Raw genomic sequence first — 228864 nt, forward strand, 5'->3', positions numbered from 1 at the left:
TTCTTCAACAACTTCAACCACTTGCGCTTCAGATCTCTCTTCAGCGGGAGGCGAATTCTACAGCGTTACACGCTGCTGTCAACACCTCTTTTTCAACTTCCTTTTGGCTTCGATGAACTGAAGCACCTTACTGCCGAAAACCGCTTAACTCATTGTTTACCATAGAGTTTTCCGTTTCGACTGCGCCGGAAGTGGGGCGAATTATAGACAGATATAATTCGCCGTCAACCTCTATTTGAGCACTTATTCAGATCTGAGCGTAATACGCGCAAATGCCTTCTTACCCGCCTGACAAACGTGGGTCGCGCCCAGCTCGTATATAAAAGTGCGATCAACAACCTCACCATCTATACGCACACCGCCAGAACCAAGAAGGTCGCGCGCAACCGCCGAATTCTTAACCAGGCCCGCCTTATTAAGGACAGCAGCGATTGGCATCGCCTCGGCAGCACTCAGCTCAATTTCCGGCAGATCGTCCGGCAACTCACCATCCTTCATGCGATTGCCTGCAGCGCGATGCGCATTGGCTGCCGCCTCGTCACCATGGAAGCGCGCAACGATCTCTTCCGCCAGCTTGATCTTCACATCACGCGGATTGACGCCCGCCTCAACATCTGCGCGCAAAGCATTGATTTCGTCCATCGAGCGGAAGCTCAGCAGTTCGAAGTACCGCCACATCAAAGCATCAGGAATGGAGACGAGCTTGCCGTACATAACACCCGGCGCCTCCTGGATACCCACATAGTTGCCCAGGGACTTGGACATTTTCTTGACACCATCCAAACCCTCCAACAATGGCATGGTCAGAATGCACTGCGCTTCCTGACCATACGCACGCTGCAGCTCCCGCCCCATCAACAGGTTAAATTTCTGATCAGTACCACCCAACTCAACGTCCGCCCGCAGCGCCACAGAGTCATACCCTTGAACCAATGGATAAAGGAACTCGTGAATAGCGATCGGCTGGTTGGTGGAGTAGCGCTTGTCGAAATCATCACGCTCAAGCATACGCGCCACCGTGTACTGGGATGTCAGGCGAATGAAATCAGCCGGCCCCATCTGATCCATCCAGGTAGAGTTGAACGCCACCTCAGTCTTGGCGGGATCAAGAATCTTGAACACCTGGGTCTTGTAAGTCTCCGCGTTATCGAGCACCTGCTCACGCGTCAATGGCGGACGCGTCGCGCTTTTGCCGCTCGGGTCGCCGATCATCCCGGTGAAGTCACCAATAAGAAAGATGACCTGATGCCCCAGCTCCTGAAACTGGCGCAGCTTATTAATAAGCACGGTATGACCCAGGTGCAGATCCGGCGCCGTCGGATCAAAGCCAGCCTTAATACGCAGGGGCTGGCCACGCTTGAGCTTTTCGATCAGCTCGGCCTCGACCAACAGTTCTTCCGCACCACGTTTTATCAGCGCTAGCTGCTCTTCAACCGACTTCATAACAGACCCGCAAGGCTCAGATTCAAAAGGGAACCAACCATACAAGATCAGGGACTAATTACAAGTTTTGCCCTGCGCACGGACACCGTTCAGCAAGCCCAGCGTTCGCGAGCTTGCGCCACAGATGATTTGGTTATATTTTATACAGTTATTTCATCTTCATCATGTCATTCATCTTTTCCATTTCATCTTCAAAGTCAAATTACCTATGACCACTGAACCGTCTAAAGCGCCGCCGCTTTACCCGAAGACCCACCTGCTCGCCGCAAGTGGTATCGCCGCCCTTCTTAGCCTGGCACTCCTGGTATTCCCTTCCAGTGACGTAGAAGCCAAACGAACATCTTTGAGCCTTGACCTGGAAAGTCCAGCTGAACAACTGACACAAGACCAAGACGCTTCCGACGCACAACAAGCCACAACTGCACCAGCTGAATCACCGTTTGCTCAGATAGACAGCTCGCCCGAAGACACCCAGCAAGCCGTTCAGGACCAGCCAAAACCTACAGTAGATGCGGCCAGGAACCCTCAGCACCGCGAAGTGATAGTGGCCAAGGGCGATACGCTCTCGACCCTGTTCGAAAAGGTCGGCCTGCCCCCCGCTACGGTTAATGAAGTACTGGCCAGTGACAAACAAGCCAAGCAATTCACCCAGCTCAAGCACGGCCAGAAGCTTGAGTTCGAACTGACACCAGACGGTCAGTTGAGCACCCTGCATAGCAGCGTTAGTGACCTCGAAAGCATCTCCCTGACCAAAGGTGCCAAAGGTTTTGCCTTCAACCGCGTCACAACCAAACCCGTTACACGCTCCGCCTACGTTCACGGCGTGATCAACAGCTCGCTTTCCCAATCCGCCGCCCGTGCCGGCCTGTCCCATAGCATGACCATGGACATGGCCAGCGTATTTGGCTACGACATCGACTTTGCTCAGGACATCCGTCAGGGTGACGAATTCGACGTAATCTACGAGCAGAAAGTCGCCAACGGCAAAGTGGTCGGCACGGGCGCGATTCTCTCCGCGCGCTTTACCAACCGTGGCAAGACCTATACCGCCGTGCGCTACACCAACAAGCAGGGCAACAGCAGCTACTACACGGCTGATGGCAATAGCATGCGCAAGGCCTTCATCCGCACCCCGGTAGACTTCGCTCGTATTAGCTCGCGCTTCTCAATGGGGCGCAAACATCCAATTCTGAACAAAATCCGCGCGCACAAGGGCGTCGATTATGCGGCCCCCCGCGGCACGCCTATCAAAGCGGCCGGTGATGGCAAGGTGCTGTTGGCCGGACGCCGCGGTGGGTACGGTAATACCGTGATCATCCAGCATGGCAATACCTACCGCACCCTGTACGGCCATATGCAAGGTTTTGCCAAAGGCGTGAAGACTGGGGGCAATGTGAAGCAGGGACAAGTGATTGGTTATATCGGCACAACTGGCTTGTCCACCGGACCGCACTTGCACTATGAATTCCAGGTCAATGGCGTGCACGTCGACCCATTGGGCCAGAAGCTGCCGATGGCCGACCCAATCGCCAAGGCAGAGCGCGCGCGCTTCATGCAACAAAGCCAACCACTGATGGCTCGCATGGACCAAGAGCGCTCCACCCTGCTGGCTTCGGCAAAGCGTTAAGCCATGTCGCTCTACATAGGCGTGATGTCGGGCACCAGCCTCGATGGGCTGGATATTGCACTGATCGAACAAGGCCCGGCGATCAGACTGATCGCTACCCATTACGTCCCCATGCCGGACACCCTGCGCGCAGAGCTGCTTAGCCTGTGCGCCAGCGGCCCGGATGAGATTGCCCGCTCAGCGATGGCCCAGCAGCGCTGGGTCAGCCTCGCAGCCCAGGGTATTCAAGCACTGCTGAAACAGCACAATCTCAAGCCCCTGGACATCCGTGCGATTGGCAGCCATGGCCAGACAATCCGCCACGAACCGGCCCGCGGCTTTACCGTCCAGATCGGCAACCCTGCCATGCTCACCGAGCTGACGGACATCACCGTAGTCAGTGACTTCCGCAGTCGCGACGTCGCAGCAGGCGGCCAGGGTGCGCCGCTGGTGCCAGCCTTTCACGAGGCGTTGTTTGGTGAGAGCACCGGCAATCGTGCGGTATTGAATGTCGGCGGATTCAGCAACCTCAGCCTTATCGAAACCGGCAAGCCCGTAGCCGGCTTCGACTGCGGCCCTGGCAATGTCCTGCTGGACGCCTGGATTCATCTGCAACGTGGCGAGCACTTTGACCGTGATGGCCAATGGGCTGCCAGCGGCAAGGTCGAGCCCCAACTGCTCAATGCGTTGCTAAGTGATCCGTTCTTCCTGACCAAAGGCCCGAAAAGCACCGGTCGCGAAGTGTTCAACCTGCAATGGCTGCAACAGCACCTTGGGCAATTGCCAGCGTTCCAAGCCCAGGACGTCCAGGCGACACTGCTGGAACTCACCGCACAGACCATCGTCGAGTCACTGCAAACGGCACAACCCACGACCGAGACCCTTCTGGTCTGTGGCGGCGGCGCCCATAACGGTACCTTGATGAATCGTCTGGCGACCCTGCTACCGTCCACCCAAGTCAGCAGCACCGCTGCATATGGCGTCGACCCGGACTGGGTCGAAGCCATGGCGTTCGCCTGGCTCGCCCATTGTTGCCTCAACGGCATAGCTGCCAACCGCCCCAGCGTCACCGGCGCGCGCGGGTTACGGGTGCTGGGCGCGATCTACCCGGTCTAAGCCCACACAAAAAAACGCCGCCTGGCCTATCAAAGCCAAGCGGCGTTCTTGATTACGGGTGAATCAGCCTTTCGATCAGATCGAGAACGAAGACCCGCAACCACAAGTGGTGGTGGCATTAGGATTCTTGATCACAAAACGCGACCCCTCCAGACCTTCCTGATAGTCAACCTCGGCACCAGCCAAGTACTGGAAACTCATCGGGTCAACGACCAGGCTTACGCCCTCGCGCTCAACGATGGTGTCGTCGTCGGCTACATCCTCATCGAAGGTAAAACCGTACTGAAACCCTGAACAACCGCCGCCCGTAACGAACACGCGCAGCTTCAAGCGATCATTACCCTCTTCATCGACCAGGCTCTTCACCTTGTGCGCAGCACCGTGGGTGAATTGCAAAGCCGTGGGGGTGAAGGATTCAACGCTCATGCTGATAATCTCCCGGCGTAGCGCCGCCATATGCGTAATGGCGGGCATTATCCGCTTCTCCTAGAAAAGCGGTCAACTATTGTTACGGTATATCAATCCGCATCGCCGCTATCAGAAACACAAAAGGCCCGATCAACGGGCCTTTTGCATGAGCATCAATACGGATTAAGGCAGCATGCCCGCATGGGACAGGCCAAGCTTTTCGTCCAGACCGAACAGGATGTTCATGTTCTGCACGGCCTGCCCTGACGCGCCCTTGACCAAGTTATCGATCACCGACAACACCACCACCAGGTCACCATCCTGCGGACGGTGCACGGCAATACGGCAGACATTGGCACCGCGCACACTGCGGGTTTCCGGGTGGCTGCCGGCCGGCATTACGTCGACGAACGGCTCATTCGCATAACGCTTTTCGAACAAGGCCTGCAGGTCTACCGAACGATCGGTAACCGTCGCGTACAACGTAGAGTGAATACCACGGATCATCGGCGTCAGGTGCGGCACAAAGGTCAGGCCCACATCCTTACCGGCGGCACGGCGCAGCCCCTGGCGAATTTCCGGCAGATGGCGATGACCTTTTACCGCGTAGGCCTTCATGCTTTCCGACGTCTCGGAGTACAACGACCCCACGGCCGCGCCGCGACCGGCACCGCTGACGCCCGATTTGCAGTCTGCGATCAGACGCGAAGCATCAGCGAGCCCGGCTTCGAGCAACGGCAGAAAACCCAGCTGCGTCGCGGTCGGATAGCAACCTGGCACCGCAATAAGGCGCGCCTGCTTGATCTGCTCACGATTGACTTCCGGCAAGCCGTACACCGCCTCTTCCAGCAGTTGCGGCGCGCCGTGCGGTTGGCCGTACCATTTGGCCCACTCATCGGCGTCTTGCAGACGGAAGTCCGCCGACAGGTCGATCACCTTGGTACCGGCCGCCAGCAACTCACCGGCCAGAGCGTGGGCCACACCGTGGGGCGTGGCGAAGAACACCACGTCACATGCACCAAGGGTCTTGATATCCGGAACACTGAACGCCAGGCCATCGTAGTGACCTCGCAGGTTCGGATACATGTCGGCCACGGCCAGGCCAGCCTCGGATCGAGAGGTGATGACCACCACCTCAGCTTGCGGATGCTGAGCCAACAGACGCAGCAATTCGACACCCGTATACCCCGTGCCGCCGACGATACCGACCTTGACCATAAACCTGCCCTCAACGAACCACTGGAAAGCCGTCGATAATAGGGGCCGTATCGTCCTGCGACAACCGCCAACGTGACGTAAGGACGCATGAGCCACTACTATCTTCGCTACCGTGAACCTGGGAATAACTAAAATGCTCTATCTATGGGTCAAAGCCTTCCACATCGTCAGCATCGTCTGCTGGTTTGCCGGGCTGTTCTACCTGCCGCGCCTGTTCGTCTACCACGCTCAAAGCGAGGACACGGTCAGCAAGGAACGCTTCAGCGTCATGGAGCGCAAGCTGTACCGTGGCATCATGGGTCCGGCGATGCTTGCCAGCCTGGCGTTCGGCATCTGGCTGATCGCTCTTAACCCCGGCATCTTCAGCATGGGCGGGTGGATTCACGCCAAACTCACCCTGGTGGTGTTGCTGATCGGCTACCACCATATGTGTGGCGCCCAGGTAAAACGCTTTGCCCGTGGCGAAAACACCCGCAGCCATGTCTTTTATCGCTGGTTCAATGAAGTCCCGGTTCTGTTATTGCTGGCTATCGTAATTTTGGTCGTGGTCAAACCGTTCTAACTTCAATGACTCGGGGTACCTCACATGTCGCTGCCCGCTCTGCTTGAACAACGTTTGCGCCTGCCCGTCGTGGTGGCGCCGATGTTCCTGATTTCCAATCCGCAACTGGTCCTCGCGTGTTGCCGCAATGGCGTAGTCGGCAGTTTCCCGGCGCTCAACCAACGCGAGAGCAGTGGTTTCAAGGCCTGGCTGGAGGAAATTGAAGCGGGCCTGGCCCTGTTGGACAACCCCGCGCCCTACGCCGTCAACCTCATCGTGCATAACAGCAACCCACGTCTGGAGGCGGATCTGGCGATCTGCGTCGAGCACAAAGTGCCGATCGTGATCACCAGCCTGGGCGCAGTCAAAGAACTGGTGGATGCAGTACACAGCTACGGCGGGCTGGTATTTCATGATGTCACTACACGACGCCACGCCGAAAAAGCCGCTGAAGCCGGTGTCGATGGCCTGATCGCCGTCGCTGCCGGCGCGGGTGGGCATGCTGGCACCTGGAGCCCGTTCTCGCTGATAGCCGAGATTCGTCAGTTCTTCGACAAAACCCTGCTGCTGGCTGGCTGCCTCAACCATGGGCATGAGGTCCTGGCCGCCCAGTTGCTGGGCGCAGACCTGGCTTATTTCGGCACTCGCTTTATCGGTACCACTGAAAGCCACGCGCCAGATGCGTATAAAGAGATGCTGCTCACATCGCGCGCCGCCGACATCGTGCACACTCCCGCAGTCTCCGGTGTGCCGGCTAGCTTTATGCGCCAAAGTCTGGAAAATGCCGGCTTCGACCTCGCGGCCCTGCAAGGTAAGGGCGAAGTCAACTTCGGTTCCAAGCTCAAGCCGTTGAGCGACGAAGCCAAGGCTTGGAAGACCGTATGGTCCGCCGGCCAGGGCGTCGGAGGGATTAACGATTTGCCAGGCGTCGATGAACTCGTTGCCCGCCTGGATGCCGAATACCGCAAGGCTCGCGAGCAGGCAGCACAGTTACGCTGGCCACGCTGAACCTACCGCAAGGTCTGCTGCTTGAGTGGACCGCGCGCCCCCTAATTGTTGGATGACAAGGATGCCCGCATGAGCGACAACCGTTTCAAGATTGTGTTTGATGGAGGCTTGCTTCCGGGTGTTGAGAGCACTACGGCCAAGCTGAACCTGGCCGAACTGTTCAAGAGCACCGTCGAGGAAATCGAAAAACTCTTCACCGGTCGCCCGGTTGCACTGAAGCGCGACCTGTCGCGCCCCGATGCCGAAACCTACCTTACTGCACTGAAGAACGCCGGCGTGGACGCGCGTATCGAAGCCGAACAGCCAGTCGCGTTCAGCCTCGCCGAAACCCATGAGACGAGCTCCAGCGCACCGGACTTCTCCAGCCCTGCCGCCTCACCCTACGCACCGCCGCGTGCAACCGTAGGTGAAAATCTCCCGGAGTACGCCGAGCTCAAGGTATTCACCATCAACGGGCGTATCGGTCGCCTGCGGTACCTGGCATGGACGCTGGTACTGACTGTCGCAATGCTCGTGGCTGCGGGCATTATCAGCACCGTGGGCTTCGCCATCGCGACAGCGTCGCCGACGATCGCCATCATTCTCGGTTCTCTGCTGGGTTTGGCGCTGTTCGTTGCGCTGGTTGTGGTCAGCGTTCAAATCGGTGTGCAACGTTTGCACGACCTGGGCTGGTCAGGCTGGTTGTACCTGCTGAACCTGGTTCCGCTGGTGAACAGCATTTTCCCACTGCTGCTGCTGGTGCTGCCGGGTAATACGGGCGCCAACCAATACGGCGCACCACCACCGCGCAACAGCACTGCGGTCAAGGTCCTGGCCTGGCTGTGGCTGGCGTTCATCCCGCTGATACTCATTGTCGTGGTGTCGCTGGGTATGAACGGCTACCTGGACCAACTCGAAGCCAATGTGGACAGCAGCTACGAAAGCAGCTCGATCACCTCCGACGAAGACGCCGACCAAAGCGTGATCGTTGAGGAAGAAGACGCGCAAAGTGCTGACGAAGCGGCCGAACCTGTAGACTCCCCGGAAGAACAGTAAAGAAACGCCCCCCTCCGTGATGCCTCTATCATTGATGGGGGCGTTGCGATGGAGAAAGGCATGACCCGTTACGCTCTGATCACCGGTGCCTCCAGCGGCATCGGCCTGGCCTTGGCCGAAGCCTTGGCCCGTCGCGGCCGCAGCTTGATTTTGGTAGCCCGCCAGCGTGATCAGTTGGAAAGCATTGCACTCGAATTGACTCAACGCTTCGGCGTCGAGGTGCTACTGCGCGCCTGCGACCTGGGAGAGCCGCTGCGCTTGTCCGGGTTTCTGCTGGAGCTTGAGGAAGGCGAGCGACAGATCGACTTGCTGGTCAACTGCGCCGGCATCGGTACCAGCGGGCCTTTCCTGGCCCAGGACTGGATGACCGAGCAAGACCTTATCGAAGTCAATATCCTCGCTCTCACCCGTATGTGCCACGCAGTGGGCAACACCATGGCGCTGCACGGCGGCGGGCAGATCCTCAATGTCGCCTCGATTGCGGCGTTCCAACCCGGCCCATGGATGAGTAGCTACTACGCCAGCAAAGCGTATGTGCTGCACTTCTCCGAAGGGTTGCGCGAAGAGCTCAAAAGCTGCGGCATCAAGGTCTCGGTGCTGTGCCCGGGCCCAACCCGCACCGCGTTCTTTGGCACCGCGCAAATGGACACCGCCAAGCTCGACCGCAGCGAACTGCTCATGAGCCCGGAAGAGGTCGCGCTGTATACCGTGCGAGCGCTGCAACGAAACAAAGCCATCATCATTCCCGGCCGCCGCAACCGTTGGCTGGCCTTCAGCCCGCGCTTGAGCCCACGCTGGCTGACTCGCAAGATCGCCGGCGCGATCAACAAGGCCTATTGCCCGCGCTGATAGCCTGAGTACACTCCCCCTGCACGTACATAATGGAGAAACAGCTGTGGATACTCTGTTCACCAAGATCATCAACAGAGAAATACCCGCCAAGATTATCTACGAAGATGACCAAGTCCTGGCCTTCCACGATATCGCCCCTCAGGCACCGGTACATTTTCTGGTGATCCCGAAGAAACCAATCCGCACCCTCAATGACCTCAAGGAAGAAGACAAGGCACTGGCCGGGCATATCCTGTTCACGGCCCAGCGCCTGGCGCTTGAACTCGGCTGCGAGGAAGGATTCCGAGTCGTCATGAACTGTAATGAACTGGGCGGGCAAACCGTCTATCACATCCATATGCACGTGCTGGGTCAGCGCCAGATGAACTGGCCGCCAGGCTGACCGGTCTTTGGGTGCGGCGCGCCGCAGGCTGCGCCCCACCCTGCCTTTGACTCAGCGCAAACGCTCCCCCCTCTCTTGCGGTAAACTGGCCGCCGAGATTCTTCCCGGAGGTCAGCATGACTACACAACGTCACTACTCGCCGATTGATCGTCTGTTGCTGCAAGCCGACACGGCCATGCGCACATTGTTGCCTTTCAGCGGCCAGCCCTACCGTCCGTCGCCCGCCATCGTGCAACCTGACGCACAAATGAGCGAGACAGAGACCCGTCATGTCGCCGGCCTTATGCGCATCAACCATACCGGCGAAGTGTGTGCCCAGGCGCTTTACCAGGGCCAGGCCCTGACCGCCAAGCTGCCGCAGGTACGCGCCGCTATGGAGCATGCCGCCGAGGAAGAAATCGACCACCTGGCCTGGTGCGAACAGCGTATTCGCCAACTGGGCAGCCATCCCAGCGTACTCAACCCACTGTTTTATGGTTTGTCGTTCGGCATTGGCGCGGCGGCGGGGCTGATCAGCGACAAGGTCAGCCTCGGTTTCGTCGCCGCGACAGAACACCAAGTGTGCAAGCACCTGGATGAGCACCTTGAGCAATTGCCCGTCGAAGACGAAAAGTCCCGGGCGATTCTCGAGCAAATGCGCATCGATGAAGAACATCACGCAGAAAGCGCATTGGATGCCGGCGGCTTTCGCTTTCCGGCGCCGGTTAGATTCGGCATGAGTCTGATGGCCAAGGTCATGACCAAAAGTACCTACCGCATCTGACCCAATCCGCAGCTACAAAAAAGGGCGCTATCAAGCGCCCTTTTTTGTAGCTGCGGATTGGCAATCAACCCAGTTCGATAATCTCGTAATCATGGGTGATCACCACGCCGGCCGCGCCGAGCATGATCGATGCCGAACAGTACTTCTCGGCCGACAGTTCGATGGCGCGCTTGACTTGCGCTTCCTTCAACGCACGCCCTTTCACCACGAAGTGCATGTGGATCTTGGTGAACACCTTCGGATCTTCAGTGGCGCGCTCGGCTTCCAGGAAGGCTTCGCAGCTTTCTACGGCCTGGCGGGATTTTTTCAGGATGCTGACCACGTCGAAATTGCTGCAACCGCCTACGCCAAGCAGGAGCATTTCCATCGGACGTACGCCCAGGTTGCGGCCACCGGCTTCCGGCGGACCATCCATGACCACAACATGGCCACTGCCCGACTCACCGAGGAACATGGCTTCGCCCGCCCATTGGATGCGTGCCTTCATCGCCCAGACTCCACTGCTAAAAAAGGGTCGCCAGCTTAGCACAGGGCCCACTGGCGGCAGCATTTCCCGGCAAAGCGATCAATAACCCAGGCTTGCCAGGTAAATTCGCTAATCGAGTCAGGATGTGTCTGGTAAGCTGGCGCCAAATGAGTGGCGCATTGCCACCCTTCATACAGCGTGTATCAATGCCGATACCGCTGAGTACAACAATTCCAACCCCATCGCGCGCCTTTTCGGGATACAACCATGGTTGCTTTTACGCCCATACCCAAGATTAAGAATCTCGACAAGCTACTGATGCATTGCCAGCGCCGGCGCTATCCGGCCAAGCACAACATCATCTGTGCCGGCGAGCGTTCCGAAACGCTGTTCTTCATTATCAAGGGGTCGGTCACTATCCTGATCGAAGACGAAGACGGTCGCGAAATGATCATCGCCTACCTCAATACCGGGGACTTCTTTGGCGAGCTGGGGTTGTTTGAACAAGCAGGCAAGGAACAAGAACGCAGCGCCTGGGTGCGCGCCAAGGTCGAATGCGACGTGGCCGAGATCAGCTACACCAAATTTCGCGAACTGGCCCAACATGACCCCGACATTCTCTACGCCCTCAGCGGCCAGATCGCCCAGCGTCTGCGCGACACCACACGCAAGGTCGGCGACCTGGCGTTCTTCGACGTCACCGGCCGCGTAGCCCGCTGCCTGCTGGAATTGTGCAAGCAACCCGACGCCATGACTCACCCCGACGGCATGCAGATCAAAGTCACGCGCCAGGAAATCGGGCGCATTGTTGGCTGCTCAAGGGAGATGGTCGGCCGCGTACTCAAGGACCTGGAGGAGCGCAACCTGGTGAACGTCAAAGGCAAGACGATGGTGGTGTTCGGTACCCGTTAAACCGGCAGGAAACTGGCCAGCATCTGACGGTACAAGGTATCCAGCCGGCCAATGGCGTCCGGCGCCGGGAAGACTTCGTGCAGGGCAATATGACTGTCGGCCCGCACACGCTGGTCGAGACCACACGCTTCATTAAAACGGTTGACCGCGGCAATCAGCGCTTCGCGATCGTTATCCAGCAACAACGCTCCGTGCACCAACCCCACCGGGCGCCCACCGCTTTGCCGCCAGCGCTGGGCGGTGCCGACCATTTTGCGGCCATCGAGATTGACGTTATAGCGACCGTCGCAAAACGCCCCATCGATTTCACCCACAGAGGCATCGCCGCCTAACTCGATCAGCAAGTCGCAGACCGGCTGACATAAACGTTGGTAACCGGTTTCGATACGCCCCTGGTCGCCTTCACTGCGCGGCGGTGCGTAGACCAGGGCGATATTCACCGTGGCGGCCGACTGCGGCACTGGCTCGCCACCGGTCTCGCGCAGCAGCACCGGCCAACCGGCGTCAGCCGAGAGCTGGCTGGCCTTATCAAAATGGGGAAGGCGACTGAGGCGACGCGGCATGACCAAGGCTTGATCGCTGGGCTGCCAGAACAACAGACCGAACGCCTGATCACCTGCGCACACTGCCGCCAGCAAAGCCTGCTCGGCGGCGAGCCCTGCTTCGACAGTCATCTTTACGGGCTGAGTCATCGAACGCCTACCTATCCGGGGAACAATGTGGGAGGGGGCTTTGCGCCCGATAGCGGAGGATCAGTCAACAGACGCAGTGACTGGAGCCCTGCAATCGTGGGCAAGCCCTCTCCCACATTCGGGTCAGTCCAGAGTCGAACCGCTGACCGACACACCACGCTCCGGGAAGAACAGACGTTGCAGTTCGGCGCCCGGGTTTTCGGCACGCATGAACGTCTCGCCCACCAGGAACGAATACACGTCGCTGATTTCCATCAGTTCCACGTCGGCGCGATTGACGATGCCACTCTCGGTGATCACCAGGCGGTCGCGTGGAATGCGCGGCAGCAGGTCGAGAGTGTTTTCCAGGCTGACTTCGAAAGTATGCAAATTACGGTTGTTGACCCCCACCAGCGGCGTGTCGAGGGTTTTCAGCGCACGCTCCAGCTCATCGCCGTCGTGTACTTCCACCAACACATCCAGGCCGACGCTTTTGGCCACGGCGGCCAATTCGGCCATCTTCACGTCATCCAGGGCAGAGACGATCAACAACACGCAATCGGCACCCAACGCACGGGCTTCGACGATCTGGTACGGATCGACCATGAAATCCTTGCGGATCACCGGCAACTTGCACGCGGCGCGGGCCTGTTGCAGGAACAGGTCGGAGCCCTGGAAGAAATCAATATCGGTCAGTACCGACAGGCACGTCGCGCCGCCCTTTTCATAGCTGGCCGCGATTTCAGCCGGTACAAAGTTCTCACGGATCACGCCTTTACTTGGCGAGGCCTTTTTAATCTCGGCAATCACCGCCGGCTGCTTCTTTTTCGCCTGAGCGATCAGGGCATTGGCAAAACCGCGCGGCGCATCGGCCGCTTTCGCTTGGGCTTCAAGCTCCGAGAGGCTCACGCGCGCGCGGCGCTCGGCGACCTCTTCGGCTTTGCGGGCAAGGATTTTTTCCAGAACGGTCGGCACGCTCATCCTTCATTCTCCATCTTGAATACGGCGGTGAATGCTCCGAGTTCTTCGAGCTTCTCGCGAGCCAGACCGGTGTGCAGTGCATCGTGGGCCAATGCGACACCTTCTTTAAGACTATAGGCATGGTCGGCTGCGTAAAGTGCCGCGCCAGCATTCAGAACAATCATCTCCGCTGCCTTTTGACCGTTCTCGGTCTTGCGTCGACCCAAGGCATCACGAATCAGTTCCAGGGACGCCGCCGGGCTTTCCACCGCCAGACCGTGCAGGCTCTGGCTTTTCATGCCCAGGTCTTCGGGTTCGACCCAGTACTCGGTGATCTGGTCATTCTTCAGCTCCGCAACGAAGGTCGGCGCGGCCAGACTGAACTCGTCCAGGCCGTCTTTGGAGTGCACCACCAGCACATGCTTGCTGCCCATGCGTTGCAGCACCTCGGCCAATGGCCGGCACAGCGCCTGGCTGAACACTCCGACGACCTGGTGCTTCACACCGGCCGGATTCGTAAGCGGGCCGAGCATGTTGAACAGGGTACGCAGACCCAGGTCTTTACGCGGGCCGGCGGCGTGTTTCATTGCACCGTGGTGCGACTGGGCGAACATGAAGCCGATGCCGACGTTATCGATGCAACGCGCCACCTGCACCGGCGTGAGGTTCAGGTAGATACCCGCTGCTTCCAACAGGTCGGCGCTGCCGCTCTTGCCCGACACCGCACGGTTACCGTGTTTGGCCACGGTGCAACCCGCCGCCGCAACCACAAACGACGACGCCGTCGACACGTTGAAGATATTCGCACCGTCACCGCCGGTGCCAACCACGTCGACCACACCGTCGAGGGTCTTGAGCTCAACTTTGTCCGCCAATTCGCGCATCACCGAAACGGCGCCGACGATTTCATCGATGCTTTCGCTCTTCATGCGCATGGCCATCATGAACGCGCCGATCTGCGCGTCAGTGCACTGACCGGTCATGATTTCGCGCATCACATCGCTCATTTCAGCGGTGGTCAGGTCCAGATGGCCGACGATACGGCTCAGGGCAGTCTTGATATCCATGGAAAGTCCTTAGCGCGTGCCGCCGCTCTGCTTGAGAAAATTAGCGAACAGCTCGTAGCCCTGCTCGGTGAGGATTGACTCCGGGTGAAATTGCACCCCTTCGATATTCAGTGTCTTGTGACGCAGGCCCATGATTTCGTCGACCGAGCCATCTTCCAGCTGGGTCCACGCGGTCAGTTCCAGGCAGTCCGGCAGGGTTTCGCGCTTGACCACCAGCGAGTGGTAGCGCGTCACCGTCACCGGGTTATTCAGTGCCTGAAACACACCCAGGTCTTTATGGAACACCGGGCTGGTCTTGCCGTGCATCACCTGACGCGCGCGCACCACGTCGCCGCCAAACGCCTGGCCGATGGACTGGTGGCCCAGGCACACGCCCAGGATCGGCAGCTTGCCGGCGAAATACCGGATGGCTTCAAGGGAAATACCGGCCTCGGTCGGCGTGCACGGGCCCGGCGAGACCACGATGCGCTCGGGGTTCAGCGCAGCGATTTCGGCCACGCTCAGTTCGTCGTTGCGCACCACCTTGACCTCGGCACCCAGTTCGCCCAGGTACTGCACAACGTTGTAGGTAAAGGAGTCGTAGTTATCGATCATCAGCAACATGGGGGAAACCTCAGGAATTGGGGGTCTGTTCAGCCAGCGCAACGGCGCGGAACATCGCGCGGCGCTTGTTCAGGGTTTCTTCCCATTCGAGGGCCGGCACCGAGTCGGCGACAATCCCGCCACCGGCCTGCACGTGCAGCTCCCCGTCCTTGATCACGGCCGTGCGGATCGCAATAGCGGTGTCCATGTTGCCGTTCCAGGCGAAATACCCCACGGCGCCGCCGTAGACGCCGCGCTTGACCGGTTCCAGCTCGTCGATGATTTCCATCGCACGGATCTTCGGCGCACCCGACAAGGTGCCGGCCGGCAGAATCGCGCGCAACGCGTCCATCGCGGTCAACCCGGCTTTCAGTTCGCCGGTGACGTTGGACACGATGTGCATCACGTTGGAATAACGCTCGATGACCATCTTTTCGGTCAATTTCACCGAGCCGATTTCCGAGACGCGGCCGGTGTCGTTGCGGCCCAGGTCGATCAGCATCAAGTGCTCGGCGATTTCCTTGTCGTCGCTGAGCAGGTCTTCTTCCAGCGCCAGGTCGGCCTCTTCGGTCGCGCCACGTGGGCGGGTGCCGGCGATCGGGCGCACGGTGATCAGGTTGTCTTCGACGCGCACCAGCACTTCCGGCGAACTGCCCACCACGTGGAAGTCACCAAAGTTGAAGAAGTACATGTACGGCGTCGGGTTGAAGCAGCGCAGCGCCCGGTACAGATCGATAGGCGCGGCCTTGAAGTCGATGGACATCCGTTGCGATGGCACCACCTGCATGCAGTCGCCGGCGAGGATGTATTCCTTGATGGTGTCCACGGCGCGCTCGTAGTCAGCCTGGGTAAAGCTTGAACGAAAGATCGGGTCGGCCGCCGGTGGACGGCTGAGGTCCAGGCCACGACGCGGGGTGATCGGCTGACGCAGTTTTTCCAGCAGCGCTTCAAGGCTCGCTTGGCCTTGCTCGAAGGCATCCGCCCGGGCCGGGTCGGCCAGCACAATCGCGTGCATTTTGCCGGCAAGGTTATCGAACACCACCACCGCATCGGAGACCATCAGCAGAATGTCCGGCCCCCCCAGCGGGTCCGGGTTCGGGCATTTGCCCAGGCGCTTTTCCACATAACGCACGCAGTCGTAGCCGAAATAACCCACCAGGCCGCCATTGAAGCGTGGCAGACCGGGGATGGTCGGTACGTTGTAGCGCGCCTTGAAGGTTTCGACAAAGGCCAGCGGGTCTTCAACCTCGTGGCTTTCGATCTCGACGCCGTCATGGGTGATGCTCACGTGATGGTCATGCACCCGCATCACGGTGCGGCATGGCAGGCCGATGATCGAATAACGCCCCCACTTCTCGCCGCCCTGCACCGACTCCAACAGATAGGAGTTGGGCTCGTCGGCCAGTTTGAGGTAGATCGACAGCGGTGTGTCGAAGTCGGCCAGGGTTTCGCAGGCCAGGGGAATACGGTTATAGCCGGCAGCGGCCAAACGCAGGAATTCTTCGCGGATCATGAGGTGCCTCGTGGTGTGAGGGTCTAACAGTCAGGTAGGCAAACGTGCCGCGGAGCGCGGCCGGGATCAGTCAGGCGCGCCAACGCCAGCGGGCCAGGGCCTTGATGACTTTCATCCAGAGTTTGCGAGTGACCACCACGATGGGATTTCCAGAAGGGGACGGATCGGTATCGGGCAACGTTATCTCAGCGCCCGCTCCCAAGCAACCGGGGATTAGCAGTCGCAGGTCATCAATCACCAGTGCCGGCGACTCTTCGGCGATCGGCCGACCGTGGTTGTAGCCATAGCTCAAGGCTACGCACTGCACGCCCGCGGCTTTCGCCGCCTGCACATCGCTGCGTGAATCGCCGACGAACAACGACTGAGACGCCGGGATATTGGCCATTTTCATCACAAAAAACAGCGCCGCCGGATCAGGTTTCTTCTGCGGCAGGGTATCGCCACCGATGATCCAGCGAAAATACCGGCCGATTTTCATCTGATCCAACAGCGGCGCGACGAAACGCTCCGGCTTGTTGGTGATCAGGGCCATTTCCACGCCCTGTTTGCTCAGCCACTTGAGCGTGTCGCGTACGCCGGGGTAAACCACGGTCAGTTCGTGGCCGCCTTCGTACGCGGCGTTGAACAACTCAAGGGCGTGCTCGGCCTCACGCTCATCGACGCCGTCAGCATCGATATGGTTGGCCAGGGCCCGGCGCACCAGCATCTGGGCGCCATTGCCGACCCAGTCGCGTACCGACTCGAGCCCCGCAGGCTTGCGCCCCAGTTTGAGCAGCATCTCATCCACCGCTGCCGCCAGGTCAGGCACCGAGTCGATCAACGTACCGTCCAGATCGAACATCACCAGCCGTGGCAGTTTGCCGGGGAACAACTGCTCAAAGCCGCTCATGGACGCGCCAGGGCCAGTTCGGCACGCATCTTGTCGATGACCTCCTGATAGTTCGGTGCATTGAAGATCGCCGAACCGGCGACGAACGTGTCGGCACCGGCAGCGGCGATTTCACGGATATTGTTGACGTTGACCCCACCGTCGATTTCCAGGCGGATATCACGACCCGATGCATCAATCAACGCGCGGGCTTCTCGTAGTTTATCGAGGGTACCGGGAATGAATTTCTGCCCGCCGAAGCCTGGGTTGACGCTCATCAGCAGCACCATGTCGACCTTGTCCATCACGTACTTGAGCACGTCCAGCGGGGTGGCCGGGTTGAACACCAGGCCCGCCTTGCAGCCGCCTTCGCGGATCAATTGCAGGGTGCGGTCGACGTGCAGCGAGGCTTCCGGGTGGAAGGTGATGTAGGTGGCGCCGGCGTCGATGAAATCACCGATGATGCGGTCCACCGGGCTGACCATCAAATGCGCATCGATGGGCGCGGTGACGCCATATTTGCGCAGCGCCGCGCAGACCATCGGACCGATGGTCAGGTTGGGCACGTAGTGGTTGTCCATGACATCGAAGTGCACGAAGTCGGCACCGGCGGCCAACACGTTATCCACTTCCTCACCCAGACGGGCGAAATCGGCGGAGAGAATCGATGGGGCAATAACGAAGGGCTGCATGACGCACCTTTTCTGAGCTAAATCACGATGGCGCGCATTGTATACCTCATGCTTTGCCCTGCGCACCGTGACCTGTCTCAATGGCTAGTAAGCGGCCCGGTAGATTTTTTCGATATCCGCCACGCTGAGCTTGCGCGGGTTGTTGCGCATCAGCCGTTCGATCCCCGCAGCTTCGGCAGCCATGGCCGGGATCGCGTCTTCGGCAATCCCGAAACTGCGCAATCCTGCCGGGATCTCTACTGCGGCACACAGTCGCGTCATGGCCTCGACGGCCTGGTCCGCCGCCTCATTGACACTCAGCCCGGCAACGTTGACGCCCATGGCCTGGGCGATGTCCTGCATGCGTTCCACACAGGCCAGCTTGTTCCAGTGCATCACATAGGGCAGCAACAACGCGTTGCTGACGCCATGGGCGATATTGAAACGCCCGCCCAACGGATAGGCCAAGGCATGTACCGCGCCCACCCCGGCGTTGCCGAAGGCCATGCCGGCCATCAGGCTGGCGGTGGCCATATCGTCGCGGGCCTGCAGGTTGGCCGGGTTGGCGTAAGCCTTGGGAAGCGCCTTGGCAATGAGCTTGATCGCGCCAATGGCCAAGGCATCGGTGATCGGCGAAGCATTCAGCGACAGGTAGGCTTCAATCGCATGCACCAGCGCATCCACGCCACTGGCGGCGGTGACGCTGCGCGGGCAGGTGAGGGTCATTTGCGGGCTGATCAGCGCCACGTCCGGCAGCAGGTAGTCACTGACGATACCCTTTTTCAACTGCGCAACCTTGTCCGAGAGGATCGCCACATTGGTCACCTCCGAGCCGGTGCCGGCCGTGGTGGGAATGGCGATCAGCGGCGGGCCCTTGCGCGGCACCTGGTCGACACCGAACAAGTCCGCCAGCGCGCCGTGGTACCCGGCATAGGCGGCCACGCTCTTGGCGATGTCGATGGCACTGCCGCCGCCCAGACCGATCAGGCCGTCGTGCCCGCCGTCGCGGTAGGCCTGCATGCAGTCTTCGACGATGGCGATTTCCGGGTCGGGCAGCACGCGGTCGAAGATTTCGTAACTGCGCTCGCCCAGGTGCTCAAGCGCCAGCGCCACGGTGCCGGATTTGACCAGCACCGCGTCAGTGACAATCAGCGGGTTATCTACGTCCAGTCGGGTGAGTTCGGCGGCCAGTTGCTCGATGGCGCCAGCGCCGGTCAACAGTTTGTGGGCGATCTTGAATGAGGAAGTACTCATGTGCGCGGCCTCTTATTCTGAAATGGGCTGGCACAAGAGTAGCTTGGTATTTGAGGTTGCCTAGCATTCAGAAGCTGAATGGTCTTGCTGGCCCACCACACAACCACAGTGGAAGGGGCTTAGCCCTCCCACATTTTGATCGCTTCCAGGTTTTAGACCTGGGCCGTACGCAGTTTTTCGCTACGTCCACGCAGCCATTCCAGGGTCAGCAACAGCAACACCGAGAAGGCAATCAGCAAGGTCGCGGCTGCCGCGATCGTCGGGCTGAGGTTTTCGCGGATACCGCTGAACATCTGCCGTGGCAGGGTCGCTTGCTCGGGGCCGGCGAGGAACAGCGTCACCACCACCTCATCGAACGAGGTGGCAAAGGCGAACAGCGCCCCGGAAATCACCCCGGGCGCAATCAGCGGCAACGTCACTCGACGAAACGCGGTCAATGGCGAAGCCCCCAGACTGGCCGCGGCTCGCACCAGGTTATGGTTGAACCCTTGCAACGTCGCCGACACGGTGATGATCACGAAGGGCACGCCGAGCACGGCATGCACCACAATCAGCGAGAAGAAGCTGTTACCCAGGCCCAGCGGCGCAAAGAACAGATAACTGGCCACACCGATGATCACCACCGGCACCACCATGGGCGAAATTACCAGGGCCATGACCAGCGCCTTGCCGGGGAAATTGCCACGGGTCAGGCCGATCGCCGCCAGGGTCCCGAAGACCATGGCCAACACCGTGGCCGCGGGGGCCACGATGATGCTGTTTTTCAGGGCACGCATCCATTCGGCCGAGGCGAAGAAGTCCTGATACCAGTGCAGTGAGAAGCCTTGCAGCGGGTACACCAGGAAGCTGCCGCTGTTGAACGACAGTGGGATGATCACCAGCACGGGCAGGATCAGGAACAGCAGGATCAGACCGCAGAGGATCCGCAAGCTGTAGAACCACACCCGTTCCACGGGGGACATATAAGGGCTCAGCATCGCAAGGTCTCCTCAGCTCAGGCGCAGGCGGCTGGCGCCGACCAGTCGGTTGTAGATCAGGTACAGCACCACGGTCGCCAGCAGCAGCAAGCCACCCAGCGCTGTCGCCATGCCCCAGTTGATACTGGTGTTGGTGTAGAAGGCCACGAAGTAGCTGACCATCTGGTCGTTCGGGCTGCCCAGCAAGGCCGGGGTGATGTAGTAACCAATCGCCAGGATGAACACCAACAGGCAACCGGCGCCAACGCCGGCGTAGGTCTGCGGGAAGTACACGCGCCAGAAGCTGGTGAACGGGTGGCAGCCCAGGGAAATCGCCGCACGCATGTAGGTGGGTGAGATGCCTTTCATCACGCTGTAGATCGGCAGGATCATGAACGGCAGCAGGATATGCACCATGGAGATGTAGACACCGGTGCGGTTGAACACCAGCTCCATGGGTTTGTCGATCAGGCCCATGCCCATCAACGCGCTGTTGATCAAGCCGCCCGATTGCAGCAGCACGATCCACGCAGCGACCCGCACCAGGATCGAGGTCCAGAACGGCAACAACACCAGAATCATCAGCAAATTGCTCTTACGCGCCGGCAGGTTAGCCAGCAGGTAAGCCAGGGGGTACGCCAGCAGCAGGCAGATGGCGGTGATTACCAGGCCCATCCAGAACGTGCGGGCGAAAATATCCAGGTAGATCGCCTGGTCCGGGGTGGCTGGGGCGATTTCGCCCAGGTCGTCGATACGGTGATCGACGGCCGCCAGCAGATAGTACGGCGTCAGGCTGCTGGTATTGCGCCGGATCGCCTGCCAGTACGCCGGGTCGCCCCAGCGTTCGTCGAGGTTTTCCAGCGCTTCTTTATAAGAGGCCGGCGCTTCGGTAAACGGCAGCGCCCGCGCGGTTTTGGTCAGCAGGCTGCGATAGCCGGCCAGTTCCATGTTCAAGCGTTTGGACAGATCGCCCAAGGTCTGTTTTTTGCGAGCCTCGCCCAGGTCCTCACTGAGGGCCTGATACACCGGTTCGCCCGGCAAGCCACGGCCATCCCAGGCCTTCACCGCCACCACGGTACGCGGCAAACCGCCCACCACTTCCTCGTTGCCGACGCTCTTGAACAACAACGCGACAATCGGCACCAGGAACACCAGCAGCAAAAACAGCACCAGCGGCGCAATCAAGGCCTGGGCCTTCCAGCGATTGAGCCGCTCGGCACGCGCCAGGCGCTGCTTGAGGGTGGGGCTGTTGACCTCGTTCGAGGGAACGGCGATGGCCATGGCTAACTCCGAAATACAAAAAAATGACGATAAACCTGTGCCTGGGCTCTGAGGCTGTGGTGAGCAGGAGAGGCCTGCGGTTTTTGGCACTGCTTCGCAGTCCCGCGCGGGGCAAGCCCGCTCACCACAGACATCTACTCACCACATAAATCCGCTCACCACGGGAGCCGGTCACCATGCAAGCCTGCTCAGCACAGAAGCCAGGTCACCACAGAAACCCGCTCACAAGGAGCGCCCATCGAGCACGGCAGGCGGGTTATTTAGCGGCCCACGAGTTAAAGCGCTGCTCGAGTTGCTCACCGTTATCCGCCCAGAAGCTCACATCGATCTGCACCTGGTTGGCGATGTTTTCCGGGGTGGTCGGCATGTCCTTGAGGATGTCCTTGGCCAGCAACGGTACGGCTTGGGTGTTGGCCGGGCCGTAAGCGATGTTTTCCGAGTAGGTCTTCTGCTGCTGCGGCGCGACCGAGAAGGCGATGAATTTCTTCGCGGCTTCGGCGCGGTCTTTGGCCAGGCCTTTTGGAATGGCCCAGGCGTCGAAGTCATAGATGCCGCCGTTCCACACCACTTTGAGATTGCTTTCTTTTTGCACGGCAGCGATGCGGCCGTTGTAGGCCGAGCTCATCACAACGTCACCCGAGGCGAGGTATTGCGGCGGCTGTGCGCCGGCTTCCCACCATTGAATCGACGGTTTGAGTTCGTCGAGTTTCTTGAAGGCACGGTCCTGGCCATCTTTGCCGGCCAGCACTTTGTAAACGTCCTTCGGCGCAACGCCATCGGCCATCAGTGCGAATTCCAGGGTGTACTTGGCGCCTTTACGCAGGCCGCGCTTGCCCGGGAATTTCTTGGTGTCCCAGAAATCCACCCAGCTTGTCGGGGCGGAAGCCAATTTATCGGCGTTGTACGCCAGCACCGTCGACCATACGAAGAAACCCACGCCGCATGGCTGGATCGCGCCCTTCACGTAGTTGGCGCTGTCACCGAACAGTTTCGGGTCCAGCGGCTCGAACATGTCTTCGTCGCAACCACGGGACAGCTCCGGCGATTCAACTTCCACCAGGTCCCAGGACACGCTCTTGGTGTCGACCATGGCTTTGACCTTGGCCATTTCGCCGTTGTACTCGCCGGCGACGATCTTGCCGTTGCCCGCGCTTTCCCACGGTGCGTAGAAGGCCTTGACCTGGGCGGCCTTATTCGCGCCACCAAAGGACACGACGGTCAGGTCCGGGCCGGCCATGGCCTGTGTCGCGCCCATCAAGCTCAATGCCAGGACGGAATACTTCAAGGAACTCAACATTGTTGTTCTCTCCACGTGCAGGGTTGGTGAAGCCATGGGGGCGATTAATTCGCCTCTAGAAGTGGGTCGAGTGCGCGAACGTGCTCGACTTGCCAGCCAATCGGTACCACGTCGCCAACGGCCAGGGCTGGATCCAGCTCGGCAATTGGTTGTTTCACAAAAAAATCGGCCTTGCCGCAGACTTCCAGGCGCACACGCACGTGGTCGCCCAGGTAGATAAATTCGGCCACCCGCCCGGAAAAGCGATTGACGCATGCTTCGCTGGAACCATTGAGGCTGACGCGCTCCGGGCGCACCGACAGCGTCACCGGGCCACCGAGCTGCCCCACATTCACCGCCAGCGCCTCGACTTTCTCTCCGCGCGCCAATTCCACCACGCAGCGGTCGCCGGTGTGGCTGTGCAGGCGACCGTTGAGGCGGTTGTTCTCGCCAATAAAATTGGCGACAAAGGTGTTCTTCGGCTCTTCGTACAAGGTCCGTGGCGCGGCGATCTGCTGGATCTCGCCCTGGTGAAACACCGCCACCCGGTCAGACATGGTCAAGGCTTCGCCCTGGTCGTGGGTCACGTACACCACCGTCACGCCCAGGCGCTGGTGCAGGTGCTTGATCTCCATCTGCATGTGTTCGCGCAGTTGCTTGTCGAGGGCGCCGAGAGGTTCGTCCATCAGCACCAGTTGCGGTTCGAACACCAGCGCCCGGGCCAATGCCACGCGCTGTTGCTGGCCGCCGGACAACTGCGCCGGGTAGCGCTGGGCGAACGCGTCGAGCTGGACCATGCTCAGCACGCGTTTGACGCGCTCGCTGATGTCGGTCTTGCTCAACCCGCGTACCGACAGCGGGAACGCCAGGTTCTCGGCCACGGTCATGTGCGGGAACAACGCATAGTTCTGGAACACCATGCCGATGTCGCGCTTGTGCGGCGGCACGTTGTTGATCGAGCGCCCGGCCAGCTGGATTTCCCCGGCGGTCGGCGTTTCAAAGCCGGCCAGCATCATCAGGCTGGTGGTCTTGCCCGAACCGGAAGGCCCGAGCAGGGTGAGGAACTCGCCCTTGCGAATCTCCAGGTTGAGGTCTTTGACGATCAGGTTCTCGCCGTCGTAGCTCTTCTGCACGCCACGAAAGCTGACCAGTACATCATTTGAATCCACCTCGCTCATACCCGCACCTTTGTGTTTTGGACTGCTGTGGCACAAGCGTAGTCCAGGGGCGAGGCCCCGGAAATCGGGAGCCAAGAGAGAATTGCATCAGCCGGATGGAAGGTTTGGTGTAGGGATCGCCCTACACGAATGGCGGGCACTGGACAGGGCAACCGCAAGCGGCGAGCTGCAAGCCTCAAGAACGGGCGCAGCGCTGTTTTGTGGGGTGTCGTTAATAGATATGTCGCTACAGAAGCTTGTGCTCCATCGCGTACTTCACCAGTTCGGCCAGGGAGGTGATGTTGAGTTTTTGCATCAAGCGCGCCTTGTGGGTGCTGATGGTCTTGCTGCTCAGCGCCAGTTGCTGGGCGATGTCGTTGACGTTGGCGCCCTGGGCCAAGCGCTCGAACACCGAGAACTCACGCTCCGAGAGCAACGAATGCAAGGGCCGGGTATCGGTGAGGCCGACCTCGAAGACCATGCGGTCGGCCAGGTCCGGGTCGATATACCGCCCGCCGGCCGCGACCTTGCGAATCGCCGTGAGCAGCAGCGCCGGGTCACTGTCCTTGGTCGCATAACCCGCGGCGCCCACCTTCAAGGCACGGGCGGCCATTTGCGCCTCATCGTGCATCGACAGCACCAGGATCGCCGGCGGGTTGCTCAGCGTGCGAATCCGCGCAATCGCTTCCAGGCCGTTGACGCCTGGCATCGAGATGTCCAGCAATACCACCTCGCACGGCACGTGACGCAAGGTCTCCAGCAACTGCTCGCCATTACTGGCCTCGCCCACCACGAGCAGGTCTTTGGCCAGGCCGATCAACTGCTTGATCCCTTCACGAACGATGGTGTGGTCTTCGGCTACCAGTACGCGGATCACAGGGGTTTCCTCTTATCGTTATGCATCCAACGGCACCGTCACACTCAGTGTGGTGCCCTCCCCCAACTCACTGTGCACGCTCAACTGCCCGCCCATAATCAACACCCGCTCGCGCATGCCGACCAGGCCGAACGAGACCGCGCGACCTTCAGGCTGGACGAACCCCACACCGTCGTCACTGATCGTCAGCCGCAGATCCGTGCCTTCGATGGCCAGGGTCAGTTCCACAGTATGCGCCTGGGCATGGCGCATCACATTGGTCAGCGCCTCCTGCAGGATACGAAACAGGCCGATAGCCTTGGCGTCACTCAGGGTTGGCAGGTTATCCGGCACTTGCACCAGGCAGGGGATTTGCGTGCGGGCCTCGAAGCGGCGGGCCTGCCATTCGATGGCCGAGGCGATACCGGCGTCCAGAATCGGTGGACGCAGCGCGGTGGCGACATCCCGGACCAATTGAAACAATTGGGCGATCAGGCGCTTCATGCTGTTCAAGCGCTCATGCAGGCCGGGGTCCAACTGCGCATAGGCCAGTTCGCACATGGAGGTTTCCAGCTTGAGCACGGTGAGCATCTGCCCAAGCTCGTCGTGCACCTCGCGGGCGATGCGCGCCTTTTCTTCTTCGCGCACGGTCTCCAGATGCGCGGACAGCTCGCGCAGTTGCGCTTCACTTTGCAACAAGGCGGCCAGGGTGCGACGCAGTTCGGTGACGTCATTCAGGTAGACCACCAGGTACTCGGCCTCGGCAAAGCGTAAAAAGCTCAAGGACACGTTGGCCGGCAGGATGCTGCCATCGGCGCGCAGGCAATTGGTGGCGAAATTCTGCGATCCCTCTTCGCTGGCCCGCGCGCGCTTCCACAGGTTGAGCCAGCGGTCCATGTCCAGCGTCGGGTCGAGGTCAACCAACGGCCGCTCGATCAGTGCGCCGGGGCCGTAACCCAGCATGTTTTCGGCGGCAAGGTTGGCGTAGCGCACATGGCTGTCCCAGTTCACCCACAGGATGCCCACGGTGCTTTGATCGATGGAAAATTGGGTCAGGCGCAACGCCTCGGCACCCGCCGCACGGGCCGCACTTTCTTCCCGGGCGGCCAACAGGCTGTGTTCCAGCGCATGCTGCTGACGGCGCTGCCAGAACACTATCGCCAGGCTGGCAAGCAGCAGCAGGCCCAGCAGCAGACTGAGGTTCTGCCACAAACCAGGGGATTCGGTCAGCCGCGGGTATTTGGGTTGCAGCCAGCGGTTGTGCAGTTGGTCGAGGTCACGGGCGGGAATGGCGCGCAAGGCGCTTTCCATAATGCCAGCCAGTTCCGGCCAGTCCCGCCGCGTAGCCACGCGCAGCAATTGCGGCAGGCCGATATCCCCCACCACCGCCAGCCCGGCGAACTCCGCCTCACCGGATAATCGACTTAACTGCGCTTCATCCACCACGGCATAACGCGCCTGCTGGCTCACCAGCAATTGCAACGCCTGGCGCTCCATGGGCACGCCTTGCAGGTTGAGTCCGGGGTAAGTACTGCGCAGATAATCGGCGACGCCGCTGGGCATGCGCACGGCAACGCGAGATAGGTCATCGAGCTTTTCCAGCTCCACGGCACCGGCGCCTTCACGGATACCAACGATGCGCTGGGGCACGCGCATATACGGGTCGCTGAACAACCACAGGCGTAAACCGGCCGGGGTTTGCTGCAGGCCTGGGGCGATGTCCACTTCGTCGTCGCGCACGGCGGCTTCCAATTGCTCCTGGCTTGGAAAATTGCGCCACACCAGGTCAATGTTCAGCGCCTTGGCCAGCCACTGCATCAATTCCACATTGGCCCCGGACAAGCGTTGCAAGCGCCGGTCGTATTGCGCGTAAGGCGCCTGCAACACCACGCCCACCCGCAGTTCCGGGTGCTGGGCCAGCCAGTCGCGCTGCTGCGCATTGAGCTGTGCCTGCGGCGAGGCAGGCGTGGGGGCGGCGTTTGCCATCAAGGCAAGGCACAAACAGCCGATAACCAGCAGACAGCGAAAACCCATGATCCACGTCTCACATCACTGACAAATACTGACCAACCCATTAGGCTGCTGGAATCTTTTCTGGCCGGAAACTAACGATGCCACTTCGAAACCGTTCGGCACTGCCAGCATTGTGCCTGTCGCTGCTGTTTACCAGTGCCTTTTCTGTACAGGCCGCTGATGCCCCTGAGCCGGCCGCCGAAAAACCCGTCGAACGCCAGCCTTTACCCGAACGCAGCCAGGAAGAGGCCAGCGCCCTGGAGCGCACCCTTCCCCAGCAGGAACAGCAACAACTGCAGGCTGGCAGTGATTCCTTCCTCGCCCTGTGGAAACCGGCCAACAGCGCCGAACCCGAAGGTGTGGTGATTATCGTCCCTGGGCGCGGTGAAAATGCTGACTGGCCTCAAGCAATCGGCCCATTGCGGCGCAAATTGCCGGACGCCCATTGGGGCAGCCTCAGCCTGTCGCTGCCGGACGTGAGCGTGGATACACTGCCGCCGCGGGTGATGGAAGCACCCAATGCCACCGTCGACACCAGCAGCAAAGAAGCAAGCACCGCCGACAAACCGATCGAACAAGCGGCCAGCGCAGAGGCCGAGGGCACCGACCCGTCGGTGGTGCCGGGCGCAGACGAGCAGGACAAGACCGACGCGTCACGCATCTTCGATCGTATCGACGCCGCCGTGGCCTTTGCCCAGACTCAAAGTGCACGCAGCGTGGTGCTGGTCGGTCATGGCACCGGAGCCTGGTGGGCCGCGCGTTATCTGAGCGAGAAACAACCGTCTCAGGTGCAAAAATTGGTGATGGTCGCGGCGCAGACGCCCAACGGACGCCACCCGGACGTGCAGCAACTCGCCCCGGCCCTGAAACTGCCGACCGCCGACATCTACTATCAAGACAACGCCCTGGCACGCAAAAACGCCCTGGCACGGGCCCAGGCGGCCAAACGCTTGAAAAATGATGGCTATCAGCAGGTTTCATTGAAGTCACTGCCCGGCAACAGTGCTGCCGAGCAGGAGCAGTTGTATCGGCGGGTCCGTGGTTGGTTGAGCCCGCAGGCCGGCACAGACTGAACGGATAAACCGATTAACCTGCGTTGATCAGCGAAAGTCCCGGCGCTCGCGAATCAACGCATAGGCGTTGTGCAGGTCGCGGGTGCGCTCAGTGGCGTCAAGCACTTGCGCGGGGCTGGCGCCGCTGCCGGCCACTTTGTCCGGATGGTGGCGACTGAGCAGGCGGCGATAGGCGCGTTTGATCACCGAAGGCTCAGTGGTTGCCGTTACGCCGAGCAAGCGCATCGCCTCTTGATAACTGGCACCACGGCTGACCAGCGGCTTGCGTTCCGGGGTGTAGTCCGCCGCCAGAGCCTGGAGCTGTTGCGGCGTCCAGCCCAACCATTTACCCCATTGCTCGATCAGATCGCGCTCGGCGTTATCGGCCTTGCCGTCCGCCCAGACCATCCGCCAGCACGCGCGCAGCACGCCTTCGGCGGCATGGGGCTGCGCCTTGAGCACACGCAGGTAACGGCGGACGCGGTCGGAGCCGGATTTGCCACGGTTGAAGGCCGTGATCGCGCGGCGCTGAGCCGATTCGGTCATGTCCAGCGCACGCATCTCCTGGCGCGCCTGCTGGATATGCCCATCCACTACCCGCCCGTTGCTTTTGGCCAGGCGCCCCAGCAGTACAAACAGCAATTCGTCATTGCGCAACGCCGGGCGCCCACCCAGACGTTCACGCAGTTGCGCCCAGCTGTGCAGTTGCAGGCGACGATCCAGCGCCTGCCCCAACAGCGCACCCAACAAGGCCCCCGGAATACTGGCAATGGCGAAGCCAGCCCCGGCGCCGATCAGCGTCCCTGGCCACAACATGCTACTGCCCCGCTGTCAGCAGGGTTTCGACTTGCGCCAGGCGCTCCAGCGTGCCGACATCTATCCAGCGTCCCGCCATGTGTTCCCCCGTTACCAGACCTTTGGCCATCGCCGCCCGTAAAAGCGGCGCCAGCTTGAAGGCACCTGCGCTGCACCCCTCGAACAACCTGGGGTCGAGCACTGAAATGCCACTGAAGGTCAGGTTATCGGCACCGGGCGCCGCATCATGAAGCAAACCCTGATCGAGGTGGAAATCTCCACCCGAAGGGTGATGTGCGGGGTTGTCGACCATCACCAGGTGCGCCAGGCCGTTGAGCGGTTGCTTGAGCCGAGCGAAGTCGTAGTCGGTCCAGATATCACCATTGACCACCAGAAACGGCTCGCCCCCCAGCAACGGCAAGGCCTGGAAAATCCCGCCGCCGGTTTCCAGCGGCTCGCCCTCAGGGGAATACCGGATACGCAGGCCAAACTGCGCGCCGTCGCCCAGGTAGTTTTCGATCTGCTGGCCGAGCCAGGCATGGTTGATCACAATATCGCTGAAGCCGGCCTTGGCCAGCGCCTCCAGGTGATACTCGATCAGGCGCTTACCGCCGGCCTGCACCAGCGGCTTGGGCGTGTGCAAGGTGAGCGGACGCATCCGCTCGCCTTTGCCGGCAGCCAGGATCATGGCCTTCATACCGTGGCCTCGGCGGGTTGGCGCAGGCTGCTCAACAACTCAGCCAAGTCACTCAGCTCCGAGCGGTCAGCCAGCACCGCTTCTATATAGGCAAAGAAGCGCGGCACGTCTGCCAGGTAGCGTGGCTTACCGTCGCGGTGGCAAATACGCGCAAAAATGCCGATGACCTTGAGGTGACGCTGCACGCCCATCAGGTCGCTGGCACGCAGGAAGTCTTCGAAGTCGCGCTGTACCGGGATGCCCAGTTCCGCAGCGCGCTCCCAATAACCGCGCTGCCATTCGCGCACGCGGGCCTGGGGCCAACTGAGGAAGGCATCCTTGAACAGGCAAGTGATGTCGTAGGTGACCGGGCCATAGACCGCGTCCTGGAAATCCAGCACGCCGGGGTTCGGCTCGCTGATCATCAGGTTGCGCGGCATGTAGTCGCGGTGCACCAGCACTTTGGGCTGCGCCAGCGCGCTGTCGATCAGGCGATCGCTGACCCGCTGCCAGCATGCCTGTTGCTGTGCGTCCAGCTCGACACCCAAATGCCTGCGCACGTACCACTCTGGGAAGAGCTCCAGCTCACGGCGCAGCAAGGCGACGTCATAGCTGGGCAGCGGTGCGTCCATCGGCAACTGCTGGAATGCCAGCAGCGCGTCGATCGCATCGGCAAACAATTGATCGGCATTTTGCTCGTCGATCACGTCCAAGTAGGTTTTTGTGCCCAGGTCATTGAGCAAAAGAAAGCCGCGCGGCAAATCTTCTGCATAAATTTTTGGAACATTTATGCCTGACTTTGCCAATAAATGAGCGATATCGACGAAGGGTTTGCAGTTTTCCTGGGGCGGTGGAGCGTCCATCACCACGAAAGTCCGGCCGCCACCTTCCCAGCGGAAGTAACGCCTGAAACTCGCGTCGCTGCTGGCCGCGGTCAATGTGGCCGGGGGTACGAGGCCCCAGTCTTGAGCGTTGAAAAGGATCGGCAACTGCTCATCCAGCCAGACTTCCAGCTGTTGTAAACGTAGATCTTGCTCGGGCATTACAAGGGTCTCCGACGGCGCTAGCCGTCAAGCGGGGCATGCTTTATTATCACGCATCTTTTTCAGACCATCGAGAGGCGTGCGGCCCAAACCGCGGGCAGATGGCACGCAGGAAGCCCGGACTAATAAGATGGCATTGAAATCCCCCGCGTTTCGTAGAAAATTTCCGTTGCTGGTAACCGGCAGTCTGCTGGCCTTGCAACCCTTCGCCACCTCATTCGTGGTCGCCGCGGAACAGTATGACTGCACAGTCTCTGCTTCGGGTGCCTGGGATTGCGCGCCGAAAACCGCCGCAGCCCCGTTGCCACCGCGCCCGGTGCATGACGGCGCTGCCGTCAGCTCGGCCAACAGCACGGCGCAGGCCGACGCTGGTGGCACGGCCGCGGCCGAGCCCAAGACCGCACTGGTCACCGAATCCAAGGGCCGTGGCCTGCGCTCGCGCAGTGCCGACTACAGCCACTTGGACTGGGTGCCTCGTGATAAGTTGACCGCGGCCCAACTGGCCGAAACCGGTCCTTATTGCGGCGGTGCGTACATCGAGCCGACTCGTCCTGGCATGAACGACAAGACGAACAAGAGCGATGCGCCCACCTTCATCGGCGCCAAAGCCTCTCGTTACGAGCAGGAACAGCAAGTCGCGACCCTGGCCGGTGACGTCGTCATGCGCCAGGGCAGCATGCAGCTGGAATCTGAAGAAGCCAGCCTGTATCAGGCCGAAAGCCGCGGCGAGCTGAACGGTAATGTTCGCTTGCGCGATAACGGCGCCCTGATCGTCGGCGACCACGCCGAAGTTCAGCTGGACACTGGTGCGGCGCAGATCGACAACGCCGAATACGTGCTGCACAAGTCGCGCATCCGCGGTAACGCGCTGTACGCCAAGCGCGCCGAAAACGCGATCATCCGTCTCAAGGACGGTACGTACACCACCTGTGAGCCGGACAGCAACGCCTGGCAGCTCAAGGGCAACAACATCACGTTGAACCCGGCCACCGGTTTCGGTACGGCGACCAACGCGACGTTGCGGATCAAGAACATCCCGATCCTGTACACCCCTTACATCTATTTCCCGATCGACGATCGTCGTCAGTCAGGCTTCCTGCCGCCAAGCTTCAGCACCGGCAGCGAAACCGGCTTTACCTTGCTCACGCCGTACTACTTCAACCTGGCGCCGAACTACGACGCTACGTTGTACCCGCAATACATGACCAAGCGCGGCATGATGATGGAAGGCGAATTCCGCTACCTCACCAAGTCCAGCGAAGGTCAGTTCGGCGGCGCGTACCTGAACGACGACAACGACGAACGCAAGCTGCAAACCGATTACGAAAAAACCCGCTACATGCTCAACTGGCAGCACAAAGGCGGGTTGGATTCGCGTGTAATGACGCAGGTCGACTACACCACGATCAGCGACCCTTACTTCTTCCAGGACCTGAAGTCCAACCAGGAAGGCGTCGAGAGTCGCGATTACGTCAACCAGCAGGGCTCCGTGACCTATCGCGGTGACACCTTCCAGGCACGCCTGAACCTTCAGGCTTACCAGCTGGCGACCATTTCCCAGGTCACGCCGTACGATCGTCTGCCGCAGATCACCTTCAACGGCACCCTGCCCTACCATCCGGGCGGCCTGAATTTCAGCTACGAGACCGAAGCCGTGCGCTTCAATCGCGACCTGGAAAACGGCACGTTTAAAGACCAGGACGGCGTGGCATCGGCTCGACTGGACACCTTTGTCCGCGGCCTCACCCGCGCCAACGGCACACGCCTGAACGTAGCACCAGCCGTCGAATACCCGATGAACTCGACCTACGGTTTCGTAACGCCGAAGCTCAAGTACGTCTATACCAAGTACGATTTGGACCTGGACAGCATCGGCAAGAACCAGATCATTGCTGACCAGGCTGCGTCCGTGGCGGCAGGCACCCCGTATGCGGGCGGCACCTTCAAGAGCTCCCAGGACCGTGCGGTTCCGGTGGCCAGTGTCGACAGCGGTCTGTACTTCGATCGCAACACCAACTGGTTCGGCAAGGACTATCGCCAGACCCTTGAGCCGCGTGCGTTCTACCTGTACGTACCGAACAAGGACCAGGCGGATATCCCGGTCTTCGACACCAGTGAATACTCGTTCAGCTACGCCTCGCTGTTCCGCGACAACCGCTTCAGCGGTTCCGACCGCATCGGCGACGAGAACAAGCTGTCGCTGGGCGTGACCAGCCGCTGGATCGAAGACAACGGCTTCGAGCGTCAACGCGTAGCCGTGGGCCAGGCGCTGTACTTCAAGGATCGTGAAGTTCAATTGCCGGGTGTTCTGGCCGCCGACCGCGCCGACGCGCAGTCCGATGTATCGCCGGTTGCCCTGGACTACGAGTTCCGTTTCAACCGCGACTGGCGTGCCACGGCCGACTACAACTGGGACACCGAGGAGCACAGCCCTCGTTCCGGCAGCGCAATGCTTCACTACCAGCCGGAAGACAACCCGAACAAGATCATCAACGTCGGTTATCGCTATCGTAACGACCAGGTCGTCTACAACCAGCTGACCGGCAAATGGCAGTTCGGTGGTGACTATGGTCAGCCGGGTGATCCGAACTTCGTGAAGGATTACTACAAAATCCAGCAACACGACTTCTCGATGATGTGGCCGATCATTCCCCAGTGGAATCTGATCACCCGCTGGCAGTATGACTACGCTCGCAACCGTACCTTGGAAGCCTTTGGTGGTTTCGAGTACGACAACTGCTGCTGGAAACTGCGCGTCATCAACCGTTACTGGGTTTCCAACGACGAATACAGCCAGATCGCCCCGCTTAACGAAAAGGGTGACCACGGGCTCTTCCTGCAAATCGTCCTCAAAGGACTCGGCGGCCTGACCGGCGCCAAGGTAGAGAGCTTCCTCGACAAAGGCATTGAAGGTTATCGTGAACGTGAAGACCAAGCTTTCTGATTGTCTGCGCCCGCTCGTACTGGGCGCGCTGTTCCTGGGGACCGCATCGGCACACGCTGCGGTTCAACAGCTGGATAAAGTGGTGGCCATCGTCGATAACGACGTGATCATGCAGAGCCAACTGGACCAACGGGTCAAGGAAGTTCAGCAGACCATCGCCAAGCGTGGCGGCGGCGTGCCGCCGACCAGCGTCCTGGACCAACAGGTGCTGGAACGTCTGATCGTCGAAAACCTGCAATTGCAGATCGGTGATCGTTCCGGCATCCGTATTTCGGACGAGGAACTGAACCAGGCCGTCGGCACCATTGCCCAGCGCAACAACATGAGCATCGATCAGTTCCGCGCGGCCCTGGCTCGCGATGGTCTGTCGTATGAAGACGCCCGTGACCAGATCCGTCGCGAAATGATCATCAGCCGTGTGCGTCAGCGCCGTGTGGCCGAGCGGGTTCAGGTGTCCGAGCAGGAGGTGAAGAACTTCCTGGCGTCGGACCTTGGCAAGATGCAGCTTTCCGAAGAACTGCACCTGGCCAATATCCTGATTCCGACCCCGGACAGCGCCAACTCCGAGCAGCTCAATGCCGCCGCTGCCAAAACCAAGGCAATCTATGATCGTCTGAAGGCCGGTGCTGATTTCGCGCAAATGGCCATCGCCCAGTCCGGCAGCGACAACGCCCTTGAAGGCGGTGACATGGGCTGGCGTAAAGCCGCTCAACTGCCACCTCCGTTCGACCGCGAACTGAGCGCCATGGAAGTCGGTGGTATCACCCAGCCGGCGCGCACTCCAGGTGGTTTCATCATCCTGAAGCTGCTGGAGCGCCGCGGCGGCGAGACCTCGCTGAAAGACGAAGTGCATGTTCGTCATATCCTGGTCAAACCGAGCGAAATCCGTACCGAAGCGCAAACCAAGGAACTGGCACAGAAGATCTATGACCGCATTGAAAGCGGTGAAGACTTCGCCACCCTGGCCAAAAGCTTCTCCGAAGACCCAGGTTCAGCCCTCAACGGCGGCGACTTGAACTGGATCGACCCGAAAGCACTGGTCCCCGAGTTCCAGCAAGTGATGGCCGATACGCCGCAAGGCGTGCTGTCCAAGCCGTTCAAGACTCAATATGGCTGGCACGTGCTGGAAGTTCTTGGCCGTCGCGCCACCGACAACACCAGTCAGGCCCGCGAGCAACAGGCACTCAACGTATTGCGTAACCGCAAATACGACGAAGAACTGCAAACGTGGTTGCGTCAGATCCGTGACGAAGCCTACGTCGAGAACAAGCTGCCAGGCGCCGGGCAAACAGGCACCGACCAGGCAGTACAGTGAAACCCCAGCGTTTCGCGGTAACACCCGGCGAGCCGGCCGGCATTGGCCCAGACCTGTGCCTGCTGCTCGCCTCGCACGCCCAGCCACACCCCCTGATTGCCATTACCAGCCGCGACCTGCTCCTTGAGCGGGCCGCGCAGCTGGGCGTGTCTGTCAATTTGCTGGACGCTGCGCCCGGAAACTGGCCCGACCTGCCCGCACCGGCCGGCAGCCTGTATGTGTGGGACACCCCGCTGCAGGCCAAGGTGGTTGCCGGGCAACTGGACAAGGCCAACGCGGCGTTCGTGCTCGAAACCCTGACCCGCGCAGGCCAAGGCTGCATTGATGGCGTCTTCGCCGGCATGATCACCGCCCCGGTACACAAAGGCGTGATCAACGAATCCGGCATCGCTTTTTCCGGCCACACCGAGTTTCTCGCCGAACTGACCCATACCGCTCAAGTCGTCATGATGCTGGCCACGCGCGGCCTGCGAGTCGCCCTGGTGACCACGCATCTGCCACTGCGTGAGATTGCCGACGCCATTACCGTCGAGCGCCTGGAGCGCGTGACGCGCATCCTGCATGCCGACCTGCAACACAAATTCGGCATCGCCCAACCGCGAATCCTGGTCTGTGGGCTTAACCCCCACGCCGGTGAAGGCGGCCATTTGGGCCATGAAGAAATCGACATCATCGAACCAACCCTGGAGCGTCTGCGCCAAGAAGGCATGGACCTGCGTGGCCCATTGCCTGCCGACACTCTGTTTACCCCCAAATATCTGGAGCACTGCGACGCAGTGCTGGCGATGTACCACGACCAGGGGCTGCCGGTGCTGAAATACAAAGGCTTCGGCGCCGCCGTCAACGTGACACTGGGCCTGCCGATCATCCGTACCTCCGTCGACCATGGCACCGCCCTGGACCTGGCAGGCAGCGGCAAGATCGATACCGGCAGCCTGCACGTGGCCCTGGAAACCGCCTATCAGATGGCCGAGACCCGTATATGACCGAGCATTACCAACACCGGGCGCGCAAGCGTTTCGGGCAAAACTTCCTGCACGACGCTGGCGTGATCGACCGGATCCTGCGCTCCATCCATGCCAAGCCCGAAGACCGCCTGCTGGAAATCGGCCCGGGCCAGGGCGCACTGACCCAGGGCCTGCTGGCCAGCGGTGGACAGTTGGACGTGGTTGAACTGGACAAGGACCTGATCCCGATCCTCAATCAGCAGTTCGCCGGCAAATCCAACTTCAACCTGCACCAGGGCGATGCACTGAAGTTCGACTTCAACACCCTCAACGCCGCGCCCAACAGCCTGCGCGTGGTGGGCAACCTGCCGTACAACATCTCCACACCGCTGATTTTTCACCTGTTGAACAACGCAGGGATCATCCGCGACATGCACTTCATGCTGCAAAAAGAAGTGGTCGAGCGTCTGGCCGCGGGCCCTGGGGGCGGTGATTGGGGCCGTTTGTCGATCATGGTTCAGTACCACTGCCGCGTCGAACACCTGTTCAACGTTGGTCCAGGTGCATTTAACCCGCCACCGAAAGTCGACTCGGCCATCGTGCGCCTGGTGCCGCATGCCGTGTTGCCACACCCCGCCAAGGACCACAAACTGCTGGAGCGTGTGGTGCGCGAAGCATTCAACCAACGCCGCAAGACCCTGCGCAACACGCTCAAGGCCCTGTTGAGCAATGCTGAAATCGAAGCAGCCGGTGTCGACGGCAGCCTGCGCCCCGAGCAACTGGACCTGGCCGCGTTCGTGCGCCTCGCCGACCAGCTTGCCATTCAGCCTGCGCCCGCGGCCGACTGATCACCTCGTGTACAGGCCGGACACATGTCTGGCCTAGTGCCCACCTCTTGGCCTAGACTGATCCGCATCTGCTGTCCTCCGCTTTTGCTTTTAAGGCCTCTTGCATGTCCGATCCTCGCTACCAGATCGACGTCAGCGTCGTCACCCGCTTCCTGGCGGACCAATCGCAACCCGAACACAATCGCTTCGCCTTTGCCTACACCGTCACGGTGAAAAACAACGGGCTGGTACCCGCCAAGCTGTTGTCACGCCACTGGGTCATCACCGACGGTGATGGTCAGGTCGAAGAAGTGCGCGGCGCAGGCGTTGTTGGCCAACAACCGTTGATCGACATTGGCGCCAGCCACACCTACAGCAGCGGTACGGTCATGACCTCCAAGGTCGGCACCATGCAAGGGTCGTATCAGATGAAAGCCACCGATGGCCAACTGTTCGACGCGATCATCGCGCCGTTCCGCCTCGCCGTTCCGGGGTCCCTGCACTGATGGCGACGTATGCAGTCGGCGACCTGCAAGGCTGCCTGGAACCCCTCAAGTGCCTGCTTGAACGCGTGGCCTTCGACCCGGCGAACGATCGACTGTGGTTGGTCGGCGACCTGGTCAATCGTGGCCCCGAGTCGCTGGAAACCCTGCGCTACTTATATAACCTGCGCGATTCCCTGGTCTGCGTACTGGGCAACCACGACCTGCACCTGCTGGCGGCGGGGAATAACATCGAACGCCTTAAAAAAGGCGACACCCTGCGCGAGATCCTCGAAGCGCCTGATCGCGCAGACCTGCTCGATTGGCTGCGCCAGCAAAAGATCATGCATTACGACGAAGGCCGCAACATGGCGCTGGTGCATGCGGGGATCCCGCCGCAGTGGACTTTGAAGAAAGCCCTCAAGTGCGCCGCCGAGGTCGAACACGCGCTGGCCGATGACAGCCTGTACGCCGCCTACCTCGATGGCATGTACGGCAACGAACCAGTGAAGTGGGACAACGACCTCATCGGCGTTGCCCGGCTGCGGGTGATCACCAACTACTTCACGCGCATGCGCTTCTGCACCGCCGAAGGCAAGCTGGACCTCAAGAGTAAGGAAGGCGCCGACACCGCCCTGCCAGGCTACAAACCGTGGTTCGCCCACAAAGAGCGCAAGACCCGTGACACGAAGATCATCTTCGGCCACTGGGCGGCTCTGGAAGGTCGCTGCGAGGAGCCTGGCGTGTTTGCACTCGACACCGGCTGCGTATGGGGCGGCGCCATGACCCTGATGAACATCGACTCCGGCGAGCGCCATAGCTGTCGGTGCGAACCCACACTTCCCGTTACACTGCCGGCTGCCGCCAAGCGCTAGATGCCGCTTGCCACCACGCCAAGGAGCCCGCCATGAGCGAATTCAAACGTATCCCTCCCGAACAAGCCCTGGCCCTGCGCGAGCAAGGTGCCGTGGTGGTTGATATCCGTGACCAGCCGACGTACTCGGCGGCCCACATCACCGGCGCCCGGCATCTGGACAACGTCAACATCGCTGACTTCATCCGCGCCGCCGACCTCGACGCGCCAGTGATTGTGGCGTGCTACCACGGTAACTCCAGCCAAAGTGCAGCGGCCTATCTGGTCAGCCAGGGCTTCTCCGACGTCTATAGCCTGGACGGTGGTTTTGAACTGTGGCGTGCGACCTATCCTGCAGAAATTTCCACTGGCGATTCGCAATAATTTTTTTCACACCCCGCTACCCCACGTGATGCTTGGGCTCGCGCCGTTTCTGACGAACGGCGCGGCCAAACTTATTACGTATCGCGCCTTGACCTCCCCGATTCCGAACTATCCTTAAGCGCAGGCCATCCGAATCAGGGGAGAGCCGGTACACCGGCGTGCGGGTCATCGGTAGCGTTTAGGGTGTTCTGGGGGGAAACAGCCATTGGCGTTCGTCAATGGTTGCCAGCATCGACTGATAGATCCGGCGTCGGCTCCACGTATCGAGCGAGGTGACGACGTCATGAGTATCTTTAGCCACTTCCAACAACGCTTCGAGTCCACGCAGCAGGAGGAACTCACACTTCAAGAGTATCTCGAGCTGTGCAAAAAGGACCGCAGCACCTACGCATCTGCCGCCGAACGCCTGCTACTGGCGATTGGCGAGCCGCAGCTGGTGGACACCTCGAATAACTCGCGCCTGTCGCGAATCTTTTCCAACAAGGTGATCCGCCGCTATCCGGCCTTTGAAGACTTCCACGGCATGGAAGAATGCATCGACCAGATCGTTTCCTACTTCCGCCATGCCGCCCAAGGCCTGGAAGAGAAGAAACAGATCCTCTACCTGCTCGGCCCCGTCGGCGGCGGCAAGTCGTCCCTGGCTGAAAAGCTGAAACAACTGATCGAGAAAGTACCCTTCTATGCCATTAAGGGCTCACCGGTCTTCGAGTCGCCCCTGGGCCTGTTCAACGCCACGGAAGATGGCGCAATCCTCGAAGAAGACTTCGGCATCCCGCGGCGCTACCTCAATACCATCATGTCGCCCTGGGCCACCAAGCGACTGGCCGAGTTCGGCGGCGATATCAGCCAATTCCGCGTGGTGAAACTCTATCCCTCCATCCTCAACCAGATCGGCGTGGCCAAGACCGAACCGGGGGATGAGAACAACCAGGATATTTCGGCGCTGGTGGGCAAGGTCGATATCCGCAAGCTCGAAGAATTCCCACAGAACGACGCCGACGCCTACAGCTACTCGGGCGCACTGTGCCGGGCCAACCAGGGCCTGATGGAGTTCGTCGAGATGTTCAAGGCACCGATCAAGGTGCTGCACCCGCTGCTCACTGCCACTCAGGAAGGCAACTACAACAGCACCGAGGGCCTGGGCGCGATCCCATTCACCGGGATCCTGCTGGCCCACTCCAACGAATCAGAGTGGCACACCTTCCGCAACAACAAGAACAACGAAGCGTTTATCGACCGGATCTACATCGTCAAGGTGCCGTACTGCCTGCGGGTCAGCGATGAGATCAAGATCTACGACAAGCTGCTGTTCAACAGCTCTCTGGCCAAGGCCCATTGCGCGCCCGACACCCTGAAGATGCTCGCCCAGTTCACGGTCCTGTCGCGCCTCAAGGAGCCCGAAAACTCGAACATCTATTCCAAGATGCGTGTGTATGACGGCGAAAACCTCAAGGACACCGACCCCAAGGCCAAGTCGATCCAGGAGTACCGCGACACCGCAGGCGTGGACGAGGGCATGAACGGGTTGTCCACTCGGTTCGCATTCAAGATCCTGTCCAAAGTCTTTAACTTCGACCCCCACGAGATCGCCGCCAACCCGGTGCACCTGCTCTATGTGCTGGAGCAGCAGATCGAACAGGAGCAGTTCCAGGCCGAAACCCGCGAGCGCTACCTGCGCTTCCTCAAGGAATACCTGGCACCGCGCTATATCGAGTTCATCGGCAAGGAAATCCAGACTGCGTACCTGGAGTCCTACAGCGAATACGGCCAAAACATCTTCGATCGCTACGTGCTGTACGCCGACTTCTGGATCCAGGACCAGGAATACCGCGACCCGGAAACCGGCGAAATTCTCAACCGCGTGGCTCTTAACGAAGAACTGGAGAAGATCGAAAAACCGGCTGGCATCAGTAATCCGAAGGATTTCCGCAACGAGATCGTCAACTTCGTGCTGCGCGCCCGTGCCAACAACAACGGTAAAAACCCGACCTGGCTCAGCTACGAGAAGCTGCGGGTGGTCATCGAGAAGAAAATGTTCTCCAACACCGAAGACCTGCTGCCCGTCATCAGCTTCAACGCCAAGGCCAGCAAGGAGGATCAGCAAAAACACAACGACTTCGTCACACGAATGGTCGAGCGTGGCTACACCGACAAACAGGTACGGCTTCTGTCGGAATGGTACCTACGGGTCCGGAAATCGCAGTGAGAAAAGCAGCTGCAAGCTTCTAGCGACAAGCTGCAAGGGTAAAGCCACTGATTCAAACATCAGCGGGCCCTCTCTTGCAGCTTGACGCTTACGACTTGAAGCTCCCCGGAGGGGCCTATGAGCTATGTGATCGACCGACGCCTCAATGGCAAGAACAAGAGCACGGTAAACCGCCAGCGTTTCCTGCGGCGTTACCGTGACCACATCAAAAAGGCCGTAGAAGAGGCCGTCAGCCGCCGCTCCATCACCGACATGGAGCATGGCGAGCAAATCAGCATTCCCGGACGGGATATCGATGAACCGGTCCTGCACCACGGCAGAGGCGGCAAGCAGACCGTCGTACACCCCGGCAACAAGGAGTTCACGACCGGCGAACATATCCAGCGTCCCCAAGGCGGCGGCGGTGGCAAAGGCCCGGGCAAGGCGGGTAACTCCGGCGAAGGCATGGACGAGTTCGTGTTCCAGATCACCCAGGAAGAATTCCTCGAATTCATGTTCGAGGACCTGGAGCTGCCCAACTTGGTCAAACGCAACCTGACTGGAACCGACACCTTCAAGACCGTTCGCGCCGGGATCAGCAACGAGGGCAACCCCTCGCGTATCAATATCATCCGCACCCTGCGCTCGGCCCATGCACGGCGTATCGCCCTCTCGGGCAGCAGTCGCGCAAAGCTCAAGGCGGCCAAGGAGGAGTTGGAGCGTTTAAAGCGCGAAGAGCCGGATAACTTCGGTGATATTCAGGAAATCGAGGCGGAAATCGAGAAACTCAGCGCGCGTATTCGTCGCGTGCCTTTCCTCGATACCTTCGACCTTAAATACAATCTGCTGGTCAAACAGCCCAACCCCAGCTCCAAGGCGGTAATGTTCTGCCTGATGGATGTGTCCGGCTCCATGACCCAGGCCACCAAGGATATCGCCAAGCGCTTCTTTATCCTGCTGTACCTGTTTCTGAAGCGAAACTACGACAAGATCGATGTCGTGTTCATCCGCCATCACACCAGTGCCCGAGAGGTAGATGAAGAGGAGTTCTTTTATTCACGGGAAACCGGCGGCACCATCGTATCCAGTGCACTGAAGCTGATGCAGGAGATCATGACCGAACGCTACCCGGCCAACGAGTGGAACATCTACGCCGCCCAGGCCTCCGACGGCGACAACTGGAACGACGACTCGCCGATCTGCCGCGACATCCTGATCAACCAGATCATGCCATTTGTGCAGTACTACACCTACGTTGAAATTACCCCTCGTGAGCACCAGGCCCTGTGGTTTGAATACGAGCGCATCGGCGAAGCCTTTGCCGATACGTTCGCCCAACAGCAACTGGTCTCGGCCGGCGATATCTATCCGGTCTTCCGTGAACTCTTCCAGCGCAGGTTAGTGACATGACCGCCAAAAAAGAGACTAAGCGCCAACCCATCTCCACCGGTTCCGAATGGACCTTTGAACTGATCCAGGCCTATGACCGGGAAATCAGCCGCATCGCGGCCGGTTATGCCCTGGATACCTACCCCAACCAGATTGAAGTGATCACGGCCGAGCAAATGATGGATGCATATGCCTCAGTCGGCATGCCGCTGGGTTACCACCACTGGTCCTATGGCAAACACTTCCTCAGCACCGAAAAGTCCTATAGCCGCGGCCAGATGGGCCTGGCCTACGAGATCGTGATCAACTCCGACCCGTGCATCGCCTACCTGATGGAGGAAAACACCATCTGCATGCAGGCGCTGGTGGTGGCCCATGCCTGCTATGGGCATAACAGTTTTTTCAAGGGCAACTACCTGTTCCGCACCTGGACCGATGCCAGTTCGATCATCGACTACCTGGTATTCGCCAAGCAGTACATCATGCAGTGCGAAGAGCGCCACGGTATCGACGCGGTGGAGGACTTGCTCGACTCCTGCCATGCCCTGATGAACTACGGGGTCGACCGCTACAAACGCCCCTACCCCATTTCGGCCGAGGAAGAACGCCTGCGTCAGAAGGAACGCGAAGAGCACCTGCAGAAACAGATCAACGATCTCTGGCGCACCATCCCCAAGCGGGCCGACAAGAATAGCGACAAGGACAATGCACGCTTCCCCGCCGAACCCCAGGAAAACATCCTGTATTTTCTGGAAAAACACGCGCCGTTGCTGGAGCCATGGCAGCGCGAAATCGTGCGCATCGTGCGTAAGATTGCCCAGTACTTTTATCCACAGCGCCAGACCCAGGTGATGAACGAAGGCTGGGCGACGTTCTGGCATTACACCCTGATGAACGACCTGTATGACGAGGGCTTGGTCACCGATGGCTTCATGATGGAATTTCTTACCTCACATACGAGCGTGGTGTTCCAGCCCGGCTTCGACAGCCCCTATTACAGCGGTATCAACCCTTACGCACTGGGCTTTGCCATGTACCGCGACATTCGGCGCATGTGCGAACACCCCACCGAGGAAGACCGTCGCTGGTTCCCGGAAATCGCCGGCAGCGATTGGCTTTCCACCATCAAATTCGCCATGAGCAGCTTCAAGGACGAGAGTTTCATCCTGCAGTACCTGTCACCCAAGGTAATTCGCGATCTCAAGCTGTTCAGCATCCTGGATGACGACCTTAAGGACGATCTGGTCGTGCCGGCCATCCACGACGAACCCGGCTACCGCACCATCCGCGAAACCCTCGCGGCGCAATACAACCTGGGTAACCGCGAACCCAACGTGCAGATCTACAGCATCGATGTGCGAGGCGACCGCTCGCTGACCCTGCGTCATCAGCAGCACGACCGCAAACCTCTGGGCGACTCCACCGAGGAAGTGCTCAAGCACCTGCATCGGCTGTGGGGTTTCGATATCCACCTGGAAACCCTGCAGGGCGACCAAGTGATGAAAACCCACCACGTACCGCCGCGCAGCGATCACAACGACAACGACTACGGGCGCTTGGACCTCGCCGTCGTTCACCTCTGAAAAACAGAAGCCTCCATTGGTCGGGCACAGGCGGTATCCTGTGCCGCTAACGGAGGCTTTTTCATGAAAATCTACAAAGTCGGCGGTGCCGTGCGTGACCGCCTGCTGGGCATCAAGGTCACCGATATCGACCGCGTGGTTGTCGGCGCAAGCGCCGAAGAGATGCTCGCCAAGGGCTACAAGCCTGTAGGCGCGGACTTCCCGGTTTTCCTGGACCCTAAAAACGGCGACGAATACGCCCTGGCCCGCACAGAACGCAAGAGTGGGCGAGGCTACGGCGGCTTTGTGTTTCATGCCAGTCCCGAGGTCACGCTGGAAGAAGACCTGATTCGTCGCGACCTGACCATCAACGCGATGGCCGAAGACGATGAGGGCAACCTGACCGATCCTTATCACGGCCAACGTGATCTTGACTCACGCATTCTGCGCCACGTTTCTCCCGCGTTCGCCGAAGATCCCCTGCGAGTGCTGCGTGTTGCACGCTTTGCCGCGCGCTATGCCCATCTGGGTTTTGCGGTGGCACCGGAAACCCTCGACTTGATGCGTCAGCTCAGCCACTCCGGCGAACTGGAAGCACTGACGCCAGAGCGAAGCTGGAAGGAAATTTCCCGCGCCCTGATGGAAGATCAGCCTCAGGTGTTTATCAGGGTACTTCGGGACTGCGACGCACTGAACACATTGATGCCGGAAGTCGATGCGCTGTTCGGCGTACCGCAGCCTGAGGCCCACCACCCGGAGATCGACACCGGCGTGCACACCCTGAGCGTGCTCGAACAAGCGGCCCTGCATAAACAACCGTTGACCGTTCGCTGGGCCTGCCTGCTGCACGACCTTGGCAAAGGCCTGACGCCTGTGGATAAGTTGCCGCAGCATATTGCCCACGAACATGCCGGTTTGAAGCTGATCAAGGCCGTCAATGAGCGCTTCAAAGTGCCAAGGGACTGCCAAGAACTGGCTCTGCTGGTCGGCCAGTATCACACTCACGGGCATCGTGCCCTGGAGCTCAGAGCCTCGACATTGCTGGAATTACTGCAGAGTTTTGATGTGTACCGCAGACCCCAGCGTTTTGAAGAGTTTGTGGTGAGCTGCGAAATGGACGCTCGAGGCCGCAAAGGCCTGGAACAAAGAAGTTACCCACAGGCCGATTACTTACGCGGCGCGGCGCAAGCAGCCCGTGCAGTGCCCGTGGCGCCCTTGCTGGAGAAGGGCTTCAAGGGGCCTGAACTGGGCGAGGCGCTCAAGCGTGAGCGGCTCAAGGCACTGAAAGCCTACAAAGAACAACCCACCCTATAGGAGCGCGTCGGGCGTCAGTTGCTGGCCCTGCCACTCAAAGGCAACAGGCGCCAGCACTTGATCGATCTGTGCATCGCGCCACAACTCGGCCATTGTCTTGCCTGCCTCGGGATGCACACGGTCCGGCGCCATCATCGACAACGGCCACAACACAAAGGCGTTTTTCAGAATCTCTGCGCGCGGCAGAATCAAGCCATCGAAGTTACCCACCCAATCGCCGTACAACAGCACGTCGATATCCAACGGCAGGCCCTTGCGGTCTGGCGCATAACGGCCATTGTCGGCCTCAATAAACTTGAGACGCCGGTCCAGCTCCATCAACGGCAGCTCGGTATACGCCGACACCACCAAATTGAAAAACGGCCCGCTTTTGATGCCCACCGGCTGGCTTTCAAACACCGCAGAGCAACGCACATCCGTCAGGAAACTCGCCAGTGCGTCGAGGCCGGCCTGCAAATGGTGCTCGCGCTCGATATTGCTACCGAGGCCAAGATAAACCTGAGTCAGCGACATCCGCGCTCGATCTCCACGCCCACGCCCTTGGCAGCCGGCACGGCGCCGGGCTTGGTCAGCTTAAGGTGCAACCAGGGAATCTGGAATTCATTCATGAGCACCTGGGCAAGACGCTCAGCGAAGGTTTCCACAAGTTGATATTGGGATTGCTCGGCAAAGGCCTGGATACGCGCGGACACGCTGGCGTAATCCAGGGCCAGGGTGAGGTCGTCGCCGGCCGCAGCCGGACGGTTGTCCCAGGCGAAGCTCAGGTCCAGGCGCAGACATTGACGGATTCCGCGCTCCCAGTCGTAGGCCCCGATCACGGTGTCGACTTCCAGGCCTTCGATAAACACTCTGTCCAAGCTCTTCTCCGCAGCACGACAAGGGCGCGATGCCCCGTTAGAATCAGGGCGTCCTCGCCCGGAATAGTTAGCATGTTTTGGTCACTGGCGATTCTCGCCTACCTGCTCGGCTCGCTGTCCTTCGCCATTTTGCTCAGCCGCCTGACGGGAAACCCCGACCCGCGAATGAGTGGCTCCGGCAATGCCGGCGCTACCAATATGTTGCGTCTGGCCGGCAAGAAACTGGCCGTACTGACGTTGCTGGGCGATGCCTGCAAGGGCCTGCTGCCCGTGCTGATCGCCAGCCTCGCCGGTCTTCCCCTGCAACAGCAGGCCTGGGTAGGCGTATGCGCCGTCCTGGGCCATCTGTTTCCGTTGTACTTCCGCTTTCGCGGCGGTAAAGGCGTCGCGACGGCGGCCGGCATGCTGCTGGGGATCTACCCACCGGCGGCGTTACTGGCCGTTTTTACGTGGCTGCTGACGTTCTACCTGACCCGCACCAGCTCGCTGGCGGCGCTGATCGCCACACCGCTGACCCTGCCGCTGCTGGCCTGGCAGGAACCGGCCGCGCTGCTGCCGATGAGCGTGCTGACACTGCTGATCGTCTGGCGCCACCGCGGCAATCTACGCGACCTGTTTGCCGGGCGCGAACGGCATTTTTAAATACCCTCGATGAGCGCGGCTCACGTCACACCCTACAACGGTGACAACTGCTCCATCGGCCAGCGCGCCTGCACGCTGATCGCCAGGCTTTCGTGCTGGCCGGCCTGCAGACGCTGACAGCCGGCATAGGCGATCATCGCGCCATTGTCGGTGCAGAACTCAGGGCGCGCATAAAACACATCGCCTTTCATGTCGCCGAGCATTGTCTCCAGGGAGGCACGCAAGGCTTTGTTCGCACTGACGCCGCCAGCGATCACCAGACGCTGCATGCCCGCCTGTTTCAGGGCGCGCTTGCACTTGATGGTCAAAGTCTCCACCACCGCCTGCTGGAACGCCAGCGCGATGTCGCAACGGGCTTGCTCACTGTCGTCCCCGGCGCTGACGCTTTGCTGCCAGGCATTGAGCGCGGAGGTTTTCAAACCGCTGAAGCTGAACATCAGGCCAGGCCGATCGCACATCGGACGCGGGAAGGTGAAGCGGCCGGTAACACCTTTTTCGGCGAGGCGCGCGATTTCAGGGCCACCGGGATAATTGAGGCCCATCATCTTCGCCGTCTTGTCGAATGCCTCGCCGGCGGCGTCGTCGAGGGACTCGCCCAACAGCGTGTATTGACCGATCCCATCGACCTGAACCAGCTGCGTATGACCGCCCGATACCAACAAAGCGACGAACGGGAACTGAGGCGGCGTTTTTTCCAACATGGGCGCCAATAAATGGCCTTCCATGTGGTGCACGCCCAGGGCCGGAATGCCCCAGGCAAAAGCCAGTGCCTGGGCGCAAGAGGCCCCAACCAGAAGGGCTCCGACCAATCCGGGGCCGGCGGTATAGGCGATGGCATCGATCTCGGTCGGCACGCAGCCGGCCTCGTCCAGCACCTGGCGGATCAACGGCAGCATGCGCTTGACGTGATCGCGGCTGGCCAGCTCCGGCACCACGCCACCATAGGCGCGATGCAGGTCGATCTGACTGAACAGCGCATCGGCCAAAAGCCCGCGTTCACTGTCGTAAAGTGCGACACCGGTTTCGTCGCAGGAGGTTTCAAGTCCCAGTACTAGCATGGGTTTGCGCCTTGTAGAGGCTAAATTCGAAGGCGCGCATAATAGTCGCCACTCCCCCTCCCGACTAGCGGTTTTCGATCAGAGGCTTTGCATTCCGGCCAATGAGGGGTTAACATCCGCAACCCTTAAAAACCGACGACCTCAGCCGCGAATTTTTTGCGACGAGAACGTTGATCCCGGTAATGAAAGAAGGTAGCTCTGGATGCCAGCCGTCAAAGTTAAAGAGAACGAACCCTTCGACGTAGCTCTGCGTCGTTTCAAGCGCTCCTGCGAAAAAGCCGGTGTACTGGCTGAAGTTCGTAGCCGCGAATTTTACGAGAAGCCAACTTCTGAGCGTAAGCGTAAGGCAGCAGCCGCTGTTAAGCGTCACGCTAAGAAAGTTCAGCGCGAACAGCGCCGCGCCGTTCGTCTGTACTAATACACAGACGTTCGTAGCAAGCTTCTGCCAAGCCCGGCCCTCAGCCGGGCTATTGGCATTTGCGTATATCGCTTGATGTTTCAACGTCGAAGCCGCACACGCGACCGAGACAACCTGCTCCACACGTCAGGACTGGCTTTCTGCCAGCGGTGCACGTCTCTTCTGACGAGCCTAACAAGGCTACTGACGAGCACGCCTATTCTTCAAGCAGACGACCCACGGTGTCGGCTGTGCCCACCAATGAGCTTCCGAGGCCGCCCGCAGGCCAAGACCGGAGACCAGGGCAACTTTTCTTCGTCGAACACTGATAGAAACTAACGTCAGCGAATGTTCGGCAGATACACTTCCAGACAGCTCAAGCAGACGATTGATGGTCGAGCCATTCGATACGTGCGCCTGAGCTTTTTACGGGCCCTCATTTACACGCAGTGATGACGAGAACGCCATGGCCGGGCTAATTCCCCAGAGCTTTATTGACGACCTTCTGAACCGCACCGACATCGTCGATGTTGTCAGCTCGCGCCTGCAAATGAAGAAAGCCGGCAAGAACTACACCGCCTGCTGCCCGTTCCACAAGGAAAAAACCCCATCGTTCAGCGTCAGCCCCGACAAGCAGTTCTACTATTGCTTCGGTTGTGGCGCGGGCGGCAATGCCCTCGGCTTTATCATGGACCACGACAACCTGGACTTCCCCCAGGCCGTCGAGGAACTGGCGAAAGCCGCCGGCATGGAAATCCCTCGCGAAGAAAGTGGCCGACCACACAAACCCCGGCAACCCACCGATTCGCCGCTGTACCCACTGCTGACCGCCGCTGCTGAGTTTTATCGTCAGGCACTTAAAAGCCATCCACAGCGCAAGGCCGCCGTCGACTACCTGAAGGGCCGCGGCCTCACCGGTGAAATCGCGCGCGACTTCGGCCTGGGCTTCGCCCCGCCCGGCTGGGACAACCTGTACAAACACCTGAGCAGCGACACACTCCAGCAAAAAGCCATGATCGACGCAGGTCTTCTGGTAGAGAACGCCGAGACCGGCAAGCGCTACGACCGCTTCCGCGACCGCGTGATGTTCCCGATCCGCGACAGCCGTGGCCGCATCATCGCTTTCGGCGGCCGGGTATTGGGGGACGACAAGCCCAAGTACCTCAACTCCCCGGAAACCCCGGTATTCCATAAGGGCCAGGAACTCTACGGCCTGTTCGAAGCACGCAAGAACAACCGCAACCTTGATGAAATAATCGTGGTTGAGGGCTACATGGACGTGATCGCCCTCGCCCAGCAGGGCTTGCGCAACGCGGTAGCGACCCTCGGCACCGCCACCAGCGAAGAACATTTGAAGCGCCTGTTTCGCGTAGTGCCCAGCGTTTTGTTCTGCTTCGACGGCGACCAGGCCGGCCGCAATGCCGCCTGGCGCGCCCTCGAAGCCACGCTGTCGAGCCTGCAGGATGGGCGCCGCGCGCGCTTTCTGTTCCTGCCCGAAGGCGAAGACCCGGACACCTTGGTGCGCTCCGAGGGCACTGACGCATTTCGCGCGCGGATCAATCAACACGCGCAGCCGCTGGCGGACTATTTCTTCCAGCAACTGACCGAAGAAGCCGACCCGCGCTCCCTCGAAGGCAAGGCCCACATGGCCACCCTCGCCGCGCCGCTGATCGACAAGGTACCCGGCGCAAACCTGCGCACGCTGATGCGTCAACGCCTGCTGGAAATCACCGGATTGAGCGGCGAAGCCGTCAGCCAGCTGGTACACAGCGCCCCCCAGAATGCGCCCCCGGCCTACGATCCGGGCATGGATTACGACGCCATGCCGGACTACGCCGACTTCCATCAACCGCAGGAGGCCTATGCGCCCCAGCAGGAATGGACACCGAAAAAACCCGGAGCAGGCGGCAAGAAGTGGGATAAAAAACCCTGGAACAAGAACGGCAAGCGCGGTGATCGCGATGAGGCGTACGCACCTCGTACACCGGTTGCGGTCGAAGCCCCGACGCTGATTGCCCTGCGCACGCTCATTCATCACCCGCAATTGGCGGGAAAGGTTGAAAGTGCCGATCATTTTGCCAACGAGAGCAACACCTACGCTCAAGTGCTCATCGCGCTGATCGAGGCGGTGCAGAAAAATCCTAAGCTAAACTCTATTCAGCTGATGGCTCGCTGGCACGGCACCGAACAAGGACGCTTGTTGAAAGCACTCGCGGAAAAGGAATGGCTAATTGACGGCGACAACCTTGAACAACAGTTTTTAGACACCATTACTAGGTTGTCCGCGGGTCAGCACACACAGACCCTCGATGAACTCATCAAGAGAGCAAGACAGCCGGGATTGTCGGCTGAAGAGCAAATTCAGATAGCAAAACAGATGCGCGACCTCTTAAAACAGAATGTTTCCGCATCAAACCCGACCTCAGCTGGCGTGTGAGGTCATAGCTCGGGTATAATCCTCGGCTTGTTTTTTGCCCGCCAAGACCTTCAGTGGATAGGGTGTTATGTCCGGAAAAGCGCAACAGCAGTCTCGTATCAAAGAGTTGATCACCCTCGGTCGTGAGCAGAAGTATCTGACTTACGCAGAGGTCAACGATCACCTGCCTGAGGATATTTCAGATCCAGAGCAGGTGGAAGACATCATCCGCATGATTAACGACATGGGGATCCCCGTACACGAGAGTGCTCCGGATGCGGACGCCCTTATGTTGGCCGACGCCGATACCGACGAGGCAGCCGCTGAAGAAGCCGCTGCTGCGTTGGCCGCGGTGGAGACCGACATCGGTCGCACGACTGACCCTGTGCGCATGTATATGCGTGAAATGGGTACCGTCGAGTTGCTGACACGCGAAGGCGAGATCGAAATCGCCAAGCGTATTGAAGAGGGTATCCGTGAAGTGATGGGCGCAATTGCGCACTTCCCTGGCACGGTTGACCACATTCTCTCCGAGTACACTCGCGTCACCACCGAAGGTGGCCGCCTGTCCGACGTCTTGAGCGGTTATATCGACCCGGACGACGGCATTGCGCCACCTGCCGCCGAAGTGCCGCCGCCTGTCGATCCAAAAGCCGCGAAAGCGGACGACGATACCGATGACGACGATGCTGAAGCCAGCACCGACGACGAAGAAGAAGTCGAAAGCGGTCCGGATCCGGTCATCGCCGCCCAGCGTTTCGGTGCGGTTTCCGATCAAATGGAAATCACCCGCAAGGCTCTGAAAAAGCACGGTCGCGCCAACAAGCAGGCAATCGCCGAACTGCTGGCGCTGGCTGAGCTGTTCATGCCGATCAAGCTGGTACCGAAGCAATTCGAAGGCCTGGTTGAACGTGTTCGTAGCGCCCTTGAGCGTTTGCGTGCACAAGAGCGTGCAATCATGCAGCTCTGCGTCCGTGATGCGCGCATGCCGCGTACCGACTTCCTGCGCCAGTTCCCGGGCAATGAAGTTGACGAAAGCTGGAGCGACGCTCTGGCCAAGGGCAAGGCGAAATACGCCGAAGCTATTGGTCGCCTGCAGCCGGACATCATCCGTTGCCAGCAGAAGCTGACTGCACTTGAGACCGAGACCGGTCTGACGATTGCCGAGATCAAGGACATCAACCGTCGCATGTCGATCGGTGAGGCCAAAGCCCGCCGCGCGAAGAAAGAGATGGTTGAAGCGAACTTGCGTCTGGTGATCTCCATCGCCAAGAAGTACACCAACCGTGGCCTGCAATTCCTCGACCTGATCCAGGAAGGCAACATCGGCTTGATGAAGGCTGTGGACAAGTTCGAATACCGTCGCGGCTACAAGTTCTCGACTTATGCCACCTGGTGGATCCGTCAGGCGATCACTCGCTCGATCGCCGACCAGGCCCGCACCATCCGTATTCCGGTGCACATGATCGAGACCATCAACAAACTCAACCGTATTTCCCGGCAGATGTTGCAGGAAATGGGTCGCGAGCCGACCCCGGAAGAGCTGGGCGAACGCATGGAGATGCCTGAGGATAAAATCCGCAAGGTATTGAAGATCGCTAAAGAGCCGATCTCCATGGAAACCCCGATCGGTGATGACGAAGACTCCCATCTGGGTGACTTCATCGAAGACTCGACCATGCAGTCGCCGATCGATGTCGCCACCGTTGAGAGCCTTAAAGAAGCGACTCGCGACGTACTCTCCGGCCTCACTGCCCGTGAAGCCAAGGTACTGCGCATGCGTTTCGGCATCGACATGAATACCGACCACACCCTCGAGGAGGTTGGTAAACAGTTTGACGTGACCCGTGAGCGGATCCGTCAGATCGAAGCCAAGGCGTTGCGCAAGTTGCGCCACCCGACGCGAAGCGAGCATCTGCGCTCCTTCCTCGACGAGTGATCCCAGAACCCCCGGCCCAGGCCGGGGGTTTTGCTATGTGCAGATTGCTTTCTACAGATTAACCACCGCGCAACACCCCTCCCCCGAAATGCCCGTCTACACTCGTGACATTCCCCGTGCCATAACGAGACCGTTATGCCCAGATTGCCGACCGTGATACTGCTGTCGCTGCTGACCTGGACCGCAACGGCTGGCGCGTTGACTCTTTCCGATGATGAGCGTAGCTGGCTGGCGGACCATCAGGAGCTGAGCCTTGGGGTGGATGCCTCGTGGCCCCCCTTTGAATACCGCGATGAAAGTGGCCGTTACCAAGGTTTATCGGCGGACTATGTGCGCCTGATCCAGGACCGACTGGGCGTGCGGATCAAGCTGATTGAGCCGCCAAGCTGGGGTGCCGTCCTGGAAATGGCACGCGACAATCAGCTCGACCTCATCCCCAGTGTCATGTCGACCCCCGAACGCCAGAACTACCTGGCCTTCACCCGGCCTTATATCGACTTCCCGATGGTGATCCTTGCCCACGAAGGCGGTGCTCGGCCGCGCAACCTCAAAGGCCTTTATGGGCTGAAGATTGCCGTGGTGGAAAACTATGCACCCCACGAGTTGCTGCGCAGCCACCACCCAGACCTCAACCTCGTAGCCTTGCCTAATATCAGCTCCACACTGCAAGCCCTGGCAACCGGCGAAGTGGACGCCGTGGTCAGCGACCTGGCATCCAGCGTCTGGAGCCTGCGTGAACTCAAGCTCGATGGCCTTTACGTCAGTGGTGAAACACCTTACCGCTATCAATTGGCGATGGGTGTCCCCCGGGACGACAAGATGCTGGTGGGTATCCTGGACAAAGTCCTGGCCGACCTCAGCCCGACCGAAGTCAATGCGATCCAGCAACACTGGGTAGGCAGCGCCACCGATCACCGTACCTTCTGGAGCGACCTGTTGCTCTACGGCCTGCCCGCCGTGCTGCTGTTGAGCACCGTATTGGCCATCGTAATTCGGATCAATCGCCGGCTCAGCTCCGAAATTTCCCGCCGCGTCGCCCTTGAGCAAGAACTCCGCAGCAGCGAATACCACTACCGCGGCCTGGTGGAGAGCCTGTCGGCTATTGCCTGGGAAGCCAGCATCACCGATTTCACCTACAGCTATGTGTCACCCCACGCTGAGGACCTGCTCGGTTACCCGCGCGCCCATTGGCTGATTCCAGGGTTCTGGCGCAACATCATTCACCCCGCCGACCTGATCCGTACCGAAGCCTATTGCTACCGTGAAACCCGCGCCAACCGCGACCACAGCATTGATTATCGAGTGATAACCGCCGACGGCCGCTGCCTGTGGGTGCGCGACATCGTCAGCCTGATCGAACACGGCCATGAGCCCGTATTGCGCGGCTTGATGATTGATATCAGCGAAGCCAAGCGCACCGAAGAGGCACTGCAACTGTCCGAGCAGAAATTTGCCTCGGTGTTCCAGCAATGCCCGGACATTCTGGTGATCGCGCGCCTCTGCGACGGCTGCCTGCTGGAGGTGAACAAAGCATTCGAGGACCAGATCGGCCTGACCGCCGAAGAGGTGATCGGCAAAACCGCGACCGAGCTCAATATCTGGGGCATCGACGATATAGGCCCCGACCTGCTGCAACGGTTGCAGACCACCAGCATTCGCAACCTGGAAATGCCCTTTCGGCGCAGCAACGGCCAAGCCTTTACCGGGCTGGTTTCCACCGAGCCATTCCAACTCGACGCCGTCGAAGCCGTCGTAGTCGTGGTGCGTGATATCACCCAGCTCAAGGAAACCCAGCAACTGCTGCAAACCTCGGAAGAAAAATTCGCCAAAGCGTTCCACGCCTCTCCCGATGGCCTTCTGCTGAGCCGCCAGCGCGATGGCCTGCTGATTGAGGTGAATGACGGCTTCAGTCGCATCACCGGCTATCCCGGCACCACCTCTTTAGATCAGTCATCCCTGGACCTGGGCATTTGGGTCGACCTCAATGAACGCAGGCATATGCTGGATTTGATGCACCGCGACGGCTTCGTCCGCGACTTCATCTGCCATATCCGCCGCGCCGACGGACAGATACGGCTCTGCGAGTTATCCAGCCGCCCGCTGCCCATCGGCGACGATGACTGCATGCTCACCATCGCCCGCGACATTACCGAACGCCAATTGATGCAGGAGAAGCTGCAGCAGGCCGCGACCGTCTTCGAGAGCACCGCCGAAGGCGTACTGATCACCGACACTCGGCAGAACATCAGCGCCGTCAACCGCGCCTTCAGCGAGATCACCGGCTACAGCGAAACCGAAGCCCTTGGGCAAACGCCGCGTCTGCTTGCCTCCGGCCTGCATGACAGCGCCTTCTACGCAGCGATGTGGCACCAATTGACGGCCCTGGGCCATTGGCAAGGCGAGATCTCCAACCGGCGTAAAAACGGCGAGCTTTACCCCAGTTGGCTGACTATCAGTGTCGTGCGCAACCGCGAGCAACTGATCACGCATTTCGTGGCGGTGTTCGCCGATATTTCAAGCCTCAAGCTGGCCCAGGCACGCCTGGACTACCAGGCCCACCACGATCCATTGACTGGCCTGCCCAACCGCACCCTGTTTGAAAGCCGGTTGCAGGCCGCCCTCAATGGTCACCAAGAAACCGGCAAACAAGGCGCGGTGCTGTTTCTCGACCTTGACCGCTTCAAACACATCAACGACAGCCTTGGCCACCCCATCGGCGACCTGCTGCTCAAAGACATCGCCGTACGCCTCAAGGAGCAACTGCGGGACATCGACACCGTCGCGCGCCTGGGCGGTGATGAGTTCATCATTCTGCTGCCCGGCCTGCAACACGCCAGCGACGCCGAGCAGTTGGCCAATAAACTGCTGACCTGCTTCACGCCGCCCTTCCAGGCGGGCGAGCACGAGTTCTTCATCAGCGCGAGCATCGGCACCAGCCTGTACCCCCAGGACGGCACTGACGTGGCCACCCTGGTGAAAAACGCCGACGCCGCGATGTACCGCTCCAAAGCCAAGGGCCGTAACCGGGTCGAATGCTATACCCGCGACCTCACGACCCAGGCCAAAGAGCGCGTGGCACTGGAGCATGAACTGCGTCGCGCCCTTGAGCGCGAGGAGCTGAGCCTTTATTACCAGCCAAAATTGAGCCTGCAAACCCAGGCCCTGATCGGCGCCGAAGCGTTGATCCGCTGGCACCACCCGACCTTCGGCGAAGTGCCGCCCGAACACTTCATCGCCCTGGCCGAAGAGAACGGCATGATCCTGCAGATTGGCGACTGGGTACTCGAACAGGCCTGTCGACAACTGCACGCCTGGCAAAGCACCTTTGCTGACTTCGGCCCGCTGTCGGTCAACCTGGCCGGCGCACAACTGCGCCAACCCGGCCTGCTGAACCGCATAGAACAACTGCTGCGCGACTACCAACTCGAACCTGGCTGTCTGCAACTGGAGATCACCGAAAACTTCATCATGAGCCAGGCAGAGGAAGCATTGGAGGTACTGCACCAACTCAAACGCCTGGGCGTACAACTGGCGATCGACGACTTCGGCACCGGGTATTCGTCCCTCAGCTACCTCAAGCGCCTGCCGCTGGACTTCCTCAAGATCGACCAATCCTTCGTCCGCGGCCTGCCCGACGACCCCCACGACGCCGCTATCGTGCGCGCCATCATCGCCCTCGGTCACAGCATGCAATTCACCATCATTGCCGAAGGCGTGGAAAACCCGGCACAACAAGCCTTCCTGGCCGCTGAAGGCTGCGAACAGATGCAAGGCTACATCGTCAGCCTGCCGCTACCGCCCGAACTTTTTGCCGCTACGTTTCTTCGCAGGCGCATTGAGGATTTTTCGGATAGCACAGCGATCAAACCATCGTTATAATCCGCGGCCTGTTAAGGGCCTATAGCTCAGTTGGTCAGAGCAGAGGACTCATAATCCTTTGGTCCACGGTTCAAGTCCGTGTGGGCCCACCAACTCCAAAGCCGCGCATTGCGCGGCTTTTGTATGTCTGCCCCATAAGCCGCTCGATTGGCCGCATTTGAGTTGGCAAGTCCATCGACTCACCGGCCACCTGACGCCCCCTCACTTGGCAAACAACTGCCCGATATCCCTGAACGCCTTGAACTCCAGCGCGTTCCCACAGGGATCAAACAAGAACAATGTCGCCTGCTCTCCCACCTGTCCCTTGAAGCGGATATGCGGCTCCAGCACGAATTTCGTCTCTCGCGCCTGCAAGCGCTCCGCCAGGGCGTGCCAGTCGTCCCAGCCCAGCACCACGCCAAAATGCGGCACGGGCACGTCGTGGCCGTCGACGGCGTTGGTGTGGGCGGCTTGCTGGGAGGCGGTTTTCGGGTGTGCATGGATCACCAGTTGGTGGCCGAAGAAGTTGAAATCGACCCAGTGTTCACTGGAACGTCCCTCCTCCAGTCCGAAGACCTCACCATAGAAGTGCCGCGCAGCCGCGAGGTCGAATACCGGGATTGCCAGGTGGAAAGGCGCAAGTGTCATCAGGTCAACCTCAAGGTTCATCAGGTGCCAGGAGTTTAGCCTTGCTTCAGCTGATGAAAAGACGATAGTTTTTGCGCTGAGCACAAATAATTTCGATGAATCGAGGCGCCCATGCTGCGCGAATTAAAGACCTTTATCGCGGTAACCCGCCATGGCACGTTTGCAGCCGCGGGCATGCATATCGGGCTGACGCAGTCGGCGGTCAGTGCGCAAATCCGGCAGTTGGAGCAGGCGCTGGGTGTGCAGTTGTTTGACCGGACCGGGCGTCAGGCCACGTTGAATGCGGCGGGTGTACGCGCACTGCCCTTGGCCAAGGAAATCCTCGAAACCTTCAATCGCATGGCGATGCCGGTGGACGCCAATGAATACCGGGGGGAGTTGAAAGTGGGCGCTATCTCCACGGCACAGACCGGGTTGTTGCCCCAGGCCCTGGTGCGTTTACGCCAGGCGGCGCCAACGGTCGAATGCAAACTGGTGCCCGGCGTGTCTCTGGAGCTGCTGAGCCAAGTCGACGCTGGCGAGTTGGATTCGGCGATCATCATTCGCCCGCCCTTCGACCTGCCCAAGGAGCTGCGGGTGCAGGTGCTGCGCAAGGAGCCGTTCGTGCTGATCGTGCCGCACGCCTTGAAGGGCGACGATCCTGTGCGGCTGCTCAGCACCCAGCCTCACGTGCGCTATGACCGCGCGTCGTTTGGCGGTCGGCTGGTGAGCCGTTTTCTGCGGGAACAGAAGCTGGATGTGCAGGTAGCACTGGAGCTGGACGAGTTGGAGGCCATCGTCAAAATGGTGGAATGTGGGCTGGGTGTGTCGCTGATTCCCCAGGCTGGTCTGTGGCTGGAGCGCTCGCCGGAGGTCAGGATAATCCCGCTCGGCAGTCTGACGTTTTACCGCGAGATCATCCTGCTGAGCCGCTACAGCCAACGTCACCTGCCGGTCCCGCAGCTGTTTGCCCGTTGCCTGCTGGCCGATGCAAGCCTGTAACATGCGTGGCCATTGCCGCCCGTCACGGAGTCTCACTTGCCTGTACTCGATGAAATCGATCGTCAGTTGATCGCCGCGCTACAGATCAATGCCCGCGAGAGCGTGGCCATGCTCGCTCGACAGTTGGGCATTGCGCGCACCACCGTGACGTCGCGCCTGGCGCGCCTGGAAAAAACCCAGGTGATCACCGGTTATGGCGTGCGCCTTGGCCAGCGCGTGGCGGACGGCGGTTTGCAGGCCTATGTGGGCATCACCGTGCAACCGCGCTCGGGCAAAGAAGTGCTGCGCAGGCTCAGCGCCATGGCCCAGGTGCAGCAACTGTGCGCGGTCAGCGGCGAATTCGATTACGTGGCCTGGCTGCGCACCGATTCGCCGGAGCAACTGGACCAGTTGCTGGACCAGATCGGCAGTGTCGACGGCGTGGAGAAGACCACCACGTCGATCATCCTCAGTAACAAACTGGACCGTGGCCAGCCAATCTGACCGCCAAGCTCGTCACTGTGACTAAAAACAATTCATTTCGACGACACTTTGCGTCTTATTAACGGACGCTACGCCCCCTAAACTGGCTGCCATCTTTTCCTATACTCAGCGGGTCGTGCCCCGCCGAGTTTCCAGCCAGGTCAGCCATGAATACGCTCAACAAAAACAATCGCCACCCTGCAGACGGTAAAAAACCCATCACCATCTTCGGCCCGGACTTCCCGTTCGCCTTCGATGACTGGATCGAGCACCCGGCCGGGCTGGGCAGCATCCCCGCCGAACACCATGGCGCCGAAGTGGCCATCGTCGGTGCCGGGATCGCCGGGCTGGTGGCCGCCTACGAGCTGATGAAACTGGGCCTCAAACCCGTGGTGTACGAAGCCTCGAAGATGGGCGGCCGCCTGCGCTCCCAGGCCTTTGAAGGCGCCGAAGGCATCATCGCCGAACTGGGTGGCATGCGTTTCCCGGTTTCCTCCACCGCCTTTTACCACTATGTGGACAAGCTCGGCCTGGACACCAAACCGTTCCCCAACCCGCTCACCCCGGCCTCCGGCAGCACGGTGATCGACCTCGAAGGCCAGACCCACTACGCACAAAAACTGGCCGACTTGCCTGCGCTGTTCCAGGAAGTGGCTGACGCCTGGGCCGACGCCCTGGAAGCGGGCTCCCAGTTCGGCGATATCCAGCAAGCCATCCGCGACCGCGATGTACCCCGCCTCAAAGCCCTGTGGAACAAACTGGTCCCCCTGTGGGACGACCGCACCTTTTACGATTTCGTCGCCACCTCCAAGGCCTTCGCCAAACTGTCGTTCCATCACCGCGAAGTGTTTGGCCAGGTCGGCTTCGGCACCGGCGGCTGGGACTCGGACTTCCCGAACTCGATGCTGGAAATCTTCCGCGTGGTGATGACCAACTGCGATGACCACCAGCACTTGGTGGTAGGTGGCGTGGCGCAAGTGCCCATGGGGATCTGGCGCCATGTGCCTGAGCGTTGCGCCCACTGGCCGGCCGGGACCAGCCTCAGCTCGCTGCACAGCGGCGCACCTCGGGCCGGGGTCAAGCGCATTGCCCACGCCGCGGATGGGCGTTTCGCGGTCACCGACAACTATGGCGACACCCGCGAATACGCTGCCGTCCTGACCACCTGCCAAAGCTGGCTGCTGACCACCCAGATCGAATGCGACGAAACCCTATTCTCGCAAAAGATGTGGATGGCCCTGGACCGCACGCGCTACATGCAATCGTCGAAAACCTTCGTGATGGTCGACCGTCCGTTCTGGAAAGACAAAGACCCGGAAACCGGCCGCGACCTGATGAGCATGACCCTCACCGACCGCCTCACCCGTGGCACCTACCTGTTCGACAATGGCGACGACAAGCCGGGCGTGATCTGCCTCTCCTACTCGTGGATGAGCGACGCGTTGAAAATGCTGCCGCAGCCGATTGATAAACGTGTGAAGCTGGCCCTCGACGCGCTGAAAAAGATTTACCCGAAAGTTGACCTCAAGGCGCGCATCATCGGGGACCCGATCACCGTCTCCTGGGAAGCCGACCCGCACTTTCTCGGCGCCTTCAAGGGCGCGTTGCCCGGCCACTATCGCTACAACCAGCGTATGTATGCGCATTTCATGCAGAAGGACATGCCCGCCGAACAACGTGGGATTTTTATCGCAGGCGACGACGTGTCCTGGACTCCGGCCTGGGTCGAAGGCGCGGTGCAAACCTCATTGAACGCGGTATGGGGCATCATGACTCACTTCGGCGGCAGCACCCACGCCGATAACCCAGGACCCGGTGACGTATTCGACGAAATCGGGCCGATCGCCCTGGCCGATTAAGGAGTTCGCCATGCGTGTCGCCCTGTACCAATGCCCGCCGCTGCCGCTGGATGTGGCGGCCAATCTCAAGCGCCTGCACCAGCTCGCGCACGAGGCAACCGATGCCGACGTGCTGGTGCTGCCGGAATTGTTCCTCTCCGGCTACAACATCGGTGCCGAAGCGGTCGGCGCCCTGGCTGAGGCGCAGGATGGCGAGTCTGCACACACCATCGCCGAGATCGCGCGAACCGCCGGGGTGGCGATTGTGTATGGCTACCCGGAGCGCGCGGACGATGGGCAGATCTACAACGCGGTGCAGTTGATCGACGCCCAAGGCCAGCGCCTGTGCAATTACCGCAAGAGCCACCTGTTTGGCGACCTGGATCACTCGATGTTCAGCGCCGGCGATGATCACCTCCCGTTGGTGGAGCTCAACGGTTGGAAGCTGGGGTTCCTGATCTGCTACGACCTGGAGTTCCCGGAGAACACGCGGCGCCTGGCCCTGGCCGGTGCCGAACTGATCCTGGTGCCCACCGCCAATATGGTGCCGTTCGACTTTGTTGCGGACGTGACCGTGCGGGCGCGGGCCTTTGAGAACCAGTGCTACGTGGCCTACGCCAACTATTGCGGGCACGAAGGCGACATCCACTATTGCGGACAAAGCAGCATTGCCGCACCGGATGGCCAACGCATCGCCCAGGCCGGCCTGGATGAGGCCTTGATTGTCGGCACACTGGATCGCCAAGCGATCCTCAACGCGCGCGCGGCCAACCATTACCTGCAAGACCGCCGCCCCGAGCTGTACGGCGCGCTGAGCAAGCCCTGACCCAAAGGGTTTGCTAGCATAGCCGCCTCCTACGTTCTGGAAGTGCCCATGCCTGCGCCGGTCCACCCTCATCCCCTTCATCTGACCCTGGCCAACGGCTTGCGCGTCACCCTGCGCCACGCCCCCCGCTTGAAGCGTTGCGCTGCGGCGTTGCGGGTGGCTGCCGGCAGCCATGACGTGCCGCTGGCGTGGCCGGGGCTGGCGCATTTCCTTGAGCATTTGTTGTTTCTCGGCACTCGGCGTTTTCCCACGGACGACGGACTGATGGCCTACGTGAGACGTCACGGTGGCCAGGTGAATGCCAGCAACCGCGAACGCACCACCGACTTCTTTTTTGAACTGCCTGTACCGACCTTCTCCGAGGGCCTGGAACGCTTGGCGGACATGCTGGCCCATCCGCGCCTGGCCGAGGACGACCAACTGCGCGAGCGCGAAGTACTGCATGCGGAGTGGGTCGCCTGGTCCCAGGATGCCAAAGCTCAGCAGCAGGTCGCTGTGCTTCAGGGCTTGGCGGCAGATCATCCGCTGCGCGGCTTCCACGCAGGCAACCGTGACAGCCTGCCAGTGGAGCGTGAGGACTTTCAGCAGGCGCTGCGGGCCTTTCATACGCGGTTCTATCAGAGCGGGCAGATGACCTTGAGCCTGGCCGGCCCGCAGTCGCTGGAACAACTCGAAGCGCTGGCAAAGCGGTTCAGCGAGCAACTGGACTCGGGGCCTCTGCACCCTCAGGCGCCTGCACCGGCGTTGATGCAGGGCCAGGCACGCCGTTATCAACACCGCGCCGACTCCCATCTGCACCACGTCATAACCTGTGACGCGCCACCTGAAGCACTGAATTTCCTCTGTACCTGGCTCAACGCCCCGGCGGCCGGCGGGCTGCTCGCCGAGCTGAACAGACGCGGGCTGGCCCGCACAGTGCAGGCGTCCGTGCTGTACCACTTTGCGGGGCAAGCGCTGCTGGATATCGACTTTACGCTCAGTACAAAAGACGAATCGGCTACGCAGATCGAGGCGTTGTTGCACGACTGGCTGAGCTTTTTCGCACACAGTGACTGGACGCCACTGCGCGAAGAATTCGCCCTGCTGAACGCACGCCAACAACAGGTCCAGGGCGCGCTGGCGTTGGCCCGAAACGACAGCGAAGACCTTTCGGAACAAGGCGTCGCTGCGCTCAAGGCCCTGCTTGACTCGCTCCAATTACCGCCCTCCCGGCACCCTTGGCAGTTGCCGCCGAACAACCCGTTCCTGCGTCCACCGGTCAAGGAAGAACGTGCCGGTTTGATTCGTGGCCAGACCAGCGCCCACCGTGGCTTGCGCACCTTTGCTCAGGACCGGTCGCGGGGACGCCGAGACACATCAGCGTTGAAGTTCAGCCAGGCCTTGGCGGACGACAGCGACGAAGGTGCGCTGTACCTGAACTGGCAATTTGATTCAGCAGCGCCCGTCGGACTGGAAAGCACCTTGCAAGCGCTGTGTGCGAACGCGCGCCAGGCAGGCGTCGAATTGTCTTTCGAAACAGCGGGCAAGGGGATGCTTGTGAAGATGATCGGGCTGCATGAGCCAATGCCTGCTGTCCTTGAAGCCTTGGCCCAGCACCTGAATCAGCCCCAGGGGACGTCACCCGCTGCCACGCCAATGATCGCCATCCGCGAACTGCTCAAGGCGTTGCCCGCGTGCTGCATCGCCGACACTGTCGAGACCGGCGCGCAGCCCGCCTCCTGGACCACCGCACGCTGGCACGGCCTTGGCCTGGGTTTGCCCGCCGCGTGTGAAGCGCTGATCAAGACGGCCGCCGCCCGCCTGCCGGGCCAACCTGAGAGCTTCGAAAGCACGCCTCACGCCTTTGACGGTCAACGGCGGTGGCATGAGCTAAACGTGGATGCCACCGAAGCGGCGTTGCTGTTGTTCTGCCCAACGCCCAGTGCATCCCTGGAAGACGAAGCCACATGGCGCTTGCTCGGCCATCTGCTCCAGGACCCGTTCTACACACGTCTGCGGGTCGAGTTGCAGTTGGGCTACGCCGTATTCAGCGGTATCCGACAGATCACTGGGCAAACCGGCCTGCTGTTTGGCATTCAGTCCCCCAGCGTGCCCCTTGAAGGGCTCGTTGAGCATCTGCAGGCCTTTGTGGCGCAAGTGCCGGCGTTGCTCGGCAGCCGCGAGGCGTCAGGCAATGAGGCACTGGCGCAGCAATTCTCAGCCCAGACCCTGCCGATCGCTCAAGGCGCCGAACTACTGTGGCACGCGCACTTGGCAGGCCATTCGTCGGGCTATCTGGCGCAGCTTCAGCAATTGATCCTGAGCCGTCGCCCTGAGGCCATGCAACTCGCGGCGCAGCAACTGAAGGACGCCAAAGGCGGCTGGCACTGGCTGGCTAATGGCCCGCGCACTGCGAACGCATAGCCGTTGTCGGCGGATCATTGCCAACGCTGCAACAGGCTTTTTCCATCGAGACAGCGCTAACTTGCTCAGAATTAAGTAACATTCCCACGCACACATCTGAACATCTCCGACTGGAGGTGGACTATATGTATTACTTGGTAGTAAACGTCCCATCCCTTCGTAGGAGTAAGAATATGACTTGGTCCAAACCTGCTTACACTGATCTGCGCATCGGCTTCGAAGTCACCATGTACTTCGCCAGCCGTTAATCCGCTGGGTAATACAACGCCTCGGTTCGCCCGGGGCGTTTTTGTTTTGAGCTTTGCATGATGGAGCAATCATGTTTGTCCAGATTCTAGGTTCCGCCGCCGGCGGTGGCTTCCCACAGTGGAACTGCAACTGCGTGAACTGCGCAGGTTTTCGTGATGGCAGCCTGCGTGCGCAAGCGCGTACCCAGTCGTCCATTGCCATTTCCGACGATGGCGTCCATTGGGTGCTGTGCAATGCCTCTCCGGATATCCGTGCGCAACTCCAAGGCTTTGCGCCGATGCAACCCGGCCGCGCCCTGCGCGACACCGGCATCAGCGCGATCATCCTGATGGACAGCCAGATCGACCACACCACCGGTTTGCTGAGCCTGCGCGAAGGCTGCCCGCACCAAGTGTGGTGCACCGACATGGTTCATGAAGACCTGAGCACCGGTTTCCCGCTGTTCACCATGCTCACCCACTGGAACGGCGGCCTGGCCTGGAACCGTATCGAACTGGACACCTGCTTCACCATCCCGGCCTGCCCGAACCTGCGCTTCACCCCATTGCCACTGCGCAGTGCCGCGCCCCCCTATTCACCGCACCGCTTCGACCCACACCCAGGCGACAACATCGGCTTGATCGTCGAAGACCTGCGCACCGGCGGCACACTGTTCTACGCCCCAGGCCTGGGCAAGGTCGATGCGCCGCTGCTGGAAATCATGGCCGGCAGCGACTGCCTGCTGGTGGACGGCACCATGTGGGATGACGATGAAATGCAACGCCGTGGCGTCGGCACCCGCACCGGTCGCGAGATGGGCCACCTGGCCCAGAACGGCCCCGGCGGCATGCTCGAAGTGCTGGAGCAACTGCCACGGCAGCGCAAGGTGCTTATCCACATCAACAATACCAACCCGATCCTCGATGAAGATTCCCCCGAGCGGGCGGAACTGGTACGGCGCAATGTCGAAGTGGCTTACGACGGCATGAGCCTTGAATTGTAGGAGCAACCCCGATGACTGACACACCATTGACGCCCGCCGAATTCGAAGCCGCCTTGCGGGCCAAGGGCGCCTTCTACCATATCCATCACCCTTACCACGTGGCGATGTATGAAGGCCGCGCCAGCCGCGAGCAGATCCAGGGCTGGGTCGCCAACCGCTTCTACTATCAGGTGAACATCCCGCTGAAGGACGCCGCGATCCTGGCCAACTGCCCGGACCGCGAGATCCGACGCGAGTGGATCCAGCGCTTGCTCGACCACGATGGCGCGCCCGGTGAAGACGGCGGCATCGAAGCCTGGCTGCGCCTGGGCCAGGCGGTCGGCCTCGACCCGGACCAACTGCGCTCCCAGGAACTGGTATTGCCCGGCGTGCGGTTTGCGGTGGATGCCTATGTCAACTTCGCCCGTCGCGCCAGTTGGCAGGAAGCCGCCAGCAGCTCACTGACCGAATTGTTCGCGCCGCAGATCCACCAATCGCGCCTCGACAGCTGGCCCCAGCATTACCCGTGGATCGACCCCACCGGTTACGAGTACTTCCGCACCCGCCTGGGCCAGGCCCGACGCGACGTAGAGCACGGGCTGGCCATTACATTGCAGCACTACACCACCCGTGCCGGTCAGGAGCGCATGCTGGAGATCCTGCAGTTCAAACTGGACATCCTGTGGAGCATGCTGGACGCCATGAGCATGGCCTACGAACTCAAACGCCCGCCCTATCACAGCGTGACCGAGCAGCGGGTCTGGCATAAAGGGATCACCCTATGAGCTTTGATCGCAGCAGAACACCGACCTGGCGCCAGGGCTATCGCTACCAATACGAGCCGGCGCAAAAAGGCCACGTGCTGCTCTACCCCGAAGGCATGATCAAGCTCAATGACAGCGCTGCGTTGATCGGTGGCTTGATCGATGGCGAGCGCGACGTGGCCGCGATCATCGCCGAGCTGGATCAACAATTCCCCGGTGTACCTGAGCTCGCTGACGACATCGAGCAATTCATGGAGGTCGCCCGTGCTGAGCACTGGATCACCCTTGCCTGAAAAACCGGCCGTCGGCCTGCCGCTGTGGCTGTTGGCGGAGTTGACCTACCGCTGCCCGCTGCAGTGCCCGTATTGCTCCAACCCGCTGGATTTCGCCGAGCAGGGCAAGGAGCTGAGCACCGAGCAGTGGATCAAGGTCTTTCGCGAGGCCCGAGAAATGGGTGCCGCGCAGTTGGGGTTTTCCGGCGGTGAACCGCTGGTGCGCCAAGACCTCGCGGAGTTGATCGCCGAGGCGCGCAAACTGGGGTTCTACACCAACCTGATCACCTCCGGTATTGGCCTGACCGAGCAGAAAATCAGCGATTTCAAGAAAGCCGGGCTGGACCATATCCAGATCAGCTTTCAGGCCAGCGACGAACAGGTGAACAACCTGCTGGCCGGCTCGAAAAAAGCCTTTGCGCAGAAGCTGGAGATGGCCCGTGCAGTCAAGGCCCACGGCTATCCGATGGTGCTGAACTTCGTCACCCATCGGCACAATATCGACAAGATCGACCGCATCATCGAGCTGTGCATCGCCCTGGAAGCGGATTTTGTCGAGCTTGCCACGTGCCAGTTCTACGGTTGGGCGCAGCTCAACCGCGTGGGGTTGCTGCCCACCAGGGAGCAACTGGTACGCGCCGAACGGATCACCAACGAATACCGCGCCAGGCTCGAAGCCGAGGGGCATCCGTGCAAGCTGATCTTCGTGACACCGGACTACTACGAGGAGCGCCCAAAAGCCTGCATGAACGGCTGGGGCAGCATTTTTCTGACCGTCACACCGGACGGCACCGCCCTGCCCTGCCACGGCGCCCGACAGATGCCGGTGCAGTTTCCCAATGTGCGCGACCACAGCATGCAGCACATCTGGTACGACTCGTTTGGCTTTAACCGCTTTCGCGGCTACGACTGGATGCCCGAGCCGTGCCGCTCATGCGATGAAAAGGAAAAGGACTTCGGCGGCTGCCGCTGCCAGGCCTTCATGCTCACCGGCGACGCCAGCAATGCCGACCCCGTGTGCAGCAAGTCCGAGCAGCACGGCATTATTCTGCAAGCGCGGGAAGACGCCGAACACGCCACCCAGACCATCGAGCAACTGGCCTTTCGCAATGAGCGCAACTCACGGCTCATCGCAAAAGGCTAAAGGCCTCAACGCTTGGCGATGATGTATACCGCGTGGATGATGCCCGGGAAGTAACCGCACAAGGTCAGCAGAATATTCAGCCAGAACGCGCCGCCGAAGCCTACTTGCAGGAACACACCCAGTGGCGGCAGCAGGATGGCGATGATGATACGAATGATATCCATGGGTCAGCTCCAAAAAATCGGCTCGTTTGAGCCGTGTAGCTAATCGACCTTTGGGCTTCGTGAGGGTTCAGTGGATTCTGGCATTGCGCCATCCTTCTGCGGCAGACAAAAAAACGCCCCCAGCCAAAAGAGTCAGGCTGGAGGCGCCGCGTATACCGCGAGACGGTTCAGGAATAGGGGTTAAACGGCGATGCCCTTGCGGCACTGCAATTGCGCAGTGCGCACGCGGGAGAAGGCGCGGGCCAGGCGCAGCAGCATTTCGTCGATGTTGCTTTGGCTCACGGTGAGCGCCGGGGTGAAGCGCAGGCAGTCGGGTTGCGCGGCTGTCAGGATCAGGCCTTCATGCAGCGCGGCTTTTACTACCGCGTCGGCAGAATCATCCGACAACGTCAGCCCCCACATCAGGCCCTGGCCGCGTAATTCACCGTGACCATAGCGGTAGGCCAGGCGAGCCAGGCCTTCGCCAAGGTGAGCGCCGGACTCGCGCACATGCTCCAGAAAACCGTGCTCCAGCACCGAGTCCACCACCGCCGCACCGGCCGAAGCCATCAGCGCGTTGCCATGGTGGGTGCCTTCCAGCTCACCGAGATCAAAACAGCATGCCTTGCCCCGCGCCAGCAATGCCGCCAGCGGTACACCGCCGCCCAGGCCTTTACCCAGCGCGATGATGTCGGCATGCACACCGTACTGTTGCTCGGCGAGCAGCGTGCCGCAACGACCGAGGCCGGTTTTTACTTCGTCAAGGATCAACAGAATGCCCAGCTCCCGGCACAAATGCTCGACGCCCTTGAGGTAGTGCTCGGTCGCAGGAAACACGCCGGCGCCCTGGATCGGCTCAAGCATGATCGCGACGGTTTGCGCGTCAACCGCTGCGTGCAGGGCCGGCAGGTCGTTGAAGGGCACGTGGCTGAAACCAGGCAGTTGCGGCTCGAAACGGTTTTCCAGGGTGCTCGCCGACGCGGCCAGCGCGGCGAAACTGCGGCCATGGCAGCCGTTACTGGCACTGATGATGCGATAAGCGCCGCCACGATGCAGCTGGCCCCACTTGCGCGCCAGCTTGATCGCCGCTTCACAGGCCTCCGCGCCACTGTTGAGCAAGTAGGCCTGATCGCTGCCGGTGCGGTGGCACAGGCGGTCGACGAGGTTAAGTTGAGTACGGTTATACAAGCCCATGCCGGGGTTGATCAGTGCCTGGGTCTGCTCGCTCAGCGCCTTGATCAATACCTGCGGGCTGTGCCCGAGGCTATTGGCGCCGTAGCCTTGGCTGAAGTCCAGGTAGGCACGGTCGTCGCTGTCCCACAGCCAGGAACCCTGACCGCGTACGAACACGTGGGGTGGTCGGGCCACCGTGGGCATCAGGGACTCGCTGGACCGCTCGACGGTGGTGTCCATAAGCAGATCATCCAGGCTTGGCGCGGGCCGACGTTTGCTGAACAGGTTCACAGATCGCCCCCGATAGCAAATGAGCCTGGTGCGAACACCGCCTGTGCATTTTTTGAATTTCCTATGTAAACGCTATCAACACAAACACTGTTCATTGCCCGATCTGGCCCTGTAAGCCCTGCGAATAGGCGCTAGACTAGGCGTCTCGGGGGCCAAGGGCCATTTCGATTTTCCAGCTTTTTCGATAAGAAAGACTTATGGATTTCAAGCAACTGCGTTATTTCGTCGCTGTGTATGAAGAGGGCCACGTGGGCCGTGCCGCTGAACGTCTGTCGATCTCCCAACCGGCCTTGTCGCAACAGATCCGCCATCTGGAGCAAAACCTGGATGTGAGCCTGTTCGAACGCAGCAGCAAACGCCTGTTGCCGACCTTGGCAGCCCACACGCTGTACAACCACGCGTTGCCCCTGATTGATGGCATGCAGCAGGCCGTCGAGGCGTTGCGCAACTTCAAGGGCCAGGCATTGCGCACCTTGGCCATCGGCGTGCTGCAAACCGTCCACACCAGCCTGGTCCCGCAGATGCTCGAACGCGTGCGCAAGGCCCAGCCACATCTGGTGGTGCAGATCTACGAATTGACCGGGCTGGAAATCGAAAGGCGGTTGCTCAACGGCTCGCTGGACATTGGCATCAGCTATCTGCCGCCCCGTCAGCCAGGGTTACACGGAGTGTTGCTGTATGAGGATGAGCTGAAGGTGGTCATCCCCGAGGATCACCCGCTGCGCGAGTTCAAGAAAGTCTCGCTGAAACAGGCCGCTGAATTGCCAATGTTGCTGTTGGGAGAAGAGTTTCAGATCCGACAGATCTGGCAGGGCCAACTCGCCAACCTTGGCCGGCGTCCCCAGGTGCAGGCGGAGCTCAATACCATGGTGGGGATTCTCGACAGCCTGCCCAATAGCAAATTGGCGACCGTGCTGCCGGGGCGGTCCCAGGATGAACACAATAGCCAGTTGCTGCTGTGGAAACCCCTGAGTGAGCCAAGGGTGCCGCTGAAGGTCGGCCTGGTCTGCCGCGATGTGCAGCGCCAACAGGCGACACTGGCGTTGCTGCGCGCCTTGTTGGAAGACGTGATGAATGCGCCTCAGCCGCCCGCCTGACTTTTTCGCAGGCAAAAGAAAACCCCGCCGAAGCGGGGCTTTGCAGACTGTTTCCCTGACATCCATTTCACTCCGCCTTCCTGGCAGAATCCTACGTGTCCGTGTTGTTGCTTTGCGCTTCCTGCGCGACGTCCATGTGAAGTAGATTATCCGTGGATCCAATGTGGCGATAGAGGACGATTAGCAGCACGTCATGTAAGAGATTGCTTACAAGCCCTCCAAGCCTTTAAAACAGGGCCTCATCCAGCAAAAACAGCGATTCGCTACCGGCTTTTACCGAAGCACTCAGGGAGTGAATACGTGGCAGCAACCGTGCAAAGTAGAAGCGTGCAGTGCCCAGCTTGCTGGCGTAGAAATCTTCCTCGGCCTCCTTGCCCAACGCCGCCTTGGCCATGCGTGCCCACATGTAGGCGTAGGCCATGTAACCAAACGCGTGCAAATACTCCACCGAGGCCGCACCGATCTCATTTGGATTGGTCTTGGCGCGATCGAGTACCCAGGCAGTCAGTTCATCCAGGTTATCCACCGCAACGCTCAGCGGCTGGGTGAACTCGGCTGACTCAGGACCCGCGTCAGCGATGAACTGGCGGATTTCGTCGGCAAACAAGGTATAGAAAGCACCGCCGCTGCCGACGATCTTGCGCCCCATCAAATCCAGGGCCTGAATGCCGTTGGTGCCTTCGTAGATCTGGGTGATGCGCACATCGCGCACCAGTTGCTCCTGGCCCCATTCGCGAATATAGCCGTGGCCGCCAAATATCTGCTGGCCGAGCACCGTGGTTTCCAGGCCCAGGTCGCTGAGGAACGCCTTGGCCACCGGCGTCAGCAATGCCACCAGGTTGTCGGCACGCTCGCGGGCTGCCGCGTCTTCGCTGAACTTGGCGATGTCCAGTTGGGTCGCCACATACGTGGAAAACGCCCGACCGCCCTCGTTCGAAGCTTTCATGGTCAGCAGCATGCGGCGCACGTCCGGGTGGACGATGATCGGGTCGGCGGCCTTGTCCTTGGCCTGGGCACCGGTCGGCGCACGGCTTTGCAGGCGGTCACGCGCATACTCGATGGCGTTCTGGTAAGAACGCTCGCCCGACGCCAAGCCCTGAATACCCACTCCCAGGCGCTCGTAGTTCATCATGGTGAACATCGCCGCCAACCCACGGTTGGGCTCACCCACCAGGTAACCCACGGCGGCGTCGAAGTTCATCACGCAGGTCGCGGAGGCCTGGATGCCCATCTTGTGTTCGATAGAGCCGCAGCTCACCGGGTTACGCGCGCCCAGGCTGCCATCGGCGTTGACCATGAACTTGGGCACCAGGAACAGCGAGATGCCCTTGGGACCGGCCGGCGCATCCGGCAGCTTGGCCAATACCAGGTGGATGATGTTCTCGGTGAGATCGTGCTCGCCACCGGTGATAAAGATTTTGGTCCCGCTGATCGTGTAGGTGCCATCCGCCTGAGGCTCAGCCTTGGTGCGGATCATCCCCAGGTCGGTGCCGGCATGGGCCTCGGTCAGGCACATGGAGCCGGCCCACTCACCGGAATACATCTTCGGCAGGTAGGCCGCCTTGAGTTCGTCGCTGGCGTGGGTCGCGATCGACACACAGGCACCGGAGGTCAGCATCGGGTACAGACCGAACGCCAGGCTAGAGGAGTTGATCATCTCTTCAACCTGCGCCGACACTGCCTTGGGCATGCCCATGCCGCCGAACACCGGGTCGCCGCCTACGCCGACCCAGCCGCCTTCGGCGTAGGTTTTGTAGGCCTGTGGATAACCGTCGGGGGTAAACACCGCCGTGTTGTCCCAACGGCAACCCTGCTCATCGCCGCCTCGGCTGAGGGGAGCAATGGACTTGGCGGTGACTTTACCGGCCTCTTCGAGGATCGCTTCAACGGTTTCGGCGTCAACCGTGTCTGCCAACGCAGGCAATTGGGCCCAAGTGTTGGCAACCTCAAATACTTCGTTGAGGACGAAGCGCATATCACGCAACGGCGCTTTGTAATCAGCCATGGCAAACCTCGTGAGAACGTGAAAAGTGATTCGATAGGATCGGTTTTACAGGCCCCGAGTGTACCCGAACAACTTTTCCGACACATAGGGTCCACTTGTGACTGATCGGTATTTTTAAGTCATCAGAGTCCAAAGGCCTCCGCAGGCAGACTCATCAGGCATTCGCTGCCCGCCTCCACGGCCGCGCGATGGCTGGCAGTACGCGGTAACAGGCGCTTGAAGTAGAACTCGCAGGTGGCCAGTTTGGCCTTGGCAAACTCGACATCGTCATGCTCCTGCGCGGCCATCGCCATGCGCAACCACAGGTAGGCGAGGATCACATAACCGCTGTACATCAAGTAATCCACCGCCGCCGCGCCCACTTCGTCAGGGTTTTTCATCGCGGCCATACCGACTTGGGTGGTCAGCGCGCCCCATTCCTGATTCAGTTGATTGAGCTGTGCCACGTAGGCATTGAGCTGTGGATGCTCGGTATTGGCCGCACAGAACTTATGCACGATTTTAGTGAACCCGCGCAGCAGCTTGCCCTGGCTGCCCAGCACCTTGCGCCCCAGCAGGTCGAGGGCCTGGATGCCATTGGTGCCCTCATAGATCGGTGCAATCCGCGCATCACGCACCAATTGCTCCATGCCCCATTCGCGAATATAGCCATGGCCGCCGAACACCTGCATGCCGTGGTTGGTCACCTCCAGCCCGGTGTCGGTCATAAAGGCTTTGCAGATCGGCGTGAGAAACGCCAACAGGTCCTCGGCCTCCTGGCGTTGCGCGGGGTCGCTGCTCAAGTGCGCCGTGTCGAGCAGTTGCGCAGTGAAGTAGGCCAACGCGCGATTGCCTTCGTTGAAGGCTTTCATGGTCAGCAGCATGCGACGCACGTCGGCGTGCACGATGATCGGGTCGGCGGCTTTGTCCGGGGCCTTGGCGCCGGTCAGCGAGCGCATTTGCAGGCGGTCGTTGGCGTATTTGACTGCACCCTGAAAGCTCGCTTCGCCATTGCACAGGCCCTGCATGCCGGTGCCCAGACGCGCGTGATTCATCATGGTGAACATGCAGTTGAGGCCTTTGTTGACCTCGCCAATCAAGAAGCCCTTGGCGCCGTCAAAGTTCAGCACGCAGGTGGCCGAGGCTTTGATGCCCATTTTGTGTTCGATCGAACCGCACTGCACCGCGTTGCGCTCACCGGAGTCGGCATGGAACTTGGGCACGATAAACAGGGAAATGCCCTTGGTCCCAGCCGGTGCATCCGGCAGCTTGGCCAGCACCAGATGGATGATATTCGCACTCAGGTCGTGCTCGCCGGCCGAGATGAAGATCTTGCTGCCGGTGACCGCATAACTGCCGTCAGCCTGGGGCACGGCGCGGGTTTTGATCAGGCCCAGGTCGGTGCCGCAGTGGGCTTCGGTCAGGCACATGGTGCCGGTCCATTCACCAGCGGTGAGTTTGCCCAGGTACGTGTCTTTTTGTTCAGCGGTGCCGTGGGCGTGGATCGCCGACATGGCGCCGTGAGTCAGGCCGGGGTACATGCCCCAGGACGTGTTGCTGGAGCCGATCATTTCACTGAGCACCAGCCCCAACGATTGCGGCAAGCCCTGGCCACCGTAGGCCGGGTCCGCCGCGACGCCGTGCCAGCCGCCTTCGACGTAGTGGGCGAACGCCGCCTTGAACCCTTTAGGCGTGGTGACGACGCCGTTGTCGAAATGGCAGCCTTCTTCGTCGCCGCTACGGTTAAGCGGGGAGAGCACGTTTTCGCAAAATTTCGCGCCTTCTTCAAGGATCGCGCTGACCATGTCCGGGCTGGCGTCGGTGGCGCCAAGCGAGGCGTAGTGGCCGTGAAAATCAAACACGTTGTCGATCAGAAAGCGCATGTCGCGCAAGGGAGCTTTGTACTCAGGCATGGTCATGTCTCCGGCGGCAGATACCTCAACCTACTGCCGGCCAGCGCCCCGAACAATCACTGTAGAAGCGCTGAATACAGCGCCATCACTCAACCGGCAGCGCTCTGCATGCGCACCGCGCCACGGCGTGTTTGCCCGGCGGCGACCACACAGTTGCGGCCCGCGCCCTTGGCGGCATACAGCGCCTGGTCGGCGGATTTGAGCACCTCTTCGGGCGTACGCTGGTCGACCTGACGCTCGGCCACGCCGATGCTGACCGTCACCGACACACTCGACGCGCCGCTGGCGGCCCGGCGCTGACGGCCTTGTTGATCATCCTGGGGCCGATCGGCGTTGCGCAGCTTGATGTCGTAGTTGGCAATGATCTCGCGGATTTCTTCCAAGTGCGGCATGCACTCATCCAGGGTCTTGCCGGCAAACACCACGGCGAACTCTTCACCACCGTAGCGATAGGCGCGCCCGCCGCCGTTGACCTTGGACAGTTTGCTCGCCACCAGCCGCAATACCTGGTCGCCGACGTCGTGGCCATGGGTATCGTTGAAGCGTTTGAAGTGATCAACGTCGCTCATCGCCAGTACGTAATTGCGCCCCAGGCGCTGCATGCGCTCATTGAGTGCACGACGCCCAGGCAGGCCGGTCAGCTCATCGCGGAACGCCATTTGATAGGCCTCATGGGCCACGCCGGCGGCGATCATCAGCATCACCTGGCTGCACATGATGTTGAGGGTGAACGGCAGGATGAACGTCTGCGGCAACATCCAAAACACCCCCAGCAGTCCCACCAGTTGCGCCGCATGCAACGGGCGCGGCTGGTACCAATACTGCGCCGCCAGGGTGAGGAAGCCGATCAAAAACATCGGGTAGGACAACTGGATCAGGCTCATCCACCTGCCATGCAGCGCCGGCCAGCGGATCTCCGCCAACCAGTTCAGCACGGCCTCCGGGTAACTCTGCTCCAGGGCCAACGCAACGCTGCCGATGGCCAGCAACACGGCGCAGCGGGCCACGAAGTCGCGGAACAGGTGGGTCTTCTCCTGCCACAGTGCATAGATGCTGAACAGCAGAGGCAATAACAGGCAGCACAAATGAAACACCACCGCCGCGTCTTCGCGTACGCGGCCATTGTCGCGGTAGAAATCGGTCTGGGTATCCAGCAGGAAATAGGCGATGTACACCGTGATCATCAAGAACAGCTCACGCTGGCGCCGGTACACAGCGCAGTAAGAACCGCCGAGCAGCAACACCAGAGTCGGCAACACATTGAACAACGAGGTGAAGAACACGCTGAGGTCTTTGACGTACGCAGCCGAGAGCCCCGCCAGCAACAGCAGTAACGAAGGAAGGAAATGACTGAAACGTACAGCGGACACGCGTGACAAGGGTAAAACTCCGACCCGCAGAAAGGTAGTAGCACTATGCCTTCATGCAAACAGTTAACCACAAGCTGTCTGACATGTATCACTATGCCACTACTTTAACGGCCGGTTGGGCCAATCCCTGAGTGCCACGCTCTGGTTTTTTACCTCGCACAACAGGTCCCGAGAAAAGCCAAGCATCAGGCAGCCCCAGCGCACTGTCAGTTCTGACAGTATCCGTCACAAGGTTTGCTGTGTTTAATCCAAACAACGCCCAGTGAGCCGTCGGGACGAGGAAATTTCCTTCAACCATCCGGGAGCGTTTTCCATGGACGCCTCAATCAACGATCTGGTGCGTGCAAGTTCACTGTTCTTGATCCGTAACGCCATCCCCCGGTTGCCACCACTGATCGTGGTGGACGCCATCCCCGATACAGACGGCCTTGTCCCGTTGACAGCCGCAGCCGGTGACTTGCGCATTCGAATTCCGCCCCAGCCGCAGCCCGGCCCTCCCGGCTCCCGCCCCATCATCAGGGTGTACGCGGAGCTGCCCCCACCGGCGGAATACCAAGTGCTGTCCTACCACCAACTGCCGGCCTATCCCGTCGGGGAGTTCGAGGTCCTCGTGCCACGCCGCCTGGTGGGGAGTGAGGGCGACTATCGGCTCACCTACATTCTGGAAGACGGTGACAACGTGTCGCGTGCAACCACCAGCACGTCCTTGCGCGTCCAGAAAAGATCGCCTTTTGGCTATCTGTCCATCACACCACCGCGCCCCCTGCTGCCGGCGAATCTGGCGACACCGCTGATCACCGATGAGTACCTGGCCAACAATGACCCGGTGCTGTTCAGAATTCCGGAACATGTACAGATCAATAACCGGACCAAATTGCGCGGCGTGTTCTACTACGGCCACACCGACAGTCACATGCAAGTGCCCTACACCCCACCCATTACGTTGCCTGATGTACCGGCCGAGCGCCTGATCCCTGTGTCGGCGGCCATTATCCGTGCACGAGGCAATGGTTTGCGGCAATTGACTTACCGCATCATCGACCAGGCGGGCTGCCGCGACCGGGACTCGTTGATTCTTGAGGTCAAAGTGGCCGTACGGATCACCCCGGCGAACATCTCTATCCCACGGGTGACACAGGCGATCGCGCCGGACAACACCGTGACCCAGGCCGATATCCTACAAAGCGGATTGGGAGGGATGGAGGTGTGGCTGGACAACGTCGACAATTTGCAAATCGGCGACACGGTGACCGTGACCCTCTCGGGCGCAGCCGTAACGGCACCGCTGACTTATGCGGGGCAACCGCTACCGTTAAGGTTTATCGTCAACACGGCGCAAATACAGGCTGTACTTCCGACTGCCCCCACCACGGATACGCCAGCTCAGGTGGGGTTCAGAATCACCAGCGGCGGGGTAGTCTTCAACGGCCCCGTCAGAGCCCTGATCTTCAACCTGACGGCCCTGATGACGCTCCCGCCGCCGCGGGTGCAGAACCTGAACGCGGAGGGCAACCTCAACTGCAGCTCGCCGCAACCCTTGAACACGGCCTATACAAATCGTTTCATTACGGTGTTTATCCCCCCTTCGGTGCTTCTGATTGCCGGTAAAACGCTGACGCTGAGCTGCGCATTGAGCCGGCAGGACGATGGTTCAAACCTCATCGTTCCACCTGTGACGGTCGCTGTCGTATTGTCAGCCGACGCGCCAACACTGGGTCTTACCGTGAATGTGCCCTATTCGACCAGCATGGGAGTGATCGGCAGGGGCGTGATGTATTTCAGCTATTGGATGCCAAATAACACCGGTCAACTGCTTCGATCTTCAACGGTGGCCATAGCGGTCAGGGGCGTATTGCCGGGCAACGTGTATTGCGACGGCACGCCCTATACGCCGACACCTTGAGTGCCAGGCTGACGCCCACAAAAAACCGCCGCTCCCGAAAGAGAGCGGCGGTTTCAGTGAGAACCCGGTAAGGCTTAGTAAGCCAGGCCGAAGTCTTCTTCTTTCATGTCCATAAGGTTATTGGCGCCCGACAGCATGGTTGCCACGTGGGTACGGGTACGCGGCAGGATGCGCTGGAAGTAGAAGCGCGCGGTCTGCAGCTTGGCGGTGTAGAACGCTTCTTCGCCTGTGCCGGCTGCCAGTTTTTCGGCTGCCAGGCGTGCCATGTCGGCCCAGAAGTAAGCCAGGCACGCGTAACCGGAGTACATCAGGTAATCCACCGAGGCGGCACCGACTTCTTCGCGGTCCTTCATCGCGGCCATGCCGACCTTCATGGTCAACTCGCCCCATTCTTTGTTCAGTGCCGCCAGCGGTGCGACGAATTCCTTGACGGCTTCGTTGCCTTCGTTGGCCTGGCAGAACTTGTGCACGATCTTGGTGAAGCCCTTGAGCGCTTCGCCCTGGGTCATCAGCACTTTACGGCCGAGCAGGTCCAGCGCCTGGATGCCGGTGGTGCCTTCGTACAGCATCGAAATGCGGCTGTCGCGAACGTTTTGCTCCATGCCCCACTCGGCGATGAAACCGTGGCCGCCGTAGATCTGCACGCCATGGTTGGCGGACTCAAAACCGACTTCGGTCATGAACGCCTTGGCGATCGGGGTCATGAATGCCAGCAGACCGTCTGCTTGCTTCTTGGCCTCGTCGTCGGTGCCGTACTTGACGATGTCCACTTGCTTGGCGGTGAAGTACACCATCGCACGGTTGCCTTCGGCGAAGGCTTTCATGGTCAGCAGCATACGGCGCACGTCAGGGTGCACGATGATTGGGTCAGCCGCTTTTTCCGGCGCTTTCGGGCCAGTCAGGGAGCGCATTTGCAGGCGATCGCGAGCGTATTTCAAACCGCCCTGGAAGCCGATCTCGGCGTGGGCCAGGCCTTGCAATGCGGTGCCCAGGCGAGCGGTGTTCATAAAGGTGAACATGCAGTTCAGGCCTTTGTTCGCGGGGCCGATAAGGTAACCGGTGGCCGCGTCGAAGTTCATCACGCAGGTGGCGTTGCCGTGGATCCCCATCTTGTGTTCCAGGGAACCGCAGTTCACCGCGTTGCGCGCACCGATCGAACCGTCTGCGTTCGGGATGAACTTGGGCACGATAAACAGCGAGATACCTTTGGTGCCGGCCGGCGCGTCCGGCAGGCGGGCCAGCACGATGTGGACGATGTTGTCGGCCATGTCGTGTTCACCGGCCGAGATAAAGATTTTGGTGCCGGATACTTTGTAGGAACCATCGGCCTGAGGCTCGGCCTTGGTGCGCAGCATGCCCAGGTCGGTGCCACAGTGCGGCTCGGTCAGGCACATGGTGCCGGTCCATTCGCCCGACACCAGCTTGGTCAGGTAAGCGGCTTGCTGCTCCGGGGTGCCGTGCTCGGAGATGGTGTTCATCGCGCCGTGGGACAGGCCTGGGTACATGCCCCACGACCAGTTGGCTTCGCCGACCATTTCGCTCACGGCCAGGCCCAGGGATTCCGGCAGGCCTTGGCCACCGTGCTCCACGTCGTGGGCCAGGCTCGGCCAGCCGCCTTCGACGAATTGCTTGTAGGCCTCTTTGAAACCCGTCGGGGTCTTAACGCCTGACTCACTCCAGGTGCACCCTTCGATGTCGCCCACACGGTTCAACGGTGCCAGCACTTGCTCACAAAACTTGGCGCCCTCCTCGAGGATGGCGTCAACCATATCCGGGGTGGCGTCCTGGCAAGCAGGCAGGCTCTGATAGTGCGCGTCATAACCGAGCAGTTCGTCACGAACGAAGCGAATATCACGCAAGGGGGCCTTGTAGTCAGGCATAGCGATAAACCTCTGCTGATGTAGCTGGGATGAACAACCGCGTGGAATTTATTGTGGCGGTCAAACAGGTGTTTGAAACATACGTTTACGATCTGGGGATGTCAAGCGTCGTCCGGATGCCGTTTGTCATGACGCGCGTCAATGGCAGGCGCGACGAGGCCTGCGGCGTGGAGCCACAAGGGGTAAACAGAAAATGTAGGTTTGCGCAGGCGCGACCGGCTTCAGGACGAAGCCGGGAATCAGCAGAAAGGGTTAAGCGTAGGTATCGATCAGGGTGCCCAGCATTTCATCCGACGCCTTGGCGACTTTAACGCCCAGTTCGACCTGAAATTTGCCTTCGGCCAGTTCCACCATATTGCTGGCGGAGTTGGTCGGCTGACCGCGATTGACCGCCTGCAGGCGATCATTCTGCGCATCCGAAGGTTGGCTGGTGGCGGCACTGGCGATCTTGCCGGCGGCCTGGTCGACACGGCTTTGCCCGGACTGAATGGTATTCAGGCCCGAATAAAACGCGCTGCTTCCAGAGATTTCCATGGCTAAGCCTGCCTTTAGAGAATCGTGAGCTGTGATTGAAACAGAGATCGTGGCAAAAGGCCCGTCAAAAACACTAATGGCACAATGCCTTGGCGATAGCCAAAATCAGTCAAGCAGGTCCAGCAGCAAGTACGGCGCCACGGCTTCAGCCCCGGCGTGCTTGAGTTTGGGAACACGTCCCAGACAGGGTGCGGGCAACCGTTCGGCGAGGGTTGCCAGGTTTTCCTCCAGACGGGAGGTCTTGGGGTCGATGATATTGGCCACCCATCCCGCCAACTGCAAACCGTCCCGTGCGATGGCTTCAGCGGTGAGCAACGCATGACTGATACACCCCAGGCGCACGCCGACCACCAGGATCACCGGCAATTTGAGCGCCATGGCCAGATCCGACAGGTTGGCCTGATCGGCCAAGGGCACGCGCCAACCGCCCGCGCCCTCAATCAGGGTGAAATCCGCCCGGCGCGCCAGAATCTGTTGCATGGGTTTAAGCAACGACTGCACCGTCAGCGACACGCCCGCCTCCCGCGCCGCCAAATGCGGGGCGATGGCCGGCTCGAACGCCACCGGGTTGACCTCGGCGTAACTCAACGGTAATGAGCACTGCGCCAGCAGCGCCAAGGCATCGGCGTTGCGCAACCCTTTGGGCGTGACCGTGCAACCGGACGCCACCGGTTTGCCGGCCGCCGTGCTTTTGCCGGCCTGGCGCGCCGCATGCAACAGGCCCGCAGCGACTGTGGTTTTGCCGACATCGGTGTCAGTGCCGGTGATGAAATAAGCGGCGCTCATAGCGGTTTCTCCAGTACGGCGTACACCACCTGGTAAGTCGCCGGCAGGCCTTGGACCTGGCGGAACTGCTCATAGGCTTGCAGCAAGGCGGCAACTCGCGCACGGCCGGTCAACCCACCGGGGCGTCCAGGATTGAGATTGTGCGCACCCAGGGCTTTCAATTCATGGGTCAGGCTGCGCACATCCGGGTAATGCAACACATGGGGCCGGCGTTCCAGGCTGACCACACGCAAACCGCTGGCCGCGCACAGTTGCTGGTAAGCCTCGAAGGTGCGAAAGCGGTTGACGTGCACCAGGCCGTCCACGGCGCGCCAGCTCTCACGCAGCTCATCCAGGGTGCCCACGCACAAACTGGCGAAAGCCAATACGCCGCCTGGTTGCAGCACTCGATAAGCCTCGCTGAGCACGGCCTCGAAGTTCGAACACCATTGCACCGCCAAGCTGGAGAAGAGCAGCTCAAAGCCATCCGCTTTCAGCGGCAAACGCTCCGCATCGCCGGCAATGAAGTGCCGCGCACCGCCTGAAGGTCGCGCGTGGTTGAGCATGCCCTCGGCAATATCCAGTGCCACGCCTTGGCTCGCCGGCCAGCGTGCAGCCAACGCACGGCTGAAATACCCCGTGCCGCAGCCCATATCCAGCCAGCGGTGTGGCGCGCAGGCAGTTGGCAGGCGCGACAACAGTTCGTGCCCCACTGCCCGCTGCAATTGGGCCACGCTGTCGTAACTGGCCGCCGCACGCGAGAAGGACGCAGCCACGTGGCGCTTGTCTGGCAAGCCGCCCGGCAAGGCGGGATGGGATAAATCAGTCATCGGCACACTCATGCAAAAAAGCCTGGATGGCCCCCGCCACACCGTGGGGGTCTTCCAGAAGAAACGCGTGACCGGCCTGTTCGATCAGGCCGATTTCAACATCAGGCAACAGTGCCAGCAGGTCAGCGGCGGCTTCGGCGGGCACCAACCCGTCCATCCCCGCGAACAGGTGCAACTGCGGGCCGCGATAAGCCAGCAAGGCGTCGCGGGTGTCCAATTGCGCGAGCAGTTCAAGGCCGCTCATCAATAGGCCGGGCGCGCCGCTGACCAACAACCGCGAGAGCCCGCGCGGGTCTGCGCCGCCCTTGGCGCACAACAGCCCAAAGCGCTTGAGAGTGACGTGGGAGTCGGCATTGCAACCGGCGAGAAACGCATCAAAGGTGTCGGCGGGCATCGCGCTCGGCCAGGCGTCATGGGCCACGAAACACGGGTTGCTCGCCAGGGTCAGCAGGCCACAGCAACGCTCCCCGCGCCGCGCGGCCAACTCCGAGGCCAGCATCCCGCCCAGGGACCAGCCACCCAGCCAGGCGTTGTCCGGCAGCGTGGCGTCAAGCTCGTCGAGCCACTCATTCAGGTCGCTGGAATCCAGTACGGGCAACGGCTCGATCTGCACCTGCAAGCGCTCATCCAAGCCCCGCAACGCCGCCGCCAGTGGTTCCAGCGGCGATACACCCAGGCCCCAGCCGGGCAGCAATATCAGTTGGTCACGCATGGTCGAGCTCCAGGCGAAAACAGGCTTCCAGCGCGTTTAACAGTAGCTGCACCTGCGCCGCGCTGTGGGCGGCCGTCAACGTCACGCGCAAACGTGCGCTGCCGGCGGGCACGGTGGGCGGGCGGATCGCTGTCACCATCACACCGCGCTCCCGCAGTCGCTGGGACAAACGCACCGCCTTGGCGCTGTCGCCGATCAGGATCGGCTGGATCGGCGTAAAGCTGTCCATCAAGTCCAGCCCCAACTGCTCGGCCCCCCGCCGGAACTGGCGGATCAGCCCATTGAGATGTTCACGCCGCCAATGCTCGGTGCGCAGCAGCGCCAGGCTTTTGAGCGTGGCGCAAGCCAGGGCCGGCGGCTGACTGGTGGTGTAGATATACGGGCGGGCGAACTGGATCAGGCTTTCGATCAGGTCTTCACTGCCCGCCACAAACGCGCCGGCAGTACCAAACGCTTTGCCCAGGGTGCCGACCAATACCGGCACGTCCTCCTGGCTCAAACCGAAATGCTCGACGATCCCGCCCCCGCTGGCGCCCAACGGACCAAAACCATGGGCGTCATCGACCATCAACCAGGCGCCTTTGGCCTTGGTTTCACGGGCCAGCGCGGGCAGGTCGGCGAGGTCGCCGTCCATGCTGAACACGCCATCGGTGACCACCAACGTGTTGCCCATGGCTTTTTCCAGGCGCTTGGCCAGGCTGGCCGCGTCGTTATGCAGGTAGCGATTGAACCGCGCCCCGGACAGCAAGCCCGCGTCCAGCAAGGAGGCATGGTTAAGACGGTCTTCCAGCACCGTGTCCCCCTGCCCCACCAACGCTGTGACCGCGCCGAGGTTGGCCATGTAGCCGGTGGTAAACAACAAGGCACGCGGGCGACCGGTCAGGTCGGCCAGGGCTTCTTCCAGCTCATGGTGCGGCGTGGCGTGGCCGACCACCAGGTGCGATGCGCCGCCGCCCACGCCCCAGCGGGCCGCACCGGCGCGCCAGGCTTCGATCACCTGCGGGTGGTTGGCCAGGCCCAGGTAATCGTTATTGCAGAACGCCAACAGCGGTTGGCCGTCGACCACCACTTCCGGGCCTTGGGGGCTCTGGAGCAGCGGGCGCTTGCGGTAAAGGTGTTCGGCACGGCGGGCAGCGAGGCGCGCGGCGAGATCAAAAGACATGCAGGCCTCGGTAGCTCAAGTTGGACGCGGTCAAAAATGCAGGTGCGGCGCGCTCGCGAATGCGGTGGATCAGTCAGCACATCGGATGCCGATACACTTTATCTCGCGAACACGCCCCTCCCACAGCTGGAGCTCATTTCAGTCACACCGCCGCGTTATAGAACTGCTCGCTGCTCTTGTGCTCCACCAGCGCCTGCTCGATCGCCGCCTGATGCACTTCATCGGCGTGCTCTTCACGGGCTTCCGGCAGGATGCCCAGGCGCGAAAACAGCTGCATGTCCTTGTCGGCCTGCGGGTTGGCGGTAGTCAGCAGTTTGTCGCCGTAGAAGATCGAGTTGGCGCCGGCAAAAAACGCCAGGGCCTGCATCTGCTCATTCATCGCTTCACGACCGGCCGACAGGCGCACGTGGGACTGCGGCATCAGGATGCGCGCCACCGCCAGCATGCGGATAAAGTCAAACGGGTCGATGTCTTCGGCGTTTTCCAGCGGCGTACCGGCCACCTTCACCAGCATGTTGATCGGCACCGACTCCGGGTGCTCCGGCAGGTTGGCCAGTTGGATCAGCAGGTTGGCGCGGTCATCGAGGGATTCGCCCATGCCGAGGATGCCGCCGGAGCAGATCTTCATCCCCGAATCACGCACATAGGCCAGGGTTTGCAGGCGCTCGCTGTAGGTACGGGTGGTGATGATGCTGCCGTAGAACTCCGGCGAGGTGTCGAGGTTGTGGTTGTAGTAGTCGAGGCCGGCCTGGGCCAGGGCGTCGGTCTGATCCTGGTCGAGACGCCCAAGGGTCATGCAGGTTTCCAGGCCCATGGCCTTCACGCCTTTGACCATCTCCAGCACGTAGGGCATGTCTTTGGCCGACGGGTGCTTCCACGCCGCGCCCATGCAGAAGCGCGTGGAGCCGATGGCTTTGGCGCGAGCGGCCTCTTCGAGGACCTTCTGCACTTCCATCAGTTTTTCTTTTTCCAGGCCCGTGTTGTAGTGGCCCGACTGCGGACAATATTTGCAATCTTCCGGGCAGGCGCCGGTCTTGATCGACAGCAGGGTCGACACCTGCACGCGGTTGGCATCGAAATGCGCGCGGTGCACGGTCTGCGCCTGGAACAACAGGTCATTGAACGGCTGCACGAACAGTGCTTTGACTTCGGCCAGGGACCAATCGTGACGCAGGGTGGCAGTGGTGCTGGCGCTCATGGGCGATTCCTTGATTATGCTTTGACATGCGCTGCGGGAAGGGCAATACCCACAGGCGCGACACGGATGCTCGGCATATTTAAGGAAGATTCATGCACTGTCAACCAAGGCACAAACACGAAGTTTACATCTGGTCAAAAAACACTCAGACCTGTTTGATCTGCGATGAACCCACGGAAACCGACGATTCGGTGTGCAATGCCTGCGAAACCGAATTGCCCTGGCTGATGGAACACTGCGAAGTCTGCGCCCTGCCCTTACCGCTGGACGGCCTGATCTGCGGCCAGTGCCAGCGGCGGCCGCCGGCGTTTACCCAGGTGATCGCGCCCTGGACCTACAGTTTTCCCGTCGACAGCCTGATCAGCCGCTTCAAGCACCAGGCACGCTGGCCCCTGGGACGCATGCTGGGGCGCCTACTGGGGCACCACCTGCAACATCGTTTTGATAACACGGCACTTACCCGCCCGGACGCCCTGCTGCCGGTGCCCATGGCCGCCAAGCGTCTGCGCGAACGCGGCTACAACCAGGCGCTGATGCTGGCACGCTGGCTCAGCACCGACCTGAACATCCCCTGTGATGAGCACGTGCTGTTACGTCCCCGCGAAACCCTGGCGCAACAGGCCCTCGACGCCAAGACCCGCAAGCGCAACTTGCTCGGCGCGTTTGCCCTGACCGCCGACGCGCAAGTGCAAGGGCGTCACGTGGCCCTGGTGGACGACGTACTCACCACCGGGGCCACCGCCCACAGCCTGGCGCGGCTGTTGATCAACGCCGGCGCGCGGCAAGTGGACGTGTACTGCGTGGCCCGCACGCCCAAGCCCGGCACTTGACTCCGGTGCCTCGCAGCCGCAACGTCCGCTCATTCCCACACAGCGTATGCCCATGTCACTTCCGACCTCTCTGAGCCAACATATCGTGCGCCGCCCCCAGCGCATCGCCTTGCTCGCCCATATCTTCGAGCAGGGCTCCATCACGCGCGCCGCCAAAAGCGCCGGCCTGAGTTACAAGGCCGCCTGGGACGCCATCGATGAGCTGAACAACCTCGCGCAAAAACCCCTGGTGGAACGCAGTGTCGGCGGCAAAGGCGGTGGCGGTGCCAGGCTCACCGCCGAAGGTGAACGAGTGCTGCGCCTTTACCAACGCCTGCAAGTGCTGCAAGCACAAGTGCTGGGCTCGGACGACGCCACCAGTGACTTCCACCTGCTCGGCCGCTTGATGCTGCGTACCAGCGCACGCAACCAGTTGCATGGCCAGGTCAGCGCGATTGAACGCCATGGCCGCAACGACTTGATCCATCTGCAACTGGCGGACGGGCTGGCGCTCAGCGCGCAAATCACCCACGACAGTACGCAACGGCTGGAGCTGGAGCCGGGCGTGGAAGTGGTCGCCTTAATCAAGGCCGGCTGGCTGGAACTGCTCGCGCCGCTGGCAACTGCAACACTTGGACACAATTGCTTGAGCGGCACCGTCGCGGCGATTTTCGACGCGGACGATGGTCCCAGCGAAGTGCGCATCAACCTGCCCAACGGTCTGGTTCTATACGCGCTGGCGCAGCCCGAGGCGCTCACGGCCCTGGGTACCGCCGAGGGCCAGGCAATCCGGGTGCAATTCGCACCCAGCCATGTGCTGCTCGGCACGCCCGTCTGATTGGCTGCCTCGGCGCCTGAGCCTTCAAACTGCAACAGTTTCGTCACAACGGCTGCTTAAGGTGTTGGCAAAAAGCACTCAAGGAGCCTGAGATGAACCTATTAGAAGAGAACCAAGCCACCGACCTCGAACAGATGGTCGGCCTGACCCGCCGTCGCTTTATCGGCGCCGGTGCACTGTGCGGCGCGGCGATGTTCCTGGGCGGCAACCTGCTCAGCCGCAGCGCCCTGGCCGTAAATGCCGCGTCCGCCAGCCCGCTGCTGGGTTTCACCAGCATCGCCGCCGCCACCAGCGACACCATCACCCTGCCGCCAGGCTACAGCGCCTCGGTGCTGATCAGTTGGGGCCAGCCACTGCACAAGAACGCGCCGGCCTTCGACCCGTCCGGCAACGGCACGGCCAAGGCCCAGGAGCAGCAGTTCGGCGACAACAACGACGGCATGAGCCTGTTTGCCTTCCCCGGTGACGACAACCGCGCGCTGATGGCGATCAACAACGAATACACCAACTACCGCTACCTCTACGCCCACGGCGGCGCACCGCAATCAGCCGAAGATGTGCGCAAGGCCCAGGCCAGCGAAGGCGTGTCGGTGATCGAAATCCGGCGCAAGGGCGACACCTGGCAGTTCGTCCAGGACTCGCGCTACAACCGGCGCATTCACGGCAACTCGCCGATCCGCCTGAGCGGCCCCGCCGCCGGTCACGACTGGCTGAAAACCAGCGCCGACACGTCCGGCAAAAAAGCCCTCGGCACGTTCCAGAACTGCGCCAATGGCAAGACGCCGTGGGGCACTTATCTGACATGTGAAGAGAACTTCACCGACTGCTTCGGCAGCAGCAACCCACAGCAAACCTTCGATGCCGGGCAAAAACGCTACGGCGTGGTGGCGGCCAGCAAGGACATCAACTGGCACCTGCACGACCCGCGTTTCGACATGGCCAAGAACCCGAACGAACTCAATCGACATGGCTGGGTAGTGGAAATCGACCCGTTCGACCCGCAATCCACCCCGGTCAAACGCACCGCCCTGGGCCGTTTCAAACACGAGAACGCGGCGCTTGCCGAAACCCGTGACGGCCGCGCCGTGGTGTACATGGGCGATGACGAACGCGGCGAGTTCATCTACAAGTTCGTCAGCCGCGACAAGATCAACCACAAAAACCCCAAGGCCAACAAAGACCTGCTCGACCACGGCACCTTATATGTGGCGATCTTCGACGCGGGCGACGGCGACGCCGATCATCCGAAGGGCAAAGGCCAGTGGGTGGAGTTGACCCATGGCAAAAACGGCATCGATGCCGCCAGCGGTTTCGCCAGCCAGGCCGAAGTGTTGATCCACGCGCGCCTGGCCGCCAGCGTGGTCAAGGCCACACGCATGGACCGCCCGGAATGGATCGTGGTCAGCCCCACCGACGGCCAGGTCTACTGCACCCTGACCAACAACGCCAAACGCGGCGAAGACGGCCAACCGGTGGGCGGCCCCAACCCACGGGAGAAGAACGTCTACGGCCAGATCCTGCGCTGGAAGGCCAATGCCGATGACCACGGCGCCGCCGACTTCAGTTGGGACCTGTTTGTGGTGGCCGGCAACCCCGGCATTCACGCCGGCAAGCCCAAGGGCGGCTCGTCCAACATCAACCCGCAGAACATGTTCAACAGCCCCGACGGCCTGGGTTTCGACAAGGCCGGGCGCCTGTGGATTCTCACTGACGGCGACTACAGCAACGCAGGCGACTTCGCCGGCATGGGCAATAACCAGATGCTGTGCGCCGACCCGGTCACCGGGGAAATTCGTCGATTCATGGTGGGACCAGTGGCCTGTGAGGTGACAGGGATCAGCTTCTCGCCGGATCAAAAAACGCTGTTTGTGGGGATTCAACACCCCGGCGAAACCGGTGGTTCGACCTGGCCGGAGCACCTGCCCAATGGCAAACCGCGCTCCTCGGTGATGGCGATTCGGCGCGATGATGGCGGGATTGTGGGCGCCTGACTGACCGCCATCGGGGCAAGACCCGCCCACCCATGTGGGAGGGGCTTACCCCGATGGTGATACTCAAGTCGCCCCCTATCGCAAGCCGTGTGCGTTACCATACCCGGCCGGACGCGGCGCCCTGCTGCGCGCAGGAGTTCGCATGGCCCATCCGTTTGAAACACTTACCCCTGATCTGGTACTCGACGCCGTCGAAAGCATCGGGTTCCTCAGCGATGCTCGCGTGCTGGCGCTCAACAGCTACGAAAACCGCGTGTATCAGGTGGGCATCGAAGACGGTGAACCGCTGATCGCCAAGTTCTATCGTCCCCAGCGCTGGACCAACGAAGCGATTCTTGAAGAACACCGCTTCACCTTCGAACTGGCCGAATGCGACGTGCCGGTAGTCGCACCCCTTATCCACAACGGCGAAAGCCTGTTCGAACACGCAGGCTTTCGCTTCACCCTGTTTCCCCGTCGTGGCGGCCGCGCGCCGGAGCCGGGCAATCTCGACCAACTGTATCGCCTCGGGCAATTGCTCGGCCGCTTGCATGCGGTGGGTTCCACCCGTGCGTTCGAACACCGCGAAGCCTTGGGCGTGAAGAACTTCGGTCACGACTCCCTGAACACCCTGCTCGAAGGCAACTTTATTCCCAAGAGCCTGCTGCCGGCCTACGAGTCGGTGGCCCGTGACCTGCTCAAGCGCGTCGAAGAGGTGTACAAGGCCACACCGCACAAGAACATCCGCATGCATGGCGATTGCCACCCTGGCAACATGATGTGCCGCGACGAGATGTTTCATATCGTCGACCTGGATGACTGCCGCATGGGCCCCGCCGTACAGGACCTGTGGATGATGCTCGCCGGCGACCGTCAGGAATGCCTGGGCCAGCTGTCGGAATTGATGGACGGCTATCAAGAGTTCCACGACTTTGACCCGCGCGAACTGGCGTTGATCGAACCGCTGCGCGCCCTGCGCCTGATGCACTACAGCGCCTGGCTGGCCCGGCGCTGGGACGACCCGGCGTTCCCCCACAGCTTCCCGTGGTTCGGCAGCGAGCGCTATTGGGGCGACCAGGTGTTGGCGTTGCGCGAGCAACTGTCGGCGCTCAACGAAGAACCGCTGAAACTCTTCTGACCGCATTGGTTTTATGGGGAGCAGGCTCGCTGCCGTCCCCATAAAGCAGGTCCCATTGCCTGACAAATATCCTTACAATCGCGCTTTGTTAGCTGCCTAAGCAAGGATTCTGCAATGCACGCCGCCAACCCCCGCAAGGGGTACATCCTGGGCCTGAGCGCCTACGTCATCTGGGGTCTGTTCCCGCTCTACTTCAAAGCCATCGCCAGCGTACCCGCCGCCGAAATCATCGTGCACCGCGTGCTGTGGTCGGCGTTGTTCGGCGCGTTGCTGTTGATGGTATGGAAACACCCCGGCTGGTTCCGTGAGCTGCGTGACAACCCCAGGCGCCTGGCGATTCTGGCCTTGAGTGGCTCATTGATTGCGGGTAACTGGCTGACCTATGTGTGGTCGGTGAACAGCGGGCGCATGCTCGAAGCGAGCCTGGGTTATTACATCAACCCGCTGGTAAACGTACTGCTGGGCATGCTGCTGCTCGGCGAACGCCTGCGCCGCCTGCAATGGGTCGCCGTCGGGCTGGCTGCGGTGGGCGTGGCGCAACAGGTGTGGCAGGTGGGCAGCTTGCCGTGGGTGTCGCTGGTGTTGGCGCTGACCTTTGGTTTCTACGGTTTGATTCGCAAGCAGGCGCCGGTCAAGGCACTGCCCGGGCTGGTGGTGGAAACCTGGATGCTGGTGCCGATTGCCGTGGCGTGGTTGCTGTTCAACCCAAGCGCCCACAGTGCCCAGCTTGAATTCTGGAGCACCACCGAAGCCTGGTGGTTGGTGGCCGCAGGCCCGGTCACGCTGATCCCGTTGGTATGCTTCAACGCCGCCGCGCGGCATTTGCCCTACACAGCCCTGGGCTTTTTGCAGTACGTGGCGCCGACCCTGGTGTTGCTCGAAGCCGTGCTGCTGTTCGGTGAACACCTGGCGCCGAGCACGTTGCTGGCCTTCGCGTTTATCTGGGCCGGGCTGGCGGTCTACAGCGTGGACGCCTGGCTGACCGTGCGAAAACGCTGATCAAATAACGCACAAACCTCTGCAAGCCACGGCGCGCGTGGCTTGCAGACATTCACCCCAAGGTTATCCACAACCTGATCCCCGCCATTTGTGCACAAGCCCTTGAAACTGCTCGTTTTTTGCTCAGTTCGTGCAAAGCCACGGCTGGCGTGGCCCAGCGCCGGGTCTCTACAGGTTATCCACAGGCCCATGCAAGATTTCCATGCATAACCCTGTGGGCAAATCACTCCTCGTTGCGCAGCTCCACCATCAAATCGTCGGCCAGGGTTTCCAGGGCTTCCTGCAACTTATCCAGGGACAAGGTTGCCGGCACCTGCAATAACGCCTCGGCATTGAACAGCGGATCACCGCTCATCGGCGCCGGCCGCACATCGGTGCTCAGGCGCTCCAGGTTGACCCCCTGCTTGCTCAACAGCGCGGTGATTTCCCGCACGATGCCCGCGCGGTCATTGCCCACCAGCGTCATTACGATGGATTTGGAGGTCGACGCCTGCCCGCTGCTGCCCTCACCCACCAGCACCCGAATGCCGTGTGTGGATAAGTCTTCCAGCGCCCCTACCAATGCCTGACGATTCTCCGTCGGCACGCTGACCCGCAGGATCCCGGCAAACTGCCCGGCCATATGGGCCATGCGGCTTTCCAGCCAGTTACCGCCGTGAGCGGCGATGTTCTGCGCGATGCGTTCAACCAGGCCGGGTTTGTCGGCGGCGATAATTGTGAGTACAAGATGGTCCATGGCGAAGCCCTCTGGAATTCAATCTACAAGGTGGACCCGAGGGCCCTCGAAAACAAATCGTGTACCATTTTTATTTTTATCTGGAACAATCCAATAGTTTTTTGAGAACATCCCGTTCTCCGCTGTGACCGTACGACCAAAGTGGGTCGCTAAACGACGTATTTAGTCTAATTTTCACAACCACCAGGCATCATGTAGTATGCCCAACCGTGCACTACATAATGAAAATCTGAATCAGCGCATAAGCTCCGCAGAGTGAGGCAAGAGATGACTGAACACGTTCAAGTCGGTGGCCTGCAGGTCGCCAAAGTCCTGTTCGACTTCGTGAACAACGAAGCCATTCCCGGTACCGGCATCACTGCCGACCAGTTCTGGGCCGGCGCCGACAAGGTCATCCACGACCTGGCCCCGAAGAACAAAGCCCTGCTCGCCAAACGCGACGATTTCCAGGCGCGGATCGATACCTGGCACCAGACCCACGCGGGCCAGGCCCATGACCCGGTGGCCTACAAAGCCTTCCTGCAAGACATCGGATACCTGCTGCCAGAAGCCGCAGACTTCCATGCCTCGACCCAAAACGTCGATGACGAGATTGCCCGCATGGCCGGCCCGCAGTTGGTGGTGCCGGTGATGAACGCCCGCTTCGCCCTCAACGCCTCCAATGCGCGTTGGGGCTCGCTGTATGACGCACTGTATGGCACCGATGCCATCAGCGAAGCCGACGGCGCCGAAAAGGGCCGCGGCTACAACAAAGTGCGTGGCGACAAGGTCATCGCCTTCGCCCGTGCCTTCCTTGACGAAGCCGCTCCGCTCAGCGCCGGCAGCCACGTCGAGTCCACCGGTTACAAGATCGTCGACGGCAAGCTGATCGTCAGCCTCAAAGGCGGCAGCAACAGCGGGCTGCGTGACGATGCCCAGTTGATCGGTTTCCAGGGCCCGGCCGCCGAGCCGATCGCGATCCTGCTCAAACACAACGGCCTGCACTTCGAGATCCAGATCGACGCCAACACCCCGGTCGGCCAGACCGACGCCGCTGGCGTCAAAGATGTGCTGATGGAAGCCGCGCTGACCACCATCATGGACTGCGAAGACTCCGTCGCCGCTGTCGATGCCGATGACAAAGTGGTGATCTACCGCAATTGGCTCGGCCTGATGAAGGGCGACCTGGCTGAAGAAGTGGCCAAGGGCGGCAAGACCTTCACCCGCACCATGAACCCGGACCGCGTCTACACCGGCGTGAATGGTCAGGACGTCACCCTGCACGGTCGTTCGCTGTTGTTCGTACGCAACGTTGGTCACCTGATGACCATCGACGCGATTCTCGACAAAGACGGCAACGAAGTACCCGAAGGCATCCTTGACGGCCTGCTCACCAGCCTGGCGGCGATCCACAGCCTCAACGGCAACAGCAGCCGCAAGAACAGCCGCACCGGTTCGGTGTACATCGTGAAGCCGAAGATGCACGGCCCTGAAGAAGCCGCGTTCACCAACGAGCTGTTCGGCCGCATCGAAGACGTGCTGAATCTGCCGCGCAACACCCTCAAAGTCGGGATCATGGACGAGGAACGCCGCACCACGGTCAACCTCAAGGCCTGCATCAAGGCCGCCAGCGAACGCGTGGTGTTTATCAACACCGGCTTCCTCGACCGCACCGGCGATGAGATCCACACCTCCATGGAAGCCGGCGCGATGGTGCGCAAAGCCGCGATGAAGGCGGAAAAATGGATCGGCGCCTACGAAAACTGGAACGTCGATATTGGTTTGAGCACCGGCCTGCAAGGCCGTGCACAGATCGGTAAAGGCATGTGGGCAATGCCCGACCTGATGGCGGCGATGCTCGAGCAGAAAATCGCCCACCCACTGGCCGGCGCCAACACCGCCTGGGTGCCGTCGCCCACCGCCGCCGCGCTGCATGCGCTGCACTATCACAAGGTCGACGTGTTCGCGCGCCAGGCCGAACTGGCCAAGCGCGAACGCGCCTCGGTCGACGACATCCTGACCATTCCTCTGGCCAGCAACACCGATTGGTCCGAAGAAGAGATCCGCAACGAACTGGACAACAATGCCCAGGGCATCCTCGGCTATGTGGTCCGCTGGATCGACCAGGGTGTGGGGTGCTCGAAAGTGCCGGACATCAACGACGTCGGCCTGATGGAAGACCGCGCCACCCTGCGCATCTCCAGCCAGCACATTGCCAATTGGTTGCGCCACGGCATCGTCACTCAAGAACAGGTGATGGAAAGCCTCAAGCGCATGGCGCCGGTGGTGGACCGTCAGAATGCCGGGGATGCGTTGTACCGCCCATTGGCACCGGATTTCGACAGCAACATCGCGTTCCAGGCAGCGGTGGAGCTGGTGATTGAAGGCACCAAACAGCCCAACGGCTACACCGAGCCGGTCTTGCACCGCAGGCGTCGCGAGTTCAAGGCTAAAAACGGCCTGTAAATGAAAAAGCCCTGATCGTGAGATCAGGGCTTTTTTCGTTGAGGTGTCCCGTCCTGTTTCCATCGGTGACCTGTAGCGACACCGCAACGATCAGGAATCCATCCCCAACTCCTTCTTGACCAGCTTCGCCAGCTTCACGCTATCGATCGGTTTGAGCAAAAAGTCCACCACGCTCAAATGCATCGCATCAATCACATCCGGCGCTTCGGCATCGCCCGACATGATGATGATCGGCAACGCTGCACGGATGGATTCGCGCACCTTGCGGATCAGCTCCAAACCGCTGCTCGGCTGCATGCGCAAGTCGGTGATCAACAAACCAATCGAGCTGCTGGAGTTCAACAGCTCCCAAGCCCTCTCCCCACTGTCGGCGGTCATGCAGCGAATACCGTCCAGCCCCAGGATCTCCGCCAGCAGTTCCCGTGCGTCTTTATCGTCATCGACGATCAGCACCCGTTGCGGCGGTAAATCAGGTTCCAGCATCACAGCGCTCAGCGCCTCGCGCTCGGCGTCACTCAAAATATCGTGGTCGGACATACGGCTCTCGGCGGTTCTCATCACTCTCCCAGCACACTCGTCAGACATCTGCGAAACGGCGATCAATGTGCACTTCGTCGGAAAGTTTGCCTAGTGGGCGTTCTACGGGGTTTGGACGATATTCATGTAAGGTTTTTCCCTAGTCTGACGCCATTTTCATCGACCTAGACTTACGTCCAATGGGCACCCAACGCGTAGGAGTCGACCATGCAGGACGATAACGACAAAAACACTGCGGTCACTGTTATGAGTAAAGCTGATGCCTTCGCCGAGGCGGGGAAAACTGCGGTATTGCAGAACATCCATGGCACGTTGCAGTTCCTGCAACGCTTCCCGCCGTTCAACCAAATGGAAAACGCCCACCTGGCGTTTCTGGTCGAGCAGTGCCAATTACGCTTCTTCGGCCCCGGCGAGAGCATTCTCAAACCGTCAGGCGGCCCGGTGGAGCACTTTTATATCGTCAAGCAAGGGCGCGTCGTTGGCGAACGGCCGGACTCGGCAGAAACCACTTTCGAAATCACCACCGGAGAGTGCTTCCCTCTCGCCGCGCTGCTCGGTGAACGCGCCACCCGCACCGAGCACAAGGCCGCCGAAGATACCTTCTGCCTGCAACTGAACAAACCGGCCTTTATCAAACTGTTCGCCCTCTCCAGCCCGTTTCGCGACTTTTCCCTGCGCGGCGTCAGCAGCCTGCTGGACCAGGTTAACCAACAAGTGCAGCAAAAAGCCGTGGAGACCCTCGGCACCCAATATTCGTTGAATACGCGCCTGGGCGAATTGGCCATGCGCCACCCGGTCACCTGCAGCCCGGATACGCCATTGCGCGAAGCGGTGACGCTGATGCATGAGCAACAGGTGGGCAGCATTGTGATCGTCGACAGCCACAAGGCGCCCCTGGGGATCTTCACCCTGCGTGACCTGCGGCATGTAGTGGCCGATGGCGTGAGCGATTTCAGCCAGGGCATCGCCGCGCACATGACCCAAGCGCCGTTTTTTCTGACCCCGGACCACAGCGCTTTCGACGCCGCCATCGCCATGACCGAACGGCATATCGCCCACGTGTGCCTGGTCAAGGACCAGCGCCTGTGCGGCGTGGTGTCCGAGCGCGACTTGTTTTCCCTGCAACGTGTGGATCTGGTGCACCTGGCCCGCACCATCCGCAACGCGCCGCGGGTGGAAAACCTGGTGGCGCTTCGCGGCGAGATCGGCCAGTTGGTCGAACGCATGCTGGCCCATGGCGCGTCGTCCACCCAGATCACCCACATTATTACGCTGCTCAACGACCACACCGTGTGCCGGGTAATCGAACTGAGCCTCGCCGAAAAAGGCGACCCCGGCGTGGCGTTCAGCTGGTTGTGTTTCGGCAGCGAAGGCCGTCGCGAACAGACCCTCTACACCGATCAGGACAACGGCATTCTGTTCGACGCCAGGGACGCCGTTGAAGCCGCCGAGATCCGCGTGCGTCTGCTGCCCCTGGCGCAGCAGATCAACCAGAGTCTGGCCTTGTGCGGGTTCAGCCTGTGCAAAGGCAACATCATGGCCGGCAACCCCGAGCTGTGCCTGTCGCGGGCGGAATGGGCGCGGCGCTTTGCGGCGTTCATTCGCGAGGCGACGCCGGAGAACCTGCTGGGTTCGAGCATCTATTTCGACCTGCGCGTGGTGTGGGGTGACGAGCAGGGCTGCGAGCAATTGCGCCAAGGCATTCTGGATCAAGTGGCGGACAACCGATTGTTCCAGCGCATGCTTGCCGAGAACGCCTTGCGCCAGCGCCCGCCGGTGGGGCGTTTCCGCGAATTTGTGCTGACGCGCAAAGGCGGCGAAAAAGCCACCCTGGACCTTAAAGTGCAGGGCCTTACCCCGTTTGTCGACGGCGCACGCCTGCTGGCCCTGGCCAATGGTATCCACGCCAATAACACGCTGGAGCGCCTGCGCCAGTTGGTGGTCAAGGAAGTGATCGAACCGCTGGACGGCGCGGCCTATGAAGAGGCGTACCACTTTATCCAGCAGACGCGCATGCAGCAGCACCAGTTGCAAACCCGCGAGAACCAGCCGTATTCCAACCGCGTCGACCCCGACAGCCTCAACCATTTGGACCGACGCATCCTGCGCGAATCCCTGCGCCAGGCCCAACGCCTGCAAAGCAGCCTGACCCTGCGGTACCAACTGTGAGCCTGTTCGGTTGGTTGCGTACAGCCAAGCCCGGCCTGGACGCGGCGCAACAGCGGCGCCTGGAGCAACTGATCAAGCCTGCGGCCTTGGGCGACAACACGCTGCGCAGCCAACGCTGGGTGGTGGTGGACCTGGAAACCAGCGGCCTGAACCTCAACCGCGATCAGGTGCTGTCGATCGGCGCGGTAGTGATCGAAGACGGCGCGGTGGATTTTTCCCAGCTGTTCGAACGCACCCTGCAACGCAGCGCCACCAAGCTCAGCCCCAGCGTGCTGATCCACGGCCTGGGGCCCAGCGCGATTGCGGCCGGCAGCGACCCGGTCGAAGCGCTGTTGGACTTCATGACGTTTGTCGGCGACAGCCCATTGCTGGCCTTTCATGCACCGTTCGACCAACACATGCTGGGCCGCGCACTCAAGGACAGCCTGGGTTATCGCCTGACCCACCCGTTCCTGGACGTGGCCGACCTTGCCCCACTGCTCTGTCCTGAAGCGCACATTCGCGAAGCCGGGCTGGATGACTGGATCAATCACTTCCACCTGCAAGTGGGTGAGCGCCACCACGCCAGCGCCGATGCCCTGGCGACGGCAGAGCTGATGCTTATCCTGTTCAGCCGCGCGCGTTCGCAACACATAGACACGCCTCACGCGCTGCAAGCCCGCTTGAGCCAGTGGAAACGGCGCAAACAGGCGCCGTCTTTCTAAGGAGCGCAGTCCATTGGCTTTATTGAGGGGGGCCGGTTGCTGTGGTGCGCAGGCTTGCCCCTTCCCTTCTCCCCCCTCACCGACAGAACCCTGTCGTCATCAGGGAGAGCCGATCGTTCAAGCAGATGTCATTAAGCCTTCAACCCGACAGACGCCAATTGCGCGCACCCGACGCCTCTGACACAATCGCGAATAATTCTCGTTAGTTTACACTTCCTGTTTATTCGGTGATGCCTTGTCGTCGGTCCAGAACCCACACAGTGAGCTTGTTGGCGCGTTGTATCGCGACCATCGCGGCTGGCTGTTGGCCTGGCTACGGCGCAACGTGGCCTGCCCGAGCCGCGCCGAAGACCTGAGCCAGGACACGTTCATGCGTTTGCTGGGCCGCGACGAGCTGCGCGCGCCCCGTGAGCCACGGGCGTTTCTGGTGGCGATCGCCAAGGGATTATTGTTCGACTACTTCCGCCGCGCGGCCCTGGAACAGGCCTACCTCACTGAGCTGATGCTGATCCCGGAAAGCGAACACCCCTCCCCGGAACAACAGCAACTGATCCTCGAAGACCTCAAGGCCATCGACCGTCTGCTCGGCAAGCTGTCGAGCAAGGCCCGCGCCGCCTTCCTCTACAACCGCCTCGACGGCCTGGGCCACGCCGAAATCGCCGAGCGCCTGGGCGTGTCGGTGCCCCGTGTGCGCCAGTATCTGGCCCAGGGCATTCGCCAGTGCTACATCGCGCTGTATGGCGAGCCTTCATGAGCGTGATCGGTGCCAAGCCGGTCTCGGCCCGCGTGCTGGACGCCGCGATTGCCTGGCAGTTATCCCTCGATTCGGGAGATGGCAGCGCGGTGGAACGCGAAGAGTTCAGCAAATGGCTGGCCAGTCACGAGGAACACGCCCGCGCCTGGCGCCAGCTGGGCATGCTCGACCAGCGCTTCAGCGTGGCCTCGGGCCCGGCGCGCGTGGCGTTGTTGCAGTCGCGCGAAGGCATTCGCCAGCGCGTGCGCAAGCTCGGCAGCGGCCTGGCGAGTATCGCGCTGGTGTGCGGCTTGGCGTTGTTTGCCGGCGAACGCTACCTGCCGATCCACTATTGGCTGGCCGATCAGCGCACCGCCACCGGCGAGCAACGCACGCTGAACCTGGTGGATGGCACACAGATCAACCTCAACACCCACAGCGCCATAGACGTGCGTTTCGATGAAAAACGCCGGCTGATCGTGTTGCAGGAAGGCGAAATCCTCGTCGAAACCGGCCACAACGATGCGCGCCCGTTCTATGTGCAAACCCGCGACGGCAGCCTGCGGGCGCTGGGCACACGGTTCATCGTCAAGCGCGAAGACGACGCCACGCGCTTGAGCGTCCTGCAATCGGCGGTGGCGGCACAACCGCAGGCAGTGCATCAGGAACAGATTTTCAAGCAAGGCCAGCAAGTGCTGATGCGCAGCGATGGCCTTGGCCCTGCGCTTGCCGTCACCCCCGCCACCGACGCCTGGACGCGCGGCATGCTGGTGGTGGACAACGCCCGCCTGGGAGACGTCATCAAGGAACTTGGCCGTTACCGCACCGGCTACCTGGGTGTGGATAAAGACGTGGCCGACCTGCGCATCACCGGCAGCTTCCCGCTGCACGACACCACCCTGGCGCTTAACGCGTTGCTGCCGACCCTGCCGGTGCAGATCGAGCAGCACACGCCGTGGTGGGTGACCGTGATTGCCAAGCCTTAAGGTTCCAGGTGTTTGATCGTTCCCACGCTCCGCGTGGGAATGCAGCACGGGACGCTCTGCGTCCAAAGCGTGACGCAGAGCGTCACAAGAGGCGTTCCCACGCAGAGCGTGGGAACGATCAGAAACACACCACAAAAATATTTTCACCCCGCCCTATCACTTTTGTTTGATCGTTCCAACGCTCCGCGTGGGAATGCAGTACGGGACGCTCTGCGTCCAAAGCGTGACGCAGAGCGTCACAAGAGGCATTCCCGCGCAGCGTGGGAACGATCAGAAACACACCACAACAATATTTTCACCTGGCCCTATCACTTTTGTTTGATCGTTCCAACGCTCCGCGTGGGAATGCAGTACGGGACGCTCTGCGTCCAAAGCGTGACGCAGAGCGTCACAAGAGGCATTCCCACGCAGCGTGGGAACGATCAGAAACACACCACAAAAATATTTTCACCTGGCCCTATCACTTTTGTTTGATCGTTCCAACGCTCCGCGTGGGAATGCAGAACGGGACGCTCTGCGTCCAAAGCGTGACGCAGAGCGTCACAAGAGGCATTCCCACGCAGAGCGTGGGAACGATCAGAATCACACCACAAAATATTTTCACCCCGCCCTATCACTTTTCGATTCTCGTTCGGCACTTAGGCAATTGAGAAATATTTCCATTCAGGAGCCGCCCCATGTCCCGTTCGCTAGACACTTTGTTGCGCCCCAGCCTGTTAGCCTTGGCCATTGCCTTCAGCGCCCCGTTGGCCAGCACCTCGCTGTTCGCCGCCGAGCAGGCGTCCAGCGTGCGCGCCTACAACCTGCCGGCGGCCCCCCTGGCGAGCACCCTGAACCAGATCGCCAGCCAGGCCGGCCTGGCATTGACCCTCAACCCGGCGCTGGCGTCGGGCAAGACCTCGGCACCGGTGCAAGGCCAGTTCGATGCGCAGGGCGCCTTGCGTGAGGCACTGCGTGGCACCGGGTTGCAACTGGAACAGAGCAGCGCCGGGACGTTTACCCTGGTGGCGATTCCTGAGGGTGTCGTCGCCCTGCCGCAGACCAATATCATTGGTCAGGGCGACACCGAAAGCGCCTGGGGTCCGGTGGACGGCTACCTGGCCAAACGCACCGCCGCCGGCACCAAGACCGACACCGCGCTGGTGGAAGCACCGCGCTCGATTTCCGTCGCTACCCGCGAGCAGATGCAGGACCGCAACGTGCAGAACCTGGATGACGCGGTGAAGTACATGCCCGGCATCGTCTCCGCCAGCTATGGCAGCGACACCCGTTACGACTGGATGCGCGTGCGCGGTTTCGAACCGACCCAGTTCCTCGACGGCCTGCCACTGCCGCGCGGCGTGTATGCCAACCCGAAAGCCGAAACCTGGAACCTCGACCGCCTCGCCCTGCTGCGTGGCCCGGCCTCGTCGGTGTACGGTCAGACACCACCGGGCGGCCTGCTGGACATGGTCAGCCGCCGTCCCAGTGAAGAACAGAGCAGTGCCGTCCAGGTGCAATACGGCAGTGACAACTACCGCCAGATCAACTTCGCCAGCACCGGCAAAATCGACGATGAAGGCCAGTTCCTCTACGGCCTCAGCGGCGTGGTGCGCGATGCCGGCACCCAGGTCGACCACATCGACAACAAGCGCTACAACATCGCCCCCAGCCTGACCTGGAACATCGACCCGGACACCAAGCTGACCTTTCTATCGCAGTTCACCCGCGACGATACCGGTACCACCAGCCAGTTCCTGCCGATCCAGGGCACCAAGATCAAATCGCCCCTGGGCGAGGTATCCCATCACAAGAACCTGGGCGACCCGGACTACGAATACTACGACCGTACCTACTACGCGCTGGGCTATGCTTTTGAGCATCGCTTCAACGATACGTGGCAGTTCAAGCAAAACCTGCGCTACACCAAGTCGGATCTGTCGTTCCAGCAGTTGACCGTAGGCTCCTACGCGTTCTCACCAGCGGACGCGGCGGGCAACATCAGTCGCTCGACCACCAACGTTGACGAGGACATCAGCCAATTCGCCGTGGACAACAACTTCCAGGCTGACTTTGCCACCGGCGACATCATCCACACGCTGTTGCTCGGCCTGGATCACCAACGTACCGATACGTCCTATCGGGCAATATTCGGCACGGCTTCAGGCACCAATATCTTCAACCCGATCAATACCCAGCCCACCCTGCGCCCGACCAATGTCCGACCTTTTTACGACTACAACCAGAAAACCGTACAAACCGGCCTCTACGTCCAAGACCAGATGGCCCTGGACAATTGGCGCTTGACGCTGGGTGGTCGTGAAGACTGGGTGCATCAGGGCACTACCTACTTCAACGACAGCGATGCGACCAACACTGACCGCATCAAACACTTCAGCGGCAACGCGGCGCTCAGCTATGTGTTCGACTCGGGCTTCGTGCCTTACTTGTCCTATGCCGAGTCGTTCCAACCAGCGAGCAATGCCGATACAAACGCGCTCACCACGTTTAAACCGACCGAAGGCAAGCAATGGGAAATGGGCGTCAAGTACCAGCCACCCGGATCCAATACGCTGCTGAGCGCGGCGGTCTACGACCTGACCCAGAAGAACGTGCAGGTGACCACTCTCGGCCCAGGGGGCCAGCAAATCAACAGCCAGACCGGCGAAGTAAAAGTTAAAGGCCTGGAACTGGAAGCGGTATCCGACGTGACCGACAACCTCAAAGTCATCGCCGCCTACACCCTGGCCAAATCCGAGGTACAAAAAGGCATCTACAAGGGCAACCGCCTGCAACTGATGCCTAACCAGCAAGCCTCCCTGTGGACCGACTACACCTGGCACACCGGCGTGCTCGACGGCTTTGGCATCGGCTTCGGCGCCCGCTATACCGGCAACACCTACGGCGACCAGGCCAACACCTGGCTGGGCAAGGCCAACGCCTACACCGTGTTCGACGGTGCCGTGCACTATGACCTCGGCCGCCTGGACAACAGCCTCAAGGGTGCATCCGTGAAAGTGAACGCCACGAACCTGTTCAACAAGGATTACCTGTCCACCTGCGATGGCAATTACTGCTACTTCGGTGACCAACGCAGCGTCGTCGCCAGCGCCACGTATCAGTGGTAACCGGCTGAGTTAATCACCAGGCCGCCCCATGGGGCGGCTTTGGTGTGTCTGAAGGCGAGAACATGAAAAGCAAAACCATCCGCCGCTGGTCCTTTATCCACACCTGGACCAGCCTGATCTGCACGGTGTTCCTGCTGCTGCTCGCCCTCACCGGCCTGCCACTGGTGTTTCACCACGAGATCGACCATCTGCTGGGTAACGAGCCGACGCTGGCGCAGATGCCCGCCGATACGCCGCAGCTCAACCTGGAGCAACTGGTCGCTAAAGCCCGGGCCCATCGCCCCGGCGATGCCATGCAGTACCTGGCCTGGGACGAGGACGACAAGAACGGCGTGATCGCAATCATGGCGGCCACCGCCGGCACCGAGCCCAATTCGTCCCATACCTTCATGCTCGATGCGCGCACCGGCGAAGCGGTGCAAATGCCGTCGGCCAATGGCGGTTTCACCCTGTTCCTGCTGCGCCTGCATGTGGATATGTTTGCCGGGTTGCCGGGCAAGTTGCTGCTGGCGTTCATGGGCATCCTGTTTGTGCTCGCGATTGTCTCCGGCACGGTGTTGTACCTGCCGTTCATGCGCCGGTTGAAGTTCGCCACGGTGCGCCAGGACAAGTCCACCCGCCTGCGCTGGCTCGACCTGCATAACCTGATCGGTGTGGTCACCCTGACCTGGGCGTTGGTAGTGGGCGTGACAGGCGTGATCAGCGCCTGCGCCGACCTGATCATCGCCGCGTGGCGCCAGGACAGCCTCAGCGCCCTGATCGAACCCTACAAAAACGCCCCGCCCTTGACCCGGCTCGCACCGGCCACCGAGTTGCTGCACATCGCGGCCAAGGCTGCGCCCGGTATGCAGCCAGACTTTATCGCCTTCCCCGGAACACGCTTTTCCAGCGAACACCACTATGCGGTGTTCATGAAAGGCAGCACCCACCTGACCTCGCACCTGCTCACTCCGGTGCTGATCGACGCCGGCACCCTGGCCGTCACCGCCATCGCCGAACGGCCGTGGTACATGGACGCCATGGGCATGTCCCAGCCGCTGCACTTCGGTGACTACGGCGGCATGCCGATGAAGATCCTCTGGGCCGTGTTGGATGTGCTGACCATCATCGTGCTCGGCAGCGGGGTTTACCTGTGGATCGTACGACGTAAGGCGGCCAGGGCATGAGGCCGCGTCAATCGAATTTCTGGAAGGTGTTTGGCCTGCCGCTGGGCATTGGCCTGCTGAGTGCCACCGGATTGTTTGCGGCACTGTTGGGGGACGGGCTGTGGGATTCGCTCAGTTGGCTCGGTTTGGGCATCCCCGCCGTCATCGGCGCTTGGGCCTTGCTCAAGCGGTGAGATAGATTAGCGCAGCCCCTTTGGAGGAATGCCCATGTCTGCTCCCAGCATGACCCTGTTTCACAACCCCGCATCGCCATTTGTGCGCAAGGTCCGCGTGCTGCTGCTTGAAACCGGCCAGCACGACCGCGTGACCCTGCACAGCTGCATGCCGACCCCGGTAAACCCCGATGCGCAGCTGGTGCAAGACAACCCCGTAGGCAAGATCCCCGCCCTGCGCCTGCCCGACGGCAGCGTGCTGCACGACAGCCGGGTGATCCTCGATTACTTCGACCACCAGCATGTCGGCAACCCGCTGATCCCGCGCGACGGCTCGGCGCGCTGGCGGCGCCTGACCCTGGCCTCGATGGCCGACGGCATTCTGGATGCCGCCGTGCTGGTGCGTTACGAAACCGCCCTGCGCCCGTTGGAAAAACACTGGGCCCCGTGGCTCGACGAACAGCGCAACAAGATCAACCGCACCCTTGCCGAGCTGGAGCAGGACGCAATTGCCGAGCTGACCAGCCACTTCGACATCGCCGCCATCAGCGTGGCCTGCGCCCTGGGTTACCTGGACTTTCGCCACCCGGACATGCACTGGCGCCTGGCCAACCCCCAGCTTGCCGCCTGGTACGCCGAGGTCAGCCAGCGGCCTTCGATGCAGCAGACCCAGCCACCGGCCTGAGCGATGGCGTAGCTGGCCTGTAATGAGCCCACTTGTTGTGGTGAATGGACTCTGTGTGGCGAGCGGGCTCGTCATAACCGGCTCCGTTCATCACAACAGCCCTTTGCCACACCGGAAATAGCGCGTTGATATTGCCCACCAATCGCGCCCGCTCCTGCCGATCCTCACGCAACCCAATCATTGCACCGCCTCCAGATCGAACACCAACGGCTCAGTCCCTTTGCGCTTGCCCACCCCATACCAATCCAACTTACGCGTCAGCACCATCACCGTGCCCAGCAGGCCGAACAGCAGCAGCGAGCCCATCAACAGGGCGTAATCCTCGGCACTCAACAACCCGTACAACAAGCCATACAGCGCCGCCAACCCTATCGAAAAGCCCAGGCCGTGGGCCACGCTGCGCAGCACATGGCACACGTAAAAGCCAATCAACAGCACGCAGGCACTGGCCGATATCAGGTAGGCCAACGCAAAGCCCAGGTGCTCGGACAACGACAACAGCAGCAGGTAGAAAAACGCCAGCGCGACCCCCACCAGAGCGTATTGAATCGGGTGAACCGCCAGGCTCTTGAGCACTTCGAACAGGAAGAAACCGGCAAAGGTCAGGGCGATGAACAGCAGCGCGTATTTGATCGCGCGGTCACTCTTGAGGTACTGGTCCACCGGGTCGATGAAGTTCACGCCAAAGCTGCGGCTGTTGAAGTCTTCACAGCTGCTTTCGGACAGGCAGCCGCGCAGGGCTTCTTCCAGGTTGGTGGAGAAAAACGAGGTCTGCCAGCGGGCGGTGAAGCCCGTGTCGGTGACCTCGCGCTGCGCCGGCAGGAAGTTGCCGACGAAGCTGGGGTGCGGCCAGTTGGACGCCAGGGACACTTGGCTGGTCTTGCCCACCGGCACCACCTGCAGTTGCTCGGTACCTTGCAGGCGCAGGTCAAAGGCGAAGTCCATGGCCGCGGGTTTCTTGTTGTCCTGCGCAGGCAACTCGACGTGTACACCCTCGCCCAGCCAGCCCACCTGGCTGCCCGGCGAGAACTCCAGACGCTGGCTGCCCAGTTCGAGCTTCAGGGCGTTTTCGATGCCGCGGATATCACTGATGCCCACCGCCAGAAAGGCCGGTTCAAAGCGGTAATCGGCGTAGTTGTCGGTGATGCCCCATTGTTCGGGCAGCACAAAACGCCCGCTGATGCGGTTGTCGGCGTGAAACAGACGGGCCTGGTAAATGCCCCGTGCACGCAGTTCGGTCTGGACCTTGCCGTCGAGCTCAAAGCGCTCCGGCAGGAAATACAGACGGCCGCGCACTTCACGGGTTTCTTCGTAGCGCTTGTTGAGCTTTTCATTGAGCTTCCACTCGCGCACGGTCTTGCGATACGGCACCACCATCACCGGCCCGGTGAGGCGCTGGGCGTAACTGGAGCTGCGCGCGATGTCCATCAGCACACCGTCGCGCAGTTGCTGGCGGTCGGTGATGATGCCGTTGATCATCAGCAACGGAATCAGCAACAGCAGGATCAGCAGCGCAATCGCGCCAAGTTTGAAAAGCAGGCTGCGGTTCATGGGTCTCTCCCTGTTTTGATGCAGAGAGAGTGGGCCGCGCATGTGGGGGGTTTATGTGGGGAATGTGGAGACTGTGTGGAGATGCAGCACCACCTGCACGCCGCCCGGTACGTTGCCGATCTGCAACGCGCCGCCGTGCAGTTTCATCACTTCCTCGACAAAGTTGAGGCCAAGGCCGGTGCTTTTGCGCCCGCTCGCCGGGCGTGGCAGTGAATAAAAACGCTCGCTCAAGCGCGGCAGGGCGTAATCGGGAATCGCCGCCGCCTCGTTGAACAGGCTCACCTGCACATCGTTGTGCTGCGTGTGAGCGCTGAACCTCAACACGCCGCCGGGTGGCGTGAAGTCCAGGGCGTTTTCCAGCAGGTTACCCAGGGCCTGGCGCAACAGGAACGGCTCGCCGAACACCTTCACATCCGTGCCAATGGCCTGCTCGACGTGCAGGCCGGCGCCTTCAATGCGTGCACATTGGGCGTTGAGCACCTCGTCGACCAACGCGCCCAGCGCGATGCTCGTCTGTTCTTCCAGGCCCTGGCGTTGCTCCACCTGGGCCAGGTTCAGCAGGCGTTCAATCAACTGCTGCAGGCGCGCGCTTTCGCTGTCGATATTGCCGACAAAACGCTGCTGCTGCTCGCGGGTCATGTCGCCCTGCAACAGCTCCGCCGCCCCGCGAATCGCCGCCAGCGGGCTTTTCAATTCATGGGTCAGGGTGTGCACGTAATGCTCGACGTACGCCTTGCCCTCCAGCTGCGTGCGCATGTGCTCCACGGCGGTGGACAGTTGCTTGAGCTCGCCGCCACGGTAATGGGGCAATTCGGCACGACGGCCTTCGCTGACCGCCTCGGCATAAGCCGTCAGCCGCCTTAATGCGACGCTCAGCCACCACGACAACAACGCCCCCAGCAGCAAGCCGAGGACCACCAACCCCGCGCCGTACCACAGCAGGCGCCGCTCGGTGCGGTCGACATAAGGCTGCAGCGAGCTGTTGGGCTTGGCCACGGTGACCACGCCGATGATCTGGCCGTTGTCGCGGATCGGCGCGCCCACGTGCATCACCGACGAGGTGGCGTCCTGCGCGTTGCTGCGGGTGGAGCGCGCGCCGTACTCGCCGCGCAGGGTCAGGTATACATCGTTCCATTTGGAATAGTCCTGCCCCACCGCTTCGCCGCTGGAGTCGAGCAACACGATGCCTTTGGCGTCGGTCACGTAGATACGGTGGTTGACCTGGTTTTTCGGCAGGCCCCAGATGGTCGCGCCCGGCTGGCGATTGCCATACGCCTTGAGCACCTGCGGCCAGTGGCTTTGGCCCAGGGTGTGATGCTTTACGTCGTCACGCAGGATCTCGGCCAGCAGGTTGGCGGTGTCCACCAGGGTTTCTTCGGTGGACTGACGCACACCGGGGCGAATTTCCTTCATCACCGTGCTGAGCACAAAGTAACCGGTGAGGCCGATAAACAGCGCATACACCAGGAAAATCCGCAGCCCCAGGCGCATCAGCTGCTGCTCGGGCTGTAGCTGTAACCGAGGCCGCGATGGGTCTGGATCGGCTCGGCGTCCGCCGCCACAGCGCGCAGTTTGCTACGCAGGCTTTTGATATGGCTGTCGATATTGCGCTCGTACCCGGCGTCCGCCGGCACGCCCACCGCATCCAATAATTGCTCGCGGCTGAACACACGCTCGGGTTGTTCCAGCAGGCTTTGCAGCAGGCGGAACTCATGGCGCGTGAGGCTCAACGGTTGGCTGCGGTAGGTGATCTGCATGCGCTCCAGGTCCACCTGGAACACTGCCGTCACCACACCGGGGCCTACGCGCTTGAGGATGGCCTTGACCCGCGCCGCCACTTCCCGGGGGCTGAACGGCTTGACCACATAATCGTCGGCACCGATCTCCAGCCCCACCACCCGATCAATCTCGCCATCCCGAGCGCTGAGGAACATCACCGGCACCTCGCTGAAACGGCGCAATTGCTTGCAGGTTTCAAAACCGCTGATGTCGGGCAGGCCGATGTCGAGGATGATCAGGTCGGCCGGGCTCTGGCGCTGATGGGCCAGGGCCTCCTGGCCCAGACTCAGCCAGGTGGTGCTGAAGCCTTCGCCTTGCAGGGCGAATATCAGCGTATCGGCTATCGCCGCTTCGTCTTCGACAATCAGGATGTGGGGCATTTGGGGTCTGTCAGCAGTCCGGTTTGTCGGCAGTGTACCGACGGGCCGGGTTTACCGCAGCGCCGAACTCACGCAGGGCCTTGGCGCCGATCAGCAGCGGGTAGTTAAAGCCGCTGCGGTCGGTGAGGTTGACCTCTACGGTGCGTTTGACGTCGCCCAGGCACATTTCCAGGTCGATCACCGGGCGCTTGGCCACGGTGGCTTCGTCTTTTTCGTCGTCTTCGTCGGCGCGGCTCTTGATCTTGCTGATGCGCGAGACTTTGTGTTCGTAGACCTTGTTGGAGGCGTCCTTGCCGCCGAGGCGGAAACGCACCCAGTCGTCGCCATCACGGGTGAAGGTTTCGATATCGCGGGCCGACAGCGAAGCGGTCAGCGCGCCGGTGTCCATCTTGGCCTTGAAGGTTTCGCCGATCTCCGGCAACTGGATGTATTCGTAGCGACCGTAGAGGGTCGGTTCGGCGGCCATGACAGGCAGCGCAGCGAGAGCGAGCAGGGCAAGGATAGATTTCACGTAGGAGGGTTCCTTGAATTAAGTAGGCGAATTCTAGACCGCAACCACGGTACTAAGTTAGCGCCCCCAGCATAACCGGCACATTGTGAAACATTCGTCCGGCGCTTTGCGATTTGGCCTCTGGACCCAGCTCTCTTATCATGGCCCGCCCACACGATTCCAAGAGTTGCTTATGCGCCGCCTGCTCACCGGCTGTCTGGTCACCCTGCTGCTGTTACTCAATACGCTGATCCTGATCGGCCCCTTGATGGTGTTCGCCCTGCTCAAGCTCGTGGCGCCGGGTCGCTTTCGCGACTACATGTCAGGGGCGGTGATGTGGATCGCCGAAACCTGGGCCGAGATCGACAAACTGATCTTCGCCCTGTGCATTCCCACCCAGTGGGATATTCGCGGCGGCGAGGACCTGCGAGGCGACACCTCCTACCTGGTCATCAGCAACCACCAATCCTGGGTGGATATCCCGGCGCTGATCCAGGCCCTCAACCGACGCACGCCGTTCTTCAAATTCTTCCTGAAAAAAGAGCTGATCTGGGTGCCGTTCCTGGGCTTGGCGTGGTGGGCACTGGATTACCCGTTCATGAAGCGCTACACCAAGGCGTTCCTGGCCAGGCACCCGGAGTTGGCGGGGCAGGATCTGAAAATCACCAAGCAGGCGTGCGAGCTGTTCAAGCGCCAGCCGGTGACGGTGGTCAATTACCTGGAAGGGACACGGTTCAGCGAAGCCAAGCACACGCAGCAAGCATCGCCATTCAGGCGGCTGCTCAAGCCCAAGGCGGGCGGCGTGGCGTTTGTGCTGGCGGCGATGGGCGAGCAGTTGGATGCGATTCTGGATGTGACCGTGGTTTACCCGCAGCAGATGATTCCGGGGTTCTGGGACTTGATCAGCGGCGCGGTGCCGAAGGTGATCATCGACATCCGGACCCGTGAGCTGGACCCGGCGTTGTGGCAAGGAGATTACGAGAACGACCCGGCGTTTCGCCAGACCGTCCAGAACTGGGTCAACCAGCTCTGGAACGAGAAAGACGCGCGCATCGAGCAGTTGCGCGCAGAGACGCTTTAGCTGCCGGTACCCCAGGCTTGGGCCAGTTTGCCCAACACCGAACTGTTGGCACCCTGGCTGCCCAGGTACTGCAGGATCACCGGGGCAAATTGACCGATCATGCCGCTGTCCATGCCCAAGGCGCTGAACGCGGTGTTCAGGTCATTGGTGTCTTTCACGTTGCCGAGCAGGCCCTCCAGGCCGCTGGTCTTGCTGCCGCCGGTCTGGCCAAGCAACCCGCTCAAGGCGCCGAGGCTGCCCAATGCGTTGTTACCCGACAGTTGGTCGAGGCCCGGCACGCTGTTGCCCAGTTGCGAATAGTCGTTGCCGCTGAGTTTGTTCTTCGCCAGGCCCAGCATCGCGCCGGTACCGCCAACGGCCTGTTCAGGGGTGATGTTGAGTTGCGAGGTCAGCGCGCCCAGCAGCCCGGCCGTCTCGGACGACGGTGCGGCGGCCGCGGCCTTGTTGGTGCCGCCCTGCATGCCGGAGATGGCATTGGCCGCATCGCCGAGGCTGAACCCTGCGGCAAACACCGGGCCGGCCGCCAGGGTCATGAGGCAGGAAAGGGCGAAACCGCGTGAAATCTTCATTGGAACAACCTCTGGATATAGGGGCGAAAGCAGGCGTTGGACTGGGTATCCCGTGCATTGTTCCGGATCGTCGCAGGAACCCAATGGCAGGATCAGAGTCCATGGAATGACTCCAAAACTTGTCAGGAACTGCTTTATGAGCGCCACACGCCCCCAAGTGATTGAGCAAAAACCTCCCTTCTGGAATCGTCCGCGCCTGTTTGTCGGCGTCTTTGTAGCGGTGATCGCCGGTCTCGGCGGCGCGTTCTACACCCAGGACAACGTCGAGTCCGCCGCCACGCTGGTGACCACGACCCAGCAACCGGCTGCGCAAGTCATGGCGCACAAGGACTACCTGCAAATTGAACCCATCGCCACCGCGACACCCGCACCGGATCAAAGCCTGGAACTGTGGGCCATACCCGAAGGCGGCAAGCCGGTGTCGTTGGGGCTTTTGCCCGAAGACGGCCAGGGCATCATCGGTTTGAACCCGCGCCAGCAGGCGTCCATCAGCAAACCGGTGGAATTGATGGTGAGTTCGGAGGCCAAAGGCGGGTCGGTGAGCAAACAGCCGACGGGGCCGACGGTGTACCAAGGCGCGCTGGCCACGCGCTGACGCCCGTTCCCCAAACACCACTAATCCCCTGCGTCCAGGCTTGACCTGCGCAGGGCGACTCCAATATGTGAGTGGTGTGATTGCCTGGATGTGATCCGCCGACAGCTACAAGCGTAGGCATCGCCCTGTACTTGCGTAGTCCATTTCCCAAATACTCCAAACACCCCTGACCGCTGCTTACGCCCCCTGCGGCGCCTTCATATAGTCGTGCGCCACAGTTTCTGGAGATGTACGCGATGCAGGGAGCCTATGCATTTATCAACGAGCGGCCGCAGCTTTATCCGCTGCTCAAACTGAGCCTTTCGCTCAATCCTCATAGTCAAACCAAGTTCGATATTCTCAACCAACACATCCGCAATGTCGTGGTATTGCCGGGGCAGTTGGTGATCATTCCTGATGCGCACACAGCGTCGTGCACCGCAGAGGAAGCACGATTGATGCGCTCGGCACAGAACATAAAACAGGCATTGCTGGCGCATTCCGCGGCTGATCAATTCTTGATCAAAAATTACGATCAGATGCAAGCCATCATGTCCCATGCCTCCCTTGGGATCGGCAGCGCCAGCAGCGCATGGAGCAAGCACTTGGCGCAGATCGAGCAGACGCTCAAGGAAATTGACGAGCTGCATAAGCAGTACTTACGCAAGGGGACTACGGCGGCAAGGGATGAGTTTCTGGTGAAACGCAACGCGTTGTTCGCAAGACTGGATAGTCAACTTTCGGGATTGGCACGGTTGGGAACGGGCCTGAGAAACGACGGTTCGATTAAAAAGATGCTGGGGATTTCCACTAAAAGCTATTGGCAACATGGGGAAATTCGAGGGTACGAAGAGACAGTCAAACGAGTAGCCAAGGCTTCAGAAATGTTGAAAAAAGGCACTTATATTGGGATTGCTCTGGATAGTGGGGCGACCACGCTGGAGATAGCCGAGGCATGCTCTACCGGACGCGAGCAAGCATGTACTCAGGCAAAGTATATTGAAGGAGGCAAATTGGTGTTTGGCGTTGGCAGTGCATACGCAGGAGGAAAGATCGGGGCGGCTATCGGGATCGGTGCCTGCGCACTTGTTTTTGGCATACCTACAGCAGGCGCTGGGGTCTTGGCCTGCGCAATCATAGGGGGCGCGGCCGGAGGACTTGCCATAGGCTCGGCCGGGAGCAACCTGGGTAAAGAAGCGGGCACATTTCTGTACAAAAGTTGGGGAAAATAAATGGATCCGTTATCTATCGGCATGTTGTCAGGCGCCATCATGCTACTCAGCCTCCCGCTCAACTTTTATGTCATGTTCGATAAACTCGACGCAGCCGAACACCATCTGCAATACAGCGCATACATTGTTGGGGTTCGACAGACTCTGTGCAGTCTTCCCTTTGAAGGCAGGCACGTGCGCTTATATGTCATGGCCATGGTCATTCTTATGCCAAGTTTATTTCAATGGAGGCATCTGGCATTCACGAAGGACGTTGAAAAGATCCCAAGGCGCCTCAAATACTGGATGGTTACGCCATCACTCATAACCCATCTATCAGCCCTGACTATGTTTATCAGTTGGCTTTTTATAGAAGTCTAACCTGCGACAAAACAAGGGCGCCCCTTAGTCGCCTTCATCCAACTACGAATAGCGACATCACCGGCCACGCGAACCACATCCATCCGAGTTGAGCACCGTGACCGGGGCTTCGGCCCGGTACCATACATGGGGATACAAGGATATGAAGAGACAGTCAAACGAGTAGTCAAGGCTTCAGAAATGTTGAAGAAAGGCACTTATATTGGAATTGCTCTGGATAGTGGGGCGACCACGCTGGAGATAGCCGAGGCATGCTCTACCGGACGCGAGCAAGCATGTACTCAGGCAAAGTACGTTGAAGGTTCCAAGTTGGTGTTTAGCGCTGGTGGTGCATCCGTGGGTGGATCGATTGGGATCCCCATCGGTATCTCCGCCTGCATGATTGTGTTTGGCATCCCGACAGCGGGCGCTGGCGCATTGGCATGTGCAGTCGTAGGCGGTGCCGCAGGTGGATTAGCCTTAGGCAAGGTTGGAAGCGCTACAGGGGAATTTGTAGGTAAATTTCTCTACAAGACGGCGGAGGATTGAATGTACTCGGAATATTTTGTGTTGGGCTCAAGCCTTCTCTTGCTACTGAGCTTTCCGATCGTATTTTCTGCCATGTTCAAAAAGCTAGATGCAGCAGAACATTATGTGAAGTACAGCACCTTTATCGCCGTGAATAGAAATATTGTGCGGCGGGGACCTTTTGAAGGCAGACCGGCACGCGTATTTGCCATGGCGCTCATCATTCTGATTCCAAAGATATGTCAATGGAGGCATTTGGTACTGGTTGAGGACGTTGAAAAAATTCCCCGGCACCTTAAGTACTGGATGGTCATACCGACAATCGTCACCGTCCTCGCCGTTGCAGGTTTGATCATCAGTTGGTTTCTAATAAACGACCAATAAAAGGACGACCCGCAGGTCGCCCTTTTCATTTGCCCGGCGCTTACGCCGCGCTGAACAACTTATGCGGATCAATTACAAACTTCTTCGGCACGCCCGCATCGAACTCGCCATAGCCACGTGGCGCGTCGTCCAGGCTGATGACCTGCACACCGACGATTTCGGCAATGTTGATACGGTCCCACATGATCGCCTGCATCAGTTGGCGGTTGTACTTCATCACTGGGGTCTGCCCGGTGTGGAAGCTGTGGGATTTGGCCCAGCCCAGGCCGAAACGGATGCTCAGGCTGCCCATTTTTGCCGCCGCATCGACGGCACCTGGGTCTTCGGTCACGTACAGGCCGGGGATACCGATTTTGCCGGCGACGCGCACAACACCCATCAGCGAGTTGAGCACGGTGGCCGGCGCTTCGGCCTTGACGCCATCGTGGCCGTGGCCGCGTGCTTCAAACCCTACGCAGTCAACCGCGCAATCCACTTCCGGCTCGCCGAGCAGTGCGGCGATTTGTTCGTGCAGCGGAGTGTCGGTGGACAGGTCGACGATTTCAAACCCTTGCGCCTTGGCGTGGGCCAAGCGGATGGAGTTGACGTCGCCGATGATCACCACGGCTGCGCCCAGCAAACGTGCTGACGCGGCAGCGGCCAGGCCGACCGGGCCGGCACCTGCGATGTATACGGTGCTGCCAGGGCCAACGCCGGCGGTGACGGCGCCGTGATAGCCGGTTGGGAGAATGTCGGAGAGGCAGGTCAGGTCACGGATTTTCTCCATGGCCTTGTCGCGGTCCGGCAGTTTGAGCAGGTTGAAGTCGGCGTACGGTACCAGCACGTATTCGGCCTGGCCGCCGGTCCAGTCGCCCATGTCGACATAGCCGTAGGCGCCACCGGCACGGGCCGGGTTGACGGTCAGGCATACGCCGGTGTGTTGCTCTTTGCACGAGCGGCAGCGGCCGCACGCGACGTTGAAGGGAACAGACACCAGATCGCCGATCTTCAGGTTTTCGACGTCGCTGCCCTTCTCGATCACTTCACCAGTGATCTCGTGACCGAGCACCAGGCCGGTCTGGGCAGTGGTGCGGCCGCGCACCATGTGTTGGTCGGAGCCGCAGATGTTGGTGGAGACCACGCGCAGGATGACGCCGTGCTCGATCTTCCTGCCACGGGGGTCCTGCATTTTGGGATAGTCGATTTTCTGTACTTCGACCTTGCCGTTGCCGAGATACACGACACCACGATTACCAGACATGCTTTCACCTCGCTGTTGTTTTTATGGAACCGCGTCGCCCAGGCAGGCAGCGCGTTAAGTGCTCGGGTACAGATGCTGTTTCTTGTGTTGCTGCTGATCGCCTCATCGCGGGCCGTCCGGTTCCCACAGAGCCATGCATTGCACATGTGGGGGCTGGCTTGCCGGCGATAGCGATCTAAAGAACGACGGTGCGATTGGCGTTCAGAAACACCCGCCGCTCAATGTGATAGCCCACCGCACGCGCCAATGTCAGCCCTTCGATATCCCGCCCCTTGGCAATCAAGTCCTCGGGATAGTGGCTGTGATCCACCACTTCCACGCCTTGGGCGATGATCGGGCCTTCATCCAAGTCGTTGTTGATGTAGTGCGCCGTGGCGCCCACCAGTTTCACCCCCTTGTTGTAGGCCTGGTGATAGGGCTTGGCGCCCTTGAACCCCGGCAGCAACGAGTGGTGAATATTGATGGCCTTGCCGTCGAGCTTGCGGCACAGCTCCGGCGACAGCACTTGCATGTAACGCGCAAGGATCACCAGTTCCGCACCGGTGTCTTCCACCACTTGCCACACTTGACGCTCCTGGGACGGTTTGTCGTTAGGGTCGAGGGGGAAATGGTAGTAGGGAATCTGGTGCCAGTCGGCCAAAGGTTTCAGATCGGGGTGGTTGGACACCACCGCGACCACGTCCATCGATAGCTGGCCGATGCGCTGACGGTACAGCAGGTCATTCAGGCAGTGATCGGCCTTGGAGACCATGATCACCACTTTTGGCCGGTAGTTCGGCGCCGTCAGCTCGAAGATCATCCCAAAGGCCTCGCCGCGCGCGGCCAGGCCATCGCGGAAAGCCTGCTCGTCAAAGCCATCGGGCTGACGGAATTCCACCCGAATGAAAAACCGGCCGGAGAGGCGGTCGTCGAACGAATGGTGTTCGGTGACGTAGCAACCCTGCTCGAACAGGTAGCGGGTGACCGCATCCACCGTGCCGAGCACGCTGGGGCAGTCGGCAGTCAAAATCCATGTATCAGGTGCGCGGCTCATGGGTCACTCCTCAGGCTGATCGTTCCCACGCTCTGCGTGGGCATGCCGCCATGGACGCTCTGCGTCCGCTCTTGGGACGCCGAGCGTCCCGGAATGCATTCCCACGCCGAGCGTGGGAACGATCATTGTGCGACGACACTCAGACCGAACTCGGCCGAAGCGTCCTGCAACCACAACCACCAGTAATCCGAGAAGCTGCGACGGATCAACAGCTCCCACGTGTCTTCGGCGGTGTGGCGGATCACCAGTTGCGATTTGGCGAACACCGTGCCCACCGCCTTGCCCACCGGGAAGTTGTTGGGGTGGACGTCGTAGCTGGTGGACTTCATCAGCACGTCACGCACGTTCGGGCCGCTGAGTTCGAGGATCTGCTGGCCGCCACTGACGTTGACGATCTGGATGTGCAAGTCACCCAGGGCGGCACGCAGGTTCTGCTCGGCGGCGAACTCTTCACCACTCGGCACGATTAACAGCCACTCATCCGGGCCGAGCCATTGCAGGCTGGTTTCACCCTTGACGATGACGGTCAGAGCGCCGGGCAGCTCGATGCCCAGGGCCTTGTGCACGCCGGCGGCGAACGCTGCATCGTGGCCATCGCCACGAATGGTCAGGTGGCCGAGGAGTTTCTTTTCGCGCACAGTGACGCCGGCGGTCTTGCGACCCTTGCCGACCAGGCTGGCGAGGTCGGCATGATGCAGCGACGACTCGGCCTTGGCCCCGGTGGTTGGGCGTTGTTGGTATACGTTGGCTGCTGTCATGGAGCACCTGTTCTGAATTCTGGGGTGACTGTTCTGGCCTGCATCGGGGGCAAGCCCCGGATGCAGGCGACTCGGTCCATCAGATGTTCTGGCGATCACCCTTTGGATCGAAGAACACCGAAGACACAATCTCGGCCTCGATCACACTGCCGTCGGCCTGCGGTGAGAACACCCGCTCGCCGATGCGCTTCAAGCCGCCTTTGACCACGCCCATGGCAAACGAGTAGCCCAGGGAGTTGTGCGCATAACTTGAGGTGACGTGACCGACCATCTTCATCGGGATCGTTTGCTTCGGATCGAACACCAACTGCGCGCCCTCGGGCAGCCACACGTTTGGATCGACCGGCTTGAGGCCCACCAGTTGCTTACGCTCTTCGCGCACGCAATCTTCACGGTTCATCCCGCGCCAGCCGATCCATGAGAACGGCTTGGTACGGCCTACGCACCAGCCCATGTTCAGGTCGTCCGGGGTCATCGAGCCGTCGGTGTCCTGGCCGACGATGATGAAGCCCTTCTCGGCCCGCAGCACGTGCATGGTTTCGGTGCCGTACGGGGTCAGGTTGTACTGTTTGCCGGCCTCGACGATTTTTTCCAGCACGCCCATTGCGTAGTCCGCCTGCACGTTGACTTCGTACGACAGCTCACCGGTAAACGAAATCCGGAACACCCGCGCCGGCACCCCGCCCACCAGGCCTTCTTTCCAGGTCATGAACGGGAAGCCGTCCTTGTCCAGGTCGATGTCGGTGACCTCACTCAGCAGCTTGCGGCTGTTGGGGCCGGACAGGGTCATGGTGGCCCAGTGGTCGGTGACCGAGGTGAAGTACACCTTGAGGTCTGGCCATTCGGTCTGTTGGTAGATTTCCAGCCACTGCAGAACGCGAGCCGCGCCGCCGGTGGTGGTGGTCATCAGGAAGTGGTTATCGGCCAGACAGGCGGTTACGCCGTCGTCGAAGACCATGCCGTCTTCCTTGCACATCAGGCCGTAACGCGCCTTGCCCACATCGAGCTTGGTCCAGGCGTTGGTGTAGATGCGGTTGAGGAACTCGCGGGCATCCGGGCCTTGAATGTCGATCTTGCCGAGGGTGGACGCATCCAGCAGGCCGACGCTGTCACGCACCGCCAGGCACTCGCGTTTGACGGCGGCGTGCAGGTCTTCACCGTTACGAGGGAAGTACCACGGACGTTTCCACTGGCCGACGTCTTCAAACTCGGCGCCGTTCTTGACGTGCCAGGCGTGCAGCGCGGTGTAGCGTACCGGTTCGAAGATGTGCCCACAGTGACGGCCCGCCACCGCACCGAAGGTCACCGGCGTGTAGTTGGGACGGAACATGGTGGTGCCCATCTGCGGGATGGTCACGTTCAGGGAGCGGGCGGCAATGGCCAGGCCGTTGACGTTGCCCAGCTTGCCCTGGTCGGTACCAAAACCCAGCGCGGTGTAGCGTTTGACGTGTTCAACCGACTCAAAACCTTCGCGGGTCGCCAGTTCGATGGCGGCAGCGGTGACGTCGTTCTGCAGGTCGACGAATTGCTTCGGCGCCCGTGCAGTCGGCTTGTCGTGCGGCACCTGGTAGATCGCCAGCGTAGGCTCTTCCAGACGGCTCAAGGCCTTTGGCAAGGTGCCTTCCACCGGGGCAAAACCGGCTTCGCTGGCTGCGCGCACGCCGCCTTCGAAACCATCGGCCAGGGAATCGCCAAGGCCGTAGACACCGTTGATACCCCCGACGCACACGCGTTTCTGCGGCGCTTCACCCGGCACGAAACCGAGGATGTCTTCACGCCAAATCGGCTTGCCACCCAAGTGCGAGGCCAAGTGAACCACCGGGCTGTAGCCGCCGGAACTGGCCACCAGGTCGCAGTCCAGCCATTCGCCGGGGCTGGTGACTTTGTGCGCTTTGACATCGATCGCGGCCACGCGGGCGGCCGTCACGTGCTTGCTGCCACGGGCCTCGACCACGGCGCTGCCAGTGAGGATACGAATGCCTTTGGCACGGGCTTCTTCCACCAGCGCGCCGCGCGGGTTGTGACGTACGTCGGCCACGGCCACCACCTGCAGACCGGCATCGAACCAGTCCAGCGCAACGCGGTAGGCGTGATCGTTGTTGGTCGACAGCACCAGCTTCTTGCCCGGCGCCACGCCATAACGGCGCACGTAGGTGGAAACCGCACCGGCCAGCATGTTGCCCGGCACATCGTTGTTGCCGTACACCAGCGGACGCTCGCACGCACCGGTGGCCAGCACCACACGCTTGGCGCGCACACGGTGGATACGCTGACGCACCACACCGATCGGCGCACGGTCACCGAGGTGATCGGTGAGACGCTCGTGAATGGTCAGGAAGTTATGGTCGTGATAGCCGTTAACGGTGGCGCGAGGCAGCAGCACCACGTCCGGCAGGCTTTTCAATTCGGCGATGACGCTGGCGACCCACTCGGTCGCCGGTTTGCCGTCGAGGCTTTCGCGGGAATCGAGCAGCGAACCGCCGAACTCTTCCTGCTCATCGGCGATGATCACACGGGCTCCGCTGCGCGCAGCCGCCAATGCCGCCGCCAGGCCGGCAGGGCCTGCGCCCACCACCAGCACGTCGCAGTGACGGTTGAAGTTGTCATAGGTGTCCGGGTCGTTCTCGGTCGGCGAGCGGCCCAGGCCTGCGGCCTTACGGATGTACTTCTCGTACGTCATCCAGAACGATTGCGGGTACATGAAAGTTTTGTAGTAGAAGCCCGGCGGCATAAGCTTGCCGCCGACCTTGCCGAGAATCCCCATCATGTCGTTGTTGACGCTCGGCCAGCCATTGGTGCTGGTGGCGACCAGGCCTTGGTACAGCGCCTGTTGCGTGGCGCGCACGTTGGGGATCTGGGTGGCTTCGGTGGCGCCGATCTGCAGCACAGCGTTCGGCTCTTCGGCACCGGCGGCGAAGATGCCGCGTGGGCGCGAATATTTGAAGCTGCGGCCAATGATGTCGACGCCGTTGGCCAGCAGGGCTGCGGCCAGGGTGTCGCCTTCAAAACCCTTGTAGCTCTGGCCGTTGAAGCTGAAGGTCAGGACTTTATTACGGTCGATCCGGCCACCGTTGGACAGGCGATTGATCTGGCTCATACCTTCTCTCCAGAGGCCTTGGCGGTGAACTGAGGCTTCTCACCGATCTTGTAAGTTTCAAGAATTTCGTAGGTCACAGTGTCGCGGGTGGCGTTGAAATACTGACGGCAACCGGCGGCATGAATCCACAGCTCGTGATGCAGGCCGCGCGGGTTATCGCGGAAAAACATGTAGTCGCCCCACTGCTCGTCGGTGCAGGCATTCGGGTCCAGCGGGCGCGGGATATGCGCTTGGCCGGACGCGTGGAATTCCTCTTCGGAGCGCAGTTCGCCACAGTGAGGACAGAAGATATGCAACATAGGAATTTCTCCTGTTAGTGGGCGACAGCCGCAGCGCCGTGTTCGTCGATCAACGCACCGTTGTGGAAACGGTCGATGGAGAAAGGTGCAGCCAATGGGTGCATTTCACCCTTGGCGAGGCTCGCGGCAAATACGTTGCCTGAACCTGGGGTGGCCTTGAAGCCACCGGTACCCCAACCGCAGTTGAAGAACATGTTCGGCACCGGGGTCTTGGAGATGATCGGGCACGCGTCCGGCGTGGTGTCGACGATGCCGCCCCACTGACGGTTCATGCGCACGCGCGACAGCACGGGGAACATCTCGACGATGGCCTGGATGGTGTGCTCGATCACCGGGTACGAACCGCGCTGGCCGTAGCCGTTGTAGCCGTCGATACCGGCGCCGATCACCAGGTCGCCCTTGTCGGACTGGCTGATGTAACCGTGCACGGCGTTGGACATGATCACACTGTCGATAATTGGCTTGATCGGTTCCGAGACCAACGCCTGCAGCGGGTGGGATTCGATCGGCAGGCGGAAGCCCGCCAGCGATGCCATGTGCCCGGAGTTACCGGCCGTGACCACACCGACGCGCTTGGCGCCGATGAAGCCTTTGTTGGTTTCCACGCCGATGCACACGCCGTTTTCCTTGCGGAAGCCGATCACTTCGGTCTGCTGGATCAAGTCCACACCGAGGGCGTCGGCGGCGCGGGCAAAGCCCCAGGCCACGGCATCGTGACGGGCCACGCCGCCGCGACGTTGCACGGTGGCGCCGAGCACCGGGTAGCGGGTGTTCTTCGAGCAGTCCAGGTACGGAATCTCGTCGGCCACTTGCTTGGCGTTGAGCAGCTCGCCATCCACGCCGTTGAGGCGGTTGGCACTCACGCGACGCTCGGAATCACGGATGTCTTGCAGGGTGTGGCACAGGTTGTACACGCCACGCTGGGAGAACATCACGTTGTAGTTGAGGTCCTGGGACAGGCCTTCCCACAGCTTCATCGCGTGTTCATACAGGTGCGCCGACTCATCCCACAGGTAGTTGGATCGCACGATGGTGGTGTTGCGCGCGGTGTTACCGCCGCCCAGCCAGCCCTTCTCGACCACGGCCACATTGGTGATGCCATGTTCTTTGGCCAAGTAGTAAGCCGTCGCCAGACCATGCCCGCCACCGCCGACGATGACCACGTCGTAGACCTTTTTCGGGGTCGGCGTGCGCCACATCTTCTGCCAGTTTTCGTGATGGCTGAGGGAGTGCTTGAAGAGGCCGAAGCCCGAGTAGCGTTGCATAGTCATTACTCCAAAAACCGCACTCAGCGATAAACCGGGAAATCAGCGCACAGGGCAGACACATGCTTGGCGACGTTGGCCTCCACATCGGCGTCGCCGAGGTTGTCGAGGATGTCGCAGATCCAGCCGGCCAGTTCGATGCACTGCGGTACTTTGAAACCACGCGTGGTCACCGCTGGGGTGCCGATGCGCAGGCCCGAGGTCACGAATGGCGACTGCGGGTCATTCGGCACGGCGTTCTTGTTGACGGTGATGTGGGCGCGCCCCAGCGCAGCGTCCGCCTCTTTGCCGGTCAGGCCCTGACGGATCAGGCTGACCAGGAACAGGTGGTTATCGGTGCCGCCGGACACTACATCGTAGCCGCGTTTGATAAATACGCTGGCCATCGCCTGGGCGTTATCGATCACCTGTTGCTGATACGCCTTGAAACCCGGCTCCAGCGCTTCCTTGAAGCACACCGCCTTGCCGGCGATGACGTGCATCAGCGGGCCGCCCTGGGCGCCAGGGAATACGGCGGCGTTGAGTTTCTTTTCAATGGCTTCGTTGGCCTTGGCCAGGATCAGCCCGCCACGTGGACCGCGCAGGGTCTTGTGGGTGGTGGTGGTGACCACATCGGCGTACGGCAGCGGGTTCGGGTACAGACCGGCAGCCACCAGACCGGCGACGTGGGCCATGTCGACGAACAGCAGCGCGCCCACCTTGTCTGCGATTGCGCGAAAACGCGGAAAATCCAGGGTCTTGGAATAGGCGGAAAAACCGGCCACAACCATCTTCGGCTTGTGCTCAACGGCCAGGCGCTCGACTTCGTCGTAGTCGATCAGGCCGGTGTCGGTGTTGATGCCGTATTGCACCGCGTTGTACAGCTTGCCCGAGGACGACACTTTGGCGCCGTGGGTCAGGTGACCGCCGTGGGCCAGGCTCATGCCCAGGATGGTGTCGCCTGCGTTGATCAGCGCCAGGTACACCGCGCTGTTGGCGGACGAACCGGAGTGCGGTTGCACGTTGGCGTAATCGGCGCCGAACAGCTGCTTGGCGCGTTCGATGGCCAGGGCTTCAACCTTGTCCACGTGCTCGCAACCGCCGTAGTAGCGCTTGCCTGGGTAACCTTCGGCGTATTTGTTGGTGAGGCCGCTGCCTTGCGCTTCCATCACACGTTTGCTGGTGTAGTTCTCTGACGCGATCAGCTCGATATGATCTTCCTGACGCTGCTCCTCGGCATTCATCGCCGCCAGCAGTGCATCGTCATAACCCTGGATCTGGTCTTTCTTGCTGAACATCGCGTCTCTCCCAGCCTTTCGTATTGTTGAGGCCCGTCGCAGGGCCCTTTGATGCGATGGTAGGGCTGGCGCTGGTAGATCAAATGCCTGCGCACGCCACGCAAAGGTGCGTTTACGACATTGGTTGAGAGATGCGAAATAAATGTGGCCGGGGTCAGGCGATGATTCGGCGGACCAGCAGCAGCAGGATGAAATGCAGTGGGTATAAGGCATACGCCCAGCGGCGCATCGGCGGTGGCGAGACATTTTTGGCGTGTCGCAATAAGACCAATCCCGCCAATGGCGCGATCAGGCACGCACCCAACCCCAACAGCGCCACAGGCGTGCCGCTATTGAGCAGGATTTGCCATTGGTTGGCGGCCACACAGACCCCTCCAGGCAACACACTGAAATACCACGGCCGACTGAACACCAGCAGCAGGGCCAACGGCAGCAATACACCGAAAAATCCGAACATCAGTTGGGCCGAAAATACGGCGCCCGTCACTACGGCGATTAACGCCAATCCCCGATCAATCAACGCTTTTTGCTGCCAGCCTCGCGCAACCAGCAGCCCCAGCGCCAAGGTTGGCAATACATTCAACGTATCGGCATCCTCGATAAACAACCGATACGGCACTTCGCTGATCACGCTGAACAGCAGCAGCCAGCCCAGGTAACGCCAGTGCCCGCTGACGGCCGCGTGCCTGGCGCGGTGCAGGTTTGCCGCAATCGCCAGGCAAAACCATGGGAACGCCAGGCGCCCCGGTACGTACAGGCCATCCAGGTTCAAGCCGACATAGCGCAGGTGGTCCAGCAGCATGCTCAGCAACGCCAGCCACTTGAGCAGATCCAGCGCGCCATCACGGACGCGTCCGACAGGCATCGTTGCAGTACCGCGCATAATTCCCCACTGACTTTGCATTTACAGCGCGTGCGCGCCCCTCACAATCTTGGTTAAAGTGCGCACCAACATCGACCACAGGAATGGGCCATGACTGACAAGAGCCAACAATTCGCCAGCGACAACTATTCGGGCATCTGTCCGGAAGCCTGGGCCGCCATGGAACAAGCCAACCAGGGCCACCAGCGCGCCTATGGCGATGACGAATGGACCCACCGCGCCGCCGACGGTTTCCGCAACCTGTTCGAAACCGACTGCGAAGTGTTCTTCGCCTTCAACGGCACGGCGGCCAACTCACTGGCGCTGTCGTCTTTGTGCCAGAGCTACCATAGCGTGATTTGCTCGGAGACCGCTCACGTTGAAACCGACGAATGCGGCGCGCCGGAGTTTTTCTCCAACGGTTCCAAGCTGCTCACCGCCCGCACCGAAAACGGCAAGCTGACCCCCGAATCAATCCGTGAGATCGCGCTCAAGCGCCAGGACATCCACTACCCCAAGCCGCGCGTAGTGACCCTGACCCAGGCCACTGAAGTCGGCAGCGTGTACACCCCGGAAGAAATCCGTGCGATCAGCGCCACCTGCAAAGAACTGGGCCTGAACCTGCACATGGACGGCGCGCGCTTCTCCAACGCCTGCGCGTTCCTCGGCTGCTCGCCGGCCGACCTGACCTGGAAAGCCGGTGTCGACGTGTTGTGCTTTGGCGGCACCAAGAACGGCATGGCGGTGGGTGAGGCGATTCTGTTCTTCAACCATAAACTGGCCGAAGACTTCGATTACCGCTGCAAACAGGCTGGCCAGCTGGCCTCGAAAATGCGCTTTTTGTCGGCTCCGTGGGTGGGCCTGCTGGAAAACGACGCCTGGCTCAAGCACGCCCGCCACGCCAACCACTGCGCACAGCTGCTGAGCAGCCTGGTGGCGGATATTCCCGGCGTGGAATTGATGTTCCCGGTGCAGGCCAACGGCGTATTCCTGCAACTGTCAGAACCGGCCATCGCGGCGCTGACGGCCAAAGGCTGGCGCTTCTACACCTTCATCGGTAAGGGTGGGGCACGGTTTATGTGTGCGTGGGATACCGAGGAAGAGCGGGTAAGAGAATTAGCGGCTGATATTCGGGAAGTGATGGGCGCTTGAACCTGGCGAACACTGGCGGATTGCCGAGTCTGTCATTTGATATTTCTGCCAGCAGCGCACTGTGTTTTCATTGACTAGCCTCTTGGAGCCCGAAAGGAAAAGGCCGCTGCAGTGGCCTTCTTTCGGGATAACCGCCTGCCGAACCAGTCGGCTGGAAACGGAAATCCAGAAGAGAGCCAAACCCATGGAATATCAAAGCAACGGCACCACCCTGCAAAGCGACGACACTATCCGCAGCCATCGAGGACGCTGCGAATCTACGACAAAGCCTCTGAACTGACAGCACCAGGCCAGCACTTCGTTGTGCATAGTTACGTCCAGTAACCGTTAACGCTCGCCTCGGAGACTCATGACCTCCGACGCCGATCATTCCCAGGACACTCCGCGTCCAAGCCTCCCCCCGATTCAGGGACCTACCCATGGGCAGAAGCCGCTACGCCATCACAGAGCCCGAAAAGCCGCACTTTCTGACCTGTACCGTTCTGGAATGGCTCCCGCTGTTTACCCGCGATTACATCGTGGGACATCTCCTGGAGTGCTGGCGTTATCAACAACGCCACACAGACTTAAACCTTTATGGCTACGTCATCCTCGAAAACCACTTGCATTTCGTTGCCCAGGCACCTGACCTGGGCAAGTGTGTCAGCCAATTCAAATCCTTCACCGCCCGCACCATCATTGACGACCTACAGACCAGGGGCGCAGAGCGTGTTTTGCAGCGTTTGCGTTTCAGCAAACGCGCACACAAGAAAGATCGTGCCTATCAACTTTGGCAGGAAGGGTCACATGCCGAACTGGTCTACAGCGAGGCCGTCATGCGGCAAAAACTTGATTACATCCATCACAACCCGGTCAAGCGAGGGTATGTAGATCTCGCCGAGCACTGGCGGTACTCAAGTGCGCGCAACTATGCAGGAATGAACGGGCTTATAGAGATTCAGCCCTGGTTCTGATGAGCGCTTGCACCGAGGCGGGACGCGGAGCGTCCCAAGAGGCATTCCCACGCGGAGCGTGGGAACGAGCGGTGGGCTACAGATTGTTCCCGCGCTCCGCGTGGGAATACAGCCAGCGACGCTCTGCGTCGCACCGCACTCGGACATGGCCGATTGCCACCGATAGCTGGACGCGGAGCGTCCCAAGAGGCATTCCCACGCGGAGCGTGGGAACGAGCGGCGGGCTACAGATTGTTCCCATGCTCCGCGTGGGAATACAGCCCGCGACGCTCTGCGTTGCACCGGACATGGAAATGGATGCTTGCCAAGATCGCCGGACGCGGAGCGTCCCAGGGGGCGTTCCCACGCAGAGCATGGGAACGAGTGGCGGGCCTACAGATTGTTCCCATGCTCCGCGTGGGAATACAGCCCGCGACGCTCTGCGTTGCATCGTACACGGACATGGACGCTTGCCACCGATCGCCGGACGCGGAGCGTCCCAGGAGGCATTCCCACGCGGAGCGTGGGAACGAGTGGCGGGCTACAGATTGTTCCCATGCTCCGCGTGGGAATACAGCCCGCGACGCTCTGCGTTGCACCGGACATGGAAATGGATGCTTGCCAAGATCGCCGGACGCGGAGCGTCCCAGGAGGCATTCCCACGCGGAGCATGGGAACGAGCGGTGGGCTACAGATTGTTCCCGCGCTCCGCGTGGGAATACAGCCCGCGACGCTCTGCGTCGCATCGTACACGGACATGGACGATTGCCACCGATAGCCGGACGCGGAGCGTCCCAGGAGGCATTCCCACGCGGAGCATGGGAACGAGCGGTGGGCTACAGATTGTTCCCGCGCTCCGCCTGGGAATACAGCCCGCGACGCTCTGCGTCGCATCGCACTCGGACATGGATGCTTCGAGCGGTGGTCAGAATTCGATACGCACATCACCCTTCGGCACGCTGCAGCACGACAGGATGTAGCCCTCGGCTTCGTCTTCCTCGGTGATCCCGCCGTTGTGCTCCATTTCCACCTCCCCGCCCAGCTTCATCACCTTGCACGTCCCGCAGATGCCCATGCCGCAGGCTTTGGGAATCATCAGCCCCAGCTTGGCCGCCGCCGCATGCACGGTTTCGCCTGGTGCCACGCGAATGCTCTTGCCCGATGCAATGAACTCCACCTGATGCAGGTCCGCCAGGTCGACTTCCGGCGCATCCGCCGCTTGCTCGGCTTGCTCCACCGCGTCGGCCCGCGCTTCCGGCGGCGTGGCGCCGAAGGACTCCTCGTGATAGCGCGCCATATCGAAACCCGCTGCTTCCAGCAGACGCTTCACTGCACTCATGTACGGCGTCGGACCGCAGCAGAACACTTCGCGCTCAAGGAAGTCGGGCACCATCAATTCGAGCATCTTGTGATTCAGGTAACCGCGATACCCGGCCCACGGCTCGCCCAGACCATGCTTCTCGCAGATCAGGTGCAGGCTGAAGTTGTCGATCCGCGACGCCATATGCTCCAGTTCGCGGTGGTAGATGATGTCTTTGGGCGAGCGGGCGCTGTGGACAAACGTCATGTCGACATTGGCGTTGGTGTCGTAGAACCAACGCGCCATGGACATCACCGGCGTGATGCCGACGCCGCCGCTGAGGTACAGGACCTTTGGGCTGGGGAAGTCGATGGCGTTGAACAACCCGACCGGCCCGTGCACCGCCAACTCCTGGCCTTCGTGCAGAGTGTCGTGCAGCCAGTTGGAAACTTTGCCGCCGGGCACACGCTTGATCGTCACAGAAAAGCTGTAAGGCACCGAAGGCGAGCTGGAAATGGTGTACGAGCGCATGATCGGCTGGCCTTCGATTTCCAGCTCCAGGGTGACAAATTGCCCGGGCTTGAAAAAGAACAGGATCGGCTGGTCAGCCATGAAGCAAAAGGTGCGCACGTCCCAGGTTTCCTGGATGACTTTGACGCAACGGACGATGTGCCGACCATTGGCCCAGGTCTGGGTCGTGACTGGATTCAGGAAACTATTGGACATGCTGATTCTCCACTGCCGATGTTCGGCTTTATGGTGGCGATTCTGCGTAACGCGAGAACCACCCACTTACCTATCTGCGACATTCACATACTTACCGCGACCAGCCCCCAACGACAGGGGGTTGCGCGTCGGGAACAGATTGGGCCATGTCGCCCATGGATAAGGTTCGTCGCACCGTCGGCCCCACACTCGCTCCATACAAAGACGCTTTCTTTACGCCTTGCATAGCACCAACCGTAGCCACTATTCGCCGGCCACACAGAATGGCCATGAGGACACATACGATGGACGTCACCGCAACCTTAAGCTTGGGCGATCCGCTGGAACCCGCACGCAAGGCCACCGCGCAAATGCTGCAAGAGCGCGAGCGCACCTTTTCGCTGCCCCAGCCGTTCTACTCTGATGAACGGCTGTTTGATATCGACATGCAGGAGATCTTCCAGAAAGAGTGGTTGATCGCCGGCATGACCTGCGAGATCCCCACCAAGGGCAACTACCTGACCCTGCAAGTGGGCAAGAACCCGATCATCGTGATCCGTGGCGCCGAAGGCGTGGTGCATGCGTTCCATAACGTGTGCCGCCACCGTGGCTCGCGCTTGTGCACCAGCGACAAAGGCAAAGTCGCCAAGCTGGTGTGCCACTACCACCAGTGGACCTACGAGCTCGACGGCCGTCTGCTGTTTGCCGGCACCGAAATGGGCGCTGACTTCGACATGAAGCAGTATGGCCTCAAGCCGGTGAACGTGAAGACCGCCGGCGGCTACATCTTTATCAGCCTGGCCGAGAACCCGCCGGCCATCGACGATTTCCTGTCGACGCTGAACCATTACATGGAACCCTACGACATGGAGAACACCAAGGTGGCGGTACAAACCACCTTGATGGAAAAAGCCAACTGGAAGCTGGTGCTGGAAAACAACCGTGAGTGCTACCACTGCAACGCGTCGCACCCGGAGCTGTTGAAGACCCTGCTGGAATGGGACGACGTCACCGACCCACGCGCCGATCAGGCGTTCAAGGACCACGTTGCCGCCTCCGCCGCTGCCTGGGATGCCGAAAAAATCCCTTACGCCCACGCCAGCTTCGGCCTGCGTAACCGTATCGTGCGCATGCCGCTGCTCAAAGGCACCGTGTCGATGACCCTGGACGGCAAACAAGGTTGCGCCAAGCTCATGGGCCGTATCAAGAACCCGGACCTGGGCTCGATGCGCATCCTGCACCTGCCGCACTCGTGGAACCACTGCATGGGCGATCACATCATTGTGTTCACCGTGTGGCCGATCAGCGCCCAGGAAACCATGGTCACCACCAAGTGGCTGGTGCACAAGGACGCGGTTGAAGGCGTGGACTACGACGTGGAGCGTATGCGCCAGGTGTGGGATGCCACCAACGACCAGGACCGTCGCTTGGCCGAAGAGAACCAGCGCGGCATCAACTCCACCGCCTACCAGCCTGGCCCGTACTCCAAGACGTATGAGTTCGGCGTGGTGAACTTCGTGGATTGGTACAGCGAGCGCATGCTCAGCAACCTGGGTGCAGCGCCCGCGCCTTACCTCAAAGGCGTCGCCGCTCACGAGTAACGCTACGACTGTCAGGGTTTTGGCTGTACAAAAAACAGCCAGAGCCCGGACAACCCTGTATCACCCTGCCCTCCAGCCGTTGCCCAACAACTTATCCACAGAGCCACCCACAGCAATTGTGGGCAACTGCTTCCCGCCCCCACAATTAACTGAAGAAAATCCGTGACTTATTCAAGTTGCACGGTTTCCGGCACGATTGATCAATTATTGAACAAACCCACGTAACCCACGGTTGACGTGGCTTACAGCTGTGCGCGAACACCTTATCCACAGAAGCACCAACAGACTTTGGGGGCAACTTCAACGGCACTGTGGAAAACCTGCTGAAAGCGTCATAAACCGAGGCTTTGCGCACCATCAAGTCGTTAAAAGCAGGCATTTGATCAAACTTTAACCAACACTCTGAGCGCCTTTATTTATAAGGCCTGCAAGCGACAGCAAACATCTTATCCACAGAAGCGCCAACAGACTTTGGGGGCAAGTCGGTGCGGCCGACGGGCTGGATAAACGGAAAAACCCGAGCAAAAACCGTTATTTAGCTTGGTTGTTTTTCGTACAGAGGGCTGCAGGGCTTTAGCTGCAAGGGTTGTGGACAACCGCGAACAGGTTATCCACAGACGGGTCAACAGGGATTGTGGGTAAGCCTGTGGCTGCGCCCTCGAGGGAAGCCTGTTTACTGAAAATGGTTTTGGGGGAGGAGATCTGGTCGTTGCGGTGAGCGGCTACACCTCAACAAGCCCCGCCATCACCGCCCCCTCCAGGCGTTCGGCTCAGCGGGGCCGGCGACGATAAATCAGCGCACCACTCCCTCTTCCACCAGCAGCTTGAGAATCGCCTCGGCACCCGCTTGCGGGCTGAGGCCCTTGAGCACTTGCCCGCCGCCGCCACTGGCTTTGGCCGTGGCCGCTTTCATGCGGTCGGCGCCGCTCTTGGCCTTGATCACCTTGAGGCGCTTGGGTCGGGGCTTGGCCGGTTGCAGCACCGCAGCTGTGAATAACTCGTCTTGTTCAACTTCAACTTCATGGGCCGCCAGTTCACCGCGTTGCGCCGGGCCGTAGGCGCTTTGCCGAGGCTTGGGCGCCGCGTTATCCACCGTGGCCACGAACGGCAGACGCACCTTCAGGCGCCGCCGCTGACCGCGCGGCAAGGCTTGCAGCACATGGGCCACGCCCGCCTCGATGGATTCCACCTGGGCCAGGCCCACAATCAGCGGCCAACCCAGTTGCTCGGCCAGCAGGAACGGCAGCATGCCCGAACCTTCGCCGGTTTCCGCCTGACTGCCGGTGAGCACCACATGGGCACCGGCGTCGCGCAGGTAGTCACTGAGCACCGGCAGCGCATCGGCGCCGGTCGGTTGTTCGAGTACATGCAGTTGCGGCAGCCCCATGCCCAGGTAGCTGCGCAACGTGGGCTCGGCGATGTTGCCGGCGTGCAGCACCTGCAACTTATCCCCAGCCATTTGCAGGCCCAGTTCCACCGCGCGCGCATCTTGCTCGGCGCGCCGTGGGCGACCGGAGGTGGGGTGGGCGCCGATGGACACGAGGCTGATTACATTGGTCGTCATGGCCATATCCTTTGCTTAAGCCGCATCGCGCTTGGCGCCGTTGCGGTAGGCCTCGATCGCATCGATCAAGGCTTGCAGTATCGCGGCGCTTTCGCCGATCACCGACAGGTCGGCACGCTTGATCATGTCGCAACCCGGATCCAGGTTGATCGCCACCACCTTGTCGCAGGCACCGATGCCTTGCAGGTGCTGGATCGCCCCGGAAATCCCCACGGCCACATACACCCGTGCGGTCACCCAGGTGCCGCTGGCACCGACCTGGCGATCACGCGCCATAAAACCATCGTCCACCGCCACCCGCGACGCGCCTTCGGTGGCGCCCAGTGCGGCGGCGGTCTGGTGGAACAGCGCCCAATCCTTCACGCCGTTGCCGCCGGAGAAAATAAACTCCGCCTCGGCCATCGGAATCGCTGCCGGGTCCACCGCCACCGCGCCGAGGTCTTCGATACGCGGCAGGCTGCGCGCCAGGCCTGTGGATAACTCCACGGGCAAGACTTCATGGCGCGTGTCGCTGACCGGTTCGGCACATTCCACCGCGGCGAGGATCAGGCGCGGCAACGGCCGCGCCAAATCTTCCTGACCCGCACCGGCGCGGCCGATGCATTCATCGCCCTTGATCTGCCACACCCGCGTGGCCGGACGCTCCTTGAGGCTGGCGGCAAAACGCCGACCCAGCTCACCACCGCCACTGCGGCTGTCAGGCAGCAACCAGTGGCGCGGGTTGAATTGGTTATCCACAGCCCGCAGGCCATGCACACGTTGCTCTGGTGAATAACCCTCGAACTCGGCGCCATCCAGCACCAGCAAGCGGTCGACACCGGCGGTGGCAAACGCGCTCTCTTTGTGTTCGCCGAACACCACCGCCAGCACCGCACCGTCGGCGCCGGCCAGCTGCCGCGCCAGGCCGAGCAGGTCACGGTCGTGACTACTCAAGCGGCCGCCGACCATGTCGGGCACCACGTTGATATAGAACGCCGGCGCCGGCACCTGATGCAGCGGCAACTGCACCTGCACCGCCGCGCTGCGCTTGGCCGCGCCGCCCTGCTGGGCGCCGCTGCGGTCGATACGCTTGATACCGTTGGGGCCGATAAAACCGACGCCATGGACGTTTTTGCGGACAACGCCGTGAGGCCCCATCCAGCTGTGTTGCACCGCTTGCATGGCCGCGTGCAGTGGGTGCAGGCGGTTACGGGCGATCCATTCGGCACGGGGGTCGCGGCGGATAATGTCGCTCATCAGTGCACCTCCGCAGGCGTTTGTTGGGCAGGGCGTGTGATCGGGGTTTTGACCGGCGCGGCCTCTTCGAGCAATGCGTCGGCCACCAACTCGGCAATGTCCTTGATCAACGGCCGGGGCTCGACCACACCTTCAAGCATCGCGGTGCATTGCGGGCAGCCCACGGCCACCAGCTCGGCGCCGGTTTCGCGAATGTCATCCATGCGCATGTCCGGGATCCGCTGTTTGCCGGGGATGTCGGTGATCGGCGCACCGCCGCCGCCGCCGCAGCAGCGCGAACGGAAGCCCGAGCGTTGCATCTCCTTGACCTCGATGCCCAGCGCGCGCAGCACCTGGCGCGGCGCTTCGTACTCGCCGTTGTAGCGGCCCAGGTAGCACGGGTCGTGATAGGTCACGCTGTTGCCTTTGTGCTGGCCCAGGTTCAGGGCGCCGTCGCCAATCAGCTCGGCCATGAAGGTGCTGTGGTGCTGCACACGGTAGTTGCCGTTGAAGGCGCCGTACTCGTTTTTCAACACATGGAAACTGTGCGGATCGCAGGTGACGATGCGTTTGAAGCTGTACTTGGCCAGGGTCTGGATATTGCGCGTGGCCAGCAGCTGGAACGTCGCTTCATCGCCCAGGCGCCGCGCCACGTCGCCGCTGTCGCGCTCTTCGAGACCGAGTACGGCGAAGTCGACCTTGGCCGCCTTCAGCACTTTGACGAACGCGCGCAGGGTGCGCTGGTTGCGCATGTCGAACGCGCCGTCGCCAACCCAAAAAAGCACGTCGGTACTGCCTGTGTCGCTGAGCAACGGCAAGTTCAGGTCCGCCGCCCAGTTGAGGCGACCGCCCGGTGCGAAACCACCCGGGTTGTCGGTGGCGATCAGGTTTTCGAGGACTTCGGCGCCCTTGTTCGGCGTGGCACCTTTTTCCAGGGTGAGGTGGCGGCGCATGTCGACGATGGCGTCCACGTGCTCGATCATCATCGGGCACTCTTCCACACAGGCGCGGCAGGTGGTGCACGACCACAGGGTCTCCGCGTCCACCAGGCCGTTAACGATAGGCTGGTGCGGGTTGCCGCCGTGTTCGCCAATGGCTTTGCCAGGGTAAGGACTACCGGCGAACTTGGCATCGGTGCCGCCCGCCAGGCCGACGACCATGTCCTGAATCAGTTTTTTCGGGTTCAACGGCTGCCCGGCAGCAAACGCAGGGCACGCCGCTTCGCACTTGCCGCACTGCACGCAGGCGTCGAAGCCGAGCAGTTGGTTCCAGGTGAAATCCTTGGGTTTTTCCACGCCCAGGGGCGCGCTTTTGTCGGTCAGGTCCAGCGGCTTCAAGCCGGTGGAACGGCCACCGCCGAAGCGTTCGGCGCGGCGGTGCCAGGCCAGGTGCAGGGCACCGGCGAAGGCGTGTTTCATCGGGCCGCCCCAGGTCATGCCGAAGAACATTTCGGACACGCCCCACAGCACGCCTACGCTCAACAGCGCGGCCAGCAGCCAGCCGCCGAAGTCCGCCGGCAGAAGCCCGGCCACCGGCAACGTCACCAGGAAGAAACTCACCGAGAACGCCATCAGGCTTTTCGGCAGGCGCATCCAGGGGCCCTTGGACAGGCGCGAAGGAGGGTTGCGCCGACGCAGGTAGACAAAGGTGGCACCGACAAACATCAGCACCGACGCCAGCAGCAAGGCATAGCCGAGGATCCGGTTCTGCAGGCCGAAGCCGTGCACCAGAATCGCCAGCAATGCAGACAGCACAAAGCCCAGCGCCGTGGCGACGTGGGTGTTGGCAATGTATTTGTCGCGGGCGACCACGTGGTGCAAATCGACCATGTAGCGCTTGGGCATGGCCAGCAGGCCGCCCAGCAGATCGACTTTGGACGCGCGGCCACGGCGCCACATGTTGACGCGACGCAGCGCGCCGAGGACAGCGAGCCCCAAGGCGGCAAACAAGAGAATAGGCAGCAAGGTGTTCAACATTGAGGCGACCTCAAGCGGCAAGTTTTAAGCTACAAGCGGCAAGTCAAAGCCGGTCACCCATTGCTCTTTCTTGCTGCTTGAAGCTTGTCGCTCGCGACTGTTCTTAAAAATCCTTGCAAAGGCGCAGGGCGTCATAGATGGCAGCGTGGGTATTACGCTGCGCCACACAGTCACCGATGCGGAACAGCAAGTAGCCCTCGCCCGCTTCGCTCAAGCACGGCTGCGGCTTGATCGCGAACAGCGCTTCGACGTCGATCTGGCCCTTGTTGCGCGAACCTTCCTTGAGCCCGTAGTAAATGGCCTCGTCCGGACGCACACCGTTCTCGACCACCACCTGGTCCACCACACGCTCTTCCTTGGCGCCGGTGTATTCGTTCTCCAGCACCGCCACCAGCTTGTCGCCCTCGCGGTAGACCTTCTCCAGCATCATGTCGCCGGTCATGATCACTTCTTTGGGGTACATGCTGCGGTAGTACGTCGGGAACGACGTACCGCCGATCGCAACGCCCGGCTTGATGTCATCGGTGACGATTTCCACCTGGCAGCCTTTGTCGGCCAGGAAGTCGGCCACCGACATGCCGGTGAATTCGCAGATGGTGTCGTAGACCAGCACGTTCTTGCCCGGCGCGACTTTGCCGTCGAGCACATCCCAACTGCTGACCACCAGGCCTTCAGCGGCGCCCCAGTGTTCGTTCTGCTCGATAAACGGATGCCCGCCGACCGCCAGCACGACCACGTCAGGACGCAGGTCCAGGATGGTTTCGGCATCGGCCGCCACGCCCAGGCGCAGGTCGACTTTCAACCGCGCCAGCTCCAGTTGGAACCAGCGGGTGATGCCGGCGATCTGGTCGCGCTGCGGCGCTTTGGACGCGGTGGTGATTTGCCCGCCGATAAATTCTTTTTTCTCCAGCAGGGTCACGTCGTGGCCGCGTTCGGCCGCCACGCGCGCGGCTTCCATCCCCGCAGGGCCGGCACCGACCACCACGACTTTGCGTTTGGGCCCGGTGGATTTTTCGATGATGTGCGGCACGCCCATGTATTCACGGGAGGTGGCCGCGTTCTGGATGCACAGCACATCCAGGCCCTGGTACTGACGGTCGATGCAGTAGTTGGCGCCGACGCATTGCTTGATCTGGTCGATCTGGCCCATCTTGATCTTGGCGATCAGGTGCGGGTCAGCGATGTGGGCACGGGTCATGCCGACCATGTCCACATAGCCGCCTTCCAGAATACGCGTGGCCTGGTTCGGGTCCTTGATGTTCTGCGCGTGCAGCACCGGGACCTTGACCACTTCCTTGATACCGGCCGCCAGGTGCAGGAACGGCTCCGGCGGGTAGCTCATGTTCGGGATCACGTTGGCCAGGGTGTTGTGCGTGTCGCAGCCTGAACCCACCACGCCGATGAAGTCGAGCATGCCGGTGTCGTCGTAGTACTTGGCGATCTGCTTCATGTCCTCGTGGGACAGGCCGTCCGGGTGGAACTCGTCACCGCACAGGCGCATGCCCACGCAGAAGTCATCACCCACTTCGGCGCGCACGGCCTTGAGCACTTCCAGGCCGAACTTCATGCGGCCCTCGAAGCTGCCGCCCCATTCGTCAGTACGCTTGTTGACCCGCGGGCTCCAGAACTGGTCGATCATGTGCTGGTGCACCGCCGACAGTTCCACGCCGTCCAGGCCACCGGCCTTGGCCCGGCGCGCAGCCTGGGCGTAGTTGCCGATCACGCGCCAGATCTCTTCAGGCTCAATGGTCTTGCACGTGGCACGGTGCACCGGCTCACGCACGCCGGAGGGCGACATCAGGGTCGGCCAGTTGAAGCCGTCCCAACGCGAGCGGCGGCCCATGTGGGTAATCTGGATCATGATCTTGGCGCCATGCTTGTGCATGGCGTCGGCCAGGTTCTGGAAGTGCGGGATGATGCGGTCGGTGGACAGGTTCACCGAACTCCACCATTCCTGCGGGCTGTCGATGGCCACCACCGAGGAGCCGCCGCAGATCGCCAGGCCAATGCCGCCCTTGGCTTTCTCTTCGTAGTACTTCACATAGCGGTCAGTGGTCATGCCGCCGTCGGTGGCATACACCTCGGCGTGGGCAGTACTGAGTACGCGGTTGCGGATAGTCAGTTTGCCGATCTGAATCGGCTGGAACATTGCTTCGAAAGCCATGGCACGGTCCTCGGCTTACAACGGCTTGACGGTGAACAAACCAGAATCAAAGCCCTCTTCGGAGCCTCCGTAGACTTGTTCGGCGACGGTGCGGATCTTGCTGCCACGGGCTTCCAGGATCTGGTCCATGGCACCGGCAAACCAGCCGGTGAACATGTAGTCGACCTTGCGCCCGACCTTGCCGTACACATAGACGAATGCCGAGTGCTCAAGCGTGACGCTGGCGGTGCCTTTGTCGAGGTCGATGTCCTGGATCTTGAACAGGCCCCAGCCGCGTTGCGACAGGCGCTTCATGTAGTGTTCGAACACCGCGACGCCTTCCAGGCCGTGGCACTCGGCTTCTTTTTCACACCAGTGCCAGGCGGACTTGTAGCCGGCCTTGTAGAGGATCTCGGCATAGGCGTCGGCGCCCAGTACTTCTTCGATACCCATGTGGTTGTTGACGAAGAAATGGCGCGGCACGTACAGCATCGGCAGGGCGTCGGAGGTCCAGACACCGGTTTCGCTGTCGACTTCGATTGGCAATTGCGGGGCGATCTTGGCCATGGAAACTTAACTCCAGAAAATTCTCAGGTATGCCCCGGCACGGACGGCCGGGGGAAAAGATGCGGTTGCGCCGGCTTATTCGCCCCAGACGTCTTTGAGGACGTTGACCCAGTTCTCGCCCATGATCTTGCGCACCACGCGTTCGCTGTGGCCGCGCTTGAGCAGGGTCTCGGTGAGGTTGGGGAACTCGCCCACGGTGCGGATGCCCAGCGGGTTGATGATCTTGCCGAAGCTGGTCAGACGGCGGGCATAGCCCTTGTCATGGGTCAGCATTTCGAAGAAATCCTGGCCATGACCCTGAGTGAAGTCGGTGCCGATACCAATGGCGTCTTCGCCGACGATGTTCATGGTGTATTCGATGGCTTCGGCGTAGTCGTCGATAGTCGAGTCAATGCCCTTGGCCAGGAACGGCGCGAACATGGTCACACCGACAAACCCGCCATGGTCGGCAATGAACTTGAGTTCTTCATCGGACTTGTTGCGCGGGTGCTCTTTAAGCCCGGACGGCAGGCAATGGGAGTAGCACACCGGCTTTTTCGATTCGAGGATGACTTCTTCGCTGGTCTTGGAGCCGACGTGGGACAGGTCGCACATGATGCCGACGCGGTTCATCTCGCCGACGATCTCGCGGCCAAAGCCCGACAGGCCGCCGTCACGCTCATAGCAGCCAGTGCCGACCAGGTTCTGGGTGTTGTAGCACATCTGCACCACACCGACGCCGAGCTGCTTGAAGATCTCGACGTAGCCGAGCTGGTCTTCGAAGGCATGGGCGTTCTGGAAGCCGAAGATGATGCCGGTCTTGCCCTGCGCCTTGGCGCGATGGATGTCGGCGGTGGTTTTGACCGGGATCACCAGGTCGCTGTTTTCACGGATCAAGGTCTGGCTGGCAACGATGTTATTGATCGTGGCCTGGAACCCTTCCCACACCGACACGGTGCAGTTGGCGGCGGTCAGGCCACCTTTGCGCATGTCCTCGAACAGCTCGCGATTCCACTTGGCAATAATCAGCCCGTCGATAACGATGCTGTCGGCGTGCAACTCGGCTGGGCTCATCAGGCGTCCCCTTATTGGCGATTCATGCGCCGAATCGTCTGCCGGCGCTTTGGGGCCAGCATATGCCCAGGGGCCGACAGAGCCGGGTGCAAAAACGACAGGGGAATTGCCGAAAGCGTCAATCCGCGACAAAGGGTGTTAAGACTGGTCTGACTGGCGACTGTTCTTTGTCTTACGCTTGAGCCAGAATTCGGCCATCACCTGATATGAGAAGGCGCAATGAAATCGATTTTCCTGGCTTTGGCACTCATCGCAACCGGCGTCCACGCGGCTGAAGACACCGACAGCACCCCGTGCGATGGCATCGAAAACGACAAACAAACCCTGGAATGCGCCACCTACAACAAAACCACCGCCGAGCAATTGCTCAAGGATAACTATCAAGCGTTGCTCGAACGCATGGGTTCGACCTATGGGCACGACAAAACCAAGCTGGCGGACATTACCGCTCGTCTGAAGGACGCCCAGCAGAAATGGGAAAAACTGCGTGACGCCGATTGCGCGGTGGACACCTTCCCGGCTGTCACCGGCACCAAGGCCTACGCGATTGCGCAAAATGATTGCCTGGCGCGGATGAGTGACGAGCGGTCGGAGTTTTTGGAGTCGATTGGTCAGGAATAAGCGACAATCCCGTCACTTTTAACCTGAACCAAGGCCATTCATGACTATCTGCGGCATCGAAATCAAAGGCAGCGAAGCCATCATCGCCGTCGCCTCCCTGGACAACCAGGCGCTGACGCACGTCGCCCTGGCCACCAAGAAAATCGCCCTGGGCGACGACGATGAAGCGGCCAACGTCAAAGCCTTCGCCGCCCAGGTGAAGGCCTTTGTGCAGGCCAACGCCATCACCCGCATCGCCATCAAAAAGCGCAGCAAGAAAGGCGAGTTCGCCGGTGGCCCGACCACGTTCAAGATTGAAGGGGTGTTTCAGCTTCTAGATGGCGTTGAAGTGACCTTGCTGTCGCCGCAGACCCTCAATGCGCAGTACAAAAAACACGCCTTCGATCTGCCCGCGACCCTGAACAAGTACCAGCACGAGGCTTACAAAGCCGCCTGTTCGGCACTGCTCAAAAAATAAGCAACACCACACCGATCTGCGGCGCCCTTCAGCGCTTGTGCAGCAGCCAATCCCCGAATGACTTGTCTTCCAGGGCATACCCGCCCCGGCTCGACTTCCACACCAGTTCCTTGTCGCGCAGCGCATCGATGCACGCCTGAATGGTCTGGGTGCCCGGCACCACGTCGCTGCCCATGTCCTCCAGGGCCTTGCCGACCGCCGTGAGGGTAGCGTCGGTGAACGGCGCGAACGGTTCGTTGTGTTGCGAACGCTCCACCATCACCTGCAACACCGCGCGCTGTGGGATGGTCAACGCGTTCCAGGCGCTTTCGAACTCGGTCCACACACCGGCACGCAGCAACTCGGCGCGACTGTGCAGCAGTTGGCCAAGGTTGCCGGCCTCCCCCAACTCCAGCGCCACCTCACCAATGATGGTGCGCAGCATCTCGGGGCGACGCCCTGCCAGCTCGAACGCCTCATCGATATCAGCCGCATTGAATTGGTTGGTCTGCGCCAAATGCGCATTGAGGTGCGCGGTGTAGGCCTGGGTAAACTCGCGGCCCAACAGTGGAAATGGCGTGATGCTGGAGCCGAAGAACGGCTGGCTTTTGCCCAGGACCAAGTGGGCAAGCTTGTCGCGATTGGAGCCGGTGAACACCAGATGCAACCCGCTGCCGTCCTCGTCGCGCCCTTGGTTGAGCTGATCGCGGGCGGCCTTCAGGGCGAACATCGCGTTGATGCCGGCCTCGCTGGTCAAGGCGTGCTGCGCTTCGTCAATCACCAGGACCACCGGTTTTTCCGCCGCGCGGTGCAGCAGCTCCAAGGCCTGGGTCAATGTCGCGCCCACCGGCAATTGCGGCTTGCTGAAGTCCCAGGACAGGGTCCGCAGGAAGCTTAATTTATCGATCCCGATGTTCTTTGCCAGCTTGCGAATGCCCTTTTCATAGGGCACCAGCGCTGCGGCAATCGCGCTGGCGATCAACTCGGCTGGGTCCTGCTCTTTGTCAGCCCACAGGTCGACATACACGCTCAGCCAGCCTCGAAGCTGACACTCCGGGATCAGGTCTTCACGCAAAAACGTACTTTTGCCCGTACGCCTCGGCGCCGCGAGAAACAGGCCGGAGGTAAAATCCTGGATGCCCGCCCCTACCAGGCCGTCGGCAATGCTTTTTGCCAGGATGGGCCGGCGGAATACGAAACCGCTCTGCTTGGACATGGATTTATACTCAATTATGGAAAGCACTATAAATTATAGTAGTGAGTATAATTAACTATAATTGCCCGTCAAACCACCTCCCGTCGCCGATCCTCGCGCGGACACTTGGCAAACCGCGCGCGATAGCTGCGGGTAAAGTACGACGGCGATTCAAACCCGCAGGCAATACTCACCTCCAGCACACTCAGGTCGCTCTGCCTGAGCAGTTGCCGGGCTTTTTCCAGGCGCAGGCCGAGGTAGAAGTTGCTCGGTGTGTCGTTCAAGTGCAGGCGAAACAGGCGCTCCAACTGGCGCCGGGTGACCTTGATCGCCTCGGCCAGGGCCAACGTGCTCAGTGGCGGTTCGGTGTGCTGTTCCATCTCGCCGATTACCTGCACCAGTTTCTTGTTGTTGATGCCGTAGCGTGTGGCGATCTGCATGCGCTGGTGGTCTTTGCGCGGGCGAATGCGGCCAAGCACGAACTGCTCGGACACCTGAATCGCCAGCTCCGGGCCGTGGGCCTGGGCGATCAGGTCGAGCATCAGGTCGATGGACGCGGTGCCACCGGCGCAAGTGATGCGGCGGCGGTCGATCTCGAACAGTTCCTGGGTCACGGTGAGGTGAGGATAGGACTCTTTGAAGGCGTCGATGGCTTCCCAGTGCAGGGTCAGGCGGTGGCCGTCGAGCAGCCCGGCTTGCGCCAGCACGCAGGCGCCGGTGTCTATGGCGCCGAGCGTCACGCCTTCATGGTCGAGGCGACGCAACCAGTGTTCCAGGGCGGGAGTGGCGCACTGCAACGGTTCGAAACCGGCCACCACCAGTAAGGTCGCGCCCTTTTTCAAGGGTTCCAGCGCGGCGTCGGCATTGACCGACATGCCATTGCTCGCCAGTACCGCCCCGCCATCGGCACTCAGCACGTGCCAGCGATACAGTTCGCCACGGAAGCGATTGGCCACCCGCAGCGGCTCCAGCGCGGAAATAAAGCCGATGGCCGAGAAGCCCGGCATCAGCAAAAAGTAGAAATCCTGGGACATGGTGGCGCTCTCGTCGCACGGGCAGCGTGGCACTGTGATACTCCCGTTCAGAAGCGGATTCAAGGGGGCAGGTCGCGCCAGTGCAAGAGCGGGTCGCCGCCGTGCGTTTTGTCGCCCGCCGGCTTGCGTAACTTGGCCTCACGGCGCACAAAGACGCCGGACCCCACAATAACGACCTGCCGAGGGATCCACCATGAACCGACTGATCAACCGCTGCGTGCTCGTACTCAGCGCCAGCGCCATCTTGAGCACTAACGTCCTGGCGGCCGACGCGGCCTCCTGCCAGAACGTGCGCATGGGCGTGGTGAACTGGACCGATGTCATCGCCACCAGCGCCATGACCCAAGTGTTGCTCGACGGCCTCGGCTACAAGACCAAACAAACCAGCGCCTCCCAGCAGATCATCTTCGCCGGCATCCGCGACGCGCGCCTGGATATGTTCCTGGGCTACTGGAACCCGCTGATGACCCAGACCATCACGCCGTTCGTCGACGCAGGGCAAGTCAAGGTCCTCGACAAACCAAGCCTGGAAGACGCCCGCGCCACCCTCGCCGTGCCCACCTACCTGGCGGACAAGGGCCTGAAAACCTTCGCCGACATCGCCAAGTTCGAAAAAGAACTGGGCGGCAAGATCTATGGCATCGAGCCAGGCTCGGGTGCCAATACGCAAATCAAGGCGATGATCGCCAAGAACCAGTTCGGCCTGGGCAAGTTCCAACTGGTGGAGTCCAGCGAAGCCGGCATGCTGGCCGCCGTCGATCGCGCCGTGCGGCGCAAGGAAGCCGTGGTGTTCTTCGGCTGGGCGCCGCACCCGATGAACGTCAACATCGCCATGACCTACCTCAGCGGCAGCGACGATGCCCTGGGCCCGAACGAAGGCATGGCCACGGTGTGGAGCGTCACCGCGCCAAACTACGCCGAACAGTGCCCCAACGTGCACAAACTGCTGACCAACCTGACGTTCACCGCCGCCGACGAGAGCCGGATGATGCAACCGCTGCTCGATCACAAGGACGCTCTGGAATCGGCCAAACAGTGGCTCAAGGATCACCCGCAAGACCAGGCACGCTGGCTGGAAGGGGTGACTACCTTCGACGGCAAACCCGCGGCCGCCAACCTGCAACTCACCGCCAAATAACCCCTGTTCATTCACCGCTTCGCAGCCGACAGCGGCTGCGGACGGCATCACTACGCCTGTAAGGAACCTGTCCCATGAACCACGACGTCATCATCACCTGCGCACTCACCGGTGCTGGCGACACCACCGCCAGAAGCCCGCACGTGCCGGTCACCCCCAAACAGATCGCGGCGGCGGCCGTTGAAGCGGCCAAGGCCGGGGCCACGGTGGTGCACTGCCACGTGCGTGACCCGCACACCGGCAAATTCAGCCGCGACGTGGCCCTGTACCGCGAAGTGATGGAGCGCATCCGCGAGGCCGACGTCGACATCATCGTCAACCTCACCGCCGGCATGGGCGGTGACCTGGAGATCGGCGGCGGCGAGAACCCCATGGAATTCGGCCCCAACACCGATCTCGTCGGCCCGTTGACCCGCCTGGCCCACGTCGAAGAACTGCTGCCGGAAATCTGCACCCTGGACTGCGGCACTCTGAACTTCGGCGATGGCGACACCATTTACGTGTCCACCCCGGCGCAGTTGCGGGCCGGCGCCAGGCGCATCCAGGAACTGGGCGTGAAGGCCGAGCTGGAAATTTTCGACACCGGCCACCTGTGGTTCGCCAAGCAGATGATCAAGGAAGGTCTGCTCGACAACCCGCTGTTCCAGCTGTGCCTGGGCATCCCGTGGGGCGCGCCGGCCGACACCACCACCATGAAAGCCATGGTCGACAATCTGCCTGCCGACGCAGTGTGGGCCGGTTTTGGCATTGGCCGCATGCAAATGCCGATGGCGGCGCAAGCGGTGCTGCTGGGCGGCAACGTGCGGGTCGGTCTGGAGGACAACCTGTGGCTGGACAAAGGCGTGCTCGCCACCAACGGCCAACTGGTGGAACGCGCCAGCGAAATCCTCAGCCGCCTGGGCGCACGGGTCATGACCCCCGCCGAAGGGCGAATCAAGATGGGCCTGACCCAGCGCGGCTGATTGCCTGAAACACCACCTGACTCCTGCAGAAAAAACACCTCCCCCTTAGGAACGTCGCCCATGAGCTTTATCACCGAAATCAAAACCTTCGCCGCCCTCGGCAGCGGCGTCATCGGCAGCGGCTGGGTATCCCGCGCCCTCGCCCACGGCCTGGATGTGGTCGCCTGGGACCCGGCGCCCGGCGCTGAAGCGGCGCTGCGCAAACGCGTCGCCAACGCCTGGGGTGCCCTGGAGAAACAGGGCCTGGCGCCGGGCGCGTCCCAGGACCGCCTACGCTTTGTCAGCACCATCGAAGCCTGCGTGAAAGACGCCGACTTCATCCAGGAAAGCGCCCCGGAACGCCTGGATCTGAAACTTGAACTGCACAGCAAGATCAGCGCAGCGGCCAAGCCGAATGCATTGATCGGCTCGAGCACTTCGGGCCTGCTGCCGAGTGAGTTCTACGAGGGCTCCACCCACCCGGAGCGCTGCGTGGTTGGGCACCCGTTCAACCCGGTGTACCTGCTGCCGTTGGTGGAAGTGGTGGGCGGTAAGAAAACCGCGCCCGAGGCGATCCAGGCCGCAATCAAGGTGTATGAATCCCTCGGCATGCGTGCGTTGCATGTGCGCAAGGAAGTCCCTGGGTTTATCGCCGATCGCCTGCTCGAAGCGCTATGGCGCGAGGCGCTGCACCTGGTGAATGACGGCGTGGCCACCACCGGTGAAATCGATGATGCGATTCGCTTTGGCGCCGGGTTGCGCTGGTCGTTCATGGGCACTTTCCTCACCTACACCCTGGCGGGCGGTGATGCGGGTATGCGGCACTTCATGGCACAGTTCGGCCCCGCGCTGCAGTTGCCGTGGACCTACCTGCCGGCACCGGAACTGACCGACAAACTGATCGATGATGTGGTCGACGGCACCCGTGATCAGTTGGGCACACACAGTATTTCGGCGCTGGAGCGCTACCGTGATGATTGCCTGTTGGCGGTGCTGGAGGCGGTGAAAACCACCAAGGCCAGACACGGCATGACCTTCGCCGAATAACGGATACCCACCATGCCTGCATTGACCACCTACACCACCCAAGTCCAGCCGGCCTGGGTCGACTACAACGGCCATCTGCGCGACGCGTTCTATTTGCTGATTTTCAGCTACGCGACCGACGCGCTGATGGACACCCTGGGCCTGGACAGCGACAACCGCGAAGCCAGTGGCCACTCGCTGTTCACCCTGGAGCTGCACCTGAACTACCTGCACGAAGTGAAGCTGGGCGCCGAGGTTGAGGTGCACACCCAACTGATCGCCCACGACGCCAAGCGCCTGCACCTTTATCACAGCCTGCACCTGGCAGGTGACGAGAAGGAACTGGCCGGCAATGAGCAGATGCTGTTGCATGTCGACCTGGCGGGCCCGCATGCGGCACCGTTCGCTGCGGCTACGCTGGAAAAAATCGCAGCGATCAGCGCCGCACAGGTGAACCTGCCCAGACCCGCCCTGCTTGGCCGCGTGATCGGTTTGCCGGTCAAAAAATAAGCGAAAAAAGCCCCGATCCAGCCGTGACTGGATCGAGGCAGAGGTGCCTTGTGTGAGCTGTACATCCCGAGGGTGACCAAACCATCAAGCTGTGTGGCTGAGTTCAGTGTGCCGATAACCGAGGACGGTGCATGGCCCGAAAACGACACGCTCATAGCCATCTGAGGCATTCGTGCATTCTGCCCTTGCCGCGTGCCTGAGCGGCTACCAGAATCCAGGTCAGACCCCGCTCCCCTCACCAGGATAAACGTCATGATGCATGCGGATTTGATTGACCAGAATGACCTGTTGGACCAACTGCGCTCGTTGGGTTTTGAAGTGTCCAGCGGCGCCAGCGCCGAACAGGCCTGCGAGTGCGCCGTGCGCGGCTTGAGCGAAGCACGGGCCAAGGCGCTCAAAGGCATGGTGGAAAAAATGTACAGCGGCAGCGCGACGATTTTGCCGGCGGTGCGTCAGGCAATCGACAAGCAGCTGTTGCCGGCGCTGATGCAGTTCAAGCAGAACTCGGGCGCCTGATAGACCGCTATCGGGGGCTTGCCCCCGATGCAGTCAACGCGTTTTAAAGCCTGACGCTGGCAAACGTCGACTCGTTGCGCGCCTGGCTCAACGCCGACATCGGCCCGGCCAACGGCGCCAGCACCAGGGCCTGCGGAATCGGCATCATCGCCACTTGCTGGGTGGTGTTGGAACCTACGCGCTCATCCCGTGGCGGGATGCCGAAGTACTCGCGGTAGCACTTGGAGAAGTGCGGCGTGGAGACAAACCCGCACACCGACGCCACTTCAATGATCGACATCGGCGTTTGCTTGAGCAGTTGCCGTGCACGAATCAGGCGCAGCTTGAGGTAGTAGCGCGACGGTGAGCAGTGCAGGTATTTCTGGAACAGGCGCTCCAGCTGGCGGCGCGACACGGCGACGTACACCGCCAATTCATCCAGGTCGATCGGTTCTTCCAGGTTGGCTTCCATCAGCGCCACGATCTCCTGCAGCTTCGGCTGATTGGTGCCGAGCATGTGTTTGAGCGGCACGCGCTGGTGGTCCTGTTCGTTGCGGATGCGCTCGTACACAAACATCTCGGAGATGGCGGCCGACAGCTCACGGCCGTGATCGCGGCTGATCAGGTGCAGCATCATGTCCAGCGGCGCGGTGCCGCCCGAGCTGGTAAAGCGGTTGCGGTCGAGGGTGAACAGGCGTGTGCTCATGGCCACACGCGGGAAGGCTTCCTGCATCGAGGCCAGGCATTCCCAGTGCACGCTGCAATCGAAGCCATCGAGCAGGCCGGCGCAGGCCAGAGCCCAACTGCCGGTGCACACGGCGCCAAGACGACGGGACTGGCGCGCCTGGCTTTGCAGCCATGACACGTGCTCACGGGTCACGGTGCGCTGGATACCCACGCCGCCGCACACAATCACGGTGTCCAGGGCCGGAGCTTTGTGCATGGAAGCATCGGGAGTGATTTGCAGACCGTCGCTGGCCCAGACTTGGTTGCCATCCACGCTCAGGGTGGTCCAGCGATACAACTCGCGGCCGGACAGCTGGTTCGCCATGCGCAGTGGTTCCACTGCCGACGCCAGGGAAATCAGCGTGAAATTGTCCAGCAGCAAAAAGCCGATGGATTGAGGCGCACGGTTCTGGGGTTGGGCCCCTGAGTTGAACGACGTCATCGCGGTAATCTCCTCACACAAAGCGGGTAATGGCCTCAGGCGAGGCTCTTGTTATTGCACTCCTCGTCCATAACGAGGAGAGGCTTTGAATGGATAGAGCAAATGCCGTGCCTGAAATTGAATACGTATTCAATAAATCCTGAAAACGACCTGTTGATGCGTCTATATAAGCCCGCGCAGGAAGTGCGGGATATAGCCTGAAAACGATGTGAGAGCAGGTCTGCCTGAGCCGTGAGCAGATCGGTAGCACTTGTGGGAAGGCGCTTTGAGGGGTGTGGGATAAGTCTGTCACCCAACGCACGGGGGACGCGTGATCGAGGGCAAATCGTTCGCAAGCTACTTATCTGTTTGCGACGCGCCAAAAGGTGGCGCTTTTGGTTTGAGTGTTCACTTTATGAGCAGTTCTGACCCGATCTCAGCCATCGGGGGGCACGCCCCCCGATGCAGGCGACCCGGCCTCAGCACTCGACTGCGCTGACCGCCAAGCCGCCCCGCGAAGTCTCTTTGTACTTGTCATGCATATCCGCCCCGGTATCGCGCATCGTGCGGATCACCCGATCCAGCGAGATAAAGTGCTGACCGTCGCCACGCAGGGCCATTTGCGCGGCGTTGATCGCCTTGACCGCTGCAATCGCATTGCGCTCGATGCACGGCACTTGCACCAGCCCGCCCACCGGATCGCAGGTCAGGCCGAGGTTATGCTCCAGACCGATTTCGGCGGCGTTGCACAGTTGTTCCGGCGTGGCGCCGAGGATCTCCGCGAGTCCCGCGGCAGCCATCGCGCATGCAGAACCCACCTCACCCTGGCAACCGACTTCGGCACCGGAGATCGACGCGTTCTTTTTGCACAGGATGCCCACTGCCGCGGCGCCAAGCAGATAGTCGACCACGTTGGCTTCGGTGACTTCTTCGCTGAACTTCATGAAATAGTGCAGCACCGCCGGGATGATCCCCGCCGCGCCATTGGTCGGTGCGGTGACCATGCGCCCACCGGCGGCATTTTCTTCGTTGACCGCCAGGGCGAACAGGTTGACCCATTCCATGGCGCTCAAGGTCGAGCCGATCACGTTGGGTTTGTTCAGCTCCTGCAGACTGCGGTGCAACTTGGCGGCGCGACGGCGTACGTTCAGGCCGCCGGGCAGGATGCCTTCGTGTTTGAGGCCCTGCTCCACGCAGTCCTGCATGGCGTGCCAGAGTTTCATCAGGCCGCTGCGGATATCTTCTTCGGAGCGCCAGACTTTTTCGTTGGCCAGCATCAATTCGGCGACGCGCAGGTTATGGGTCTTGCACAGTTGCAACAGCTCGGCGGCGCTGGAAAAGTCATAGGGCAGTACGGTGCGGTCCATGTCCGCCACGCCGCTTTGAGCCTGGGCTTCATCCACCACAAAACCGCCACCGACGGAGTAGTAGGTGTCGCGGCGCAGTTCGCCGTCATCACCGAACACCACCAGGGTCATGGCGTTGGGGTGAAAGGGCAGGTTTTCGTCGAGCAGGCGCATGTCCCGGGCCCACACGAACGGCACGGGCAAGCGCCCGTCCAGCAGCAGGGTGTCGGTTTCGCGCAGGGTGTGAATGCGCACGCCGATTTGCGACGGATCGATCGCGTCCGGCCACTCGCCCATCAGGCCCATGATGGTGGCAGTGTCGCTGCCGTGGCCGATGCCGGTGGCCGACAACGAGCCGTACAGCTGAACTTCAACGCGTCGCACCTGCTCCAACAATTCACGTTCACGCAAGCCTTGAACGAACAACGCCGCGGCACGCATGGGGCCCACGGTGTGAGAACTCGAAGGCCCGATGCCGATCTTGAACAGGTCGAAAACGCTGATAGCCATTAACGTGGAACTCCTCGATAAGCACGGGCCGGGCTTGAACGAGCTGCTACGCTCAGATCGCCCAGATGGCGGCATCATCCAGTTTTTGTTGCCCGTCACGGCGTCTCACACCGACGCACCCATGCTCACCAGCGTCGCTTGCGTGCGAACGCCTGTTTTGGCCGTTTTTTGCGGTGCAGAAGGGCAAAACCTGTGGTTTTACCCTGGTAAAAACCTGTAAGCGACGTCACCGACACTGGATACGACCCTCCCTGTACTGGATACGACGCACCCTGTAGGCGTCAGATTTTCACTGGTACATGATCAGTCTCGACTCGTTTGCAAGGCACCGTGGCAGAGCTGTTGTCGCACGCTCCAACCGCAACACTTATAAAGCGCGGCGAATGCCGCCAGAAAAAACACAGGAGTCTACCCAGATGAAAGGTTCACCCTCGTTGTTGTTGGCCGCCATGCTGAGTTTGCCAGTCATGGCACACGCCGCAGAACCGGAACAGTGCAAGACCGTCAACTTCTCCGATGTCGGCTGGACCGATATCACCGTCACCACCGCGACCACCAGCGAAATCCTCAAGGGCCTGGGCTACAAGCCGCGCACCACGATGATTTCGGTACCAGTGACCTACAAGTCCCTGGCCGACGGCAAGAACATGGACATCTTCCTCGGCAACTGGATGCCGACCATGGAAAACGACATCAAGCCGTACCGTGATGCCGGCACCGTGGAAACCGTGCGCGCTAACCTCGAGAACGCCAAGTACACCCTGGCAGTCCCTGAAGCGCTGTACAACAAAGGCCTGAAAGACTTCGCCGATATCGCCAAATTCAAGGATGAGCTGGGCGGCAAGATCTACGGCATCGAGCCGGGTAACGACGGCAACCGCACCATCCAGACACTGATCGACAAAGACGCCTTCGGCCTCAAAACCGCCGGTTTCAAGGTGGTCGAGTCCAGCGAAGCCGGCATGCTCTCCCAGGTTGAACGCGCCACCAAGCGCGACCAGGCCATCGTGTTCCTCGGCTGGGAACCGCACCCGATGAACACCCGCTTCAAGATGAAGTACCTGACCGGTGGTGACGACTCGTTCGGCCCCAACTACGGCCAGGCCACCATCTACACCAACGTGCGCAAGGGCTACACCCAGGAATGCAGCAACGTTGGCCAACTGCTGAAGAACCTGGTCTTCACCTTGAACATGGAAAGCACCCTGATGGGTAACGTCCTGGACGACAAGATGAAGCCCGACGCCGCCGCCAAGGCCTGGCTGAAAAAGAACCCGCAAGTGCTCGACACTTGGCTCGCCGGTGTCACCACCGTGGACGGCCAACCCGGCCTTGCCGCCGTCAAAGCGTACCTCGACAAGTAACTCCGCTGACCCCGGGCTGGTGCGCTGGCCCGGGACGTTTCCCTCTTCGCATGTGGACATTCACTACCATGCTGACTGAACAGAAAATCCCACTAGGCCAGTACATCGCTGCCTTCGTTGAATGGTTGACCCAACACGGCGCCAACTATTTCGACGCAATCGCATCGACACTGGAAACGATGATCCACGGCGTGACGTTTGCGCTGACCTGGTTCAATCCGCTGGCATTGATCGGTCTGATTGCGCTGCTGGCTCACTTTATTCAACGTAAATGGGGACTGACTGTTTTTGTCATTGCCTCCTTCCTGCTGATCCTCAACCTGGGGTACTGGCAGGAAACCATGGAGACCCTGGCGCAGGTGCTGTTCGCCACCCTGGTCTGCGTGGTCATCGGCGTGCCGCTGGGCATTGTTGCCGCGCACAAGCCGATGTTCTTCACCATGATGCGGCCGGTGCTCGATCTGATGCAGACCGTACCGACCTTCGTCTACCTCATCCCGACCCTGACCCTCTTCGGGCTGGGTGTAGTGCCTGGGCTGATTTCCACGGTGGTGTTCGCGATTGCCGCGCCTATCCGCCTGACCTACCTGGGTATCCGCGATGTACCGCAAGAGTTGATGGACGCCGGCAAGGCCTTTGGCTGCTCGCGCCGTCAGTTGCTCTCGCGCATTGAGTTGCCCCACGCCATGCCGAGCATCGCCGCCGGCATTACCCAATGCATCATGCTGTCGTTGTCGATGGTGGTGATCGCCGCGCTGGTGGGCGCCGATGGCCTCGGCAAGCCGGTGGTCAACGCGCTGAACACCGCCGACATCGCGCTGGGCTTTGAAGCGGGCCTGGCGATCGTGTTGCTGGCCATCATGCTCGACCGCATCTGCAAACAACCCGACGCTAAAGTAGGGGGTGATGCATGAGCATTATCCGATTCGACAAGGTCGACGTGATCTTCTCAAAAGACCCACGCGAAGCGCTCAAGCTGCTGGACCAGGGCATGAGCCGTAACGAGATTCTGAAAAAGACCGGGCAGATCGTCGGCGTTGAAAACGCCAGCCTGGACATCGAGAAAGGCGAGATCTGCGTGCTGATGGGCCTCTCGGGCTCCGGCAAGTCAAGCTTGCTGCGCTGCATCAACGGCCTCAACACCGTGAGCCGCGGCCAACTGTTTGTGGAGCATGAAGGTCGCCAGATCGACATCGCCTCCTGCACACCCGCCGAGCTGAAAATGATGCGCACCAAGCGCATCGCCATGGTGTTCCAGAAGTTCGCCCTGATGCCTTGGCTGACGGTGCGCGAGAACATCAGCTTCGGCCTGGAAATGCAGGGCCGCCCCGAGAAAGAACGACGCAAGCTGGTGGACGAGAAACTTGAGCTGGTGGGCCTGACCCAGTGGCGTAACAAGAAGCCCGATGAACTGTCCGGCGGCATGCAGCAGCGCGTGGGCCTGGCCCGTGCGTTGGCGATGGACGCCGACATCCTGCTGATGGACGAACCCTTCTCGGCCCTCGACCCGCTGATCCGCCAGGGTTTGCAGGACGAGTTGCTGGAGCTGCAACGCAAGCTGAGCAAAACCATCGTGTTCGTGAGCCACGACCTCGACGAGGCGCTCAAGCTGGGCAGCCGTATTGCGATCATGAAAGACGGCAAGATCATCCAGTACAGCGTGCCGGAAGAGATCGTGCTGAACCCGGCGGACGACTATGTGCGCACCTTCGTCGCCCACACCAACCCGCTGAACGTGTTGTGCGGCCGCAGCCTGATGCGCACGCTGGACAACTGCACGCGGGTCAACGGTTCGGTGTGCCTGGATCCGGGCGGCGACTCGTGGCTGGACCTGGCCGAAGGCAACACTATCCAGGGCGCGCGGCAGAATGGCGTGGTGATGAACCTGCAGAACTGGGCGCCAGGGCAAGCAATGGAAGGTTTGGGTCGCGTGCCGACGCTGGTGGATTCGAATATCGGCATGCGCGATGCATTGCAGATTCGTTACCAGACGGGGAACAAGTTGGTGTTGCACGACAACAACAAAGTGGTGGGCATTCTAGGGGACACTGAGCTCTACCATGCCCTGCTGGGCAAGAACCTGGGTTAAGCCGCACCGCAAAGCAAACCTGTGTGCGGGCTGGCCCGTACACAGGTTTTGATCTGTATGCAGATTAACCAAACGGCGCGGGTGAAGGCGCCGCTCGTTGCAACCATCAGCTATAGACACGGCCAAGGAGCTGCCGATGGCTTTCAAACTGATCGAGCACGTCCCGGGTAATCTGCGCCTGGGCGAAGCCCATCAGGTCGTACTCTTGAGGCCCGTTGTGCAGGTACACCTCGGCACGGTAATAGCGGGTGCGCTCTTCTTCAGGCATGTCGTTCGGCGCTGCCGAGTAAGCATCCAGGCTCACTTCGTAGACAAACGGGTTGCCCTCCTCCATTTCGATACGCACGCCAATGCAGCGCTTGGATTTGCCCAACAGCGTCTGCACGTCCAGGCCCTGATCACGCAACGCCGTCGCGGCCTCTTCCAGCGCCGGCGTTACGTGCTTGTCCATAAAACGCTGCACGGCGGCCTGGCTCGGTTGCAGGTCCAGGGCCGTCAGGCGCTCGCTGAAACCACGACGCCCGCGTTCAGCCAACTGCGCCTGCTCCTGTTCGATGGCCACGTCCTGGCGCATCGCCTTGTGCAGACCGAACATAAACACAATCAGCACCACCGAGAACGGCAGACCCGCGAGCACCACCATGGTTTGCATGGCTTCAAAGTTGCCGGCAAACAGCAGGCCGATGGTCACCAGCGTGATCACCGCCGACCAGAAGATCCGCAGCCAGTGCGGCGCATCTTCGTCCACGTTGCCGCCTTTGCACGAAAGGTTGGCCATCATCACCGCGCCGGAATCCGCCGGGGTCAGAAACAGCACGAAACCGACGAAGATCGACACACCAATGACGATTTTCGACGCCGGGTAGTGCTCCAGCAACTGGTAGATCGCCATGGACGGCTGCTCCAACGCCGTCTTGCCCAACTCCACGGCACCGTGGTTGAGCACCAGGTCCAGCGCCGAGTTTCCGAAGATCGACAACCAGGCCAGGGTGAAGCCCAGCGGGATCAGCAACACGCCGGCCACCAGTTCACGCACCGTGCGCCCACGGGAAATACGTGCGATGAACATGCCCACAAATGGCGCCCAGGAAATCCACCAGGCCCAGTAGAACAAGGTCCACAGGCCCATCCAGCGTTCGGTTTTGTCGCCATCGCCTTCGTACACATAGAGGTCGAAGGTTTTCAGCACGATGCCGTTGAGGTAATCACCGGTGTTCTGCACCAGGCCATTGAGCAGGTGCAGGGTCGGGCCGAACAGCAGCACAAAGATCAGCAAGCCGCTGAACAGCACGATGTTGAGGTTGGACAAGCGGCGGATACCGTTCTCCACACCCGACACGGCTGCGATGGTCGCCACGGTGCTCATCACGATGATCACGATCAGCAGGTTGGTGTTGCTGTGCGCCATCCCGAACAGGTTTTCCAAACCGGACGACACCTGCATCGCGCCGATCCCCAGGTTGGTCACCAGGCCCAACAGCGTGACGAACATGCCGAAACCGTCCACCGCGTGGCCGGCCGCGCCCTTGACCCAACGCTCGCCCACCAGCGGGTACAGCGCCGAACGCAAGGCCAGCGGCTGGTTATGGCGATACGCAAAGTAGGCCACGGCCAGGCCGACCAATGCGTAGATCGCCCAGCCATGCAGGCCCCAGTGCAGGAACGTCAGTTGCAACGCCTGGCGCGCCGCGCCATTGCTGGCCGCTGCGCCTTCGGGCGGGTTGAAATAGTGATCCAGCGGCTCCGACGCACCGAAATACAACAACGAGATGCCGATGCCCGACGAGAACAGCATGCCGGCCCAGGCGCCGTAGCTGAAATCCGGGGTGTCGTCCTTGGAACCCAGCTTGAGCTTGCCGTAGGACGAAAACGCCAGGCCGACCACGAACACCAGGTAGGCGGCGATGACCACCATGTAGTACCAGCCGAAGCTTTTCGACAGCCAGGCCTGGGCGACGCCGAGCAGGCGCCCGGCCTCCTGCGGGGCAATGATCAGAATGGCCGTCAGCAACAGAATCAGCGCGGTGGAGGTGTAGAACACCCAACCGTTGACCCGTACCTTTTCCGGTGGGGTCTTTATAAGAGAGGCAGAACTCATGGCGCAGATGCTCCGGGCAGTGCGAGAGAGAAACACAAGGCAACGGTTATCCCAGACCATCGATTTTTCGGCAGTCGACGGACGGGTGTTATAAAGACACCCCGAAAATCACTGACCCCCACAGAAGCGGTAAATGGGGCGTTTCAGCGGTTTTCCAGGTGTCAGATGTCGCCGTCTGCAGGTAGGAAAAACCTGACAGCAGCGACGATTTGTCGCAGAGCTTATTCTTTGTTGATTGAACGTTCAATCAAAACAAAATAGACTGGCCTCCAAGTCGACGGGCGTTCATCGCCCCTCGGCAGGCCTAAGGAGAGGTGCTACATGCCCAAGGTCGGTATGCAACCCATACGCCGCCAGCAGTTGATCGACGCCACGATGACGGCCATCGATCAGGTCGGGATGGGAGATGCCAGCATTGCGCTGATCGCCCGTTTGGCCGGCGTCTCGAACGGCATCATCAGTCACTACTTTCGGGACAAGAACGGCCTGATCGCAGCGACGATGCAGTACTTGATGAGCGTGCTGATGGAGAACGTCAACGATCGTCGAAAAGCGTTGAACGATGACAGCCCACGCGCTCACCTTCAGGTGATCGTCGCCGGCAACTTCGACGCCAGCCAGGTCAATGGCCCGGCAATGAAAACCTGGCTGGCCTTTTGGGCCACCAGCATGCACCACCCGTCTTTGCACAGGTTGCAGCGGATCAACGATCAACGCCTGTATTCCAACCTGTGTTTTCAGTTCCGCCGGGTGCTGCCGCCGCCTGAAGCACGCAGCGCAGCCCGAGGCCTGGCGGCCCTGATCGACGGTTTGTGGTTGCGCGGCGCCCTGTCGGGAGACGCTTTCGACACCGAACAGGCGCAGCGCATCGCTTACGAATACATGGATTTCCAATTGGCCAAGCAGGTGAGTTAGAGCCCTTATAAACGCTCAACCCCTGAACGTCTGCCGCTCAGTGTTGCCACACCCTAATGGCCCACTTTGCGGCGGGTAACGCCAACCACTTATGCACTTGCGAGGACTTTATGGCCCGTTTCGACCTGCAAAAACTCTACATTGACGGCGGCTACAGCGACGCTGGCAGCGATGCCACCTTCGAAGCCATCAACCCGGCTAACGGTGAAGTTCTCGCCCAAGTGCAACGCGCAACGAAAGAAGACGTTGAACGTGCCGTGGTCAGCGCTGAAAAAGGCCAGAAAATCTGGGCCGCCATGACCGCCATGGAGCGTTCGCGCATCCTGCGTCGTGCCGTCGACATCCTGCGCGAACGCAATGATGAACTGGCTGCCCTCGAAACCCTGGACACCGGTAAAGCCTTCTCCGAAACCAAGTACGTCGACATCGTTACCGGCGCCGACGTGCTGGAATACTACGCAGGCCTGGTGCCGGCCATCGAAGGCGAGCAGATCCCGCTGCGCGAGACCTCATTCGTCTACACCCGCCGCGAGCCGCTGGGCGTGGTCGCCGGTATCGGCGCGTGGAACTACCCGATCCAGATCGCCCTGTGGAAATCCGCGCCGGCCCTGGCCGCTGGCAACGCGATGATCTTCAAGCCCAGCGAAGTCACCTCGCTGACCACCCTGAAACTGGCCGAGATCTACACCGAAGCCGGCGTTCCCGCAGGCGTGTTCAACGTATTGACCGGCAGCGGCCGTGAAGTCGGCACCTGGCTGACCGAGCACCCGCGCATCGAGAAAGTCTCGTTCACCGGCGGCACCGACACCGGCAAGAAGGTCATGGCCAGCGCTTCCAGCTCCTCGCTCAAAGACGTGACCATGGAGCTGGGTGGCAAGTCGCCGCTGATCATTTTCGACGACGCCGACCTCGACCGCGCCGCCGACACCGCGATGATGGCCAACTTCTACAGCTCCGGCCAGGTCTGCACCAACGGCACCCGCGTGTTTGTGCCCAAGCACCTGCAAGCCGCGTTCGAAGCCAAGATCGCCGAGCGTGTCGCGCGCATCCGCATCGGTAACCCGGAAGACGAAAACACCAACTTCGGCCCGCTGGTCAGCTTCGCCCACATGGAAAGCGTGCTGGGCTACATCGCCAAAGGCAAAGAGCAAGGTGCGCGCCTGCTCTGCGGCGGCGACCGCCTGACTGAAGGCGACTTCGCCAAAGGCGCCTTCGTGGCACCGACTGTGTTCACCGATTGCACCGACGACATGGTGATCGTGCGTGAGGAAATCTTCGGCCCGGTGATGAGCATCCTCACCTACGAGACCGAAGAAGAAGTGATCCGCCGCGCCAACGACACCGACTTCGGCCTGGCCGCAGGCCTGGTCACCAAAGACCTGAACCGCGCGCACCGCGTGATTCATCAACTGGAAGCCGGTATCTGCTGGATCAACGCCTGGGGCGAGTCCGACGCCAAAATGCCGGTCGGTGGCTACAAGCAGTCGGGTGTTGGCCGTGAGAACGGGATCAGCTCGCTGAATAACTTCACGCGTATCAAGTCCGTGCAAGTCGAGCTGGGCGATTACGCATCCGTCTTCTGATGAGCCTTTAGCGGCAAGCGTCAAGCTGCACGTAAAAGCAGTTGGCGTTTGCCGCCTCTCTCATCCACACCGCTCGCTGCTTTTTCTTGCAGCTTGAAGCTTGGAGCTTGCAGCTCCCCCGGAGTACAGATGACTCAAGAATACGACTACATCATTGTTGGCGCAGGTTCTGCGGGCAACACCTTAGCGACCCGTCTGACCGAAGACGAAGGCGTCACCGTTTTGCTGCTGGAAGCCGGCGGCCCCGACTACCGTCTCGACTTCCGTACCCAGATGCCCGCTGCGCTGGCGTTCCCGCTGCAAGGCCGTCGCTACAACTGGGCCTACGAGACCGATCCAGAGCCGCACATGAACGGCCGCCGCATGGAGTGCGGGCGCGGCAAGGGCCTGGGCGGTTCCTCGCTGATCAACGGCATGTGCTACATCCGTGGCAACGCCATGGACTACGACAACTGGGCCAAGCTGCCAGGTCTGGAAGACTGGGCCTACCTCGACTGCCTGCCGTACTTCCGTAAAGCCGAAACCCGCGACATCGGCCCTAACGATTGGCACGGCGGCGATGGCCCGGTCAGCGTGACCACGCCTAAAGCGGGCAACAACCCGCTGTTTCACGCCATGGTCGAAGCCGGCGTGCAGGCCGGTTACCCGCGTACCGAAGACTTGAACGGTTACCAGCAAGAAGGCTTCGGCCCGATGGACCGTACCGTCACGCCGAACGGCCGTCGCGCCAGCACCGCTCGCGGTTACCTGGACACCGCCAAAAAGCGCTCCACGCTGACCATCGTCACCCACGCCCTCACCGACAAAGTGTTGTTCGAAGGAAAGCGTGCCGTCGGTGTGCGTTACCTGATCGGCGCGGCCGAAGAGCGCGTTGAAGCCCGTGCACGCAAAGAAGTGCTGGTGTGCAGCGGCGCAATCGCTTCGCCGCAATTGCTGCAACGCTCCGGCGTAGGCCCGGCCAAACTGCTCGAAAGCCTCGACATCCCGGTGGTCCACGACCTGCCTGGCGTCGGCGAAAACCTGCAGGATCACCTTGAGTTGTACCTGCAATACGCATGCACCCAGCCGGTGTCGCTGTACCCTTCGCTGCTCTGGTACAACCAGCCGGCCATCGGTGCCGAATGGCTGTTCAACGGCACCGGCATCGGCGCCAGCAACCAGTTCGAAGCGGGCGGTTTTATCCGCACCCGCGAAGAATTCGAGTGGCCGAACATCCAGTACCACTTCCTGCCGGTTGCGATTAACTACAACGGCAGCAACGGTGTGAAAGAACATGGCTTCCAGGCGCACATGGGTTCCATGCGCTCGCCAAGCCGTGGCCGCGTGCAGTTGAAGTCGAAGAACCCACGGGACTACCCGAGCATCCTCTTCAACTACATGGCCACCGAACAGGACTGGCAGGAGTTTCGTGACGGCATCCGCCTGACCCGCGAAATCATGCAGCAGCCGGCGCTCGATCAATACCGTGGCCGAGAAATCAGCCCAGGTATCGAAGTGCAGACCGATGAGCAACTCGACACGTTCATCCGGGAACACGCCGAGACCGCGTTCCATCCGTCCTGCTCGTGCAAGATGGGCACCGACGAGATGGCGGTAGTCGACGGCGAAGGTCGCGTGCATGGCATGCAAGGCCTGCGCGTGGTCGATGCCTCGATCATGCCGATCATCACCACCGGCAATCTGAACGCGCCAACGATCATGATCGCCGAGAAAATCGCCGACAAGATCCGTGGCCGCAAGCCGCTGCCGCGCAGCACCGCCGACTACTATGTCGCCGGCGATGCACCGGTGCGTGGCAAGCCGATGCGTGAAGTGGGGCCAATGGCGCAATAACGCTAAACCATGTGGTGAGCGGGCTTGCCCCGCGTTGAAGTGCGTAGCGCTCCCAAGATTTTTGGGGCCGCTGCGCAGCCCAACGCGGGGCAAGCCCGCTCGCCACAAGGGGCACTTGCCACAAAGAACCACCTCTCCTTGATCGCTCCCCAGCCCAGGCCTACTCTGTTTGCCTGCCCGCGCTGAGCCGCCCACAAGGAAGGCCCCATGTTCGACCACCACGCCACACTCAAACAGCACTTCAGTGCCCTGCGCACTCGCGCCGATTTCTTTTCCCTGCGCTACGTACGCGAATCCGGCCAGTACCTGTCGGTACGCAAGAACGTCGCAGAACCACCGCACCTGAGTCACGATGAGGGCGCCATGCTCACCGTGCGCCTCAACGGCGTGGAAGCCTACGCTGCAACCCACGATATTTCCCTGTCCGGCCTGCAAGCCGCCCTTGAGCGTGCTGAACAGCAAGCCCGGCGGATTTTGCCCCACGCCCTGCTCGACCTGCGCGAGCAACCCGTGTCCAGCGACGTCGCCGACTACCTGTCGCCCGACCTCGACCAGCCCTTCCCATCCTTGAGCGACTGCTACCAACTGCTGGGCGACGAGTGCGCGGCCGTGCCCAAGGATGAGCGCCTGGTCAGTTGGGACGTGAGCCTGGGCCTGACCCACGTCGAGCAGATCTACCTCAACAGCGCCGGCGCCGAACTGCACCAGGCCCAGCGCTTCGTGTTCCCCGGCGTCAACGTCACTGCTTTTGACGGCAACGACAGCCAGACCCGCACCCTCGGCGGCACGAACTTCGGCCAGCAAGGCGGTTTTAATGTGATCAGCCGCTTCGGCCTGATCGGTGCCGCGCCACGGGTGGCCGACGAAGCCCTGCAACTGCTGCTGGCGCCGAACACGCCCCAAGGCCCGCGCGACCTGCTGCTGATGCCCGACCAGATGATCCTGCAGATCCACGAGTCCATTGGCCACCCGCTGGAGCTGGACCGCATCCTCGGTGACGAGCGCAACTACGCCGGCACCAGTTTTGTGAAGGCCAGCGACTTCGGCCATCTGCAATACGGCTCCGAGCTGCTCAACGTGACCTTCGACCCGGACATCCCCGAGCAACTCGCCAGCTACAGCCATGACGACGACGGCACCCCTGCCAGCAAACAGTTCCTGATTCGCGAAGGGCTGCTGCTCAAGCCGCTGGGCGGGGCGCTGTCGCAATTTCGCGCAGGCATGAGCGGCGTGGCCAACAGCCGCGCCAGCAGTTGGAACCGTCCACCGATCGACCGCATGGCCAACCTGAATATCGAAGCGGGTGACAAAAGCTTCGCGCAACTGGTGGGCGGCATCGAACACGGCATCCTGATGTCGACCAACCGTTCGTGGTCCATTGATGACGCGCGCAACAAATTCCAGTTCGGCTGCGAATGGGGCCAGTTGATCGAAAACGGTGAACTCAAAGGCGTGGTGAAGAACCCCAACTATCGGGCGATTTCCGCCCAGTTCTGGCGCAACCTCAGCGCCGTGGGCGACGCCAGCACCTTCCAGGTGTTGGGCACGCCGAACTGCGGCAAGGGCGAACCCAACCAGGTCATCCGCGTGGGCCACGCCTCGCCGGCCTGTGTGTTCAGCAACGTCGACGTATTCGGGGGAGATGCCTGATGAACACATTCAAGGCACTGGTGGACTGGCTCAAGCACGCCATCACCGACAACGAGCAGTTTCATCTGGGCTACGCGGCCGAAGCGTCCGAGTTCGTGCGGTTCAACCATGCCAAGGTGCGCCAGGCCGGACAGGTGCAACAGGCCAGCCTCACCCTCAAGCTGATCAACGACGGGCGCCACGCCGACCTCGGCATCACCCTGGCGGGCGAACCCGAGCTGGACCGCCAGCGCCTCGCCGCAGGTTTGCAGCAACTGCGCGAGACCTTGCCCTTGCTGCCCCAAGACCCCTACCTGTTGCTCAACCCCACCGCCTGGCAGAGCAACAACGAACAGGCCCGGCCGTTGCCCGACATCACCACAGTGCTGGATGCCATCAGCGAAGCGGCAGACGGTGTCGATCTGGTCGGCATCTACGCGGCCGGCCCGATCAGCCGTGGGTTCGCCAGTTCATCAGGCGCATTCGGCTGGCACCAGGCCAATAGCTTCAACTTCGACTTCAGCCTGTTCCACGCCAATGGCGAAGCCGTTAAAGCCAGCTACGCCGGGCACACCTGGGACAGCGCCGAGTTCGCCGCGCGCCTGCAGCAGGCGCGCGAGCAACTGACGTTTCTCGACCGCCCGCTGCACCCCTTGCCGCCCGGACAATACCGCGCCTACCTGGCACCGGCCGCGCTGGAAGAAATCATCAGCATCATCACCTGGGGCGGGTTCTCCGCCCAGGCCATCGCCAGCAAAGGCAGTTCGCTGCAACGCCTGTACGCCGCAGAGCAACAGCTGAGCCCGCTGGTGACGGTGACCGAGCAGATCAGCGGGTCGTTGAGCCAGGCGTTCTCCACGGAGGGCTACCCACGCAGTGATGTCACGCTGATCAACGCCGGCAAGGCCGACGGCCAACTGGTGAACTCACGCAGCGCCGCCGAATACGGCCTCAGTGCCAACGGCGCCAGCGGCGACGAATCCCCCAGCGCCCTGCAGATGGCGGCGGGCAACTTGGCCCAGGCCGATATCCTCAAGCAACTGGGCACCGGGCTGTACATCAGCAACCTGTGGTACCTGAACTACTCCGACCTGCCGGCCGCACGCCTGACCGGCATGACGCGCTTTGCCACGTTCTGGGTCGAAGACGGCGAGATCAAGGCGCCGATCAGCACCATGCGTTTTGATGACAGCGTGTACAGCTTGCTCGGTTCGCAATTGGAGGCCCTGACCGCTGAGCGAGAGCTGTTGCTGTCGGCCAGCACCTACGGGCAACGCAACACCGCGTCCAACTTATTGCCGGGGGCCTTGGTCAAGCGCCTTACATTGACCCTCTGACCCTGTTTCGCCTGTAGGCGCTCCACCGCCTACAGGCGATTCCCATCGCCCCCGACGAACCTTCGCTGACTCCACCCGTTGGTCATTGGGCCTGTTGTCCCGCTCCAGATTCCCCTTTATAAAGGTTAGCGGCGTAACGCCATTCAACCCGCGTGCCCGCACGTGATGCACGACCTTGCCTGGATTAGGCAAGCTGGAGCGTTGACATGAACCATGGAAGTTTTGTCATAGAAAAGCTGTTCAAGCACTACAACGTTCACGTGGAGAGACTGGGCCACGACCCGCAAAAGAAGACGGTGCTGATGGTCAATGGCGCACTGTCCACCACGCGTTCCTTCGCCCGCACCAGCAAATGCCTGGCCGAGCATTTCAATGTGCTGCTGTTCGATTTGCCCTTCTCCGGCTATTCCCGCGAATACAACACCGACCTGGAGCTGGTGACCAAGGACGACGAAGTGCAGATGCTGCGCGCGCTGGTGGAGCGCTTTGAGGTCAACCACTTGGTATCGGCCTCCTGGGGCGGCATCTCGACACTGCTGACCCTGGCGCACAACCCGCCGTCGATCGAGAGCTCGGTGGTGATGGCGCTGGCGCCGAACCTCAATCAGGCGATGCTCGACTACGTGGAGCGCGTGCGTGTGCTGATCGAGGCCGACGACAAATCCGCTGTCGGCCATCTGCTCAACGAGACGGTCGGCAAATACCTGTCGCCACGGCTCAAGCGCAATAACCACCGCCACCTGTCCAACATGGCCACCACCGAATATCGCCAGGCCCGCTTCCACATCCACCAGGTGCTGGCGATGGGGGATGGCAACTACCTGCCGGCGCTGCGCCAGATCGAAACGCCAGTGCACTTCCTCAACGGCAGCCTGGATGAATACACCCCAGCCGCCGAGGCCCTGTTGTTCAAAAGCTACGTGGGGCGCAGCAGCTTCGCCGTGGCCGAACACACTGGCCATCTGCTTGATCTGGAGTCCCGCGAAGCGGCCTTGGCGGTGCACCGCGCGCTAGTGAATTTCCTGGTGGGCGAACACGCGGCGCTGTCGGAATTAGACGAACCGCCAGTGGGAAAAGGCGGGACGAATGGCGCATAATCGCCAACACATAGCTTGCTAACAAAGGGATCCCATGCCGAACGCCCCGCTCGATGCCAAGACCGCCCGCTGGCTGCCCTGGGTGGTGGCGATTGCCTTCTTCATGCAGTCGCTGGATGGGACGATCCTGAATACGGCACTGCCGGCGATGGCCCAGGACCTCGCGGAAAACCCGCTGCGCATGCAAGGGGTGATCATCGCCTACATGCTCACCGTCGCCTTGCTGATACCGGCATCAGGCTGGATCGCCGACCGCTTCGGCACCAAAAAAATCTTTTTTAGCGCGATCATGCTGTTCAGCATCGGCTCCTTGCTGTGCGCCCTGTCCAGCAGCTTGACCATGCTGGTGGGCGCAAGGGTGGTCCAGGGCCTGGGCGGCGCGTTGATGCTGCCGGTCGGGCGACTTGTGGTGCTGCGCGCCTACCCCCGCTCCGAACTGGTACGGATCATGGGCTTCATCACCATCCCCGGCCTGCTCGGTCCGTTGCTCGGCCCGACCACGGGTGGCTGGATGGTGCAATACCTGACCTGGCACTGGATCTTCCTGATCAACCTGCCAGTGGGCATGATCGGTTGCTACGCCGTGTGGAAATTCATCCCCGACCTTCGCGGCAGCGAACGCACGCGCTTCGATGGTGCGGGCTTCCTGCTGTTTGGCGCGGCGATGGTGCTGATCACCATCGCCATGGAGGGTCTGGGCGAACTGCACCTGCCGCACTTGCGGGTGATGTTGCTGCTGTTCGGTGGGCTGGCGTGCCTGGCCGCGTACTGGCTGCGCGCCGGGCATATCGACAACCCGCTGTTCTCGCCGGCGCTGTTCAAGACGCGCACGTTTGCCGTGGGCATTCTGGGCAACCTGTTCGCCCGCCTGGGCAGCGGCGCGCTGCCGTTCCTGGTGCCGCTGCTGCTGCAGGTGGCGTTGGGTTATTCGCCCTCGGAGGCCGGCATGAGCATGCTGCCCCTGGCGGCGGCGGCGATGCTCGCCAAGTCCGTGGCACGGCCGCTGATCGAGCGCCTGGGTTACCGTGTGGTGCTCACCGGCAACACCTTGGCGCTGGGGATCATGCTGGCGAGCATGGGGCTGGTCAGCGAGCACACGCCCTACCCGTTGCTGTTAGCGATGCTGGCGGTGCTGGGGGCGATCAACTCCCTGCAATTTACCGCGATGAATACCGTGACCCTGATCGACCTCGACGACGCCCAGGCCAGCAGCGGCAACAGTTTGCTGTCGGTGGTGGCGCAACTGTCCCTGAGCCTGGGCGTGGCCTGTGCCGGCGCGCTGCTCGGCGGCTTTACGGCGGAGTCCGGCAATGACGGCGTGAGCACCGTGCTCGGCGCCTTCCAACTGACCTTCCTCACGGTGGGCATCATGGCGATGCTGGCGGCGGCGATCTTCCTGCAACTGTCGCCAAAAGACGGCAAACGCGCGGCCAGCCCGGAGCAGCATATTGAGCATTGAAGCAGCTGCACGCTTCAACTTGTAAGCTTCAAGCCTGGGGCTTGCCGCTGATAACTTGCCGCTGGCCCCCTACTCCTCGTCGAGAACATACAAAGAAACCCAAGGGGGCCTGCTACACTGCGCGACATTTTGTTTTGCAGAGCCAGTCCCGTGACTACGATCGCCACCGCTTTTAATACTTTGCCCCTGTCCGCCGCCATGCTGGCTAACCTCGACTCGCTGGGTTATGTCGAGATGACGCAGATCCAGGCGCAAAGCTTGCCGGTGATCCTCAAAGGGCTGGACCTGATTGCCCAGGCCAAGACCGGCAGCGGCAAGACCGCTGCATTCGGTATCGGCCTGTTGAACCCGATCAACCCGCGTTACTTCGGCTGCCAGGCGCTGGTCATGTGCCCCACCCGTGAGCTGGCCGACCAGGTCGCCAAGGAAATCCGTCGCCTGGCCCGCGCCGAAGACAACATCAAGGTATTGACCCTGTGCGGCGGCGTGTCCCTCGGGCCACAGATCGCCTCGCTGGAACACGGCGCCCACGTAATCGTCGGCACGCCGGGCCGCATCCAGCAACACCTGCGCAAGGGTTCGCTGGTGCTCGACGGCTTGAATACGCTGATTCTCGACGAAGCCGACCGCATGCTCGACATGGGCTTTTACGACGCCATCGAAGACATCATCAGCAAGACCCCGCCACGCCGCCAGACCCTGCTGTTCTCGGCCACGTACCCGGTGAGCATCAAGCAACTGGCGTCCAAGTTCATGCGCGCGCCGCAACAAGTGAAGGCCGAAGCGTTCCACTCCGACGACCAGATCGAGCAGCGCTTTTACGAGATCTCGCCAGAAGAGCGCATGGAAGCGGTGACCAAGGTCCTGGCGCACTTCCGCCCGGCCTCCTGCGTGGCGTTCTGCTTTACCAAGCAGCAAGTGCAGGAAACCGTGGATCACCTGACGTCCAAGGGCATTTCCGCCGTTGGCCTGCATGGCGACCTGGAACAGCGCGACCGTGACCAGGTGCTGGCGATGTTCGCCAACCGCAGTACCTCGGTGCTGGTAGCCACTGACGTCGCTGCCCGTGGCCTGGACATCGACTCGCTGGACATGGTGATCAACGTCGAGTTGGCCCGCGACTCGGAAATCCACATCCACCGTGTCGGCCGTACGGGCCGCGCCGGTGAGACCGGCATCGCCATCAGCCTGGTAGCACCGTCCGAAGCGCACCGCGCCCAGGCCATCGAGCAACTGCAGAAGTCGCCGCTGAACTGGGACCAGTTGGACAACCTCAAGCCGCAAAGCGGTGGCCCGCTGCTGCCGGTCATGAGCACCCTGTGTATCGCCGCCGGGCGTAAAGACAAGGTTCGTCCAGGCGACATCCTTGGCGCGCTGACCGGCGATGCCGGCATCCCCGGTGCCCAGGTCGGCAAGATCGCGATCTTTGACTTCCAGGCCTTCGTGGCCGTGGAACGCGGCATCGCCAAGCAGGCACTGCAGCGTTTGAATGACGGCAAGATCAAAGGCCGTTCGCTGCGCGTGCGGATCCTGTAACACACGATCTGCGCATCTATCGCAGATCCGGTGTGGGAGGGGCGGTGCGACTTGCCCCCTCCCACCGTTGACTGTCTTTGAAATCAGAATTTGTATGAGGACCTCGCTGTGCGCTCGACCGAAGTTGTGATCATTGGCGCCGGCGCCGCAGGCTTGATGTGCGCGCTGACCGCCGCCGGGCGTGGGCGCAAGGTGATGTTGATCGACCACGCGAACAAGGCCGGTAAAAAGATCCTGATGTCCGGCGGTGGCCGCTGCAATTTCACCAACCTGTACACCGAGCCGGCCAACTTCCTGTCGCACAACGCGCACTTCTGCAAATCGGCGCTGGCCCGTTACACCCAATGGGACTTTATCGGGCTGGTGGCCAAGCACGGCGTGCCGTACCACGAGAAGAAACTCGGCCAACTGTTCTGCGATAACAAGTCCAGCGACATCCTCGGCATGCTCCTCGACGAGTGCATCCAGACCGGCGTGAGCCTGCACCTGGACACCGCCGTCGAGGAAATCGCCAGGCTGGAAAACGGCTATCAGTTGCAGACCACCCTGGGTGAGCTGCGCTGTGAATCCCTGGTGATCGCCACTGGTGGCTTGTCGATTCCGACCCTGGGCGCGACCGGTTTCGGCTACCAGGTGGCCCGGCAATTCGGCCACGAACTGCTGCCGACCCGGGCAGGGCTGGTACCGTTCACCATCACCGATCAGCTCAAGGAGCTGTGCGCCGAGTTGTCGGGCACGTCCGTGGACTGCCTGGTCAGCTGCAACGGCCAGAGCTTTCGCGAAAACATTCTGTTTACCCACCGTGGCCTCAGCGGCCCGGCGATCCTGCAGATTTCCTCTTACTGGGAATCCGGCGACACGGTTGAAATCAATCTGCTGCCCGACCACGACGCCCACACCTGGCTGCAACAGCAACAGGCCGAGCGCCCCAACAGCGAACTGAAAACCCTGCTGGGTGAAATCTTTACCAAGAAGATGGCCAACCTGCTGGCCGAAACCTGGTTTGTGTCCAAGCCGATGAAGCAATACACCCACGCCGAAATTGCCGATATCGCGCAAAAACTCGGGGGCTGGCAACTGGTGCCGGCAGGCACCGAGGGTTATCGCACGGCCGAGGTGACGCTGGGTGGGGTGGACACGCGGGAAGTGTCGTCCAAGACCATGGAATCGCTGAAGAGCGCCGGTTTGTACTTTATCGGCGAGGTGCTGGATGTGACCGGCCACCTGGGCGGGTTTAACTTCCAGTGGGCGTGGGCCTCGGGCTACGCGGCGGCGCAATACGTCTGAAGGATGCACTCGGTCACATGTGGGAGGGCCGGTGTGCCCGGAAAAATTTGCGCTCAGATGTGATCACCACCCTTGCCGTGGCGTCACTGATGGCTCAATTTAGCGGCATCGTCCCGGAAGACTCCAGACTTCATGTCATCGACCTCGTTCAAGCAGTCCATGCGGCGCCTGTGGGCGCTGGATAAATTCAGTTACAGCATTCGGGTGTTCATCGCCCTCACCGGCAGCATGGCGCTGTGCTGGTATCAGGATGAAATGACGCTGCTGATCCCACTGTTCCTGGGGATTATCGCCAGCGCCCTGGCCGAGACCGACGACAGTTGGCAAGGCCGCCTCAACGCCCTGGCCGTGACGCTGGTGTGTTTCAGCATTGCCGCGCTGTCGGTGGAGCTGCTGTTCCCCTACCCGTGGGTGTTCGCCATCTCCCTGGCCCTGGCGACCTTCGCCCTGACCATGCTCGGCGCCTTGGGCGAGCGCTATGGCGCGATTGCTTCCGCCACGTTGATTCTGTCGGTCTACACCATGATCGGCGTGGACCAGCGCGGTGGAGCGGTCAGTGATTTCTGGCACGAGCCGCTGCTGCTGGTGGCCGGCGCCGCCTGGTACGGCGCACTGTCAGTGCTGTGGCAGGCGCTGTTTTCCAACCAGCCGGTGCAGCAGAGCCTGGCGCGTTTGTTCCGTGAGTTGGGGCGTTACCTCAAACTCAAATCCTCACTGTTCGAACCGATCCGCCAACTGGACGTCGAAGCGCGCCGCCTGGAACTGGCCCAGCAAAACGGCCGGGTGGTGGCGGCGTTGAATGCCGCGAAGGAAATCATCCTGCACCGCGTGGGCAATGGCCGGCCAGGCTCCAAAGTCAGCCGCTACCTCAAGCTCTACTTCCTGGCCCAGGACATCCACGAACGTGCCAGTTCCTCCCACTACCCTTACAACGCCCTGGCCGACGCGTTCTTCCACAGCGACGTGCTGTTCCGCTGCCAGCGCCTGCTGCGCCAGCAGGGCAAGGCCTGCCAGGCCCTGGCCGAATCGATCCAGTTGCGCCAGCCGTTCATCTATGACGACAGCTTCGCCCAGGCCCTCAGCGACCTGAACGCCTCCCTGGAGCACCTGCGCATCCAGAGCAACCCGGCCTGGCGCGGCCTCCTGCGTTCGTTGCGCGCCCTGGCCGCCAACCTGTCCACCCTCGACCGCCTGCTCGGCGACGCCAGCAACCCCGACGCCCTGGCCGATGCCACCGACAGCAACCTGCTGGACCGCGCACCGCGCAACCTTAAAGAAATGTGGACGCGCCTGCGCACCCAGCTCACGCCCACCTCACTGCTGTTTCGCCACGCCCTGCGCCTGTCCCTGGCGCTGACCATCGGCTACGGCACCTTGCATGTGATCCACGCCTCCCAGGGTTACTGGATCATCCTCACCACGCTGTTTGTGTGCCAGCCCAACTACGGCGCGACACGGCGCAAGCTCGGCCAGCGGATCATCGGCACCGCCATCGGCCTCACCGTGGCCTGGGCGCTGTTCGACCTGTTCCCGAGCCCCCTGGTGCAATCGATGTTCGCCATTGCCGCAGGCCTGGTGTTCTTTATCAACCGCACCACGCGTTACACCCTGGCCACGGCCGCGATCACCCTGATGGTGCTGTTCTGCTTCAACCAGGTGGGCGACGGCTACGGGCTGTTTTTGCCCCGCCTGTTCGACACCTTGATCGGCAGCCTGATCGCGGGCCTCGCGGTGTTCCTGTTCCTGCCGGACTGGCAAGGCCGGCGCTTGAACAAGGTGCTGGCCAACACCCTGACCTGCAACAGCATCTACCTGCGCCAGATCATGCAGCAGTATGCCGCCGGCAAAAGCGACGACCTGGCCTACCGCCTGGCCCGCCGCAACGCGCACAACGCCGACGCCGCGCTGTCCACCACCCTGGCCAACATGCTGATGGAGCCGGGGCATTTCCGTAAGGAGGCGGACGTGGGCTTCCGCTTCCTGGTGCTGTCCCATACCTTGCTCAGTTATCTGTCGGGGCTCGGTGCGCACCGCGAGACGCTATTGCCGGCCGACGTACGCGAACACTTGATCGACGGCGCGGGTAAAAACCTGGCAGCGAGCATTGATGAGATCGCCACCGGGCTGGCCAATAAACAGCCCATTGCGATCCAAAGCGACGCCGAGGAAGCCCTGGCCGCTGAGCTGGAGCAGATGCCGGATGAGATCGATGAGGGGCAACGACTGGTGCAGACACAACTGGCGCTGATTTGCCGGCAACTGGGGCCGCTGCGCACACTGGCCGCGCATTTGATCAAAGACACCGCCAACGCCTGACCCCTGGCGGGCACGCTCTCTGCCGGCACGCACTGATCACATCCCGTGCAGCTTCATCAACCGCGCGTAGCTGCCATCGGCCTTCATCCTGGCGATCTCACGGTCGAAGTTGGCCACAATCTGCTCATGCGCCGGGTTCTTCAGGCTCACCAGGATATGCAGGCTGTTTTCGCTCAACGGCTTGGGAAAGAACTCCAACACATCACGCACCCGGGCCGATTCACGCGCGAGGTAATAACGCGCCACATACTCGTCCTCCACCGTCAGCCGCACCCGTTGCGCCGCCAGCATGCGCACGGCCATGGCGAAGTTATGCACAGGCACTTTCTGTAGCTGCATGTCTGTATCGAACGCCGCTGAATAGGCGTACCCGCGCACCACGGCGATGGGGTAGTCGTGCAGCTGTTGAAGGTTCTGAAACTCGATAGGGTCATCGCGGCGCTTGATAAAACGCACACGGTTAAGCAGGTATTCACCGGAGAACTGCCCCAGGTGTGTGCGGGCATCGTCATACCAGGCATTGATCAGCACGTCATAGCGTCCATCGCCAATGCCCTTCAGCGCCCTGGCCCACGGCACTTGTTCGAAGTCACTGGCATAGCCCGCGCGGGCCAGCGCCGTGCTGACGATATCGGTGGCCAGCCCGCCATTGATCAAGGTCGCGTCGGTAAAGGGTGGCCAGGCATCGGCGACCAGACGCAGACGCTCCGCGAACGCAGGCGCCGCCAGCAAAAACACTCCAATCAACGCAACGGCACGAGAGAGTCGCAGCATGCTCAAAGTCCTTGGCGGGCAGGCGGGGGCCTGGGTTCAGGCAATGCCTGAGGATCTAACAGTAGCTGAAGATTACACAAAGAAACGGGCGGCGAACGCACTCGATGATGGCTATTTGATTTCATTCACAAAAATAGTTGATTTAGACACCTTTGCCCGCCGCGCTTACTATCCAGAACAGACATTTACCTGGGAACACACCATGACAGTCGATTGGGTCTGCAAACATCACACTGACCTGGGCAAGGAACAGCTGTACGCCATCCTGCGTTTGCGCAGCGAAGTCTTCGTTGTGGAACAGAAATGCGTGTATCAGGACATCGACGGGCAAGACCTGGCGGGCGATACACACCACCTGATGGCCTGGAACGGCGACGAGCTGGTTGCCTACCTGCGCCTGCTGGACCCGCAATCCCAGGGCGGCGACGTGGTGGTCGGCCGCGTGATCGTCGCGCCGGTGGCACGGGGCAGCGGGCTGGGCCACCTGATGATGGAAGAAGCCCTCAAGCGCATTGATGACATCTGGCCAGAGACGCCGATTTTCCTGTCGGCCCAAGCACATTTGCAGGGGTATTACGGGAAATACGGGTTTGTGGTGGCGGGAGAGGAATATCTGGAAGATGACATCCCCCATATCGGTATGCACAAGGCGTTATAAGCGCGGGCCTTCTTTGGCGGGCACGCCACAGGCTCAGGGATAATCCAATACCCGCTTGATCTGGTCGAGATTGGCCTCGATCCAGCGCCGATCAATCGCGCCCCAGTCACGAATCCGATAGTGCCCGGCATGATTGCGTGCGCCGTCTTGCTGCTCGAATTCACACACGATATCCAGGTCGGCCAATGCCGCAATCGTGTCCTGCGCCGTGCGCCGGGGCATGCCGGTGGCATCGGTCAGCGCCGGGACGCTGCTGGCCAGCCCGCTGTCGATCAAGTACGCCACGTACAGGCGGCGGTAGAAACTGCTTTTGGTCTTGCTCACATCCATGGTCGATCGCCTTGTGCGGTCAGGGTTTGCCCTGCAGGTCGCGATACGTGAGGTACACCCGCAGGTCGAATTCCACCTGGTGGTAGCCCGGCATCATGTAGTCGCAGAGTTTATAGAACGCCTTGTTGTGGTCCGATTCCTTAAAATGCGCCAGCTCGTGCACCACGATCATGCGCAGAAACTCCGGCGCCGCCTCTTTGAACAGCGAGGCAATACGGATCTCTTTCTTGGATTTGAGGTTGCCGCCCTGCACCCGGGAAATCGTTGTGTGCAGCCCGAGGGCGCGATGGGTCAGGTCCAGGCGGTTATCGAACAGCACTTTGTCGATGGCCGGCGCGTTGCGCAGGTGTTCCTGCTTCAAGGCCAGGGCATAGGCGTACAAGGCCTTGTCGCTCTGCACCGCATGACGTTCGGGGTAACGCTGCTCCAGGTAAGCACCCAACTGGTCCTTGGCGATCAGTTGGCGCACTTGTTCCTGGAGAGCGGGCGGGTAGGCCTGGAGGTATTTCAGCGCGGTCATTGAGGTCTGCAACAGGTTCGAATGGGCGCCAGTGTAGCGAATTCAGCGCAGGCGGGCGCGGGACCAGTTGGCGATGTCCTCGGCGATCAAGGGCTGCGCCGCCCACGGCCCCTGGATAAACGAACAACCATGCGCCTTGAGCCAGTGGGCTTGCTCCTGAGTTTCCACCCCCTCGGCCACCACCAGCACGTCAAAATGGCCGCACAGCTCGATAATGCTGCGCGCCATCGCCGCATCCCGTAACGAGCCCGGCAAGCGCGCGACCAGTTGCGAATCGAGTTTGAGGGTGTCGAATTCCAAATCGCGCAGATGCGCCAGAGAGCACTGCCCCGAGCCGAAATCATCGAGCGCGATGCGCACGCCGATTCTGCGCAGTAACTTGAGCTGCTTGGTGGCCTCCTCCAAATTGCTCATCAGGCATTCCTCACCGATTTCCACCTCCAACTGCCAGGCCTGCAACCCATGCCGCTCTATCACCTGCTGCAGTTGGTTAGCCAGGTTAGGCGCATTGAACTGACTGGCACTCAAGCTCACGCTCAGCACCAACTCATCATCAAAGGTGCTGTGCCACGCCTGACGCTGGGCGGCGACCTGATGGTAAATCCATGCGCTCAATTGGCTGATCAGCCGTGCTTCTTCCAGCAACGGCAAAAACAGCCCCGGCGATACATCGCCGACGCTGGGGTGCTGCCAGCGCAACAACGCCTCGACGCCACGCAGACGCCCGTCTGCCAGGGAGACCTGAGGCTGGTAGACCAGCGTGAAATCCTTGTTTTGAATCGCGGTACGCACGCTGTCTTCAAGCATGAGGCGCGAGCGCGCACGACCGTTCATTTCCTGGTCGTAATAACGATATTGCTGACGCCCCGCACGCTTGGCTTCGTACATGGCGATGTCGGCCGCGCGCAACAGGCCAGACAGATCCGAGGCGCAGTCCGGGAACGTGGCAATGCCGATGCTGACGCCGAGCATGACATCCAAACCGTCGACTTGCTGACAAACGGACACTCGCTCGATCAGCTTTTCCGAAATTTTCGCTGCCTGCTCCGGAAACTCAAGCTCCAGCAGCGCGGTAAATTCATCCCCGCCCATGCGCCCGATAATGTCGTAGGAGCGCAGGCAGCCCTGTAGCTGCTCCGACACCCAGCGCAGCACGCGATCGCCGGCATCATGCCCGAGGGAGTCGTTGACCCGCTTGAAGCCGTCCAGGTCCAGGTACAGCAACACCAACGATTGGTCGCTACGCTCGCTGCGCGACAGGGTGTTTTCCACCGTCTGATAGAAACCGCGCCGGTTCAGCAGCCCGGTCAGCGGGTCCGTCACGGCCTGGAACTCCAACTGCTGATGCAGGTGGCGCACTTCGGACATGTCCAGCACCGTCACCACCATGGCTTTCTGCTCGGCCGGCAACGGCGCGCATGACAAGGCCACCGGCACTTGCTGACCACGACCGGTACGCAGCAGCGCGTCGTGCAGGCGCCAGATTTCGCCCTTGCGATAAGCGGCGTACATCTGAGAATCAGCCCAGGCAGGCACATGAGGTTTTTGCAGGAAGCTCAAATACGGCTGCCCCTGCAATTCATCCATGGTGGCATTAAGCAGTCGCGAAATCGCCGGATTGGCGTACTCGATAACGCCCTCCTCACTCACCACCAGGATCCCTTCGGCGGCGTTGTCCAATACCGAGGCATTAAAAGCGCGAGCGGATTCCAGGTCATGACTCAAACGCTGAAGGGCCCGGCGATTACGTTGGTGCTCCAGCAATGCCTGGACCTTGGGCTTGAGAATGTGCGGGTCAAAGGGTTTGAACAGGTAGTCGATAGCGCCGCTGGCATAGCCTTCCAGCACCGCAGCGGGCGACTGGGCGTTGGCACTTAGAAAGATGATCGGGGTCATGCGCGTGCGCTGGCTGCCGCGCATCAAGCGGGCGACTTCGAAGCCGTCCATGCCCGGCATCATCACATCCAGCAGCACCAGGTCGACTTCATGCAGCAACAACAATTCGAGGGCTTCCACGCCGGATGAGGCCGTGACCACCTGCCAGTCATCACGCTGCAAAAGCGCACACATGCTGATCAGGTTTTCCGGGTAGTCATCGACCACCAGAAGAACCGAACTGCCATCGCCGTGATGTGGAGCGCATTCCATGCTGGGACTCTTCCTTAAGGTCTACTCCGGTCACGTCTGAGAGAAAACCCGGACAAACATTGAGGCCTCACTCTAGCCCTGGATCCTCTAAATCAGAAGTGACGTGGATGCCATCATTGCGCCAAAGTTCAGTCAGCCGACTAACGGTCACACCCTGCAGCCCACGACCCATGGGAAACATGGCTTTTTGGCATTCCTCTGGCGCCAATAAATTGCCAGCAAACGTTTAACAACCGGCCGCTCACCGCCTATAAAGAACCGGTAAGGCCCCCCGGGCCAAAGCCTTCACCCCCTGTAAAAGGCCATCACCATGATCGACCTCTCCACTTGGAACTTGAGCATTCCGGTCGGCTCGCCTCCCGCGACCATCGAAACGCCGAAACTGCTCAATGGCTTCAACGACCAGTACTTCCAGGCCGAAGGCAGCAACGTGCAATTCTGGACCCCTGTGACCGGCACCCGCACCGAAAACGCCATCTACCCGCGCAGCGAACTGCGCGAAACCTACGCCGATGGCCGCCTGCGCAATTGGACCTACCCCGAGGCCGACAATTTTCTGCGCGCCACACTGGCCGTCAACCAAGTGCCTTCCACCGGCAAGATCGTCATCGGCCAGATCCACGCCTATGACAGCCAAAAACCGCTGATCAAACTCGAATACCAGTTCAAGGAAAAAACCCAGACCGGCAACATCGTGGCCAAAGTGCGCATGCGCCCGGATGAAGACGAGAGCCGCGTGATTATCGTCGCCTCCAATGTGCCGCTGGAAAAAAGCTTTACCTACGTGATCAACCTCAACAAAGCCGGGCTGCTCAGCGTGTACGCCGCCGACAGCGAATGGAACGAACGCATCGGTGCCGCCTGGGCGGCCAAGCCGTTGTATTTCAAAGCGGGCACCTATGTGCAGGACAACAGTGGCAATAGCAAAGAAGGCGCGAAGGTTACGTTTTCCAAGTTGGATATAGATCACGAGTGAAGGATAAAAGCCTGCGGAACTTCGCGGACTGACCAGATCCCATCCACAAAAAAGCCCGCATCGCTGCGGGCTTTCCGTAAACGCCTGAGGCTTAGTTGACCTTGGCGTTCAACTCACCTTTCAAATACCGCTGGTACATCGCTTCCAGCGAGATCGGCTTGATCTTCGACGCATTGCCGGCAGTACCAAACGCTTCATAACGTGCGATACACACATCACGCATGGCGGTCACGGTGGCGCCGAAGAATTTACGCGGGTCGAATTCGCTCGGGTTGGTGGCCATCAGGCGACGCATCGCACCGGTGGATGCCAGGCGCAGATCGGTGTCGATGTTGACCTTGCGCACGCCGTACTTGATGCCTTCGACGATTTCTTCAACCGGTACGCCGTAGGTTTCTTTGATGTCGCCGCCGTACTGGTTGATGATCGCCAGCCATTCTTGCGGGACCGAAGAGGAACCGTGCATCACCAGGTGGGTGTTGGGGATGCGCTTGTGGATTTCCTTGATGCGGTCGATGGCCAGCACGTCGCCGGTAGGCGGCTTGGTGAACTTGTAAGCGCCGTGGCTGGTGCCGATGGCAATGGCCAGGGCGTCCACCTGGGTCTTCTTCACGAAGTCGGCGGCTTCTTCCGGGTCGGTCAGCATCTGGCTGTGATCCAGCACGCCTTCGGCGCCGATGCCGTCTTCTTCGCCGGCCATACCGGTTTCCAGTGAACCCAGGCAGCCCAGCTCGCCTTCAACCGAAACGCCGCAGGCGTGAGCCATGGCGACGGTTTGTTGGGTGACGCGTACGTTGTACTCGTAATCGGTCGGGGTCTTGCCGTCTTCGCCAAGGGAGCCGTCCATCATCACCGAGCTGAAGCCCAGCTGGATGGAGCGCTGGCACACGTCAGGGCTGGTGCCGTGGTCCTGGTGCATGCACACCGGGATGTGCGGGAACTCTTCGATCGCGGCGAGGATCAGGTGACGCAGGAATGGGGCGCCGGCGTATTTGCGCGCACCAGCCGAAGCCTGGACGATCACTGGGGAGTCGGTCTTGTCAGCGGCTTCCATGATGGCGCGCATCTGCTCAAGGTTGTTGACGTTAAAGGCTGGGACGCCGTAGCCGAACTCGGCTGCGTGGTCCAGCATTTGACGCATGCTGATAAGTGCCATTGTGTTGTCTCTCCCGGTCGAGGGTCGTTAATCGTGCAAGCCTGCCGTAGCGGCGGCTGCTATTCAAGTTATTGCCGGTCAGGGTTTGCACACCTGGCCTGCTGAATCGTTATTGCTGTGTGAGGCCCAGCGCGCATTCGATCTTTGAACCCAATCAGTGGATTTGGATCCAGTCAAATTCGAGATCTTATTGGGCCTTGCAGCCGCGCCCGATCAAATCGTCGGTGGCAACCCAGTAAACCAGGCCTTCCTCACCTTTTGTGTGAAACGCCAACTGGTCGTTGCTGTACAGCACGCCCGAGGCGGCAACGTCCTGTTTAAGGCGGTAAACCTGGTCGGAACCACCCAGGCGTACATCAACCTCGGATTTGGCCGCGTCAGCGAAGCGCCAATTGACCTCAGCCTTGCTGTCGCAGGTCCAGGTGGTCCACTGACCTTGCGGCTCGGCCTTGTTGAACATGTTCATGCTGCTGCAGCCGGCCAGTAAAGCCAGGGCTGCCAGGGCGAAAACGCCTTTCATTGCCAATCCTCGAACGACGGCCCAGGGGCCGTCACTGCTGTCGGTTAGTTGATCAGACCCGTCAAGGGCAACCCTGTTCCTGACCGTTGGGCGCGGAGTCGTATTTCTCCAGCCGTTCGTTGCCGATGCGCTTGTTGATCACCGGCATGGTCTCGGCTTGCCAGTCAGCCTGGTAGCAGCTCTTTTTCTGCGCCGCTGCGGGCGTTTTGGCCTCAGGCGCTGCGTTTGGCGTGCTGCCGCAGCCGGCCAACAGGCCCGCTGCGATCACCAATGCCAACGACTTGATCATGGAAAGACTCCTTGTCCGGATCACGCGCCTTAACCTTTGGCCCGGGTTTCCAGCACTTCAACGGCAGGCAGGACTTTGCCTTCGACAAACTCCAGGAATGCGCCGCCACCGGTAGAAATGTAGGAGATCTGCTCAGCAACGCCATATTTATCGATGGCCGCCAGGGTGTCGCCGCCGCCGGCAATCGAGAATGCCGAGCTTTCTGCGATCGCCTTGGCCAGCACTTTGGTGCCGTTGCCGAACTGGTCAAATTCGAACACGCCGACCGGGCCGTTCCACAGGATGGTCTGGGACGCTTTGAGCAGTTCAGCGAAATTGGCCGCGGTTTGCGGACCGATGTCCAGGATCATGTCGTCGTCGGCCACGTCAGCAATCAGCTTGACGGTGGCGGTGGCGCTTTCGGCGAATTCCTTGGCCACAACCACGTCAACCGGCAATGGCACGCTGACTTTCGCCGCGATGGCACGTGCAGTGTCCAGCAAGTCCGGCTCATACAGGGACTTGCCCACCGGGTGGCCGGCGGCCGCCAGGAACGTGTTGGCAATGCCGCCGCCGACGATCAATTGGTTGCAGATCTGGCTCAGGCTGTTGAGCACGTCCAGCTTGGTGGACACCTTGGAGCCCGCCACGATGGCGGCCATCGGTTGTGCCGGAGCGCCCAGGGCCTTGCCCAGCGCATCCAGTTCAGCCGCCAGCAGCGGGCCGGCCGCCGCGACTTTGGCGAACTTGGCCACGCCGTGGGTCGAACCTTCAGCGCGGTGTGCGGTGCCGAACGCGTCCATCACGAACACGTCGCACAGGGCCGCGTACTGCTGAGCCAGTTCGTCGCTGTTCTTTTTCTCGCCCTTGTTGAAGCGCACGTTTTCGAACAGCACGATGTCGCCGGCCTTCACATCAACGCCGCCCAGGTAATCAGCGACCAGCGGCACCTCGCGCCCCAGGGCACGGCTCAGGTAGTCGGCCACAGGCTTGAGGCTGTTTTCGGCGGAGAACTCACCTTCGGTCGGACGACCCAGGTGGGAGCAGACCATCACGGCCGCGCCTTTTTCCAGGGCCAGCTTGATGGTCGGCAGCGAGGCCAGGATTCGCGCATCGCTGGTGACAACACCGTCCTTGACTGGGACGTTGAGGTCTTCGCGAATCAGCACGCGCTTACCTTGCAGATCGAGGTCGGTCATCTTCAACACGGTCATGGGTCGCAGTTCCTGAATTACTGTTGAGGTTGTTTGGAGGCAACGTGCAGAAAGTGCTCTGCAACGTCCAGCATGCGGTTGGCAAAACCCCACTCGTTGTCGAACCAGGCCAGGATGTTCACCAGCCTCGGGCCGGAAACGCGGGTCTGGCTGGCATCGACAATCGCCGAATGCGGGTCATGGTTGAAATCACAACTGGCGTGGGGCAACTCGGTGTAGGCCAGCAAGCCTTTGAGCGGACCGCTGGTGGCGGCGTCGCGCAGAATCCGGTTGACCTCCACGGCATCGGTGTCGCTCACGGTTTGCAAGGTGATGTCCAGGCAGGACACGTTCACCGTCGGCACCCGTACCGCTTTGGCCTGAATTCGCCCGGCAAGTTCCGGCAGCAGGCGTTCGATGCCACGGGCCAGGCCGGTGGACACCGGAATCACAGACTGGAACGCCGAGCGGGTACGGCGCAGGTCTTCATGGTGATAGGCGTCGATCACCGGCTGGTCGTTCATCGCCGAGTGGATCGTGGTAATCGACACATAATCGATGCCGATCGCCTGATCCAGCAGACGCAACAACGGCACGCTGCAGTTGGTGGTGCAGGAGGCGTTGGACACCAGCAGTTCACGGCCGGTCAGGCCATCCTGGTTGATGCCGTAGACGATGGTGGCGTCGACATCCGCCTCACTGGCCATTGGCTGGGAAAACAGCACTCGCGGCGCGCCGGCGTCGAGGAAACGCTGGCCATCGGCACGGGTGTTATAGGCACCGGAGCATTCCAGCACCAGGTCGACGCCGAGCGCCGCCCAGTCGATGCCCTCGGGGGTGGCACTGCGCAGTACTTGTACGCAGTCGCCGTTGATATGCAGACAATCGCCATCGACCCGCACTTCGCCGGGAAAGCGGCCGTGGGTGGAGTCAAAGCGTGTCAGGTATTCGATGCTGGCCATGTCGGCCAAATCGTTGATCGCGACAATTTCAAACCCGGCCGCCGCACCTCGCTCGAACAGCGCACGCAAGACGCAACGACCAATGCGGCCGTAGCCGTTGAGTGCAACTTTGTAAGGACGCGGTTGGTGCATGGGGTTCTCGATCAAGGTTAGTTCGGTGTTGAATGCTCTGACGCCATCGCGGGCAAGCCCGCTCCCACAATAGACCGAGATCCAAATGTGGGAGCGGGCTTGCCCGCGATAGCGCCAGTCCAGACAACGCAGACTGACTTAGTCTTCCAGCAGCTCTTCAGCCTGACCCAGGATGTTTTCCAGGGTGAAACCGAACTCTTCAAACAACGCTGGCGCCGGCGCCGACTCACCGTAGGTGGTCATGCCGATCACGCGGCCTTCCAGGCCCACGTACTTGTACCAGTAGTCGGCGTGCGCCGCTTCGATGGCGATACGTGCGCTGACCTGCAACGGCAGGACCGATTGCTTGTAGCCGGCGTCCTGGGCTTCGAACACGCTGGTGCAAGGCATGGACACCACACGCACGTTGCGGCCCTGGGCGGTCAGCTTGTCGTACGCCTGAACGGTCAGGCCCACTTCGGAACCGGTGGAGATCAGGATCAGCTCCGGCTCGCCGATGCAGTCCTTGAGCACGTAGCCGCCACGGCTGATGTCGGCGATCTGCGCGTCGGTACGCACCTGGTGTTGCAGGTTCTGGCGCGAGAAGATCAGCGCCGAAGGGCCGTCCTTACGCTCGATGGCATGCTTCCAGGCCACGGCGGATTCCACCGCGTCGGCTGGGCGCCAGCAATCGAGGTTCGGCGTGGTGCGCAGGCTGGTCAATTGCTCGACCGGCTGGTGCGTCGGGCCGTCTTCGCCCAGGCCGATGGAGTCGTGGGTGTAGACATGGATCACACGCTTTTTCATCAGCGCGGCCATGCGTACGGCATTGCGGGCGTATTCCATGAACATCAGGAAGGTCGCGCCGTAAGGCACCAGGCCGCCGTGCAGGGACACGCCGTTCATGATGGCGCTCATGCCGAATTCACGCACACCGTAGTACATGTAGTTGCCGCTGGCGTCTTCAGCCGAGACACCTTTGCAGCCTTTCCACAGGGTCAGGTTGGAACCGGCCAGGTCGGCCGAACCGCCGAGGAACTCAGGCAGCAACGGGCCAAAGGCATTCAGGGTGTTCTGGCTGGCTTTACGGCTGGCGATGGTTTCGCCCTTGGCCGCCACTTCAGCGATATAGGCCGAGGCTTTCTCCGAGAAGTCGGCAGGCAGGTCACCGGCCAGACGACGTACCAGTTCGTTGGCCAGTTCCGGAAACTCGGCGGAGTAGGCAGCAAAGCGCTGGTCCCACTCGGCTTCTGTCGCCAGGCCTTTTTCCTTGGCATCCCACTCGGCATAGATGTCGGCCGGGATTTCGAACGGACCGTGGTTCCACTTCAGCGCTTCACGGGTCAGGGCGATTTCCGCGTCACCCAGTGGGGCGCCGTGGCAGTCTTCTTTACCTTGTTTGTTCGGCGAGCCGAAGCCGATGGTGGTCTTGCAGCAGATCAGGGTCGGCTGCGCGCTCTTGCGAGCGGTGTCGATGGCAATCTTGATCTCTTCCGGATCGTGGCCGTCGACATTGCGGATCACTTGCCAGTTGTAGGCTTCGAAACGCTTAGGCGTGTCATCGGTGAACCAGCCTTCGACTTCGCCGTCGATGGAGATGCCGTTGTCATCGTAGAACGCGATCAGCTTGCCCAGGCCCAGGGTGCCGGCCAGGGAAGCGACTTCGTGGGAGATGCCTTCCATCATGCAGCCATCACCCAGGAACACATAGGTGTGGTGGTCGACGATGTCGTGGCCAGGGCGGTTGAACTGTGCGCCCAGGACTTTTTCAGCCAGCGCGAAGCCAACGGCGTTGGCCAGGCCTTGGCCCAGGGGACCGGTGGTGGTCTCGACGCCTGGGGTGTAGCCGAATTCCGGGTGCCCCGGGGTGCGGCTGTGCAGCTGGCGGAAGCTCTTGAGGTCATCGATGGTGACGTCGTAGCCGGTCAGGTGCAGCAGCGAGTAGATCAGCATCGAGCCGTGGCCGTTGGACAGCACGAAGCGGTCGCGGTCGGCGAACGATGGATTGCTTGGGTTGTGTTTCAGATAGTCACGCCAAAGTACTTCGGCGATATCCGCCATGCCCATCGGGGCACCGGGATGGCCGCTGTTGGCTTTTTGCACGGCATCCATGCTGAGGGCACGAATGGCGTTGGCACGCTCACGACGGCTGGGCATCGCTGATCTCCTGGGGGTTGCGTAAAAGAAACGGGAAAAAAGGACCGGCATTTTCCCTCAGCCACCGCCTGCGGGCAATGACAGATAGTCACTTGCAGGTGTTTTTCCTGCGGTTTGCGCGCCATTGACTTGCAGAATCCGACTACGCGTTCGTCTAAAGGCTATAGCGCCTGCTTATAACCGCCACTTATCGACCAATATCAAAACTTTTTGATATTGGCCTTGCGAGGAGCCCACCCCGTCACTAGACTGCTGGCCTTATGAACCTATCCGTGCCCTCACTGCGTCCCGACGACGGCGATGAACTGGCAGCCTTGTGCAAGGCAGCCGGTGACCCGTTGCGCTTGAACGTCTTGCGTGCACTGACCAACGACTCCTTCGGCGTACTGGAACTGGCGCAGATCTTCGCCATTGGTCAGTCCGGCATGAGCCACCATTTGAAGGTGCTGTCCCAGGCCGATCTGGTGGCCACCCGCCGCGAAGGCAATGCGATTTTTTACCGCCGCGCCCTGCCCCACACCGACCTGCTCGGCGGCAAGCTGCACGCCGCGCTGCTGGAAGAAGTGGACAACCTGAACCTGCCAGGCGACGTGCAGGCGCGTATCAGCCAGGTTCATGGGCAACGCGCAGCCGCGAGCCAGGACTTTTTCGCACGGGTGGCAGAGAAGTTTCGCGCCCAGCAAGACCTGATCGCCGGCCTTGCCCAATACCGCGACAGCGTACTGGCGCTGCTCGACAAGCTGAGCTTCAGTGAGAAAGCCACAGCACTGGAAGTCGGGCCTGGAGATGGCGGTTTCCTGCCGGACCTGGCGCGGCGTTTTCACCAGGTCACGGCGCTGGATAACAGCCCGGCGATGCTCGAACTGGCGCGCCAATTGTGCGAACGCGAAGCGCTGGGCAACGTCAGCCTGCAGTTGGCCGACGCCCTGAATGACACCAGCCTGCGGGCCGACTGCGTGGTGCTGAACATGGTCTTGCACCATTTCGCCGCTCCCGCCGACGCCCTCAAGCAAATGGCCGGGTTGCTGCACCCCGGCGGTAGCCTCTTGGTTACGGATTTATGCAGCCACAACCAGAATTGGGCCAGGGAGGCCTGCGGTGATCTCTGGTTGGGTTTTGAACAGGACGATCTGGCCCGTTGGGCCACCGCTGCGGGGCTCGTTCCCGGGGAAAGCCTCTATGTAGGCTTACGTAATGGTTTCCAGATACAGGTCCGCCATTTTCAGCGACCGGCTGGCGACACTCACCATCGGTAATATCAGGAAAACATCGAGATGAGCGAATACTCCCTTTTCACCTCCGAGTCCGTGTCTGAAGGGCATCCGGACAAAATCGCCGACCAGATTTCTGATGCGGTGCTGGACGCCATCATTGCTGAAGACAAGTTCGCCCGCGTGGCGTGCGAGACTCTGGTGAAAACCGGTGTAGCGATCATCGCCGGCGAAGTGACCACCACAGCCTGGGTTGACCTGGAGCAGATCGTTCGTGATGTGATCACCGACATCGGCTACAACAGCTCCGACGTCGGTTTCGACGGTGCGACCTGCGGCGTGATGAACATCATCGGCAAGCAGTCTCCAGACATCAACCAAGGTGTCGACCGCGCCAAGCCGGAAGACCAGGGCGCCGGCGACCAGGGCCTGATGTTCGGCTACGCCAGCAACGAAACCGACGTGCTGATGCCTGCACCGATCACCTTCTCGCACCAGTTGGTACAACGTCAGGCCGAAGCGCGTAAATCCGGCCTGCTGCCATGGCTGCGCCCGGACGCCAAGTCCCAGGTGACCTGCCGCTACGAAGGCGGCAAAGTCGTCGGCATCGACGCCGTTGTACTGTCGACCCAGCACAACCCGGACGTTTCCTACGCAGACCTGCGTGAAGGCGTGATGGAGCTGATCGTCAAGCACGTACTGCCTGCCGAACTGCTGAGCAAGGACACCCAGTTCCACATCAACCCGACCGGCCAGTTCATCATCGGTGGCCCGGTGGGTGACTGCGGCCTCACTGGTCGCAAGATCATCGTCGACAGCTACGGCGGCATGGCCCGTCACGGCGGTGGCGCGTTCTCCGGTAAAGACCCATCCAAGGTCGACCGTTCCGCGGCGTACGCCGGTCGTTACGTGGCCAAGAACATCGTCGCTGCGGGCCTTGCCGAGCGTTGCGAGATCCAGGTGTCGTACGCAATCGGCGTGGCCCAGCCTACGTCGATCTCGCTGAATACCTTCGGCACCGGCAAGATCAGCGATGACAAGATCGTCAAACTGGTGCGCGAGATCTTCGACCTGCGCCCTTACGCGATCACCACCATGCTTGATCTGCTGCACCCGATGTACCAGGAAACCGCAGCCTACGGCCACTTTGGCCGTACCCCTGCGCAGAAGACCGTGGGTGACGACACTTTCACCACCTTCACCTGGGAAAAAACCGACCGCGCCAACGACCTGCGCATCGCTGCCGGCCTGTAATCGCTCGCGGTTTCAAAAAGCCCTGCCGGGTTTGACCGGCGGGGCTTTTTATTGGCTGACGATTCGCGGTGACGGTCACATTTTTTGGATCCAAACCTTGCAGGCCAAATAATGGCCCACTAGAATCCGCGCCCTCTCGGGCCCTCTACCTTATTTGGATATTGCCCTGCGCCAGCCCGGGATTATTCAGCGCACGGCAATCGAACATTGAGGTTTCTCATGCGCATCTCCACGCTCGCCCCTGCCGCCCTGTTGCTCAGCCTGTTCGCCCTGCCGGCCCACGCCGCCGACCTGAGCGCACTGAGCGGTGCCCTGACGTCCCAGTTGGGTGGCGGCAACTCCGGCGACTGCCAGAAGCAATCGGCCGACCTGCAAGTCAAGATCGATGCCGCCGAAGCCAGCAAAGACGCCCTGAAAGTCAAAGCCTTCAAAGCGGCGCAAGACCAGATCAACAAAGGTTGTGACAAACTTGCTGTAGCCCAGGCTAAAGCCGACGCCAAGCAGCAAACCCAGGAAGCCAAAGCGGATAAGCCAGATGCCGTGAAAGCCCTGGGCGGTCTGTTCAAGTAAACAGAAACACGCCGTAAAAAGCCCCGCGCCGTCGGGGCTTTTTTGTGGTCGCGCGGATCATTTAGGCTGGGCGCCCCTTTCGAGCAAGGATGCTCAAGATGCTCTTACTGATCGCTTTTTTATTCATCGCGTTTTCCTCCTGGGCCTGGGCTGAAGACTGCCCCGATGAGGCTCGAACACAGGTCGGCACCCTAGCCGAACAGGTCCGTCTGTGGGATGACAGCTACCACCGCCTCGGCCAATCCCCCGTCAGTGATGAACTCTACGACCAGGCTCGCCAACGTCTCACCCTGTGGCGCCGGTGTGTCGCCTCGCCCACCGCAGCGCCAGACAACCCGCTGGCCACTTCGCGGGGCACCTTGCCTCACCCGGTTGCCCACACCGGCCTGGATAAACTGCTGGATGAACACGCCGTCGACACCTGGCTGAGCACGCGCCAGGATGTGTGGGTGCAACCCAAAGTCGATGGCGTCGCGGTGACTCTCGTGTACCGCCAGGGCCGGTTGAAGCAGCTGATCAGCCGCGGCGACGGCGCACTCGGCCAGGACTGGTCAGCGTCTGCGCGCAAGATTCCAGGCATCGTCCAGCAACTGCCGGAGCCCATCGACCTGGTGCTGCAAGGCGAACTCTATTGGCGCCTCGACAACCATGTGCAATCAACAGAAGGTGGGCTCAATGCCCGCAGCAAAGTGGCCGGACTGATGAACCGCCGACGGCTCAGCGACGCCGACGCTGCCGGCATCGGCCTGTTCGTCTGGTCGTGGCCAGAAGGCCCGACAGCGTTCAGCGAACGCCTGGCCATCCTGGCTCGCTGGGGGTTCACTGACAGCCAGCGCTACAGCCACCCCGTGCGCAACATCACCGAAGCCGCTTACTGGCGCACCTATTGGTATGACCACCCACTGCCATTTGCCAGTGACGGCGTGGTGCTGCACCAGGCACTGCGCGCGCCCGCCGAACGTTGGCAGGTCAGCGCACCTTACTGGGCTGTCGCCTGGAAGTACCCGGCATCCAAAGCCTTGGCACTGGTGCGCAAGGTTCACTTCAAAATCGGGCGCACCGGGCGCATTACGCCCATCCTGGAGTTGGAGCCGGTGCGCCTCGATGACCGGCAAATCAGCCGAGTCAGCGCCGGCTCGTTGAAGCGCTGGCAAGCACTGGATATTCGCCCTGGCGACCAAGTGTCCATCAGCCTCGCCGGGCAGGTGATCCCCCGGCTGGACGATGTGATTTTGCGCAATAGCACCAGAGTCGACCTGCCAGTGCCCGAACCTCGGGACTTTCATGCCTTGAGTTGCTGGCAACTGGACCCTGGCTGCGAAGAACAATTGCTCGCGCGCCTCGCCTGGTTGAGCAGTAATCAGGGCCTGGCCTTGCCTCACATGGGGCGCGAGACGTGGAACGTATTGATCCAGGCCGGTCTAATCGCAGGCTTTCTCGATTGGTTGACCCTTGACGCAGCAGAGCTTGCTACCATTGATGGCTTGGGCGATCACAGGCGCACACGCGTGCTCGACAGCCTCCAAAGCGCGCGGCAGCGACCCTTTGCACAATGGCTCAAAGCCTTGGGCGTACCGCCTGTGGCACGCAGCAACCTGGAGGGCGGTTGGCAGACACTGGTCGCCAGAGACAGTCAAGCCTGGCTGGCCATTGATGGCATAGGCCCGCGTCGTGCGGCGCAGCTGAGCGCTTTCTTTCGCGACCCGCAGGTACAGGCGCTGGCCGAGACATTACGCGTGGCCGGGATCGACGGGTTTTGAACCCCACCCGGCCGCCTTTAAACCACCGCAGAATTCACCCTGCCATTTGCGATCCTGGAGTTCCACATGAAATTTCTAGCCCCTTTTGCCCTGCTGACCGTTGCAAGCTGCATGGCGACGCCGCTGCTGGCCGAAGAAGCCCCGCAACTCACCGGCTGTGCTGCCAAGCGCCAAGCCATCAGCACCCAGATCGAACAGGCCAAGGCCCACGGCAATAGCGACCAACAGGCTGGCCTGGAAAAAGCCTTGAGCGAGGTCACCGCCAACTGCACCGACGCAGCCCTGAAAAAAGAACGGGAAAACAAGGTGCTCGATGCCAAACACGAAGTCAGCCGCCGTCAGGCCGACCTCGACAAGGCGATGAAAAAGGGCGACGCAGATAAGATCAACAAGCGTAAAGACAAGCTCGCCGAGTCCCGCAAAGAGTTGCAGGACGCAGTGGAAGAGCTCGATCAGTAAAACCGGTCAGTGGTCGCGGAACTGTTTATGGCAGGCGCTGCAGGCATCTTCGACTTTCTGCACGGCAGGTGCCAGATTGCTGGCCTTGTAAGGCTGCACTTGGCTGGCGATCACCAATTCACCGGTGGCCGCTTCCAGGTCGCGGGCCAACTGCTGGAACTGCGCCTGTTTTTGCCACACGTCATCCTTGGCGCTGGTGTGATCTTCCTCGCGCACACTCGGAAAGTGCTGCCACGGCTCATGAGACAACGCGTCGAGTTTGACCGCGCCTTCGGCGAATTTCGCGCCGTCGAACGGGATGCGCCCACGCAGCATGCCGCCCAGGTCTTCAGCGGTCTTGAGCATCTGCTTGAAGATCGCCTTGCGCTGGCCCAGCGGCGAATTCGGATCAACACCGCCGCAGGCGGACAGCGTCAGGCAGGCCAGCAGTACAACCGTCATTTTTTTAAAAGTCATGGTGGCTCAGGGTCACAGGAAACGGCGGCCAGTATCCTCGCCCCGCCCGCAAAGACCAATAGCCCTATTAATAATAAGGGTTGTCCCGCGACAGTACGGCGTGGGCAATCGCTTCAGGAATTGTTTGTATGAACCTCACGCTGAAACCCCGGAGCCGCCTGCTGTGGGCGCTGCCAATGATTGCGCTACTGGCCGGTTGCGATGCGGGCAACAATGCCGGCAAGGAAACCGCCAAAGACGAGCCCGCCAAACCCCATGCCGTCGCCACCTACGTAAGCGCGCCGTGGGACGCTCTGCCCGCCGTGTCCGACAGCGACTTGCTGGCCGGCTTTGAATCCTGGCGCAGCGCCTGCCAACGCCTCAAGGCCGACCCGGTCTGGGGCACGACCTGCGCCGCAGCCGCCACCGTGCCGGGCAATGCCATGGCAGTACGCAGCTTTCTCCAGGAGCGCCTGGATGTGTTCGGCCTGCGTTCGGCCGACAACACTCCGAACGGCTTGATCACCGGCTACTACGAACCGGTCTACCCCGGCAGCCTGACAAAGACCGCGACCGCCCATGTGCCGGTATACGGCGTGCCGGATGACTTGATCATCGTCAACCTGGAGAGCATTTACCCCGAGCTCAAGGGCAAGCGCCTGCGCGGTCGCCTTGAAGGCCGCGTGCTCAAACCCTACGACGATGCAGGCGCGATCAACGGGCAAGGCTCCACCGCCAAACCGATTGCCTGGCTGACAGATCCGATGGACCTGCAATTTCTACAGATCCAGGGTTCGGGCCGTATTCAACTCAAAGATGGGCGCCAGTTGCGCGTCGGTTATGGCGACCAGAATGGCTACCCCTATCGCCCTATCGGCCGCTGGCTGGTAGAGCAAGGCGAGCTGAAGAAAGAAGACGTGACCATGGGCGCCATCAGCGCCTGGGCCAAGGCGCATCCAGAGCGGATCCCGCAACTGCTGGCCAGCAACCCCAGCTACGTGTTCTTCAGTGCCCGCCCCGACAGTAATGAAGGCCCACGTGGGTCGCTGAACGTGCCACTCACCGCCGGCTACAGCGTAGCGGTCGATCGCAAGGTCATTCCGCTGGGCAGCCTGTTGTGGCTGTCGACCACCAAGCCTGACGGCACGCCACTGGCGCGCCCGGTTGCGGCGCAGGATACCGGCGGCGCCATCACCGGCGAAGTACGCGCGGATTTGTTCTGGGGCACCGGCAATGCAGCGGGTGAACTGGCGGGAAATATGAAGCAGCAGGGACAGATCTGGATGTTGTGGCCCAAAGGCGCGGCGTTGCCGCAGGTGCCGGATGCGCCTGCCGGGAGCTGACAGGTCGTGTCGAGCGAGGAGTTTTTCCGTGGTGAGCGGGCTACCCGCTCACCACAACAAGCACAAACCCGCCCACACAGGTGTGCATTAACGTTTAGATCGAGACAAAAAAGAAACTCGCAATCAGCGCCATACCCACCGCCCACACTAGCGAGCGCAGGATCGCCCAGTCAGCCAGGTAGCAAATGATGTACAGCAGGCGGCTGGTTATGAACAACACGGCCAGCACGTTGATAGTCACCAACTCGGCCGTGCCGGCCAGGTGAGCGATAATCACCGCCGCCGCGAACGCCGGGGTAACTTCAAAGCTGTTGAGCTGTGCACTGTGGGCGCGCTTGGCGATCCCCTCGAGGTTATCCAGAAAAGCCCGCGGGTCGTGATTGTCACGCGCGCCAAATTTGCCGCCACTGAACTTGGCCACACCTGTACACAGGTAAGGCAGAAAAATGGCGATCAACACACACCAGAAAGCAGCCGTCATCACGTCGTCCTTTTGTCGTTTTATGCATCAACTGGAGTTCTAGCAGTAAAAACCCCAAGTCGCACCTAACGCTATGAGCCATGACGCAGTAAAAGGTTCTATCGCGCTCGCCCGCCGACAGCATCCACGTCTCGCACTAGTAACGCCAAAAAACCGGTGTGATCAATACCAGCACGGTGAGTATCTCCAGGCGTCCCAGCAGCATGCCAATCGTCAGCAACCATTTTGCGGCATCAGGAAGTGAGGAGAAATTTCCGGCAGGCCCGATGATCGCGCCCACACCCGGTCCGACATTGCATACCGCCGTAGCGGCACCACTCAACGCCGTCGTCCAATCGAGCCCGATCAAGCCGAGCCCCAGGGCAATCATTGCAATGGTGATGGTGAAAAAAAATGAAAAGGTCAAAAGCGAACGCACGATCTCTTCGTCAATGGGATGGCCGTTGTACTTTTTCTGTATCACGGCCCTTGGATGGATCAGTTGTTTCAAACTACTGACCAACAACGCGGCTGCTACCTGAAAGCGAAAGATTTTGAGGCCGCCAGCCGTGGAGCCCGAGCATCCACCGACGAACGTCAGATAAAAGAACAACAGAACGGCGAAGCTGCCCCACAACGTGTAATCGCCGACCGCAATGCCCGTCGTCGTGACGACCGAGGTGACATTGACCGCCACGAGTCGAAACGCATCCCACCAACCGTAATCACTGTGCAAACACAGCCACGTCCCCACAATCAGCCAAGTGACGATCAGGAACCCAATAAAACCCCGAACCTGATGATCGTTGATCAGTGCACGCCGATGACCACGTAACGTGGCGACGTATAGGGTAAAGGGCAGGCTGCCCATAATCATGATAACCACGGCTGCCCAGTGAATCGCGGGCTGCGGCCAGTGTCCGAGTGACGCATCCGAGGTTGAGAACCCACCCGTTGAGATCAACGACATTGCATGGTTGATCGCTTCGAATGGCGTCATGCCGCACATCCAGAGCACCAGCGCGCCCGCGCTGGTAAGGCCCAGGTAGAGAAAGAGAATGGATTTGGCCGCCACGTGGGAGCGGGGCGTGACTTTCTCCGACCAGTCTGAGGACTCTGTCTGAAAAAGACGCATGCCCCCCACTCGCAATAACGGAAGGATCGCTACAGCCATGCCGATAAAACCGATACCACCGAGCCAGTGCAACATTGAGCGCCAGATCAATAACCCCGGCGAGGCGCTATCCAGACCGACCAGAATGGTTGAACCCGTGGTGGTGATGCCGGACATGGTTTCAAAAAAAGCATCGGTGTAGCTGATCTTGCTGATCAATACCATGGGTAATGCCGCAAATGTGCAAACCACGACCCAACTGGCGGTAGTCAGCAGGTACATGTCCCTGGGGCGGAGCTGGGCCGTCTCGGGTCGCCCGCGCGCGACCAACAGGAGGCCGCAGATGAGTGTAATCACACTCGACCAGAGAAAGGCCGACAGATCATCGCTGCGCTCAAACACCACCAACGTGAGCATCGGAATGACCATGCTCACGGCCAGCGTGATCAAAAAAATGCCCAGGATGAAGCCAACGAGCCTCAGTGCTGCGAGAGACATGGAAAGGTAACCTGCCGAATTAGCGCCGCGCAGTATCGGACAGGCAGCCTTTGAGCCCCATAAATTTTGCGTAAAGTTTTTAGCGCTTGCGCAACTCAGCCTCGCTGATTCTTATTAACCCGCGGCGGATGCCTCGGGTCCGCCGCCTTTTTGCCGGGCAAGCTGCCCTCACTGCGAATCTGCGCATGGCTGATCAGGGCGAAGATAAAGCTGCCCCCGATAATATTGCCGGCCAGCGTGGGGCCGGCGAACACCAGCCAGAAATCCTTCCACGGCAACTCACCGGCAAACACCAGGTAAGACACTTCGGCAGACCCCACCACGATATGGGTGAAATCCCCCAGCGCCATGAGGTAAGTGATCAATATGATGATCCACATCTTGGCGCTTTCCATCGATGGGATCATCCACACCATGGTGGCGATCATCCAGCCGGAGACGATGCCTTTGGCAAACATCTGGCCGGGGCTGTTTTCCATGATCTTGCGCCCGATCTCCAGGAAAGCCTGGTCGGTCTTTGTGTCGAAGATCGGCAAATGCAACATCACATACGCCACCAGCAAGGTGCCGCAGAGGTTGCCCACCAGCACCACCGACCACAGCCGCAATAAGCGTCCGGCGTTCGCCAGTGTGGGTTTGCTCATTACCGGCAACACCGCCGTCAGGGTGTTTTCGGTAAACAGCTGCTGGCGCGCGAGGATCACCGCCAAAAAGCCCGCGCAGTAACCGAAGCTGGCGATCACCTTGAACGCCTCACCCTCGGGCAGGCGCGAATTGAGCAATCCCATGGCCATCAGCGACAGGCCCATGGTCAAGCCCGCGGCCAGCGCCGACCACCACAACGCCGCAACATTGCGCTCGAGTTCCTGGTCGCCCTGGGTGCGGATAATTTCATGCAGTACCGCCGCGCGAGGCGGCTGGTTGTCGTCTACATCCTGTTGCTCTTCCTGCGACAGGTTGGGGGTCTTGCCGTCTTCTTGCGTGGCCATGGTGATACCTGAACAGGGGGGCGATGTTCAGGTACGACCTACGGCCGATCAATAGCGTTCACTGGCCCGCGAAGGATTACTCGCTGATGTCGTCTTCCTTGAACTGATCCTTGACGTACCTGATCTCGGTACGCCCGTGCGGGGCCGGCAAACCGTCTTCGCCGAGGTTGACGAAGACCATCTTCTCGACGGTCAGGATGCTCTTGCGGGTGATCTTGTTGCGCACTTCACAGGTGAGGGTGATGGAGGTGCGACCGAACTCGGTGGCAGTGATCCCCAGTTCGATGATGTCGCCCTGGCGCGAGGCGCTGACGAAGTTGATTTCGGAGATGTACTTGGTCACCACGCGCTGGTTGCCCAACTGGACAATCGCGTAGATCGCCGCTTCTTCGTCGATCCAGCGCAGCAGGCTGCCGCCGAACAGGGTGCCGTTGGGATTGAGGTCTTCAGGTTTTACCCATTTGCGGGTGTGGAAGTTCATGGGGGCTCCGGGACTGAGGTGTTTGGCGATTGGGTTACGGCCCCAGCTTCAAGTTTTAAGCGACAAGCTGCAAGTAAAAGCCGATTCGCTCTAACTTGCCGCTTGTAGCGTGTTACTTGCCACTGGCCGGATAAAGAAAGCTATAATCCTCCCCGATTTCGAACGGCCACCACCGTTCTCCCGCCACCTGTCCGAGGGGCGCTGCAGCAGGTTCAACCTGTCAGGCTCGGATGGGGCGTTGTCCGGCCTGGTTGTTCTGGCCTGATACTAAACGCACAACGGCGCCCATTCGCACACTACGAATGGAGGCTCTTCATGAGCGCTGTCAACACGCCTGCAGATTTCAACGACTACAAAGTCGCCGACATGTCCCTCGCCGCCTGGGGCCGTCGCGAAACCTTTATCGCCGAATCCGAAATGCCAGCCCTGATGGGTCTGCGTCGCAAGTACGCCGCAGAGCAACCGCTCAAGGGCGCGAAGATCCTCGGCTGCATCCACATGACCATCCAGACCGCCGTGCTGATCGAAACCCTGGTTGCCCTGGGTGCCGAAGTGCGTTGGTCGTCCTGCAACATTTTCTCGACTCAGGACCAGGCCGCTGCCGCTATCGCTGCTGCCGGTATCCCGGTATTCGCCTGGAAAGGCGAGACCGAAGAAGAGTACGAGTGGTGCCTGGAGCAAACCATCCTCAAGGATGGCGCGCCGTGGGATGCCAACATGATCCTCGACGACGGCGGCGACCTGACCGAGCTGCTGCACAAGAAATACCCGGCCATCCTTGATCGCGTCCACGGCGTGACCGAAGAAACCACCACCGGCGTTCACCGCCTGCTGGACATGCTGGCCAAGGGCGAGCTGAAAATCCCGGCCATCAACGTCAACGACTCGGTGACCAAGAGCAAGAACGACAACAAGTATGGCTGCCGTCACAGCCTGAACGACGCGATCAAGCGCGGTACCGACCACCTGCTGTCGGGCAAGCAAGCTCTGGTGATCGGCTACGGTGACGTGGGCAAGGGTTCGGCCCAATCCCTGCGCCAGGAAGGCATGATCGTTAAAGTTTCCGAAGTCGACCCGATCTGCGCCATGCAAGCCTGCATGGACGGTTTCGAAGTGGTTTCGCCGTTCATCGACGGCGTCAACGACGGCACCGAAGCCAGCATCGACAAGGCCCTGCTGGGTAAAATCGACCTGATCGTGACCACCACCGGCAACGTGAATGTGTGCGACGCGAACATGCTCAAAGCCCTGAAAAAGCGTGCTGTTGTGTGCAACATCGGTCACTTCGATAACGAGATCGACACCGCTTTCATGCGCAAGAACTGGGCATGGGAAGAAGTGAAGCCGCAGGTACACAAGGTTCACCGTACCGGCGCTGGCGATTTCGACCCACAGAACGACGACTACCTGATCCTGCTGGCTGAAGGCCGTCTGGTTAACCTGGGTAACGCCACCGGCCACCCAAGCCGCATCATGGACGGCTCGTTCGCCAACCAGGTGCTGGCCCAGATCTTCCTGTTCGGCCAGAAATACGCCGACCTGTCGCCGGCCCAGAAAGCCGAACGCCTGACCGTGGAAGTGCTGCCGAAGAAGCTCGACGAAGAAGTGGCCCTGGAAATGGTCCGCGGCTTCGGCGGCGTCGTGACTCAACTGACCAAGACCCAGGCCGACTACATCGGCGTGACCGTCGAAGGCCCGTTCAAGCCGCACGCTTATCGTTACTAAGCAGCTGCAAGTTTCCAGCTGCAAGCGGCCAGTAAAAGCGCTTGTGATAGAGACTTGCTACTTCATTGCTCCTTAAGCAGCTGCGCGATGTGAGCTTCACGCGACAAGATCAGGCGTACCGCCCTCTTGCCGCCTGAAGCTTGCAACTTGCAGCTGGAGATATCCCATGTCCCAAGACCGTCGCTACAGCTTCGAGTTCTTCCCGACCAAGACCGATGCTGGGCATGAAAAACTGATGGCGACTGCCAAGCAGTTGGCCAGCTATAATCCCGACTTCTTTTCCTGCACCTATGGCGCCGGCGGTTCGACCCGTGATCGCACGATCAACACCGTGTTGCAGCTGGAAAGCGAAGTCAAAGTTCCCGCCGCTCCGCACCTCTCGTGCGTGGGCGACAGCAAGGACGACCTGCGCGGCCTGCTGACCCAATACAAGGCTGCCGGCATCCAGCGCATCGTCGCCCTGCGTGGCGACCTGCCGTCCGGCATGGGCATGGCCAGCGGTGAGCTGCGCTACGCCAATGACCTGGTGAGCTTCATCCGCGAAGAAAGCGGCGATCACTTCCATATCGAAGTGGCGGCTTATCCGGAGATGCACCCCCAGGCGCGTAATTTCGAAGAAGATCTGAAGAACTTCGTGCGCAAGGCCAACGCCGGCGCCGACAGCGCGATCACACAATACTTCTTCAACGCCGACAGCTACTTCTACTTCGTCGAGCGTGTGCGGGCCCTGGGTGTGAATATCCCAATCGTGCCGGGCATCATGCCGATCACCAACTACAGCAAGCTGGCACGTTTCTCCGACGCCTGCGGCGCAGAAATCCCACGCTGGGTGCGCAAGCAGTTGGAAGCCTACGGCGATGACGTCAAGAGCATCCAAGCGTTTGGTGAGCAGGTCATCAGCGAAATGTGTGAACGTTTGTTACAAGGTGGCGCGCCAGGCTTGCATTTCTATACCCTTAACCAGGCTGAGCCGAGCCTGGCTATCTGGAACAACCTTAAACTGCCACGCTAGGCCTGTTTAATGGCAACACCGGGCCCTCGTGATTACGGGGGCTTTTTTTCATCTACATATCCCCGGAATGGAAGCCAGCAGTACATGAATACAGCGTCCCCGACTCCTCGCCCGCAACTGGTTTACCTGGTTTTCGGTGCCGAGACTTACCATCAGGAAGCGGTATTCAGCATCGCGAGTGCCTTGACGCAGTTGGGCGGTGCCCAGGACATGCCCTTGGACATTCAGGTGTTCAGTGACAACGCTGCCCCCTATATCGGCCTGCCGGTACAGGTGCACACGCTGGACGAAGCCACGCGCAAGCGCTGGAGCGAGCCCCACGGTTACCACTTCCGCACCAAACACGTGCTGTTGCGCCACGTGCTGCAAACGGCAGAGCGAGCCCTGCTGATCGACACCGACACTTTTTTCCACGATTCGCCCATGGCGCTGTTCGAACGCGTCGCTCCCGGCACCGTGCTGTGCAATGCCTTCCAGGCCAAATACGGCGATAACCGTGAAAGCGTGCTGTATAAGACCCTGGCCCGGCACCTGGCAGACAAAGGCCTGGCAGACGATGACATGTGGCTGCTCAATTCCGGCGTCATGGGTCTGACGCGCCAGGATGCGCACATTCTGGATCGCTCGATCGAGCTGATGGACGAACTGTTCCCTATGGCCCAGGGCGCTTACACCCTGGAAGAGTTCTGCCTGTCGGTATCCGCATACCGCACGCTCAACGTGCGCCAGTGCCCGGACCTGATCCACCACTACTGGAGCCGAAAGCAGTTGTTTCGCGCCAAGGTCAAGGCCTGGATCGCCAAGCACGCCGCCGACCCGATCTGCGCCCAGGCGCTGGCAGACACCCGCAAGGTCTCCGCCCACCTGCCCCGCCCGCCACGCCTGCAGCGCTTGATGTACAAGCTGATCACCCTGGCGCTGCCCAAACACAAGCAGCAGTTCATCCGCGAGATCCTCTACGGTTGCTACGAGCACGAGAATGAGTTCGACCAGGCCTGTGGCCCGGTGTGGTGGGAAAAGGCCCGGCAGAACCAGGAAGAGCGTCAGAAATGCCCGGTGGACGCGCACCAGCTCGAACACTGGTTCGCCAACCCGGTGGTGCGCCTGATTCTTGGTGAGCGCCGTGCAGCCATCTATGAACACTTGATGACATCGCCCACAAAATAAGGCGCCCCGAAGAAGCGTGTGCCAGCGCTTCTCTTTAGCGGCTGGGCGTCGTAACCTCGGGGCATGCCCGTCATTCTGAAGTTATTGACCGCTGCCCTCTTTACTCTCCTGAGCCTGGCCGCTTACGGCGAGAAATTGCGCATTGTCACCGAGCCCTGGGCGCCTTATGTATATGACGAACAGGGCACCATGCAGGGGCTGGACTACGAAGCTACGGTGATCGTGTTCCAGCGCCTGGGGGTCGAAGTGCAATGGCAGTTCCTTCCCTGGAAGCGTTGTCTGGCGATGCTTGAGCAAGGCCATGCCGATGGCGTGCTGGATATTTTCCACAACCACGAGCGCGAGGCCTTGCTGCTGTACCCCAGCGAGCCGCTGTCGGAAGTCGAATTCGTCCTGTTCTATGCCAATGACCGCCGCCATCCGGTCCAACACCTGAAGGATCTGCAAGGCCTCTCGGTAGGCACATCACCGGGCTACCTGTACGGCACGCCCTTCAGCGAGTCTTCCTTGTTCACCCGCGAACCGGCGCCCAGCCATGAGGCCAATTTCGGCAAATTGCTGCTGGGGCGCATCGATCTGGTGATCACCGACCGCCGAGTGGGCCAGCATGTGATAAAAGCCATGGCGCTGGAGGACAAGGTCAGCCAGGCACCGCTGGTGGTCAGCCGCCAGCAGCAATACCTTGCCGTACGCCGCGGCGCGGGCATGGACTTGCTGGTGCAACGCTTTGCCGCCGAGCTCAAACGCTTCAAACAAGAGCCGGCTTACGCCACGTTGAGTGCCAAATATGGTGGAATCCCAGCGATTACGGCCTCAGAACGCACCGTTGAGCAGCAGGAAAGCGGCGCGCCGTGATTGCTCTGTTATACTCCGGCCTTTCCGCCAGGCTCACGCCCGGCCGCTCGGGTCTTGAAAACGGCACCCAACCCCGCTACAGCGCAGCTTTCAGCCCGCGCGAGCCGGTGGAGTGCCCGCCAGACGCAGCAGGACCGGACGGGGTTGCGCTCCCCTAAGCGCCATTCACGCCCGGCAAGATTATCCCTTTGGGCCAAGCCCTAACTAAAACAGGATTACTCATGTCCTTTGCTTCCCTCGGTCTCTCCGAGGCTTTAGTCCGCGCCATCGAGGCAGCGGGCTATACCGAGCCTACTCCGGTGCAACAGCGGGCCATTCCCGCCGTGTTGCAAGGTCGCGATCTTATGGTTGCGGCTCAGACAGGTACTGGTAAAACCGGCGGCTTCGCCCTTCCGATTCTGGAGCGGTTGTTCCCCAACGGTCACCCGGACAAATCCCAGCGTCACGGCCCGCGCCAACCGCGCGTACTGGTCCTGACCCCCACTCGCGAACTCGCCGCCCAGGTGCACGACAGCTTCAAGCTGTATGCCCGCGACTTGAAGTTCGTCAGCGCCTGCATCTTCGGCGGCGTCGGCATGAACCCACAGGTTCAGGCCATGTCCCGTGGTGTTGACGTGCTGGTAGCCTGCCCTGGTCGCTTGCTCGACCTGTGCGGCCAAGGCAGCGTCGACTTGTCCCACGTGGAAATCCTCGTGCTGGACGAAGCCGACCGCATGCTCGACATGGGCTTTGTCCATGACGTGAAAAAGGTCCTCGCCCGCCTGCCGGCCAAACGTCAGAACCTGCTGTTCTCGGCAACGTTCTCCCAGGACATCACTGCCCTGGCCGGCAAGCTGCTGCACAACCCGGAACGCATCGAAGTCACGCCGCCGAACACCACGGTCGAGCGTATCGAGCAACGCGTATTCCGCCTGGCCGCAAGCCACAAGCGCTCGCTGCTGGCGCATCTGATCACTCACGGTGCGTGGGAACAGGTACTGGTGTTCACCCGCACCAAGCACGGCGCCAACCGCCTGGCCGAATACCTGGACAAGCACGGTCTCACCGCCGTCGCCATCCACGGTAACAAGAGCCAGAACGCGCGCACCAAAGCCCTGGCCGACTTCAAGGCCGGCTCCGTGCGCATCCTGGTCGCCACCGATATCGCCGCCCGCGGCCTGGATATCGACCAGTTGCCGCACGTGGTCAACTTCGAACTGCCGAACGTCGACGAAGACTATGTGCACCGTATCGGCCGTACCGGCCGTGCCGGTCGTTCGGGTGAAGCCATCTCCCTGGTAGCACCGGACGAAGAAAAACTGCTGAAAAGCATTGAGCGCATGACCAAGCAGAAAATCGCCGACGGCGACCTGATGGGCTTCGACGCCAGCGCCGTAGAGGCCGAAAAGCCTGAAGTACGCGAACGTCCCGATGTGCGTAACCCACGCAACCCACGCGGTCCGAAGGGCGATGGCCCGAACGGCGGCGGTGGCGGCGGCGGTCGTCGCGACAAGGGCAAGGACAAGGGCGGCAAAGACAAAGCGCCAACCAACGGCCGTGGCGAACGCCCGGCCCGTGAGCAGAAGCCACGTGAAGGCACCCCGGCCCGCGAACAGCGCCAGCCGAGCCAGCCGCCACGCGCCGCCGCTGACCGCGCACCGGACGAGTTCCTTGACGACGACGTGGATAACTTCGGTAATCGCGTTGACTACGTGCCCCAGGCCAAACCGGCACAAGGCCGTGGCCGTCGTCCAGGTGCCCCGGCACAGGGCGCAGGTACCGCAGCTCCACGCGGTGGCCAACCTCAGGGCGGACGTCAGAACGGCCCGCGCAACAGCAGCGGCGGCACCACCGGTACGCCACCTGCCAAGCGCAGCGGTCCGCGTAATGGCGCACCGCGTGACGGCCAGGCCCGTCGCGAAGACTCGCGCAGTAACAACCGCCGCCCGGCCCGTGACGAGCAGCCTCGTTCGTCCGAGCCAGCGGTGCAGAACCCGCGCGGTGGCCCAGCCCCCAAAATCATCCACAAGGAGTCGAAAGCCGACCGCTTCCCGACACCCGAGCAACTGGATCAGTTGCCAGGCCGTCCTCGTGGTGAAAAACCAGCGCTGCTGACCCGCAACCGCTGAGTTTTTCCATACAAAAAACGCCCCGACTGTTTGGGGCGTTTTTGTATGCGGCGCTTGGCTTATTAAGCCGTTACTTCACCGGCCTTGTGAAAGAGTTTGGCGAAGATCATCCAGCGCCCCTCAACTTTCATCAAGTTCAAGTAGTCCACCATCAGGTTATTGAACAAGCGCAAACGTACTTTGACCATGGCCATTTCCGGCGACATCACGTCAATCATCAACACTTCATCAAGTTGCGGAAAACCGCCGGCCCGCGGCGATTCACGCCCCTCAACCATGCTCCGGTATTCATCGAACGGTCGAACCACCACCACTGAATTCTGCGCGCTGTATAACACGCAGCCACGATGGAATACGTGATCGAACTTTTTCAAGTCCTGGGTTTGCAAGACATTAAAGTAGTCTTTCAGAAACGCTTGAATTTCCTCAATCATGAGCACAACTCCGAGAACGGTGTTAGTTGAATAAATAACTTGGCGCCATTATCGGTAGCCCACTCGTTTCAGGTATAGCGGCTATTATTAGGCTTTTACGTGAAAGGAATTCACCTATTGAAACTCCCTCCCCTCGCGGCGTTACGTGCCTTCGAGGCCTTGGCCAGGCTGGGCAAGGTGAACCTGGCCGCGCTCGAACTGCACGTCACCCACAGTGCCGTCAGCCATCAAATCCGCTCGCTTGAAGAGTATTTGGGCCTGGCGCTGGTCATTCGCAGCAAACGCTCGCTGACGCTGACTGATGAGGGCCGCGTGTATGCCTACCAGATCAGACAGGCACTGGGCGAGATCGCCGGGGTAACCGAAAAGTTATTGGCGAAAACCAAACACCCGCAGTTAACCGTTTCGGTATTGCCCTCCTATGCCATGCATTGGTTACTCCCGCGTTTACATGACTTCAGGGCCGCTCACCCCGAGTTGCACCTGAGACTGGAATCAAGCATGGAGTTCAGCCATTTCGGGCAAGGCCCACTCGATGGCGCGATCCGCTTCGGCCACGGCCAGTGGCCGGATGTGCATTGCGAGGCTTTGATGGGAGATTCGTTGCTGGTGGTCGCCGCGCGCGACTTCAACCACGGCGTACTGCCGGACACGGCGCAGGCCGTCCTCGAGCTGCCGCTGTTGCACGCCAGTGAAAGCTGGCCCATCTGGCTTGGCGCCGCTGGCGTGGAAGGGGTACGCCCTCACGCTTCGCTGGAGTTCACCGACTCCACGTTAATGCTCGAAGCCGTCAGGCTTGGGCACGGCGTCGCACTGACCCGACGCTCGATTGCCCATGGGCTGCTTCAACGCGGGGAGTTGGTCAAGCTGACAGAGGTCGAGCCGGCGCACGCCTCACGCTACTACCTGGTGTGGCCTGCCGGCCGCAAACCTTCGGCAGCGCTGAGCGATCTGCATCACTGGCTCAAGGACCAGATCGCCCTCTATCAACAGCCTGGCATCCTGCACACAGCAAAACGCCGACCCTGAGGTCGGCGCTTTGACAGTAACGCAGAGAAGCTGATTACTTCTGCTTCACGCCTTCCAGCGAGATGTCCAGGTCAACGGTCTGCGAGGACGGACCTGGGCCTTTGATGCCGAAGTCGTTCAGGTTAACGGTCGCCTTGGCATTGAAGCCGGCACGTTCGCCGCCCCATGGATCCTTGCCTTCACCGTTGAAGGTGGCCTTGAAGACCACTGGCTTGGTGACGCCGTGGAAGGTCAGGTCGCCGGTCACGTCAGCAGTTTTCTCACCGGTGGATTTAACCGCGGTGGATACGAACTTGGCGTCAGCGAACTTGGCAACGTCCAGGAAATCCTTGCTGGCGATGTGCTTGTCACGTTCTGCGTGGTTGGACCACAGGCTGGCAGTCTTCACGTCGACAGCGATTTTGCTGGCTTCAGGCTTGGCGGCATCCCAGCTGAAGGTACCGTCCCAGTCCTTGAAGGTACCGTGGATGTAGCTGTAGCCCAGGTGGCTGATTTTCCAGTCGATGAAGGCGTGCTGGCCTTCTTTATCGATCTTGTAGTCAGCCGCCATGACCTGGCCTGCCGACAGCAGAGCGGTACCGATTGCCAGAGCAGCGAGGGTCTTTTTCAACATACTTTCTATTCCTTGTGAGTCGAGGTTGAACATCAGGCTTTGCGACCCAGCATTCGCGTAAGGGTCGCATCACGATCGATAAAGTGGTGTTTCAACGCAGCTACGCCGTGCAAGCCGGCGAAGACCACCAACACCCAGGCAAGGTACAGATGCACCACGCCGGCGGTGTCTGCCTGGTCCGGCAGACCGGAAACCACGGCAGGAATCTCAAACAGGCCAAACACCGGGATACCAACACCGTCTGCGGTGGAAATCAGGTAACCGGCCACCATCACGGCAAACAAGCCGATGTAGAGAAATGCGTGGCCAAACGCGGCCCCGATACGGGTCATCCGGCTATAGCTGGCAAGCGGCGGTGGCGGCGGACTGAGCAGACGCCAGACGATACGTACCAGCATGAGGGCAAACAGCGTAATGCCAATGCTCTTGTGCAGGTCCGGCGCGTCTTTACGCCATGCGCTGTAATAGTCCAGGCCAACCATCCACAAGCCCAGGGCGAACAGGCCGAACACCACCAGGGCCACGCCCCAGTGCAACACCATACTGACCCAGCCATAGCGGGCCGGTGAATTGCGTAACTGCATGAACTTAATCCCGAAAGAGCTGCGCCCAAGACTAGCGGTTTACCTATCGAATTAAAGCGGAAAATTTCGCTTTGAAATATCGAGAAATGTGATCTTGAGGGTATGAACAGTAAATTAACCAAGGATTAAGGACTATCCAGAAGAAACGTGACAGTCCGTCCTGTGTTTACTGCCAATTCATGCGTAATGGGTTGTGACACAGCCGTCCATTGCATAGGCTTGCGCGATTGTTTCGCCTGCGCCGCCCGCAGGACCGCTTCGAGGAGATCACCGATGGGCTTGAACAACCAGTGGATGCAACGCGACCTCGCGGTGCTGTGGCATCCCTGCACCCAGATGAAAGACCACCAGCAACTGCCGCTGATCCCGATCAAACGCGGTGAAGGCGTCTGGCTGGAAGACTTCGAAGGCAAGCGCTACCTCGACGCCGTCAGCTCCTGGTGGGTCAACGTGTTCGGCCACGCCAACCCGCGCATCAACAGCCGCATCAAGGAGCAGGTGGATCAACTGGAACACGTGATCCTCGCGGGTTTCAGCCATCAGCCTGTGATCGAGCTGTCCGAACGCCTCGTCGCCATGACCCCCGAAGGCCTGACCCGTTGTTTCTACGCCGACAACGGCTCGTCGTGCATCGAAGTCGCGCTGAAGATGAGCTTCCACTATTGGCTCAACCGCGGCCTGCCGAACAAAAAGCGCTTCGTCACCCTGACCAACAGCTACCACGGCGAAACCATCGCCGCGATGTCGGTGGGTGACGTGCCGCTGTTTACCGAGACCTATAAGGCGCTGCTGCTCGATACCATTAAAGTGCCGAGCCCGGATTGCTACCTGCGCCCCGAAGGCATGAGCTGGGAAGAACACTCGCGCAACCTGTTCCAGGCAATGGAGCAGACCCTGGCCGACCACCACGACACGGTTGCCGCGGTGATCGTCGAACCCTTGATCCAGGGTGCCGGCGGCATGCGCATGTACCACCCGGTGTACCTCAAGCTGCTGCGCGAAGCCTGCGACCGCTACGGCGTGCACTTGATCCACGACGAAATCGCCGTGGGCTTCGGCCGTACCGGCAGCATGTTTGCCTGCGAACAGGCCGGCATCCGCCCGGACTTCCTGTGCCTGTCCAAGGCCTTGACCGGCGGTTACTTGCCGCTGGCCGCCGTCGTCACCACCGACGATGTCTATGACGCGTTCTACGACGACTACCCAACCCTGCGCGCCTTCCTGCATTCCCACAGCTACACCGGCAACCCGCTGGCGTGCGCGGCGGCCCTGGCGACCCTGGATATTTTCGAAGAAGACAACGTCATCGAAAACAATAAGGCCCTGGCCCGGCGCATGGCAACGGCCACGGCCCACCTGGTTGATCATCCCCACGTGTCGGAAGTGCGCCAGACCGGCATGGTATTGGCCATTGAGATGGTCCAGGACAAGGCCACCAAGACCGCCTACCCATGGCAGGAGCGGCGTGGCCTGAAGGTGTTCGAGCACGCGCTGCAACGTGGGGCGCTGTTGCGGCCGTTGGGCAGCGTGGTGTATTTCCTGCCGCCGTACGTGATCACGCCCGAGCAGATCGACTTCCTCGCCGAAGTGGCCAGCGAAGGCATCGATATTGCGACCAACAGCAAGGTCAGCGTTGCCGTGCCGAAGGACTTTCACCCAGGCTTTCGTGATCCGGGCTGATCCCGTTTACTTCAAAGATTTTGTAATTTTTCAGAGAACCGACATGAGATTGTCCCGCTTTTTCACCGACACCCCACTGAGCCTCGGCGACGTTGAACTGCCCGAAGCCCAGGCGCATTACATCAGCCGCGTCCTGCGCATGGTCGAAGGCGACGCCGTGCAACTGTTCGACGGCTCCGGCCAGGAGTTTCGCGGCACATTGTTGGAGGTCGGTAAAAAACGCGTCAGTGTGCAACTGACGGAACACTTCGCGGGCCAGAGTGAATCGCCGCTGCACATCCACCTCGGCCAGGGCCTGTCCCGGGGCGAGCGCATGGATTGGGCGATTCAGAAAGCCACGGAGCTGGGGGTCAACGCGATCACGCCGATTTTCAGCGAGCGCTGCGAAGTGCGCCTCAAGGACGAGCGCGCCGACAAACGCCTGCTGCACTGGCGCCAGGTGGCGATCAGTGCCTGCGAGCAATGCGGACGCTCCACCGTCCCGGTGATTCATCCACCGCTGTTGCTGGCGGACTGGCTCAAGCACGCCGAGGCGGGCCTCAAGCTGGTGCTGCACCCGGTCGCCGAGCCGATGGTCAGCCATGCCAAGCCGTCAAGCCTGGCGTTCCTGATCGGGCCGGAAGGCGGGCTGACCGACGCCGAAGTCGACGCCGCCACGGATGCAGGCTTCCACGCCGCACGCCTGGGCCCGCGCGTGTTACGCACCGAGACCGCGCCCGTAGTCGCATTGGCCGTCGCCCAACAGTTGTGGGGCGACTTCTAACCCCCGTTGCAAACTCAATCAAAAATGGCTTGGGTCATCACTCCACTGGGTCACTGACCGGCGTGGCGATAATCGCCTTCAACTCGCGGGTCATCGGGAACTCCAGGTTCAAGCCCTTGGGCGGAATCGGCTGCTCAAACCAGCGCTGGTAAATCCCGTTGATCTCGCCGCTGCGGTACAAGTCGCCCAAGGTGTCGTTGACCACCGCGAGAAACTGCGGGTCGTCCTTGCGCACCATGCAGCTGTAGATCTCCCGCGATTGCTCCTCGCCCACCACGACCCAATGGTGCGGATCCTTGGCCTTGGCGCGCTCACCGTAAAGCAATGCGTCATCCATGTAGAACGCAACCGCGCGGCCGGTCTCAAGCATCTTGAACGCTTCACCGTGGTCCTTGGCGCTGATCACGAACATATTGGCCTTGTGCTCGGCGTTATAACTTTTAAGGAAGCGCTCGTTCGTGGTGCCGGCGGTGGTCACCACGTTCTTGCCCGCCAGGTCGGTGAAGCCCTTGATGCCGCTGTCTCTGGCCGTCAGCAACTGGCCCTTTACGTAAATAAACCCGTAGGAAAACGCCACCTGTTTCTGCCGCTCGGCCGTCACCCCGGTGGAGCCGCATTCCAGATCAACAGTGCCGTTCTGCACCAGCGGGATACGGGTCTGGGAAGTCACCAGGTTGTACTTCACCTGAAGATCGGCCAGACCGATTTTCTGCTGGATACGCTCGACAATCTTGCCCGCCAGGTCCACCGAATAGCCCATGGGTTTGCCGCTGCTGTCCCCTACGTAGGAAAACGGCACCGAGGCATCGCGATACCCCAAGGTGATGGCCTTGGCGTTAGCGATTTTGCTCAGCGTACCGTCCAGGGCCGGTTCATTGGCGTAGGCCTGTGCGCCCAACAAAAGCCCGAGGGTGCAGCCGGTCAACAGGATCTTTTTCATTGTTATGCTCCGTTGGTCTGTGAAGTTATTTACGGGCGGCAATCACGCTGATTTCCACCAGCACACTCGGCCGCGCCAGTTGTGCCTGCACGGCAGTGCGGGTGGGCGCCTGCCCCGGCGACAGCCAGGCGCACCACACCTCGTTCATCGGTGCGAAGCCGCTGTCGATGTCTTTGAGGTAGAGGGTCGCGTTGAGCAAATGATCTTTGTCGCTGCCCGCCTGGGCCAGCAGCGCGTCGATCTTGTCCAGCACCTCGCGGGTTTGTGTCGCCACGTCCTGGCCGGCGTCCGGCACTTGGCCCGACAGAAACACCAGGTCCTTGAAGGTCACGGCGCCACTGAGACGCTCGTTGCTGCGGATTCGGTTGATGCTCATGGGTACATCCCTTATGCGGCGCGGGGCGACAGGCCCTGCATATCGATGGAAGGCGTGCGCTGGTCAATCAATTCGGCCAGCAATTGGCCGCTGCCGCACGCGAGGGTAAAGCCCAATGCGCCGTGGCCCAGGTTCAGCCAAAGGTTGCGATAGACGCTGGCACCAATCAGCGGCACTCCGGTCGGGGTGGCAGGCCGCATGCCGGCCCATTCCACCGCGTGGGCGTAGTCGCCGGCCGCAGGAAATGTCTCGACCGCCTGACGCTTGATCAGCGCCAGGCGCTTGGGCTCAAGGCCGGCATCGAAGCCGACGATATCCACCATGGCCGCGACCCGCAGTTGCTCGCCGATCCGCGCGTAGACGACCTTGCGCTCGTAATCGGTGATGCTTACGTTCGGGGCCTGGTGCTGCGCGCCAATCGGCACGCTCAGGCTGTAGCCCTTGAGCGGGTACAGTGGCAGCGCCAGGCCCGGCAGCCCCAACTCGGCGCTGCGATGCCCGGCTGCCAGCACCAGTCGTTGCACCGGCATCACGTCGTTACCCAGTTCGATGGCGTGCACCACCCCGTTCGCGTGGCGAATTGCGGTCACCTTGCGCCCCAGCAAAAAGGTACAGCGCCCCGAGGCGGCGAGCCGGGCCGCCAACTGCTGGCAGAACCCATGACAATCGGCCACCTCCTCGCTCGGCGTATGGATACCGCCGACAAAACCACCGCCCGCCAACGCCGGCTCCAGGCCCGCGCATTCGGCGGCCGACAGCACCTGCTGGTGCCGGTTATCGATGACCTTGCCGCGCGCCTGGTCGAAGCGAGCGGCCGTGCGAAACATCACCAACTTGCCATTGCGCCGCCAGTCGAAGCCGTCCAGCCGATCGTCCTCGCGCCATTGCTGCAAGGTGCTCTGGCTCAGGGTCGCCAGGCGCAGCAGGTGGGCGGCATTGCGGGTGTTCACCGAGTGACGGCAAGCGCCGAGAAAGGCCGCCATCCAACGCCACTGCTGGGGGTCGAGGCGCGGGCGCAGTTTGAGTGGAGAATCGCCGCGCAGCAGCCAGCCAAGCGCTTGCAGTGGCACGCCGGCATCCGCCAACGGTGCAACATAGCGGTAAGACAATTGCCCACCGTTGGCGAAACTGGTTTCGCTGCCAAGGCTGTCGCGGGCGTCGATCACGGTCACGTCATGGCCTGCGCGTACCAACGCGTAAGCACTGGCCAAACCGATCACCCCGCCGCCAATGATGCACACCATCCCTGCCACCCACCGTTGAATCAAGAGGCCTCAAGCGTAGGCGCAGGTGACAGGCCGCCGACAATGAATAAAGATGAGCCCCCCATAAACAAAGGTTATGGACCTGCCATGCGCCTGCGTCATATCGAGATCTTCCAAGCCATCCGCCAGACCGGCTCCGTCAGCGCCGCCGCGCAGTTGCTGCATGTGTCGCAACCGGCAGTGACCAAGGTGCTGCAACACGCCGAGTTGCAGCTGGGGTTCCCGCTGTTTCTGCGGGTGCGCGGCAAATTGCAGCCCACGCCGGAAGCCCTGGCGCTGGAAAGCGAAGTCGAGAAAGTCACCGCGAGCCTGCAGGGCGTGCGGCGCCTGGCCAAGAGTTTGCGGCGTGCGCCGGGGCACAGTGTGCGCATTGGCGCGATCCCGGCATTGGCCCTGTCTTTGCTGCCTCCGACGATCCTGGCGTGGAAACGCGATTACCCGGACATCGCCTGCGAGCTGTCCAGCGACCACAGCCGCGAACTGGTGCAAAAGCTATTGATGCGCGAGATCGACCTGGCGCTGACACTCAACTTCTCCGGCCACCCAGGGCTGACCACCCAAGTGCTGGCCAATGGTGTGCTGGTGGCGCTGGCGTCGAAGGGCTATTGGCCGGATGCCGACCTGCATCGGCCGCTGCCATTGGCCGACCTGGCCGGCGCGCCGTTGATCGGCCTGTCCAGCGCCGACCCGTTGGCGGCGAGGCTCGACAGCTACCTGGAAAGTGTCGAGCCCGCACCGCGGGTGACGATCTCGGTGCAAACCTATTCACTGGCCCGTGCGATGGTGGAATCCGGCGCGGGGTTAACCGTGATCGACCCCTTCACCGCCTTGGGCGCCTCGACGGCCACCACCTGCATCCGTCCACTCAGCCCGCCGCTGCCCATCACGCTGTACGCACTGACCCGCGCCAATGAGGCGCCACCGCATATGCTGGCCAAGCTGCTGGAGATGTTTGGCGACCGCGCCCGCGAATGGCTGGAGCGCCTGTAAGACCGCGCAGGTCAGGTCACAGCACGTAATGCATGATCGCCACGAAATGCAGCAGGCTGCCGCCGATCACGAACAAGTGCCAGATCCCATGGGAATGGCGCAGGCGATCCTCCAGGGCAAAAAAGATAATGCCCACCGTGTACAACACCCCGCCCGCGGCCAGCCAGGTAAACCCGGCCGTGCCCAGTGCGGCCAGCAGCGGCTTGACCGCCACCAGCACGATCCAGCCCATCACCGCGTAGATCACGATCGATAGGATGCGCGCCTCGGAGCGCGGCTTGATCTCCTGCAGAATGCCGATCACCGCCAGACCCCACACGATGCCGAACAGCGTCCAGCCCCACGGGCCGCGAAGGGTTACCAGGCAAAACGGCGTGTAGCTGCCGGCGATCAACAGGTAGATCGAAAAGTGATCGACCTTCTGCATGATCTGTTTACGCCGCCCGCGCACGCTGTGGTACACGGTCGACGCGCTGTACAACACCATCAGGGTAAAGCCATAAATCGCCACGCTGACGATCTTCCAGGGGCTGCCATCCAGACTCGCCACCACCAACATCCACACGACGCCAATACACGCCGCGACTGCACCGAGCAAATGGCTCCAGGCGTTGAAGCGTTCCCCGTGATACATCTGTCATTGACCTCCTGTAACCGTTAGCCGCTGGCGGCAAGCCTCCCGCCTTGCGCATCAGAGTGCAAGCCTCGTATGACGTTCCGGCGACGCGGCGCGGTTTTGCGGGCACAATCGAGCGCATTCGAACAAGAGCCCACGGCCATGCTGATCGACGAAGAATTCACCCTCAAAAAACTCGAAATCTTCCTGGCGTTCATGCGCACCGGCAACCTCGCCCGCGCCGCCGCCGAACTGCAAACCAGCAACGTCAGTGTGCACCGCGCCATTCATTCGCTGGAAAACGCCCTGCGCTGCCCCCTGTTCAAACATGAAGGGCGCAACCTCACGCCGCTGGAAAGCGCCTACGTACTTGAAGAACGCGCGCAGAAACTGGTGGCCGATGTGGTCGACAGCGTACGTCTGACCCGCGAAGCCGCAGGGTTTTCGGCCGAACGCTTCAAGCTGGGCTCGCTGTATTCGCTGACGGTAAAGACCGTACCGCAGCTGATCATGGGACTGAAAATCCGCCGCAGTGAACTCAACATCGACCTGATCCTGGGCTCCAACTTCGACCTGCTCTACAAGCTCAAGAACATGGAAGTCGACGCGATCCTGATCTCCCTCGACGAACACGCCAACGACCCGGACTGCGAACAGATCGCGCTGTTCTCCGACGACATCTTCCTCGCCACCCCGGCCGACTCGCCCTTGGACCGCGCCCGCGAAATCGACCTGGCCGACGTGCGCGACGCGACCTTCATCACCCTCACCCAAGGCTTCGCCACCCACCAGGACGGCAACCGTGTGTTCAAGCAGGCGGGGTTCGAGCCGAAGGTGGCGATGCAGGTCAACGACATCTTCACGCTGTTGAGCATGGTCAGTTCGGGGGTGGGCTATGCGCTGCTGCCGGGGCGGATTGCCGCGGTGTATGAGAACCGCGTGAAGCTGATACCGCTGCAAGCCAAGTATCGCCTGCAGCAGCATATTGGGGTGGTGTTCCTCAAGGCCAAGGAGCGTGACCCTAATTTGCTGGCGTTGCTGGCCGAGTGCCGGATGTATGCCAACCGGCAGCTGACCGCCTGACACGCCGCCATCGGGGCAAGCCCACGATGGCGCCAGACCAGACAACGCACATCCGTCGTCAGCCCACCAACCCGCGCATCAGCAAAAACAACAACGACGGCCCCAGCAGACACCCCAGCGCCGTATAGAACGCCGCAGTCAGACAGCCATAAGGCACCAGTTTCGGATCGGTCGCCGCCAGCCCGCCCGCCACACCACTGGAGGTGCCCATCAACCCGCCGAAGATCACCGCACTGCGAGGATTGTTGAGGCCAATCAGCGGCGCCACGAACGGGGTCATGACCATTACCAGAATCGCCTTGATCAACCCGGCGGCAATCGACAGCGCCATCACCTCGGAGCTGGCGCCAATCGCCGCCCCTGTGACCGGCCCGACGATGTAGGTCACCGCGCCCGCGCCAATGGTGGTGAGGCTCACGGCATCGGTGTAGCCGAACGCCATGGCCACGCCGACGCCAGCGACGAACGATGAGCCCACCCCGACAAACAACGCCAGCACGCCCACAAACCCGGCGCGTTTCAGCTCATCCACACTCACGCCAAACGCCGTGGCGACGATTGCGAAGTCCCGCAGCATCGCCCCACCCAACAGCCCGATGCCCGATAACAGCGGAATATCCACCACCCCCTTGGAGCCACCCGTGAAGGCGCCGCCCACGTAAGACAGCACCAACCCCAGCAAAATGGCGATGGCCGAGCCATGCAGACGGCCCTTGGTGAAGGTGTCGGAGATCCAGTAGGAGACCCACATGGTCAGGCCGATTATCGCGAAACCGCTGATCAGGCCGTAGCCGGTGATCACTTTCATCATGGATTCGTACATGGCAATCACCCGGCTTCTTTGGTGGGAACAACCGCACTCGGCTCACGGTTGCCGATGCGTACCAGCACCGGCACCAGGGCAAAGCCCAGCACCACGGCCAGGGTCCCGGCCAGAATCGCCATGGGCCCGCCACTGATGGCGCCATACACATTTTGCTGGGCGGCCATGGCCACCACGATCGGAATATAGATTGCCCCCCAGAAGCTCACGCCCTGCTCCGATTTGCCGGTAAACAGACCGCGCTTGGCCAGGTAACTGCCCAGACCTATCAACAGCAGCATGGCGATACCCACCCCGCCGACGTTGGCCGGGATACCCAGCAACTTGCCTAACAGCTCACCGATAAACAGCCCTGCCAACGTGCAGAACGCCAAAAAAGCCACACCGTAAATAATCATTATTGTTGTCCTCAAAGTGCTCGATCGACATTGTTGTTTTTGTGCTTCGAAAGCCTTGGGTGGTGCTTTATCGGTGGCGGCGCTCCTCCTCTGTCAGCAGGGCCTGCAACGTATCCAGGCGCGCGCCTTCGCAGGCGATCACCGTGCCTTGTTCAAACACCCGGCGCGACAGCCCGGTGAGCACGGCGCCCGGTGGCAGTTCGATTTGCAGACGCACGCCGCGCTCGTAGGCGCTTTGCACGGTGCCGCGCCAGTCAACGATGCGGCACATGTTAAAAGCCAGGTCATCGCGCAGCTGTTCCGGGTTGTGCACCGGTCGCGCGCGGGTGCTGCTCAGGTAGCTGATGCGCGGCGCCTTGAGTGTCACAAAGGCCTGCGCCAGTGTCCGGGCCGGTTGCTCCAACAGCGCGCAATGGGACGGCGCGCTCACGGCCAGGCGCCGTGCCACGCCATTACCCTTGATACGCTGGGCGACGCGGTTCATCGCGGCGTCGCTGCCGGCGATCACGGTCTGGTTATCGGCATTGATATTGGCCAGGTACACCGGTGTTTCGGGGCTGTTCACCTCGGCCAACAAGGTTTCAACGGTGGATAACGGCGGGCCGATGAGCGCGGTCATACCGTAGCCGTGTGGATAAGCCTGTTGCATCAATTCACCGCGCAGGCTGACCAGGCGGACTGCATCGGCAAAATCCAGCGCACCGGCGATCACCGCCGCCGGGTAGGCGCCGATGGACAGGCCCGCCACGTAATCCGGCGTGTGTTGCAGCAGACGCGCGTGGGCCACGCCGGCGATCAGCAGGCACAGCTGAACCGCGCGGGTCGACGCGAGGGCGTTCGCGCTATCGAGCAGGCGAACGTCTTCCCCCAAGGCATCGCTGGCTTCATCCAGGACGTCAGGGGATAACGACTGGAGCATGCCCGGCCGTTGCGCACCCTGTCCTGGAAACACCAGCAAGCTGCTCATGCCACGGCCTGCCAGGGGTCGAGGACAAGCTGCGCACCGCTGGCGGTTTTGAGCAGCACGCGCCGTGAGGGGCCGGCCCATTCGCGCAAGGCCACCGCGCCAAACGGGGTTTGCAATTGCAGGTCTACCGCGCACGGCGCCTTGTCCAATTTCGCCAGCAGCGCGCGGGCAAGCTCGCGCGCCAGCGGCTGCGGCGCACGCAGAATCAAATCCAGGTCGCTCAGGGCGTGCAACGCTTCAATGCCGGTGGCCAACTCAAAGCCGGCGCTGCCACTGACGCCCCAATTGGCCTGCGCCAGCACGGGTCGCAGTTGCTCCAGCGCCTGTAATGCCGGCAGGTCACGGGGCGAGATCACGCCGCGCAGCGCTTCAGGCACCACACGCCGACGCACGGCGGCAATCGGCATATGGGCTGCCAGGCGCTGCTCGCGCAAACGCCCGCGCACGCCCACCGCCACCTGGCCCGCCGGGGCAACGGCACGACGCACCACCACCGGGTGGCCGGCGCTGATCGCGTCCACCGCCCAGGCCGGTGCGTCGGCGGGCAGGTGCGCCGGGGTCATGCCCCAGAGCAAGTCGTGGGCGTTCACCATTGTTCCCGCAGCAGTTGGCGGACGTGACCGGAGGCCGCGCGGTGAGGGGCGCCGAGACGGCCGCTCAACTCACAGCCGTCCACGTCCCTGATCGCACTCACCAGGCACTCGCTGACTCGCGTCACATCCTCGGCCGTGGGCTGTTCGATCCGCCTGACCGACAAGGTCTCCCACAACAGGCCGAGGCTGGCGAAGCTGTCGATGTCATAGGCCATGGGCGGCACGCTGGCGGCCAGGGCTTCGAGTTCTTCTACGCTGCGCAGGGTCACCCGCGCCGCTGAAGCCTTGCCCATGGCGTGCACCATCACGCCGGGATCGCGCAGGGCGATCAGGCGGTTGGCCTGGTAGCCGTGGGCCAGGAATGCACCGGACATGGCCTTGCCCACCAGCAGCGCGATCACCGGGTGCCCGGCCAGGCGGGCGCGGGCGTAGCTGTCGGCAGCGCCAGCCAGGGCCTGATGGATGCCGAGGGCTTCTTCGCGACGGCCATACGCCTGGCTTGGTACGTCGACGATGGCAATGATGGGGCGCTTGTCGCCAAGGGCAATGGCTTGATCCACCGCCTTGGCCAGGCCCCAGCCCTCGAGCAGGCCAACTTCGCCGTTGCGCGCACGGGGGAAACGGTTTTGCGCGTCGGTGACCACGGCAATGAAACGCACCGCCTGTTCACCCAACACGCCGTCGGCCACTTTCACCGAGTCCGGCAGCCCGGCGACGGGCGCGGCCCCCGCGCTCAACGCGTTAAACCACTGCAACCCTCTCATGAGCGTTCTCCCTGATACAGATCGCGAACCGTCGCCGGGTCGATTTGCGCGGTGGTGTCCAGTTCGGCCAGACGCGCGAGGTAAAAATCGGCCTGGCGACTGCGCTGCCGAGCGGGTACGCCTGCGTGCAACAACGTCGTGACGGTCTGCTGGATCTGCACCACGTCGTCGGCCACATAACGGTCGACCAGGCCACTGTTGAAACGCTGCTCACCCCCGGTGAGGCTCCAGATAAAAGGCCGGTCGCGTGAATCGTATTCTTCCAGGCCGGCTTCCTGTTCGATCACCTGCGGACCGTTCAGGCCCAGGCGGGCCTCACGGGTCACCACCAGGTAGCTGCACAAGCCGGCAGCAATCGACATACCGCCAAAGCAGCCCACGCTGCCCGCCACCACAGCAATCACCGGCTGGTACTGGCGCAGGTCGACAATCGCCGCGTGGATATCGGCAATCGCCGCCAGCCCCAGGTTGGCCTCCTGCAGGCGCACGCCGCCGGTTTCCAGCAGCAGCACGGCACGGGTCGGCACGCCGTTGCGATTGTCTTCGGCAGCCAGTTCCAGCGCGCCGGCGATTTTTGCGCCGCCGACTTCACCAAGGCTGCCGCCCTGGAAGTTGCCTTCGATGGCCGCGATCACCACCGGCAAGCCATCAATGCTGCCTTTGGCGATGATGACCCCGTCGTCAGCCTGGGGGACCACGCCTTGGCGGCTTAGCCAGGGCGACATGACACGTTGGAACGGGTCGAGCAGTTCACGGTAGGAGCCGGCGTCCAGCAAGGCCTTGGCCCGCTGGCGCGCACCGAGTTCGACAAAGCTGTGTTTGGCGAGCAAGTCAGTCATGGCCGATCTCCTCGAAACCCTGCTCCAGGCGCAAGCGCACCACGCCGGGGGTGGCACCGAAATCGTGGATATCAATGTTCAATGCCGGTGGCGTCTGCTCCTGGAAGATCCGCTCGAACAGGTGCTGCCAGCGTTGCTGCGCGCCATTGACCGAGGTCTGCACCTGGATGGTCAGGGTGCCGGGCACGCCCGGTTCCAACAGCACTTCCAGGTCGCCCGAGCCGACGCAACCCACCAGCGCACGGCCTGTAGGTGGCTGCCCGGCGGGGAATTCAAAGGATAAGGTTTCCATCACAACGCTCCGTCGAGGCGGTCGATAAACAGGCAGGCGGCCAACAGGTCGGCGGCGCCACCGGGGGAGGCATTCAGGGCCAGCAGTTGGTTATCCAGTTCGTGCAATTGGCGGCGCCCGGCGAGGGTCGCGCTGCCACCGGCATTCAGCACCGCTTGGGCACCGCGTTGCATTGCGTGCAGGCCTTCGGGGCCGGCACGGTAGAGCACGCAGGTGTCGGCCAGCTCGGTCATGATCGCCAGCAGGGCGTCAAGCCGCGCGTTCTGTTCGCCGGCGTTCTGGCGGCGGCTCTTGTGCAGCTGCGGCAGGCCGCGTTGCGTCACCGCGGGAAAGCCCAGTTGCGCTTCTTCACGGGCCCCCCTGGCGCCATAACGCTGGGCGACTTGCGCACCGTGGCTCAGCGGTTGGGGTGCATAGCGGTCGTTGAGCAGGGCCAATCGGGCGGCAGTCAGGGTGACCGCGCGCGGCGCCAGGGCAGCGGCGGCGGTGAGCAAACCCAGCGCCCAGATCGCACCGCGATGGGTATTCACACCCTGGGTGGTGACGAGCATCGCCTGCTCACCTTCGCGGCCGATGCGCCCGAGCGCTTCGCGGAGCGGCAGGCCGACTTCCCCCAGCTCAATCGCGGCTTCGGCCATTTCCTTGAACATCGGCCACAAAGACAGCGCCGAGGCGTGCATCAGACCCAGGTGCAAATCGCTGTGGGCGCCATTGCCGCGACGGTCCACCAGGGCGGGTTTAGGCGACAGGTCGGCTTCGTCGATCAGCGCATCGACCGCCATGTCGGCCAGGCGCTCGGCGAGGCTCAGTTCATGCAGTTTGAGAGCGCGCATCTACCAGCTCCTGAATTTGGCGGGCGGGTTGTACAAGCCACCGGACCACTCCACCAGATCGGCCACGCTTTTGGCGGCCAACAACTCGCGGGAGGCATCGGTGCGGCGAATCCCCAGGTCCTCGGGCAAAGCGATCAGGCCCTCGCGGCGCATGCGCGCAGTGTCCTTGGGGTTGTGGCGCAGGCCGATGGCGGTCACTCCGGCGACGGCGGCGATCATCGCCTGGCGCTCTTCCAGGGAGCGCGCCTTGTACAGGTAGGCGATGCCTTCTTCGGTGAGCAGGTGGGTGACGTCGTCGCCGTAGATCATGATCGGCGCCAGGGGCATGCCGCTTTTGCGCGCCACCTCCACCGCATCCAGGGTGTCGACAAAGGTCGGTTTTCCGCCTTCCTGAAAGGTCTCGACCATTTGCACCACGAGCTTTTTGCCGCGTTCGAGCAAAGCTTGCGGCGCGTCGTCGTGGCGCATGTCCAGCCAGGCCGGGGTGCCGTGACGGCGGCCGCGGGGGTCGTGGCCCATGTTCGGCGCGCCGCCAAAACCAGCGAGGCGGCCACGGGTCACGGTGCTGGAATGGCCGTCGCCGTCGACCTGCAGGGTGGCACCGATAAACAGGTCCACCGCGTATTGGCCGGCCAGTTGGCAGAACATCCGGTTAGAGCGCATCGAGCCATCGCGACCGGTGAAGAACACGTCCGGCCGCGCGGCGATATAGTTTTCCATGCCCAGTTCGGTGCCGAAGCAATGCACGCTTTCGACCCAGCCGCTTTCGATCGCCGGGATCAGCGTGGGGTGCGGGTTGAGGGTCCAGTTGCGGCAGATTTTGCCCTTAAGGCCCAGGGACTCACCGTAGGTGGGCAGGATCAGCTCAATGGCAGCGGTGTTAAAGCCGATGCCGTGGTTGAGCGACTGCACGTTGTGTTTTTCGTAGATGCCACGGATCGCCATCATCGCCATCAGCACATGCACCGGCTTGATATGGCGCGGGTCGCGGGTGAACAGCGGCTCGATGTAGAACGGCTTGTCGGCCACCACCACAAAATCCACCCAACTGGCGGGGATGTCGACCCTGGGCAAATCGGTGACGTCGTCCACCAACTGGTTGACCTGCACGATGACGATGCCATCGCTGAAGGCCGCCGGTTCGATCAGCGCCGGGGTGTCTTCGGTGCTGGCGCCGGTGTAGATGTTGCCGGCGCGGTCGGCCATGAACCCGGCCGAGAGCACCACGTTGGGGGTCAGGTCCACCACCAGGCGGGCATAGAGTTCGATGTAGGTGTGAATCGCGCCGATTTCCAGCAGGCCATCTTCCAGCAACTGGCTGATGCGCAGGGACTGGGTGCCGGCGAAGGAGAAGTCGAGCTTGCGGGCGATGCCCTTTTCAAACAGGTCCAGGTGCTCGGCACGGCCGACACTGGGCATGATCATATGCAAATCGTGGAGTTTGGCGGGGTCGGCCTTGGCCAGGGAGCGCGAGAGGAAATCGGCTTGCTTCTGGTTGTTACCTTCCAGCACCACCCGGTCGCCGGGGAGGATCAGCGCCTCGAGCGCTTCGACGATCCGGTCGCCAGGCAACACCGCGCCGTCTGCGTACGTTTTGACCAGCCCGAGCCGCCGCTGCTTCTCGTCGCGCCGCCGCGTCCAGCGCGAGTCGGGGGTTATTGTTGTTGTCATGGTCGCTCCACGGGTTTGCTGTCGTGGGGCTTACCTTAGGAGTGAATCGGGGGGCCATCAATCAAGCTGGGCGGTGGATTATTACGGTTGGAGTAATGGAGTATCAACAAACGCTGACCCGAGCCGAAAGATGATCTAAATGTGGTGCCTGTGAGATTACAGCCCCACAAAGGGACTGATCAGCCCCTTTTTGGGAACGATCAAGTTCTAAGCCGCTGGCGAGGGGGAAATGTTTTCCAGTGCCTGATCCACGAGCAACTGCCCCAACTCGGCCATTTGCTGGATCCCGAGCATGATGGCGCGCTGGGAAGTGTCCAGGTCGAAGGCCAGGTTGCAAGTGAGTGCGTTCAGGGAGGACAGGGTTTCGCTGGCGTTGACCAGCAGGGTTTCGGTGTCTTGGTGGGGGGTTACGGTGAAGAGGGGTGGATTGGGGGTAGGTTTGATCATGTTGAAACTCCTAAACAGTAGTAAGGAGCGCCACCGTTCGCTTGCACGCGAATGAGGGTGGCGACCGTGCGCAGGTGTGCAAGACCGGGCCTGTTTAGGACACCCAGCAGGTCCGAAAACCTCCTGCGCGCAGCCGCCATAAAGCAGCGAGCACAAAAAACGCCCGTTGGTTGGCAGGGCGTTTTTACGCCTAAACAGTTTCGTCGGACTTGCACGTCCGTGTCACCGTTTTTTGCGATGACGGGGCGAAGACTAGGCGCGCTGAGCACCCACGACAAGTTCACGCACAGCCCAAAATCTTGCGGGAAAAATCCGAAGCCAGCAGGCGCAGGTCTATAACCTCATGTCTATGCTCACAGCCCCCAAACCTTCAAGCGGGTAGCTGCGGTACTCATAAACTTCCCCACGGACAATGAGCCGGATGGTTCCATCCGCCTGGGTCACTTGAACATCAGGCTCCTTGGTTTTTAGAAATGGATGTGCCGAGCCCAGTGCCGTCAGTATCTCTTGATCACTGCCCAAGTCCTTATGAACGTAGTACCTGTAGGAAAAGCCCACTGTCGCGCCGCCTTGCCCGTCACGCGCGCCATAAATTGAGCTGCCGTTGCCCAAGGCGTGTTTCAGAACCACTTCGTCCAAGTCGGGCGTACCGGATGACATGATCCAATTGGCCCCGATGTATATCAGGCAGGCCACCAGAAGGCAGTTACGCAGGACAGGTAAGAGGCCCTTAGTAGCCCTGAGAAATTGCATACTCAACGCCCCTGCTTATCCAATATTGATCGCGAGGATCGTCGCCAAAAGGGTCACCGCCCCACCATGATCCAAACTCAGGCGTGGTGGTTTTTGCGAATGTTTGAGCGACGCCTGCCGCCCGTAACAGAACATGCTCGGGAATCCCCAGTACCGTACCTGTAGCACCGTAATTGAAATTACCAAAAGCCTAGTACTGACGTCCTCGCTTCTTGTAGTTCCACGGGTAGTCCACGAGAAGTTCATGCACGGCCCAAAACTGCCCCGATCACTCTTCGCCACTCCCCACTTCGCGCTCCTCAAACGCCGATCGCACGGCTTCCACAACACGCTCTGCGCGGCCTGAATCGTCCAACTGCGGATAGGCTTTCTTCAGTTTCCCGGATACCTGCCAGCCATTTTCCTTGAGCGAGCGAATGATGCGGTTCACGTCCGGATCCGGCATTTCCAGCACGTCCTTGAGCCGCTCCTGGGCAAGCTGGAAGATGATGAGCACTCGCGCTTCATCGGCCATCTCGGTGCGGACGGTATGCGCCACGACCTGCGCCGTGTACAGCACGTGCTCGGTCAGATCCGGATAGCGCCATGCAAAGTGCGCGTCGGCGTAGTCATCGAAGATCAGGTTGCTTGAGGTGCCGTCTTCGTAGACGGCAGCTTTTCCAAAACGATAGGAAGCTGCATAGCGTTGCATGAATGGCCGCGAAAACACTTCTAACGTACGGTCATAACGCGCCCGAAAATCAATCGAACTGGTGATAGTGGCCGATACAGGCAGGATCACGCCCTCCGGCACCGCTTTATCACGGATCAACATATCGTTGATCAAGAAGCGATGAATCCGACCATTGCCATCGCGCATCGGATGGATATACACAAAGGCAAAAGCGATTGCCGCCGCCCGAGCCAACGGCTCGGCGCCGCGCGTGGCCAGTTCGAATGCTTCGAGGCCACCGAGCAAGTGCGGCAGTCCATCGAAGGCAGGCGCGATGTAGTGCACGATGTCCTCGCGCATCGTCGCTTGCCCCACAAAGACCGGTGAGCGTCGCAAACCCAACCCGAACGCATCGTGCCCCAAAATACCGGCTTGCAATGTGTGCAGGCTGTCGTTGCTCAACGGGCTCTCGATACGACCGCAGTACTTGGCGATCACGTGGGCGAACCGCTGGATCCTGTCGGCTTTGTCTGACTCTTGCTCGATCAGAAAGCTGGCCCGCGACTCCTTGAGCGTCAGCCAACTGGCCGTGCGCATCAGGATGTCAGCGCCAAAGGTTTGATTCAGCTCGCGAAGGGCCCCGCCCACGTCAAATTGCAGCGCTTCTTGAACAGATTCGGTACGGCGCACCAAGGGGCAGAACGCTGGCGTACCGGGAAAATTATTGTTGATGCGCCAGCGCCGTATCCGTAGAAGCTCAACTCGCGTCAGGTAATGCTGGGCTGATATGGCATTGATATAACCGCCATTGGTGACATCCGGTACGTCAAGGTGCTGCCCCGTCAGCCACTCATAGAGAAATCCAGCACGGCGAGCATATTGACCAAAGGGCGCTCGCCGGCACCAGTCTTCGATTGGTGTCGGGCCAACCGTGGCAAACAGACGGGCAAAAAACTCGAGGTGAATCTCTTCGTACTTGAGCCCAAACTCAAAATGCCCCGCGAAGTCGTCCGATGGCTGGTAGCTGGCGGGATACTTGCGCTCCACATGTCCATCGCTCTCACGGCTCATGCGGGTCGTACCGATTACCGATTCGACGCGTAGGGGTTGAGCAAGCGCAATGCTGTATTGGTCGGCGAGTGCCTTGAAGCCTACCTGCATTATTGAATCCCCCGACGAGCGTTTAAAAATGATAACAACGAGGGGATAGTAAGCGAAAACAATAATATCGCTCTGATAAAAATGTTACTGCTCACCCTAATTTGATAAAAAATGAGCAGCTCTAACCGAAAACGATAATCAAGAGTTAAGTGCAGCATTAATAACTCGACACGTGCTCAGGCCAGCCCGGACTCCACCAGCAGCGCCTCCAGCCCCATTAAATCCGGCACCCTTGCCACATGTTCGCCCACTTGCACCGCCGCCAGTTCCAGCGGGCACAGCGGCACGTCGACGTAGCTCAATTCGCTATCCAGCTTGTACGAGCGCGGAATCCCCTGGATCACCAGCGCAATGAACTTCAACGTCGGCCGCCCGCCCAAGGCGTTCAACACTACGATGCGTGAGCGTTCGCCGGTCAAGCTGGCTTCGCCGCAGGCCGCTTCAAAGCTGATCAAGGGTATCTGCCGGTCGCGCCAGGTGACTTGCCGCAGATACCAGGGCGGTGCGTCGCTGGCCGGTTCGCCGCGCTGGAAGTCGATGAGTTCGGCCACGGCGACGTTGGGCAGCACCAGGTGACGGTCAGCCAGGGGCAGCAGCAGACCGGTGAGTTGGCTGGTGCGGTGATCAAGCATGGGACTTGCTCCAATAAGCGATGCTCTCCAGCAGCACCGATTCCTGGTACGGCTTGCCAAGGTAGTCGTTAACACCGATGGCCATGGCGCGGTCGCGGTGTTTCTGGCCGGTGCGCGAAGTGATCATGATGATCGGCAGGCGCATCAGGCGCGGGTCGTTGCGCACTTGCGTGGCGACCTCGAAACCGTCCATGCGCGGCATCTCGATGTCGAGCAGCATCAGGTCCGGGTTGTGCTCTTCGAGCACGGCCAGGGCGTCGATACCATCCTTGGCGGTGAGCACGTTCATGCCGTTGCGCTCCAGCAGGCGGCTGGTGACTTTGCGCACGGTGACCGAGTCGTCCACCACCAGCACCAGCAGCGGGCGTTTTTTCAGCGGGTCGTTGAGGATCAGCGGCGCATCCACCGCCTGCGCCGGCAAGGCCGGTGATCGCGCGCGAATATGCGCAAGCAAGTCGATGATCAGCACCACGCGGCCGTCGCCCAGAATGGTCGCCCCGGACAGCCCCTGCACCCCGGAAAACTGCGGCCCCAGGCCCTTGACCACGATCTCGCGCGTGCCGGCCATGGCGTCTACATGTACCGCCACATGCCGCTCATTGCATTGCACCAGCAACACCGGCACAGGTTGGTATTGGCCGAGCAGTTTGGGGCGGGCGACGGTGTGCAGCAGGTCGCCCAGGTAGAACAATTCATAACGCTGGCCGGCGTATTCGTAGCACGGCGGGTCCTGCTGATAGTGGCCTGCCAATTCATGGGGCAGCACCCGCACCAGGCCTTCGATGGTGTTGAGCGGGATTGCGTATTGATCGTCGGCGCACTGCACCATCAGCGCACGATTGACCGACACGGTAAACGGCAGGCGAATGCGAAAGTGCACGCCCGCGCCCGCTGTCGAGTCGATCACCATCGAACCACCGAGTTGGCGCACTTCTTCATGCACCACATCCATGCCCACGCCACGCCCGGAAATCTGCGTGATCTTTTCGGCGGTGGAAAAACCCGGTTGCAGGATGAACTGCAATACATCGCGGTTGCTCATCTCTTGATGGGGCGCCAGCAGGCCGCGCTTGATCGCCTTGCGCCGCACCGCTTCCAGCGGCACGCCGGCACCGTCGTCGCGCAGGTCGAACACGATATCGCCGCCTTCGTGGGTCAGGTCCAGCGTGACGCGCCCCTTCTCCGGTTTACCGGCCGCCAACCGCACCTCGCGCGATTCCAGGCCGTGGTCGACGGCGTTGCGCAGCATGTGTTCCAGCGGCGCCGCCATGCGTTCGAGCACGTTGCGGTCCATCTCGCCTTCGGCGTTGCCGACGACGAACTCCACGTCCTTGCCCAATTCGCTCGCCACCTGGCGCACGATACGCTTGAGACGCGGCAGCATGCGTTCGAACGGCACCATGCGCGTACGCATCAGGCCTTCCTGCAACTCGGTGTTGATGCGCGCCTGTTGCTGCAACAGGTCGTACGCATCTTCGTTGCGACGGTCCAGGGTGTCCTTGAGGTCCATCAGGTCGGAGGCCGATTCGGACAACGCGCGCGACAGTTGCTGCAGTTGGGAATGGCGGTCCATTTCCAGCGGGTCGAATTCTTCGTAGCCCAGGCGCTCAGCCTCAGCCTGCTGACGGCTGAGGATGCGCCCCTGGGTTTCGGTATCCAGGCGGCGCAGTTGGTCGCGCATGCGCTCGATGGTGGTTTCCACCTCGTGCAGGGCAATGCGCGCGTCGTTGACTTGCTGTTCGATGCGCCCGCGAAAGATCGAAGTTTCACCGGCCAGGTTGACCAGGTCGTCCAACAGCTCGGCAGAGATTTTCACCATATCCGCGGCGGGGTCCACCGCCGTTTCGGCCTTGCCCGGCGGCAACGCCACCGGCACCACAGGCTCATCGCTGGGGTGAACCAGACTTCTAATGCGTTCGATAAGCTTGTCCACCGAGCCCACCGGCAACCCGTCCGCCACGGCGTCGATCATCTGGGCCAGACGGTCATGACAGCCTTGCAACAACGCAAACAGTTCCGGCGATGGCGCGAGCGACCCGGCAGACAGCCCTTCGTAGAGAAACTCCAGTTCATGGGCCAAGTCGCCAATCGGCCCGATCTCGACCATGCGCGCCCCCCCCTTGAGGGTGTGCAGGTCGCGCAGCAGGGTTTCGACTTCCTGGCGATTGTTCGGCTCGGCCTGCCAGCGCAGCAATGCACTGCCTGAACTGTCGAGGATATCGGCGGCTTCTTCGAGAAAAATGTCCAGCAACTCGGGGTCAGTGCCGGATGCTTGCGGGGCGGGGGCCTGCACCGCCGGCGTGCTGCTCTGGCGTATCGCGCGCAGTTTGGCGACCCACTCGGCGCTGTCGCTCAGAGGCTGCTGCTGTTGCAGTTCTTCCAACTGCAGGGCCAGGTGTTCATGACCGGCCATCAGCACCTGCGACAGCTGGGCGCTGTAACTGTAGCGACGGTCCACCAGGCCTTCGTAGAGGCATTCCAACTCGTGAGCCAGATCACCCACCGCGCCGATTTCGGCCATACGCGCGCCCCCCTTGAGGGTGTGCAAGTCGCGCTGCAACGAGGACAACGGCGCGACGCTGTCCGGCTCCAGCAACCAGCGTTTGAGCGACTGCCCGGCGCTGTCGAGGATGTCCACGGCTTCCTCGAGGAAGATCTCGACGATCTCATCGTCCATCGTCGTTTCATGGTTGAGCTGCGCCGTTGCGGCCCCCAGCTCGGCGATGCTTGGGGCGCGGCCGCCGTCGCTTTTGATCAGCCCGGTGGCCGATGGGTCCAGGGCCCCGTCCAGCAAATCGCGCAGGGCGTGCACACGTGCCGGTGCCGGGCTGATTTCCTGGCCGGCGGCCAGTTGGTCGAGCATGTTGATCAGCGCTTCATGGGCCTGTTCGGCCTCATGGAAAAAACCCTCGCTGACCGCCAGGCTGCTCTCTTCCACCGCGCCGTACAGGTCAAGCAAGGCTTCGCACAATTCGTCTATGGGGTGCAGGTCGGCGACGTGTGCGCCCTCCCCCAAGGTGGTCAATTCATCCAGCAGCGCGGTGAGTTCCTGGCGCTCGCCGGGGTGTTGCTGCCAACGGCGCAGCAGGCTTTCGGCGTCGAGCAGGATGTCCATGCCCTGGGCCAGGAAGTTGGTGATCAGTTGCGGGTCGCGCTTGATGCGCAGGCCTGTATTTGGCGCCTCGAGCAGTGCGGCCAACTGATGTTCGAGCAAGGTTTGGGTACGCTGGATCAAGTCGTCCGCGCCTTTGATTGGCACCAGCGGGTCTCGGTCCAGCTGGTGCAACCCACGCTGGAACAGCGCCTCTGCTTCCAGTAGCAATTCCACTTCGTCCAGGTCCAGCGGCAGGCGGTGCGCCTTGTATTCGCGGGTCAGGTGATCGAGCGGGCGGACCAACTCGGCGATCGGCAGCACGCCGGCCATGTAGGCGCTGCCCTTGAGCGTATGCAGCGCGCGCTGCAGTTCATCGCTGACCTGCAGCGGCACATGTTCGGCGGCCTGTTGCAGGAAGTGGTTGAGGCTGTCCAAGTGGCTCTGGGCTTCGTTGCGGAAGATCTCCAGCAGCATCGGGTCGTGGAGCTCGGCGGTCGACACGGCGGCGCCGCTGGCCAACGCGTGAGCACGAGCGGCCAGTGCGTCGACTTCATCGCGCTGGTGTTGGTCGTGCGTGGCAAAGTCAGCGATCAACTCCGGCAGCACGGCCACCGCGTCATCCAGTACTTGTTGCACCTGCGGGCCGAGGGCGATGCTGCCCTCGAGCACGCGGTTGAGCAGGTTTTCCACGGCCCAGGCCAGCTCCGCCAGTACCAGGGCACGCACCATGCGGCCGCTGCCTTTCAAGGTATGGAAGGCGCGGCGCATTTCGGCCTGGGCGGTTTTGTCCGCGCTGTTGGGCAGGTGGCTGTGCAGTACCTCAAGGACTTCGTCGGTTTCTTCGAGGAAGACTTCGCGCAGTTCGTCGTCGATGGGTTCTTCATCGACCGGCGGCGGCAACAGGCTGCCGGGACGTTGCTGGGCCGGCGGGTTGAGACGCGACGTTGGGTTGGCCAACGCGTCGAACTGGGACTGGCTGGGCGTGCTTTCGCCCGACAGCGCGCCATCGGGCGCCACCAGTGCCTGGCGCCAGGGTTTCTCCGCCGGCAGATAGCCCAGCGCCGCGAGGCTTTGGGTGGCCAGTTCCAGCACCTGCTCACCGGCAGCGTCGGGGTCCTGGAGCATGCGTTCGAGGTAGTACTCCAGGCTGCTGATCACGTCAGCGAAATGCGCCAACTGCGTCTCGGACGGCACGCCGTCGTTGATCATCAATTGTTCATCGACGTAATCGGTGCAGCCGCGCATCAGGCTCGCTGCACGGGGCAGCGGAATCATCGCCAGCGCGCCGCGTACCTGACTCAGCAGTTCGGGCAGGGACTCCAGGCGCTGGCGGTCCCAATCGGCTTCAATACAATCGATCACCAGCTCTTTGGCCTGGCGCAGGCATTGGCAGGACTCGCGGATCACCAACTGGTGAATCTGGCTCAGGTCGGTGGTCGGCAGACGGCTTTCTTCGCGGCTTTGCGATTCGACGGTACCGGCCATTCCGGCCAGTGTGGCTTCCACATAGAGCAGTGCGCCGGCCACATCCATCAGCACCGCGTCATTGGGCTCGCGATGCCCCTGGGCCAGGCTCAGCACCACAGCCAACTGGTCGATGATCACTTTGCGCGGCTGGCCAAACCCCAGCACCGCCAAGGTATCGGCGATCTGCCGTAACGGTGCCAGTAGCGCATCGAGATCGCCGGTGTGCTGTCGGTCGCTGCGCACGAACAGGTCGAGGCGTTCCTTGACCCGTACCAGTTCCTCGCACAACGCACCCAGTACCGAACCCATGGCATTGCGGTCCGGTCCGGCCAGGCGCGCGCGCTCGGCGTCAACCACGGCGCTGTCAGGCAACGCCTCGTCCAGGCCGTAGCGCTCTTTAAGGCTTTGCATGCGCGGTGTCGGCCGGGTGACTTTGGCCACGTAGAACAGCAGGCTTTTGAGCAGGTCGTCCGGCGCCGGCTGGTTGATACCACCGATGCCCTGGGCCAGCAGACGTTTAAGTTGCTTGTCACTGGCCTTGAGCAAACTGCGCAGTGCCGGGCTGTTGGCGACGACACCCGTGAGCATGCCTTCGACCAGCGCCGAAGCGACTTGCCACAACGGCAACAGCGGCGCGCCCTGGCACAGAGCCTCAAGGCGCGCGAACACCCGCGCCATGTCTTCCAGGTTGCTCGGGCCGTGGTCTTCGCGCAGCAGCCCGGCGAGGGCTTGTTGCAACAGCTGGTGCCATTGGCGCAGTTGCTCATGAAGGTCCGGTACCGCGCGGTGGGCCAGGGCTTCGTCGGGCAGCGGTGCAATCGACAGCAGTTGCGGGCTGAACAGGCTGGTTTCCGAGAGCAGGCTTTCACCGCGAGCACTGCGCAAGTCGTTGAGCAGCGGCAGCACCACCAAGGGCAAATCGCGGCGGGCGCTGTGTATGCGGTCGAGGTACAGCGGCAGTTGGCCAAGAGCCTGTTGCAGCAGGCGGATGCTCTCGTCGCGCTGGCTGACCTGTCTGGCCTTGAGCGCCAGGGCCAGTGCTTCGATCTCCTCGGCCAACAGCGCCGCGCCGTAGAACTCGACCATTTGCAAGGCGCCGTGCACCTGGTGGATACCGGCCAGGCATTGGTCGATGACGTCGTCGTCATGGGTTTCGACAAACGCATCCAGCGCCGATCGGGCCTGTTTCAGGGTTTCGGCAATGTCGCCCTTGACCCATTCGAGGGCCACGTAGTCGTGCCGATCAACCATATTCACTCCGGTGAGAATTTTTGAGTTGCGTGTATTGCCAGGATCTCAAGCCAACGAATATCTGCGGTGGGAGCGCGTTTCAATCCTCAGCCTGTTTGGCCGCCGGCAAGGTGAAACCCGACACCGACCTGCGCAACTGACTGGCCATTTTCGCCAGGTTACCAATGCTCTCGGCGGTCGCGGTGGAACCCGACGAGGTCTGGGTGGTGATCTGCTGGATCACGTTCATGGTCAGCGAGATCTGCCCGGCCGACGAGGTCTGCTGCTGCGCCGCGTTGGAGATGCTCTGGATCAGCGCCGCCAGGGTTTTCGACACGCCTTCGATCTCTTCCAGCGCCACACCGGCATCCTGGGCCAGCCGCGCGCCGCGTACCACTTCGGTGGTGGTTTGCTCCATGGAAATCACGGCCTCATTGGTGTCGGCCTGGATCGCACGGACCAGGGTCTCGATCTGCCGGGTAGCCGCCGACGAGCGCTCGGCCAGCCGTTGGACTTCATCGGCCACCACCGCAAAACCGCGCCCGGCGTCCCCGGCCATGCTCGCCTGGATCGCGGCGTTCAGGGCGAGGATGTTGGTCTGCTCGGCGATGTCGTCGATCAGGCTGACGATATCGCCGATCTCCTGGGACGACTCGCCCAGGCGTTTGATGCGCTTGGCGGTGTCCTGGATCTGTTCGCGAATGTTGTCCATGCCATGGATGGTGTTGTGCACCACCTCGTTGCCCTTGTTGGCGATTTCCACCGAGCGCTCCGCCACCGCCGAGGACTCGGCGGCATTGGCCGACACCTGGTCGATGGACTGGGCCATCTGGTTGATCGCCGTGGACGCTTCGGCGATCTGCTGGGCCTGGTGCTCCGAAGCCTGGGCCAGGTGCATGGCGGTCGCCTGGGTCTCTTGGACCGCACCCGCCACTTGCCCCGCGGTGAGGTTGATGGTGGCCACCAGGTCCCGCAGTTGGTCCACGGAATAGTTGATGGAGTCGGCGATGGTGCCGGTGAAGTCTTCGGTCACCGAGGCAGTCACGGTGAGGTCGCCGTCGGCCAGGTCTTCGATTTCATCGAGCAGGCGCATGATCGCGTTCTGGTTGCGCTCATTCTTCTCGGCGGTCTCGTGCAGTTGGCGGTTGGTCTCGCGCACCATCACCAGGCCAATCAGGATAATCGAGGCCAATGCCAGCAGGCCCAGCACATAGCCGCCGATGGTGTCGAAACTGCGCCCGCTGGCGAGGTTTTCGAAACCGCTGGCCAGGTGCGAGGCTTCATCGAGCAGGGTTTGCGACAGATTGAAAATATTGCTCGCCGAGGCGCGGACCTGAAACAGCTGCGGCGAGGTTTCGAGGATTTCATCCACGGAGCCGGAGACAAACTCGAACAGCTCGGCGATTTCCGTCAGCCGTGCGCGGGCGTCGTGGTCTTCGACCTGGGTGATGCGCAGGCTCGGGTTGCCGTTGAGCATGCCATTGAGCACCTGGCCGAAGCGCGCGGCATCGCGGCCAAAGGCATCGGCGGCCTGCACGGCGGTTTCATCCCCCGCCAGCACAGTGTTGACCGCGCCCAGGATGCGTTCGGCCAGCAGCGACTGGCGTTGGGCCACCGCCACCTGGCTGGCCGGGGCGCCACGCTGCAACAGGATGTCGACGACTTTTTCCGACTCCATCTGCAATTGCGGCACGGTTTCGGCCAGGGTGGCGGCCACTTGGTGCAGGGACAGCACGGTCTGCTCGCTGGCGAGGATCGCGTCGGTGTTTTTCAGCAGGGCTTCCCAATCGGTCTGCACCGCGCGCATTTCGGCGCGTACCGCACTGGGAGCGGCTGGCAGGCCGGTGTCCGGGTCGCCTTTTTTCAGGTAGCCCCAACGCTGGGCGAAGTCGTTGCGCGCCTCGCCCAACAGCTTGAACGCCGCCGCCTTGCCCGCGGCAGCTTCCGTGGCGTTCTTGGCGATGCGTTGCGAGAGCACGCGCAGTTCACCGGCGTGGCCGATGTACTGTTTGTCATAGGTGGACTGGGTGTTGAGGTACGCGAAGTTGGCGAACAACAGCATGATGAACACGATCAACGCGATAAACAGCACGATGATCTGCGAGCGGCTGCGCGAGCCGGTCTGAGGTTTGGGCGTGGTAGCGGTGGTCATGCGGCGACATCCATGAAGCCTGGGGCCTGCGCCAGAGCGAAGGGGCTGAAAACCTGCCACAGCGGGTCGCCGTCGAACTGGCCGCTGATAAACGGCGCACTGGAGTCGGGGTTGGCCAACAAGGCGTCTTGTGCGAAATGCTGCATTCCCACCACCTCATCCACCAGCAGCCCGACAAACAGATCGTTGTATTCCACCACCAGCACCCGCCGTTGCTTGCGTGCCCTGGACAGCGCCAGCCCCAGGAAACCTCCCAGGTCCATCACCGGCAGCAAACGCCCGCGCAGGTTAGCAACACCCTTGACCCAGGTCTTGACCCCGGGCATTAAAGTGCAACGCGGCTCATGCAACACCTCGGCAACTTCGCCCATTGGCGCCACGTACCAGCCGTCGCCCAGGCGAAAGCCGATGCCGCTCCAGCGGTGCAGTCGAGTTTCCTGGGACGGCAGGTCGGCGGCCAGCAGGCGGCAGCGGCGGTCGATATCCAGCAACAGCTCGAAGGCAGTTTGCGACTCGGTCATGATGGCGTGCCGTCAGCCGGCCAGCACCTTGTTCAAGGTGGCGATCAGGGTTTCTTCATCCACCGGCTTGGTCAGGTAATCCTTGGCGCCCTGGCGTGTACCCCAGACCTTGTCGGTTTCCTGATCCTTCGTCGTGATGATGATCACCGGAATGTGCTCGGTTTCCTTGTCTTTGGTCAGTTGGCGCGTGGCCTGAAAGCCGTTGAGACCGGGCATAACGATGTCCATCAATACCGCGTCAGGCTTTTCCTGGCGTGCGAGCGCTACGCCGTCGCCACCATTGGCAGCCTTGAGGACCTGGTGGCCGTGCTTTTCCAGCATGCCGGTCAATTTGTACATTTCAGTCGGCGAATCGTCGACGATCAGAACACGTGCCATGGTTTTCCCCGCTACATTGGTCGGCGCCGGCCCTTGTGGGGCGGCGTCAGTGTGCTTGTTCTACTGCGGCGAATCCCGGCACGTAGGCCTTGATCGCACCCAGCAGTTCTTCCTTGCTGAAAGGCTTGGTCAAAAACTGATCGACACCCACGATGCGCCCCTTGGCCTTGTCGAACAGGCCGTCCTTGGAGGACAGCATGATCACCGGGATCGACTTGAACGCCGGGTTGTTCTTCACCAGGGCGCAGGTCTGATAACCATCCAGGCGCGGCATCATGATGTCGACAAAGATAATGTGCGGGTGATGATCAACAATCCGGGCCAGGGCATCGAAACCGTCGATGGCCGTGATGACGTCGCATCCCACGTTCTTCAACAATGTCTCGGCGGTGCGGCGGATCGTTTTCGAGTCATCGATCACCATCACTCTCAAGGCGTTGGAATGCTGTTCCATATCTGCTCTACCATCGCCACAGCGAATCGGTTTTTGGTGCGTACTGCCTGATGTCTCACAGGATGAGCGCCGCAGGCCTTGGAACTCAGGGGCCGCTGCGCCGTGGCAGTCTTTTTAGCACAGTCTCGGAGAGCAATCTATCGAGGCACCCGCCCGGTGGTTTTTCCTTGACCCACAACAGCCGCAGCGCCACTCTGACGCCACTTTTATGCGCCCTAATTTGCTAGAGGAAATCCCCCATGAGCGTTCGCGTCGGCATTGTCATGGACCCTATCGCCAGCATTTCCTATAAAAAGGACAGCTCGCTGGCCATGCTCCTGGCTGCCCAGGCCCGCGGTTGGACCCTGTTCTATATGGAACAACGCGACCTTTACCAGGGTGACGGCGAAGCCCGCGCACGCATGCGCCCGCTGCAGGTGTTCGCCAACCCCGAGAAGTGGTTCGAACTGCAGGATGAGATCGACAGCCCTCTAAGCGATCTGGATGTGATCCTGATGCGCAAGGACCCGCCGTTCGACATGGAATTCGTCTATTCCACTTACCTGCTGGAACAAGCCGAGCGCGCGGGCGTGTTGATCGTCAACAAGCCGCAGAGCCTGCGCGACTGCAACGAAAAGCTGTTCGCCACCCTGTTCCCACAATGCACCCCACCGACCGTGGTCAGCCGCCGCGCCGATGTGCTGCGTGAGTTTGCCGCCAAGCATGGCGATGTGATCCTAAAGCCGCTGGACGGCATGGGCGGCACCTCGATCTTCCGTCATCGCGCAGGCGACCCGAACCTGTCGGTCATCCTCGAAACCCTGACAGCCCTGGGCACCCAGCAGATCATGGGCCAGGCCTACCTGCCGGCGATCAAGGACGGCGACAAGCGCATCCTGATGATCGACGGCGAGCCGGTGGATTACTGCCTGGCACGCATCCCGGCGGCCGGCGAGACCCGTGGCAACCTGGCGGCCGGCGGCCGTGGCGAGGCGCGACCGTTGTCGGACAAGGACCGTTGGATCGCCTCCCAAGTCGGTCCAACGCTGCGTGAAAAGGGCTTGCTGTTTGTCGGGCTGGACGTGATCGGTGAGAACCTCACCGAAATCAACGTCACCAGCCCGACCTGTATCCGCGAGATCGACAATGCCTTTGGCACGAACATCGGCGAAATGCTGATGGCTGCGATAGAAGCGAAGCTGCACGCCTCAAGCCGCCGTTGAAAGTTCAAGGCGAATAGCGCTCAGGCTTGCAGCTTGTAACTTGTCGCTTGAAGCTAAAAACCAACATTGCGCTATCATGCCGAACCCCGATACCAGCGATGTTGGTTTTTATGCCTCTGCCGTCCGATCTGCCCCCCGAACTCTCCCATCGCGGCGTGCGCCCGGCTGATCGGCTCGGATTTACCTTGTTCCTCGCCGCACTGCTTCACCTGGCGTTGCTCCTCGGCGTGGGGTTCACCATGGTCGAGCCCAAGCAGATCACCAGAACCCTGGAAATCACCCTCGCCACGTTCAAAAGTGAAAAGAAGCCCGAGAAGGCGGATTTTCTGGCCCAGGACAATCAGCAAGGCAGCGGCACCCTCGACAAGAAGGCCATCCCCAAAACCACTGAAGTGGCGCCGTTCCAGGACAACAAGGTCAATAAGGTCACGCCACCTCCGGCCCCCAAGCCAGAGGTCAAGCAAACCACGCCCAAACCAGCGGTGACCACTGTCGCGCCCAAGCCGCAGAAAGCCCCGGCCCAGCGCGAAAAGACCAAGACCGAGCCGACGCCTGAACCGGTGAAGCCGGCGCCGACCTTCGACAGCTCGACACTGTCCGACGAAATTTCCAGCCTGGAAGCCGAACTGGCCCAGGAACAACAGCTGTACGCCAAACGCCCGCGCATCTACCGCTTGAACGCCGCCTCGACCATGCGCGACAAAGGCGCCTGGTATAAAGATGAGTGGCGCAAGAAGGTCGAGCGCATCGGCAACCTCAACTACCCTGAAGAGGCCCGTCGCCAGCAGATCTATGGCAATTTGCGCTTGCTGGTGTCGATCAATCGCGACGGTTCGTTATATGAAGTGCAGGTGCTGGAGTCATCAGGCCAACCCCTGCTGGACCAGGCCGCCCAGCGCATCGTGCGTCTGGCCGCGCCTTTCGCCCCGTTCAGCGGCGACTTGAATGACGTGGACCGCCTGGAAATCATCCGCACCTGGAAGTTCGCCAAGGGCGATCGGTTGTCCAGCAACTGACCACTCCCTTTTGGGCGCAGCGGGCGTGCTCACGACAACTCCAGCTTGTCAGTTCGCCCCTCCAACGCCACACTAGCGGACATGAAAAATGTCAGCCCGACCTACCTCAAGCACCAATTCCTGATCGCCATGCCCCATATGGCCGACCCGAACTTTGCGCAGACCTTGACCTACATCGTCGAGCACACGGCCAATGGTGCCATGGGGTTGGTGGTGAATCGTCCGCAAGAGTTGAGCCTGGCCGATATCCTCGAGCAACTGCGCCCCGAGATCGACCCGCCCGCGCGGTGCCAGCACGTGCCGATCTACATCGGCGGGCCGGTACAGACCGATCGCGGCTTTGTCCTGCACCCGACCGGGCCGACGTTCCAGGCCACGGTGGATCTGGACGGCGTGTCACTGTCCACCTCTCAGGACGTGCTGTTCGCCATCGCCGACGGCGTGGGCCCTGAGCACAGCGTGATCACCCTGGGTTATGCCGGTTGGGAAGCCGGGCAATTGGAAGCGGAACTGGCCAGCAACGCCTGGCTGACGTGCCCGTTTGACGCCGATATCCTGTTCA

At 61.1% G+C, this 228864-nt stretch carries 207 protein-coding genes, 1 tRNA gene and 1 riboswitch (1 of these 209 only partly in view); of the genes, 103 read left to right on the top strand and 105 right to left on the bottom strand.

Annotation, left to right across the window (positions count from 1 at the left end):
- Positions 1 to 243 precede the first annotated feature (243 nt).
- Positions 244 to 1443, bottom strand: a complete 1200-nt coding sequence (gene tyrS / locus KZX66_RS13935) for a tyrosine--tRNA ligase (protein WP_248080219.1) — start codon at positions 1441 to 1443, stop codon at positions 244 to 246.
- Positions 1444 to 1651: 208 nt separating this feature from the next.
- Between tyrS and KZX66_RS13940 the strand changes: the two genes are divergently transcribed.
- The gene (locus KZX66_RS13940; RefSeq protein ID WP_248080679.1) at positions 1652 to 3070 is read left to right on the top strand and encodes a peptidoglycan DD-metalloendopeptidase family protein; all 1419 of its coding nucleotides are present in this window, start codon (positions 1652 to 1654) and stop codon (positions 3068 to 3070) included.
- A gap of 3 nt (positions 3071 to 3073) precedes the next feature.
- Positions 3074 to 4165, top strand: a complete 1092-nt coding sequence (locus KZX66_RS13945) for an anhydro-N-acetylmuramic acid kinase (RefSeq protein ID WP_248080221.1) — start codon at positions 3074 to 3076, stop codon at positions 4163 to 4165.
- Between the two features lie 75 nt (positions 4166 to 4240).
- On the opposite strand, the gene erpA is transcribed toward KZX66_RS13945, so the two are convergent.
- Together erpA and argC are read right to left on the bottom strand one after the other, a co-directional pair.
- The gene (gene erpA / locus KZX66_RS13950; RefSeq protein WP_003176443.1) at positions 4241 to 4591 is read right to left on the bottom strand and encodes an iron-sulfur cluster insertion protein ErpA; all 351 of its coding nucleotides are present in this window, start codon (positions 4589 to 4591) and stop codon (positions 4241 to 4243) included.
- A 165-nt stretch (positions 4592 to 4756) separates the two neighbouring features.
- Entirely contained in the window at positions 4757 to 5791 is a 1035-nt protein-coding gene (gene argC, locus KZX66_RS13955) for an N-acetyl-gamma-glutamyl-phosphate reductase (RefSeq protein WP_057013901.1), read from the bottom strand.
- 133 nt (positions 5792 to 5924) lie between these two features.
- On the opposite strand from argC, the gene hemJ reads away from it, so the two are divergent.
- The 6 genes from hemJ (at position 5925) to coq7 (ending at position 10373) form a co-directional block, all read left to right on the top strand.
- A complete protein-coding gene (gene hemJ, locus KZX66_RS13960) occupies positions 5925 to 6353 on the top strand; it encodes a protoporphyrinogen oxidase HemJ (protein WP_248080223.1) in 429 nt (142 codons plus the stop codon).
- 24 nt (positions 6354 to 6377) lie between these two features.
- Positions 6378 to 7340, top strand: coding sequence for a nitronate monooxygenase family protein (locus KZX66_RS13965; RefSeq protein ID WP_248080225.1), 963 nt, complete (start codon positions 6378 to 6380; stop codon positions 7338 to 7340).
- 69 nt (positions 7341 to 7409) lie between these two features.
- A complete protein-coding gene (locus KZX66_RS13970) occupies positions 7410 to 8375 on the top strand; it encodes a DUF805 domain-containing protein (RefSeq protein WP_248080227.1) in 966 nt (321 codons plus the stop codon).
- A 60-nt stretch (positions 8376 to 8435) separates the two neighbouring features.
- Positions 8436 to 9224 carry an SDR family oxidoreductase gene (locus tag KZX66_RS13975; protein WP_248080229.1) on the top strand — a complete coding sequence of 263 codons (789 nt, stop codon included), beginning with the start codon at positions 8436 to 8438 and terminating at the stop codon, positions 9222 to 9224.
- A gap of 46 nt (positions 9225 to 9270) precedes the next feature.
- The gene (locus KZX66_RS13980; protein WP_248080231.1) at positions 9271 to 9609 is read left to right on the top strand and encodes a histidine triad nucleotide-binding protein; all 339 of its coding nucleotides are present in this window, start codon (positions 9271 to 9273) and stop codon (positions 9607 to 9609) included.
- A gap of 116 nt (positions 9610 to 9725) precedes the next feature.
- A complete protein-coding gene (gene coq7, locus KZX66_RS13985; protein ID WP_248080233.1) occupies positions 9726 to 10373 on the top strand; it encodes a 2-polyprenyl-3-methyl-6-methoxy-1,4-benzoquinone monooxygenase in 648 nt (215 codons plus the stop codon).
- A 64-nt stretch (positions 10374 to 10437) separates the two neighbouring features.
- Here the strand turns inward: coq7 and KZX66_RS13990 are convergent, their stop codons facing one another.
- Positions 10438 to 10860, bottom strand: a complete 423-nt coding sequence (locus tag KZX66_RS13990; RefSeq protein ID WP_003194686.1) for an OsmC family protein — start codon at positions 10858 to 10860, stop codon at positions 10438 to 10440.
- A 246-nt stretch (positions 10861 to 11106) separates the two neighbouring features.
- Here KZX66_RS13990 and crp point away from each other — a divergent pair, with 246 nt between their 5' ends.
- Positions 11107 to 11751 carry a cAMP-activated global transcriptional regulator CRP gene (gene crp, locus KZX66_RS13995; protein ID WP_248080235.1) on the top strand — a complete coding sequence of 215 codons (645 nt, stop codon included), beginning with the start codon at positions 11107 to 11109 and terminating at the stop codon, positions 11749 to 11751.
- On the opposite strand, the gene KZX66_RS14000 is transcribed toward crp, so the two are convergent.
- The 14 genes from KZX66_RS14000 to KZX66_RS14065 form a co-directional block, all read right to left on the bottom strand.
- Complete coding sequence (locus KZX66_RS14000) at positions 11748 to 12443, bottom strand: lipoate--protein ligase family protein (RefSeq protein ID WP_248080237.1); 696 nt, start codon at positions 12441 to 12443, stop codon at positions 11748 to 11750. The two genes, crp and KZX66_RS14000, sit on opposite strands and share 4 nt — an antisense overlap.
- 123 nt (positions 12444 to 12566) lie before the next feature.
- Positions 12567 to 13403 carry an indole-3-glycerol phosphate synthase TrpC gene (gene trpC, locus KZX66_RS14005; RefSeq protein ID WP_248080239.1) on the bottom strand — a complete coding sequence of 279 codons (837 nt, stop codon included), beginning with the start codon at positions 13401 to 13403 and terminating at the stop codon, positions 12567 to 12569.
- The gene (gene trpD, locus KZX66_RS14010) at positions 13400 to 14449 is read right to left on the bottom strand and encodes an anthranilate phosphoribosyltransferase (protein ID WP_248080241.1); all 1050 of its coding nucleotides are present in this window, start codon (positions 14447 to 14449) and stop codon (positions 13400 to 13402) included. Before trpD ends, trpC begins: the two co-directional genes overlap by 4 nt.
- A 9-nt stretch (positions 14450 to 14458) precedes the next feature.
- Entirely contained in the window at positions 14459 to 15052 is a 594-nt protein-coding gene (locus KZX66_RS14015; RefSeq protein ID WP_248080243.1) for an aminodeoxychorismate/anthranilate synthase component II, read from the bottom strand.
- Positions 15053 to 15062: 10 nt separating this feature from the next.
- Positions 15063 to 16544: an anthranilate synthase component I gene (gene trpE / locus KZX66_RS14020; protein WP_248080244.1), complete on the bottom strand. Its 1482-nt coding sequence runs from the start codon at positions 16542 to 16544 to the stop codon at positions 15063 to 15065.
- Between the two features lie 70 nt (positions 16545 to 16614).
- Entirely contained in the window at positions 16615 to 17433 is an 819-nt protein-coding gene (locus tag KZX66_RS14025) for a phosphoglycolate phosphatase (protein ID WP_248080245.1), read from the bottom strand.
- A complete protein-coding gene (gene rpe, locus KZX66_RS14030) occupies positions 17430 to 18104 on the bottom strand; it encodes a ribulose-phosphate 3-epimerase (RefSeq protein WP_248080246.1) in 675 nt (224 codons plus the stop codon). The genes KZX66_RS14025 and rpe overlap by 4 nt, the downstream gene beginning before the upstream one ends.
- Positions 18105 to 18188: 84 nt before the next feature.
- Positions 18189 to 19337 carry an iron-containing alcohol dehydrogenase gene (locus KZX66_RS14035; RefSeq protein WP_248080247.1) on the bottom strand — a complete coding sequence of 383 codons (1149 nt, stop codon included), beginning with the start codon at positions 19335 to 19337 and terminating at the stop codon, positions 18189 to 18191.
- 152 nt (positions 19338 to 19489) lie between these two features.
- Positions 19490 to 20314, bottom strand: coding sequence for an ABC transporter permease (locus tag KZX66_RS14040; RefSeq protein ID WP_017739612.1), 825 nt, complete (start codon positions 20312 to 20314; stop codon positions 19490 to 19492).
- Positions 20315 to 20326: 12 nt separating this feature from the next.
- Positions 20327 to 21574, bottom strand: coding sequence for an ABC transporter permease (locus KZX66_RS14045; RefSeq protein ID WP_248080248.1), 1248 nt, complete (start codon positions 21572 to 21574; stop codon positions 20327 to 20329).
- Positions 21575 to 21830: 256 nt separating this feature from the next.
- Positions 21831 to 22871 (bottom strand): ABC transporter substrate-binding protein, encoded by a 1041-nt coding sequence (locus tag KZX66_RS14050; RefSeq protein ID WP_248080249.1) that lies wholly within the window; start codon positions 22869 to 22871, stop codon positions 21831 to 21833.
- 44 nt (positions 22872 to 22915) lie between these two features.
- Positions 22916 to 24028, bottom strand: a complete 1113-nt coding sequence (locus KZX66_RS14055) for an ABC transporter ATP-binding protein (RefSeq protein WP_248080251.1) — start codon at positions 24026 to 24028, stop codon at positions 22916 to 22918.
- Between the two features lie 226 nt (positions 24029 to 24254).
- Complete coding sequence (locus KZX66_RS14060; RefSeq protein WP_248080253.1) at positions 24255 to 24884, bottom strand: response regulator transcription factor; 630 nt, start codon at positions 24882 to 24884, stop codon at positions 24255 to 24257.
- Between the two features lie 18 nt (positions 24885 to 24902).
- Positions 24903 to 26897 carry a transporter substrate-binding domain-containing protein gene (locus tag KZX66_RS14065; protein ID WP_248080255.1) on the bottom strand — a complete coding sequence of 665 codons (1995 nt, stop codon included), beginning with the start codon at positions 26895 to 26897 and terminating at the stop codon, positions 24903 to 24905.
- Between the two features lie 77 nt (positions 26898 to 26974).
- On the opposite strand from KZX66_RS14065, the gene KZX66_RS14070 reads away from it, so the two are divergent.
- Positions 26975 to 27949 (top strand): alpha/beta hydrolase family protein, encoded by a 975-nt coding sequence (locus tag KZX66_RS14070; protein WP_248080257.1) that lies wholly within the window; start codon positions 26975 to 26977, stop codon positions 27947 to 27949.
- Between the two features lie 27 nt (positions 27950 to 27976).
- Here the strand turns inward: KZX66_RS14070 and KZX66_RS14075 are convergent, their stop codons facing one another.
- From KZX66_RS14075 to KZX66_RS14085, 3 genes are read right to left on the bottom strand one after another with little or no spacing between them, the layout of a single operon-like run.
- Positions 27977 to 28744, bottom strand: coding sequence for a TerB family tellurite resistance protein (locus tag KZX66_RS14075; RefSeq protein ID WP_248080259.1), 768 nt, complete (start codon positions 28742 to 28744; stop codon positions 27977 to 27979).
- A 1-nt stretch (position 28745) separates the two neighbouring features.
- Positions 28746 to 29420, bottom strand: a complete 675-nt coding sequence (murU, locus tag KZX66_RS14080) for an N-acetylmuramate alpha-1-phosphate uridylyltransferase MurU (RefSeq protein WP_248080260.1) — start codon at positions 29418 to 29420, stop codon at positions 28746 to 28748.
- Complete coding sequence (locus KZX66_RS14085; protein ID WP_248080261.1) at positions 29417 to 30442, bottom strand: phosphotransferase; 1026 nt, start codon at positions 30440 to 30442, stop codon at positions 29417 to 29419. The genes murU and KZX66_RS14085 overlap by 4 nt, the downstream gene beginning before the upstream one ends.
- 130 nt (positions 30443 to 30572) lie before the next feature.
- On the opposite strand from KZX66_RS14085, the gene KZX66_RS14090 reads away from it, so the two are divergent.
- The 11 genes from KZX66_RS14090 (at position 30573) to KZX66_RS14140 (ending at position 44644) form a co-directional block, all read left to right on the top strand.
- Positions 30573 to 33386 carry an LPS-assembly protein LptD gene (locus KZX66_RS14090; RefSeq protein ID WP_248080262.1) on the top strand — a complete coding sequence of 938 codons (2814 nt, stop codon included), beginning with the start codon at positions 30573 to 30575 and terminating at the stop codon, positions 33384 to 33386.
- Positions 33361 to 34701 carry a peptidylprolyl isomerase gene (locus KZX66_RS14095; RefSeq protein WP_248080263.1) on the top strand — a complete coding sequence of 447 codons (1341 nt, stop codon included), beginning with the start codon at positions 33361 to 33363 and terminating at the stop codon, positions 34699 to 34701. The genes KZX66_RS14090 and KZX66_RS14095 overlap by 26 nt, the downstream gene beginning before the upstream one ends.
- Positions 34698 to 35687: a 4-hydroxythreonine-4-phosphate dehydrogenase PdxA gene (gene pdxA / locus KZX66_RS14100; RefSeq protein WP_248080264.1), complete on the top strand. Its 990-nt coding sequence runs from the start codon at positions 34698 to 34700 to the stop codon at positions 35685 to 35687. Before KZX66_RS14095 ends, pdxA begins: the two co-directional genes overlap by 4 nt.
- Positions 35684 to 36496, top strand: coding sequence for a 16S rRNA (adenine(1518)-N(6)/adenine(1519)-N(6))-dimethyltransferase RsmA (gene rsmA / locus KZX66_RS14105; RefSeq protein ID WP_248080265.1), 813 nt, complete (start codon positions 35684 to 35686; stop codon positions 36494 to 36496). The genes pdxA and rsmA overlap by 4 nt, the downstream gene beginning before the upstream one ends.
- A gap of 104 nt (positions 36497 to 36600) precedes the next feature.
- A complete protein-coding gene (gene apaG, locus KZX66_RS14110) occupies positions 36601 to 36981 on the top strand; it encodes a Co2+/Mg2+ efflux protein ApaG (protein ID WP_248080267.1) in 381 nt (126 codons plus the stop codon).
- Complete coding sequence (locus KZX66_RS14115; RefSeq protein WP_248080269.1) at positions 36981 to 37832, top strand: symmetrical bis(5'-nucleosyl)-tetraphosphatase; 852 nt, start codon at positions 36981 to 36983, stop codon at positions 37830 to 37832. The genes apaG and KZX66_RS14115 overlap by 1 nt, the downstream gene beginning before the upstream one ends.
- Positions 37833 to 37864: 32 nt before the next feature.
- On the top strand, positions 37865 to 38194 hold the full coding sequence (gene glpE, locus KZX66_RS14120) for a thiosulfate sulfurtransferase GlpE (RefSeq protein ID WP_248080271.1): 330 nt from the start codon (positions 37865 to 37867) through the stop codon (positions 38192 to 38194).
- Between the two features lie 283 nt (positions 38195 to 38477).
- Positions 38478 to 40400 (top strand): PrkA family serine protein kinase, encoded by a 1923-nt coding sequence (locus tag KZX66_RS14125; protein ID WP_248080273.1) that lies wholly within the window; start codon positions 38478 to 38480, stop codon positions 40398 to 40400.
- Positions 40401 to 40517: 117 nt separating this feature from the next.
- The gene (locus tag KZX66_RS14130; RefSeq protein WP_248080275.1) at positions 40518 to 41789 is read left to right on the top strand and encodes a YeaH/YhbH family protein; all 1272 of its coding nucleotides are present in this window, start codon (positions 40518 to 40520) and stop codon (positions 41787 to 41789) included.
- Entirely contained in the window at positions 41786 to 43351 is a 1566-nt protein-coding gene (locus KZX66_RS14135) for a SpoVR family protein (protein ID WP_248080277.1), read from the top strand. Before KZX66_RS14130 ends, KZX66_RS14135 begins: the two co-directional genes overlap by 4 nt.
- A gap of 63 nt (positions 43352 to 43414) precedes the next feature.
- Positions 43415 to 44644: a multifunctional CCA addition/repair protein gene (locus KZX66_RS14140; protein WP_248080279.1), complete on the top strand. Its 1230-nt coding sequence runs from the start codon at positions 43415 to 43417 to the stop codon at positions 44642 to 44644.
- Here the strand turns inward: KZX66_RS14140 and folK are convergent.
- Together folK and folB are read right to left on the bottom strand one after the other, a co-directional pair.
- On the bottom strand, positions 44639 to 45157 hold the full coding sequence (gene folK / locus KZX66_RS14145; RefSeq protein WP_248080281.1) for a 2-amino-4-hydroxy-6-hydroxymethyldihydropteridine diphosphokinase: 519 nt from the start codon (positions 45155 to 45157) through the stop codon (positions 44639 to 44641). The two genes, KZX66_RS14140 and folK, sit on opposite strands and share 6 nt — an antisense overlap.
- Entirely contained in the window at positions 45148 to 45501 is a 354-nt protein-coding gene (folB, locus tag KZX66_RS14150) for a dihydroneopterin aldolase (protein ID WP_071490243.1), read from the bottom strand. The genes folK and folB overlap by 10 nt, the downstream gene beginning before the upstream one ends.
- Positions 45502 to 45573: 72 nt before the next feature.
- On the opposite strand from folB, the gene plsY reads away from it, so the two are divergent.
- A complete protein-coding gene (gene plsY, locus KZX66_RS14155; RefSeq protein WP_248080283.1) occupies positions 45574 to 46143 on the top strand; it encodes a glycerol-3-phosphate 1-O-acyltransferase PlsY in 570 nt (189 codons plus the stop codon).
- A gap of 32 nt (positions 46144 to 46175) precedes the next feature.
- Here plsY and tsaD read toward each other — a convergent pair whose 3' ends face one another.
- Positions 46176 to 47201: a tRNA (adenosine(37)-N6)-threonylcarbamoyltransferase complex transferase subunit TsaD gene (tsaD, locus tag KZX66_RS14160; RefSeq protein WP_248080285.1), complete on the bottom strand. Its 1026-nt coding sequence runs from the start codon at positions 47199 to 47201 to the stop codon at positions 46176 to 46178.
- Between the two features lie 202 nt (positions 47202 to 47403).
- Between tsaD and rpsU the strand changes: the two genes are divergently transcribed.
- The 5 genes from rpsU to KZX66_RS14185 all read left to right on the top strand — a co-directional run bounded on the left by rpsU (position 47404) and on the right by KZX66_RS14185 (position 55924).
- Positions 47404 to 47619: a 30S ribosomal protein S21 gene (rpsU, locus tag KZX66_RS14165; protein ID WP_002551877.1), complete on the top strand. Its 216-nt coding sequence runs from the start codon at positions 47404 to 47406 to the stop codon at positions 47617 to 47619.
- A 445-nt stretch (positions 47620 to 48064) separates the two neighbouring features.
- Complete coding sequence (dnaG, locus tag KZX66_RS14170) at positions 48065 to 50035, top strand: DNA primase (protein ID WP_248080287.1); 1971 nt, start codon at positions 48065 to 48067, stop codon at positions 50033 to 50035.
- Positions 50036 to 50102: 67 nt separating this feature from the next.
- The gene (gene rpoD, locus KZX66_RS14175) at positions 50103 to 51953 is read left to right on the top strand and encodes an RNA polymerase sigma factor RpoD (RefSeq protein WP_248080289.1); all 1851 of its coding nucleotides are present in this window, start codon (positions 50103 to 50105) and stop codon (positions 51951 to 51953) included.
- A 135-nt stretch (positions 51954 to 52088) separates the two neighbouring features.
- The gene (locus KZX66_RS14180) at positions 52089 to 55832 is read left to right on the top strand and encodes a bifunctional diguanylate cyclase/phosphodiesterase (RefSeq protein WP_248080291.1); all 3744 of its coding nucleotides are present in this window, start codon (positions 52089 to 52091) and stop codon (positions 55830 to 55832) included.
- A gap of 15 nt (positions 55833 to 55847) precedes the next feature.
- Positions 55848 to 55924, top strand: a tRNA-Ile gene (locus KZX66_RS14185).
- Between the two features lie 109 nt (positions 55925 to 56033).
- Here the strand turns inward: KZX66_RS14185 and KZX66_RS14190 are convergent.
- Positions 56034 to 56459: a VOC family protein gene (locus tag KZX66_RS14190; protein WP_248080293.1), complete on the bottom strand. Its 426-nt coding sequence runs from the start codon at positions 56457 to 56459 to the stop codon at positions 56034 to 56036.
- 111 nt (positions 56460 to 56570) lie between these two features.
- Here KZX66_RS14190 and KZX66_RS14195 point away from each other — a divergent pair, with 111 nt between their 5' ends.
- The 10 genes from KZX66_RS14195 (at position 56571) to pqqE (ending at position 66359) form a co-directional block, all read left to right on the top strand.
- Positions 56571 to 57440 carry a LysR family transcriptional regulator gene (locus KZX66_RS14195; protein ID WP_248080295.1) on the top strand — a complete coding sequence of 290 codons (870 nt, stop codon included), beginning with the start codon at positions 56571 to 56573 and terminating at the stop codon, positions 57438 to 57440.
- 36 nt (positions 57441 to 57476) lie between these two features.
- Positions 57477 to 57923: an Lrp/AsnC family transcriptional regulator gene (locus KZX66_RS14200; protein WP_032883895.1), complete on the top strand. Its 447-nt coding sequence runs from the start codon at positions 57477 to 57479 to the stop codon at positions 57921 to 57923.
- Between the two features lie 146 nt (positions 57924 to 58069).
- A complete protein-coding gene (locus KZX66_RS14205) occupies positions 58070 to 59761 on the top strand; it encodes an NAD(P)/FAD-dependent oxidoreductase (protein WP_248080297.1) in 1692 nt (563 codons plus the stop codon).
- 10 nt (positions 59762 to 59771) lie between these two features.
- On the top strand, positions 59772 to 60566 hold the full coding sequence (locus tag KZX66_RS14210; RefSeq protein WP_248080299.1) for a carbon-nitrogen hydrolase family protein: 795 nt from the start codon (positions 59772 to 59774) through the stop codon (positions 60564 to 60566).
- Positions 60567 to 60614: 48 nt separating this feature from the next.
- Positions 60615 to 62969 (top strand): pyrroloquinoline quinone biosynthesis protein PqqF, encoded by a 2355-nt coding sequence (gene pqqF / locus KZX66_RS14215; RefSeq protein ID WP_248080301.1) that lies wholly within the window; start codon positions 60615 to 60617, stop codon positions 62967 to 62969.
- A 173-nt stretch (positions 62970 to 63142) separates the two neighbouring features.
- Entirely contained in the window at positions 63143 to 63217 is a 75-nt protein-coding gene (pqqA, locus tag KZX66_RS14220; protein WP_003194766.1) for a pyrroloquinoline quinone precursor peptide PqqA, read from the top strand.
- Between the two features lie 71 nt (positions 63218 to 63288).
- Entirely contained in the window at positions 63289 to 64200 is a 912-nt protein-coding gene (gene pqqB / locus KZX66_RS14225; protein WP_248080303.1) for a pyrroloquinoline quinone biosynthesis protein PqqB, read from the top strand.
- A gap of 11 nt (positions 64201 to 64211) precedes the next feature.
- On the top strand, positions 64212 to 64964 hold the full coding sequence (gene pqqC / locus KZX66_RS14230) for a pyrroloquinoline-quinone synthase PqqC (protein ID WP_248080305.1): 753 nt from the start codon (positions 64212 to 64214) through the stop codon (positions 64962 to 64964).
- On the top strand, positions 64961 to 65236 hold the full coding sequence (pqqD, locus tag KZX66_RS14235; protein WP_248080306.1) for a pyrroloquinoline quinone biosynthesis peptide chaperone PqqD: 276 nt from the start codon (positions 64961 to 64963) through the stop codon (positions 65234 to 65236). Before pqqC ends, pqqD begins: the two co-directional genes overlap by 4 nt.
- Complete coding sequence (gene pqqE / locus KZX66_RS14240) at positions 65208 to 66359, top strand: pyrroloquinoline quinone biosynthesis protein PqqE (protein WP_248080308.1); 1152 nt, start codon at positions 65208 to 65210, stop codon at positions 66357 to 66359. Before pqqD ends, pqqE begins: the two co-directional genes overlap by 29 nt.
- Positions 66360 to 66364: 5 nt before the next feature.
- Here the strand turns inward: pqqE and KZX66_RS14245 are convergent, their stop codons facing one another.
- Both KZX66_RS14245 and KZX66_RS14250 read right to left on the bottom strand, forming a co-directional pair.
- Positions 66365 to 66523 (bottom strand): YqaE/Pmp3 family membrane protein, encoded by a 159-nt coding sequence (locus KZX66_RS14245; RefSeq protein ID WP_003194776.1) that lies wholly within the window; start codon positions 66521 to 66523, stop codon positions 66365 to 66367.
- Positions 66524 to 66703: 180 nt separating this feature from the next.
- Positions 66704 to 67966, bottom strand: a complete 1263-nt coding sequence (locus KZX66_RS14250) for an aminotransferase class III-fold pyridoxal phosphate-dependent enzyme (RefSeq protein ID WP_248080310.1) — start codon at positions 67964 to 67966, stop codon at positions 66704 to 66706.
- Positions 67967 to 68163: 197 nt separating this feature from the next.
- Between KZX66_RS14250 and KZX66_RS14255 the strand changes: the two genes are divergently transcribed.
- A complete protein-coding gene (locus tag KZX66_RS14255) occupies positions 68164 to 69063 on the top strand; it encodes a LysR family transcriptional regulator (protein ID WP_248080312.1) in 900 nt (299 codons plus the stop codon).
- A gap of 226 nt (positions 69064 to 69289) precedes the next feature.
- Here KZX66_RS14255 and KZX66_RS14260 read toward each other — a convergent pair whose 3' ends face one another.
- The 3 genes from KZX66_RS14260 to KZX66_RS14270 all read right to left on the bottom strand — a co-directional run bounded on the left by KZX66_RS14260 (position 69290) and on the right by KZX66_RS14270 (position 74339).
- On the bottom strand, positions 69290 to 71068 hold the full coding sequence (locus KZX66_RS14260) for an acyl-CoA dehydrogenase C-terminal domain-containing protein (protein ID WP_248080314.1): 1779 nt from the start codon (positions 71066 to 71068) through the stop codon (positions 69290 to 69292).
- Between the two features lie 122 nt (positions 71069 to 71190).
- Positions 71191 to 72960, bottom strand: a complete 1770-nt coding sequence (locus KZX66_RS14265; protein ID WP_248080316.1) for an acyl-CoA dehydrogenase C-terminal domain-containing protein — start codon at positions 72958 to 72960, stop codon at positions 71191 to 71193.
- An 89-nt stretch (positions 72961 to 73049) separates the two neighbouring features.
- Positions 73050 to 74339: a GGDEF domain-containing protein gene (locus KZX66_RS14270; protein ID WP_248080318.1), complete on the bottom strand. Its 1290-nt coding sequence runs from the start codon at positions 74337 to 74339 to the stop codon at positions 73050 to 73052.
- Between the two features lie 304 nt (positions 74340 to 74643).
- Between KZX66_RS14270 and KZX66_RS14275 the strand changes: the two genes are divergently transcribed.
- Positions 74644 to 76233, top strand: a complete 1590-nt coding sequence (locus tag KZX66_RS14275; protein ID WP_248080320.1) for a hypothetical protein — start codon at positions 74644 to 74646, stop codon at positions 76231 to 76233.
- Between the two features lie 74 nt (positions 76234 to 76307).
- Here the strand turns inward: KZX66_RS14275 and KZX66_RS14280 are convergent, their stop codons facing one another.
- From KZX66_RS14280 to bioB, 7 genes are all read right to left on the bottom strand, one after another.
- On the bottom strand, positions 76308 to 78113 hold the full coding sequence (locus tag KZX66_RS14280; protein WP_248080322.1) for an acyl-CoA dehydrogenase C-terminal domain-containing protein: 1806 nt from the start codon (positions 78111 to 78113) through the stop codon (positions 76308 to 76310).
- Between the two features lie 252 nt (positions 78114 to 78365).
- On the bottom strand, positions 78366 to 78647 hold the full coding sequence (locus KZX66_RS14285; protein ID WP_099585700.1) for a pyrroloquinoline quinone biosynthesis protein PqqE: 282 nt from the start codon (positions 78645 to 78647) through the stop codon (positions 78366 to 78368).
- Positions 78648 to 78752: 105 nt separating this feature from the next.
- A complete protein-coding gene (gene bioD / locus KZX66_RS14290) occupies positions 78753 to 79433 on the bottom strand; it encodes a dethiobiotin synthase (protein WP_248080324.1) in 681 nt (226 codons plus the stop codon).
- Complete coding sequence (gene bioC, locus KZX66_RS14295; protein WP_248080326.1) at positions 79430 to 80242, bottom strand: malonyl-ACP O-methyltransferase BioC; 813 nt, start codon at positions 80240 to 80242, stop codon at positions 79430 to 79432. The genes bioD and bioC overlap by 4 nt, the downstream gene beginning before the upstream one ends.
- Entirely contained in the window at positions 80235 to 80954 is a 720-nt protein-coding gene (locus tag KZX66_RS14300) for an alpha/beta fold hydrolase (RefSeq protein WP_248080328.1), read from the bottom strand. The genes bioC and KZX66_RS14300 overlap by 8 nt, the downstream gene beginning before the upstream one ends.
- Positions 80947 to 82116, bottom strand: coding sequence for an 8-amino-7-oxononanoate synthase (gene bioF, locus KZX66_RS14305; protein ID WP_248080330.1), 1170 nt, complete (start codon positions 82114 to 82116; stop codon positions 80947 to 80949). Before bioF ends, KZX66_RS14300 begins: the two co-directional genes overlap by 8 nt.
- Positions 82117 to 82258: 142 nt before the next feature.
- Positions 82259 to 83314: a biotin synthase BioB gene (gene bioB / locus KZX66_RS14310; RefSeq protein WP_248080332.1), complete on the bottom strand. Its 1056-nt coding sequence runs from the start codon at positions 83312 to 83314 to the stop codon at positions 82259 to 82261.
- A 92-nt stretch (positions 83315 to 83406) separates the two neighbouring features.
- Between bioB and KZX66_RS14315 the strand changes: the two genes are divergently transcribed.
- From KZX66_RS14315 to rarD, 5 genes are all read left to right on the top strand, one after another.
- Positions 83407 to 84144 (top strand): ComF family protein, encoded by a 738-nt coding sequence (locus tag KZX66_RS14315; protein ID WP_248080334.1) that lies wholly within the window; start codon positions 83407 to 83409, stop codon positions 84142 to 84144.
- A 52-nt stretch (positions 84145 to 84196) separates the two neighbouring features.
- Positions 84197 to 84961: a TOBE domain-containing protein gene (locus KZX66_RS14320; protein ID WP_248080336.1), complete on the top strand. Its 765-nt coding sequence runs from the start codon at positions 84197 to 84199 to the stop codon at positions 84959 to 84961.
- Between the two features lie 92 nt (positions 84962 to 85053).
- Positions 85054 to 86952: a PhoX family phosphatase gene (locus KZX66_RS14325; RefSeq protein WP_248080338.1), complete on the top strand. Its 1899-nt coding sequence runs from the start codon at positions 85054 to 85056 to the stop codon at positions 86950 to 86952.
- A 142-nt stretch (positions 86953 to 87094) separates the two neighbouring features.
- Complete coding sequence (locus tag KZX66_RS14330; protein WP_248080340.1) at positions 87095 to 88069, top strand: serine/threonine protein kinase; 975 nt, start codon at positions 87095 to 87097, stop codon at positions 88067 to 88069.
- A 114-nt stretch (positions 88070 to 88183) separates the two neighbouring features.
- Entirely contained in the window at positions 88184 to 89068 is an 885-nt protein-coding gene (gene rarD / locus KZX66_RS14335; protein WP_248080342.1) for an EamA family transporter RarD, read from the top strand.
- Between the two features lie 223 nt (positions 89069 to 89291).
- Here the strand turns inward: rarD and KZX66_RS14340 are convergent, their stop codons facing one another.
- Positions 89292 to 89804, bottom strand: coding sequence for an ACT domain-containing protein (locus KZX66_RS14340; RefSeq protein WP_248080344.1), 513 nt, complete (start codon positions 89802 to 89804; stop codon positions 89292 to 89294).
- A 267-nt stretch (positions 89805 to 90071) separates the two neighbouring features.
- On the opposite strand from KZX66_RS14340, the gene KZX66_RS14345 reads away from it, so the two are divergent.
- Positions 90072 to 92249: a malate synthase G gene (locus KZX66_RS14345; RefSeq protein WP_248080346.1), complete on the top strand. Its 2178-nt coding sequence runs from the start codon at positions 90072 to 90074 to the stop codon at positions 92247 to 92249.
- A gap of 90 nt (positions 92250 to 92339) precedes the next feature.
- Here the strand turns inward: KZX66_RS14345 and KZX66_RS14350 are convergent, their stop codons facing one another.
- Positions 92340 to 92786, bottom strand: coding sequence for a response regulator (locus KZX66_RS14350; RefSeq protein ID WP_248080348.1), 447 nt, complete (start codon positions 92784 to 92786; stop codon positions 92340 to 92342).
- Positions 92787 to 93032: 246 nt separating this feature from the next.
- Here KZX66_RS14350 and KZX66_RS14355 point away from each other — a divergent pair, with 246 nt between their 5' ends.
- From KZX66_RS14355 to KZX66_RS14390, 8 genes are all read left to right on the top strand, one after another.
- A complete protein-coding gene (locus tag KZX66_RS14355) occupies positions 93033 to 94955 on the top strand; it encodes a putative nucleotidyltransferase substrate binding domain-containing protein (protein WP_348983815.1) in 1923 nt (640 codons plus the stop codon).
- On the top strand, positions 94952 to 95659 hold the full coding sequence (locus KZX66_RS14360; protein WP_248080352.1) for a 3'-5' exonuclease: 708 nt from the start codon (positions 94952 to 94954) through the stop codon (positions 95657 to 95659). The genes KZX66_RS14355 and KZX66_RS14360 overlap by 4 nt, the downstream gene beginning before the upstream one ends.
- 235 nt (positions 95660 to 95894) lie before the next feature.
- A complete protein-coding gene (locus tag KZX66_RS14365) occupies positions 95895 to 96413 on the top strand; it encodes an RNA polymerase sigma factor (RefSeq protein WP_248080354.1) in 519 nt (172 codons plus the stop codon).
- A complete protein-coding gene (locus tag KZX66_RS14370; RefSeq protein ID WP_248080356.1) occupies positions 96410 to 97378 on the top strand; it encodes a FecR family protein in 969 nt (322 codons plus the stop codon). The genes KZX66_RS14365 and KZX66_RS14370 overlap by 4 nt, the downstream gene beginning before the upstream one ends.
- A gap of 677 nt (positions 97379 to 98055) precedes the next feature.
- Complete coding sequence (locus tag KZX66_RS14375) at positions 98056 to 100485, top strand: TonB-dependent siderophore receptor (protein WP_248080358.1); 2430 nt, start codon at positions 98056 to 98058, stop codon at positions 100483 to 100485.
- A 62-nt stretch (positions 100486 to 100547) separates the two neighbouring features.
- Positions 100548 to 101651, top strand: coding sequence for a PepSY-associated TM helix domain-containing protein (locus KZX66_RS14380; RefSeq protein ID WP_248080360.1), 1104 nt, complete (start codon positions 100548 to 100550; stop codon positions 101649 to 101651).
- Complete coding sequence (locus tag KZX66_RS14385; RefSeq protein WP_248080362.1) at positions 101648 to 101824, top strand: hypothetical protein; 177 nt, start codon at positions 101648 to 101650, stop codon at positions 101822 to 101824. The genes KZX66_RS14380 and KZX66_RS14385 overlap by 4 nt, the downstream gene beginning before the upstream one ends.
- A 34-nt stretch (positions 101825 to 101858) precedes the next feature.
- Positions 101859 to 102488 carry a glutathione S-transferase gene (locus tag KZX66_RS14390; RefSeq protein WP_248080363.1) on the top strand — a complete coding sequence of 210 codons (630 nt, stop codon included), beginning with the start codon at positions 101859 to 101861 and terminating at the stop codon, positions 102486 to 102488.
- Positions 102489 to 102665: 177 nt separating this feature from the next.
- Here KZX66_RS14390 and creD read toward each other — a convergent pair whose 3' ends face one another.
- Genes creD through KZX66_RS14410 form a run of 4 tightly spaced genes read right to left on the bottom strand, consistent with a single transcriptional unit; the run spans position 102666 to position 106709 of the window.
- A complete protein-coding gene (gene creD, locus KZX66_RS14395; RefSeq protein ID WP_248080365.1) occupies positions 102666 to 104039 on the bottom strand; it encodes a cell envelope integrity protein CreD in 1374 nt (457 codons plus the stop codon).
- Positions 104040 to 104090: 51 nt separating this feature from the next.
- Positions 104091 to 105530, bottom strand: coding sequence for a two-component system sensor histidine kinase CreC (gene creC, locus KZX66_RS14400; protein WP_248080367.1), 1440 nt, complete (start codon positions 105528 to 105530; stop codon positions 104091 to 104093).
- Entirely contained in the window at positions 105530 to 106198 is a 669-nt protein-coding gene (gene creB, locus KZX66_RS14405; protein WP_248080369.1) for a two-component system response regulator CreB, read from the bottom strand. The genes creC and creB overlap by 1 nt, the downstream gene beginning before the upstream one ends.
- A gap of 10 nt (positions 106199 to 106208) precedes the next feature.
- On the bottom strand, positions 106209 to 106709 hold the full coding sequence (locus tag KZX66_RS14410; protein WP_248080371.1) for an ATP-dependent zinc protease: 501 nt from the start codon (positions 106707 to 106709) through the stop codon (positions 106209 to 106211).
- A gap of 172 nt (positions 106710 to 106881) precedes the next feature.
- Between KZX66_RS14410 and KZX66_RS14415 the strand changes: the two genes are divergently transcribed.
- Positions 106882 to 107769: an acyltransferase gene (locus tag KZX66_RS14415; protein ID WP_248080373.1), complete on the top strand. Its 888-nt coding sequence runs from the start codon at positions 106882 to 106884 to the stop codon at positions 107767 to 107769.
- On the opposite strand, the gene KZX66_RS14420 is transcribed toward KZX66_RS14415, so the two are convergent.
- A complete protein-coding gene (locus KZX66_RS14420; protein WP_248080376.1) occupies positions 107766 to 108338 on the bottom strand; it encodes a DUF2780 domain-containing protein in 573 nt (190 codons plus the stop codon). The two genes, KZX66_RS14415 and KZX66_RS14420, sit on opposite strands and share 4 nt — an antisense overlap.
- Before the next feature lie 136 nt (positions 108339 to 108474).
- Between KZX66_RS14420 and KZX66_RS14425 the strand changes: the two genes are divergently transcribed.
- The 5 genes from KZX66_RS14425 (at position 108475) to KZX66_RS14445 (ending at position 111395) form a co-directional block, all read left to right on the top strand.
- Entirely contained in the window at positions 108475 to 108933 is a 459-nt protein-coding gene (locus KZX66_RS14425) for an anti-sigma factor (protein ID WP_348983808.1), read from the top strand.
- Between the two features lie 236 nt (positions 108934 to 109169).
- On the top strand, positions 109170 to 110144 hold the full coding sequence (locus KZX66_RS14430) for a hypothetical protein (protein ID WP_248080381.1): 975 nt from the start codon (positions 109170 to 109172) through the stop codon (positions 110142 to 110144).
- Positions 110145 to 110504: a hypothetical protein gene (locus KZX66_RS14435; protein WP_248080383.1), complete on the top strand. Its 360-nt coding sequence runs from the start codon at positions 110145 to 110147 to the stop codon at positions 110502 to 110504.
- Positions 110505 to 110684: 180 nt separating this feature from the next.
- Positions 110685 to 111032: a hypothetical protein gene (locus tag KZX66_RS14440; RefSeq protein ID WP_248080385.1), complete on the top strand. Its 348-nt coding sequence runs from the start codon at positions 110685 to 110687 to the stop codon at positions 111030 to 111032.
- Positions 111033 to 111395: a hypothetical protein gene (locus KZX66_RS14445; protein WP_248080387.1), complete on the top strand. Its 363-nt coding sequence runs from the start codon at positions 111033 to 111035 to the stop codon at positions 111393 to 111395. It begins immediately after the preceding gene.
- A 40-nt stretch (positions 111396 to 111435) separates the two neighbouring features.
- Here KZX66_RS14445 and fdhA read toward each other — a convergent pair whose 3' ends face one another.
- The 8 genes from fdhA to KZX66_RS14485 all read right to left on the bottom strand — a co-directional run bounded on the left by fdhA (position 111436) and on the right by KZX66_RS14485 (position 121247).
- Positions 111436 to 112635 carry a formaldehyde dehydrogenase, glutathione-independent gene (fdhA, locus tag KZX66_RS14450; RefSeq protein WP_005792122.1) on the bottom strand — a complete coding sequence of 400 codons (1200 nt, stop codon included), beginning with the start codon at positions 112633 to 112635 and terminating at the stop codon, positions 111436 to 111438.
- A 175-nt stretch (positions 112636 to 112810) separates the two neighbouring features.
- The gene (purU, locus tag KZX66_RS14455; protein ID WP_034101145.1) at positions 112811 to 113668 is read right to left on the bottom strand and encodes a formyltetrahydrofolate deformylase; all 858 of its coding nucleotides are present in this window, start codon (positions 113666 to 113668) and stop codon (positions 112811 to 112813) included.
- Positions 113669 to 113790: 122 nt separating this feature from the next.
- Positions 113791 to 114426, bottom strand: a complete 636-nt coding sequence (soxG, locus tag KZX66_RS14460; protein WP_248080388.1) for a sarcosine oxidase subunit gamma family protein — start codon at positions 114424 to 114426, stop codon at positions 113791 to 113793.
- Between the two features lie 79 nt (positions 114427 to 114505).
- Entirely contained in the window at positions 114506 to 117523 is a 3018-nt protein-coding gene (locus KZX66_RS14465; protein ID WP_248080389.1) for a sarcosine oxidase subunit alpha, read from the bottom strand.
- On the bottom strand, positions 117520 to 117822 hold the full coding sequence (locus KZX66_RS14470; RefSeq protein ID WP_003194855.1) for a sarcosine oxidase subunit delta: 303 nt from the start codon (positions 117820 to 117822) through the stop codon (positions 117520 to 117522). The genes KZX66_RS14465 and KZX66_RS14470 overlap by 4 nt, the downstream gene beginning before the upstream one ends.
- 14 nt (positions 117823 to 117836) lie before the next feature.
- On the bottom strand, positions 117837 to 119087 hold the full coding sequence (locus KZX66_RS14475; protein ID WP_010207084.1) for a sarcosine oxidase subunit beta: 1251 nt from the start codon (positions 119085 to 119087) through the stop codon (positions 117837 to 117839).
- A 23-nt stretch (positions 119088 to 119110) separates the two neighbouring features.
- Positions 119111 to 120364: a serine hydroxymethyltransferase gene (glyA, locus tag KZX66_RS14480; protein WP_248080390.1), complete on the bottom strand. Its 1254-nt coding sequence runs from the start codon at positions 120362 to 120364 to the stop codon at positions 119111 to 119113.
- Between the two features lie 154 nt (positions 120365 to 120518).
- Positions 120519 to 121247 (bottom strand): TraX family protein, encoded by a 729-nt coding sequence (locus KZX66_RS14485; protein ID WP_248080391.1) that lies wholly within the window; start codon positions 121245 to 121247, stop codon positions 120519 to 120521.
- A 90-nt stretch (positions 121248 to 121337) separates the two neighbouring features.
- Here KZX66_RS14485 and KZX66_RS14490 point away from each other — a divergent pair, with 90 nt between their 5' ends.
- Together KZX66_RS14490 and KZX66_RS14495 are read left to right on the top strand one after the other, a co-directional pair.
- Complete coding sequence (locus KZX66_RS14490) at positions 121338 to 122378, top strand: low specificity L-threonine aldolase (protein WP_017738442.1); 1041 nt, start codon at positions 121338 to 121340, stop codon at positions 122376 to 122378.
- A gap of 419 nt (positions 122379 to 122797) precedes the next feature.
- The gene (locus KZX66_RS14495; RefSeq protein WP_248080392.1) at positions 122798 to 123331 is read left to right on the top strand and encodes a transposase; all 534 of its coding nucleotides are present in this window, start codon (positions 122798 to 122800) and stop codon (positions 123329 to 123331) included.
- Positions 123332 to 124235: 904 nt separating this feature from the next.
- Here the strand turns inward: KZX66_RS14495 and gbcB are convergent.
- On the bottom strand, positions 124236 to 125336 hold the full coding sequence (gbcB, locus tag KZX66_RS14500) for a hybrid-cluster NAD(P)-dependent oxidoreductase (RefSeq protein ID WP_248080394.1): 1101 nt from the start codon (positions 125334 to 125336) through the stop codon (positions 124236 to 124238).
- Between the two features lie 284 nt (positions 125337 to 125620).
- On the opposite strand from gbcB, the gene gbcA reads away from it, so the two are divergent.
- The gene (gene gbcA, locus KZX66_RS14505) at positions 125621 to 126916 is read left to right on the top strand and encodes an aromatic ring-hydroxylating dioxygenase subunit alpha (protein WP_248080396.1); all 1296 of its coding nucleotides are present in this window, start codon (positions 125621 to 125623) and stop codon (positions 126914 to 126916) included.
- Positions 126917 to 127709: 793 nt separating this feature from the next.
- On the opposite strand, the gene KZX66_RS14510 is transcribed toward gbcA, so the two are convergent.
- The 6 genes from KZX66_RS14510 to KZX66_RS14535 form a co-directional block, all read right to left on the bottom strand.
- Positions 127710 to 128480: an electron transfer flavoprotein subunit beta gene (locus KZX66_RS14510; protein WP_248080397.1), complete on the bottom strand. Its 771-nt coding sequence runs from the start codon at positions 128478 to 128480 to the stop codon at positions 127710 to 127712.
- A 15-nt stretch (positions 128481 to 128495) separates the two neighbouring features.
- Positions 128496 to 129716, bottom strand: a complete 1221-nt coding sequence (locus tag KZX66_RS14515) for an electron transfer flavoprotein subunit alpha/FixB family protein (protein ID WP_248080398.1) — start codon at positions 129714 to 129716, stop codon at positions 128496 to 128498.
- Positions 129716 to 131671, bottom strand: a complete 1956-nt coding sequence (gene dgcB, locus KZX66_RS14520; RefSeq protein ID WP_248080399.1) for a (Fe-S)-binding protein — start codon at positions 131669 to 131671, stop codon at positions 129716 to 129718. The genes KZX66_RS14515 and dgcB overlap by 1 nt, the downstream gene beginning before the upstream one ends.
- Before the next feature lie 103 nt (positions 131672 to 131774).
- A complete protein-coding gene (gene dgcA / locus KZX66_RS14525; protein ID WP_248080400.1) occupies positions 131775 to 133835 on the bottom strand; it encodes an NADH:flavin oxidoreductase in 2061 nt (686 codons plus the stop codon).
- Between the two features lie 15 nt (positions 133836 to 133850).
- Positions 133851 to 134381, bottom strand: a complete 531-nt coding sequence (locus KZX66_RS14530; RefSeq protein WP_017531060.1) for a DUF5943 domain-containing protein — start codon at positions 134379 to 134381, stop codon at positions 133851 to 133853.
- Between the two features lie 75 nt (positions 134382 to 134456).
- Positions 134457 to 135434 (bottom strand): dipeptidase, encoded by a 978-nt coding sequence (locus KZX66_RS14535; RefSeq protein WP_248080401.1) that lies wholly within the window; start codon positions 135432 to 135434, stop codon positions 134457 to 134459.
- A 219-nt stretch (positions 135435 to 135653) separates the two neighbouring features.
- On the opposite strand from KZX66_RS14535, the gene KZX66_RS14540 reads away from it, so the two are divergent.
- Both KZX66_RS14540 and KZX66_RS14545 read left to right on the top strand, forming a co-directional pair.
- Positions 135654 to 136055 carry a lysozyme inhibitor LprI family protein gene (locus KZX66_RS14540; RefSeq protein WP_248080402.1) on the top strand — a complete coding sequence of 134 codons (402 nt, stop codon included), beginning with the start codon at positions 135654 to 135656 and terminating at the stop codon, positions 136053 to 136055.
- A gap of 40 nt (positions 136056 to 136095) precedes the next feature.
- Positions 136096 to 136512, top strand: coding sequence for a DUF3010 family protein (locus KZX66_RS14545; protein WP_248080403.1), 417 nt, complete (start codon positions 136096 to 136098; stop codon positions 136510 to 136512).
- A 28-nt stretch (positions 136513 to 136540) separates the two neighbouring features.
- On the opposite strand, the gene KZX66_RS14550 is transcribed toward KZX66_RS14545, so the two are convergent.
- Positions 136541 to 137707, bottom strand: a complete 1167-nt coding sequence (locus KZX66_RS14550) for an AAA family ATPase (RefSeq protein WP_248080404.1) — start codon at positions 137705 to 137707, stop codon at positions 136541 to 136543.
- Positions 137708 to 137775: 68 nt separating this feature from the next.
- Positions 137776 to 138720, bottom strand: a complete 945-nt coding sequence (locus KZX66_RS14555; RefSeq protein WP_248080406.1) for a GlxA family transcriptional regulator — start codon at positions 138718 to 138720, stop codon at positions 137776 to 137778.
- A gap of 193 nt (positions 138721 to 138913) precedes the next feature.
- Between KZX66_RS14555 and KZX66_RS14560 the strand changes: the two genes are divergently transcribed.
- From KZX66_RS14560 to KZX66_RS14580, 5 genes are all read left to right on the top strand, one after another.
- Positions 138914 to 139858, top strand: a complete 945-nt coding sequence (locus tag KZX66_RS14560) for a choline ABC transporter substrate-binding protein (protein WP_248080408.1) — start codon at positions 138914 to 138916, stop codon at positions 139856 to 139858.
- A gap of 74 nt (positions 139859 to 139932) precedes the next feature.
- Positions 139933 to 140820: a 3-keto-5-aminohexanoate cleavage protein gene (locus KZX66_RS14565; protein ID WP_248080411.1), complete on the top strand. Its 888-nt coding sequence runs from the start codon at positions 139933 to 139935 to the stop codon at positions 140818 to 140820.
- Between the two features lie 60 nt (positions 140821 to 140880).
- A complete protein-coding gene (locus KZX66_RS14570; protein ID WP_248080413.1) occupies positions 140881 to 141846 on the top strand; it encodes an L-carnitine dehydrogenase in 966 nt (321 codons plus the stop codon).
- Between the two features lie 12 nt (positions 141847 to 141858).
- Positions 141859 to 142335, top strand: a complete 477-nt coding sequence (locus tag KZX66_RS14575) for a thioesterase family protein (RefSeq protein WP_248080416.1) — start codon at positions 141859 to 141861, stop codon at positions 142333 to 142335.
- 252 nt (positions 142336 to 142587) lie between these two features.
- Entirely contained in the window at positions 142588 to 142851 is a 264-nt protein-coding gene (locus tag KZX66_RS14580) for a hypothetical protein (protein ID WP_248080417.1), read from the top strand.
- Between the two features lie 43 nt (positions 142852 to 142894).
- Here KZX66_RS14580 and KZX66_RS14585 read toward each other — a convergent pair whose 3' ends face one another.
- Positions 142895 to 143998: a GlxA family transcriptional regulator gene (locus tag KZX66_RS14585; RefSeq protein WP_099585767.1), complete on the bottom strand. Its 1104-nt coding sequence runs from the start codon at positions 143996 to 143998 to the stop codon at positions 142895 to 142897.
- Positions 143999 to 144456: 458 nt separating this feature from the next.
- Complete coding sequence (locus KZX66_RS14590) at positions 144457 to 145833, bottom strand: L-serine ammonia-lyase (RefSeq protein ID WP_248080418.1); 1377 nt, start codon at positions 145831 to 145833, stop codon at positions 144457 to 144459.
- A 416-nt stretch (positions 145834 to 146249) separates the two neighbouring features.
- Between KZX66_RS14590 and KZX66_RS14595 the strand changes: the two genes are divergently transcribed.
- From KZX66_RS14595 to choV, 3 genes are all read left to right on the top strand, one after another.
- The gene (locus KZX66_RS14595; RefSeq protein WP_248080419.1) at positions 146250 to 147197 is read left to right on the top strand and encodes a choline ABC transporter substrate-binding protein; all 948 of its coding nucleotides are present in this window, start codon (positions 146250 to 146252) and stop codon (positions 147195 to 147197) included.
- Positions 147198 to 147265: 68 nt separating this feature from the next.
- Complete coding sequence (gene choW / locus KZX66_RS14600; RefSeq protein WP_248080420.1) at positions 147266 to 148111, top strand: choline ABC transporter permease subunit; 846 nt, start codon at positions 147266 to 147268, stop codon at positions 148109 to 148111.
- Positions 148108 to 149286: a choline ABC transporter ATP-binding protein gene (choV, locus tag KZX66_RS14605; RefSeq protein ID WP_248080421.1), complete on the top strand. Its 1179-nt coding sequence runs from the start codon at positions 148108 to 148110 to the stop codon at positions 149284 to 149286. Before choW ends, choV begins: the two co-directional genes overlap by 4 nt.
- 106 nt (positions 149287 to 149392) lie before the next feature.
- Here choV and KZX66_RS14610 read toward each other — a convergent pair whose 3' ends face one another.
- Positions 149393 to 151327, bottom strand: coding sequence for a BCCT family transporter (locus KZX66_RS14610; protein WP_248080681.1), 1935 nt, complete (start codon positions 151325 to 151327; stop codon positions 149393 to 149395).
- Between the two features lie 378 nt (positions 151328 to 151705).
- Here KZX66_RS14610 and betI point away from each other — a divergent pair, with 378 nt between their 5' ends.
- The 10 genes from betI to yccS all read left to right on the top strand — a co-directional run bounded on the left by betI (position 151706) and on the right by yccS (position 166376).
- A complete protein-coding gene (gene betI, locus KZX66_RS14615) occupies positions 151706 to 152299 on the top strand; it encodes a transcriptional regulator BetI (RefSeq protein WP_248080422.1) in 594 nt (197 codons plus the stop codon).
- A gap of 110 nt (positions 152300 to 152409) precedes the next feature.
- A complete protein-coding gene (betB, locus tag KZX66_RS14620; RefSeq protein ID WP_248080424.1) occupies positions 152410 to 153882 on the top strand; it encodes a betaine-aldehyde dehydrogenase in 1473 nt (490 codons plus the stop codon).
- Positions 153883 to 154011: 129 nt separating this feature from the next.
- Complete coding sequence (betA, locus tag KZX66_RS14625; protein WP_248080426.1) at positions 154012 to 155715, top strand: choline dehydrogenase; 1704 nt, start codon at positions 154012 to 154014, stop codon at positions 155713 to 155715.
- Between the two features lie 207 nt (positions 155716 to 155922).
- Positions 155923 to 157365 (top strand): TldD/PmbA family protein, encoded by a 1443-nt coding sequence (locus tag KZX66_RS14630; RefSeq protein ID WP_248080429.1) that lies wholly within the window; start codon positions 155923 to 155925, stop codon positions 157363 to 157365.
- Positions 157365 to 158681, top strand: coding sequence for a TldD/PmbA family protein (locus KZX66_RS14635; protein WP_248080431.1), 1317 nt, complete (start codon positions 157365 to 157367; stop codon positions 158679 to 158681). Before KZX66_RS14630 ends, KZX66_RS14635 begins: the two co-directional genes overlap by 1 nt.
- A gap of 206 nt (positions 158682 to 158887) precedes the next feature.
- The gene (locus KZX66_RS14640) at positions 158888 to 159778 is read left to right on the top strand and encodes an alpha/beta hydrolase (RefSeq protein WP_248080433.1); all 891 of its coding nucleotides are present in this window, start codon (positions 158888 to 158890) and stop codon (positions 159776 to 159778) included.
- A gap of 34 nt (positions 159779 to 159812) precedes the next feature.
- Positions 159813 to 161237 (top strand): multidrug transporter subunit MdtD, encoded by a 1425-nt coding sequence (gene mdtD / locus KZX66_RS14645; RefSeq protein WP_248080435.1) that lies wholly within the window; start codon positions 159813 to 159815, stop codon positions 161235 to 161237.
- Between the two features lie 198 nt (positions 161238 to 161435).
- Positions 161436 to 162773, top strand: a complete 1338-nt coding sequence (dbpA, locus tag KZX66_RS14650; RefSeq protein ID WP_248080683.1) for an ATP-dependent RNA helicase DbpA — start codon at positions 161436 to 161438, stop codon at positions 162771 to 162773.
- Positions 162774 to 162881: 108 nt separating this feature from the next.
- Positions 162882 to 164060 carry an NAD(P)/FAD-dependent oxidoreductase gene (locus KZX66_RS14655; RefSeq protein WP_248080437.1) on the top strand — a complete coding sequence of 393 codons (1179 nt, stop codon included), beginning with the start codon at positions 162882 to 162884 and terminating at the stop codon, positions 164058 to 164060.
- Positions 164061 to 164192: 132 nt separating this feature from the next.
- A complete protein-coding gene (yccS, locus tag KZX66_RS14660) occupies positions 164193 to 166376 on the top strand; it encodes a YccS family putative transporter (RefSeq protein WP_248080439.1) in 2184 nt (727 codons plus the stop codon).
- A gap of 36 nt (positions 166377 to 166412) precedes the next feature.
- Here yccS and KZX66_RS14665 read toward each other — a convergent pair whose 3' ends face one another.
- Entirely contained in the window at positions 166413 to 167150 is a 738-nt protein-coding gene (locus KZX66_RS14665; protein WP_248080441.1) for a transporter substrate-binding domain-containing protein, read from the bottom strand.
- Between the two features lie 202 nt (positions 167151 to 167352).
- On the opposite strand from KZX66_RS14665, the gene KZX66_RS14670 reads away from it, so the two are divergent.
- The gene (locus KZX66_RS14670) at positions 167353 to 167808 is read left to right on the top strand and encodes a GNAT family N-acetyltransferase (protein ID WP_248080684.1); all 456 of its coding nucleotides are present in this window, start codon (positions 167353 to 167355) and stop codon (positions 167806 to 167808) included.
- 33 nt (positions 167809 to 167841) lie between these two features.
- On the opposite strand, the gene KZX66_RS14675 is transcribed toward KZX66_RS14670, so the two are convergent.
- The 3 genes from KZX66_RS14675 to KZX66_RS14685 are packed head-to-tail and all read right to left on the bottom strand — an operon-like array spanning position 167842 to position 170806.
- Positions 167842 to 168138 (bottom strand): winged helix-turn-helix domain-containing protein, encoded by a 297-nt coding sequence (locus tag KZX66_RS14675; protein ID WP_248080443.1) that lies wholly within the window; start codon positions 168136 to 168138, stop codon positions 167842 to 167844.
- A 19-nt stretch (positions 168139 to 168157) separates the two neighbouring features.
- Positions 168158 to 168658: a M48 family metallopeptidase gene (locus tag KZX66_RS14680; protein WP_248080445.1), complete on the bottom strand. Its 501-nt coding sequence runs from the start codon at positions 168656 to 168658 to the stop codon at positions 168158 to 168160.
- Positions 168659 to 168700: 42 nt separating this feature from the next.
- The gene (locus tag KZX66_RS14685; protein ID WP_248080447.1) at positions 168701 to 170806 is read right to left on the bottom strand and encodes an EAL domain-containing protein; all 2106 of its coding nucleotides are present in this window, start codon (positions 170804 to 170806) and stop codon (positions 168701 to 168703) included.
- A gap of 310 nt (positions 170807 to 171116) precedes the next feature.
- On the opposite strand from KZX66_RS14685, the gene KZX66_RS14690 reads away from it, so the two are divergent.
- Positions 171117 to 171782: a polysaccharide lyase family 7 protein gene (locus KZX66_RS14690; protein ID WP_248080450.1), complete on the top strand. Its 666-nt coding sequence runs from the start codon at positions 171117 to 171119 to the stop codon at positions 171780 to 171782.
- A 91-nt stretch (positions 171783 to 171873) separates the two neighbouring features.
- On the opposite strand, the gene fba is transcribed toward KZX66_RS14690, so the two are convergent.
- The 6 genes from fba to tkt form a co-directional block, all read right to left on the bottom strand.
- A complete protein-coding gene (gene fba, locus KZX66_RS14695) occupies positions 171874 to 172938 on the bottom strand; it encodes a class II fructose-bisphosphate aldolase (protein ID WP_003177554.1) in 1065 nt (354 codons plus the stop codon).
- A gap of 187 nt (positions 172939 to 173125) precedes the next feature.
- The gene (locus KZX66_RS14700; protein ID WP_248080452.1) at positions 173126 to 173458 is read right to left on the bottom strand and encodes an MliC family protein; all 333 of its coding nucleotides are present in this window, start codon (positions 173456 to 173458) and stop codon (positions 173126 to 173128) included.
- A 61-nt stretch (positions 173459 to 173519) separates the two neighbouring features.
- Entirely contained in the window at positions 173520 to 173747 is a 228-nt protein-coding gene (locus KZX66_RS14705; RefSeq protein ID WP_248080454.1) for a hypothetical protein, read from the bottom strand.
- A gap of 29 nt (positions 173748 to 173776) precedes the next feature.
- Positions 173777 to 174940 carry a phosphoglycerate kinase gene (locus KZX66_RS14710; protein WP_248080457.1) on the bottom strand — a complete coding sequence of 388 codons (1164 nt, stop codon included), beginning with the start codon at positions 174938 to 174940 and terminating at the stop codon, positions 173777 to 173779.
- Between the two features lie 17 nt (positions 174941 to 174957).
- Entirely contained in the window at positions 174958 to 176013 is a 1056-nt protein-coding gene (epd, locus tag KZX66_RS14715) for an erythrose-4-phosphate dehydrogenase (protein WP_248080458.1), read from the bottom strand.
- A 138-nt stretch (positions 176014 to 176151) separates the two neighbouring features.
- Positions 176152 to 178149, bottom strand: a complete 1998-nt coding sequence (gene tkt, locus KZX66_RS14720) for a transketolase (RefSeq protein ID WP_248080460.1) — start codon at positions 178147 to 178149, stop codon at positions 176152 to 176154.
- Positions 178150 to 178409: 260 nt separating this feature from the next.
- Between tkt and KZX66_RS14725 the strand changes: the two genes are divergently transcribed.
- From KZX66_RS14725 to KZX66_RS14745, 5 genes are all read left to right on the top strand, one after another.
- Positions 178410 to 179405: a metalloregulator ArsR/SmtB family transcription factor gene (locus tag KZX66_RS14725; RefSeq protein WP_248080462.1), complete on the top strand. Its 996-nt coding sequence runs from the start codon at positions 178410 to 178412 to the stop codon at positions 179403 to 179405.
- An 18-nt stretch (positions 179406 to 179423) separates the two neighbouring features.
- Positions 179424 to 180614 (top strand): methionine adenosyltransferase, encoded by a 1191-nt coding sequence (gene metK, locus KZX66_RS14730; RefSeq protein ID WP_024077850.1) that lies wholly within the window; start codon positions 179424 to 179426, stop codon positions 180612 to 180614.
- Between the two features lie 219 nt (positions 180615 to 180833).
- Complete coding sequence (locus KZX66_RS14735; protein WP_248080464.1) at positions 180834 to 181184, top strand: hypothetical protein; 351 nt, start codon at positions 180834 to 180836, stop codon at positions 181182 to 181184.
- A 98-nt stretch (positions 181185 to 181282) separates the two neighbouring features.
- Positions 181283 to 182944, top strand: coding sequence for an NAD-dependent DNA ligase LigB (ligB, locus tag KZX66_RS14740; RefSeq protein WP_248080466.1), 1662 nt, complete (start codon positions 181283 to 181285; stop codon positions 182942 to 182944).
- Between the two features lie 66 nt (positions 182945 to 183010).
- Positions 183011 to 183403 carry a DUF1090 domain-containing protein gene (locus tag KZX66_RS14745; RefSeq protein ID WP_248080468.1) on the top strand — a complete coding sequence of 131 codons (393 nt, stop codon included), beginning with the start codon at positions 183011 to 183013 and terminating at the stop codon, positions 183401 to 183403.
- A 6-nt stretch (positions 183404 to 183409) separates the two neighbouring features.
- Here KZX66_RS14745 and KZX66_RS14750 read toward each other — a convergent pair whose 3' ends face one another.
- A complete protein-coding gene (locus tag KZX66_RS14750) occupies positions 183410 to 183859 on the bottom strand; it encodes a cytochrome c (RefSeq protein ID WP_248080470.1) in 450 nt (149 codons plus the stop codon).
- 128 nt (positions 183860 to 183987) lie between these two features.
- Here KZX66_RS14750 and KZX66_RS14755 point away from each other — a divergent pair, with 128 nt between their 5' ends.
- Positions 183988 to 185181, top strand: coding sequence for an MltA domain-containing protein (locus tag KZX66_RS14755; protein ID WP_248080472.1), 1194 nt, complete (start codon positions 183988 to 183990; stop codon positions 185179 to 185181).
- A 94-nt stretch (positions 185182 to 185275) separates the two neighbouring features.
- Here the strand turns inward: KZX66_RS14755 and KZX66_RS14760 are convergent, their stop codons facing one another.
- The 4 genes from KZX66_RS14760 to KZX66_RS14775 form a co-directional block, all read right to left on the bottom strand.
- A complete protein-coding gene (locus tag KZX66_RS14760; RefSeq protein WP_248080474.1) occupies positions 185276 to 185662 on the bottom strand; it encodes an MAPEG family protein in 387 nt (128 codons plus the stop codon).
- 136 nt (positions 185663 to 185798) lie between these two features.
- Entirely contained in the window at positions 185799 to 187253 is a 1455-nt protein-coding gene (locus KZX66_RS14765; protein ID WP_248080477.1) for a TrkH family potassium uptake protein, read from the bottom strand.
- 95 nt (positions 187254 to 187348) lie between these two features.
- Positions 187349 to 188242 carry a formate/nitrite transporter family protein gene (locus KZX66_RS14770; RefSeq protein ID WP_248080480.1) on the bottom strand — a complete coding sequence of 298 codons (894 nt, stop codon included), beginning with the start codon at positions 188240 to 188242 and terminating at the stop codon, positions 187349 to 187351.
- A gap of 76 nt (positions 188243 to 188318) precedes the next feature.
- Complete coding sequence (locus KZX66_RS14775) at positions 188319 to 188723, bottom strand: hotdog domain-containing protein (RefSeq protein WP_090401687.1); 405 nt, start codon at positions 188721 to 188723, stop codon at positions 188319 to 188321.
- Positions 188724 to 188910: 187 nt separating this feature from the next.
- A riboswitch (S-adenosyl-L-homocysteine riboswitch) is annotated at positions 188911 to 189017 on the top strand.
- 21 nt (positions 189018 to 189038) lie between these two features.
- Between KZX66_RS14775 and ahcY the strand changes: the two genes are divergently transcribed.
- The 5 genes from ahcY to KZX66_RS14800 all read left to right on the top strand — a co-directional run bounded on the left by ahcY (position 189039) and on the right by KZX66_RS14800 (position 195590).
- Complete coding sequence (gene ahcY, locus KZX66_RS14780) at positions 189039 to 190448, top strand: adenosylhomocysteinase (RefSeq protein ID WP_248080484.1); 1410 nt, start codon at positions 189039 to 189041, stop codon at positions 190446 to 190448.
- A gap of 166 nt (positions 190449 to 190614) precedes the next feature.
- The gene (metF, locus tag KZX66_RS14785) at positions 190615 to 191460 is read left to right on the top strand and encodes a methylenetetrahydrofolate reductase [NAD(P)H] (protein WP_248080485.1); all 846 of its coding nucleotides are present in this window, start codon (positions 190615 to 190617) and stop codon (positions 191458 to 191460) included.
- Between the two features lie 84 nt (positions 191461 to 191544).
- Positions 191545 to 192627, top strand: a complete 1083-nt coding sequence (locus KZX66_RS14790) for a hypothetical protein (protein ID WP_248080488.1) — start codon at positions 191545 to 191547, stop codon at positions 192625 to 192627.
- Positions 192628 to 192690: 63 nt separating this feature from the next.
- Positions 192691 to 193482: a transporter substrate-binding domain-containing protein gene (locus KZX66_RS14795; protein WP_248080491.1), complete on the top strand. Its 792-nt coding sequence runs from the start codon at positions 192691 to 192693 to the stop codon at positions 193480 to 193482.
- Positions 193483 to 193703: 221 nt separating this feature from the next.
- On the top strand, positions 193704 to 195590 hold the full coding sequence (locus KZX66_RS14800; protein WP_248080494.1) for a DEAD/DEAH box helicase: 1887 nt from the start codon (positions 193704 to 193706) through the stop codon (positions 195588 to 195590).
- 62 nt (positions 195591 to 195652) lie between these two features.
- Here KZX66_RS14800 and KZX66_RS14805 read toward each other — a convergent pair whose 3' ends face one another.
- Positions 195653 to 196024, bottom strand: a complete 372-nt coding sequence (locus KZX66_RS14805) for a nuclear transport factor 2 family protein (RefSeq protein WP_248080497.1) — start codon at positions 196022 to 196024, stop codon at positions 195653 to 195655.
- Between the two features lie 117 nt (positions 196025 to 196141).
- On the opposite strand from KZX66_RS14805, the gene KZX66_RS14810 reads away from it, so the two are divergent.
- Positions 196142 to 197053, top strand: a complete 912-nt coding sequence (locus KZX66_RS14810) for a LysR substrate-binding domain-containing protein (RefSeq protein WP_248080500.1) — start codon at positions 196142 to 196144, stop codon at positions 197051 to 197053.
- Between the two features lie 34 nt (positions 197054 to 197087).
- Here the strand turns inward: KZX66_RS14810 and KZX66_RS14815 are convergent, their stop codons facing one another.
- Together KZX66_RS14815 and KZX66_RS14820 are read right to left on the bottom strand one after the other, a co-directional pair.
- On the bottom strand, positions 197088 to 197666 hold the full coding sequence (locus KZX66_RS14815) for a YceI family protein (RefSeq protein ID WP_017531003.1): 579 nt from the start codon (positions 197664 to 197666) through the stop codon (positions 197088 to 197090).
- Positions 197667 to 197698: 32 nt separating this feature from the next.
- The gene (locus KZX66_RS14820; protein ID WP_248080502.1) at positions 197699 to 198250 is read right to left on the bottom strand and encodes a cytochrome b; all 552 of its coding nucleotides are present in this window, start codon (positions 198248 to 198250) and stop codon (positions 197699 to 197701) included.
- Between the two features lie 273 nt (positions 198251 to 198523).
- Here KZX66_RS14820 and KZX66_RS14825 point away from each other — a divergent pair, with 273 nt between their 5' ends.
- Together KZX66_RS14825 and KZX66_RS14830 are read left to right on the top strand one after the other, a co-directional pair.
- Entirely contained in the window at positions 198524 to 199930 is a 1407-nt protein-coding gene (locus KZX66_RS14825) for an adenosylmethionine--8-amino-7-oxononanoate transaminase (RefSeq protein ID WP_248080504.1), read from the top strand.
- Positions 199931 to 199973: 43 nt separating this feature from the next.
- Entirely contained in the window at positions 199974 to 200693 is a 720-nt protein-coding gene (locus KZX66_RS14830) for a 16S rRNA (uracil(1498)-N(3))-methyltransferase (RefSeq protein WP_248080507.1), read from the top strand.
- Between the two features lie 37 nt (positions 200694 to 200730).
- Here KZX66_RS14830 and KZX66_RS14835 read toward each other — a convergent pair whose 3' ends face one another.
- The 3 genes from KZX66_RS14835 to KZX66_RS14845 are packed head-to-tail and all read right to left on the bottom strand — an operon-like array spanning position 200731 to position 203262.
- Positions 200731 to 201633 (bottom strand): transporter substrate-binding domain-containing protein, encoded by a 903-nt coding sequence (locus tag KZX66_RS14835; protein ID WP_248080510.1) that lies wholly within the window; start codon positions 201631 to 201633, stop codon positions 200731 to 200733.
- A 25-nt stretch (positions 201634 to 201658) separates the two neighbouring features.
- On the bottom strand, positions 201659 to 202009 hold the full coding sequence (locus KZX66_RS14840; RefSeq protein ID WP_248080512.1) for a RidA family protein: 351 nt from the start codon (positions 202007 to 202009) through the stop codon (positions 201659 to 201661).
- A gap of 11 nt (positions 202010 to 202020) precedes the next feature.
- Positions 202021 to 203262, bottom strand: a complete 1242-nt coding sequence (locus KZX66_RS14845) for a D-amino acid dehydrogenase (RefSeq protein ID WP_248080686.1) — start codon at positions 203260 to 203262, stop codon at positions 202021 to 202023.
- Positions 203263 to 203361: 99 nt separating this feature from the next.
- On the opposite strand from KZX66_RS14845, the gene KZX66_RS14850 reads away from it, so the two are divergent.
- A complete protein-coding gene (locus tag KZX66_RS14850) occupies positions 203362 to 204264 on the top strand; it encodes a LysR substrate-binding domain-containing protein (protein ID WP_248080515.1) in 903 nt (300 codons plus the stop codon).
- A 16-nt stretch (positions 204265 to 204280) separates the two neighbouring features.
- Here the strand turns inward: KZX66_RS14850 and KZX66_RS14855 are convergent, their stop codons facing one another.
- Positions 204281 to 204898: a hemolysin III family protein gene (locus tag KZX66_RS14855; RefSeq protein ID WP_248080518.1), complete on the bottom strand. Its 618-nt coding sequence runs from the start codon at positions 204896 to 204898 to the stop codon at positions 204281 to 204283.
- Between the two features lie 144 nt (positions 204899 to 205042).
- On the opposite strand from KZX66_RS14855, the gene KZX66_RS14860 reads away from it, so the two are divergent.
- Positions 205043 to 205963 (top strand): LysR substrate-binding domain-containing protein, encoded by a 921-nt coding sequence (locus KZX66_RS14860; RefSeq protein ID WP_248080521.1) that lies wholly within the window; start codon positions 205043 to 205045, stop codon positions 205961 to 205963.
- A 58-nt stretch (positions 205964 to 206021) separates the two neighbouring features.
- Here the strand turns inward: KZX66_RS14860 and madM are convergent, their stop codons facing one another.
- From madM to pilG, 19 genes are all read right to left on the bottom strand, one after another.
- A complete protein-coding gene (gene madM, locus KZX66_RS14865; RefSeq protein WP_248080524.1) occupies positions 206022 to 206786 on the bottom strand; it encodes a malonate transporter subunit MadM in 765 nt (254 codons plus the stop codon).
- A 5-nt stretch (positions 206787 to 206791) separates the two neighbouring features.
- On the bottom strand, positions 206792 to 207184 hold the full coding sequence (gene madL, locus KZX66_RS14870; RefSeq protein WP_248080527.1) for a malonate transporter subunit MadL: 393 nt from the start codon (positions 207182 to 207184) through the stop codon (positions 206792 to 206794).
- A 67-nt stretch (positions 207185 to 207251) separates the two neighbouring features.
- Entirely contained in the window at positions 207252 to 208151 is a 900-nt protein-coding gene (gene mdcH, locus KZX66_RS14875; RefSeq protein ID WP_248080530.1) for a malonate decarboxylase subunit epsilon, read from the bottom strand.
- Positions 208148 to 208744, bottom strand: a complete 597-nt coding sequence (locus KZX66_RS14880; protein WP_248080533.1) for a malonate decarboxylase holo-ACP synthase — start codon at positions 208742 to 208744, stop codon at positions 208148 to 208150. Before KZX66_RS14880 ends, mdcH begins: the two co-directional genes overlap by 4 nt.
- Positions 208738 to 209508, bottom strand: coding sequence for a biotin-independent malonate decarboxylase subunit gamma (mdcE, locus tag KZX66_RS14885; protein ID WP_248080536.1), 771 nt, complete (start codon positions 209506 to 209508; stop codon positions 208738 to 208740). Before mdcE ends, KZX66_RS14880 begins: the two co-directional genes overlap by 7 nt.
- Positions 209505 to 210347: a biotin-independent malonate decarboxylase subunit beta gene (locus KZX66_RS14890; RefSeq protein WP_248080539.1), complete on the bottom strand. Its 843-nt coding sequence runs from the start codon at positions 210345 to 210347 to the stop codon at positions 209505 to 209507. Before KZX66_RS14890 ends, mdcE begins: the two co-directional genes overlap by 4 nt.
- Entirely contained in the window at positions 210340 to 210639 is a 300-nt protein-coding gene (locus tag KZX66_RS14895; protein WP_248080542.1) for a malonate decarboxylase subunit delta, read from the bottom strand. The genes KZX66_RS14890 and KZX66_RS14895 overlap by 8 nt, the downstream gene beginning before the upstream one ends.
- The gene (locus tag KZX66_RS14900; protein ID WP_248080545.1) at positions 210639 to 211472 is read right to left on the bottom strand and encodes a triphosphoribosyl-dephospho-CoA synthase; all 834 of its coding nucleotides are present in this window, start codon (positions 211470 to 211472) and stop codon (positions 210639 to 210641) included. Before KZX66_RS14900 ends, KZX66_RS14895 begins: the two co-directional genes overlap by 1 nt.
- Complete coding sequence (gene mdcA, locus KZX66_RS14905) at positions 211473 to 213143, bottom strand: malonate decarboxylase subunit alpha (protein ID WP_248080547.1); 1671 nt, start codon at positions 213141 to 213143, stop codon at positions 211473 to 211475.
- Between the two features lie 207 nt (positions 213144 to 213350).
- Positions 213351 to 213590, bottom strand: a complete 240-nt coding sequence (locus KZX66_RS14910) for a DUF6124 family protein (protein WP_248080551.1) — start codon at positions 213588 to 213590, stop codon at positions 213351 to 213353.
- A 333-nt stretch (positions 213591 to 213923) separates the two neighbouring features.
- The gene (locus KZX66_RS14915; RefSeq protein ID WP_248080554.1) at positions 213924 to 214343 is read right to left on the bottom strand and encodes a hypothetical protein; all 420 of its coding nucleotides are present in this window, start codon (positions 214341 to 214343) and stop codon (positions 213924 to 213926) included.
- Positions 214321 to 214494 (bottom strand): hypothetical protein, encoded by a 174-nt coding sequence (locus KZX66_RS14920; RefSeq protein ID WP_348983816.1) that lies wholly within the window; start codon positions 214492 to 214494, stop codon positions 214321 to 214323. Before KZX66_RS14920 ends, KZX66_RS14915 begins: the two co-directional genes overlap by 23 nt.
- A 117-nt stretch (positions 214495 to 214611) precedes the next feature.
- Positions 214612 to 216156, bottom strand: a complete 1545-nt coding sequence (locus KZX66_RS14925; RefSeq protein WP_248080557.1) for a Fic family protein — start codon at positions 216154 to 216156, stop codon at positions 214612 to 214614.
- A gap of 176 nt (positions 216157 to 216332) precedes the next feature.
- A complete protein-coding gene (locus KZX66_RS14930) occupies positions 216333 to 216788 on the bottom strand; it encodes a chemotaxis protein CheW (RefSeq protein WP_248080561.1) in 456 nt (151 codons plus the stop codon).
- Positions 216781 to 222600, bottom strand: coding sequence for an Hpt domain-containing protein (locus KZX66_RS14935; protein WP_248080564.1), 5820 nt, complete (start codon positions 222598 to 222600; stop codon positions 216781 to 216783). Before KZX66_RS14935 ends, KZX66_RS14930 begins: the two co-directional genes overlap by 8 nt.
- A 79-nt stretch (positions 222601 to 222679) precedes the next feature.
- Entirely contained in the window at positions 222680 to 224731 is a 2052-nt protein-coding gene (locus KZX66_RS14940) for a methyl-accepting chemotaxis protein (RefSeq protein ID WP_248080567.1), read from the bottom strand.
- Positions 224728 to 225252 (bottom strand): chemotaxis protein CheW, encoded by a 525-nt coding sequence (locus KZX66_RS14945; RefSeq protein ID WP_248080570.1) that lies wholly within the window; start codon positions 225250 to 225252, stop codon positions 224728 to 224730. The genes KZX66_RS14940 and KZX66_RS14945 overlap by 4 nt, the downstream gene beginning before the upstream one ends.
- 12 nt (positions 225253 to 225264) lie before the next feature.
- Complete coding sequence (gene pilH, locus KZX66_RS14950; protein ID WP_122306617.1) at positions 225265 to 225630, bottom strand: twitching motility response regulator PilH; 366 nt, start codon at positions 225628 to 225630, stop codon at positions 225265 to 225267.
- Positions 225631 to 225676: 46 nt separating this feature from the next.
- Positions 225677 to 226084, bottom strand: a complete 408-nt coding sequence (gene pilG, locus KZX66_RS14955) for a twitching motility response regulator PilG (RefSeq protein WP_010564379.1) — start codon at positions 226082 to 226084, stop codon at positions 225677 to 225679.
- 239 nt (positions 226085 to 226323) lie between these two features.
- Here pilG and gshB point away from each other — a divergent pair, with 239 nt between their 5' ends.
- The 3 genes from gshB to KZX66_RS14970 all read left to right on the top strand — a co-directional run.
- Complete coding sequence (gshB, locus tag KZX66_RS14960; protein ID WP_248080573.1) at positions 226324 to 227286, top strand: glutathione synthase; 963 nt, start codon at positions 226324 to 226326, stop codon at positions 227284 to 227286.
- Between the two features lie 110 nt (positions 227287 to 227396).
- Positions 227397 to 228302, top strand: coding sequence for an energy transducer TonB (locus KZX66_RS14965; protein ID WP_248080576.1), 906 nt, complete (start codon positions 227397 to 227399; stop codon positions 228300 to 228302).
- An 81-nt stretch (positions 228303 to 228383) separates the two neighbouring features.
- Positions 228384 to 228864, top strand: partial view of a YqgE/AlgH family protein gene (locus tag KZX66_RS14970; protein WP_248080579.1) — the 5' portion only. The gene runs 89 nt beyond the window's last position; the window shows 481 of its 570 coding nt (coding positions 1-481); its start codon is at positions 228384 to 228386; its stop codon lies off the right edge, out of view.

The sequence above is a fragment of the Pseudomonas sp. EYE_354 genome, from assembly GCF_023148575.1.
GTDB lineage: Bacteria > Pseudomonadota > Gammaproteobacteria > Pseudomonadales > Pseudomonadaceae > Aquipseudomonas.

What these genes read in the sequence shown, in the direction of transcription:
- KZX66_RS14550 (WP_248080404.1), bottom strand. Translation starts at nt 137,707, where the DNA reads ATGTCCAAGCAGAGCGGTTTCGTATTCCGCCGGCCCATCCTGGCAAAA.
- KZX66_RS14945 (WP_248080570.1), bottom strand. Translation starts at nt 225,252, where the DNA reads ATGACCGAGTCGCAAACTGCCTTCGAGCTGTTGCTGGATATCGACCGC.
- KZX66_RS14690 (WP_248080450.1), top strand. Translation starts at nt 171,117, where the DNA reads ATGATCGACCTCTCCACTTGGAACTTGAGCATTCCGGTCGGCTCGCCT.
- KZX66_RS14125 (WP_248080273.1), top strand. Translation starts at nt 38,478, where the DNA reads ATGAGTATCTTTAGCCACTTCCAACAACGCTTCGAGTCCACGCAGCAG.
- KZX66_RS14015 (WP_248080243.1), bottom strand. Translation starts at nt 15,052, where the DNA reads ATGTTGCTGATGATCGATAACTACGACTCCTTTACCTACAACGTTGTG.
- KZX66_RS14815 (WP_017531003.1), bottom strand. Translation starts at nt 197,666, where the DNA reads ATGTTGAAAAAGACCCTCGCTGCTCTGGCAATCGGTACCGCTCTGCTG.
- KZX66_RS14470 (WP_003194855.1), bottom strand. Translation starts at nt 117,822, where the DNA reads ATGTTGCATATCTTCTGTCCTCACTGTGGCGAACTGCGCTCCGAAGAG.
- KZX66_RS14115 (WP_248080269.1), top strand. Translation starts at nt 36,981, where the DNA reads ATGGCGACGTATGCAGTCGGCGACCTGCAAGGCTGCCTGGAACCCCTC.
- KZX66_RS14935 (WP_248080564.1), bottom strand. Translation starts at nt 222,600, where the DNA reads ATGGTTGATCGGCACGACTACGTGGCCCTCGAATGGGTCAAGGGCGAC.
- KZX66_RS14045 (WP_248080248.1), bottom strand. Translation starts at nt 21,574, where the DNA reads ATGGCCATCGCCGTTCCCTCGAACGAGGTCAACAGCCCCACCCTCAAG.
- mdcE (WP_248080536.1), bottom strand. Translation starts at nt 209,508, where the DNA reads ATGAGAGGGTTGCAGTGGTTTAACGCGTTGAGCGCGGGGGCCGCGCCC.
- KZX66_RS14895 (WP_248080542.1), bottom strand. Translation starts at nt 210,639, where the DNA reads ATGGAAACCTTATCCTTTGAATTCCCCGCCGGGCAGCCACCTACAGGC.
- bioF (WP_248080330.1), bottom strand. Translation starts at nt 82,116, where the DNA reads ATGTCTTTTGATCTCGCCGCGCGCCTCGCTGCCCGCCGTGCCGAACAC.
- KZX66_RS14930 (WP_248080561.1), bottom strand. Translation starts at nt 216,788, where the DNA reads ATGCTTGATCACCGCACCAGCCAACTCACCGGTCTGCTGCTGCCCCTG.
- soxG (WP_248080388.1), bottom strand. Translation starts at nt 114,426, where the DNA reads ATGACAGCAGCCAACGTATACCAACAACGCCCAACCACCGGGGCCAAG.
- KZX66_RS14700 (WP_248080452.1), bottom strand. Translation starts at nt 173,458, where the DNA reads ATGAAAGGCGTTTTCGCCCTGGCAGCCCTGGCTTTACTGGCCGGCTGC.
- choV (WP_248080421.1), top strand. Translation starts at nt 148,108, where the DNA reads ATGAGCATTATCCGATTCGACAAGGTCGACGTGATCTTCTCAAAAGAC.
- KZX66_RS14385 (WP_248080362.1), top strand. Translation starts at nt 101,648, where the DNA reads ATGAGGCCGCGTCAATCGAATTTCTGGAAGGTGTTTGGCCTGCCGCTG.
- KZX66_RS14530 (WP_017531060.1), bottom strand. Translation starts at nt 134,381, where the DNA reads ATGGCCAAGATCGCCCCGCAATTGCCAATCGAAGTCGACAGCGAAACC.
- KZX66_RS14475 (WP_010207084.1), bottom strand. Translation starts at nt 119,087, where the DNA reads ATGCAACGCTACTCGGGCTTCGGCCTCTTCAAGCACTCCCTCAGCCAT.
- glyA (WP_248080390.1), bottom strand. Translation starts at nt 120,364, where the DNA reads ATGTTCAGCAAGAAAGACCAGATCCAGGGTTATGACGATGCACTGCTG.
- KZX66_RS14825 (WP_248080504.1), top strand. Translation starts at nt 198,524, where the DNA reads ATGGGCTTGAACAACCAGTGGATGCAACGCGACCTCGCGGTGCTGTGG.
- rsmA (WP_248080265.1), top strand. Translation starts at nt 35,684, where the DNA reads ATGACCGAGCATTACCAACACCGGGCGCGCAAGCGTTTCGGGCAAAAC.
- KZX66_RS14415 (WP_248080373.1), top strand. Translation starts at nt 106,882, where the DNA reads ATGCGCCGCCTGCTCACCGGCTGTCTGGTCACCCTGCTGCTGTTACTC.
- KZX66_RS14585 (WP_099585767.1), bottom strand. Translation starts at nt 143,998, where the DNA reads ATGACGTCGTTCAACTCAGGGGCCCAACCCCAGAACCGTGCGCCTCAA.
- KZX66_RS14330 (WP_248080340.1), top strand. Translation starts at nt 87,095, where the DNA reads ATGGCCCATCCGTTTGAAACACTTACCCCTGATCTGGTACTCGACGCC.
- metK (WP_024077850.1), top strand. Translation starts at nt 179,424, where the DNA reads ATGAGCGAATACTCCCTTTTCACCTCCGAGTCCGTGTCTGAAGGGCAT.
- KZX66_RS14725 (WP_248080462.1), top strand. Translation starts at nt 178,410, where the DNA reads ATGAACCTATCCGTGCCCTCACTGCGTCCCGACGACGGCGATGAACTG.
- betA (WP_248080426.1), top strand. Translation starts at nt 154,012, where the DNA reads ATGACTCAAGAATACGACTACATCATTGTTGGCGCAGGTTCTGCGGGC.
- KZX66_RS14085 (WP_248080261.1), bottom strand. Translation starts at nt 30,442, where the DNA reads ATGCCCGAGCAAGATCTACGTTTACAACAGCTGGAAGTCTGGCTGGAT.
- bioC (WP_248080326.1), bottom strand. Translation starts at nt 80,242, where the DNA reads ATGACTGATTTATCCCATCCCGCCTTGCCGGGCGGCTTGCCAGACAAG.
- betB (WP_248080424.1), top strand. Translation starts at nt 152,410, where the DNA reads ATGGCCCGTTTCGACCTGCAAAAACTCTACATTGACGGCGGCTACAGC.
- KZX66_RS14070 (WP_248080257.1), top strand. Translation starts at nt 26,975, where the DNA reads ATGCCACTTCGAAACCGTTCGGCACTGCCAGCATTGTGCCTGTCGCTG.
- KZX66_RS14640 (WP_248080433.1), top strand. Translation starts at nt 158,888, where the DNA reads ATGAACCATGGAAGTTTTGTCATAGAAAAGCTGTTCAAGCACTACAAC.
- KZX66_RS14735 (WP_248080464.1), top strand. Translation starts at nt 180,834, where the DNA reads ATGCGCATCTCCACGCTCGCCCCTGCCGCCCTGTTGCTCAGCCTGTTC.
- KZX66_RS14180 (WP_248080291.1), top strand. Translation starts at nt 52,089, where the DNA reads ATGCCCAGATTGCCGACCGTGATACTGCTGTCGCTGCTGACCTGGACC.
- KZX66_RS14570 (WP_248080413.1), top strand. Translation starts at nt 140,881, where the DNA reads ATGAGCTTTATCACCGAAATCAAAACCTTCGCCGCCCTCGGCAGCGGC.
- KZX66_RS14315 (WP_248080334.1), top strand. Translation starts at nt 83,407, where the DNA reads ATGCACTGTCAACCAAGGCACAAACACGAAGTTTACATCTGGTCAAAA.
- KZX66_RS14345 (WP_248080346.1), top strand. Translation starts at nt 90,072, where the DNA reads ATGACTGAACACGTTCAAGTCGGTGGCCTGCAGGTCGCCAAAGTCCTG.
- KZX66_RS14245 (WP_003194776.1), bottom strand. Translation starts at nt 66,523, where the DNA reads ATGGATATCATTCGTATCATCATCGCCATCCTGCTGCCGCCACTGGGT.
- KZX66_RS14440 (WP_248080385.1), top strand. Translation starts at nt 110,685, where the DNA reads ATGTTGAAGAAAGGCACTTATATTGGAATTGCTCTGGATAGTGGGGCG.
- pqqF (WP_248080301.1), top strand. Translation starts at nt 60,615, where the DNA reads ATGCCTGCGCCGGTCCACCCTCATCCCCTTCATCTGACCCTGGCCAAC.
- KZX66_RS14545 (WP_248080403.1), top strand. Translation starts at nt 136,096, where the DNA reads ATGACTATCTGCGGCATCGAAATCAAAGGCAGCGAAGCCATCATCGCC.
- coq7 (WP_248080233.1), top strand. Translation starts at nt 9,726, where the DNA reads ATGACTACACAACGTCACTACTCGCCGATTGATCGTCTGTTGCTGCAA.
- KZX66_RS14140 (WP_248080279.1), top strand. Translation starts at nt 43,415, where the DNA reads ATGAAAATCTACAAAGTCGGCGGTGCCGTGCGTGACCGCCTGCTGGGC.
- trpE (WP_248080244.1), bottom strand. Translation starts at nt 16,544, where the DNA reads ATGATCCGCGAAGAATTCCTGCGTTTGGCCGCTGCCGGCTATAACCGT.
- trpC (WP_248080239.1), bottom strand. Translation starts at nt 13,403, where the DNA reads ATGAGCGTGCCGACCGTTCTGGAAAAAATCCTTGCCCGCAAAGCCGAA.
- KZX66_RS14075 (WP_248080259.1), bottom strand. Translation starts at nt 28,744, where the DNA reads ATGTTGTGGCCAGGGACGCTGATCGGCGCCGGGGCTGGCTTCGCCATT.
- KZX66_RS14665 (WP_248080441.1), bottom strand. Translation starts at nt 167,150, where the DNA reads ATGCTGCGACTCTCTCGTGCCGTTGCGTTGATTGGAGTGTTTTTGCTG.
- crp (WP_248080235.1), top strand. Translation starts at nt 11,107, where the DNA reads ATGGTTGCTTTTACGCCCATACCCAAGATTAAGAATCTCGACAAGCTA.
- tyrS (WP_248080219.1), bottom strand. Translation starts at nt 1,443, where the DNA reads ATGAAGTCGGTTGAAGAGCAGCTAGCGCTGATAAAACGTGGTGCGGAA.
- KZX66_RS14890 (WP_248080539.1), bottom strand. Translation starts at nt 210,347, where the DNA reads ATGACTGACTTGCTCGCCAAACACAGCTTTGTCGAACTCGGTGCGCGC.
- KZX66_RS14670 (WP_248080684.1), top strand. Translation starts at nt 167,353, where the DNA reads ATGACAGTCGATTGGGTCTGCAAACATCACACTGACCTGGGCAAGGAA.
- murU (WP_248080260.1), bottom strand. Translation starts at nt 29,420, where the DNA reads ATGAAGGCCATGATCCTGGCTGCCGGCAAAGGCGAGCGGATGCGTCCG.
- KZX66_RS14255 (WP_248080312.1), top strand. Translation starts at nt 68,164, where the DNA reads ATGGATTTCAAGCAACTGCGTTATTTCGTCGCTGTGTATGAAGAGGGC.
- dgcB (WP_248080399.1), bottom strand. Translation starts at nt 131,671, where the DNA reads ATGTTGAACACCTTGCTGCCTATTCTCTTGTTTGCCGCCTTGGGGCTC.
- KZX66_RS14675 (WP_248080443.1), bottom strand. Translation starts at nt 168,138, where the DNA reads ATGGATGTGAGCAAGACCAAAAGCAGTTTCTACCGCCGCCTGTACGTG.
- KZX66_RS13970 (WP_248080227.1), top strand. Translation starts at nt 7,410, where the DNA reads ATGAGCGACAACCGTTTCAAGATTGTGTTTGATGGAGGCTTGCTTCCG.
- KZX66_RS14025 (WP_248080245.1), bottom strand. Translation starts at nt 17,433, where the DNA reads ATGAGCGGCTTTGAGCAGTTGTTCCCCGGCAAACTGCCACGGCTGGTG.
- KZX66_RS14195 (WP_248080295.1), top strand. Translation starts at nt 56,571, where the DNA reads ATGCTGCGCGAATTAAAGACCTTTATCGCGGTAACCCGCCATGGCACG.
- KZX66_RS14685 (WP_248080447.1), bottom strand. Translation starts at nt 170,806, where the DNA reads ATGGAATGCGCTCCACATCACGGCGATGGCAGTTCGGTTCTTCTGGTG.
- KZX66_RS14765 (WP_248080477.1), bottom strand. Translation starts at nt 187,253, where the DNA reads ATGTCTCTCGCAGCACTGAGGCTCGTTGGCTTCATCCTGGGCATTTTT.
- KZX66_RS14210 (WP_248080299.1), top strand. Translation starts at nt 59,772, where the DNA reads ATGCGTGTCGCCCTGTACCAATGCCCGCCGCTGCCGCTGGATGTGGCG.
- KZX66_RS14635 (WP_248080431.1), top strand. Translation starts at nt 157,365, where the DNA reads ATGAACACATTCAAGGCACTGGTGGACTGGCTCAAGCACGCCATCACC.
- gbcA (WP_248080396.1), top strand. Translation starts at nt 125,621, where the DNA reads ATGGACGTCACCGCAACCTTAAGCTTGGGCGATCCGCTGGAACCCGCA.
- KZX66_RS14390 (WP_248080363.1), top strand. Translation starts at nt 101,859, where the DNA reads ATGTCTGCTCCCAGCATGACCCTGTTTCACAACCCCGCATCGCCATTT.
- KZX66_RS14300 (WP_248080328.1), bottom strand. Translation starts at nt 80,954, where the DNA reads ATGCGTGACCAACTGATATTGCTGCCCGGCTGGGGCCTGGGTGTATCG.
- tkt (WP_248080460.1), bottom strand. Translation starts at nt 178,149, where the DNA reads ATGCCCAGCCGTCGTGAGCGTGCCAACGCCATTCGTGCCCTCAGCATG.
- KZX66_RS14820 (WP_248080502.1), bottom strand. Translation starts at nt 198,250, where the DNA reads ATGCAGTTACGCAATTCACCGGCCCGCTATGGCTGGGTCAGTATGGTG.
- KZX66_RS14925 (WP_248080557.1), bottom strand. Translation starts at nt 216,156, where the DNA reads ATGCAGGTAGGCTTCAAGGCACTCGCCGACCAATACAGCATTGCGCTT.
- KZX66_RS14320 (WP_248080336.1), top strand. Translation starts at nt 84,197, where the DNA reads ATGTCACTTCCGACCTCTCTGAGCCAACATATCGTGCGCCGCCCCCAG.
- KZX66_RS14445 (WP_248080387.1), top strand. Translation starts at nt 111,033, where the DNA reads ATGTACTCGGAATATTTTGTGTTGGGCTCAAGCCTTCTCTTGCTACTG.
- plsY (WP_248080283.1), top strand. Translation starts at nt 45,574, where the DNA reads ATGTTTTGGTCACTGGCGATTCTCGCCTACCTGCTCGGCTCGCTGTCC.
- KZX66_RS14280 (WP_248080322.1), bottom strand. Translation starts at nt 78,113, where the DNA reads ATGCCTGACTACAAGGCCCCCTTGCGTGATATTCGCTTCGTTCGTGAC.
- dgcA (WP_248080400.1), bottom strand. Translation starts at nt 133,835, where the DNA reads ATGGCTTTCGAAGCAATGTTCCAGCCGATTCAGATCGGCAAACTGACT.
- KZX66_RS13990 (WP_003194686.1), bottom strand. Translation starts at nt 10,860, where the DNA reads ATGAAGGCACGCATCCAATGGGCGGGCGAAGCCATGTTCCTCGGTGAG.
- KZX66_RS14325 (WP_248080338.1), top strand. Translation starts at nt 85,054, where the DNA reads ATGAACCTATTAGAAGAGAACCAAGCCACCGACCTCGAACAGATGGTC.
- KZX66_RS14540 (WP_248080402.1), top strand. Translation starts at nt 135,654, where the DNA reads ATGAAATCGATTTTCCTGGCTTTGGCACTCATCGCAACCGGCGTCCAC.
- KZX66_RS14860 (WP_248080521.1), top strand. Translation starts at nt 205,043, where the DNA reads ATGCTGATCGACGAAGAATTCACCCTCAAAAAACTCGAAATCTTCCTG.
- gshB (WP_248080573.1), top strand. Translation starts at nt 226,324, where the DNA reads ATGAGCGTTCGCGTCGGCATTGTCATGGACCCTATCGCCAGCATTTCC.
- KZX66_RS14040 (WP_017739612.1), bottom strand. Translation starts at nt 20,314, where the DNA reads ATGCTGAGCCCTTATATGTCCCCCGTGGAACGGGTGTGGTTCTACAGC.
- madM (WP_248080524.1), bottom strand. Translation starts at nt 206,786, where the DNA reads ATGTACGAATCCATGATGAAAGTGATCACCGGCTACGGCCTGATCAGC.
- KZX66_RS14680 (WP_248080445.1), bottom strand. Translation starts at nt 168,658, where the DNA reads ATGACCGCGCTGAAATACCTCCAGGCCTACCCGCCCGCTCTCCAGGAA.
- bioD (WP_248080324.1), bottom strand. Translation starts at nt 79,433, where the DNA reads ATGAGCGCCGCTTATTTCATCACCGGCACTGACACCGATGTCGGCAAA.
- KZX66_RS14965 (WP_248080576.1), top strand. Translation starts at nt 227,397, where the DNA reads ATGCCTCTGCCGTCCGATCTGCCCCCCGAACTCTCCCATCGCGGCGTG.
- KZX66_RS14755 (WP_248080472.1), top strand. Translation starts at nt 183,988, where the DNA reads ATGAACCTCACGCTGAAACCCCGGAGCCGCCTGCTGTGGGCGCTGCCA.
- bioB (WP_248080332.1), bottom strand. Translation starts at nt 83,314, where the DNA reads ATGAGCGCCAGCACCACTGCCACCCTGCGTCACGATTGGTCCCTGGCC.
- dnaG (WP_248080287.1), top strand. Translation starts at nt 48,065, where the DNA reads ATGGCCGGGCTAATTCCCCAGAGCTTTATTGACGACCTTCTGAACCGC.
- KZX66_RS14575 (WP_248080416.1), top strand. Translation starts at nt 141,859, where the DNA reads ATGCCTGCATTGACCACCTACACCACCCAAGTCCAGCCGGCCTGGGTC.
- KZX66_RS14205 (WP_248080297.1), top strand. Translation starts at nt 58,070, where the DNA reads ATGAATACGCTCAACAAAAACAATCGCCACCCTGCAGACGGTAAAAAA.
- KZX66_RS14285 (WP_099585700.1), bottom strand. Translation starts at nt 78,647, where the DNA reads ATGGAAATCTCTGGAAGCAGCGCGTTTTATTCGGGCCTGAATACCATT.
- trpD (WP_248080241.1), bottom strand. Translation starts at nt 14,449, where the DNA reads ATGGATATCAAGACTGCCCTGAGCCGTATCGTCGGCCATCTGGACCTG.
- KZX66_RS14795 (WP_248080491.1), top strand. Translation starts at nt 192,691, where the DNA reads ATGCCCGTCATTCTGAAGTTATTGACCGCTGCCCTCTTTACTCTCCTG.
- creC (WP_248080367.1), bottom strand. Translation starts at nt 105,530, where the DNA reads ATGCGCCTGGGGCTGCGGATTTTCCTGGTGTATGCGCTGTTTATCGGC.
- KZX66_RS14050 (WP_248080249.1), bottom strand. Translation starts at nt 22,871, where the DNA reads ATGTTGAGTTCCTTGAAGTATTCCGTCCTGGCATTGAGCTTGATGGGC.
- hemJ (WP_248080223.1), top strand. Translation starts at nt 5,925, where the DNA reads ATGCTCTATCTATGGGTCAAAGCCTTCCACATCGTCAGCATCGTCTGC.
- KZX66_RS14835 (WP_248080510.1), bottom strand. Translation starts at nt 201,633, where the DNA reads ATGAAAAAGATCCTGTTGACCGGCTGCACCCTCGGGCTTTTGTTGGGC.
- pilG (WP_010564379.1), bottom strand. Translation starts at nt 226,084, where the DNA reads ATGGAACAGCATTCCAACGCCTTGAGAGTGATGGTGATCGATGACTCG.
- KZX66_RS14370 (WP_248080356.1), top strand. Translation starts at nt 96,410, where the DNA reads ATGAGCGTGATCGGTGCCAAGCCGGTCTCGGCCCGCGTGCTGGACGCC.
- ahcY (WP_248080484.1), top strand. Translation starts at nt 189,039, where the DNA reads ATGAGCGCTGTCAACACGCCTGCAGATTTCAACGACTACAAAGTCGCC.
- KZX66_RS14135 (WP_248080277.1), top strand. Translation starts at nt 41,786, where the DNA reads ATGACCGCCAAAAAAGAGACTAAGCGCCAACCCATCTCCACCGGTTCC.
- KZX66_RS14420 (WP_248080376.1), bottom strand. Translation starts at nt 108,338, where the DNA reads ATGAAGATTTCACGCGGTTTCGCCCTTTCCTGCCTCATGACCCTGGCG.
- madL (WP_248080527.1), bottom strand. Translation starts at nt 207,184, where the DNA reads ATGATTATTTACGGTGTGGCTTTTTTGGCGTTCTGCACGTTGGCAGGG.
- KZX66_RS14535 (WP_248080401.1), bottom strand. Translation starts at nt 135,434, where the DNA reads ATGAGCCCAGCCGAGTTGCACGCCGACAGCATCGTTATCGACGGGCTG.
- choW (WP_248080420.1), top strand. Translation starts at nt 147,266, where the DNA reads ATGCTGACTGAACAGAAAATCCCACTAGGCCAGTACATCGCTGCCTTC.
- KZX66_RS14590 (WP_248080418.1), bottom strand. Translation starts at nt 145,833, where the DNA reads ATGGCTATCAGCGTTTTCGACCTGTTCAAGATCGGCATCGGGCCTTCG.
- metF (WP_248080485.1), top strand. Translation starts at nt 190,615, where the DNA reads ATGTCCCAAGACCGTCGCTACAGCTTCGAGTTCTTCCCGACCAAGACC.
- fdhA (WP_005792122.1), bottom strand. Translation starts at nt 112,635, where the DNA reads ATGTCTGGTAATCGTGGTGTCGTGTATCTCGGCAACGGCAAGGTCGAA.
- ligB (WP_248080466.1), top strand. Translation starts at nt 181,283, where the DNA reads ATGCTCTTACTGATCGCTTTTTTATTCATCGCGTTTTCCTCCTGGGCC.
- mdcH (WP_248080530.1), bottom strand. Translation starts at nt 208,151, where the DNA reads ATGAGCAGCTTGCTGGTGTTTCCAGGACAGGGTGCGCAACGGCCGGGC.
- KZX66_RS14515 (WP_248080398.1), bottom strand. Translation starts at nt 129,716, where the DNA reads ATGAGCGACATTATCCGCCGCGACCCCCGTGCCGAATGGATCGCCCGT.
- folK (WP_248080281.1), bottom strand. Translation starts at nt 45,157, where the DNA reads ATGTCGCTGACTCAGGTTTATCTTGGCCTCGGTAGCAATATCGAGCGC.
- KZX66_RS14495 (WP_248080392.1), top strand. Translation starts at nt 122,798, where the DNA reads ATGGGCAGAAGCCGCTACGCCATCACAGAGCCCGAAAAGCCGCACTTT.
- rpoD (WP_248080289.1), top strand. Translation starts at nt 50,103, where the DNA reads ATGTCCGGAAAAGCGCAACAGCAGTCTCGTATCAAAGAGTTGATCACC.
- tsaD (WP_248080285.1), bottom strand. Translation starts at nt 47,201, where the DNA reads ATGCTAGTACTGGGACTTGAAACCTCCTGCGACGAAACCGGTGTCGCA.
- KZX66_RS14340 (WP_248080344.1), bottom strand. Translation starts at nt 89,804, where the DNA reads ATGGACCATCTTGTACTCACAATTATCGCCGCCGACAAACCCGGCCTG.
- creD (WP_248080365.1), bottom strand. Translation starts at nt 104,039, where the DNA reads ATGAACCGCAGCCTGCTTTTCAAACTTGGCGCGATTGCGCTGCTGATC.
- KZX66_RS14595 (WP_248080419.1), top strand. Translation starts at nt 146,250, where the DNA reads ATGAAAGGTTCACCCTCGTTGTTGTTGGCCGCCATGCTGAGTTTGCCA.
- pqqD (WP_248080306.1), top strand. Translation starts at nt 64,961, where the DNA reads ATGAGCTTTGATCGCAGCAGAACACCGACCTGGCGCCAGGGCTATCGC.
- KZX66_RS14375 (WP_248080358.1), top strand. Translation starts at nt 98,056, where the DNA reads ATGTCCCGTTCGCTAGACACTTTGTTGCGCCCCAGCCTGTTAGCCTTG.
- KZX66_RS14510 (WP_248080397.1), bottom strand. Translation starts at nt 128,480, where the DNA reads ATGACGACCAATGTAATCAGCCTCGTGTCCATCGGCGCCCACCCCACC.
- KZX66_RS14800 (WP_248080494.1), top strand. Translation starts at nt 193,704, where the DNA reads ATGTCCTTTGCTTCCCTCGGTCTCTCCGAGGCTTTAGTCCGCGCCATC.
- KZX66_RS14380 (WP_248080360.1), top strand. Translation starts at nt 100,548, where the DNA reads ATGAAAAGCAAAACCATCCGCCGCTGGTCCTTTATCCACACCTGGACC.
- KZX66_RS14580 (WP_248080417.1), top strand. Translation starts at nt 142,588, where the DNA reads ATGATGCATGCGGATTTGATTGACCAGAATGACCTGTTGGACCAACTG.
- betI (WP_248080422.1), top strand. Translation starts at nt 151,706, where the DNA reads ATGCCCAAGGTCGGTATGCAACCCATACGCCGCCAGCAGTTGATCGAC.
- KZX66_RS14840 (WP_248080512.1), bottom strand. Translation starts at nt 202,009, where the DNA reads ATGAGCATCAACCGAATCCGCAGCAACGAGCGTCTCAGTGGCGCCGTG.
- pqqB (WP_248080303.1), top strand. Translation starts at nt 63,289, where the DNA reads ATGTTTGTCCAGATTCTAGGTTCCGCCGCCGGCGGTGGCTTCCCACAG.
- KZX66_RS14555 (WP_248080406.1), bottom strand. Translation starts at nt 138,720, where the DNA reads ATGTCCCAGGATTTCTACTTTTTGCTGATGCCGGGCTTCTCGGCCATC.
- KZX66_RS14350 (WP_248080348.1), bottom strand. Translation starts at nt 92,786, where the DNA reads ATGTCCGACCACGATATTTTGAGTGACGCCGAGCGCGAGGCGCTGAGC.
- KZX66_RS14710 (WP_248080457.1), bottom strand. Translation starts at nt 174,940, where the DNA reads ATGACCGTGTTGAAGATGACCGACCTCGATCTGCAAGGTAAGCGCGTG.
- rpsU (WP_002551877.1), top strand. Translation starts at nt 47,404, where the DNA reads ATGCCAGCCGTCAAAGTTAAAGAGAACGAACCCTTCGACGTAGCTCTG.
- KZX66_RS13975 (WP_248080229.1), top strand. Translation starts at nt 8,436, where the DNA reads ATGACCCGTTACGCTCTGATCACCGGTGCCTCCAGCGGCATCGGCCTG.
- pilH (WP_122306617.1), bottom strand. Translation starts at nt 225,630, where the DNA reads ATGGCACGTGTTCTGATCGTCGACGATTCGCCGACTGAAATGTACAAA.
- KZX66_RS14760 (WP_248080474.1), bottom strand. Translation starts at nt 185,662, where the DNA reads ATGACGGCTGCTTTCTGGTGTGTGTTGATCGCCATTTTTCTGCCTTAC.
- KZX66_RS14055 (WP_248080251.1), bottom strand. Translation starts at nt 24,028, where the DNA reads ATGAGCGAGGTGGATTCAAATGATGTACTGGTCAGCTTTCGTGGCGTG.
- KZX66_RS14770 (WP_248080480.1), bottom strand. Translation starts at nt 188,242, where the DNA reads ATGGCCACGCAAGAAGACGGCAAGACCCCCAACCTGTCGCAGGAAGAG.
- purU (WP_034101145.1), bottom strand. Translation starts at nt 113,668, where the DNA reads ATGAGCCGCGCACCTGATACATGGATTTTGACTGCCGACTGCCCCAGC.
- dbpA (WP_248080683.1), top strand. Translation starts at nt 161,436, where the DNA reads ATGCTGGCTAACCTCGACTCGCTGGGTTATGTCGAGATGACGCAGATC.
- KZX66_RS14435 (WP_248080383.1), top strand. Translation starts at nt 110,145, where the DNA reads ATGGATCCGTTATCTATCGGCATGTTGTCAGGCGCCATCATGCTACTC.
- KZX66_RS14490 (WP_017738442.1), top strand. Translation starts at nt 121,338, where the DNA reads ATGACTGACAAGAGCCAACAATTCGCCAGCGACAACTATTCGGGCATC.
- rarD (WP_248080342.1), top strand. Translation starts at nt 88,184, where the DNA reads ATGCACGCCGCCAACCCCCGCAAGGGGTACATCCTGGGCCTGAGCGCC.
- KZX66_RS14560 (WP_248080408.1), top strand. Translation starts at nt 138,914, where the DNA reads ATGAACCGACTGATCAACCGCTGCGTGCTCGTACTCAGCGCCAGCGCC.
- mdtD (WP_248080435.1), top strand. Translation starts at nt 159,813, where the DNA reads ATGCCGAACGCCCCGCTCGATGCCAAGACCGCCCGCTGGCTGCCCTGG.
- epd (WP_248080458.1), bottom strand. Translation starts at nt 176,013, where the DNA reads ATGCACCAACCGCGTCCTTACAAAGTTGCACTCAACGGCTACGGCCGC.
- KZX66_RS14355 (WP_348983815.1), top strand. Translation starts at nt 93,033, where the DNA reads ATGAGTAAAGCTGATGCCTTCGCCGAGGCGGGGAAAACTGCGGTATTG.
- KZX66_RS14705 (WP_248080454.1), bottom strand. Translation starts at nt 173,747, where the DNA reads ATGATCAAGTCGTTGGCATTGGTGATCGCAGCGGGCCTGTTGGCCGGC.
- glpE (WP_248080271.1), top strand. Translation starts at nt 37,865, where the DNA reads ATGAGCGAATTCAAACGTATCCCTCCCGAACAAGCCCTGGCCCTGCGC.
- argC (WP_057013901.1), bottom strand. Translation starts at nt 5,791, where the DNA reads ATGGTCAAGGTCGGTATCGTCGGCGGCACGGGGTATACGGGTGTCGAA.
- KZX66_RS14265 (WP_248080316.1), bottom strand. Translation starts at nt 72,960, where the DNA reads ATGCCTGAGTACAAAGCTCCCTTGCGCGACATGCGCTTTCTGATCGAC.
- mdcA (WP_248080547.1), bottom strand. Translation starts at nt 213,143, where the DNA reads ATGACAACAACAATAACCCCCGACTCGCGCTGGACGCGGCGGCGCGAC.
- KZX66_RS14465 (WP_248080389.1), bottom strand. Translation starts at nt 117,523, where the DNA reads ATGAGCCAGATCAATCGCCTGTCCAACGGTGGCCGGATCGACCGTAAT.
- KZX66_RS14910 (WP_248080551.1), bottom strand. Translation starts at nt 213,590, where the DNA reads ATGATCAAACCTACCCCCAATCCACCCCTCTTCACCGTAACCCCCCAC.
- KZX66_RS14745 (WP_248080468.1), top strand. Translation starts at nt 183,011, where the DNA reads ATGAAATTTCTAGCCCCTTTTGCCCTGCTGACCGTTGCAAGCTGCATG.
- pqqC (WP_248080305.1), top strand. Translation starts at nt 64,212, where the DNA reads ATGACTGACACACCATTGACGCCCGCCGAATTCGAAGCCGCCTTGCGG.
- gbcB (WP_248080394.1), bottom strand. Translation starts at nt 125,336, where the DNA reads ATGTCCAATAGTTTCCTGAATCCAGTCACGACCCAGACCTGGGCCAAT.
- KZX66_RS14090 (WP_248080262.1), top strand. Translation starts at nt 30,573, where the DNA reads ATGGCATTGAAATCCCCCGCGTTTCGTAGAAAATTTCCGTTGCTGGTA.
- KZX66_RS14130 (WP_248080275.1), top strand. Translation starts at nt 40,518, where the DNA reads ATGAGCTATGTGATCGACCGACGCCTCAATGGCAAGAACAAGAGCACG.
- KZX66_RS14790 (WP_248080488.1), top strand. Translation starts at nt 191,545, where the DNA reads ATGAATACAGCGTCCCCGACTCCTCGCCCGCAACTGGTTTACCTGGTT.
- KZX66_RS14035 (WP_248080247.1), bottom strand. Translation starts at nt 19,337, where the DNA reads ATGAGTACTTCCTCATTCAAGATCGCCCACAAACTGTTGACCGGCGCT.
- KZX66_RS14190 (WP_248080293.1), bottom strand. Translation starts at nt 56,459, where the DNA reads ATGACACTTGCGCCTTTCCACCTGGCAATCCCGGTATTCGACCTCGCG.
- KZX66_RS14260 (WP_248080314.1), bottom strand. Translation starts at nt 71,068, where the DNA reads ATGGCTGATTACAAAGCGCCGTTGCGTGATATGCGCTTCGTCCTCAAC.
- apaG (WP_248080267.1), top strand. Translation starts at nt 36,601, where the DNA reads ATGTCCGATCCTCGCTACCAGATCGACGTCAGCGTCGTCACCCGCTTC.
- KZX66_RS14880 (WP_248080533.1), bottom strand. Translation starts at nt 208,744, where the DNA reads ATGGTGAACGCCCACGACTTGCTCTGGGGCATGACCCCGGCGCACCTG.
- fba (WP_003177554.1), bottom strand. Translation starts at nt 172,938, where the DNA reads ATGGCACTTATCAGCATGCGTCAAATGCTGGACCACGCAGCCGAGTTC.
- KZX66_RS14915 (WP_248080554.1), bottom strand. Translation starts at nt 214,343, where the DNA reads ATGCAATTTCTCAGGGCTACTAAGGGCCTCTTACCTGTCCTGCGTAAC.
- KZX66_RS14750 (WP_248080470.1), bottom strand. Translation starts at nt 183,859, where the DNA reads ATGACTTTTAAAAAAATGACGGTTGTACTGCTGGCCTGCCTGACGCTG.
- KZX66_RS14065 (WP_248080255.1), bottom strand. Translation starts at nt 26,897, where the DNA reads ATGGGTTTTCGCTGTCTGCTGGTTATCGGCTGTTTGTGCCTTGCCTTG.
- KZX66_RS14940 (WP_248080567.1), bottom strand. Translation starts at nt 224,731, where the DNA reads ATGACCACCGCTACCACGCCCAAACCTCAGACCGGCTCGCGCAGCCGC.
- KZX66_RS14850 (WP_248080515.1), top strand. Translation starts at nt 203,362, where the DNA reads ATGCGCCTGCGTCATATCGAGATCTTCCAAGCCATCCGCCAGACCGGC.
- KZX66_RS14830 (WP_248080507.1), top strand. Translation starts at nt 199,974, where the DNA reads ATGAGATTGTCCCGCTTTTTCACCGACACCCCACTGAGCCTCGGCGAC.
- KZX66_RS14275 (WP_248080320.1), top strand. Translation starts at nt 74,644, where the DNA reads ATGGACGCCTCAATCAACGATCTGGTGCGTGCAAGTTCACTGTTCTTG.
- KZX66_RS13945 (WP_248080221.1), top strand. Translation starts at nt 3,074, where the DNA reads ATGTCGCTCTACATAGGCGTGATGTCGGGCACCAGCCTCGATGGGCTG.
- KZX66_RS14425 (WP_348983808.1), top strand. Translation starts at nt 108,475, where the DNA reads ATGAGCGCCACACGCCCCCAAGTGATTGAGCAAAAACCTCCCTTCTGG.
- KZX66_RS14565 (WP_248080411.1), top strand. Translation starts at nt 139,933, where the DNA reads ATGAACCACGACGTCATCATCACCTGCGCACTCACCGGTGCTGGCGAC.
- KZX66_RS14630 (WP_248080429.1), top strand. Translation starts at nt 155,923, where the DNA reads ATGTTCGACCACCACGCCACACTCAAACAGCACTTCAGTGCCCTGCGC.
- KZX66_RS14000 (WP_248080237.1), bottom strand. Translation starts at nt 12,443, where the DNA reads ATGACTCAGCCCGTAAAGATGACTGTCGAAGCAGGGCTCGCCGCCGAG.
- KZX66_RS14900 (WP_248080545.1), bottom strand. Translation starts at nt 211,472, where the DNA reads ATGCGCGCTCTCAAACTGCATGAACTGAGCCTCGCCGAGCGCCTGGCC.
- KZX66_RS14855 (WP_248080518.1), bottom strand. Translation starts at nt 204,898, where the DNA reads ATGTATCACGGGGAACGCTTCAACGCCTGGAGCCATTTGCTCGGTGCA.
- KZX66_RS14485 (WP_248080391.1), bottom strand. Translation starts at nt 121,247, where the DNA reads ATGCGCGGTACTGCAACGATGCCTGTCGGACGCGTCCGTGATGGCGCG.
- creB (WP_248080369.1), bottom strand. Translation starts at nt 106,198, where the DNA reads ATGCCCCACATCCTGATTGTCGAAGACGAAGCGGCGATAGCCGATACG.
- KZX66_RS14775 (WP_090401687.1), bottom strand. Translation starts at nt 188,723, where the DNA reads ATGAACTTCCACACCCGCAAATGGGTAAAACCTGAAGACCTCAATCCC.
- rpe (WP_248080246.1), bottom strand. Translation starts at nt 18,104, where the DNA reads ATGCAGCCCTTCGTTATTGCCCCATCGATTCTCTCCGCCGATTTCGCC.
- KZX66_RS13965 (WP_248080225.1), top strand. Translation starts at nt 6,378, where the DNA reads ATGTCGCTGCCCGCTCTGCTTGAACAACGTTTGCGCCTGCCCGTCGTG.
- KZX66_RS14805 (WP_248080497.1), bottom strand. Translation starts at nt 196,024, where the DNA reads ATGATTGAGGAAATTCAAGCGTTTCTGAAAGACTACTTTAATGTCTTG.
- KZX66_RS13940 (WP_248080679.1), top strand. Translation starts at nt 1,652, where the DNA reads ATGACCACTGAACCGTCTAAAGCGCCGCCGCTTTACCCGAAGACCCAC.
- yccS (WP_248080439.1), top strand. Translation starts at nt 164,193, where the DNA reads ATGTCATCGACCTCGTTCAAGCAGTCCATGCGGCGCCTGTGGGCGCTG.
- erpA (WP_003176443.1), bottom strand. Translation starts at nt 4,591, where the DNA reads ATGAGCGTTGAATCCTTCACCCCCACGGCTTTGCAATTCACCCACGGT.
- KZX66_RS14430 (WP_248080381.1), top strand. Translation starts at nt 109,170, where the DNA reads ATGCAGGGAGCCTATGCATTTATCAACGAGCGGCCGCAGCTTTATCCG.